General features: G+C 56.6%; 170 protein-coding genes, 1 tRNA gene and 4 pseudogenes (2 of these 175 running past the window's edge). 89 read left to right on the forward strand and 86 right to left on the reverse strand.

The genetic code is table 11. The annotated features are described in order from the left end of the window. The 3 genes from TBK1r_RS22205 to TBK1r_RS22215 form a co-directional block, all read right to left on the reverse strand. Nucleotides 1-69 carry the 5' end (the start) of an FtsK/SpoIIIE domain-containing protein gene (locus TBK1r_RS22205; protein ID WP_145215586.1) on the reverse strand. Its footprint begins 3,849 nt before the window's first position, so only the first 69 of its 3,918 coding nucleotides appear in the window; the start codon lies at nucleotides 67-69; its stop codon lies beyond the left edge, outside the window. 224 nt (nucleotides 70-293) lie between these two features. After that, entirely contained in the window at nucleotides 294-560 is a 267-nt protein-coding gene (locus TBK1r_RS22210; protein ID WP_145215589.1) for a hypothetical protein, read from the reverse strand. A gap of 4 nt (nucleotides 561-564) precedes the next feature. After that, a complete protein-coding gene (locus TBK1r_RS22215; RefSeq protein WP_145215592.1) occupies nucleotides 565-1,782 on the reverse strand; it encodes a cell surface protein in 1,218 nt (405 codons plus the stop codon). Between the two features lie 159 nt (nucleotides 1,783-1,941). On the opposite strand from TBK1r_RS22215, the gene TBK1r_RS22220 reads away from it, so the two are divergent. Together TBK1r_RS22220 and TBK1r_RS22225 are read left to right on the forward strand one after the other, a co-directional pair. Next, entirely contained in the window at nucleotides 1,942-2,325 is a 384-nt protein-coding gene (locus TBK1r_RS22220; protein WP_145215595.1) for a DUF6384 family protein, read from the forward strand. A 17-nt stretch (nucleotides 2,326-2,342) separates the two neighbouring features. Beyond that, complete coding sequence (locus tag TBK1r_RS22225; RefSeq protein WP_145215598.1) at nucleotides 2,343-3,755, forward strand: coiled-coil domain-containing protein; 1,413 nt, start codon at nucleotides 2,343-2,345, stop codon at nucleotides 3,753-3,755. 23 nt (nucleotides 3,756-3,778) lie between these two features. On the opposite strand, the gene TBK1r_RS22230 is transcribed toward TBK1r_RS22225, so the two are convergent. Next, nucleotides 3,779-4,537 carry a GDSL-type esterase/lipase family protein gene (locus TBK1r_RS22230; RefSeq protein ID WP_145215601.1) on the reverse strand — a complete coding sequence of 253 codons (759 nt, stop codon included), beginning with the start codon at nucleotides 4,535-4,537 and terminating at the stop codon, nucleotides 3,779-3,781. A gap of 178 nt (nucleotides 4,538-4,715) precedes the next feature. Here TBK1r_RS22230 and TBK1r_RS22235 point away from each other — a divergent pair, with 178 nt between their 5' ends. Next, the gene (locus tag TBK1r_RS22235) at nucleotides 4,716-7,685 is read left to right on the forward strand and encodes a DUF7133 domain-containing protein (protein ID WP_145215604.1); all 2,970 of its coding nucleotides are present in this window, start codon (nucleotides 4,716-4,718) and stop codon (nucleotides 7,683-7,685) included. 116 nt (nucleotides 7,686-7,801) lie between these two features. On the opposite strand, the gene TBK1r_RS22240 is transcribed toward TBK1r_RS22235, so the two are convergent. The 4 genes from TBK1r_RS22240 to TBK1r_RS22255 all read right to left on the reverse strand — a co-directional run bounded on the left by TBK1r_RS22240 (nucleotide 7,802) and on the right by TBK1r_RS22255 (nucleotide 11,998). Beyond that, complete coding sequence (locus TBK1r_RS22240) at nucleotides 7,802-8,707, reverse strand: metallophosphoesterase family protein (protein ID WP_145215607.1); 906 nt, start codon at nucleotides 8,705-8,707, stop codon at nucleotides 7,802-7,804. Between the two features lie 37 nt (nucleotides 8,708-8,744). Further along, complete coding sequence (locus tag TBK1r_RS22245; protein ID WP_419580267.1) at nucleotides 8,745-9,539, reverse strand: endonuclease/exonuclease/phosphatase family protein; 795 nt, start codon at nucleotides 9,537-9,539, stop codon at nucleotides 8,745-8,747. Nucleotides 9,540-9,573: 34 nt separating this feature from the next. Further along, on the reverse strand, nucleotides 9,574-10,914 hold the full coding sequence (locus TBK1r_RS22250; RefSeq protein WP_145215613.1) for a Gfo/Idh/MocA family protein: 1,341 nt from the start codon (nucleotides 10,912-10,914) through the stop codon (nucleotides 9,574-9,576). Between the two features lie 313 nt (nucleotides 10,915-11,227). Beyond that, nucleotides 11,228-11,998, reverse strand: coding sequence for a 3-keto-disaccharide hydrolase (locus TBK1r_RS22255; protein WP_419580268.1), 771 nt, complete (start codon nucleotides 11,996-11,998; stop codon nucleotides 11,228-11,230). A 170-nt stretch (nucleotides 11,999-12,168) separates the two neighbouring features. On the opposite strand from TBK1r_RS22255, the gene TBK1r_RS22260 reads away from it, so the two are divergent. The 4 genes from TBK1r_RS22260 to TBK1r_RS22275 all read left to right on the forward strand — a co-directional run bounded on the left by TBK1r_RS22260 (nucleotide 12,169) and on the right by TBK1r_RS22275 (nucleotide 19,145). Beyond that, a complete protein-coding gene (locus TBK1r_RS22260) occupies nucleotides 12,169-13,437 on the forward strand; it encodes a PQQ-binding-like beta-propeller repeat protein (RefSeq protein ID WP_145215619.1) in 1,269 nt (422 codons plus the stop codon). Between the two features lie 57 nt (nucleotides 13,438-13,494). After that, entirely contained in the window at nucleotides 13,495-14,103 is a 609-nt protein-coding gene (locus TBK1r_RS22265; protein ID WP_145215622.1) for a sigma-70 family RNA polymerase sigma factor, read from the forward strand. A gap of 289 nt (nucleotides 14,104-14,392) precedes the next feature. Then, entirely contained in the window at nucleotides 14,393-17,647 is a 3,255-nt protein-coding gene (locus tag TBK1r_RS22270; protein WP_419580269.1) for a PSD1 and planctomycete cytochrome C domain-containing protein, read from the forward strand. 40 nt (nucleotides 17,648-17,687) lie between these two features. Continuing rightward, nucleotides 17,688-19,145: a DUF1501 domain-containing protein gene (locus TBK1r_RS22275; RefSeq protein WP_145215624.1), complete on the forward strand. Its 1,458-nt coding sequence runs from the start codon at nucleotides 17,688-17,690 to the stop codon at nucleotides 19,143-19,145. 261 nt (nucleotides 19,146-19,406) lie between these two features. On the opposite strand, the gene TBK1r_RS22280 is transcribed toward TBK1r_RS22275, so the two are convergent. Together TBK1r_RS22280 and TBK1r_RS22285 are read right to left on the reverse strand one after the other, a co-directional pair. Then, complete coding sequence (locus tag TBK1r_RS22280) at nucleotides 19,407-20,474, reverse strand: 3-deoxy-7-phosphoheptulonate synthase (RefSeq protein ID WP_145215627.1); 1,068 nt, start codon at nucleotides 20,472-20,474, stop codon at nucleotides 19,407-19,409. A gap of 681 nt (nucleotides 20,475-21,155) precedes the next feature. Continuing rightward, nucleotides 21,156-21,971 carry an XdhC family protein gene (locus TBK1r_RS22285; RefSeq protein WP_145215630.1) on the reverse strand — a complete coding sequence of 272 codons (816 nt, stop codon included), beginning with the start codon at nucleotides 21,969-21,971 and terminating at the stop codon, nucleotides 21,156-21,158. On the opposite strand from TBK1r_RS22285, the gene TBK1r_RS22290 reads away from it, so the two are divergent. The 3 genes from TBK1r_RS22290 (at nucleotide 21,948) to TBK1r_RS22300 (ending at nucleotide 25,504) form a co-directional block, all read left to right on the forward strand. Beyond that, nucleotides 21,948-22,637 carry a nucleotidyltransferase family protein gene (locus tag TBK1r_RS22290; protein WP_419581586.1) on the forward strand — a complete coding sequence of 230 codons (690 nt, stop codon included), beginning with the start codon at nucleotides 21,948-21,950 and terminating at the stop codon, nucleotides 22,635-22,637. The two genes, TBK1r_RS22285 and TBK1r_RS22290, sit on opposite strands and share 24 nt — an antisense overlap. A 123-nt stretch (nucleotides 22,638-22,760) precedes the next feature. Next, nucleotides 22,761-23,222, forward strand: coding sequence for a (2Fe-2S)-binding protein (locus TBK1r_RS22295; RefSeq protein ID WP_145215636.1), 462 nt, complete (start codon nucleotides 22,761-22,763; stop codon nucleotides 23,220-23,222). Then, entirely contained in the window at nucleotides 23,219-25,504 is a 2,286-nt protein-coding gene (locus TBK1r_RS22300; protein ID WP_145215639.1) for a xanthine dehydrogenase family protein molybdopterin-binding subunit, read from the forward strand. The genes TBK1r_RS22295 and TBK1r_RS22300 overlap by 4 nt, the downstream gene beginning before the upstream one ends. Here TBK1r_RS22300 and TBK1r_RS22305 read toward each other — a convergent pair. Next, on the reverse strand, nucleotides 25,501-26,961 hold the full coding sequence (locus TBK1r_RS22305; RefSeq protein ID WP_419580270.1) for a polysaccharide lyase 6 family protein: 1,461 nt from the start codon (nucleotides 26,959-26,961) through the stop codon (nucleotides 25,501-25,503). The two genes, TBK1r_RS22300 and TBK1r_RS22305, sit on opposite strands and share 4 nt — an antisense overlap. A 115-nt stretch (nucleotides 26,962-27,076) precedes the next feature. On the opposite strand from TBK1r_RS22305, the gene TBK1r_RS22310 reads away from it, so the two are divergent. The 5 genes from TBK1r_RS22310 to TBK1r_RS22330 all read left to right on the forward strand — a co-directional run bounded on the left by TBK1r_RS22310 (nucleotide 27,077) and on the right by TBK1r_RS22330 (nucleotide 31,800). After that, nucleotides 27,077-28,330, forward strand: a complete 1,254-nt coding sequence (locus TBK1r_RS22310) for an outer membrane protein assembly factor BamB family protein (RefSeq protein WP_145215645.1) — start codon at nucleotides 27,077-27,079, stop codon at nucleotides 28,328-28,330. 262 nt (nucleotides 28,331-28,592) lie between these two features. After that, nucleotides 28,593-29,345 (forward strand): SDR family NAD(P)-dependent oxidoreductase, encoded by a 753-nt coding sequence (locus TBK1r_RS22315; protein WP_145215648.1) that lies wholly within the window; start codon nucleotides 28,593-28,595, stop codon nucleotides 29,343-29,345. A gap of 83 nt (nucleotides 29,346-29,428) precedes the next feature. Then, nucleotides 29,429-30,172 (forward strand): CDP-alcohol phosphatidyltransferase family protein, encoded by a 744-nt coding sequence (locus tag TBK1r_RS22320; protein WP_145215651.1) that lies wholly within the window; start codon nucleotides 29,429-29,431, stop codon nucleotides 30,170-30,172. Continuing rightward, entirely contained in the window at nucleotides 30,169-31,149 is a 981-nt protein-coding gene (locus tag TBK1r_RS22325; RefSeq protein WP_145215654.1) for a phosphatidate cytidylyltransferase, read from the forward strand. Before TBK1r_RS22320 ends, TBK1r_RS22325 begins: the two co-directional genes overlap by 4 nt. 3 nt (nucleotides 31,150-31,152) lie before the next feature. Then, nucleotides 31,153-31,800, forward strand: a complete 648-nt coding sequence (locus TBK1r_RS22330; protein WP_145215657.1) for a lysophospholipid acyltransferase family protein — start codon at nucleotides 31,153-31,155, stop codon at nucleotides 31,798-31,800. A 23-nt stretch (nucleotides 31,801-31,823) separates the two neighbouring features. On the opposite strand, the gene cls is transcribed toward TBK1r_RS22330, so the two are convergent. Together cls and TBK1r_RS22340 are read right to left on the reverse strand one after the other, a co-directional pair. Further along, nucleotides 31,824-33,266: a cardiolipin synthase gene (gene cls, locus TBK1r_RS22335; RefSeq protein WP_145215660.1), complete on the reverse strand. Its 1,443-nt coding sequence runs from the start codon at nucleotides 33,264-33,266 to the stop codon at nucleotides 31,824-31,826. A 191-nt stretch (nucleotides 33,267-33,457) separates the two neighbouring features. Then, nucleotides 33,458-44,749, reverse strand: coding sequence for an FG-GAP-like repeat-containing protein (locus TBK1r_RS22340; RefSeq protein ID WP_419580271.1), 11,292 nt, complete (start codon nucleotides 44,747-44,749; stop codon nucleotides 33,458-33,460). 157 nt (nucleotides 44,750-44,906) lie between these two features. On the opposite strand from TBK1r_RS22340, the gene TBK1r_RS22345 reads away from it, so the two are divergent. Genes TBK1r_RS22345 through TBK1r_RS22370 form a run of 6 tightly spaced genes read left to right on the forward strand, consistent with a single transcriptional unit; the run spans nucleotide 44,907 to nucleotide 53,397 of the window. Beyond that, nucleotides 44,907-45,887: a zinc-dependent alcohol dehydrogenase gene (locus TBK1r_RS22345; RefSeq protein WP_145215666.1), complete on the forward strand. Its 981-nt coding sequence runs from the start codon at nucleotides 44,907-44,909 to the stop codon at nucleotides 45,885-45,887. Then, complete coding sequence (gene asnB / locus TBK1r_RS22350) at nucleotides 45,863-47,812, forward strand: asparagine synthase (glutamine-hydrolyzing) (RefSeq protein ID WP_145215669.1); 1,950 nt, start codon at nucleotides 45,863-45,865, stop codon at nucleotides 47,810-47,812. Before TBK1r_RS22345 ends, asnB begins: the two co-directional genes overlap by 25 nt. A 51-nt stretch (nucleotides 47,813-47,863) precedes the next feature. After that, on the forward strand, nucleotides 47,864-48,634 hold the full coding sequence (locus TBK1r_RS22355; RefSeq protein ID WP_419580272.1) for a class I SAM-dependent methyltransferase: 771 nt from the start codon (nucleotides 47,864-47,866) through the stop codon (nucleotides 48,632-48,634). Further along, nucleotides 48,624-49,484 carry a hypothetical protein gene (locus TBK1r_RS22360; RefSeq protein WP_145215675.1) on the forward strand — a complete coding sequence of 287 codons (861 nt, stop codon included), beginning with the start codon at nucleotides 48,624-48,626 and terminating at the stop codon, nucleotides 49,482-49,484. The genes TBK1r_RS22355 and TBK1r_RS22360 overlap by 11 nt, the downstream gene beginning before the upstream one ends. Further along, the gene (locus tag TBK1r_RS22365) at nucleotides 49,481-52,426 is read left to right on the forward strand and encodes an AMP-binding protein (protein ID WP_145215677.1); all 2,946 of its coding nucleotides are present in this window, start codon (nucleotides 49,481-49,483) and stop codon (nucleotides 52,424-52,426) included. Before TBK1r_RS22360 ends, TBK1r_RS22365 begins: the two co-directional genes overlap by 4 nt. Further along, nucleotides 52,423-53,397, forward strand: coding sequence for an AAA family ATPase (locus TBK1r_RS22370; protein ID WP_145215681.1), 975 nt, complete (start codon nucleotides 52,423-52,425; stop codon nucleotides 53,395-53,397). Before TBK1r_RS22365 ends, TBK1r_RS22370 begins: the two co-directional genes overlap by 4 nt. Nucleotides 53,398-53,958: 561 nt before the next feature. Here the strand turns inward: TBK1r_RS22370 and TBK1r_RS22375 are convergent. Next, nucleotides 53,959-55,050 (reverse strand): prenyltransferase/squalene oxidase repeat-containing protein, encoded by a 1,092-nt coding sequence (locus TBK1r_RS22375; RefSeq protein WP_419580273.1) that lies wholly within the window; start codon nucleotides 55,048-55,050, stop codon nucleotides 53,959-53,961. A 203-nt stretch (nucleotides 55,051-55,253) separates the two neighbouring features. Between TBK1r_RS22375 and TBK1r_RS22380 the strand changes: the two genes are divergently transcribed. From TBK1r_RS22380 to TBK1r_RS22390, 3 genes are read left to right on the forward strand one after another with little or no spacing between them, the layout of a single operon-like run. Beyond that, nucleotides 55,254-56,477: a sensor histidine kinase gene (locus tag TBK1r_RS22380; protein WP_145215684.1), complete on the forward strand. Its 1,224-nt coding sequence runs from the start codon at nucleotides 55,254-55,256 to the stop codon at nucleotides 56,475-56,477. 18 nt (nucleotides 56,478-56,495) lie between these two features. Next, a complete protein-coding gene (locus tag TBK1r_RS22385; RefSeq protein ID WP_095739782.1) occupies nucleotides 56,496-57,044 on the forward strand; it encodes a response regulator in 549 nt (182 codons plus the stop codon). Then, nucleotides 57,041-57,556, forward strand: a complete 516-nt coding sequence (locus TBK1r_RS22390; RefSeq protein ID WP_145215687.1) for a hypothetical protein — start codon at nucleotides 57,041-57,043, stop codon at nucleotides 57,554-57,556. Before TBK1r_RS22385 ends, TBK1r_RS22390 begins: the two co-directional genes overlap by 4 nt. Nucleotides 57,557-57,566: 10 nt before the next feature. Here TBK1r_RS22390 and TBK1r_RS22395 read toward each other — a convergent pair whose 3' ends face one another. Beyond that, on the reverse strand, nucleotides 57,567-58,886 hold the full coding sequence (locus TBK1r_RS22395; protein ID WP_145215690.1) for a beta propeller repeat protein: 1,320 nt from the start codon (nucleotides 58,884-58,886) through the stop codon (nucleotides 57,567-57,569). A gap of 371 nt (nucleotides 58,887-59,257) precedes the next feature. On the opposite strand from TBK1r_RS22395, the gene efpL reads away from it, so the two are divergent. Together efpL and TBK1r_RS22405 are read left to right on the forward strand one after the other, a co-directional pair. Continuing rightward, complete coding sequence (gene efpL, locus TBK1r_RS22400; protein WP_145215693.1) at nucleotides 59,258-59,821, forward strand: elongation factor P-like protein EfpL; 564 nt, start codon at nucleotides 59,258-59,260, stop codon at nucleotides 59,819-59,821. 71 nt (nucleotides 59,822-59,892) lie between these two features. Continuing rightward, nucleotides 59,893-62,004, forward strand: a complete 2,112-nt coding sequence (locus TBK1r_RS22405) for a transglutaminase family protein (RefSeq protein ID WP_145215696.1) — start codon at nucleotides 59,893-59,895, stop codon at nucleotides 62,002-62,004. 34 nt (nucleotides 62,005-62,038) lie between these two features. On the opposite strand, the gene TBK1r_RS22410 is transcribed toward TBK1r_RS22405, so the two are convergent. The 4 genes from TBK1r_RS22410 to TBK1r_RS22425 all read right to left on the reverse strand — a co-directional run bounded on the left by TBK1r_RS22410 (nucleotide 62,039) and on the right by TBK1r_RS22425 (nucleotide 67,190). Then, on the reverse strand, nucleotides 62,039-63,394 hold the full coding sequence (locus TBK1r_RS22410; protein ID WP_419580275.1) for an MFS transporter: 1,356 nt from the start codon (nucleotides 63,392-63,394) through the stop codon (nucleotides 62,039-62,041). Continuing rightward, on the reverse strand, nucleotides 63,395-63,727 hold the full coding sequence (locus TBK1r_RS22415) for a DUF427 domain-containing protein (RefSeq protein ID WP_145215699.1): 333 nt from the start codon (nucleotides 63,725-63,727) through the stop codon (nucleotides 63,395-63,397). It lies immediately after the preceding gene. A gap of 149 nt (nucleotides 63,728-63,876) precedes the next feature. Next, nucleotides 63,877-65,163, reverse strand: a complete 1,287-nt coding sequence (locus tag TBK1r_RS22420; protein WP_419580276.1) for a lysophospholipid acyltransferase family protein — start codon at nucleotides 65,161-65,163, stop codon at nucleotides 63,877-63,879. A 143-nt stretch (nucleotides 65,164-65,306) separates the two neighbouring features. Continuing rightward, nucleotides 65,307-67,190, reverse strand: coding sequence for a Vgb family protein (locus tag TBK1r_RS22425; protein WP_145215705.1), 1,884 nt, complete (start codon nucleotides 67,188-67,190; stop codon nucleotides 65,307-65,309). A 537-nt stretch (nucleotides 67,191-67,727) separates the two neighbouring features. On the opposite strand from TBK1r_RS22425, the gene TBK1r_RS22430 reads away from it, so the two are divergent. The 4 genes from TBK1r_RS22430 to TBK1r_RS22445 all read left to right on the forward strand — a co-directional run bounded on the left by TBK1r_RS22430 (nucleotide 67,728) and on the right by TBK1r_RS22445 (nucleotide 83,311). Next, nucleotides 67,728-71,984, forward strand: coding sequence for an ATP-binding protein (locus TBK1r_RS22430; protein ID WP_145215708.1), 4,257 nt, complete (start codon nucleotides 67,728-67,730; stop codon nucleotides 71,982-71,984). Between the two features lie 472 nt (nucleotides 71,985-72,456). Then, complete coding sequence (locus TBK1r_RS22435) at nucleotides 72,457-73,068, forward strand: RNA polymerase sigma factor (protein ID WP_372897065.1); 612 nt, start codon at nucleotides 72,457-72,459, stop codon at nucleotides 73,066-73,068. After that, the gene (locus TBK1r_RS22440) at nucleotides 73,065-76,145 is read left to right on the forward strand and encodes a YfbK domain-containing protein (protein WP_145215711.1); all 3,081 of its coding nucleotides are present in this window, start codon (nucleotides 73,065-73,067) and stop codon (nucleotides 76,143-76,145) included. Before TBK1r_RS22435 ends, TBK1r_RS22440 begins: the two co-directional genes overlap by 4 nt. Nucleotides 76,146-76,279: 134 nt before the next feature. Further along, nucleotides 76,280-83,311, forward strand: coding sequence for a hypothetical protein (locus TBK1r_RS22445; RefSeq protein ID WP_419580277.1), 7,032 nt, complete (start codon nucleotides 76,280-76,282; stop codon nucleotides 83,309-83,311). Nucleotides 83,312-83,524: 213 nt separating this feature from the next. Here the strand turns inward: TBK1r_RS22445 and TBK1r_RS22450 are convergent, their stop codons facing one another. Both TBK1r_RS22450 and TBK1r_RS22455 read right to left on the reverse strand, forming a co-directional pair. Next, the gene (locus TBK1r_RS22450; RefSeq protein ID WP_145215714.1) at nucleotides 83,525-85,174 is read right to left on the reverse strand and encodes a putative transporter; all 1,650 of its coding nucleotides are present in this window, start codon (nucleotides 85,172-85,174) and stop codon (nucleotides 83,525-83,527) included. A gap of 497 nt (nucleotides 85,175-85,671) precedes the next feature. Beyond that, nucleotides 85,672-87,000, reverse strand: coding sequence for an IS4 family transposase (locus tag TBK1r_RS22455; protein ID WP_419580149.1), 1,329 nt, complete (start codon nucleotides 86,998-87,000; stop codon nucleotides 85,672-85,674). Nucleotides 87,001-87,425: 425 nt separating this feature from the next. On the opposite strand from TBK1r_RS22455, the gene TBK1r_RS22460 reads away from it, so the two are divergent. Then, nucleotides 87,426-87,499 (forward strand) — tRNA-Arg (locus TBK1r_RS22460). A gap of 264 nt (nucleotides 87,500-87,763) precedes the next feature. Here TBK1r_RS22460 and TBK1r_RS22465 read toward each other — a convergent pair. From TBK1r_RS22465 to TBK1r_RS22480, 4 genes are read right to left on the reverse strand one after another with little or no spacing between them, the layout of a single operon-like run. Beyond that, entirely contained in the window at nucleotides 87,764-88,186 is a 423-nt protein-coding gene (locus TBK1r_RS22465) for a hypothetical protein (protein WP_145215716.1), read from the reverse strand. Continuing rightward, nucleotides 88,183-89,733, reverse strand: a complete 1,551-nt coding sequence (locus tag TBK1r_RS22470; protein ID WP_145215719.1) for a recombinase family protein — start codon at nucleotides 89,731-89,733, stop codon at nucleotides 88,183-88,185. The genes TBK1r_RS22465 and TBK1r_RS22470 overlap by 4 nt, the downstream gene beginning before the upstream one ends. Then, nucleotides 89,730-90,230: a DUF2924 domain-containing protein gene (locus TBK1r_RS22475; protein WP_145215722.1), complete on the reverse strand. Its 501-nt coding sequence runs from the start codon at nucleotides 90,228-90,230 to the stop codon at nucleotides 89,730-89,732. Before TBK1r_RS22475 ends, TBK1r_RS22470 begins: the two co-directional genes overlap by 4 nt. After that, complete coding sequence (locus TBK1r_RS22480; RefSeq protein WP_145215725.1) at nucleotides 90,227-90,463, reverse strand: hypothetical protein; 237 nt, start codon at nucleotides 90,461-90,463, stop codon at nucleotides 90,227-90,229. The genes TBK1r_RS22475 and TBK1r_RS22480 overlap by 4 nt, the downstream gene beginning before the upstream one ends. 320 nt (nucleotides 90,464-90,783) lie before the next feature. On the opposite strand from TBK1r_RS22480, the gene TBK1r_RS22485 reads away from it, so the two are divergent. Together TBK1r_RS22485 and TBK1r_RS22490 are read left to right on the forward strand one after the other, a co-directional pair. Then, nucleotides 90,784-91,035, forward strand: coding sequence for a hypothetical protein (locus TBK1r_RS22485; RefSeq protein WP_145215728.1), 252 nt, complete (start codon nucleotides 90,784-90,786; stop codon nucleotides 91,033-91,035). A 98-nt stretch (nucleotides 91,036-91,133) separates the two neighbouring features. Then, nucleotides 91,134-91,298, forward strand: coding sequence for a hypothetical protein (locus tag TBK1r_RS22490; protein ID WP_419581587.1), 165 nt, complete (start codon nucleotides 91,134-91,136; stop codon nucleotides 91,296-91,298). On the opposite strand, the gene TBK1r_RS38930 is transcribed toward TBK1r_RS22490, so the two are convergent. From TBK1r_RS38930 to TBK1r_RS22520, 7 genes are all read right to left on the reverse strand, one after another. Next, the gene (locus TBK1r_RS38930; protein WP_419581624.1) at nucleotides 91,231-91,713 is read right to left on the reverse strand and encodes a hypothetical protein; all 483 of its coding nucleotides are present in this window, start codon (nucleotides 91,711-91,713) and stop codon (nucleotides 91,231-91,233) included. The two genes, TBK1r_RS22490 and TBK1r_RS38930, sit on opposite strands and share 68 nt — an antisense overlap. A 345-nt stretch (nucleotides 91,714-92,058) precedes the next feature. Next, nucleotides 92,059-92,694: an AAA family ATPase gene (locus TBK1r_RS22495; RefSeq protein WP_145215734.1), complete on the reverse strand. Its 636-nt coding sequence runs from the start codon at nucleotides 92,692-92,694 to the stop codon at nucleotides 92,059-92,061. Further along, nucleotides 92,634-93,980: an AAA family ATPase gene (locus TBK1r_RS22500; RefSeq protein ID WP_145215737.1), complete on the reverse strand. Its 1,347-nt coding sequence runs from the start codon at nucleotides 93,978-93,980 to the stop codon at nucleotides 92,634-92,636. The genes TBK1r_RS22495 and TBK1r_RS22500 overlap by 61 nt, the downstream gene beginning before the upstream one ends. Continuing rightward, complete coding sequence (locus TBK1r_RS22505; protein WP_145215740.1) at nucleotides 93,967-94,212, reverse strand: hypothetical protein; 246 nt, start codon at nucleotides 94,210-94,212, stop codon at nucleotides 93,967-93,969. The genes TBK1r_RS22500 and TBK1r_RS22505 overlap by 14 nt, the downstream gene beginning before the upstream one ends. Nucleotides 94,213-95,058: 846 nt before the next feature. Continuing rightward, nucleotides 95,059-96,420 (reverse strand): sigma-54-dependent transcriptional regulator, encoded by a 1,362-nt coding sequence (locus tag TBK1r_RS22510; protein ID WP_145215745.1) that lies wholly within the window; start codon nucleotides 96,418-96,420, stop codon nucleotides 95,059-95,061. Beyond that, nucleotides 96,417-97,781 (reverse strand): sensor histidine kinase, encoded by a 1,365-nt coding sequence (locus TBK1r_RS22515; RefSeq protein ID WP_145215747.1) that lies wholly within the window; start codon nucleotides 97,779-97,781, stop codon nucleotides 96,417-96,419. Before TBK1r_RS22515 ends, TBK1r_RS22510 begins: the two co-directional genes overlap by 4 nt. A gap of 143 nt (nucleotides 97,782-97,924) precedes the next feature. Further along, complete coding sequence (locus TBK1r_RS22520) at nucleotides 97,925-99,271, reverse strand: Do family serine endopeptidase (RefSeq protein ID WP_419581588.1); 1,347 nt, start codon at nucleotides 99,269-99,271, stop codon at nucleotides 97,925-97,927. On the opposite strand from TBK1r_RS22520, the gene TBK1r_RS38935 reads away from it, so the two are divergent. The 9 genes and pseudogenes from TBK1r_RS38935 to TBK1r_RS22555 all read left to right on the forward strand — a co-directional run bounded on the left by TBK1r_RS38935 (nucleotide 99,156) and on the right by TBK1r_RS22555 (nucleotide 105,899). Further along, nucleotides 99,156-99,512, forward strand: coding sequence for a hypothetical protein (locus TBK1r_RS38935; RefSeq protein ID WP_419581625.1), 357 nt, complete (start codon nucleotides 99,156-99,158; stop codon nucleotides 99,510-99,512). The two genes, TBK1r_RS22520 and TBK1r_RS38935, sit on opposite strands and share 116 nt — an antisense overlap. Nucleotides 99,513-99,697: 185 nt before the next feature. Then, nucleotides 99,698-100,336 carry a hypothetical protein gene (locus TBK1r_RS22525; protein WP_145215753.1) on the forward strand — a complete coding sequence of 213 codons (639 nt, stop codon included), beginning with the start codon at nucleotides 99,698-99,700 and terminating at the stop codon, nucleotides 100,334-100,336. A gap of 83 nt (nucleotides 100,337-100,419) precedes the next feature. Continuing rightward, nucleotides 100,420-101,784 carry an RNA polymerase sigma factor RpoD/SigA gene (locus TBK1r_RS22530; RefSeq protein ID WP_145215756.1) on the forward strand — a complete coding sequence of 455 codons (1,365 nt, stop codon included), beginning with the start codon at nucleotides 100,420-100,422 and terminating at the stop codon, nucleotides 101,782-101,784. A 227-nt stretch (nucleotides 101,785-102,011) separates the two neighbouring features. Then, nucleotides 102,012-102,896, forward strand: a complete 885-nt coding sequence (locus TBK1r_RS22535; RefSeq protein WP_145215759.1) for a mechanosensitive ion channel family protein — start codon at nucleotides 102,012-102,014, stop codon at nucleotides 102,894-102,896. 79 nt (nucleotides 102,897-102,975) lie between these two features. After that, nucleotides 102,976-103,080: pseudogene (locus TBK1r_RS38940) on the forward strand (DUF308 domain-containing protein); the annotation flags it as partial. Then, on the forward strand, nucleotides 103,061-103,417 hold the full coding sequence (locus tag TBK1r_RS38945) for a DUF308 domain-containing protein (RefSeq protein ID WP_419580278.1): 357 nt from the start codon (nucleotides 103,061-103,063) through the stop codon (nucleotides 103,415-103,417). The pseudogene TBK1r_RS38940 and the gene TBK1r_RS38945, both read left to right, overlap by 20 nt. A 7-nt stretch (nucleotides 103,418-103,424) precedes the next feature. Next, entirely contained in the window at nucleotides 103,425-104,093 is a 669-nt protein-coding gene (locus tag TBK1r_RS22545; protein WP_145215765.1) for a class I SAM-dependent methyltransferase, read from the forward strand. 495 nt (nucleotides 104,094-104,588) lie between these two features. Then, complete coding sequence (locus TBK1r_RS22550; RefSeq protein WP_145215769.1) at nucleotides 104,589-104,987, forward strand: hypothetical protein; 399 nt, start codon at nucleotides 104,589-104,591, stop codon at nucleotides 104,985-104,987. Nucleotides 104,988-105,191: 204 nt separating this feature from the next. After that, nucleotides 105,192-105,899 carry a VIT1/CCC1 transporter family protein gene (locus TBK1r_RS22555; RefSeq protein ID WP_145215772.1) on the forward strand — a complete coding sequence of 236 codons (708 nt, stop codon included), beginning with the start codon at nucleotides 105,192-105,194 and terminating at the stop codon, nucleotides 105,897-105,899. A 173-nt stretch (nucleotides 105,900-106,072) separates the two neighbouring features. Here TBK1r_RS22555 and TBK1r_RS22560 read toward each other — a convergent pair whose 3' ends face one another. The 14 genes from TBK1r_RS22560 to TBK1r_RS22625 all read right to left on the reverse strand — a co-directional run bounded on the left by TBK1r_RS22560 (nucleotide 106,073) and on the right by TBK1r_RS22625 (nucleotide 124,556). Further along, nucleotides 106,073-106,744, reverse strand: coding sequence for an NAD(P)-dependent oxidoreductase (locus tag TBK1r_RS22560; protein WP_419580279.1), 672 nt, complete (start codon nucleotides 106,742-106,744; stop codon nucleotides 106,073-106,075). A gap of 61 nt (nucleotides 106,745-106,805) precedes the next feature. Continuing rightward, a complete protein-coding gene (locus TBK1r_RS22565) occupies nucleotides 106,806-108,374 on the reverse strand; it encodes a pre-peptidase C-terminal domain-containing protein (RefSeq protein WP_145215777.1) in 1,569 nt (522 codons plus the stop codon). Nucleotides 108,375-108,571: 197 nt separating this feature from the next. Beyond that, on the reverse strand, nucleotides 108,572-110,128 hold the full coding sequence (locus TBK1r_RS22570; RefSeq protein ID WP_145215781.1) for a dockerin type I domain-containing protein: 1,557 nt from the start codon (nucleotides 110,126-110,128) through the stop codon (nucleotides 108,572-108,574). 75 nt (nucleotides 110,129-110,203) lie between these two features. After that, on the reverse strand, nucleotides 110,204-110,830 hold the full coding sequence (locus TBK1r_RS22575) for a hypothetical protein (protein WP_145215784.1): 627 nt from the start codon (nucleotides 110,828-110,830) through the stop codon (nucleotides 110,204-110,206). Between the two features lie 370 nt (nucleotides 110,831-111,200). After that, nucleotides 111,201-111,449: a BON domain-containing protein gene (locus tag TBK1r_RS22580; RefSeq protein WP_145215788.1), complete on the reverse strand. Its 249-nt coding sequence runs from the start codon at nucleotides 111,447-111,449 to the stop codon at nucleotides 111,201-111,203. Nucleotides 111,450-111,518: 69 nt separating this feature from the next. Continuing rightward, complete coding sequence (locus TBK1r_RS22585) at nucleotides 111,519-113,849, reverse strand: protein kinase domain-containing protein (protein WP_419580280.1); 2,331 nt, start codon at nucleotides 113,847-113,849, stop codon at nucleotides 111,519-111,521. Between the two features lie 61 nt (nucleotides 113,850-113,910). Continuing rightward, complete coding sequence (locus tag TBK1r_RS22590) at nucleotides 113,911-114,543, reverse strand: RNA polymerase sigma factor (protein ID WP_145215794.1); 633 nt, start codon at nucleotides 114,541-114,543, stop codon at nucleotides 113,911-113,913. Beyond that, nucleotides 114,540-115,634, reverse strand: coding sequence for a hypothetical protein (locus tag TBK1r_RS22595; RefSeq protein ID WP_145215797.1), 1,095 nt, complete (start codon nucleotides 115,632-115,634; stop codon nucleotides 114,540-114,542). Before TBK1r_RS22595 ends, TBK1r_RS22590 begins: the two co-directional genes overlap by 4 nt. A 264-nt stretch (nucleotides 115,635-115,898) precedes the next feature. Then, a complete protein-coding gene (locus TBK1r_RS22600; protein ID WP_145215800.1) occupies nucleotides 115,899-118,934 on the reverse strand; it encodes an efflux RND transporter permease subunit in 3,036 nt (1,011 codons plus the stop codon). Continuing rightward, on the reverse strand, nucleotides 118,931-120,142 hold the full coding sequence (locus tag TBK1r_RS22605; RefSeq protein WP_145215803.1) for an efflux RND transporter periplasmic adaptor subunit: 1,212 nt from the start codon (nucleotides 120,140-120,142) through the stop codon (nucleotides 118,931-118,933). Before TBK1r_RS22605 ends, TBK1r_RS22600 begins: the two co-directional genes overlap by 4 nt. Continuing rightward, nucleotides 120,139-121,287: a TolC family protein gene (locus TBK1r_RS22610; RefSeq protein ID WP_473772446.1), complete on the reverse strand. Its 1,149-nt coding sequence runs from the start codon at nucleotides 121,285-121,287 to the stop codon at nucleotides 120,139-120,141. Before TBK1r_RS22610 ends, TBK1r_RS22605 begins: the two co-directional genes overlap by 4 nt. Nucleotides 121,288-121,823: 536 nt before the next feature. Continuing rightward, on the reverse strand, nucleotides 121,824-122,660 hold the full coding sequence (locus TBK1r_RS38950) for a sensor histidine kinase (protein WP_419580283.1): 837 nt from the start codon (nucleotides 122,658-122,660) through the stop codon (nucleotides 121,824-121,826). Between the two features lie 641 nt (nucleotides 122,661-123,301). Further along, nucleotides 123,302-123,979 (reverse strand): response regulator transcription factor, encoded by a 678-nt coding sequence (locus tag TBK1r_RS22620; RefSeq protein WP_145215811.1) that lies wholly within the window; start codon nucleotides 123,977-123,979, stop codon nucleotides 123,302-123,304. A 25-nt stretch (nucleotides 123,980-124,004) separates the two neighbouring features. Further along, entirely contained in the window at nucleotides 124,005-124,556 is a 552-nt protein-coding gene (locus tag TBK1r_RS22625; protein WP_145215814.1) for a hypothetical protein, read from the reverse strand. Nucleotides 124,557-124,714: 158 nt separating this feature from the next. On the opposite strand from TBK1r_RS22625, the gene TBK1r_RS22630 reads away from it, so the two are divergent. From TBK1r_RS22630 to TBK1r_RS22675, 10 genes are all read left to right on the forward strand, one after another. Beyond that, nucleotides 124,715-125,659, forward strand: coding sequence for a DUF1559 domain-containing protein (locus TBK1r_RS22630; RefSeq protein ID WP_145215817.1), 945 nt, complete (start codon nucleotides 124,715-124,717; stop codon nucleotides 125,657-125,659). A gap of 36 nt (nucleotides 125,660-125,695) precedes the next feature. Then, complete coding sequence (locus tag TBK1r_RS22635) at nucleotides 125,696-126,082, forward strand: BlaI/MecI/CopY family transcriptional regulator (protein WP_145215820.1); 387 nt, start codon at nucleotides 125,696-125,698, stop codon at nucleotides 126,080-126,082. Further along, nucleotides 126,079-127,197, forward strand: coding sequence for a M56 family metallopeptidase (locus tag TBK1r_RS22640; RefSeq protein WP_145215823.1), 1,119 nt, complete (start codon nucleotides 126,079-126,081; stop codon nucleotides 127,195-127,197). The genes TBK1r_RS22635 and TBK1r_RS22640 overlap by 4 nt, the downstream gene beginning before the upstream one ends. A gap of 79 nt (nucleotides 127,198-127,276) precedes the next feature. Beyond that, nucleotides 127,277-128,284 carry a metallophosphoesterase gene (locus tag TBK1r_RS22645; protein WP_145215826.1) on the forward strand — a complete coding sequence of 336 codons (1,008 nt, stop codon included), beginning with the start codon at nucleotides 127,277-127,279 and terminating at the stop codon, nucleotides 128,282-128,284. A gap of 139 nt (nucleotides 128,285-128,423) precedes the next feature. Further along, nucleotides 128,424-130,877, forward strand: coding sequence for a glycosyltransferase (locus TBK1r_RS22650; RefSeq protein ID WP_145215829.1), 2,454 nt, complete (start codon nucleotides 128,424-128,426; stop codon nucleotides 130,875-130,877). Continuing rightward, entirely contained in the window at nucleotides 130,874-131,107 is a 234-nt protein-coding gene (locus TBK1r_RS22655; protein ID WP_145215832.1) for a hypothetical protein, read from the forward strand. The genes TBK1r_RS22650 and TBK1r_RS22655 overlap by 4 nt, the downstream gene beginning before the upstream one ends. Continuing rightward, complete coding sequence (locus TBK1r_RS22660; protein ID WP_145215835.1) at nucleotides 131,101-132,294, forward strand: LptF/LptG family permease; 1,194 nt, start codon at nucleotides 131,101-131,103, stop codon at nucleotides 132,292-132,294. Before TBK1r_RS22655 ends, TBK1r_RS22660 begins: the two co-directional genes overlap by 7 nt. A 159-nt stretch (nucleotides 132,295-132,453) precedes the next feature. Beyond that, a complete protein-coding gene (locus TBK1r_RS22665) occupies nucleotides 132,454-134,052 on the forward strand; it encodes a phospholipid carrier-dependent glycosyltransferase (RefSeq protein WP_419581589.1) in 1,599 nt (532 codons plus the stop codon). A gap of 10 nt (nucleotides 134,053-134,062) precedes the next feature. Next, the gene (locus TBK1r_RS22670) at nucleotides 134,063-135,049 is read left to right on the forward strand and encodes a DUF1207 domain-containing protein (RefSeq protein ID WP_145215841.1); all 987 of its coding nucleotides are present in this window, start codon (nucleotides 134,063-134,065) and stop codon (nucleotides 135,047-135,049) included. Further along, nucleotides 135,049-135,543 carry a GtrA family protein gene (locus tag TBK1r_RS22675; RefSeq protein WP_145215844.1) on the forward strand — a complete coding sequence of 165 codons (495 nt, stop codon included), beginning with the start codon at nucleotides 135,049-135,051 and terminating at the stop codon, nucleotides 135,541-135,543. The genes TBK1r_RS22670 and TBK1r_RS22675 overlap by 1 nt, the downstream gene beginning before the upstream one ends. Here the strand turns inward: TBK1r_RS22675 and TBK1r_RS22680 are convergent, their stop codons facing one another. After that, on the reverse strand, nucleotides 135,544-138,681 hold the full coding sequence (locus TBK1r_RS22680) for an efflux RND transporter permease subunit (RefSeq protein ID WP_145215847.1): 3,138 nt from the start codon (nucleotides 138,679-138,681) through the stop codon (nucleotides 135,544-135,546). Beyond that, nucleotides 138,678-139,661 carry an efflux RND transporter periplasmic adaptor subunit gene (locus tag TBK1r_RS22685; RefSeq protein ID WP_419580286.1) on the reverse strand — a complete coding sequence of 328 codons (984 nt, stop codon included), beginning with the start codon at nucleotides 139,659-139,661 and terminating at the stop codon, nucleotides 138,678-138,680. The genes TBK1r_RS22680 and TBK1r_RS22685 overlap by 4 nt, the downstream gene beginning before the upstream one ends. A gap of 52 nt (nucleotides 139,662-139,713) precedes the next feature. Here TBK1r_RS22685 and TBK1r_RS38955 point away from each other — a divergent pair, with 52 nt between their 5' ends. Then, a complete protein-coding gene (locus TBK1r_RS38955) occupies nucleotides 139,714-139,860 on the forward strand; it encodes a hypothetical protein (protein ID WP_419580287.1) in 147 nt (48 codons plus the stop codon). A gap of 209 nt (nucleotides 139,861-140,069) precedes the next feature. Here the strand turns inward: TBK1r_RS38955 and TBK1r_RS22690 are convergent, their stop codons facing one another. From TBK1r_RS22690 to TBK1r_RS22735, 10 genes are all read right to left on the reverse strand, one after another. Further along, nucleotides 140,070-141,503, reverse strand: a complete 1,434-nt coding sequence (locus tag TBK1r_RS22690; RefSeq protein WP_145215853.1) for a TolC family protein — start codon at nucleotides 141,501-141,503, stop codon at nucleotides 140,070-140,072. A gap of 424 nt (nucleotides 141,504-141,927) precedes the next feature. Continuing rightward, nucleotides 141,928-142,533 carry a hypothetical protein gene (locus tag TBK1r_RS22695; protein ID WP_419580288.1) on the reverse strand — a complete coding sequence of 202 codons (606 nt, stop codon included), beginning with the start codon at nucleotides 142,531-142,533 and terminating at the stop codon, nucleotides 141,928-141,930. After that, nucleotides 142,523-142,945, reverse strand: a complete 423-nt coding sequence (locus tag TBK1r_RS22700; RefSeq protein WP_419580289.1) for a hypothetical protein — start codon at nucleotides 142,943-142,945, stop codon at nucleotides 142,523-142,525. The genes TBK1r_RS22695 and TBK1r_RS22700 overlap by 11 nt, the downstream gene beginning before the upstream one ends. A gap of 318 nt (nucleotides 142,946-143,263) precedes the next feature. Then, nucleotides 143,264-143,554, reverse strand: a complete 291-nt coding sequence (locus TBK1r_RS22705; protein WP_145207901.1) for a hypothetical protein — start codon at nucleotides 143,552-143,554, stop codon at nucleotides 143,264-143,266. Beyond that, the gene (gene tnpC, locus TBK1r_RS22710; RefSeq protein ID WP_145215856.1) at nucleotides 143,554-145,182 is read right to left on the reverse strand and encodes an IS66 family transposase; all 1,629 of its coding nucleotides are present in this window, start codon (nucleotides 145,180-145,182) and stop codon (nucleotides 143,554-143,556) included. The genes TBK1r_RS22705 and tnpC overlap by 1 nt, the downstream gene beginning before the upstream one ends. A 313-nt stretch (nucleotides 145,183-145,495) precedes the next feature. Further along, nucleotides 145,496-147,676 (reverse strand): recombinase family protein, encoded by a 2,181-nt coding sequence (locus tag TBK1r_RS22715; RefSeq protein WP_145207905.1) that lies wholly within the window; start codon nucleotides 147,674-147,676, stop codon nucleotides 145,496-145,498. 108 nt (nucleotides 147,677-147,784) lie between these two features. Continuing rightward, nucleotides 147,785-148,198 (reverse strand): IS66 family insertion sequence element accessory protein TnpB, encoded by a 414-nt coding sequence (tnpB, locus tag TBK1r_RS22720; protein WP_145207907.1) that lies wholly within the window; start codon nucleotides 148,196-148,198, stop codon nucleotides 147,785-147,787. Further along, nucleotides 148,195-148,560: an IS66 family insertion sequence element accessory protein TnpA gene (tnpA, locus tag TBK1r_RS22725; RefSeq protein ID WP_145207909.1), complete on the reverse strand. Its 366-nt coding sequence runs from the start codon at nucleotides 148,558-148,560 to the stop codon at nucleotides 148,195-148,197. The genes tnpB and tnpA overlap by 4 nt, the downstream gene beginning before the upstream one ends. Nucleotides 148,561-148,737: 177 nt before the next feature. Further along, on the reverse strand, nucleotides 148,738-152,106 hold the full coding sequence (locus TBK1r_RS22730; RefSeq protein ID WP_145215858.1) for an efflux RND transporter permease subunit: 3,369 nt from the start codon (nucleotides 152,104-152,106) through the stop codon (nucleotides 148,738-148,740). A 74-nt stretch (nucleotides 152,107-152,180) separates the two neighbouring features. Further along, nucleotides 152,181-153,695, reverse strand: coding sequence for an efflux RND transporter periplasmic adaptor subunit (locus tag TBK1r_RS22735; RefSeq protein WP_145215861.1), 1,515 nt, complete (start codon nucleotides 153,693-153,695; stop codon nucleotides 152,181-152,183). Nucleotides 153,696-153,798: 103 nt separating this feature from the next. Here TBK1r_RS22735 and TBK1r_RS22740 point away from each other — a divergent pair, with 103 nt between their 5' ends. Beyond that, complete coding sequence (locus TBK1r_RS22740) at nucleotides 153,799-154,101, forward strand: hypothetical protein (protein ID WP_145215864.1); 303 nt, start codon at nucleotides 153,799-153,801, stop codon at nucleotides 154,099-154,101. A gap of 12 nt (nucleotides 154,102-154,113) precedes the next feature. Then, on the forward strand, nucleotides 154,114-154,392 hold the full coding sequence (locus TBK1r_RS22745) for a hypothetical protein (protein ID WP_145215867.1): 279 nt from the start codon (nucleotides 154,114-154,116) through the stop codon (nucleotides 154,390-154,392). 32 nt (nucleotides 154,393-154,424) lie between these two features. On the opposite strand, the gene TBK1r_RS22750 is transcribed toward TBK1r_RS22745, so the two are convergent. Then, the gene (locus TBK1r_RS22750; RefSeq protein ID WP_419580290.1) at nucleotides 154,425-155,702 is read right to left on the reverse strand and encodes a TolC family protein; all 1,278 of its coding nucleotides are present in this window, start codon (nucleotides 155,700-155,702) and stop codon (nucleotides 154,425-154,427) included. Nucleotides 155,703-155,847: 145 nt separating this feature from the next. Here TBK1r_RS22750 and TBK1r_RS22755 point away from each other — a divergent pair, with 145 nt between their 5' ends. Further along, nucleotides 155,848-157,383: an IS1380 family transposase gene (locus tag TBK1r_RS22755; RefSeq protein WP_145207156.1), complete on the forward strand. Its 1,536-nt coding sequence runs from the start codon at nucleotides 155,848-155,850 to the stop codon at nucleotides 157,381-157,383. Between the two features lie 171 nt (nucleotides 157,384-157,554). On the opposite strand, the gene TBK1r_RS22760 is transcribed toward TBK1r_RS22755, so the two are convergent. Together TBK1r_RS22760 and TBK1r_RS22765 are read right to left on the reverse strand one after the other, a co-directional pair. Continuing rightward, entirely contained in the window at nucleotides 157,555-157,770 is a 216-nt protein-coding gene (locus TBK1r_RS22760) for a hypothetical protein (protein WP_145215874.1), read from the reverse strand. Between the two features lie 893 nt (nucleotides 157,771-158,663). After that, the gene (locus TBK1r_RS22765) at nucleotides 158,664-159,365 is read right to left on the reverse strand and encodes a hypothetical protein (RefSeq protein WP_419580291.1); all 702 of its coding nucleotides are present in this window, start codon (nucleotides 159,363-159,365) and stop codon (nucleotides 158,664-158,666) included. Between the two features lie 537 nt (nucleotides 159,366-159,902). Here TBK1r_RS22765 and TBK1r_RS22770 point away from each other — a divergent pair. After that, entirely contained in the window at nucleotides 159,903-161,066 is a 1,164-nt protein-coding gene (locus TBK1r_RS22770; RefSeq protein WP_145207505.1) for an ISAs1 family transposase, read from the forward strand. A gap of 897 nt (nucleotides 161,067-161,963) precedes the next feature. Here the strand turns inward: TBK1r_RS22770 and TBK1r_RS22775 are convergent. Both TBK1r_RS22775 and TBK1r_RS22780 read right to left on the reverse strand, forming a co-directional pair. Next, the gene (locus tag TBK1r_RS22775) at nucleotides 161,964-162,857 is read right to left on the reverse strand and encodes a hypothetical protein (protein WP_145215886.1); all 894 of its coding nucleotides are present in this window, start codon (nucleotides 162,855-162,857) and stop codon (nucleotides 161,964-161,966) included. 49 nt (nucleotides 162,858-162,906) lie between these two features. Next, on the reverse strand, nucleotides 162,907-163,323 hold the full coding sequence (locus tag TBK1r_RS22780; RefSeq protein ID WP_145215890.1) for a hypothetical protein: 417 nt from the start codon (nucleotides 163,321-163,323) through the stop codon (nucleotides 162,907-162,909). Nucleotides 163,324-163,511: 188 nt separating this feature from the next. On the opposite strand from TBK1r_RS22780, the pseudogene TBK1r_RS38960 reads away from it, so the two are divergent. From TBK1r_RS38960 to TBK1r_RS22850, 14 genes and pseudogenes are all read left to right on the forward strand, one after another. Then, a pseudogene (locus TBK1r_RS38960) lies at nucleotides 163,512-163,619 on the forward strand (anti-sigma factor family protein); the annotation flags it as partial. A gap of 291 nt (nucleotides 163,620-163,910) precedes the next feature. Continuing rightward, on the forward strand, nucleotides 163,911-164,420 hold the full coding sequence (locus TBK1r_RS38965) for an anti-sigma factor (RefSeq protein ID WP_419581590.1): 510 nt from the start codon (nucleotides 163,911-163,913) through the stop codon (nucleotides 164,418-164,420). Nucleotides 164,421-164,429: 9 nt separating this feature from the next. After that, entirely contained in the window at nucleotides 164,430-166,757 is a 2,328-nt protein-coding gene (locus tag TBK1r_RS22790) for a heavy metal-binding domain-containing protein (RefSeq protein ID WP_145215895.1), read from the forward strand. Nucleotides 166,758-166,772: 15 nt separating this feature from the next. Further along, nucleotides 166,773-170,750, forward strand: coding sequence for an efflux RND transporter permease subunit (locus TBK1r_RS22795; RefSeq protein ID WP_145215898.1), 3,978 nt, complete (start codon nucleotides 166,773-166,775; stop codon nucleotides 170,748-170,750). 65 nt (nucleotides 170,751-170,815) lie between these two features. Next, the gene (locus TBK1r_RS22800; protein ID WP_145215902.1) at nucleotides 170,816-171,940 is read left to right on the forward strand and encodes a sialidase family protein; all 1,125 of its coding nucleotides are present in this window, start codon (nucleotides 170,816-170,818) and stop codon (nucleotides 171,938-171,940) included. 744 nt (nucleotides 171,941-172,684) lie between these two features. Beyond that, complete coding sequence (locus TBK1r_RS22810) at nucleotides 172,685-174,112, forward strand: efflux RND transporter periplasmic adaptor subunit (protein WP_145215908.1); 1,428 nt, start codon at nucleotides 172,685-172,687, stop codon at nucleotides 174,110-174,112. A gap of 10 nt (nucleotides 174,113-174,122) precedes the next feature. Further along, nucleotides 174,123-175,928, forward strand: coding sequence for an efflux RND transporter permease subunit (locus tag TBK1r_RS22815; RefSeq protein ID WP_419580292.1), 1,806 nt, complete (start codon nucleotides 174,123-174,125; stop codon nucleotides 175,926-175,928). Between the two features lie 29 nt (nucleotides 175,929-175,957). Further along, nucleotides 175,958-176,287 (forward strand): DUF3147 family protein, encoded by a 330-nt coding sequence (locus tag TBK1r_RS22820; RefSeq protein ID WP_145215911.1) that lies wholly within the window; start codon nucleotides 175,958-175,960, stop codon nucleotides 176,285-176,287. A gap of 60 nt (nucleotides 176,288-176,347) precedes the next feature. Continuing rightward, entirely contained in the window at nucleotides 176,348-176,899 is a 552-nt protein-coding gene (locus tag TBK1r_RS22825) for an RNA polymerase sigma factor (RefSeq protein WP_145215915.1), read from the forward strand. Nucleotides 176,900-177,465: 566 nt separating this feature from the next. Next, on the forward strand, nucleotides 177,466-177,831 hold the full coding sequence (locus TBK1r_RS22830) for a hypothetical protein (RefSeq protein ID WP_145215918.1): 366 nt from the start codon (nucleotides 177,466-177,468) through the stop codon (nucleotides 177,829-177,831). Further along, the gene (locus tag TBK1r_RS22835; RefSeq protein ID WP_419580293.1) at nucleotides 177,824-178,777 is read left to right on the forward strand and encodes a DUF1559 domain-containing protein; all 954 of its coding nucleotides are present in this window, start codon (nucleotides 177,824-177,826) and stop codon (nucleotides 178,775-178,777) included. The genes TBK1r_RS22830 and TBK1r_RS22835 overlap by 8 nt, the downstream gene beginning before the upstream one ends. Before the next feature lie 91 nt (nucleotides 178,778-178,868). Continuing rightward, complete coding sequence (locus TBK1r_RS22840; RefSeq protein ID WP_145215924.1) at nucleotides 178,869-182,864, forward strand: cobaltochelatase subunit CobN; 3,996 nt, start codon at nucleotides 178,869-178,871, stop codon at nucleotides 182,862-182,864. A gap of 2 nt (nucleotides 182,865-182,866) precedes the next feature. Continuing rightward, complete coding sequence (locus TBK1r_RS22845) at nucleotides 182,867-183,451, forward strand: MotA/TolQ/ExbB proton channel family protein (RefSeq protein ID WP_145215927.1); 585 nt, start codon at nucleotides 182,867-182,869, stop codon at nucleotides 183,449-183,451. Beyond that, nucleotides 183,441-183,737, forward strand: a complete 297-nt coding sequence (locus TBK1r_RS22850) for a DUF2149 domain-containing protein (protein WP_145215930.1) — start codon at nucleotides 183,441-183,443, stop codon at nucleotides 183,735-183,737. Before TBK1r_RS22845 ends, TBK1r_RS22850 begins: the two co-directional genes overlap by 11 nt. Before the next feature lie 11 nt (nucleotides 183,738-183,748). On the opposite strand, the gene TBK1r_RS22855 is transcribed toward TBK1r_RS22850, so the two are convergent. Then, a complete protein-coding gene (locus TBK1r_RS22855; RefSeq protein ID WP_145215933.1) occupies nucleotides 183,749-184,012 on the reverse strand; it encodes a hypothetical protein in 264 nt (87 codons plus the stop codon). Between the two features lie 444 nt (nucleotides 184,013-184,456). On the opposite strand from TBK1r_RS22855, the gene TBK1r_RS22860 reads away from it, so the two are divergent. From TBK1r_RS22860 to TBK1r_RS22870, 3 genes are read left to right on the forward strand one after another with little or no spacing between them, the layout of a single operon-like run. Then, a complete protein-coding gene (locus TBK1r_RS22860; protein ID WP_145215936.1) occupies nucleotides 184,457-185,467 on the forward strand; it encodes a DUF1559 family PulG-like putative transporter in 1,011 nt (336 codons plus the stop codon). A 53-nt stretch (nucleotides 185,468-185,520) separates the two neighbouring features. Beyond that, nucleotides 185,521-186,711 (forward strand): prenyltransferase/squalene oxidase repeat-containing protein, encoded by a 1,191-nt coding sequence (locus tag TBK1r_RS22865; protein ID WP_419580294.1) that lies wholly within the window; start codon nucleotides 185,521-185,523, stop codon nucleotides 186,709-186,711. Nucleotides 186,712-186,714: 3 nt separating this feature from the next. Next, nucleotides 186,715-187,425, forward strand: coding sequence for a hypothetical protein (locus TBK1r_RS22870; RefSeq protein WP_145215939.1), 711 nt, complete (start codon nucleotides 186,715-186,717; stop codon nucleotides 187,423-187,425). A 186-nt stretch (nucleotides 187,426-187,611) separates the two neighbouring features. Here TBK1r_RS22870 and TBK1r_RS22875 read toward each other — a convergent pair whose 3' ends face one another. Then, nucleotides 187,612-188,016 (reverse strand): heavy metal-responsive transcriptional regulator, encoded by a 405-nt coding sequence (locus tag TBK1r_RS22875; RefSeq protein WP_145215942.1) that lies wholly within the window; start codon nucleotides 188,014-188,016, stop codon nucleotides 187,612-187,614. Between the two features lie 7 nt (nucleotides 188,017-188,023). Next, a complete protein-coding gene (locus TBK1r_RS22880; protein WP_145215944.1) occupies nucleotides 188,024-188,362 on the reverse strand; it encodes a YnfA family protein in 339 nt (112 codons plus the stop codon). Nucleotides 188,363-188,592: 230 nt separating this feature from the next. On the opposite strand from TBK1r_RS22880, the pseudogene TBK1r_RS38970 reads away from it, so the two are divergent. After that, a pseudogene (locus TBK1r_RS38970) lies at nucleotides 188,593-188,826 on the forward strand (hypothetical protein); the annotation flags it as partial. Here the strand turns inward: TBK1r_RS38970 and TBK1r_RS38975 are convergent. Continuing rightward, nucleotides 188,764-188,928 carry a hypothetical protein gene (locus TBK1r_RS38975; protein WP_419581626.1) on the reverse strand — a complete coding sequence of 55 codons (165 nt, stop codon included), beginning with the start codon at nucleotides 188,926-188,928 and terminating at the stop codon, nucleotides 188,764-188,766. The pseudogene TBK1r_RS38970 and the gene TBK1r_RS38975 overlap by 63 nt on opposite strands. Nucleotides 188,929-189,054: 126 nt before the next feature. On the opposite strand from TBK1r_RS38975, the gene TBK1r_RS38980 reads away from it, so the two are divergent. Then, complete coding sequence (locus TBK1r_RS38980) at nucleotides 189,055-189,783, forward strand: mercuric transporter MerT family protein (RefSeq protein ID WP_419581591.1); 729 nt, start codon at nucleotides 189,055-189,057, stop codon at nucleotides 189,781-189,783. 222 nt (nucleotides 189,784-190,005) lie between these two features. Here TBK1r_RS38980 and TBK1r_RS22890 read toward each other — a convergent pair whose 3' ends face one another. Further along, entirely contained in the window at nucleotides 190,006-190,752 is a 747-nt protein-coding gene (locus tag TBK1r_RS22890) for a methyltransferase domain-containing protein (protein ID WP_419580295.1), read from the reverse strand. 128 nt (nucleotides 190,753-190,880) lie between these two features. On the opposite strand from TBK1r_RS22890, the gene TBK1r_RS22895 reads away from it, so the two are divergent. Next, entirely contained in the window at nucleotides 190,881-191,576 is a 696-nt protein-coding gene (locus TBK1r_RS22895) for a class I SAM-dependent methyltransferase (RefSeq protein ID WP_419580296.1), read from the forward strand. Nucleotides 191,577-191,895: 319 nt separating this feature from the next. Here the strand turns inward: TBK1r_RS22895 and TBK1r_RS22900 are convergent, their stop codons facing one another. Then, nucleotides 191,896-193,347, reverse strand: coding sequence for a PP2C family protein-serine/threonine phosphatase (locus TBK1r_RS22900; RefSeq protein WP_419580297.1), 1,452 nt, complete (start codon nucleotides 193,345-193,347; stop codon nucleotides 191,896-191,898). 385 nt (nucleotides 193,348-193,732) lie between these two features. Between TBK1r_RS22900 and TBK1r_RS38985 the strand changes: the two genes are divergently transcribed. Then, complete coding sequence (locus TBK1r_RS38985) at nucleotides 193,733-194,041, forward strand: hypothetical protein (protein ID WP_419580298.1); 309 nt, start codon at nucleotides 193,733-193,735, stop codon at nucleotides 194,039-194,041. Nucleotides 194,042-194,363: 322 nt separating this feature from the next. Here TBK1r_RS38985 and TBK1r_RS38990 read toward each other — a convergent pair whose 3' ends face one another. From TBK1r_RS38990 to TBK1r_RS22935, 5 genes and pseudogenes are all read right to left on the reverse strand, one after another. Next, nucleotides 194,364-194,582: a metal-sensitive transcriptional regulator gene (locus TBK1r_RS38990; protein WP_419580299.1), complete on the reverse strand. Its 219-nt coding sequence runs from the start codon at nucleotides 194,580-194,582 to the stop codon at nucleotides 194,364-194,366. A gap of 74 nt (nucleotides 194,583-194,656) precedes the next feature. Beyond that, nucleotides 194,657-196,174, reverse strand: a complete 1,518-nt coding sequence (locus TBK1r_RS22920) for a multicopper oxidase domain-containing protein (RefSeq protein ID WP_145215956.1) — start codon at nucleotides 196,172-196,174, stop codon at nucleotides 194,657-194,659. Nucleotides 196,175-196,228: 54 nt separating this feature from the next. Then, entirely contained in the window at nucleotides 196,229-197,683 is a 1,455-nt protein-coding gene (locus TBK1r_RS22925) for a TolC family protein (RefSeq protein WP_419580300.1), read from the reverse strand. Between the two features lie 206 nt (nucleotides 197,684-197,889). Further along, nucleotides 197,890-200,308 (reverse strand): annotated as a pseudogene (locus tag TBK1r_RS22930) (heavy metal translocating P-type ATPase). 282 nt (nucleotides 200,309-200,590) lie between these two features. Then, the gene (locus TBK1r_RS22935; RefSeq protein WP_145215963.1) at nucleotides 200,591-203,044 is read right to left on the reverse strand and encodes a heavy metal translocating P-type ATPase; all 2,454 of its coding nucleotides are present in this window, start codon (nucleotides 203,042-203,044) and stop codon (nucleotides 200,591-200,593) included. A gap of 658 nt (nucleotides 203,045-203,702) precedes the next feature. On the opposite strand from TBK1r_RS22935, the gene gad reads away from it, so the two are divergent. From gad to TBK1r_RS22950, 3 genes are all read left to right on the forward strand, one after another. Continuing rightward, nucleotides 203,703-205,094 carry a glutamate decarboxylase gene (gad, locus tag TBK1r_RS22940; RefSeq protein WP_145215966.1) on the forward strand — a complete coding sequence of 464 codons (1,392 nt, stop codon included), beginning with the start codon at nucleotides 203,703-203,705 and terminating at the stop codon, nucleotides 205,092-205,094. 27 nt (nucleotides 205,095-205,121) lie between these two features. Next, nucleotides 205,122-206,054 (forward strand): hypothetical protein, encoded by a 933-nt coding sequence (locus TBK1r_RS22945; protein WP_419580301.1) that lies wholly within the window; start codon nucleotides 205,122-205,124, stop codon nucleotides 206,052-206,054. A gap of 678 nt (nucleotides 206,055-206,732) precedes the next feature. After that, the gene (locus TBK1r_RS22950) at nucleotides 206,733-206,963 is read left to right on the forward strand and encodes a hypothetical protein (RefSeq protein WP_145215970.1); all 231 of its coding nucleotides are present in this window, start codon (nucleotides 206,733-206,735) and stop codon (nucleotides 206,961-206,963) included. A gap of 385 nt (nucleotides 206,964-207,348) precedes the next feature. Here TBK1r_RS22950 and TBK1r_RS22955 read toward each other — a convergent pair whose 3' ends face one another. After that, nucleotides 207,349-208,797 carry a sigma-54-dependent transcriptional regulator gene (locus TBK1r_RS22955; protein ID WP_145215973.1) on the reverse strand — a complete coding sequence of 483 codons (1,449 nt, stop codon included), beginning with the start codon at nucleotides 208,795-208,797 and terminating at the stop codon, nucleotides 207,349-207,351. Between the two features lie 41 nt (nucleotides 208,798-208,838). Here TBK1r_RS22955 and TBK1r_RS22960 point away from each other — a divergent pair, with 41 nt between their 5' ends. Further along, complete coding sequence (locus tag TBK1r_RS22960) at nucleotides 208,839-209,135, forward strand: hypothetical protein (RefSeq protein ID WP_145215976.1); 297 nt, start codon at nucleotides 208,839-208,841, stop codon at nucleotides 209,133-209,135. Nucleotides 209,136-209,212: 77 nt separating this feature from the next. On the opposite strand, the gene ftsH is transcribed toward TBK1r_RS22960, so the two are convergent. Next, on the reverse strand, nucleotides 209,213-211,288 hold the full coding sequence (ftsH, locus tag TBK1r_RS22965; RefSeq protein WP_419580302.1) for an ATP-dependent zinc metalloprotease FtsH: 2,076 nt from the start codon (nucleotides 211,286-211,288) through the stop codon (nucleotides 209,213-209,215). A gap of 139 nt (nucleotides 211,289-211,427) precedes the next feature. Next, the gene (locus TBK1r_RS22970; protein WP_145215982.1) at nucleotides 211,428-212,114 is read right to left on the reverse strand and encodes a hypothetical protein; all 687 of its coding nucleotides are present in this window, start codon (nucleotides 212,112-212,114) and stop codon (nucleotides 211,428-211,430) included. A gap of 337 nt (nucleotides 212,115-212,451) precedes the next feature. On the opposite strand from TBK1r_RS22970, the gene TBK1r_RS22975 reads away from it, so the two are divergent. From TBK1r_RS22975 to TBK1r_RS22990, 4 genes are all read left to right on the forward strand, one after another. Further along, nucleotides 212,452-215,028 (forward strand): plasma-membrane proton-efflux P-type ATPase, encoded by a 2,577-nt coding sequence (locus TBK1r_RS22975; protein WP_473772447.1) that lies wholly within the window; start codon nucleotides 212,452-212,454, stop codon nucleotides 215,026-215,028. Nucleotides 215,029-215,152: 124 nt separating this feature from the next. Then, nucleotides 215,153-215,551 carry a helix-turn-helix domain-containing protein gene (locus tag TBK1r_RS22980; RefSeq protein WP_145215985.1) on the forward strand — a complete coding sequence of 133 codons (399 nt, stop codon included), beginning with the start codon at nucleotides 215,153-215,155 and terminating at the stop codon, nucleotides 215,549-215,551. 39 nt (nucleotides 215,552-215,590) lie between these two features. Continuing rightward, nucleotides 215,591-218,638 carry an N-6 DNA methylase gene (locus tag TBK1r_RS22985; protein ID WP_145215988.1) on the forward strand — a complete coding sequence of 1,016 codons (3,048 nt, stop codon included), beginning with the start codon at nucleotides 215,591-215,593 and terminating at the stop codon, nucleotides 218,636-218,638. Nucleotides 218,639-218,649: 11 nt separating this feature from the next. Continuing rightward, nucleotides 218,650-219,315: a hypothetical protein gene (locus tag TBK1r_RS22990; protein ID WP_145215991.1), complete on the forward strand. Its 666-nt coding sequence runs from the start codon at nucleotides 218,650-218,652 to the stop codon at nucleotides 219,313-219,315. Nucleotides 219,316-219,662: 347 nt separating this feature from the next. On the opposite strand, the gene TBK1r_RS22995 is transcribed toward TBK1r_RS22990, so the two are convergent. The 7 genes from TBK1r_RS22995 to TBK1r_RS23030 all read right to left on the reverse strand — a co-directional run bounded on the left by TBK1r_RS22995 (nucleotide 219,663) and on the right by TBK1r_RS23030 (nucleotide 226,715). Further along, entirely contained in the window at nucleotides 219,663-220,142 is a 480-nt protein-coding gene (locus TBK1r_RS22995) for a universal stress protein (protein WP_145215994.1), read from the reverse strand. Nucleotides 220,143-220,761: 619 nt separating this feature from the next. Further along, nucleotides 220,762-220,968 (reverse strand): PLDc N-terminal domain-containing protein, encoded by a 207-nt coding sequence (locus tag TBK1r_RS23005; protein WP_145216000.1) that lies wholly within the window; start codon nucleotides 220,966-220,968, stop codon nucleotides 220,762-220,764. An 89-nt stretch (nucleotides 220,969-221,057) separates the two neighbouring features. Continuing rightward, complete coding sequence (locus TBK1r_RS23010; protein WP_145216002.1) at nucleotides 221,058-221,438, reverse strand: SpoIIAA family protein; 381 nt, start codon at nucleotides 221,436-221,438, stop codon at nucleotides 221,058-221,060. Nucleotides 221,439-222,152: 714 nt separating this feature from the next. Further along, the gene (locus tag TBK1r_RS23015) at nucleotides 222,153-223,091 is read right to left on the reverse strand and encodes a PP2C family protein-serine/threonine phosphatase (RefSeq protein ID WP_145216005.1); all 939 of its coding nucleotides are present in this window, start codon (nucleotides 223,089-223,091) and stop codon (nucleotides 222,153-222,155) included. A gap of 52 nt (nucleotides 223,092-223,143) precedes the next feature. After that, complete coding sequence (locus TBK1r_RS23020) at nucleotides 223,144-224,472, reverse strand: RNA polymerase sigma factor RpoD/SigA (protein ID WP_145216009.1); 1,329 nt, start codon at nucleotides 224,470-224,472, stop codon at nucleotides 223,144-223,146. A gap of 320 nt (nucleotides 224,473-224,792) precedes the next feature. Continuing rightward, on the reverse strand, nucleotides 224,793-225,461 hold the full coding sequence (locus TBK1r_RS23025) for a phytochelatin synthase family protein (RefSeq protein WP_145216012.1): 669 nt from the start codon (nucleotides 225,459-225,461) through the stop codon (nucleotides 224,793-224,795). Between the two features lie 9 nt (nucleotides 225,462-225,470). Further along, entirely contained in the window at nucleotides 225,471-226,715 is a 1,245-nt protein-coding gene (locus TBK1r_RS23030; protein ID WP_419580303.1) for an FAD-dependent oxidoreductase, read from the reverse strand. A gap of 260 nt (nucleotides 226,716-226,975) precedes the next feature. On the opposite strand from TBK1r_RS23030, the gene TBK1r_RS23035 reads away from it, so the two are divergent. From TBK1r_RS23035 to TBK1r_RS23045, 3 genes are read left to right on the forward strand one after another with little or no spacing between them, the layout of a single operon-like run. Continuing rightward, entirely contained in the window at nucleotides 226,976-227,425 is a 450-nt protein-coding gene (locus TBK1r_RS23035) for a protein tyrosine phosphatase family protein (protein ID WP_145216019.1), read from the forward strand. 11 nt (nucleotides 227,426-227,436) lie between these two features. Then, complete coding sequence (locus tag TBK1r_RS23040) at nucleotides 227,437-228,855, forward strand: MBL fold metallo-hydrolase (protein ID WP_145216023.1); 1,419 nt, start codon at nucleotides 227,437-227,439, stop codon at nucleotides 228,853-228,855. Between the two features lie 32 nt (nucleotides 228,856-228,887). After that, nucleotides 228,888-229,322: a TSUP family transporter gene (locus TBK1r_RS23045; RefSeq protein ID WP_419581592.1), complete on the forward strand. Its 435-nt coding sequence runs from the start codon at nucleotides 228,888-228,890 to the stop codon at nucleotides 229,320-229,322. On the opposite strand, the gene TBK1r_RS23050 is transcribed toward TBK1r_RS23045, so the two are convergent. Beyond that, on the reverse strand, nucleotides 229,241-229,909 hold the full coding sequence (locus TBK1r_RS23050; RefSeq protein WP_145216029.1) for a hypothetical protein: 669 nt from the start codon (nucleotides 229,907-229,909) through the stop codon (nucleotides 229,241-229,243). The two genes, TBK1r_RS23045 and TBK1r_RS23050, sit on opposite strands and share 82 nt — an antisense overlap. Then, nucleotides 229,906-230,686 carry the 3' portion of a hypothetical protein gene (locus tag TBK1r_RS23055; RefSeq protein WP_145216032.1) on the reverse strand. The gene runs 83 nt beyond the window's last position, so 781 of the gene's 864 nt are visible here — the last part of the coding sequence; its start codon lies beyond the right edge, outside the window; it ends in the stop codon at nucleotides 229,906-229,908. Before TBK1r_RS23055 ends, TBK1r_RS23050 begins: the two co-directional genes overlap by 4 nt.

The raw sequence follows: 230,686 nt of genomic DNA on the forward strand, positions 1-230,686 counted from the left end.
CGCATCGATCAGGCGGCGTTGTCGCTCGGGCGAGAACAGCCCGGCGGGTGCGACCGAGAAGTCTTTCATGGTGCGGATCGGAATCGAGGAGAAAAGACGAGTGCTTTGTCACAACTTAATCTTCGGGTGGCTCGTTGACTGAGCACTAGTATTCCGCCGCACCTTGGTTTTCGGGGTAGGCGGTAGTGGACGAGGCGACGAGTCCTTGCCAATCTGCCGACGACAGGGGACTCGTCGACGACAGGGGACTCGTCGCCTCGTCCACTACCCGAAAATTGAGCTGCGAGAGACTACTAGTATAGCTCGCCGGAACGTTGGTCGGTGTCGTTGATCGCGGCTTGTGATTTCCGCAATGTCTCGGTGAATTCGGCCAACGTCGACGCGAACCGCGACAGGCTCGGCCCCAGAGGGGCGAGAAACTCCCGCTCGAATTGGGCCGCGCGATCGTCTCGCCAGTCCTGTTTGGTTTCCTGCCATAACCGGGCGAAATCGTTGAATTCGCGCCGGAATCGATTTTGGGCGTCGGTCAGGGGGGCGAGGTTCAGGGGATCAAGTGGCATGGCTTCAGCGATTGATCTGGTCGCGGGCGTGTCGGGCGAGTGTTTCCTGGTACTTCTTCTTGCCCTCTTCGACGCTTTTGCGAATCGCCCGCGTGCTCTCTTCGCTCTCCTTGCGCAGTTCAGCGATCATCTCCAACGACTCGATTTGAAAATCGCTGATCGCATCGACCAGTTTCTGCACCGATTCAGGATTGATCGTGCTGCCGTATCCGGCCTTCAACGCAGCGCGTTCCAGTTCACGCCCCAAGTTGGCGACGTCTTCCAACCCCTTGTTGACGCCGTCCTTCATCGCTTCGGTGGCCTGGGTGACTTCGTGGAGCCCGTGCTGGCTTTGATAGACCGTGCCCAGGATCGTGAAGACATGTTCGTTGGTCGTGAAAAACGTGACCGCGCGACGGTAGACGCGTTCCTTGACATCGTGCGTCTGTTTCAACTTGCTGATCAACGTTTCACCGACGTCGTAACCGATCTCCAAATTCTCGGCGATGTCTTTGAGCAGCTGGTACGTCTCGTCCTCGTCTTCATACTTCTGACGCGTCTCGTCACGCGCAAGCTCCAACTGGCTCTTGCCCCCTTCGTCGCTGCCGGTGTAGTTGTCCAAGGCCTCCTGGGCGTCCGACAATGCCTTTTGAGCCGCTTCCAACCGTGGGGCGTGGGCATCGAGCAGCTCGCGTGCGAGCACCTCGGCTTCCTTGAGCGCAAATCGAAAGTCGATGTACGCGTCCATGATCCGGTCTTCGCTCTTGAGTGCCTCTTTGGTGTCCTTGGCGACGTCGGAATAGATTTCGACGATTTTTTCGAAGCGGTCGTTGGGCGTCCCCCGGCGGATCTTCATCCACCAGTTGGACAGTTTTTCGGTGCCGCTGATGCGACCGTCGTCCAACTGGGCGATCAACCGCTTGCTGTCCTCGCGGACGGAGTCGAATTCCTGTGAGATCTGCAGGTACCGGTTGCCGACCTCGATGCTCTCGACATTCTCTCGCACCAACGCGTTGAACGCCCCCATGTGCTGAATCACATCGGCGATCGCCAACACTTTGGCCTCATCGAGATGCTTGACGCCTTCGAGCAGGGAAATCAATTCTTGAGGGGCTCCGCTCTTGCTGTCGACGCCGAAATCCTTCAACACCTGGACCGCATCGTTGAGGTATTTTCGCATCTTGCTCGTATCGCGGGGCTGAGACTGGGATTGCGATGCAGACGCTTGAGCTTGCTGGGACATGTTTTTGGGTCTTTGACGGATGTATGGTTGCGAAAGAAACCGACGACGGGCGTCAACACGCCTACCAAGTTAGCGCACCGATGCCCCAGACGCAATCGAGACGGTATCTTGTATTCTTGGGCACCGCCCCCCACGCCCTGTTTTCCCACATCAAACGCGATGAGCCAAGCACAAGCCAAACAGACGCAAATCGAAGTCCCCGGGCAACACCTGACGCTGCAGGAAACGCTGCGGGTGATGGACGTCGCCCGGGAAATGCGGGACCAGCGTGAGAAAGCCGAAGAGATGTTTCGCCGGGATGACCTCCGCGTCGCCCTCCGCGAAAAACTGATGCGGACGGCGCGATTGTCCGGCGACAACGTGACCGAGGCAGAAATCGATGCGGCGATCGGCCAGTACATGGAAACCCTGCACACCTACCAGGATCCCGCGCCAGGGTTGAAACGTTTTCTCGCCCACTGCTGGGTGTGGCGTGACAAGATTCTTTGGTCGATGGCCGGCGTCGCGGGATTCGCCGGCGGCCTTTGGTACCTCTTCGGTTAGCCCAGGATACGTGCGACATGACGATTTCCGGTCCGGCAATGCACCGTCTGCTGATGGACGGATACAGAGACGTGCAACAACGCATCGACCAGATGCGGTCCGAATTCTCCTCGATCGATGCCCAACGAGACCAATTGGGTGACGATCGCAGCGACGCGCTGATCAATCTGGCGGAATACTACCTGCCGGAGTTGACCCGCGAGTCGATCGAATCGTCTTGGGGCGAAGTCCGTGATCGCGTGCAGCAGGTCTTGATGCGAAAAGAAGACCATCGGCGTCGCGTATCGGCCGGCCTGGCCGAAGCCAACGAGCGGCGCTCGCTGCAAGAGGAGCGTTTGCTGGAAATCAATGCCGACTATGACGAAGCGAAAACCAAACAAGACGAACTCGCCTCGCAAGTCGAATCCGAATTGGCCGCCGACGAAACCTTCGTTTCACTTTCCAATCAAGCCGCGATGGCCGAAGCCGCCTTGGAACGGGCCGAAGCCAACCTGAACGAGATCGAACAGGACGCCGCGCGAAAACTGCCGGCCTACGAAAACAGCACCCTGTTCACCTACCTGAGAGACCAGAAGTACGGCACCGACCAGTACGGCAAACGCGGCTTCACACGCCGGATGGATCGTTGGCTGGCGAAATACATCGATTACCACAAAGCCAGACAGAGCTACCAGTTCCTGGCCGATACTCCTGACCAGATGCGCAAACTGATCGGCGAGGACCGTGCGGCGCTCGACACCGTGATGGAGGAACTGGAAAAGCGACGCGACCTGGTCGTCAAGCGACTCGGGCTGACCGCCGCGGTCGCCAAAGCCGAACAGTTGGGCCAGCGCCGCGAGCGTCAACTCGTGGAACTCGACAAGCTCCGCGATGAAACCGAATCGCTCCAGCGCGAGCTGACGGATCTGGAAGACACCCGCGGAGAATACTACCGCGAGGCCGTGTCCGCGATTCGTGAACGGCTCGCCGAGATCGACGCCCGCGACCTGGCCTCCAACGCCCGCCGAACCCCCTCGCTGACCGATGATCAAATCGTCGCTCGGATCCAGGGGGTCGACCAGAAACTCGACGATCTGGACGGCGACACCCGCCGGCATCACGACGAGATCCGTGACATGCAGCGCTGCATCGAAGCACTCGGCCGGTTGCTCCAACGATTCCGCGCGGCAAAGTTCGACGCCGCACGTTCCCATTTCGAACCCTCGCTGGATGTCCCGGACCTCCTCGATCGGGCCAAGAACGAACGTGACATCGACGACCTCTGGGACCGACTCCGCCGCGCCCAGCGCTGGGGGCCGACGCTCAGCAAGCAGCTGGGCAACGTCGCCTCAAACCCGATGTCCCAAGTCTTGACCGGTGCGATGGCACTCGCCACCGGAGCATCCAAAAAGGACCACACCGACCGAGCCGCCCGCCGCCGCGGCCACTAAAAAGCGTCAGGAGCTTTTTTGGGTTACTCGGCCGCGATCGCGCGGAAGACGTCGTCCAGCCGACGGCGAATCAAGGTCGACCACAGGTCATAACCGGCCTCGCTGAGGTGCAGTTTGTCTTCGACGAACAACTCCGCTCGCGGCGTGCCATCCGATTTCAGGTAATGGCTTGCGGTCGGAATGAAATAGGTGTTGGGCGTCGAGAGTGCGATCTCGCGAAGCCGTGCATTGACCGCGCGAATCTTGCCCCAGGCGTCAAACCGCTTTTCACACGGCGTGATCTCGATCAAAAAAAACGGGGCGCCCGGCTGATGCTGGTGTGACACCGCGACGATGTGACGGGCGAGTGCCTCAATTTGGTCGGGCGTGTGATCGTCCGGGTTTCCGACCACGCCGTTGCCGACGAACATCACGATCGCACGATACCGGTGCGGCGACACCAATCGATCGACAAAGACGGCCATGTCGGTGAACTTGGCACCCCCATACCCGCGACGGATCGTTCGGTACGGGGCCATGTCGACGGCCATCGTCGACCAGCGGCGGATGCTGCTGCTGCCGATAAACAAGATTGCGTCATCGGGATTCGATTCCGTCCGATTGAGTTCGTCAAACGCAGCGATGTCGTCCGCCCATTTCTTCTCCGCCGCGGCGCGGTAGGGCGCCAACAAGTCCTCGGCTCTTTTCGATACCTCCGGCTGGCCGTCTTGGGCGACCAGATTCAGGGTACCGGACGAAACCGCGGCAACGAACGTCACAAACAACAAGAACAAACGCATCATCAACTCGATCCCATTCGTTGGAATGTCAACAGGTAAAGTCTCTCGGTGAACGAATGGCACATCATAGTCCAACTCGCCCCGGCCTGGCCGCCCCGCGGTACCGCTGAGACTCCATTGGTCCACGCTGCGATCGTATCGCGTATCCTATGGAGTCGTCCCACTTTACCGAGGCGTTCCATTGATTCATCCGCACCCCATCGCGTTCGTCTTCGTCACCCTGACTCTCTGCGGTGGACCATTGTTTCCCGTCGGCAGCGAACACGTCAGGGCCGACGAGATCGCCAGCGTCGACCCAAACGCCCGCCCCGCCTGGATCTGGGGCACCCAAGATCGCGTCGCCGGTCAGCGCGTCACGTTTTCAAAACCATTCCAGGTCCGGGCGGCGGTCGCTCGTGCAACGATGCATCTGGCCGCAGACTTCACCCGATGCTCGGTGACCTTGAACCGACGACCGTTGGCCCAGTTGGATGAATACGCGCCCTGGATGCAGTGGGACGTGACCGACCGGCTTGTCACGGGAACGAATCAGGTGTCGCTCGACTGCACCAGCGGCGATGGACCTGCCGCCATCGCGATGAGCCTGGAAGTGGTCTACGCGGATGGATCGATCGAGACCCTTGCCAGCGGTGAGGATTGGGCGACGAATCGTGGCGCCGCCGTTTCCTTGGGAAGCGTCGCACCGGAGTTTTGGAACGTTTCCGAACTCGCCCAGATCTCGCCCTTCGAAGACTACGAACAATGGCGTCGGGCCAGCGGAGCGGATGCGGGAACCGACCCGGCAACCTTTGTGACGCAGCCGGGTTTCGAAGTCGATCTGGTTCGCTCGGCCGGACCGGACGAAGGTTCATGGGTCAGCATGGCGCTGGATCCCCAAGGCCGAATCACCATCGCACGTGAAGACAAAGGGCTGTTGCGGATGACTCTGTCGCGTGACGGAAAACGGATCACTGCGGTCGAGACGATCAACGACGAGCTGCGAGAATGCCGAGGCTTGCTGTACGCCTACGACGCGCTGTACGCCAACGCCAACAACTCCAAAGGTATGTATCGTCTACGCGATACCGATGCCGACGATCAGTTCGACCGAGTCGAATTGTTGCGAGAATTTCCCGGCCAAGTCGGTCACGGAAGAAACGACTTGGCGCTCGGTCCAGACGGAATGATCTACTCCATTCATGGCGATTCGGTCGAACTGGCAACCGAGAACATTGAAGATCACACCTCGCCCCTGCGGGCGGCTCGCAAGGGGCAACGATCCGAGGAAGGCCATTTGATCCGAACCGACCGCGACGGATCACAATGGGAATTGGTCGCGTCGGGCTTGCGAAATCCATTCGGAATCGATTTTAACGACGACGGTGAAGTGTTCACCTACGACGCGGACAACGAATACGACATGGGATCTCCCTGGTATCGCCCGACCCGCATGGTTCAATTGGTCTCCGGCGGCGACTATGGATGGCGACGGACCACGAACGGGCAATGGCCGCCTTATTTCCCGGACCACAGCGACAACGCCCTACCGACCGTCGACGTCGGAAAAGGGTCACCGACGGCGGTCAAATCCGGGGCGCGGAGTTCATTCCCGCCGCATTACCGACGAGCCCTCTTTGCACTCGACTGGGCCTACGGACGCATTTTGGCTTGTCACCTTTCCCCGCGTGGAGCCGGATACGCGTGTCGCGTTGAAACCTTTCTCGCCGGCCGGCCGCTGAACGTCACCGACTTGGATTTCAGTCCCGACGGCGACCTGTTGGTCATCACCGGCGGACGCAAAACACAATCCGCTCTCTACCGCATCCGCTACGTCGGCCCCTCACAAGACGCCGCCCCCCAGACCGAGCAACAAACGCAACGACAAGCGTTTTCAAATCGTTCCAGGACGCTGCGACGACAACTGGCGACGCTCCATCACCCGAACACCGAAAGCCTGGCGACCGCCTGGGAACAGTTGGGCCATCCCGATCCGCTGATTCGCAACGCCGCACGCATCGCGATCGAACACCAGGACCTTGCCCGCTGGCGCCAAGCGGCACTGTCTGAACCGGATCCGGAAACTCAGGTGACCGCGCTGCTGGCACTCGCCCGCGCGGGCAACATCGATGACCACGACGCAGTGCTTCATGCCTTGGACGCGATCGCACTCAACACGCTGTCGTCGTTTGGGAAACTTTCCATGCTGCACGCCTACCGCTTGATCCTGGCCGATGTGTCAACGGTCGATTCAACGGCAAGCAACAGATCCAAGCAACGTCTGATGCGTTGGCTGGAAACGGAGCCCCATGCCACGGTCGCGCCGCTGGGAAGCGGGGGCTCGGTCCATGAAGTACTCTGCCGACTGGCTGCCGATCACCACCTCGCAGGTGTCGTCCCGCCGTTGATGGACTTGTTGCGTGCCGGGCAAAGCCAGCGCGATCGGATGAATGCATTGTTCATGCTGTGTCACCAACCCGACGGTTGGTCGATCGATGATCGCATCCTGTTTTTCGAAGCGCTCGGCGAATTGGAACGGACGGCGTTTTCCGGTGCCGGAATGCCCGGCCGGCTGAAACAGATCCGAGACCATGCGATCGCGCAACTGACCGAAGACGAACGCGTTAAGCTTGCGTCACTGATCCAACCGTCAACGCTTTCGCAAGCGACACCGAAACAGGTGTCCCGGCCGCATGTCAGAAAATGGGCATTGGACGAACTGGTCACCGCCCTCGATCAGCTTTCACAACCGGGCGATGCAGAACGTGGCGAAGCCTTGTTCCGCGACGTTCTGTGTGCGTCGTGCCATCGCGTCGCCGGCCGAGATGGGGTTCTGGGGCCAGACCTCTCTTCGTTAGCAGCCCGTTTCAGTCAACGCGATATCCTGGCGTCGATCGTTTCGCCGTCGGACGTCATCGCCGAAAAGTATCGCAGCGTGCAGGTGGTGACAACGGATGGCAAAATCGTCAGCGGCCAAGTCGTTACTGGTGGCGATTACCGATCGTCGAATCTTCAGCTCGCGACCGATCCGCTAGACCCCGGCAAAGTCGTCGAGATCCCGAAAGCAGACATCCAGCTTCACCGCCCCTCGGACGTTTCACCGATGCCGGAGAATCTGCTGGACACGCTGACTGCCCGCGACGTCGCCGATCTACTCGCTTTCTTGACCCAGTAAGATTGTACGCTGCGGCTGGTGTGCCGCTCGCGTTGACCGACCGGAGGGCTCGCGCCCTGCCGCTAACAACAACACCCACCCGGGTTTCAAAACACGTAATATTGATCGCAAGAACACTAAACGAACTCACGATCGGCCTGTTTGCGAAACCCTTTCAACTGGATCGTTCCGTCTTGTTGGATCTCCATCGTTGCATAACCGTTGTTCTCCTCTCCGGAACCTTCCACCATGGCCACCAGCGTGCAGTAGTGGATGCCGTGGATTTCTTTCAAGTCATTTTGGTGACTGTGACCTTGGAAAACGGCCAGCACATTTCCCGACGCCTCCAGAATCTTGCGCACGTCAGCGTTGTTCTTCACGCCGTGATTGTTGCTGACGTCCAAACGCTGGTGCGCGAACACGATCGTCTGGTTGTCGGTACCCGCCAGATCCGCCGCCAACCACTCCAGTTCTTCTTGCGGAACGTTCGCGTCGGTCCATTGAAAATTCTTTCGGCCATAGGGCTGACCGTCGGCGCGAAAACAAGAATCCAGGACCACGAAATGAAACCCCTGGCGATCGAACGAGTAATACGGCTTTGCTTGCCCCACGCTGCCGAGGAACTCTTCTTTCATCAGCGTGTCGACGCAGTGATTGCCTAACACATAGTGCCGATCGTCACAGATCGCCGAAAACTCTCGATTGATGGTCTGTAAATATCGTTGTTCGGTTTCAACCTCCTCCGCCGCATCGATCAGATCGCCGAGTTCGACCAGACAAGTGATGCCCTGGCGTTCAAATTCGGCAGCGGCTTCGGCAAGTTTGCCGCGTGTTTCCCGATAGTGCCGGGTGCCGGCGGCAGGCTTGTCGGCGTAGTGCAAATCGGTAACTAGTCCGACACGAAGGCGGGCGGTGTCATCCGCAGCCGACGCGGCAGCGACCGGGAGCGTTGCAGCCCCGAGCAACAGCGTTCCGTTTCGAAGCAGCGCCCGGCGGCCGAGTCGTTCTGTGGTCGGTGCGGCAGGGGAATGTGAATCAGTCATTGGTACTCCGTCTAAATAGGAGAAGTTCCGCAAGACCTCAATTTGGCGATAATTCCACCAGGGAAAAAATCGCCCGATGATCCGACGCGACGGCCTCCTCCAGAACACGGGTTTCAACGACTCGCCAACGGTTCTCGGGACGATACAAGATGAAATCGATCTGGCGGGCGGGGCGGGCAACGGGAATGGTCGGCAGGGGCTGGTCGTTGACGCTGGTCCAACGAGCCGCCAACCGCGTCAGCGTGCGGCTTCCGGCAACGTCATTCAAGTCACCCAACAACAACGCCGGCTGGTCGGCGCGATCGGAGATCAACTGCTCGATCGCTTGGGCCGACGCGAACCGTTCCTGGTCCTCGCGGCGATGATCAAAGTGGGTCGCCAACATCACGATCGGCTTCGCCGAGGATGGCACCTGAATCTCCGCCTCGATCACGCCCCGTTGTTCACCGTCATCGATGTTAGGCAACCGATGATTTTGATGGCGAACGATCGGATATCGAGACAGAACCGCGTTTCCGTAATGACCGCCCTGCAGCGGGATGTTGGCACCAAACACGACGTTCATCTTCGTCAGACGCGCCAACTCGGCCGGTTGGTCGACCGATCGGCTGCGGCTGGCGTTTTGGTCAACCTCTTGCAACGCGACCAGGTCGGGCTTGACGGACAAGATCACTTGAGCGATTCGCTCCAGATCAAGCTTCCCGTCGATCCCTTCACCGTGGTGAATGTTGTAGCTGAGCAGCCGCAACCGCAGCGGTTCGTCCGCACGGGCGACGGTGGTCACCCACAGTGCCGCGCAAACGGCGATCAGAATCAATCTGGTTTTGAGCATGTCATACATTCAGGGAAAGGTGTATTTGCGGTGATCACGACCAGGGATCACGTTGTTCACGGACCAACATTTTGTTGGCCGCGTCGTCGTCGACAAAACGTTCGTTGTCGGCATCCCATTTGGCGACGCGGTGCGGCCCCGTTTCGGGAAACAGACGGATCATCGCGTTGGCGATGTGACAGAGTACGGCCGAGGAGTGGCCGGTTTCAACGGGCGCGCGTGGTTCGTCACGCGATTTCACGCAATCGATGAAATTGGCCAGATGAGAACTGTGCGGGTCGTCGATCCCCTTCGGTTTTTGCGGACATACGGCGATCAGTTCCGGATCCGAAGCCGACGTCCCGTCATAGCCCGTTTGCAACCAACCGTCGGTGCCCTCAAACCGAGTTTGCACCTGTTCGGAACCGCTTTCGCAAACCAATTCGACACCGTTGGGATACAGGCACCGGAATCGGGTTTGAGTCGCTGTGTTGAACAGACTGCCGGTGGGCAGGAAACTCGCGTTTTGACATTCAATCTCCGTCGGCCCGCCGGTGTCCAGCCCCATGCCCCAGTGCGCCATGTCGTTGCAGTGGGCACCAAAGTTCGTGATCTGGCCGCCGGAGTAGTCGTAATGAAACCGGAACCGATACAGACAACGGTCCTGGTGATAGGGTGCGTCGGGGGCGGGGCCGAGCCAGCTGCGATAGTCAAACGTGCTCGGCACCGGCATCGGTTTCCAGCCCGGCGGTGGGCTGATTTTATTATTGAATCCGACCTTCGTGATCACCCGCTTGATTCGTCCGATCTTTCCGGCCTTGGCCGCTTCGCAGACAAACCGACTGACCGGGTTGGATCGTTCGTGGCTGCCCGTCTGCAGGATGCGATTGTTCTTGCGAACCGCATCGATCATCTGACGTCCGTCGGCAACTGAAAACGTCAGCGGTTTTTCGCAATAGACGTCTTTGCCGGCTTCCAATGCCATCACCGTGATGATGCGGTGCCAGTGATCCGGAACGACCACAACGACGGCGTCGATGTCATCGCGATCAAGCACCTCGCGAAAATCAGCATACGCGTCGCAGTTGGTCGACCGACCACCTTTCGCCTTCTTTTCCGTTGCAGCGTCGACCATCTTCTTGGCCGGCAAACGTCCGTAGAAGTGATCGGGCTCCTTGTACCCGAAACTCCCTTCGTTCACATCACACACCGCCAGCACGTTGCCAAGATCGCGAGCGAGGAATCGTTTCAGCAACCCCATTCCTTGGTTTCCGGTTCCGATGAACGCGACATTGATTCGGTTGCCGGGCGAGTCGGCTCCGAGAACGGCGGGGCTGACGACCAGCGGCGCGGCGACGGCGAGGGATTGCTGCAAGAATTGACGACGGCTGGTCATGGCATTGGTCCTGCGATCGTGAGGTTCAAAAAACACGCGTTGCCCCTGGGGAAACGGAGACGTTCAGCATACTCGCTTCCGCGGGCGCCAGTTTCATCGGGCGGTCGAATGCTCCCGCGATGACGGAGTCGCCTTGACACGGGCGAGAAACAAACTGCCGTCGGCGCCGCGTCGTTCCGCCGCCGCATTCACATCCAAGAGCGATCAGCAAACGGTTGATCACCCATCGTCATCAGCCCATCGGACCACGCCTAATGATTGGGGAACATTGATTCAATCCACAGGCCGGTCAGCGTCTGGGCAAATCTCGGATTTAGAAGTCCGTTTCGAGCTCGTCCAGCATCAGCTCTTTGATCCAGGCGTTGCGATAGCGCACATCATGGCCTTCGCATTGCAGTTTCAGGCCTTGGGGCGTGTCGGTGATCCCAAACCCGTTGTCGTTTCCGCCGTCGACGCCCGAATTCGGTCCGCCCCAGACTTTGTTGATCGTTTGGTTGACGTGAACTTTCTTGCCGTTGAAGTACATCGTCACCATCGGTTTTTCGACCAGTTTGCCGTCCCGGAAACGGGCGGCGCGAAAGACCAAGTCATAGGCGTTCCATTTGCCGACACCGTTGTAGGCGTGGTACGGCGATTCCGTTTCGTTGATCACCGCCCCCATGCCGTGCTTTGACTTGTCGCCGTCCAGGACTTGAATTTCGAAACGGTTTTGCAGATAGACGCCGCTGTTGCCGCCGGGCTTCATGATCAGAAACTCGATGTGCAACCGGAAATCCCGATACGGCTTTTTCGTCACGATGTCGGCCGTGCCATACTTGCCTCCGTCGGCCGCCCGATCGTCGGTCATCACACAGGTGCCGCCGTCGACGGGGTCCTCGACAATCTTCCATTTGATCGGCAACGACGAACTGAAACGCGGCCCTTCCCAGTACGTCCATTTTTCGTCCAACATGTCGCGGGTCCCGTCGAGGATGACTTCCGCACCCTCGATCGGCTCAGCTCCGACACCGACATGATCCGCAGCGGAGGTGGTCACAGCGACCAAGGAAACGGAGAGGAAAAGCAGGGCGTGGATTGATTTCATGACAGGGCGTTGGGTAGGGTCGGTGGGTGGGAAGCAGCGAGGGCGCGTCATTCTACTCCGTCCCGCCCGGCGGGGCATCGATTTTGCGTTCTTCTCGCCCAGCCATTAGACTTTGCCTGGATTTTCCGGCTCTCTTGCTTAGCCATGTCCCCAACCGGTAGAACCGTCCGATGAATCGCTTCTGTGTCGTGTTTGCCTGTGTCGCCTGTTTCTCAAGCCTGCTCATTCCAGCCGCCGATGTCACCGCCGGCGACTGGTCACAGTTCCGTGGACCGCAAGCGGACGGCGTGGCGTCGTCGGCTGACTATCCGACCGAATGGAGCGACACCGAAAACGTGCGTTGGTCCGTCGCCTTGCCGCAACCCGGCAACGGCAGCCCGATTGTGGTTGATGGGAACGTCTTCGTCTGCAGCGCCGAAGACTCCAAAGGCCTCGCCCGCAGTCTGATCTGTTTCGATGCCGACAACGGCCATCAACGCTGGTCCCGGACGGTGACGCTGGCAGAAGAAATGCCGACGCACAAGACGAATCCTTACGCCGGTTCCACGCCCGCCTGCGATGGATCGCGCGTGGTTGTCTGGCATGCCACCGGTGGATTGCACGCCTACGACATGAACGGCGCTCCCCTCTGGTCGCGCGACCTGGGCGAGTTCCGGCACATGTGGGGTTACGGTTCCAGCCCCGTCATCGTCGGTGATCGTGTGATCTTGAACTCCGGACCCGGCAAACAAGTCTTCGTGGCCGCATTCGATGTCAAATCGGGCGAGACGCTTTGGCGGCATGACGAACCGGTCGCGGGCGACGGCGAGCGAAACGCGGAAGGGAAGTACATGGGCACGTGGTCGACGCCGGTGCCGATCGAACGGGACGGGCGTCAACTGGCCATCGTCGCGATGCATCAACGCATCTTGGCACTGGACGTTGAATCCGGTGACGTCGTTTGGTTCTTCCGTGTGACCAGTGATCGCGGCGACCTGGCCTACAGTTCCCCGATGATCGAAGGCGACCTGTGTGTGTTCAACGCCGGTTTCAAAGGCCCAACGATGGCGTTCGAAATGAACGGGCGCGGCGACATCACCGAAAATCAACGTTGGCGGATCGAAGGCAATCCCCAATCGATCGGCACCGGAATCATGCGAGACGGCTTTGTCTACCGCGTCGGGGCAGGCCCCAATCTGATCGATTGCCTGGACGCCAAAACGGGCGAGACGGTCTGGCAGGAACGCAACAAGGCTGCGTTCTGGGGCTCCGTCGCAATGGCCGGCCAGACAGCGTATGCCACCGATCAATCCGGAACCACAATCGTGTTTCGCCTTTCGCCGGACGAGTTCACACCGATCGCCGAGTGCCCCCTGAACGATTCCAGCAACGCGACTCCAGCGCTCGCCGGTGGACGGATCTACCTCAGGACGAACCGGAAACTATGGTGCGTGGAGTGATCTTGGAGACGAATCGCAAGCGGGAAGCGTACGCCACATTGAAGGGGGCGATCGCCGATGTCCGATGACGGCAACGTCAGCCGCTGGATCGATCAAGTCAAAGTCGGCGATTCGGTCGCGGCGGCCGAGCTGTGGCGCCACTACTACGATCGTCTGATTCGAAACGTCCGTAATCATCTTCGCGGACAAAACCGGGCAGTGGCCGATGAAGAAGACGTGGTCGTCAGCGTCTTCGAAAGTTTCTATCGGGCGGCCGAGCAGGGCCGATTCCCCGAGATGTCCGATCGCGACGACTTGTGGCGATTGTTGTTAAAAATGTCGGCGCGAAAGGTCATCGACAAACGCCGCCGGGACCGCCGACAACGCCGGGGCGGCGGCCAACGAACACTCTCGCTGACCGGACGACCGGGCGACGAAGACGCTCTGATCGAAGTGATCGGCGACGAACCGACGCCGGACATGGTGCTGACGTTGACCGAAGCCGTCGAGGAGCTGCTCTCCCATTTGGGTGACGGGCAACTGCGAGAGATCGCGGTCGGAAAAATGGAAGGCCTCTCCAACGCCGAACTCGCGCAACGATTGGGATGCTCTGAACGCACGATCGAACGACGCTTGCACCTCATCCGTGAAACCTGCCAGCAGGAACTGATGGACGCCGACGAGTGACGGTCATAACAAGCAGCCTGGCCCGCTACACACGCTGAGTGTGGCAAGTCAGTGGTCAAAACATTTGAGGGTCAAAAAATGGAATGCGACCAACCCTCCCAGCAACGTGCATGCCCCCATCTTCTGCCCCCATTTTTTGACCAACCCATTTTTTGACCAACCCATCTTCTGACCAGCCCCAACACCCGCCCCCCGATCATCCCCGTCCATGTTCCGAAGCGATTATCATGTCAGATGGTTCGGCGTTCCTGTCGATGCACACAACCCGACACGTGACGGTGATAACGTGATGAGCTCACACGAGAAGCCCGGTTTACGACCGTCACCTGCGCCACGGCGCGTCGCCGACGCCTGCTTGCTCGCCTTATTGGTCTTGATCAGCGGAAACGCCGCCGCAATCGATTTTGCGACAGACATCGAACCGATCTTCCGCGAGCACTGCATCGACTGCCACGGACCCGAGGAACAGAACAGCCAGTTCCGGCTGGATCGTCTGGCGGTTTTACTTGCCGGTGGCAACTCCGGCGAACCGGCCGTTGTGCCGGGCGATCCAGACGCCAGCTATTTGTTGCGTTTGATCAAGCACGACGAGCCCGGCTGGGAGATGCCTCCCGATGGTGAGCTGTCACCGCATCAAATCGACTTGATCGAGCAATGGATCAGTGGCGGCGCGTCGACTCCGAAACGTTACGGACCGGCAAAGGAAAACGTAGAGCTGAAACATTGGTCGTTTCAGCCGATCCGGCGTCCTGAACTGGATGTCCGACACAGCGACGGAATCGACACCTTGATTCGCCGCAAGCTTGCCGAGAGCGATCTGCAACCGTCACCGATTGCCGAACGCCGCGTCTTGATACGCCGGCTTTACCTCGTGATGACCGGTCTGCCGCCGACGCCCGAGCAAATCGACGCGTTCGTTCAAGACGCTCGCCACGACGCTTGGCAGCGACTGGTCGAAACGGTGCTTGCCAGTCCGCTTTACGGACAGCGCTGGGCCAGCCATTGGTTGGACTTGGTCCGGTTCGGCGAAACCAACGGTTTTGAAACCAATCGTGAACGGCCAAACGCTTGGCACTATCGTGACTGGGTGATCGATTCTCTGAACCACGACAAACCCTATGACGACTTCATCCGCCAGCAGATCGCCGGCGACGCATTGGGGGCCGAGATCGGCACCGGATTCCTGGTCGCCGGCCCACACGACATCGTCAAGGGCCAAGACCCCAAACTCGGTCTGGTTCAACGGATGAACGAACTGGACGACATGATCAACACGACCGGGACCGCCTTTTTAGGGTTAACGACCGGCTGTGCCCGTTGCCACAACCACAAATTTGATCCGATCAGTCAACGTGATTACTACGCCATGCAAGCCGTGTTTGCCGGGGTGCAACATGGTGAACGAAGCTTGCCGCCGACCAAGGAAGCCGAACAGGAACTCGCCGAGATCGACGCGGTGATCGCGGAACTGACGGATAAACTCCAGCCCTACCTTGCCAAAGATACCTCCGCATCGATCGCGATCGATGAATCGGATGCCCGGCCCGTGTTCCAACCCGCCGGGACTGCGGCGAAACAAGGTCGCAACGAAGCCGACTTCGGTGGCAAACATTACACCTGGTGGAAAGCTCGTCCGGGCGAAGAAACGGTCGTGTACCAGCCACATGCCAGCGGTCTGCATCGCGTCTGGCTCAGCTGGGGCGCGGGCTACGCCACCCACTGCTCCGACGCGCGATACGTCTTGCGTTCAGCGACGGGCGACCGCGAAATCTGCTCCGTCAATCAACAACGGCTGGCCGACGGATCCGGCGAAGTCGATGGAGTGGCCAAGTGGAGTGGCTTTTACGATGCCGGGGTTCATGAGTTTGCCCCTGACGACCGGCTCGTGCTGATCGCCGGGGACAGCGGCAGCGCCGTGACGGCAGATGTCGTCGTGCTGCAGCCGGAACCAGAAACCGATAGCTCGCGTCCTGCGGTGCCGCCGACGCTGCGTGCGGCCGTCAATTCCAACCAGAACGAAGAACGCATCGCCCCGCGTTCGGCCCGCTTTGTGCGATTTGTGATCGAACAAACCTCCGGCTCCCAAGCCTGTCTTGATGAGTTGGAAATTTACGCCGGCGACCAGAACGTCGCACTGGCCAGCAGCGGTGCCAAGGCGACTTCCTCCGGCGATTTCCAACACCCGCTGCACAAGCTGCAGCACATCAACGACGGGCGTTACGGGAATGCCCGCAGCTGGATCGTCGATTCCGTTGCCGGCGGCTGGGTGCAAATCGAACTCGCTGAGCCGACCGTGATCGATCGCATCGTGTGGGGACGCGACCGCGAGCAAACGTACTCTGATCGCCTGGCCACGGACTATCACATCGATGTCGCAAACGATCCTGGTAACTGGGCGCGCGTGGCATCCTCTGCCGATCGCCGACCGCACGGTCAATCGCAGACCGAAGCCGCACAGTATCGATTCGATACCGTCTCGTCAGCCGAAGCCCAGCAAGCCAAGCACCGGTTGAATCGACTCAAGCTGGCCCGCAGGCGAAAGGCGGCACTTGAAATGTCGCCACAAGTCTACGCGGGAACATTTTCGCAACCCGGTCCAACCTATCGGCTGTATCGTGGTGAACCCGATGCCCGTCGCGAACCCGTCGGCCCGGATACGATCGAAGTGTTCGGATCGCTGAAGCTGGATCAGGACGCACCGGAGCAATCGCGCCGGCTTGCCCTGGCCGACTGGATCGCAAGCGCCGACAATCCGCTCACCCCGAGGGTAATTACCAACCGACTGTGGCAGTTCCATTTTGGCACGGGGATTGTCGACACGCCCAGCGACTTCGGCCACAACGGCACACGGCCCAGCCACCCCGAGTTACTGGATTATCTGGCTAGCGAGTTGCTCGATCATGATTGGTCGCTCAAGCACATCCATCGACTGATTTTGAATTCCCACACCTGGCGACAGAGCAATCGGCCGCGCGAAGACGCGCGGGCCATCGATGCCGGTTGTCGGCTACTGTGGCGTTTCCCACCGCGTCGGTGTGATGCCGAATCGATCCGCGATTCCATCTTGGCGGTCAGCGGTTCGCTTCGGCATGACGCCGCAGGCGGACCCGGCTTTAGCGGCTTCGCAGTGCAACTGGAAAATGTCCGGCACTACCATCCCAAGCAACAATACGGACCCGAAGACTGGCGACGGATGATCTACATGACCAAAGTGCGTCAAGAAAGGGACCAGGTGTTCGGCGTCTTTGATTGCCCCGATGCCAGCATGGTGGTCGCCCAACGCAGCCGTTCCACGACGCCGCTGCAAGCACTGAATTTGCTGAACAGCCGATTCGTCATGCAACAGGCCGGTCGAATGGCGGCGCGGTTGGAAAACGAAGCCGAGTCGCCGTCGGCACAAATCACCCGCGCCTGGCAACTGTGTTTCGGTCGACCGCCGACCGACGAAGAGTTGTCCGACAGCGCCGCGTTCATTGCCCAAGAAGGATTGACACAATTCGCCCGTGCGTTGCTCAACGCCAATGAGTTTGTGTTGATTCCCTGAAAAAGTGCGTTCCCTACGCAAGCGAGAAGCTTACGCCACGATGAGATCATTTCTGGACCGACGACAGTTTCTCTCCCAGACCGCCAGCGGCTTGGGAAGCATCGCGCTGGCGAGTCTGTTGCAGCAGCCCAACGTATCGGCCGACGACCATCCGATCCGCCCCAAGATCGATCCGTCGCGTCCGTTCGCCGCGCGGCCATCACACCATCAGCCGGCGGCCAAGAACGTACTCGTCATCTTTTGTTCGGGAGCGTGCAGCCAGATCGATACGTTCGACTACAAACCCGAGCTGATCAAACGCCACGGCCAGCCGATGCCCGGCGCCGAGGATTTGGTCACCTTCCAAGGCCAGCAGGGCATGCTGACGCAAAGCCCGTGGGAGTTCAAACCGCGTGGCCAATCCGGGAAAATGGTGTCGCAACTCGTGCCACAGTTGGCCGAACTGGCCGATGACATGTGCTTCATCCATTCGTTGACCGGCAAGACCAACACCCACGGCCCGGGCGAGAACTTCATGTCCACCGGTTACACGCTGGACGGATTCCCCAGCATGGGTGCCTGGACGACCTGGGCACTCGGAACCGAAAACGAAAATCTACCCGCCTACGTCGCCATCCCCGATCCACGCGGCACGCCACAATCCAGCGTCAACAACTGGGGACCGGGTTTTCTGCCGGCGGCGTTCCAGGGCACCCAATGGAGTGCGAACCAGCCGCTCAGCAATTTGGAGATCCCTGCAGGGACCAGCGATAAAACGGATCGCGCGACTCGCCGATTCTTGCAACGATTGAATGAACGACACCTGCAGCAGTTCCCTGGCGATGAAGAACTGGCCGCGAGGATTTCCAGTTATGAACTGGCGGCCAAGATGCAATTGTCCGTCCCCGAAGTGACCGATCTGTCGACTGAATCGAAGTCGACGCTACGCGAGTACGGGGCCGACGATGCGGAGAACACGCTGAAAGCACAATTCGCCAAGAACTGTATCCTGGCGCGACGGCTGATCGAGAAAGGCGTCCGCTTCGTCCAGTTGTTCAACGGCGCCTACCAGACCGGCGGCGAAGGCGTCAGCAATTGGGACGGACACAAAAAGATTGAAGAGCAATACAGCAAGCACGGCCCTGTGCTCGATCAACCCTGTGCCGCGTTACTCCGCGACTTGAAACGAAGAGGGCTATTGAAAGACACGCTGGTGGTCTGGACGACCGAGTTCGGCCGCATGCCGACGTTTCAAAAAGGCGCCAGCGGTCGCGACCACAATCCCGACGGATTCACAGCGTGGATGATGGGCGCCGGAGTCAAGGCGCCGTTCACGTACGGTGCAACCGATGAATTCGGTTACAAAGCTGTGGAGGACGTCACGACCGTGTACGATTTCCACGCCACGATCCTGCATCTGCTGGGGCTCGATCATCGTCGACTGACGTATTACCACAACGGATTCGAACGCCGCCTGACCGATGTGCATGGATCGGTGATCAAACCGATTCTGGCGTGAACCCCATTTCAAGCCTGACTCGGTGTTGCCGAGAAGGGCATGCTACGCATGCCACCTACATTGACACCAAGCGGGGTATTTGTAGTTAGTGGCATTGGGCACCAGCACTCCGGTACCGCAAGTGACGAACCACTCGTATTCCGTATCAGCTCAATTTTCGGGTAGTGGACGAGGCGACGAGTCCTCTGCAGTCGGCCTATTGGCAAGGACTCGTCGCCTCGTCCACTACCGCCCACCCGAAAGGCGAGGTGACAAGAAGCACTAGGCTTCGCGCCGCGCGACGACGGCATCGCTCAGGTCCTGCAACAGCAGCACACTTTCTTCCCAGCCGATGCACGCGTCGGTGATACTCAATCCCGGCACCAAGTCGCCGTCGGTCAGGCCCTGTTTGCCTTCCAGAAGATTGCTCTCGATCATCACGCCCATGATCCTCAGGTCGCCGTCACTGAGTTGGCTGCAGACATCGCGGCAGACATAACGTTGGCGTTTGGTGATCTTTCGGCTGTTGGCGTGACTGCAATCGACCATGATGCGAGCCGGCAGACCCGCTTGAGTCAACAGCGCCGATGCTTCATCGATACTCGCCGCGTCGTAATTGGTGTGCAAGCCGCCGCGGAGGATGATGTGGCAGTCGCTATTTCCCGCGGTTGCGAAAATGGCCGACGTTCCCTCTTTGGTCACCGACAAGAAATGGTGGGGTTGCCGAGCGCTGCAAATCGCGTCGACCGCGATCTGAACGTTACCGGAAGTGCCGTTCTTAAACCCGACCGGGCAAGACAAACCGGATGCGAGTTCGCGATGCCCTTGGCTTTCCGTCGTCCGGGCTCCGATCGCCCCCCAGCCGACCAGGTCCGCGACGTATTGGGGGCTGATCAAATCCAAAAACTCGGTTCCGGTCGGCAGCCCCATCGCGTTGATGTCGCGCAACAATCCGCGAGCGGTGCGCAGTCCTCGATTGATCTGGAAGCTGTCGTCCAATCCGGGGTCGTTGATCAAGCCTTTCCAGCCGACGGTGGTACGCGGTTTTTCAAAGTACACCCGCATCACGATCAGCAACTGCTCTTGATGCTTTTGTTGTTCGGCGGCCAAACGCCGCGCGTACTCCAGTGCCGCATCGGGATCGTGAATCGAACAGGGGCCGATCACGACGACCAGGCGATCGTCCTGTTGGGCCAAGATTCGCTGGATGCCGGTCCGGGCCGTGAAAACCGTTTCTGCGATGGTCTCGTCCGCCGGAATCTCTGCCATCAATTCTTGCGGTGGCATCAGTTTCTTGATCGAACCGATGCGTAGATCATCAATGGCGAACGATTGAGTATTTTGTGTCATCGAGCGACTGGGGCGTGTAATTTCGAGAATGTCTCGCGCGGTTCCAGGGGAGGCCGTCCACTATTGACGATAATCAAAAACGGGGAACTCGGTAGTGAGAATTCTGGTCGGTTGAATGTGGAAGCGACGGGAAGAGGTGGGCTCGGCGACGCCGCGATCCTGTTTCCTCTTCCGTGATGAATGACGTTGGGGGCAAGGCCCGGATCCGCACGATCGTCGTTTTTCTCGGCGATGGAATCGTCGGCGAACACGAACCATGGTCCGACGGGCCGAAAGATCACGGGCCGAATGATCAGAGAAACAATGCCGACGCCACGCTGATCGAGGGCCAGCGAACCAAAGAATTGCACCCCAAGCCGACCAAATCGTCAACCCCCGACGTCTGCCCCGATTCCCCCGACGCTCCCCCGTGCAGTGCTTCCACGGTCACCCGGCTGACGCCCCGAAGGCCACGCTGTGAAGCATTTTTTAGCGGTAGGGCGCGAGCCCACCGGTGTTTCGGGAACGATGAGGGACCGGAGGGCTTGCGCCCTGCCGCGAACACCTCGTCAAACGCAGGGAATAAATGCTTCACAGCGTTGCCCGGAAGGGTCGAAACACCGCAGTCGGGAACGCGGAGAGAGGGACGATATCGCGTGGGCAGCCATTCGCCCGCCCACGCCCCGCGAGCCGACCGTCGCGTCAAAACCGCTTGACCTTGTGTTGCAGCACCCCGAGTTCATCACGTTTCTGGATCAATTGCGCGAGGATGCTGATGGAGATCTCCGTGGGGGTGTTGTTGCCCAACGGCAGACCGATCGGGCAGCAAAAGGAATCGATTTTCTGCGGCGAGACGTTCAACTGTTTCAGCTCGCGCCGCAACACGCTCGCCTTTTGGGGGCTGCCGATCACACCAATGTACGGTGCGTCTCGCGTCGTCAGCAGCTCCGAAAGCACCGGCAAGTCCGTCGCGTGGCCCTTGCTGATCAAAACGAAAAACGTCCCCGACGGTTGCTCGCCGACCAGCTCTTTGGGGCGTTCGACGCATCGTTTCGTCAGCTTGGGGTGATCGGGAATCTTTGCCAACCAATCCGATCGCGGATCGATGCAGGTGACGCGGCAGTGCAATTGGCACAGCAAGGGGACCAGCACCTGGGCGACGTGCCCGGCACCGAACACCGCGATCGGCCAGTCGACTTTGCCGTGGACTTCGAAAAAAAGTTTGACCTCACCGCCGCACGTCATGCCGATGTCCGTTTGCAGGTTCCAGGTCACCAGATCGCAACTGGTTCCCGAGGCGGTGGCGAGTAATTGCCGGGCATGCTCGATCGCGGCGGCTTCGATCTTTCCACCACCGATGGTCCCCGATTCGATGCCTTCGGCCGTCACGATTGCCTTGGCACCGGTGATTTGCGGGGCGCTGCCGCGAATGTCGATCAACGTCACGGTCACAAACGGTGTTTCCGATTGCAGCAGCGCCGTCAGTCTCTGATGATGTTGCACGACATCATACGTCATCTCGCATTCGCTCCGAATCTCGACTCCGCTGTGAACCAACCGCCATCAAAATGTTATTCGATCGTTCCTGCCGCAGGAAGAAGCAAGCGGATGGGCGGCGCGAAACTGCTGTTGCCCTGGGGCGACGGATTGCTGATCGATCAGGTCCTGGCGGCTTGGACCGACAGCCGAGTCGACGAAGTCGTCGTCGTGGTGCGGAACGACGACCAGGCGCTGACCGAAGCGTGTCGGCGACATCGCGTGCATCTGGTCCACCCGAACGACGATCCACTGGAGATGAAGACGTCGGTGCAGTGTGCCTTGCGCGAAATCCAAACCCGATTCACACCCAAAATTCATGATCGCTGTTTCATCGCGCCCGCGGACGTGCCGACGCTTTCCCCCCGCATCATCGACCGGCTGATCGCGGCCGAATCGGATGCCTCGACCATCGTGGTCCCAGAATTCGGGGGCAAACCGGGGCACCCGGCGTTGTTGCCCTGGCCGCTGACGGCGGAGATTTTTGAACTCGGCCCCGACGAGGGCATTGACCGGATCGTCAAACGGAATCGGCAACTGGCCGTTCCCTTTCCCGCCGAACAACGTGTGGTGGATGTCGATACACCCGAGGAATACGAACGTTTGCGAGACGCGTTGCCTGAGGGGTGGAAAAAGAAGAGGTGCTGAGACGCCGATTTTGCGTTTCCCCTCCGGAAAGCCGAGGCGACTTTGGCGGCAACGGTCTGTTAAACTCAACAGCGGATGAATCGACTTCCACATTTCTGCCGCGGCTTTTGCGAAAGGGACAAGATGACATCGATCAACGTGAACGGCAAAGTCCACGATCTGGGAGACGTGCCCGACGACACGCCCTTGCTGTGGGTACTGCGTGACCATCTTGGTTTGACCGGGACGAAATATGGATGCGGGATCGCCGAATGCGGCATCTGCACCGTGCACATCGACGGCGACGCGATCCAGTCCTGTATCACCCAGTTGGGCGAAGTCGGTGATTCTGAAATCACGACCATCGAGGGGCTATCCGAAGACGGTTCCCACCCGGTCCAAAAAGCCTGGAAGCAACACGGCGTGCCGCAGTGCGGTTATTGCCAAGTGGGCCAGATGATGATGGCCGCCGCGATGCTGCAGTCCAACAACGATCCCAGCGACGATGACATCGACAGCGAGATGTGGAACATCTGTCGTTGCGGTACCTACCCGCGGATCCGCGCGGCGATCAAATCCGCGGCAAAGGAGATGCAGGCCAAATGAACACTTCCATCCAATCACGCAAAGGGATCTCGCGTCGCGGTTTTCTTGCCGGCGCGTCGGCCGGATCATTGGTCTTGATGGCCAAGGTCACCGGCGGCCAAGAAGTCGTCGTCGTGGGGGCGACCAAGGCCAACCTTGAATCCTTCGATCCCGACCTGTTCGTCTCCATCGCACCCGACGGGATCGTTTCCATTCTGGCCCACCGCAGTGAGATGGGAACCGGGATTCGAACCAGTCTGCCCCGAGTCGTCGCCGACGAATTAGAAGCGGACTGGGAACGCGTGGAAATCGTTCAGGCGATCGGCGACAAACGACTCGGTGATCAAAACACCGACGGGTCCAACAGCATCCGGTTCTTCTTTGATCGCATGCGGGTCGCTGGAGCCACCGCGCGGACGATGCTGGAACGCGCCGCGGCGCAAAAATGGGGCGTGCCGGTCGATCAGTGCAAGGCCGACAATCATCGTGTCGTGCATTCCAACAGCGATCGTGAGATCGGGTTCGGCGAACTGGTTTCGATCGCCAGCACCCTGGATGTGCCGGCGGCCGACGAATTGACTCTGAAACCGGCGTCGAAGTATCGCTACATCGGCAAGGACACGCCGATCACCGATATGGACGACATCCTGACGGGTAAGGCGATCTATGGGATCGACGCTCGGATGGAAAACCAGCTGTTCGCCGTCATTGCCCGGCCGCCCGTGGTCGGCGGGACGGTCAAGTCCTTCGACGCGTCCGAAGCAAAGAAGATCCCCGGTGTGGTGGACGTCATTGAAATCCCCAAATTCGTGGGTGCTCCGCTGTTTCAACCGCTCGGCGGTGTCGCCGTTTGCGCCGACAGCACCTGGGCCGCTTGGCAGGGACGCGACGCGCTTGACATTCAGTGGGACGATGGCCCCAACGCCAACTACGACACCGATGAATTCGCCAAGACCTTGGCGGCGGCGGCCAACCAGCCCGGCAAAGCGGTGCGGAACCACGGTGATGCCGACAAGGTGATCGCCGAATCCGACAACGTGCTTCGCGCCGATTACTCCGTGCCACACTTGTCACACGCTCCGATGGAGACGCCTTGCGCGGTCGCGGATGTCAAAACCGAAGGCGACAAAGTCGTCTCCTGCACGGTCACCGCTGCGACGCAAAATCCGCAAGCGGTTCAGCAAGCCGTCGGCCCCGCGATGGGCATGAAACCGGAAGACGTGATCGTCAACGTCACCCTGCTCGGTTCCGGTTTCGGTCGCAAAAGCAAACCGGACTACTGCGTCGAAGCGGCCATGTTGTCGCGAAAACTCGGCCGCCCCGTTCACGTCACGTGGACGCGTGAAGACGACATCCACAACGATTACTTCCACACGATTTCACACGTGCACCTGGAAGCCGCCGTGGATGACGACGGAAAACCGAACGCGTGGCTGGCACGCGCGGCCTACCCGACGATCGGATCGACGTTCAACCCGTTTGCAAAAGAACCGGCGGGGTTCGAAGTCGAAATGGGGCTGACCGATTGCCCCTACGACATTCCCCATTTACGCGTCGAAGTCGGCCAGGCGGCCGCGCACACGCGGATCGGCTGGCTGCGATCGGTCGCACACATCCAGCAAAATTTTGCGGTCTGTTCCTTTGCCGACGAACTGGCCCACCACGCCGGGCGCGATCCCTATGAGTACCTGTTGGAGTTATTGGGCCAGGACCGCCATCTGGACTTGAAAGCGATCGGGTTGTCCAACCGCGGCGCCTCGCCGACGGATTATCCCTACGACATCGGGCGGCTCAAAGCGGTCACGCGACGTGCCGCGGAAATGGCCGACTGGCAACGAGGAAAACAGTTGCCCAAGGGTCGCGGCGTCGGCATCGCCTGCTGCCGCGCGTTCCTGGGCTACACCGGGCACGTCGTCGAAGTCGAAGTGTCACAAGACGGCAAACTGCGGATCCCCAAGGTTTGGGTCGCGCTCGATGCAGGGCTGATCGTCAGCCCCGATCGCGTGCGAGCCCAGGTCGAAGGCGCCGCGATCATGGCGACGACCCAGGCGCGTTACGGCAAGATCACCTTCAAGAACGGCCGGGTGCAGCAATCCAATTACGATGACTATTCCATGGTCACGATGAGTGATGCCCCGCGCGAAATCATCGTCGATGTGATCGACAGCAAGGCCGCGCCGGCCGGTGTCGGTGAAACTACGGTGCCGTCCTTCGCCCCCGCTCTCTGCAACGCGATCTTTGCGGCAACCGGAAAACGCATCCGCGATCTGCCACTTCGCGATCACGACCTTTCCTGGAGCTAACGTGGTCGCCAGGTCGGCCCGGTGTTCTCCGCCGAAGGCCAGACGCGATGCGCGGTGGCGGGGTCATCGCATCCGGCCACTGCGTTTGCACCGCGGGGAAAATCATCGAGATCGTTCTTGACGATGTCGTGAACGTCGCAGCGAAGCGAACGCGCATCGCTCGGCCGCAACAATCCATCGGCCGCGCGTTGCAAGGACAGTTCGACGCGGGGGAATTGCATGAAGGTGTCACGATCATCACCGCCGGCCTGTTGCAAATTCCCTTGCCAAACGAAGTCCTTCGGTTCGGCATGGATTCGAAACAGCTGCCATTTCATCGGCATGAAAATGTTGCCAACGAACTGGCAGTCACTCGGATTGGCCGATTGTTTCTTGCCGGCACCCATGCCGATTTCCATCGACACCTTGCAATCAATGAAGGTGTTGTGGGCCACGACCGCGCCGCGAACCGGTGCGTATGAGTTGAGCGCCCCGTTTGGGATCCCGTTCATCATGCACAGGGCGGCACGTTCGGCGTCGCCGCGCAGGCCTTCGAAATAGTTGTTTGTGACGCGGTGGTCCTGGCCGATCAGACGCACGCCGCCGGTGCCGCGTTGTTGTCGGCCCAGAAAAATGTTTCCATCAACCAGACAGCGATGGCCATGTCGCAGGGTCAGCGCACCGGCGCAGGAATCGAAGACGTTGTGCCGGTAAATGTTCCCACACGACTTGTTGGATACGACCTCCGCTTCGCCGTCGCATCGGTAAAAGTAATTGTCTTCGACGACACTGGCGCACTCGAGTTCGGAGACTTCGCTGGTGCCGATGCGAATCGTCTCGCCGCCGTTGCGTCCCAGTTCGGGCCGGGGACCGAAGTGGTTGTGATCGATGCGGTGGTGCTGGGCAACCTCGCTGACCCAGACGACCAACGTGGTCCCTCGGCTCTTTTTGCCGCCGAAGTAACAATGGTCGACACGATTGTTGGTACCGTAGATGGACAGCCAACGGGATTCGATCCCGGCATCGGAATCCCCGGTCTGTTCGAACCAGCATTGCGTGACTCGGCAATGATGCGCAAGCCGTTGACTGTGCGTCCGCAGTTGCACGACATCGCTGACGCCGTCCGGATCGCGAAACACAAACCCGGTGACGTTGACATGGGTTCCCGAAACCCGAAATTCCGTCGCTCCGGAAAACACCACACCGCCGGGGTGTTGGGGGCGAACGACGATCGGTGCCTCGTTCGTTCCCGGCAACTGTTCGAACGTCAGTTTTGCATCCTTCCAGTCGCCATCGGCCAGCACGATCGCGTCACCGGCCGCGACGTCCTTGAGGGCCGTTTTTAACTCGCTGTCCTTGCCGATTTTCCACTGTTTGCCATCGGCGCGTCCAGCCAGCAGAACCGCAAGGCATCCCGCAAGGAGCCACGTAGACCCGATAAAGCCGGGCCGGGCGGCCCCGTGATTAATGTTCAACATGTTCGTTTCGCTGAAATCAACGCGGAAATCGAGTGGGCAGACGAGAGATGCACTGACCGCTCGGGAAGGATAAACTTTTATCATATCTCCTCTGAACACTCGATGAGCTGAACCCATGCGTTTCCCTGTTGTTGTTGCACTCTGTGTCGTTTCGGTCTTTTCCATCACCGCCAGCGGCGAGGACTGGTCGCGTTTTCGCGGCCCTAATGGACAGGGAATCGCGGAGGGAACGATCCCCCTGACCTGGAGTAGCGAGGAAAACCTAGCGTGGTCTGTGGAACTTCCCGGCGAAGGTTCCTCGTCGCCGATCGTCGTCGACAATCGCGTGTATGTGACGTGTTATTCCGGCAGCGGTTCCGATGCCAAACGGCACATCGTGTGTCTCGACGCGGACTCGGGAAAGCAGCTTTGGACCGATGCGATCAGCGGACCGGAACGCGAAGACGCGTATCAGGGATACATCACCGAGCACGGCTATGCCAGCGGGACACCGGTTTGCGATGGGAAACACGTCTATGCGTTCTTCGGCAAAGCCGGCGTGGTCGCCTGGACCGTCGAGGGCAAGAAGGTGTGGCAGCAAGACGTCGGCCAAATGTCCAGCAACCGGCAATGGGGCTCCGGTTCAAGCCCGGTGCTGCACGAGGGGATCTTGATCGTCAATGCATCCGAGGAGGCGCGGGCGATCATCGGATTGGATGCCGCGACGGGCAACGAACGTTGGAAGGCCGAGTACGATCTTCTGGAACTCTGTTACGCGACACCGATTCTGGTTCCGGGCGAAGGCGACGTGATGGAAGCGGTGATCTCGATGCCCGGCGAAGTGTGGGGATTGAACGCGACGACCGGCAAGATCCGCTGGTTTTGTGAGATCGGAAACGGCGGCAATGTCAGCCCCAGTGTCGTCCTCAGTGAAGATGCGTTCTACACGTTCGGCGGGTATCCGGCACAACAGACCAACGCGATTCGTCGTGGCGGTCGCAAGGACATCACCGCGACGCATCACCTCTGGGAAAGCCGCGACAGCAGCTACGTCCCGACGCCGCTGTACTTCGATGGCCATCTCTACTGGGTCAGCCATCGCGGCCAAGCCTTCGTCGTCAATGCCAAGACCGGCGAGACAGTGACGCGAGAGCGATTGGATGATCTGAAGTCGGGCGGCAGTCCCGTGTACGCCTCACCGATCAAAGTCGGGGAGCGTCTGTATGTCGTCACGCGTCGTAGCGGGACGTACGTCTTTGAAGCGACGCCCGAAATGAAGCAGATTGCCAAGAGCGAACCGTTGGACGAATCGGACTTCAACGCCACACCGGCCATCTCAAACGGCCGCGCCTACCTGCGCAGCAACCAAGCGATCTACTGCGTGAAGTAAGCGCTGATCATCGTCGGACATCAGCCGGTTCGCGCCAGCGTCCGGGCCCCCACGCCTGACTCCCCCATGGCCCGTAGGCTCGCGCCAAACGGCTGATCATCGTTAGACATCAGCCGGTTCGCGTGAGCGCCCGGGCCCCACGCCTGACTCCCCAGGCCTATCGGCTCGTGCCCTATCAGCTACTCTCTTTCACCCTGCCGGGATATGCTAACCGGCGACTTTGATCCTCTCCTCCCCTCGATCCACAGAACAATACCGACAGATGCCAACTTCACGACCCGTTGCTCTCGTGACCGGATCCGCGACCGGTGTCGGCCGCGCCTGTGTGCTGCAATTCGCCCGCCGCGGATTTGACGTCGTCATCAACTACTCCCGCAGCGAAAGCGACGCGCTTCAAACGGCATCCGACGTGAAGCAACTCGGGGCGAAGGTCTTGCTGGTCGGTTGTGACGTTTCCGACGACATGGAAGTCCGCAAGATGATCGCCAAAGTCAACGAGGTCTTCGAGCGATTGGACGTCTTGGTCAACAACGCCGCGACGACATCCTTCATCGAACATCGCGACCTAGAGGGGCTGACCGAATCGATGTGGGACCGGATGTTGGCGGTCAATTTGAAGGGTGCGTTCTTTGTCACGCGGGCGGCCGCGGACTTGTTGCGAGCCAGCGGTTCGGGAAGCGTCGTCAATGTCAGTTCCGTCGCCGGGATCACCGGCAGCGGTTCCTCGATCGCCTACTGCGCGACGAAGGCCGGTCTGAACACGATGACCAAATCACTGGCCCGAGTGCTGGCGCCCGAAGTCCGCGTCAACGCGGTTTGCCCCGGTCCGATCGACAGCCGTTGGATCAAGGAGGGCAATCCGAAATGGGATCTGGATGCGATGGTGGCCGGCTATCCGATCCCCAAGGCGTCCCAACCAGACGACATCGCCGACGCGGTGCTGTTCTTCGCCACCGGCACCGCGATGACAACCGGACAGATCCTGAGCGTCGATGGCGGTCAGACGCTGCTGTAGCTCGGCTGCGGACAATCTCGCTACAATCGACGCAGCACCTTTCTCCGGTTGATCGGCGGCAAGAATTCAATGGGCATCTGACGATGAATGATCTTGAAGGGCGACGGCCGCTGAAAACCCGCAGTTGGCGGGTGTTTCAGTACGCAGCGGAACGACTGGCGCAGACCCGCGTGACGCCCAACATGATCAGCACCTCCAGCATGGTCTTTGGCGTCATCGCCGGCTTAGCGCTCGCCGGAACGTCGATGGCGGGATCGTCAGGCGTGCTCGCAATCCTTTATCTGGCGGCAGCCGGTTGCATGCAACTGCGATTGATCGCCAATTTGCTGGACGGCATGGTGGCGGTCGAAGGAGGAAAAGCGTCACCGGTCGGCGTGTTGTACAACGAGGTCCCCGACCGTCTTTCGGACGTCGCCATTCTGATCGGCGCGGGATACTCGTTGGCATCGCGAGCGGAACTGGGGCTGGCGGCGGCGGTCGTTGCCGTCTTTGTCGCTTACATCCGCGCGATCGGATCCAGCGCGGGCGCGGGTGAAGTCTTCGTCGGACCGATGGCCAAGCCCCAGCGGATGGCGCTGATGACCTTCGCTTGCGTCCTCTGTGCGTTGCTCTCGCTGACAAGTTCGGGACTGTCCGGACGCTGGCAAGCCCCTGTGATGGGAGCGGTTCTGGGATTGATCATCGTCGGCGGTGTGATCACCTCGGTGCGTCGCCTGATGATCATTTCCGAATCCCTTTGTGCCCAGATGCGGCGCCCGTCCGAATTACCCGCGGACGAATTTCCCGCAGACGATCGCTCCCCCGCAGAATCCGCGCAGGGGGAATGAGTTTGTTTGATCACCTGTCGACGGAGATTTGCCTGACGTTTGCGGCGATCGCAGGACTGCTGTTGCTTGCCAACGTGATCCTCCTCTTGCGCAAGCGCGCCGATCCCGACCGCGATGACACCGAATTGGTGCTTCGCGTCCGAACGTGGTGGATCATCGTCGGTTGCTTTACCTTCATGATTGCCGTTTCCAGAACGACTGCAGTCGCTTTCTTAGGATTCGTCAGCTTCCTCGCGTTCAAGGAGTTTTTATCACTCATCCCGACGCGGCGGGCCGATCATCGCGTGTTGTTCTGGGCTTACCTGGCGATCCCGTTTCAGTACTGCTGGGTTGCGATCGCCTGGTACGAAATGTTCGTGATCTTTATTCCGGTCTACATGTTCCTAGGACTTCCGACTCGCATGGTGCTGATCGGCGAAACCAAGGGGTTTCTGCGCGCGATCGGGACGGTTCAATGGGGGCTCATGACAACGGTTTTCAGCCTCTCGCATGCGGCAATGTTGATGATGATCCAGCCGAGTGAATCAGCCCGCGTCACCGTGGTTTGGGCTGACGAAGCCTCCAAAGCATCCGGCGGCGCGGCCCTGTTGGTGTTGCTGGTCTTGCTGACTCAGTTCAACGACGTCGCACAATTTTGCTGGGGAAAAACGATCGGCAAGCGGAAGGTCATTCCAAAGGTCAGCCCGGGCAAGACGGTTGGCGGATTGATCGGCGGCGTCGCGTCCACCGTCGTCTTGGCGGCCTTCGTCGGCCCCTGGCTGACGTTTCTTGACCTGCCGCGATCGCTATTGGCCGGGTTGATCATCGGCGTTGCAGGCTTCGCGGGCGACCTTTCGATTTCCGCACTCAAACGCGATCTAGGCGTGAAAGATGCCGGCCACACGTTGCCCGGGCACGGGGGAGTCCTGGACCGAGTCGACAGTCTGACCTACACCGCGCCGTTGTTCTTTCACTTTATCTATTACTGTTACGGTTGAACGATGACGGACCTGCTTCGCTTTGCCTACTTTCTGTTCATCGTCCGACCGGTCATCTTGATTGTGATCGGCCTGAACGTCCGCCGTTCAAATCAATTGCCAGAAAAAGGGCCGGCCGTCATCGTCGCCAATCACAACAGCCACCTCGACACGATGGTCCTAATGACCCTCTTCGGGATGCGGCGGCTGAAGGACGTCCATCCGGTCGCCGCTGCGGATCATTTTTTGAGAAACCGGCTGATGGCATGGTTTTCGACGAAAATTATCGGAATCATTCCGTTGGAACGCGAAGTAAAAGGTGTGCGCCGAGACCCTCTGGCTGGAATCTGCGAGGCACTCGATGATGACAAGATCCTGATTCTGTTTCCCGAAGGCAGTCGGGGGGCACCTGAGATCCGAGACGACTTCAAAACGGGCATCGCGCACGTCGCCAAACGCTACCCCGAAGTTCCCTTTACGCCCGTTTTCATGCATGGCCTGGGACGTTCGCTACCCAAGGGCGAAGGCATCTTGGTGCCCTTTTTTTGCGACGTGTTCATCGGCCAGCCGGTTCAGTGGACCGGGAAAAAAGACACTTTCATGCAAACGATTTGTGATGCCATGAACGAATTGGAAGCGGAAAAAGAAATCCCGCGTTGGGAGCCGTCTTGAGCTGGTAAGCGGCCGCGAGGGGTTCAAAGAATGGGAGCGAACAGGCGTGCAATTTGCGAGATCGCGACCGACCACCAGCGCCGCACGGCAAGTACGTCGCGTGTGATTTCTCGTGAATTGGCAAAGTCGTTCGACAGCATCTGTTCGACTTCGTCGGTAAATTCATCGTCGATCGTCAACACGGTGATTTCAAAATTCAATCGAAACGAGCGGTTGTCGAAATTCGCAGTCCCGATCGCCGAAGCGTAGCCATCGACCAGAACGACTTTCTGGTGCAGAAACCCGTCACCGTACTCGTACACCTTCACTCCGGCCTGAATCACCTGATTGACGTAAGACATCGCGGCGAGCTTGATCCACGGCTTGTCCGGTATCCCGGGGATCAAGACACGCACATCGACACCGCGAAACGCCGCCAATTGCAGCGCTGTGATCACCCCTTCGTCGGGAACAAAGTAGGGCGTCGCAATCCAAATCCGGTCGTCGGCCGAATTGATCGCATGCGTAAAGAACAGCCCGCAGGTCTCGTAGTCATCCGCGGGACCGCTCGGCAGCACAAACACCATCCGGTCATGGTCGTTTGACGGTTGCGGTTCCCAACTGACCGCGGGCATCGTTTCGGTCGCCCAGTACCAGTCTTCGACGAAGGCGAGTTGCGTCGCGAGCACGGCCGGGCCGCTGATCGACAGATGGGTATCACGCCAGGGAGACAGCCGCGGGTGCTTGCCGATGTATTCATCCCCGACGTTGTGCCCGCCGACGAACGCGATCCGGCCGTCAACGACAACGATCTTGCGGTGGTTACGAAAGTTAATCTGGAATCGATTTCGCCAACCCCGCGTCGTTCTCATCCCCGTGACGTGGACGCCGGCGGCGGTCAGTTCGTTGACGAACGCTTTGGGGATGCCCCTGGATCCGATGTCGTCGTACAACAGGTAGACCGACAAACCACGTTTCGCCTGCGCGATCAGCCGGTCTTTCAGTTGTCGCCCCAGCGAGTCATTGTGGATGATGAAGAACTGAACCAAGATGTAAGTGGTGGCCGCATCGATTTCCGCAAAGATCGCATCGAAGGTGGCTTGCCCGTTGACCAACAGACGGGTGTCGTTGTTTCGAGTGAATCGCATCCGGGCGAGTTGTTCCAACGCGCGCGCATCGCCAAACCGCGAGCCCAGGTCGACGGCGTAGGGCTCCAAATTGCGGCGGACGTCGTCCAAGTTTTCGATCGCATCGCTGGTCCTGTCACGACGCAAATCGACGTAGCCTTGAAATTTATTGCGTCCAAAAATCCAGTACGCAGGAACCGCAAAAAAAGGCCACGTGATCAGAGTGATCGCCCAGGCGACGGCACCCTGTGAGGTCCGAGTCGTCATCACCGCCTGGACGGCGGACACAATGCCGAGCACCACGAAGACAAAGACGGTGGCGCCGAAAAGCGACAGGTTGGTGGGCGAGGGATCGATCATGTACCAATTGTATTGACTGGCAAGCCGGATGCTTACCCCACTAGTGCTCCGTCAACTTTTAGATTGAGGGTGCCGCGGAAAAGGGGTCAGGTACCAAAAATGCGAAGCACCCGTCGGGCCATTTGGTTTTTGGTACCTGACCCCTTTTCCGCTCGATAAACGCAACCCCAAGTTCAAATCTGGACAGAGCACTAGGACGCGCGATTCAGTAGAACCACGATGTCCTTGGCGAGCGTGTCGATGACGGCCAGATCGAGCAGGCCATCTTGATTGAAGTCTGCCAAGGCCATTTCCATCGGGTTTCCGCCGACGCTGAATCGAAGTTCATCGGCAAACGTTCCGTCACCGTTCCCCAGGTAAACGGAAAGATGCCCGTCGAAACGATTCGAAATCACCAAGTCAATGTTGCCGTCGTCATTGAGATCTTCGGCAAGCACGTCCCGCGGTGAGTCGCCGACAGGCAACGTCGCCGCGACAAAGAAATTCCCACTGCTGTTTTGTAGCATGATCGTCACATCATCGCTGTCCTGGTTCGATGAAACCACGTCGATTCGGTTGTCGCCGTTCAGATCCGCAGTCACGACGGCATTGGGAGTTACGCCCGACTGTTCACTCGGGACCAAGTCTTGAAACGCTCCAAAACTGCCATCGGCCTGTTGCAGACTGACCGCCGGAGTGCCGGCCACCAAGTCGCTGCCGATCACGATGTCCAGCAACCCGTCACCGTTGACATCAGCGACCGCCGAACCCAGTGCCCTGACCGGTGCGACGATTGAAATCGGGTCCTCAAAGGTGCCGTCGCCATTGCCCATCAGGATGGTGACGGTGCCGGAGATGACGGCGATCAAATCTAATTCGTTGTCTTGATCGAGGTCAACCACTTCAAAGGAACGCGGTGTGCCTTGGAATTGCGAGTGGACTTCGATCGGTGTGCCAAGCGCCCCGGTACCGTCGCCGAGCATCAGGACGATGCCCGAGCCGTTCGAAATGGCTACATCCAGATGGGCGTCATTGTCGAACAGGCCGACTCGTGGAGCGAACGGGTTTTGCAAACCACCGAACATCGTCGGCGCGCCGAATGTGCCGTCCGCGATGCCCAGATTCACGATCACCTGATCCAATTGAAGATTCGTGCTGATCAGATCGAGGATCCCATCGCCGTTCAGGTCTCCCGTCGTCAGGGTCTCGGTGGTTCCGAGGTTCGTGCCATCGGAAACCTCGGCGCGCACCGGCTGCAGAAACGTGCCGTCGCCCAGACCGAACACCATCTCGACTTGGTGCTTGAAAAAATCGACTTGGGTCGGAATCACCACATCCAGATTCTGGTCGAAATCAAAATCCGCCAACAGTGGTTTGATGAAGGCGGTTGTTTTGGAGGTGGAGAAGAGGTTGGTGCTGGAGAAATCACCGGCGCCGTCACCGAGCAACACCGTCAACTGGACTCCGCCGAAGTCACCGACGAGGAGGTCCAGGTTTGAATCTTCGTTGATGTCGCCGACGACGATCGCGTCGGCCTCAATGCTGATCGGTTTGACCAATTCGTCGGCAAACGTTCCATCGCCATTGCCGAGCATGACGGAGACGCTGTGGTCAACCCGATCGCCAAAAATCAGGTCCAGGTTTTGGTCGTCGTTCAGATCCGCGAGAGCGACCGCTGACGTCCGAGTCCCCGACGGATCGGGGGTCGCGATCGCCGAAAACGTTCCCGATCCGTTGTTGCTGAAAATCGTGGCCACTTCATTGCGAACGGCGACGACGTCGTGACTGCCGTCACCGGTGACATCGCCGACTGCCGAGTCGAGCGCGGTGAACCCGAACCCGGGATTCAAGACGGTCGTGAACGTTCCGGTCCCTCGATTGAGAAACGTCTTGATCGAGCCGTTGCTCGTCGTCGCAAACACGTCCAGGTCCGAGTCGCCGTCAAAATCTCCGACGGCCAAATGGTTTGGATAGGAACCGGTTTCAATCGATTTGCCACCGAACAGGATTTCATCGTCGCCGAACGTCCCGTCGCCTTGGCCGAACAAGATCGCCAAGATCTCACGATTGACACTGATGTTGATTTGGAACTGGTAACGAATCAGAACGTCGTCGATTTGATCTCCCGTAAAGTCGCCGACGAACAATTGGGCGGGGATCCCCGTGAGCGGGTCACGGATCGGATCGGCGAAGGTGCCGTTGCCGATGCCCAGGTAGATGTCCAGCGTGTGGAACGGGCCGCCGGGGCCAGGCTCGACGGCGACGGCAAGATCGGGAATCAGGTCGCCGTTGAAATCCCCCGTGGCCGTCGCTAACGCGCCGTCAATGAGCGGCAAGGCAAATCCGGGAAACAGGGGTTCGTTGGTTGCCGGAACAGCGGGCACACTAAAGTCGGTCAGGATCGGCGAACCGCCCAGCGGATTCCCCGGCACATCGCGGACATTGGGTGCATCGATCGTCAATTGGTAGTCGCCGATTTCCAACAATTGATACGTCAGCCGCGCCGACGTTCCGTCGGGAGCAACGAGCAGATTGACCGGTTCGACGAGATTCGATGAAGGACCGGTGACAAAAATGTTGGTCGCGTCGATCAATGCGATCCGTTCAGAAAAATCGATGTCGACGCTCATGAATCCGAGCGGGAATTCATCGTTGTTGGCCAGGCTGATCGAAGAGATTGTCGGCGCGACGTCGTCCTTGATCACCTCCAATTCCAACAACTGCGAGAGCGATTGGTTGCCGCCGGTGTCTGTCCCGCGAACCTGCAACATCAGGTTCTCCGATGTCGCACCATCGGTCAGATTCGGCACCAACGCCGTCACATCAAACGGAAACGAAACGTCATTGCGGACCACGATTCCGTTGACCAGCAATTCCACGCTGCGAAGTTGCACATCGTCGCTGACCGATAACTCAATCGGCAACGAACGACCTTCAAACACCTGTATCCCCGCGGACAATGCATCCACATCCGCACTCGACGCATCGATCGAGACGGTCGGGGGAACCCCCTGGTCGTCGAAGGCCAAGAAATTGACGACTTGCAAGCCATCGATACCGTTGGCAACGTAGGCCATGCCGGCGGCGATCACGACGTCCGACGGTGCCGATGGCAAGCTGACACGTGTGCGAAACGTTTCCGCAGTCGTCGCCGTGTTTTCAAGATCGGTGACATCGACAACATCCAAAACCGGCGTGCCGACCGGATTGCCGACGATCAACGCCAGCCCGGTTCCGTTGGCGGCGATCGCAGTCGACGCGCCGACGCTGGGATCCAGAACGTCTGAATCGCTGATCAATGTCGGCGCATCCGGATCCGAAATGTCGACGGTGACGATCCCACCACGGTCGTTGCTTTCCGCCGTCGCAATGGCCACTCCGTCCCAGACGAACAACCGACCGGCGCCGTTGGGAAGTACCACCGATCCACGCGGAGACATCGTCAGCCCGGTGACCTCAATCACCGACAACGTCTTGTCGCTGCCCATCGTGTAGAGCATCGGTCCCAAACGAACGACGTCGGTCAACTCGCCGAGATCCAATTGTTGCAGAATCGTGCCGGATTCCATGTCAACACTGACCAGAGACGTCGAATTCGCGACGAAGGCAATCGAGCCAAAAACGTCCAGGCGATCGGCTTCGATGTCGACCGACCGGATCAACGTTGGAAGCATCGGGTCGGAGACGTCGACCAATTGCAGTCCCCCGGTTCCCGTCGCGACGGCGGCCAAGTTGGCGGACGCGGCGACCGCAACGTCGGTGGCGTCACCAGGTAAATCGAGTTGCCCGAGCGTGATCGGATTCATGGCGTCTGATGCGTCAATGATCGCCAGCCCGTGTGAACCGGTCGCCACATACGCATTCTGAACGGACGTGTCAGCGGTTGACCCGACCAGTTCAATCTCTTTGGCCTGCCCCATCAACGGCAGGCTTGCCAGCGTTCCGATCGAAACCGGCAACCCGCTCAGTGGATCGAGTCCCTGCCTCAGTTCCGCGTAGTCGAACACTCCATCGCCGTCGGTGTCGGGATTGGTTGCCGATGTGCCCACGGCGAACTCCGCGTCGTCGGGCAGCAGGTCGCCGTCTGAATCCGGGCTCAGGCTGGCAACGAAAGACGGTTGCGTGACATTCGTCACCACACCGGTGGCGGCCGTTTGTCCGAGCGATTTCGCCACCAATCCCGTGACGGGATCGAATAGCGTGACTTCATAGGCTGCCTGGGCCGTCAAAAAGAACTCATAACTGCCGATCAGGTTCGTGGTCCCACGCAGCACCGGCGCCGCCGACAACGCCGGCATCTCGATCGCGACGAAGTCCTCGCCGATCGAAGCTTGCGGCCCCGAGGCCGGAATGCCGGTCGCAATCACGCCGCGACTGATCACCGGATTGGCCGGATCATCCGACATGAACGTCAGCGTGCCGCCTTGGATACCCAACTGTGTCGCTCGTACCGACACATCGATGTCGATCGATTCATCGACGGCCAACGCGATCGGCGTGTCAGGAAAACCGGCGGGTAGGCCGACGGGTTGGAATCCCAGCGATCCGGTGATCGACGTGATCGAGAGAGGTTGGTTGCCGGTATTCCGAAGCGTCACAAATTCGGCCCGCGTTTCCGACTGCGCCAACGTGATTCCTCCCGCGTTGTTGTTCTCCAAAATGACCGACAATTCGGGGTCGGGCGAGCGCGCGTTTCCGGTCAGCCGGATCGTGGTCGGACTGCTCGGGTCATTGCTGCTGATCACCAGTTGTGTATCAACCACTCCGCTTTGCGTCGGATCAAAGCTCAGCGAAAACGGATGGGCAGACGTCACCCCCAAAATGCCGTCGGGAACGATCGTGGTGCCATCGTCAAGCCCGTCGATCACGAACCCGCTGTCCGTGTCGGCGATGCGTGCGGAGTGGATCACCAAATTTTCGCCGCCCAGATTCAACAACTCCAGGTTTCGCGTCAGGCTGTCACCGCCCGTCCCGTCCACCAGGATTTCACCGAATTCGAGCAAGTTGAAAACGCCGACAGCGTTGTCGGCGTCCGAGACGCGCAAGGTCGCCGTCGAGAGGCTGGAACTGGGGTTCAGTTGCAGGGCGATGTCATGATCGTCCACCGCTTCGTCGATCGCCAAAGTGACAGTGCGGACCGTCGGTCCGACGACATCAAAGTCGTCCGGCGCGACGATCCCGATGTCAAACTCGCCCGCCAACAAATCATCGAATCGGAAAGCACCGTTTTCGTCGGTGACCACTTCGCGATCGCCGGCCGTCAGCGAACCGCTTCCATCAAGGTCCATGTAGACGACCACGGAACTGACGCTGACGTCGCCCTGTCCGTCGAAGTCGTTGTCATCAAGGACCGCGCCAGCGATGCTCCCTTGTGATCGATTGCCAAGTGACATTGTTTCGGTTTGATTTGCCGCGAGCGTGACGCGTCGCGGTTGGTTCGCCACATCCACGCGACGCACCGAAAACTCACCGGCGGCGAGATCGGTGAACGAGAAGACGCCCTGCTCCGAGTCCGGATCGATCGTCTGGTCGTTGTTCAGGTCGACATCAGCGCTGGTCGTAGTCAACAACACGTCTCCCGTGAGCACATCGACCAGTTCGACCGCGATGCCGCTGGCGCCGCTTTCGCCGCTGTCTTGCACACCGTCGCGATTCGTGTCGTCAAACACCTGGCCGGTGATGATTCCGGCCGGAGGAGATTGAGCAGCCAGCACGAGGTTTTCGAAACGTGCCGGACCAATCGTCGGCGTGATCTTGAACCGCAGATCCGTGAATCCTTGAGCGTCCGCCGGAACGTCCCACGTGAACGCTCCATCGCTATCGATGGTTGCGTTGGATGGCCCGACCAGCATGGATGCGATTTCGTCCTGGGCCAAAGACAGCTGGCCGGTGAAGGTCGATCCCGGATCGGCAAACACGTCGAACTGGCCGGTTTCCGGCAGCACGGTCGGTCTTGGCCCCACGATGCCGATCGCCTGTCCGCCCCGCTGGCCCGCTGATCCGAATACATCGATTGCCACCACCTCCAATCGGTACGTCTCGCCGACGATCAGTGGTGAGATCAGCAGCGTGTCGGAAAGGACCACCGAAGTTTCGCTCGCACCGACGACCAGAGTCTGTTGCAAGGGCGCGCCGGCAGCGTTGTCCGTCAAACCGATGCGATAGGCCTCGGCCCCGTCGACCGCATCCCACTGGACCTTCAATTGGTTCCCACCGACCCACGCGGCAGCCACGTTGTCGACGACAGCCAAAGCGCCGTTGTCGGTGATCTGGAAACCCGCATCCACGTAGTCGCTCGTGACAAGCGGTTTGCCGGGTTCGTCCAACACGCCGAACACAAAGTATTCGCCGGCCGGCAAATCCAGATTTGACAGGTCGATCACGATCGATCCGGTGCCGTCGACGGCAACCGGAACAGCAGCGGCCAGTAGTGCTCCGTCGAAATCGTTTTGATCGGTGTCCAAGAACAGTGACACGGTGGCGTCTTCGGTGGTCTCGGTCGTGACGAAGTCAATCGCGAGACTGCTTTCATTGCCGCTCAAGTCAACGTTGGTCAATTCCAGCGTGGCCGGTTCAACGCTCAGGAACGACGTGAATTGCGTTTCACCGAGGTCGTCGTTCTCTGGATCAACCAGCCGGACGGTCCAGTTGCCCACCATCGGCTCGACGACAACGATGTTGCGATCGGTCTCGGAGGAACTGATCACAATGATCTCCTGCCGACTGTCGAAATCGGATTCTTCGATCACCGTGCCTGTCGGATCGACCAGCTCGATTTCGGCCGTCGTCGACACCGTGTCCCATTGGGTCGCGAACAGGGTGAACGGGGTGTCGGCTTCGATCGTGAAGGTTTTTTGTCCTGTAAATTCGCCTTCGGCCTGACTGGCAACTCCGCTGGCAATTCCGCTGGCACCGGCAATCGCGGCTGCTTCTCCGAGACTCGTGATCAGATTGGGGAACTTGGCCGCCAGAAAAACCTGGACGCCTGCGACCGCCGTGACGGGCTTGCTGTTGAATGGATTGGTAAACAGAGGAATCTCGCCCCAGAACGCAACAAAGTCGTTCTCGGAAATGCCGTCGTTGGTGAACTGAACGACGCCGGATGCGGAACCGAGCACCTTTCCTTCGGCAAAGCCCAGTGGAAATGGCAGGGAGTCGGGCAATTGGGCAATCGCTTTGCCTTGGCCGGCGACATCAAAGTTGCTGTTGACCGCAAGCGATGCGAACTCACCGCCGTCTAAACCTTCCAGCCGAAGCAGGCCACCCAGGGCTTCCAACTTGGCCTGGACGACGATTGACGGATCGACGAAATTTGCCACGACCTTGCCGGTGCCGACCAACAGACCACCGTCTTCGTCTCCGCCGACGACCACTTGGCCGCCGACGCGGAAGCCTTCCAATGAAGCGCTCCCGCCGACATCGATCTGCAACAAGTTGCCGGGCTCGAAAGAGGCACCGCCGAGAAAGCCGGGCAATGAAAACCCTTTGAACAGTTTGTTGGTCGCCGGCCCCAACGTCGCCGTCAATGACGCGATGAAGTCGATCCCGCGGACCCCGTCGGTCAGATCTTTCACCCCGGAACCGATTGCCTGCAGGTACATCGGAGTGGTTCCCATTTGAAAACCGACTCCACCGTTGAGTTCGCCGATGCCGACGGCAACCAAATCCAGTTCGCCGCCCTCGAATCCGACCAAGGCGTTGATCTCTCCGGCTTTCTTGAACGGTGTCAGGACTCGCGCGAAACCCAAGTAATTGTCGTTGACGGTGTCGATCTGCAAAAACACATCTTCGACCGTGGCCAGTTTGCCAAGCTTCCAGCTTTTCAGTGCGATCCGTCCGACGGCATCCAACCCGAGCGTGCCGTCGGGTTTGAATTCCAGCCGGATGAACGAATCGTCCGGCGGATCCTCCGGTTCCGGCGCACTGTCGGCCTTGGCATCGATCGTGGCCAGTTCGGGTTCTTCCTCCAATGCGAAGGTCCACGCTTTCCCCAAACTCTCGCTTAAATCGACCAACGCTTCCTCATCTTCCGGTGATGCAAAGGAGGCCGCAATCCGCAGTTCGGGATCAAATTTTGGAAACAGCAACTCCAGCTGCCCGCGTAACAAGAATCGATTTCCACGTTCGACGCCCAGATCATCGACGCCACGCTTTTGGAATTCCAAGCTCAAGTCCGTCGCTTCGGCTTGGACTTTGAAAATCGAGAATCGTTGATCCGGGAACGCGACCGTCGCTCCGGTCAGATCCACACCGGCTGTGGTGATGATCACCGAATTGTCAGAGTTTTCGCCGGAGCCGATGTCGATTTCGACGTTACCCAATTTATCCGGCAAGGTGATCTTTCCCTTCAGCCCCAATCCGACGCCCGTTTCGGGCAAGAACATGTCGGTCACGGTAAACTTCAGGCCTGCCAAGACAAACGCGTTTTCTTTCGGCGGCTGATCGGGAACGTCTTGACTGGGGAACAATTCAAATTTTTTGGTCATGCGATTGATCCGCAAGACCTTCTTGTCTTTCTCTGTCAAAAAGACTTCCGGTCCGAACCCGGGAATATCTTCCAGCAGGTTCGTCGTAATCGACCCGGATAAGAGGAAGAACTCCTCATTCACTTCGAAGGTCCCGTTGATGGCAAACAAGGGTTCGAACGTCGGTCCGGCAAGTCCGATCTCGACTTTTCCTTCGATCGTGAAGCGTTGATTGATATCGCCGGTGACTTTGCCGGAGACACGCCGAATCGCGAACGGATCGAGCTGAATGGCGTCGGCCGCGTTGACCGGGATCGCAGGCAACGCTTCGCCTTTGTGAGACAACGTCAGTTCGCCCGACGGGCTTTGCAATCGGTCGAGCAATTCTGTGGACAAGACACTGAAGGTTGCCGATCCCTGTGAACCCACGAACGTGATGTCTTGATCGTCGCCGGCGAAACTCATGTCTTGGATCGGCCCGGCAACGCTCAGGTGCAAAACCTTTTTCTCGTCCGCGGCCGGTTGTGAGTCCTCTTCCTTCAAGACATTGGGAAAGGCCAGCTTGGCATCTTTGGCGACGATCAATGCGTACAGGAACGTTTCATCGGCAAGTGGTGCACCGCCGCTGGTCGCGGTGACCTTGACCGTGCCGGTGTAGATCTTGGCATGATTGGTGTTCGGGTCGTCATCCTGCAGTTTCTTGATCTCATCCTCAGTGACCTTGCGTGCTTTGAAATCGATCGTTTTGGATTCTTTGGGGCCAAGATCCAGCGTCATATTATCGATACCTGTCTTGGTCAGCTGGGACATCTTGTCCAGCCGAACCTTGGCCTTGACCGGCTTGTTGGACGTGTTGCTGATGACGATTTGGGCTTCCTGATTCTCAGCGGTGAAAATTCGATTCAACCCGCTGATCGTGACACTGGCTTGCCCCTGTCCAAAATTCTTGTAACCGCCCTTGGCGAGGCTTCCGGTTTGTGCCGTGTGCCACCCCGGCGCTTCGATGACTCCACCGTCGGAAACGATTCGGCGTCCGTCTTCACTGACCGTGCCCGTGCCCACAAGCTTCCATTTTCCGGCGTCATGATCGAACGAAAAGATCGATGATTTTTCGCCGGGAGCCAGGCCATCAAAATTCGGAAACGTGACTTCCGCCGGGACATCAAAACCGGTCGCGCCGGGGACCTGGATCGAGACGACCAACTGTGGATCCAAGAACGATGGCAGTGGTGCGGGAATCCGGTCTGGCTCGACCGGGATGATCGCTGCGGTGGTGGCGGGCGTGCCCAAATCATCGAGCGCCGCGCCGGGCTCAACGGTGAGCGAAAACTCATCGAACAAGGTTGGGTCGATGTCCGGAAGGATCTGTTCCAAACGGGCCCGCCCGTCGGCGCCGAATCCGACCAGGGTCGGCTCCGTGGGTGACAAGCCTTGGATATCGGTCTCTTTGAGCGGTGGTAGATAGATGTCGAACGAAATGCCCCCCATATTCAACTGCACCAAGCGTCCGGCGTTGCTATGGAAGGGCTTGCCGACGTTCGGATAAAGGTAGCCGGCGGGTAGATTCGTTGCGGTCGTGCCGTCGATGTGAACGAAGAACTCCGGCGCCGGCATGTCGATCAATTCAAAACGCCCGTTGACATCGGTGACAACGTTCTTTCCGGGTAGGGAATCGACACGAATCGTCGCGCCAACGATCGGTTCCCCCGAATTGGAATCTTTGACGAATCCGAACACCCCCGTTCCCTTCACCGGCGTCAGCGGCAGGGTGCGAAAATCGGCGTTCTGCAATCCGCCCGGCTCGTCGTCGCCGTCGGCATCGAGCGCAAGGCCATCTCGTCCGATGATCTTGGAGCCGTCGACGACCACCCTGATTTCCGTCGACGCAGGCAGCGGCGCGTCATAAAAGAAAGTCGCAAACCGTTCGGTGCTGGACACCCGAATCGAACCGTCGACCCGTTCGCCATTGGCGATCAAGTAGAACGCGTCGGTGGTCACCGTGGACGCATCAACCGGTTCGTCAAAGCGCACGATCGTTTTGCGGATAACACTGACCAACTCTTCACCGGCAGTCGGAGACGTCGACCTGATCCCAGCCGGATCGGCGACGAGAAAGCTTGCAATCTCTGTGCCCGTACCCAGTACGTTCCCCGCCAAGTCCTCGAACGCCGTGGTCGTTGTCAGTCGATACGCTTGGTCAGGCAGGGACTGGAAGAGCGACAACAGCCGCGTCGATTCGTTGACGGTATCGACCGAACGGATCGGAACCGCTTCTCCATGCTGTGACCCGCCGTCGATCGTCAACTCGAAGCTGGTCGGCACAAGGGGCGTCGCGACGGTCTCGCCCAAATCCAGTTGGGCGGAATCGAAACTGCGACGCACCGTCGGATCGACCAACAGCTGGGGCGCCGGTGCGGCGCGATCGACGGTCAAATCGAATTGAATTTGATTCCCCTGCGTTCCGATGCGAATTTCAAAACGATGATCGCCGTCCGCCAGAGGGCCGCCGGCGATCGTGTCGATCTGCTGCGTCGAAAGCGTTGCCTTCGATTGAGTGAACGCGCTCGTGATGTCGACGAAGGGATCGTCCCCCGCGCCATCGATTCGCGCAAACACACCCTTGTTGCCAAGCTCGCCCGAACTGATGCGCAAATCAACACGGTAGTCATTGGAGATCAAATCCAGGTTCGTCGCCGCGCCGGGTGCTGAGTCATTCGGTAGAGTCGCGGCAACGAGGGGGATGTTCAGCGCCAGGACATTCAGCACATGCAGCGCATCGAGTGGTGTTCCAACTCCATCGCCATTCACATCGATGAAGTTGCCGATGCTCTTAGCAGGATCGGCCGTCACACCATCGGATCGGCCAATGACATTGAGGACGCGCAACGCGTCGAGGGGAGAGACGGCACCATCGCGAGAGACGTCGAAACGCTGCAGGGGATTGGTGCCGAAGGGGCTGGCGGCTAACAGATCTCGCCGCTCCAGTCGCTCGACCAACGCTCTGCGTTGGAAAGCGTGCCGTCGCAGGGTCTTGTTCATCACAAGTGCCTCGGCTGGACCCAATGAAGCCCTTCGGGCCATTATAAGGTATTCCACCGTACAGGTGTGTAAGAATCTTCCGAACCTTTCCGTGGCGTTGCGATTCCTTTAAGTTAAAAGAGTCGATGGAAGTTTTTTCATTTCATGAGGCCCCCGATTGCATGCCCTTGTTCGAACCGACGCGGGAACCTTGTGGACCGACGTTGCTGCGGCGACATGCGGACCGGCGCACGTCACCGTTGAAGTGTCGCTGGTCGGATTGTGCCGGACCGATCTAGCCGTCGCCTCGGGCAGATTGAAGGTCCAGACGCCCCGAGTCCTGGGGCATGAGTTTGTCGGGCGAATCGTCTCGGTGGGATCAGACGTTCGCGGCCTTTCGATCGGTGACAAGATCGCCGCGGATCCGGTGCTGCGATGCCGACGGTGTGATCGATGCCTCGGCCGTTGGCAATACGCTTGCCCCCAGGCGAAATTTTTGGGCGTCGATGTCGATGGTGCGATCGCCGACTCCATCACGATCCCCTGGCAAAACGCTTGGCGGCTACCCGAGACGCTTGACGATCGCGTCGGAGCGTTGCTCGAACCGGTCGCGGCCTGTGCGGCCGTGCTCAAGGCGCCGCTGGGCACTCGGCAACACGGTGTCGTCTATGGCTATGGCCGGCTGGCCAAACTGACCGCGATGATCCTGCGATCACGCGGTTTCGAATTCATTCGCTGCGTCCATCCGAACCAGCAGCCGTTGGGAACCGATCAATACGACTTTGCGATCGACACCGAAGGCACGACGGATTCGCTTGCACAACTTGCCGATTGCCTTCGCCCGGGCGGAGTCTTGGTATTGAAAAGTCGCCCGCTGCGGCCGATCGCGTTGGACTTGAAAGCGATGCTTCCGAAGGAACACCAAATCTTTCCGGTCAACTATGCGGACTTCGGCGAGGCCCGACGCTTGTTGCTCGATCCCTCCATCGACTTCGCATCACTGCTCGGTCCCGTCTGGAGTGCGGATCAAGCGATTCCGGCATTCAAAGCCGCCCAATCTGATTCGTCTCGAAAACATTTCATCGAGTTGACGTCGGTCCAGAGCCTTCCTTTCGCAGTGAGAACGCAGCATCAATGTGTGCCATCGTCGGATGCGTGAGTTCGGGGAATCCCCAACTGCTGAACCGCCGGCGATTGATGCAGGCGACCGAATCGATGGCCCATCGCGGTCCCGATGGAATCGCCGTCTTGTTGCAAGGCGGAAACGATGCGGTGGGATCGATCGGACTGGGGCATTGCCGACTGGCAGTCAACGGAGGCGCATCGGCCTGCCAGCCGATCCGCAACGGCGCCGGCACGTTGTCGATTGTCGTCAATGGAGAACTTTATGATCCCGACGACGTCTTGCGGCGACGACTTGAAAACCAAGGGCAGCGCTTCGCAACCCACAGCGACAGCGAGCTTGCATTGCACCTTTACGCCCAATACGGATTGGATTTCGTTGACTACCTACGCGGCGAATTTGCGATTCTGATCCATGACGCGATCGCCGACCGATTGGTCGCCGTCCGTGATCGATTCGGCATCAAACCGCTGCTCTACACGCACCGCTCCGGAGAAATCTGGTTTGCCTCCCAAGCACGCGCCTTTCGTGCCGCGGGGATGCAACTGGAACGGGACGTGGAATCAGTCTGGCACGCGATGAGTTTTCAATACACGCTGCCCGATCGCACGCTGTACCGGAATGTCTATCAGGTTCCACCAGGGCATCTCGCGGTCGCCCGGGCGGGTGCCATTTCGCTGAAGCAATACTGGGATCTGGATTACCCGCGACGGAACGATCAGCCGTCGCTTCATGACCGGCAAGACCCGCGCGACTCGGCCGCTTCCTTCGTGAATCGACTCGACGAAGCGGTCAGAATTCGACTGCGGGGGGATGTTCCCGTTGTCGCTCATCTCAGCGGTGGCATCGATTCGTGCAGTGTCTTGGAGTCGGCCTCGCGACAGGGCGTAATTGCGTCCGCGTTTTCGATCGGCTTTCCCGGTAAACACGACCACGATGAAACAACGTTTGCCCTTGAAATGGCGACTCGATCAGGCGTCGCGTTCCACGGTCTCGACGGCTCGGCGGAAACGTTGATCGATGCCATCGAGCGATCCGTTGCGGTCAGCGAAGGCTGGTGCGTCAATGGGCATCTGCCTGCCAAGTTTTTGCTCAGTCGGGCGATTTCCGATGCCGGGTACAAAGTCGCATTGACCGGTGAAGGGGCCGACGAGTTGCTGGCCGGATATGCCCATCTGAAAATCGATCTCTGCCGACAGACATCGCCGGGTGCGATTCAAAAGATCCAAGCCGACAATCGAAACTCCTACGGCAGCATGATCCCCGCGGCCGGCGGCGCGCTGCCGACTCAGGCGATTCAACGAGCGCTCGGGTACCTGCCGACGTTCCTGGCCGCAAAAGCCTCCCAGGGATGGATGCTCCGCTCACACGTCAAACAAGATTTCCTGGCGCAGTTCCACGGCCGGGACGCGATGGAAGAACTCGCTGCCGGTGTGTTCCATCAAGAACAACTACGTGACCGACATGTCATCCACCAGTCACTCTATTGTTGGATCAAGACGGCATTGGCGCAGAACATCCTCCGCACCTTGGGTGACGGATGCGAAGCGGCACACGGCACCGAAGGCCGTTTGCCGATGTTGGACCATCTGCTTTTCGACTGGGTAAAACAACAACCCGTTTCCCATTTGCTCCGTCCCCAATCATGTCGACCGAAGGGCTCCCCCGCAGACGGCGACGGATTCACCGACAAATGGCTGCTCCGCGAGGGGATGCGAAATCGCTTGCCGGCGTGCGTCATCGAGCGTCCCAAACGGCCTTTTGACGCGCCACCGCTGGCCGACAGCTTGCTGCGTTGTCGCCGAATCAGAGACTACGTTCAATCAAAAATCGACGACCATCCTTTTTTTGATTCGGCCAAGGTTCGACAGACATTATCGAACATGCAGCACGCCAGCCGGGAAACCAAGACCGCCACCGACCCGCTATGGTGGATGCTGCTCTCCTCCACCGTCGCGTAAGCGTCCGGCTTGCGAGCACACATTCAAGACACGCAACCTGACATGACCCGAATGCAACAACCAACTGCCGTCGAAACCCAGTGGTGGAAGACGTTTTATGACGACGTGGCCATGGTGGTGCTGGCCGATCAAGATCCCGACGTGATCCGAGATCAGGTCGACACCATCACACGCTTGACCGGCTTGTCGCAGGGACAATCGGCAATGGATCAGTGTTGCGGTCTGGGGCAACATGCGTGCGAGTTGGCAATCCGTAGTGTCGACGTGATCGGCATCGACCAATCGCCACTCTACATCGACCATGCCAGGCGGCTCGCCCGCGAACGTCATGGCGGAGCGGAATTTGTGGTCGCCGACGCGCTGACGTATCAACACGCCCCACCCGTCGATGTTGTTTATAACTGGCACAGCAGTTTTGGTTATTCACGCGACGATGCGTGGAACCAGCAGATGCTTCACGCCGCGCGGCAATCGCTGCGTCCTGCGGGAGTGATGTTGCTGGAGTTTCCCAACATGTTGCATTTGCTGGCCAACTTTCAAACGTCGATTTCCTCGACGCACCCTGGCGGCGTCTCGTTGACACGCACGTCTCGGATCTGCGCGTCCACCGGTACGTTGCACCAGGTTTGGGAGTACCGCATGGACGACCGGTCGGTGCGCACCCATGAAAGTTCGCTCCGAATTTATTTGCCCGATCAGCTGATCCAAATGTTTCGCGACAGCGGATTTGTCGACGTGAATGCTTTCTCGCCCTGCGGCGGCACGCTGGCCGCCGATTCTCCACGCTGTGTCATTGTTGGGAGCAATCCAAGTGTCGAATGATTTCATCCAACCCTACGAGGGTCAAACCGACGAAGCATTCCGGGCGGCGCTGTATGCCGGAACCGTCTTCCTGCTGCCGTCTTCGGAAACGACGCTGCGAATGCGCGACCATTGCTGGGATCGCGTTTGCCAAGTTTTTGGAGACGATCCCCGCAACGCCTCCAAACGCCTTTCCGGCGACCAACTGTTTCAGAAAGCCGGGCTGCTGCGACGCGAATTCTACGAATCCGATGTCTGTCGGCAGGGGATCGCGGATCTGTTGCGGCAAACCGGATGCGACGCAAATCAACATCTTTGCGATCCCGTCCGATTGCGTGTCATCACCGAGGGCGGTCACCACAATCCCGCTGCGGCACCGGTTTATTATGCCCATCGTGACACGTGGTACTCCAACCCGCAGTGCCAGATCACCTGGTGGATGCCGTTGCATCCGGTATCCAAATACGAGACGTTTTCGTTCCTGCCGTTTTACTTTGATCGAGCCGTGGACAATGACTCCGGTGGTTTCGATTATCGACAGTGGACATCCAAAGGCACCGATTTGAAGATCGGTTGGCAGGATGCCGAAGCCGGTCGCCGGGAACTCTATCCGCGATTGCAAGAATCGTTGCCGCAGGCGCAGCGGGTCGCGTTCGAAGCACAGGCGGGGGAGGTGATTGTGTTTTCCGGCCAGCATCTCCATCAAACCGTGCCGATCGAATCGGGCGAAACTCGACTGAGCATCGACTTTCGAACCGTTTGCTTGCCAGATCACGACAAGGGGTTGGGGCCGAAGAACGTCGACAATCGTTCGACCGGTGATGCATTGGCCGGACACATCCCCGTCTCGCCGGCGGATCGAGGGCCATGACGGATCCGTTTTGGATTGAATTTGACCGGGTCGCGATCGAAGCTCCCGAACAAGTCGCGATCGAACAGGACGACTGTCGCCGCTGCAGCTATCGTGAACTGCAATCGATGTCGCGTGAAATCGCCGACTTGATCCATCGCGCGAACATCGCGCGGCAAAGCGTGATTGCCATTCGAATCGAAAAGTCGATCGAATATGTCGCCAGCCTGATCGGAATTTGGCGAGCCGGTTGCGCCGCGCTGCCGCTGCCTGACGTGATCCCCGAAGCAGTGCGAAACGCGAACGCTCGGCGGGCGGGGATCGCGGCAACATTGCATCCCGATTCGTTGTCGTCACTGGGAGTCAAATTAGAGGTCTCGTGTGATCGGTCCGTTCGGCAAGGCACCGAATTGGCGTACATCTTCTTCACGTCGGGATCGACGGGCGCACCGAAGGGCGTCGCGGTCACGCACCTCGGATTGGTGCCGGTCCTGAACGATCAGATCCAAGCGTTTCAGCTCGATCCAAAGACGCGTTCACTTTTTTATCTTTCGATTTGTTTTGATGCGTCGATTTCGGACATCGGAACGGTGCTGTTGGCCGGTGGCACCTTGGTGATCGAGTCTGATATTCAAGCCTTGCCGCCGCAGGCACTGATGCGACGAATCGAACATCGAGGCATCACTTACGCCGACTTGCCGCCTGCCGTGGTTTCCCAAATCGGGAAACAGAAATGCGACCTCCCTGAATCGCTGGTGACCGTTGTGGTCGGTGGCGAAGTCTGTTCCGCCGAAGGGATTGATTGGTTTTCCAGCCAGTTGAGTCTGTTCAATGTCTACGGGCCGACCGAAGCGACCGTGTGCACCAGCATCAAAATATGCCGACCGGGAGAACTGCCGACGCTTGGAACACCGATCGCCGGCATGCAGTATCACGTCGAACCGGTTGATGGCGGCGTTTCCGATCGCAGCAGCGCGACGGCAGATGGAGCACCGACAGTCAATGACGAAGGTGAATTGTGGATCGCCGGTCCAGGATTGGCCGCCGGCTATGTCAACGATCCGCCATTGACCGCCCAGAAGTTTGTCATTCGCGGATCGACCCGCTGGTACCGAACGGGCGATCGCGTTCGCCGGAATGCCTCGGGCGAATGCGTTTTCCTAGGTCGACTCGACCGGCAGTTTAAATTGCTCGGAAAGCTCGTCGAACCGGAAGAGATCCGCAAACGCATCCTGGAACATCCGTCGGTCTCTGAAACAGCCATCGTGCCGCTGCGGGATGAACGCGGATCGGTTCGCGCGATCGCGGCAATCGTCAGCCCGAGTCATTCGGTGGGACTGTGTGTGCCATCACTGCGAGAACATTTGCAGAACACGTTGCCGCGCTGGATGGTTCCGACGACGATCAAAGTCGTCGATGCGATGAAGAAGACTGCGACAGGAAAAGTGGACGTTGCTGCGGCGTCCGCCTTGGTGAACGCGTCAGAGACTGAACTGCAGGCTGCGCCAGAGTCCCCAGCAGCTGCACTCCTTCGTTCGCTGTGGGTGAAAGTGCTCGGACACGACGGATTCGGATGGGATGATCCCTTTGACTCCGCCGGCGGTAGCTCATTGGCGGCCATGGAACTGCTCGCGGCGGCCGAAGCGAACGGCCTGGCATTGAATTCCGCAAACCTACAACACCAAACGCTACGCGAGAGCTTGCGTGATTGCGAATCAACCTGCGCCGCCACGACCGCTAGTTTAAACTCAATCGTGCAGCAATTGTCGGTCGCGGCTCCCGACCTGCCCGTCATTGAACCGATCAACAACCGTGATCGAGTGATCTTGCTGACCGGGGGAACCGGATTTTTGGGCACCTGGGTGATCGACGCATTGCTGCGGGAAAATCACGGAACAAAACTCATCTGTCTGGTTCGTGCCAACGATTCGACGCAGGCGCTGCAGCGAATCAACCATTCGCGGAAAACGTTTTTGGGAAGCGATGTCAATTCGCTCGGCCCCGATGACGTTCAGCCGATTTGCGGCGATCTCGCGGCGCACCAGTTCGGTTTGTCGGATCACCAGTGGGCGCGCATCGCCGATCAGGCCACCGACCTTGTCCATTTGGCTGCCCGGGTTCATCTGCTTGATGATTTCCAGACGATGCGTTCGGTCAATCTGGACTCGCTGCCGACGCTCGCGCGGCTGGCCTGCGATCGAAGGCCCAAGGCCATTCACTACGCGTCGACATTGTCGGTTTTCGTGGCGACCGACCGCGAAGAAACATGTTACGACGAGATGGATCGATTGGAGACACCGGCACGGGTGTTTGGCGGGTACGGCCAGACCAAGTGGGCGGCCGAGAAGTTGTTGTGGTCGATCGCGGGAACGCAAACCCCGGCGATCTATCGGTTGGGACTGTTGACCGGAGACACAAAACACGGCGTCGGCGGCCTTCACGACCAGCTGGCCATGTTCACGCGGGGAATCGCGTTGCTGGGGCAATACCCCGAAGGCATCGACGACTTTTGTTTTGACGTGACACCGGTGGATCAAGCGGCGCACGCAATCATCCGCCTCTTGCTCGACAACCATTCCGGTGCGTTCCACCTGTGCGGTCCGCAACCGGTTTCCGCGTCGCGTTGGCTCGGGGCGATGCAACGAGTGGGGATTGATTTGGCACCGGTATCGCGTCAGCATTTCCAATGCACGGCAGATCGCTACCAACGGGATGAAACGAACACGGACGTCGACCGTCGGGACGTCGCGGCGGCTTGCCTGGCGTTGAACAATCGAACGACGGCTTCAGATAATCACCGAGCGATGGATTTGTTTTTGGCGACGAAGACTCGATTCGATGCGTCGCGGGCAAACCATGTGCTGCAACCCACTGGGGATCAGATCCGTCCGGTCAGTGATCGGCAACTGGAGACAATGGCGAGTGTGATGTTGGAATCGATCCGAAGGAGGGCGGAGGCATGACGACGGGAATGGTGTTGGGAAAGTTCTTGCCGCCTCACCTGGGGCATGCGTATCTCGTTGATTTCGCGCGGCACTATGTCGACGACTTGACGGTCGTCGTCGGCACGCTTGCCGCAGAGCCGATACCTGGCGCCCGACGCTACGAGTGGATGCGAGAAATGTTCGCCGGAACGGGAACGCGTGTGGTACATCTGGACCAGGAACTGCCGCAAGACCCATCGGAACACCCTGATTTTTGGCGACTCTGGGAGGACGCGCTGCGCCCTTTGCTTCCCCAGCGGTTGGACTACGTTTTTGCTTCGGAACCGTACGGGTGGAAATTGGCCGAGGTATTGGGAGCACAGTTCGTGCAAGTGGACATCGATCGCAGCGTGATGCCGGTCAGTGGAACCAAGGTCCGCGAAAAGCCCCTCGCCCATTGGCGATATCTTCCGCCTTGTGTGCGGAGTCACTTTGTTCGACGCGTCAGTGTTTTCGGTCCTGAATCAACCGGCAAGAGCACGCTGGCGAAAGACTTGGCGGAACATTTTCGCACCATCGCCGTTCCCGAGTATGCACGCACGTTGATCGAGTCCCAGCAGGGACGGATTGAAGCCGCTGACATTACACGCATTGCGCGTGGGCAAGCTGCCAGTGAAGATGCCTTGGCTCGGGCGGCCGACCGCGTGTTGTTTTGCGACACGGACTTGTTGTTGACGACGATCTGGAGTGATTGGCTGTTCGACGATTGCCCAGACGAAGTCACCCGTGAAGCAGGACGGCGAACCTACGATCTGACCCTGTTGACCGACGTGGACGTGCCTTGGGTGGAAGACCAGGTTCGCTACCTGCCCCGAGACCGCAGCAACTTTTTCCAGCGATGTGAAACGGTGCTGCAAGCACACCAGCGACGTTACGTCGTATTGCGAGGTTCCTGGAAAGAGAGATTCCAAACGGCCGTTGATGCGTTGGACGCATTGCTGACGGAGTGATCCATGATGCCGCAATTATGTCGGTCATGCTGTGCAGGACGACCGCCTGACACCAAATCATGTGAATGGGGAAACCATTTCACGGCATTTGCCCAGAGGGCATGCACAACATAGCCTGGGGTCAGGGAACGAGCGCAGCGTAGTGACCGCCACCCCAGGCTACGTTGTTGATCGCCGTTGGCGAACCGAGCGGAGTGAACCGCAGTGCCGCAAGGGACTAAAAACTCGAATCGTTCACCGCCGCATCGCATACAAGAAAGATATCCCGCGCAGTCCAGGCACAGCCTGCCCTACGATGCCAATCACAACCGCCCGACAACCCCTGCGGATCAACGCTGTGAAGCATTTTTTTCCTGCGTTTGACGAGGTGTTAGCGGCAGGGCGCAAGCGATCGGGTCCCTCATCGTTCCCGAAGCACCGGAGGGCTCGCGCCCTGCCGCTAAAAAATGAGGTATTAGCAGCAGGGCGCAAGCGCTCCGGTCGCTCATCGTTCCCGAAACACCGGAGGGCTCGCGCCCTACCGCTAAAAAATGCTTCACAGCGTTGCCCTGCGGGTTAACGTCATTGGCCCAGCGGCCAACCGGGCAGCGTTCCGCAGGATTGAAGGGCCAGCACGGCCAACGCACTTCCCGTGTTGGAAATCAGATTACCGGCGTCGTTGACGGGGGAACGCGTGAACCACTTTCCGCTTTCGCGTTGATGGGTGAGCAACCACTCGACGCCACGTTTCAATCGCGGATCGTCCGCCGGCACGCCCAGTTCACGGCTGATCACGATCACCAATCCGGTGCCGTAGGCGTCACTGGTCTGGACGTCCAAGGGTTCGCCGTCGTCGCGCTGCAGACCTTTCCAGTCGGACAAGAAACCGGACGTCGACCACCCTCCGTCGGGGCGTTGTAGGGCGAGCAGTTGCTGCAGCGTTCTCGCCCGTTGTTCGTCGTCGGCGATACCGTCGATCCGCAGCGAGCACCAAGCGATCATGGCTCGGTGATGCAGTGATTTGGGCGGGTCATGTTCCAAATAGTGACGGAGTTTGACCAGACCCGCGCGGGCTGCTTCCGTTTCGGCATAGCCGTCCGGTGCGATCCCGACGGTGAGTGCCGCGAGTGTGACGCCGTAATGGTCGTCGATCTCCATCGGCGCATAGTCACAATCCGGCCAAACCCATCCGCCGTCTTCACGCTGCACCGTCCACATCAGATCCAACACCTCGCGGGCGACCGGGCTGAGCTCGCCCGTGGTCTGCACGTCGTTGAACGTCAATGCAGCTGCGACGACGATCGTCCAAAACCCGTGTCGCTCTGAGGGTCCCTTGTTCTTCCAACGCACCTTGGGGTATTGCTCGAAGAACTCACGAACCTCCCCCGAGTCCTGTTGGATCGACGCCAGAGCCGGTCGGGCGAACAGATAGGGCATATTCGTGTGGCAGGTCACACATTTCTTTTCTTTCTGCCAGGTCAGCGCGGCACGATCCAAATAAATCGCCGCCTGCTTGGCTGAAAACTGTTCCGCCAAGGGTTCATCGGCGGTGATGGGCTCACGCTCCGCGGGGACGGATTGCAGCGTGACGATGCCTTGGGCGTGGGCGAGTGAGGCGACGAAACACGAGAGGAACCCGAAAAACACCGCGGCAGCTTGTTGCTTCGTCGTCATCGATCGCCCTGTTGAGCTTGGGGAGCGTGCCTTGACGGCACGTCGATTCATTTCTCCTGGTCCGTCAAGATTCCCGGTTTTGCCACCTAGCCTGACGAGACCTGCCAAACTATACCGTAAACTGCAGCGCCGTAGCGGATTGCGTACTGACGCTACAGCGGGCAGACGTCGCAGCTGGAACCCTCGCCAAGGAAATGCCGGTCATGAAAATACTGGTTGCCGACGACTCGGCGATGATGCGGCATGTGTTGGTCGAGTCGCTGAAACAATGGGATTATGAAATCGTCGCAACCGAGAACGGTGCCGAGGCCTGGGAGCGTTACCAACAGGAGCGTTTTCCGCTCGTGCTGAGCGATTGGATGATGCCCGAAATGGATGGGTTGGAACTGGTCACGCGGATCCGCGCCAGTCAGGCGACCGACTACACCTACATCATCCTGCTGACGGCGAAATCGGAAAAAGAGGATTTGGTGCATGCGATGGAGGCTGGGGCGGATGATTTTCTGATCAAGCCATGTGATACCGAGGAGTTGCGTGTGCGTGTCCGCGAAGGCGAGCGGATCATCCGGCTGGAACAATCGCTGGCCGAACAGAACCGCCGACTCCGCGAAACGCAAGCCGCGTTGGTGCAAAGCGAGAAACTCGCAGGTCTGGGACAACTGGCCGCCGGCATGGCGCATGAAATCAACAACCCGATCTCCATCGTCGCCAATAATTTGTCGGTGCTCCGCCGCGAAGTCGCCGTCCTGGCCGAAACCCTTTCCAGCTACCGCCGGCTGAGTGAAACGTTGGTAGCGGCCCGACCGGATCTGGCTGACGAAATTCGTCAGTTGGAAGAGGACTGCGATTGGGAATGGACCGAAGAAAACCTGCCGCGGCTGTTTGAAAGTTCGTCCAAGGGACTCAAACGGGTTCGCGACATCGTCAATAATCTTCGCGATTTCGCTCGACTGGACGAAGCCGAACTCGATGAGATGGATATCAACGCGGCGATCACGTCGACCCTGCAAGTGCTGGCCCACAAAATGAAAGCCGGCCAAGTCTCCGTGGAAAAGTGCCTGCGCGACGATTTGCCGCGCGTGACTTGCCATCCGGCCAAGATCCATCAGGTACTGTACAATCTATTGCTAAACGGCATCCAAGCAACCGCGCCCGGTGGGCGCGTGGTTGTGCGGACGTCCGCGGACGAGGAAGGAACGATCACCGTCGAAGTGGAAGATCATGGCAGTGGCATCGAAGCCGAGCACCTGCCACGCATTTTCGATCCATTTTTCACGACTAGACCGGTCGGCGGGGGAACCGGTTTAGGCCTGGCGATCAGTTACGAGATCGTCCGTGACCATGGCGGTACGATCGAAGTGGAAAGCGAAATGGGGCGGGGAAGCACCTTCCGTGTGACGCTACCGCCACGCCCCAAAACCGAGTGACATTTGCGTGGAGTGACGATGACCGGAAAGACGCCGTTGAAACATTCGATCTTAATCGTTGACGACGAACCCGAAATTCTGTTTTCGATCAAGGGTTTGTTGCGACGTGAGTTCAACCTTTACACCGCCGAAAGCGGAGCGGAAGCGTTGGAAATCCTGCGCGAGCATCCCATCCACGTCGTGATGACCGACCAACGGATGCCGGAGATGACGGGCGTCGAATTGATCGGCAAGGTGAAATCGGAATACCCCGATGCGATCCGCATGGTGTTCACCGGCTATGCCGACATCAAAGCGGTGATCGACGCGATCAACAAGGGAGGGCTGTTTCGCTACATCACCAAACCTTGGGACCCCGACGAATTGGTGGACGTGCTACGCGAAGCCGCCGCCGAGTATGACCGTTTGGTCGAACGACGACGGCTCTTGGCGGACCTGAAAGAACACCTCGGACAGGGCCAAGACTATGCCAAGCGACTCGTCGGCCAGACGACCGAAGCCAAGGAGGTGAATCGATACCTCGAAAATGCGACGCAACTTCTGACCCGACTTCAGCAGCAACGATGACCGACAAAGAACCTGTCTTGCTGGCCGTGCTGATCGAATCGGTGACGCGACGCTGGTCGGTCGCCGGCATCACGTCCGACGGCCAAGGTGTGCCGCTGATGTGCACCGAACCCGGTGACTTTGATCCCGTCGTCGGCCAGACGCTCGACGAACAAGCCAGCTACCTCCGCCATCGCCTGTCCGGTGTCTTGCAACGCGGCTGTGACCGACTTTGGGGGCGACAGATGAAACCACGTCACATCGTCTTCGTCGCCGACGAATCCCTTCGACGCTCCCACCCGGACCTGACACAACGCGTCGCCGAGCATTTCGTGGAATGGATGACCAGCCCGCCCGTGGCGTTCTTCGTCACCGACCTGCAACGGTCCGACGACACCCTGACTCTCGATCCCGTCGCCGGCGACCTGGACCCATCAGACCAAGACAGCCTCGCCACGGCAGTGCCAACGCTGATCCAAACGCTCCAGGATCGAGAGGCGTGGGAATTTGCGGCCAGCAAGCCGCCGGCCTAGCCCAATACCGCTAAATTTTCGGCTTGATGAACAACACTTCGCCCCGCTCGATCCAGCCCTTTCTCAGGTCGACGCGGAACCAACCCTCGGCGTTTCGACGGTGAAAGCGGACGGCAGACCGTTTGCCGAATTGCTTGAGGTCGTACTGTGCCCAGGTCTTTCCCATGTCGGTTGAAATGATGAATCCGGTGTCATACGGCGACGCGGGTGCGTAGTGCGCCGACAGGATCACACCGTCCTGGATGATCATGTTGGCAGATTCGTATTCGGGATTGAACAGCAGGGTGTGCTTGGACTTGTCCGCCAGGTCGGCCGGGTCGCAGCTAAAAATGCCGCGGTCATGCGGCATCACGCCGTTGCGACCGTTGGCGTCAGACGCCCAGTAGAGCCGGCCATCGACAAAATTGATGCCGCCGGATTTGTATCGCGAATTGGAATTGACCGACACCAGGACCTTCCAGTCCCAGGAGTCGTTCGCCGAATCATAGGTGCCGCGCATCCAATGACATTCATGCACGTCGCCGCGCGCCCCATCCGCCCGATCATGGTCTCCCGTGCAAGCGTAAAACGCATTCTCAGCGGGATTATAGGCGACCGAATGAATGTGACGGCACACGATCGGAATCTCGGGATCGCCCAGCAGATCCCCCGCGCCGGCGCCCTTCTTCTGGAACTGTGGACTCTGCCCAAACGAGAACGCGATCTTGACCGTCTGGCCTCCGTCGGTGGAGTAATAAATGTTGATCGGAACCGCACCGCCGAGCACGTTGCAATAGTTGCCCCAAACCAGCATCTCCGTGCCATCGACATCCCACGTGTGGACGCCATCGAGCGGATGGAAATACCAACCCGGGTTGTCAGGATCCAGCGGCGTGTGCGGCAGGTAGTCATTGCCTTTGCGATCTTTGACGATGATCTGCTTGCACGACTTCAGGTTGTCGGTGCTCAAGAACAGTTCCGTCAGCGTGGCGAACAGAAGGTTGCCATTTTTCAGGATGCAGCTGAACGTGATCTTGTCGGCATCGGGAAACGGCAACCGGTGCGGCCACGTCGCACCATTGTCCTCGGACAGATAAACCGCGCCGTCATCGAACCCGAACGCTTTGTGGTCGCGTTGCGAATCGATGTAGGGACCTGGCGGCGCGAGTCGATACCAAAAGTGATCGGTGGAACCGACATCGGTCGTCGCCGCACACAGCCCCCCCGGTGCGGAGCACCAGAAGGCCGCAGCACCGGGCAGCAGGAGACCGCCGGCTGAGGCGGATGCGGTGGCGAGAAACGTTCGCCGGGACCGGGGTGCGGAGAGAGTGGCTTTCGTTCGAAGTTTCATAGCGATTGGGACGGTTCCGGGTGGCAGACATTGGTGCGAGTGCTCTGTCCAGATCTGCATTTAGGGTTGCGCTTGTCGAGCAAAAAAGGGGGCAGTCGAGCGGAAAAGGGGTCAGGTACCAAACACCAAATGGCCCAACGGGTGCTTCGCATTTTTGGTACCTGACCCCTTTTCCGCGGCACCCTCAATCTAAACGTTGTCGGAGCACTCGAACCACTCTAACAGCCGCCATCGGCCACCGCTACGATTGACCAGCGGGATCGGCTACCGAGTGTCTGACCTGTGTCGTTGAGCCGCCGACTTTCGCCGCGTAGAATCTGCCACAGATCCATTCCCTTCACCGGTTTACCATCGCTGGCGAAAAACCAAACATGCTCGCAAAAGATATCAAGACAGGTACGGTCGTCGTTCATGAGGGTGCCCCCGTCCTGATCCGCGGCATCACCGTCCACTCGCCTTCGGCACGGGGGGCGGCAACGTTGTACAAATTCCGTGCCCGCAATGTCCTGACCCGAAACAAGGTCGACATCACGATGAAAGGCACCGACGTGATCGAAGAAGCCGACTTCTCGCGTCGCGAAGTTCAATTGTTGTACTCCGACGCGACGCATCTGTTCGTCATGGACAAGGAAGACTACCAGCAATACGAGTTGCCGCTGGAGGATGTCGAAGAGGAATTGAAGTACGTCACCGAAGGTTTGGAAGGCATGCGGGCGATGATTTACAACGACGGTTGCGTGGGGCTGGAATTGCCGGCGGCCGTGGAGTTGACGATCACGCAATGTGACCCCGGTGTCAAAGGCAATTCGGCAACCTCACGGAGCAAACCGGCGACCCTGGAAACCGGGCTGGTGGTCCAAGTGCCGGAATACATCAAAGAGGGCGAGCGGCTGAAGATCGACACCCGGACCGGGGAATACTTGGCTCGTGCATGATTGCTCGAGTGCAATCGCTCGGTCCAGACGCGGCACCTTTCATGAACCAGGCTTGACGATGTGGAATCGCAATGGATCCTGACGACGATGTGATGCAAGCCTTGGCGGCGCACGACGAGCGTGTGGCGCGTTCGGGGCAATCGATCTGGGTCGGTGCCGAACCGACCTACACCGATCGCTTCTCCGAATCTCCCCAGTGGCTGTTCGATGCCCTCGGCGACGACAAACGGGACCGCGCCCTGAAGATGCTGGCGCGGCTGGGACGCCACGAACACGGCGCCGCCGTCCTGCGTTGTGTCGGTCGCCAATATGGCGGCGAACCACATCCACGCTGGTCGGTGGGCATCTACGCGCGACGCGACGGAGCACGGCTCTGGTCCGGCCCACCCGACCCCGCACTCGCGGCATCGCCGACATCAGACACACCAACCAACCCGGCAGCGCTGGCCGCCACGCTGTCCAAAGCCCTCCGCGCGATCGGCTTGAATGCGATGACGGTTCAATCGCCGCTGCGGGAACGCGTCGTTTTCCGTACCGATGGCACCCCGCCGCCGAATTGTGCCACCCAGGAACCCTCGCTGGCCAGATCCTCGCTGCACAGCGAGCGTGTGGTGGGCGCCGAAGTCGAAGACGAATTGGCAGAGTCGGGGAACTATTTGATCGTTTGCTCGGATCAACAGGGTGTTGCAAATCTGGAGCTTCCAAAAATTCCCGACGTCGAACTGTTCGGCCGGTTGCTCGGTGCCATCTCAACGGCCACGCTGGAAATGGACCTGTCCGCCGTGATGCTCAGCGGACACGCTCCGCCGGTCGACCCGACCGTCAGCTGGACGACGATCACGCCCGACCCGGCGGTGATCGAAATCAACATGGCGCCGGTCGCCTGCACCGTCGATCTGCTGCAACATTTACGCGACTTGGAAAACGCCGCGGAGCAGGAGCGTCTTGCGCCGTTGCGGTTGCAGTACAACGGGGTGGAAAGCGATTCGGGCGGCGGCGGACACATCACGCTGGGCGGAGCGCGCCCCTCGGTCAGCCCCTTTCTGACCCTCGGACATTTGTTGCCCAGCATCGTTCGCTACTTCAATCGACACCCCTCGCTGTCCTACCTTCACGCCACCGACTCGGTCGGCCCGTCCAGCCAGGCGCCTCGGGTAGACGAAAGTCTGCATCACGATCTGTCAGATTTTTCGCTCGCGCTCGAACTCCTCAAGCGAACCGACAGCCCGACGCCGGACACGCTCTGGAATAGCCTCGCACCGTTTCTGGCGGATCCCTCCGGGAACAGCCACCGAGCCGAAATCAATATCGAGAAGCTTTGGAATCCGTTCTTGGGTGGGCGAGGCTGCAACGGGCTGGTCGAATTCCGCGCGTTTCGCATGGCACCGTCTCCCGAGACCACGGCGGCATTGGCGACCCTGCTGCGAGCCATCGTCACCATGCTCGCCGAAGCCCCGTTTGACGAACCCCTGACCGACTGGGGATCAAAATTACACTCGCGGTTTTCGCTGCCGTATTACCTGCATCGCGACCTGAAAGAAGTCCTCGCCGATCTCGACACGGTCGGTTTGGAGCTCGGCGATCCGCTGGTCCAACTGCTGCTCCGCGACCGCGACCTGGTCCTCGCCGAACGGACGCTCGGATCGGCGCATCTGGAAATCCGCAGGGCGCTGGAGTTTTGGCCGCTGGTCGGCGATGTCGCAACTCAAGAACGCGGCGGTTCGCGGTTGATCGACTCGAGCACCTCGCGGATCGAAATTCGACTGCGACCGACGGATCCGAACGAACCGCTGGATGACTGGAACGTCACCGTCGGCAACTGGTCGATCCCGCTGCAGCGCATCGAGGATGACCAAGGGGAGGTCGCACTGGTCGGCCTGCGCTATCGAAGCTTCGTCCCTCTCCGCGGACTGCACCCGACCCTCGGCGCCCAGTCACCGCTGACGCTCTGCTTCTCGCACCCCCGCGCCGGTCACTGGCATGTCTCGCTACATGACTGGCACCCCAAAAGCGAACCCTACGCCGGGCTTCCCGCCGACGTGGATGAAGCCCGTCAGCGGCGCGAACAACGCTGCGTCGTCGAGCCGATCGATGCAAAGACGATCGCCTCGACGGTCTCGCCACCCGGCGATGCCGTCTGCGATCACGTCGTGGATCTCCGCTGGCAGCAACCCAAGTCGTAGTGATTCCGACCGGTGTTTCAGGCACGGCCGATCATCAGCGGACGTCAGGCCCTTCGCCTAACCGTCCGGGCGAACCGAGCTTTTGATGCCTGCGGAACACGACCGTCGCGATCAACCCCGTGATGGCGAACGACGTGACCGCCGCAAACAGGTGTCGATGGCCCATCTCGCCCGGCGATCGATCGAGCAGCCAGCCCATCAGCGGCCCCATGAAGACGTCGGGTGTATAACCGATGACCGACACGATTCCGACCGCCGTGCCGGTCCGCCCCATCGGCACGCGACCTTCTTCCATCAGCGCAAAGTACAACCCGCGAAGCGCGAATACGGCGGCACTGGTGGTAACCAGCGTGGCAAAGAACAACACCATCGCTCCGGGCGGCAGCAAGCCGGCGGCCAGCGAACCGGTTCCCACAGCAATCGCGGCAAAACACACCAGCGTTGATTTCGAAACGCCGAATCGATCGGCAATCAATCCGGCGAGAACAGCTGCCGGCGGCCGCATCCACATCGACACCGTGCCGATTGTTGCCGCCTGCACTTCATCGAACAACAACACCTCTTTGGCGTACAGCGACACGTCATCGAGTCCCTTGTACGCCACGTACGCACAAACAACGATGATCGCCTGCAACCAAACGGCGGGCATTCGCAGCACCGCCCCGATCCCGGCATCGGCGTCGGCGCGACTCGGGGAAGTCGCCTCGAAGGTCCGCGTTTGCTTTCGCGGCAGCGCAAACCACACCAGCACGGCGGACAAGAAAGTCACCGCGGCAAACAACAGCACCACGTTACCAAATGCGTCAGACCGCTCGGACAGTGTGGCGACTTGCACATCGGCAGGAATCAACGCCGCGTACAGCCAAACCGACACGCTGGCGATCAGGGCGGCGATCAATCCGCGGCCACCGTCCAGAATCCCGAACGCCCGCCCGGGCAGAGCGTGACTTGGTGATCCGTCTGCTGACAATCCGCCAGCGCCCCACTGACGCGTCGCACGAATCAGCGGCGACCAAAACAGCAAGATCGTGGTCAGTCCCCAAAATCCATACAGCGACTTCACCACGCTGAGCGAAGGGATCCCGGCCATCAGCAAACCGCCGGCGGATGTTGCCACCAGGGCGATCGCCATCAACCTTCTTGCGTCGAACCGATCCGCAATCGGGCCGCCGGGAAAGTAGGCCAACATCGCAACGACGCCATAGATCGAAAAGGCCATGCCCAATTGCAAGTTGCTGATCCCGAACACATCCAGCAACGTCGGTCGAAAGATCCGCGGTAAGACGAACGGAAGAAAGAACACCGCCTCACCGGCGATGACCAACGCAAGCATCATCACGAACTTGCGAAGTGACGTTGCGACCACCGTCTCGTTCGTCGAATCGATCAACTACTTGGTCTCACATTCGGCCCCATCGGGCGTCTGGTCCGCGCGGCTGTCTCCGTCAACGACCACGCCTTTCCAAAATGCAAATCGGCCGCGAATGTTCTCCGCCTGAGGCTTCGGATCGGGATAGTACCAAGCCGCATTCTCGTTGACCTGGCCGTCCACCTCGATGCTGTTGTAACTGGCGACGCCTTTCCATCCGCACGTCGTCTGGTGGTCGCTGGGTCGCAACCGCGCCGCGTCGACGCTTTCGGCAGGGAAGTAGTGATTCCCTTCGACGACGATCGTGTCGTCGCTTTGGGCAATGATCGATCCGTTCCATTTCGCAGTGGCCATTATATTTTTCCCTCAATCGTTCGATGCGTGTCAGCGATTCGTCGTCGATTGTGCAAGTTGCCCGTCACCCTCGTTTGCGATCAGGTCTCGACGTCCAGACTGTAAACAAGACCGAGAAGTGTACCGACGCGTCCAGCGCCGGATCGCGCTCAGCCATCCGTCACCGAAGCGCACCCCGCCTCAAGTTCCTTCAGCATCGAGCGCACGGACGTCTCGAGCCCGAGCGTGATGTCGTGAACCGTGCCTCGTTTGTCCGCCGCATAGGCCGATGCGTGATCTTTCAGGTCGACCGGCTGCCCCACTTTCACGCAGGCCTTCCTGGGTCCCCAAACCTTTCGCTCTTTGCAGACTTCCATCTCCAACAAGCACAACACGTCAAGAAACCTCTCGAACGTCATCGATTCCCCGACGTAACCGTCGTGCAACGCGACAAATTGCAACAACTGCCAAAGTTCGTCGTAGTACTTTCGCGCCAATTGTTGACGCTGGACCGCCAACTGCTGCTCGTACTCCGACCCACTGGGTTCCTCGTGAACGATCCTGTCGACGGCGTTGAACAGAGAGCGAATCCGGTCCAACAGGGTTTGCTTTTCGGTCGCGGTGAGCCCCAACTGCTGTTCCAGTTGACAGATCGCGTACAGCTTTAGATTCTCCGCCCGATCACTCAGATCGCTGTCGGGGGCCGGTTGCACACCGTGCGTTTTTTCATTCGCCGCAACGACCGCTTCGACGATCCGCCTGAGACGCGCGTGCCGAGTCGGCTGCGACGGACCATCCCCGATGGCCAGTTTCGATTCCAACCTCGCGAGCGACGCGTCAATTTCGTCGTGCATGTCGCGAAGATAAACGTACTTGATGGCGATCGGAATGCAGTAGAGGCTGGCTTGATCGTCTTCCTTCGTTGCGTCCTCATACCCTTTGAACGCCAGTTGAAAAACGCCCTGTTGAAACGGCATGACGACGCTGTTTTGCCAGACCGTCTCGCCTTCGGGAAAGATGACCAGCCAACGCTTGCCGGCCGCCAAAAGCTTGCGCGTCATGCTGAACGAGGGTCGATCGACCGAGCCGCGGATGATCGAGTACACACCCATCCGCGGCATCAGAAAGCGGTTGATCCTCGATTGCTGAAACAACTCCATCGCCGCGACGTAGTTGTAACTGTCCCCGAGCAGTTTTGACAAATACATAATGATGTGTGGCTCGAACCCTCCCGAATGGCTGGGCGTCACCAAACATCGCTCGCCCTTGAGCTGCCGCAATCGTTCCAAATCTTCGTCGCTGATCTCAATCTCGGTGACTCGCAATTTTCGCCGAATCGAAGACCGGATCCCCATCTGCACCAGCCAGGTGACCAAGCGGTTGCTGTTGGGAGGATAGAAGGTGAACGGCTGCGGTCGTGCGCGTGAATCCGTCGTCGAAGGGGCTTGCAAATTCATGGCGGGTTTCTCGTCGACACTCAGTGTTCGGAACACGATGTCAGTAAGCTTAGTGCCTGCGACGGCCCGTTGACCACCGCCACGCCCCTCCCTCCGGCGCGTTCTTGGCATTTGTGTTCGTCACATGCGTGGCCGATTCGCCGCTACCGAGTCAGTAGCAGCGAATCTCTGATGAATTCGATCGATTCATCCCCGAGACCCAAGACCTGGGAATCACCGTCCAACGGGTCCCCAAACAAGGCGTCGATCGAATCGTCGACGAGCGTCGGGGCGATCGACGGGCCCCAGACCACCGTCGAAACGAGTGGTTTGGAATGAAAGGGCTGGATGTCGGGTTCGCCATCGGATGACACGCGATCTTCGGAATTCGAGTCCTGCGGACGCGTTTGCGCGGAAAGAAACGCGCTCTGGGCTTCGGCACCCGTCAGAGCACTCGACGCCGGTGTCACAAAAGTGAAGGCGGCATCGATTGGACTCGGTGGCGGCGCCGGGACCGGTTGGCCCAACGCCAACGTCGGAGCCGAGAACGTCTGCACGGCCGCGCTGGAGCTTGCTGCGGAAACGATGCGAATGTCGCGGGAAACCTGATTGCTGGTCGCCGCACCACCGGTCGCCTGAAACACGATCCGCCGCTGGCCGGTCGTCGGATTCGCCGACGTATTCTCGTACAGAATGCACCGCAACGCGCCCTGGTACGTTGCCAACGTCGCGGTGCCGGTCAGGGTCAACGTGCCTGTCGTCGGATTCCAACTCGACTGAACCACCGGCGGACCGCCCAACGAAAGAACGTCGGCACCGGATTGATAGTTGTTGGTGATTCGAATCGTTGCCCCGGTGAGGACGGTCGAATCCACATCCGTGACCTTGATCGATTGGGACACGACCTTTTTAGGCGCTCTGACCTGATAGTCCTGCGGCGCCGCTTCGATACCCGCCAAGACAGGTGCCTGGTCCGCTACAGTCGTCGTGTTGTAGGCCAACGTCGCAGCATGGGTGTTTCCGAACGTCAAATACCACGGCGTTTGCAGACGTCCGTTTGCGGGCGGGATCAAGACACCAAAGCTTTCGGTCGCCACATCGTAGGCGCGAACCGACCCGGAAGCCGCCCCTGCGTTGATCGGTACATACAGTCGTCCGTCGGGGCCGAACAAGATCGCTTGGGCGGCGTTGTCACCTCCCAGCGGAATAAACTCACGCTGCGACTTGGTTGCAACGTCGACCACGACGATCCCATTGTCCGTTCGGTTGGGCCGAAAACTGGTCACGTACAGAGACCTTCCGTTGGGGTCAAAAACGATTCCCTCGGGGTTGTGAAGTTCGCCGGTCTGGTGAATCCCGTCGGCCGTGTTGCGTGCGATGACTTCGAAGGCCCCACTCGTTGTGTCGTTGAATCGCAACACGTAACCCGGTGCGTCTTCGGAGAACACGTCGGAGTCGAAGGCACTGTAGACCGTGACGTACAACTTGTTGTCCGGACCGAAGACGAGCCCGCGCGGGTTGAACTCCGCGTTAAACCCGTTGGGAATCAGACTTCCAATGAATGCTCCCGTGGTCGCGTTGTATTTCGCGATCCGTGACGGTGATGCAAAGAAGTCGGCCACATAAGCAATGTTGTCCTTGACCACGATGCCCCGGGGTGCAAACGGAGCGTTGGAACTTGAAGACGGCACCAGCGGCGACAACGCGACGCCGGTGTCTTTGTTGAATCGCAACACCTCACCGTTGAACTGGGTGTCGACATTCTGGTTGACCACCAACAGGTTGTTCCCCTGGATCACCATGCCACGTGGCCCATGCAAACTGCTGGCGCCGCTTTGGACCAGCGTCCGGACGAATGCCCCGGTACCAGCGTCGAAGACTTGAATCGAGTTATCCGCCTGGTTTCCCAGATAAAGCAGATCGACCGCCAACAGACGGCGAGTTTCAAGAGCCTCGATCGAGAGCCTGTGGCGAACTTTCACAGAACGGTCACCAGCCTCGCCACCACGGATGCCGCGTCCTTTGGACAGCCAACGTTGAGTGTTCATTGATTTTCAATCGCGGGAATCGTTGGCCAGTGCTTCGAGATGGATGTCAAGGAACATCCTTGGCCGTTCCGAGTCGGATGGCAGACCAGCGACACGCTCCGGCAAGCCGCTGCACGTGTTGTTCCAGGGCCAACGTTCACTTCAGACGCAATCCTCAAACTGCACGAATCACGCCCTCTCGACCTTCATGCAAAACAACGCCAACGCCAAAACGGGAAAGTAATTATCCACTGTGGAAAACGGTTTTCCTGACAACAACGATCGGCTTTGTGCTCAAGGCGAGTAGTCGATTGCAGCTCAGTTTCCCGGTAGTGGACGAGGCGACGAGTCCTCTGCCGATATGCCAATTACAGAGGACTCGTCGCCTCGTCCACTACCGCCTATCCGAAAACCAAGGTGCGGCGGAAGACAAGGTCCGGCGGCGCCCCGGCAGGGGTAAACAAAGCTTCCTGGATTTTTCGTGTTGGTATACAATCCTCCGCCACAGTGGAGATTGGCCGCGACCACCTGCCCGCCGGGAAGGATCTTTTAAAACCGATGAAGACGCGAGCCATCACGCTGCGGCCGACAAACACCGGCTCGCCAAAGAGGTGCACGGCAATCCCCCACTTAGCGATTGGCGTGATCGCGGTCGTGGCGACGCTGAACATCGTGACAACGCTGGACGTCGCGATTGCGGAAGAACCGTACAAAATTGAGTACTCGGACCCGCTCGCCGAACCGTGGCGGATCAGCCGGTTCCCGGAAGTGGACCACCTCAGGCTTCGCTGTCTCGAAGAGGATCTCGATGGCAACGTCTGGTTTGGCGTGCAGGACGGCGTGCTCCAATATGACGGCTACAGCTGGACCCATCACGGTAGTGACCAGGGGTTGCCGCCGTTGGAGGTGAAGTCGCTGACCACACTCGCCAACGGTGATTTGGTCGCGGCCACGCTGAGCGGACTGTATCGCAAGAGCGGCCCCCACTGGAAACGCATATTCCCCCGTGCTGACCAGCCGACGTGGGGCTTCTCGGGGGAGGTCATTGAATCACACGACGGAACGATCTGGGCCAGCTGCTCTCGCGGGCTTGTCCGACTGACCTCGGAAACGTCCACATTGTTCACGGGTCGAGAGTTTGTCGAGCTCTTCCAACGAGAAAAACTCTTCAACAAGGTCATCCCCCTACCGGACGATTGTCTCCAGCGGAAAGGCTATGACCAAACGCTCGGGATCGTCTTCAGCGGAAATCAAGTCGCGGCACTGAGCGAGAACAGTCCGGCCCGCGGCGCGGGCTTGCGTCCCAAGGACAGAGTCTTGTCCGTCAACGGCACGCCGCTCAGGAGCGTGGTCTCGTTAAGCAAAGCTCCAGGAAAGCAAATACGATTGCGAATCGAGCGTCCTACATCCGGTGAGCAACAGACGATTGTCATCGCGACGGAAGGCATCTCCGGCACCTACCTCTCGCCCTCGACCGAGTTCGTGCTGGAAGACAGCGCCGATCGCATCTGGGCCGGTGGGCTGAACGGAGTGTTGACGATGAGCCCCGACGGTGGCGAGACGTGGCGCACCTGGACCAAGTCGGACTGCCCGGTTCAGGGTCGCGTTCACCAACTCTTGGAAACTTCCGACGGAAACGTATGGGCCTTCGCGTCACGCCAGGCAAATTGCGCCGTTTACTTTGACGGGCAACGATGGAACGACGACCATTCGACGGATCTGGGCGTCAACGTCTCCGACGCCGTGCAAGTGTCGGACGGTTCGATCTGGGTCAGTTCGTTGAACCGCATCTACGTGTACCGAAACGGTCGCTGGAAGTCATATGACGCACGCGACGCCAAGCTCCCCAGCCGCAGCCAGCGAATGCTGTCCGCCACCGATGGTTCGCTCTGGATCCTGGGAAACAACCAGCCGGTCGTGCGGATCGAATTGTCGCCGGACAAGTTCACCTCGTTAAACGGTCCGACGTACCAATGCACGGACTCCACGGGTGCTCAATGGTTCGTCACCGATAACAAACAGCGGATCGTTCGACGCGAGGGGGGGGAAACGATCTCGTTCGGTGCCGAGGATGGCGTCATCGGTCACCCAACCAACATTGTTTCGTTGCCCAACATCGGTGTGGTCGCGATCGGCGCCCACCGTGGAACCAGCGCCGTCGCCACCTACGATGGTCAAACGTGGACGCGTCGAACGTTCCCGGAAGTCGCCGAGGGGTTTAGCAATAAAGCGTTTACCGTCACCCGCCAGGGGCATCTCTGGGTCGGCGGCAAGAGCAAGCGTAACCGGGGGCAAGTTGGTGGCCTTGTCTCGGGTGTCGGGGACGACTGGAAACACCTGCGTCCGCCACTCGCCCCCCCCTACCTCGGATGGATCGTGGAACTGCATGATGGCCGAATGATGGCGGGCAACAGCACCGGCGTCTGGACCTCGGGCGGAACGCATTGGTGGGCCGTCACGGATCCATTGCTCCATGGAGTTTCTTGTCCCGACGGCACGGTGGATGCGGATGGCACCGTCTGGTTGGCCTCCCGGTCCAACGGGGTGCTCCGATTTCAAAACGACAAGTGGACCTCATTGGACATTGCCGATGGACTCGCATCAAATGAAATCTCGGCGATCCACGCCGATCACCAGGGAACCGTTTGGGCCAGCACCCGAGACGGGCTTTGCCGGTTCGACGGCCAACGGTTCCGACGCATCGATTTTCCGCAGGAACTTGGACGCCGATCGATTCAGTCCAACAGCGGCGACGGGATCTGGCTCGACGGCGTGATTCGATACAGCGCCGACCCAGACCCGCCCCGAGCGACGTTGGATCAATCGACGATCACGGTGGACCCGGGCGCGCAGACCATTGTTTCCTGGTCCGGTGTTGATAAATGGAATCGGACCGCCGCCAACGACCTGCGTTGGTCATGGCGGGTCGATCGCGGCGCATGGTCTCCATTCGCGAAACAAAATCAAGTCGCTTTGGACAATCTGCCCGTGGGCAACCATACGCTGGAAGTTCGCGTTTCCGATGGCGACGCCAACGTTTCACCGGCGGCACGCGCGGTCGAAATCACGGTGCTCCAACCGTATTGGATGCGCACCTGGTTCCTGTCCGTCGCCGCGATGCTGTTGGCGTTGATCACGTGGCTGGCCACCAGTTTGATCCGCCGTACCCTCGCCCTGCGGCGGACCAACCGACAACTGCAACGGGCACGCGAAGAACTGGCCAATCAGTTTGCCGAAAAGTCGGCGCAGTTTCGAGCCATTTGCGATTGTTCACCCGTCGGCATCTTCGTCACCAACAACGCGAACGAAATCACTTATTTCAACAGCTACCTGGCGGAGGTTGCCGGACTCAAGGGCGAGCCGGAGTCGCAATCCACTTGGTTGGATGCGGTGCATCCGGACGACCGTGATCACATCCAGGCCTCGTGGCACGCCGGTGCACGAGCCAACGCCGGATCGCAGTTCAGTTTTTCCGGTCGATTGATGCATCCCGACGGGACCATTCGTAATTTCAACGTGGTCGCCGACCGAATCGAGCGCGACGGGCAGCGTCTCGGATACGTCGGCGCCCTCGAAGACGTCACCGAAAAGCTGATCGCCGATCAAGAACTCAAAGAAAGCAATCTGCAATTGCGCGAGGCACTCGATCGTTTGGCCAACGCCCAAGAGATCGCCATCAAGCGTGAACGACTCAACGCGCTCGGCCGGATGGCCGCCGGCGTGGCTCACGACATCAACAATTCGCTGACACCGCTGCTGACCTACGCCGAGATGCTCGAACAAGATTCCGACCTGCAAGGGGCAAGTCGGAATTGGCTGAAACTGATTCGACTGGGCGTGACCGATACCGCCGAAACGGTTCGCCGCTTGGAACACTTTTATCGTGAATCACACAATCGGGAGTTTCTGGAAGTCCTTGACCTGGATCACATCGTCACGCAATCGGTCGAGTTGACACGCCCCCGTTGGCAAAACGACTCGCTTTCGACGGGGAAACAAATCAGCGTGCACACGGATTTCTCGGCCAATCCCTTGGTCAAGGGAAATGGGACGCAGTTGCGTGCGGTTCTGACCAATCTGATTTTCAACGCCGTCGATGCGATTGACGATCAGGGCCAGATCACCATCCGCGTCGACGCCGATGAAAGCAGCGCGATCGTCGATGTTTCCGACTCCGGCCGCGGAATGTCCGCCGAACAACTGCAACATTGCACCGAACCGTTCTACACCACCAACACCAAAGGCAGCGGCCTGGGCCTCAGTGAGTGCGATGGCATCGTCCGCCAGCACGGCGGCAAACTGCACGTCCAATCCAGACCGGGCAAAGGAACGACGGTGCAATTTCGGTTGCCACGTGAACACGAGACACAGCCGCCGATCGACGAAGATTCGGTTCCGACTGCTGCCGCATTGGATGCCGACGCGGATGGCGCGGAGACGTCCCGCCGGGCACCCGACGAATTCCGCGTGCTGTGCATCGATGATGACGAACTGGTCCGGCAATCAACCGTCGCGGTCCTGCAATCGCTGCAACTGAGCGTCGAAACCGCCGAAGACGGCCCGACCGCCCTGAAACGGTTGCAGCAGCAAGAGTTTCAGCTGGTGCTCTGTGACCAGGGCCTGCCCGGAATGGACGGGCTGACCGTTCTCAAACACATCAAGTCACGCCAACCGAATCTGCCCGTGATCATGGTCTCCGGTTGGTCGTTGCCGCAATACGACGGCGTGCAACCCGATGGATTTCTGGAAAAGCCATTCGCAATGCTCGATCTGACGCAGCTGATCGAGTCGCTTTTGGAATGTGCCGACGCGTAGACAGTCGGGGTCGCAGAAATCATCCCCTCGCTGCGCTCGACCCTCCCGCACAGAGGTCGTGCGGTTTTCAAGTTGTTGATCACAAGGGGTTTTCGTCACTCTCCGCCGGGGCATTGGTATCTGAACACGTCGCTGTTTGCCCAAGGGGCATGCATATCCATAGCCTGGGGCAAGCAAACCGAGCATTTGCGAGGGTTGCGCCGCCCCAGGAATCTCATTGCAATGAGGTTCAATTTGGCCAACGGCCATGCACAACCTTCGCGTTTGACGAGGCATTTGTGTATGGCCGTTGGCCAATTCCTCCGTTCTCGTTTGCGGAACTTGGGCGATGCCCAAGGCTATGGATGTGAACGGCCGTTGGCCGAAACCATCCATCGAAAACGCCCGAGACGGGGATTCCGGAAAAAGATGCCGGAAACTTGCTAATAAATTCCTTCGCGATGAGTCTGTTCCTGTGCGAGGATAAGGGGTCGTGATTCAATTTCGCCAGGCGAACCGAACCGAATACATGCTGAAACAGACTCCTGATGTCAAACAATCGGGCGCCGAGGGCGAGTGTCAGCTGCCCCTGCGCGCCTTGTTTGAAACCGAGGAGACGCCGCTGTTGCGTTACGCGTTTTCGCTGACCGGACGGCGTGCGGTGGCAGAAGAGATCGTTCAAGACGTTTTTTTGCAGCTGCACGCCCGCTGGGATCAGGTGGACTCGCCCAAGGCGTGGCTGTTCCGCAGCGTCCGCAATCGGGCCTTCAGCTACATCCGACACATCAAACGCGAATCGCTCTCCAGCGATGACGGCAAACCGTCATCGGACTACAGCGACACCGGCTTCAACGAAACCGGAGACGAGACGCCTGAAGACATGCTGCTGCGAATGGAAGCCGCCGGCGCGCTGCGCCAAAGCTTGCTGGAACTCGATGAAGCGGATCGGCAGCTGGTCAGGTTGAAGTATTTCGAAGACCTCACTTACCGCGACATCAGCATCCAAACCGGGCTCACCATCGGCAACGTGGGCTACCGATTGCACCACATTTTAAAAAAGCTGGCCGGCAAACTCCGACCACTCGGAATCGACGGAAGCTCATGAACGAAGCATCTCAAAACGACCGCCTTGACCCCGATCTGGAAGCTCGCATCGTTGCACTCGTGCTCGGCGAAGCGTCGGAGCTAGAACGCGATCAACTGAACCGATTGATCGAGCAGCGCCCGGAATTGGCAGCGGTCAAAAAACAATTCGAATCCATCGATGGACTCATGCGCGACGTCAGCTCGGACGAAGCCCCGCCGGAAGACGAGGACTGGAAACTGCCCGCGGAGAGACGGCACAAAGTGCTGGCCGCGATCAGTGGCCAAGCGAAACAAACCGGCGACGCGCGACCACGGTTGCCGACCAGCCACTTCTGGAATGCCACTCGCGTTGCCATCTCCTTGGGCATCGCCGGCCTGTTCCTGATGCTCGCCACCGGCGCATTCATGATGCAGGAGTCGCGTCAAGTCGGCTCGGTCGCGACCGAGATGCAACGCGACTTCGCAGCAGACTTCGATGTCGAGGAGTCCGCGTCGGTCGAGTTCGAAGCGTCGATCGACGAGGAATATCTGTTCGAAGACGAATACGCGGTCAGCGGCGCGGGACGACGATTCCGCGGTAGCCAACTGGCGAGACCAGCGAAACCACAAAGCGGCGTCACATTCGGCGACACGGCGGATTCGAAATCCTCGCTGTCGGCCATTCGAGACAGTCTCGGTGTCGATGCGATCAAAAAGGAAGCTGTGCCCCCGTCAGCCTACTACTTGCAAGACGACGTGCAGTACTTCCCGACCGTTCCCAGCCCCCCTTTGCCCGAAGTGGCTGCCGCAGCGGATAAGTCGGGCGCGATCAATGGCCAGGCCTTCTCGCCCAAAGACAAATGGAGCGAAGTAGAGGCGTCACCGGAGTTCGCCGCCGGCGGGATGAAGCGCTTTGATGACGGGATCGAGCGATCCGGTCAGGTCGCGAAGGCAGCCCCACAAGCGGCTACCAGGTTCGGCAGAGGCATCACCGACTTTGAAACGGCGCAGCGCGGTGAACCAACGCAACGTCTCGATGACCAGAACGGCGCGGCCGGTGCGGCACTCGGCTTCCAAAGCGGGGCGGGCGGCGCCATGGGCGGCGGCGGGTTTGGCAGCGGGTTTGGCGGCGGGATCGGCGGAGAACCATTCGGAAGCACTGCGTCACCACAGCAAGGACTGGCCGAGGGATCCGACCCCATGATGGCCGGGATGGAGTTGATGGAAGGGATGAGCATGATGGGCGAGGCAACCGTGCCGCCGACCAACCGTCCAGGCGGCGGTCGGTTTTACGAGTCCGACGCCCTGTCGTATTCCATCCCGGCACCCGAAAACGCACCGGAAGCCGTCGTACCCGAAGCCATGTTACGCGAATTGGAGGAGCGATCCGATCTCGCAGTGACCGCACCGGCGGAGCAAAAACTTCTCCTCGACACCCCCAAAATCGTCATTCCTCAGGAGGAGGAACCGGCGCTGTTGGGAACCCGTGCTCTCAGTCGGCGGACGCGTGCGGCGATCGCTGGAAAAACGGCCACACTCAGTGATCTGCAACCCGAGCCTTCGAAACCAGCAACGCACTGGGGCGCCGGGATGAATGAGCTAGACGGACTTGCGACTGCCGATCGATCAAAAAAGTTTCGGGACCTGCAATCGGGACTTCAACGGCAAGCCGGCCAGGTTGCCAGCAAGGGCAAAGACGACGACCTGTTTGGCGACCCGCAGGTGAATTTCGAGACCGAATCGCTCAAGCGTTCGAGCATCGAAAAGTCGCCCGCGCCGGACGGACTGGATGAAAAAGACGCCGCCAAGGAAGCGTTTTCAACCTTCTCGCTGCACGTCAGTGATGTCTCGTTCAAACTCGCCGCCGCGGCGCTCGCCCAAGGCGAATGGCCCGAGCCGGCGAAAATTCGCGTCGAAGAATTTGTCAATGCATTGGACTATGGCGATCCGATGCCCAGCCAAGACGAAAAGGTCGCCTGCCGACTCGAGCAAGCCATCCATCCGTTTCTGCAACAACGTAACCTGCTGCGTGTCTCGATGCGGACCGCCGCCGCCGGACGGGCCAGCAACACACCGCTGCGTCTGACGTTCCTGTTGGACAACTCCGGATCGATGGAACGCATCGACCGGCAACAAACCGTCCGCCGCGCATTCGCCCTGCTCGCCCAACAACTCAAACCACTCGATCAAGTCACCTTGATCAGCTTCGCACGCCAACCGCGACTGCTGGCCGACAAGGTCGACGGATCCCAGGCACAACGGCTCGTCGAGCTGATCGATCACTTACCCAGCGAAGGTGGGACGAACATCGAAGCGGCATTGCAACTGGCGTTTGAAAAAGCCCGTGAACATCAGACCGACGGCGCGCAGAACCGAATCATTTTGCTCACCGACGGCGCCGTCAACTTGGGCAACGCCGACCCCGAAAGCCTGTCGGGGCGGATCACCACGATCCGTGAAGCGGGCATCGCCTTTGACGCCGCCGGCATCGTCGCCGAAGGACTCAACGACGAAATCCTGGAAGCGCTGACCCGCAAGGGCGACGGCCGCTACTACCTGCTCGATTCACCCGAAGATGCCGACGACGGCTTCGCCAGCCAAATCGCCGGCGCCCTCCGCCCCTCGGCCAAGAACGTCAAAGTACAAATCGAATTCAATCCCAAACGCGTCGGCCACTACAAATTGCTCGGCTTCGAAAAACACCTGCTCAAGAAAGAAGACTTTCGCAACGACAAGGTCGATGCCGCCGAGATGGCAGCGGCCGAAGCAGGAGTCGCGGTCTATCAATTCCAAGCCAAACCCGATGGCGAAGGCGACGTCGGTTCGGTCTCGGTCAGGTTCCAAGACCTGTCGACCGGACAGATGATCGAAAACCGCTGGCCGATCCCGTACGAACCCAACGCACCACGACCCGACCAAGCATCCGAATCGATTCGCATCGCAACCGCCGCCGCACTGTTCGCGGCCAAGCTCCGCGGCGATCCGCTCGGCGCCAACGTCGACCTGAAAACCCTCTCCGATCTGCTGGCCGGATTACCCGATCAAGACCGCAATCGCAAGCGAGTCCAACAACTCCAAATGATGATCAGCCAAGCCCGACAACTGGTCGGGAATTAAAATGGTTTCAAGTTTCAAGTTTCAAGTTTGAGATTCTCAGCACGTCTCTCCTCCGGCCCTGAACAGCTTTCACACTCGAAACGACCACCACGAGTTAGCCAAGAACGAGACTCGCACTCCAAGGAAATGCAACCATGAACGCATCCACCTCGACCGCGCCCCGAATTGCGTTCACCGTGTTCCTCACGTTGTTTCTGCTGGGAATGACCTTCTCGCTGAGCCATCGCGGCCACGCCCAGGATGATGCACCACAAGCCAAACTGAGCAGTTCCATTGCCGGTGACGGCACGGGAACGATCGTCGTGGAAGCCCGCGGACAAATTCCCGACCCACCGGTTTTTTATACGGCCAAGGCCACGTCGACGGCGAACGTTTCGACCGAACGGATCGAGCAAGCCATCCAACTGACGGCGAAAGTCATCCAAGGGCGCGCCAAGACCTTGAGTTTTGGGCTCCGCGGCCCGGACGCGATCAGTGATGTCCAGGGCGAAAACCTGCGATCTTGGTCCGTCCGCCGCGAAGGCGACGAGCGATTCCTGGATCTGCATATCAACCAAGATGCGACCGAGTTGAAGGTGGAGATCAAAACACGCTCGGAGAAATTACAGCTTCCCACGACCATCGACCTGACACACCTGACCCCGGGCGAGTCTGTCGGTTTCGATTCGATTGTCACCATCATCGATGCTCCCGAGGTTGCCGTGACCGTCAACTCGGTCAGCGGGTTTGTCCCGCTGGATTCGGGCGATCGTGCCAAGCGTTTCCAGACGGCCGGCGGCGGCCAAATCCAGCTCTCACTGCAGCGCGACGGCGCCGCCCCCGCAGCGGTCGAACTGGTCGACACCACCTTGCGCGGCGAGCTGCATCCCGATGGAAAATCGATTCGTTTCCAGCTTCGCAGCACCGCAAACGTCACCGAGCCCGGTGCCGAAATCATCATCCTCTCGGGCAATGCCGCCGTCAGCGAAGTGCCTGTCGACGACAACTACCAATTACAGCTCTCGACGCCCAACGGACAATCGGTTTACCTGCTGACCTTTGCCGATACCGGCAGCTTTCCGGTGGCACTCGATTTTGTCGCCACCCTGGACGCCCCCGCTCCCAACGTGCATCGCATGGACATCACCATCGCCGCCAGCGCCGTGGTTCCCCTGACCCTCGTCGGACTGGAATCGGATCTGGAATTTGAACGCGATCAAGAATCGGTCGTGCCGATTCGTAAGGACGACGCCTGGCTCGGTTTCTTGCCGGCAACCGGCCGCGCGAAACTGCAGTGGAAAACCGCACGTCAAACCGGCGAAGGAAAACTGTTCTTCACCACCACCGGCAAGATCGAAGCGAAAGTCGGCACCGGACTGCTGCGTCAAGATCACCAGATCACCTACCAAGTGCTGCAAGGCGAACTGAGATCGTTTCAGATCGGGTTACGCGGACCAGGTGAAATCCTCGACGTCCAGGGCGACAACATTGTCGGCTGGAAAGTCACCGAGTCGGGGCAATCGAGACAGCTCGACGTCACCCTCAGCCAGCCGATCACCGGCCAAAGCCAGATCAACGTGCGCAGCCAAACGCCGCTGGGCGCGTTTCCGGTGCGCGTCGAAGGGCTGCGGCTGGTCCCGATCGGCGCGATCCGTCATTCGGGGTTCCTGCGGCTGACGAACCTGGGTTCGGTGCGACTGGAACCGACGCTGCTGAGCGGCATGAACCAGCTGGCACCGGATCAGTTTCCCGGCGATTCGATCGAAGCCCGTCAAGTTTTCGTGTACCGATTCCCCGCCGCCGAGCATAGCTTTACCGTCGCGGCGGATCGCATCCAGCCGGAGGTCAATGTTTCCGAACTGGTGCTTTATGAATTGGCCGAGACGGATCGCGTGGTTCGGGCGGACATTGAACTCGACATTCGCGAAGCCCCGATCCGCGAGTGGGATTTTGGAATTCCGTCAGACTATTCCGTCGTCTCGGTCACCGGGGCGAGCGTCGCCGACTACATCACCGCAACGGCCGTCACGGGTGGTCGCCGCAATTTGAAAGTCATCTTCGGCCAAGACGTGATCGGGCGCCAGCTCGTCGCACTGCACTTGGAAAAAAGCGAAGCCGCGTCGGAGGGTGACTGGATCCTGCCACGCATCGAATACCCCGACGCAAAATCAGTTCGCGGCGATCTGGGAATCATCGGTGCCCCCGGCTTTCGAATTTCAATCGCGTCGACAGACTTGCTGGCCGAAAAACCCGTGTCGTACTTTCCCAAACCGACACCGAACCTGCAGCAAGCCTTTCGCATTCGCCAACCGGGTTGGTCGGCCACGATGAGCGTCCAACAACTCGAGCGCAGTGTGCAGTCGGACGTTTTTCACCTCTATTCCCTGAGCGAAGAAACGGTCTACGGCAGCGCACTGATCAACTACTTCGTCACCGGGTCGCCGGTTTCCGAATGGAACATCACCGTCCCGGCCACACTGGGCAACGTGATGGTCGATGGCAAGGACGTCCGCACGTACCGCAGAGAAGGCGACACGCTGATCGTCTCACTGCACCAACCCGTCATGGGCGCCTACACCCTGCTGGTGACCTTCGAAGAAAAACCGGACAAGAGCAACGGTTCGTTCAAGCCCGGCCAAGTCGCTCCGATCGGCGTCCAGGGCGAACGTGGTTACATCCAAGTGGTCAGCCCGATGCAGGTGAAAATCCAAACCGAATCGATCTCCGATGACATGCTCAACCTGGATCCGCTGGAATTGCCCGCGGAGTTGCGTCTGCTCAGCACCGCACCCCCGCTGGGAACCTGGCAATACACCCAACGACCGTTCGAACTGAACCTGAACGTCAGCTGGTTCGAGCCCGGCACGACCGCGACGCAGGTCGTGGAATTCGCCGAAGCCAACAGTCGTGTATCGCAGGACGGCGAACTGGTCACCGACGTCGTGTACTTCGTCAAAACACGCGGACAGCGCACGTTGAAGATTCAGCTGCCCGGCGAACCGGTCCGACTGTGGGCCGTTTCCGTGGGCGGCCGGCCCGTCACGGCTCGTCAATCCGACGAGGCCACGTTGATTCCGATCCCCGGCGGCACGGACCCGAATGTTCCGGTCGAAGTCAGTTTGCGATTGGGCAAACCGGCCGTTCACCAGTCCCACCCCGAACTCGCCTTGCCCACCGTGTTCGCCCCCATCCTGAAAACACAATGGAATGTGACCGGCGACGAAAAATACGTGTTGGTGCCCACCGGCGGAACGGTCACGCCGCCCGTCCCGGTGCTGCGGCCGTCCGGATTGGATTGGGTGGCCAAACGCGGGCTGATCGCGTTGGTGGTGATCGCGTTGCTGACCGGTTTCGGATTCTGGGCCTGCCGCAAACCGGGATCCCTCCGCGTCGCCGGTCTGCTAAGTTTGCTGATCGCGATCGGCGTGTCGGTCGCAACCGCGATGGTGGCGCTGTCACAACGGGGCGTTCCCGAGCCGTTACAAGTCAGCGTGCCGATTTTGGCGGCCGGCGAAACCATTGCGTTGCAGGTGAAGAACACGCCGCTGTGGCGCATCAATCTTTCGTCCGCCGGCGTGACCGCGTTGCTGTGCGCCATCATCGCCCTGGCCTGGTCGTTTAGGAAACACGACGTCCACGCACGCCGGCTGTTGCGTGGCGGTGGAGTTCTGTTGTTGGCCCTAGGTGTCTTGCTGCAAGGTGACAGCGCACCGTGGTTCTACGGACTGCTCGCCGTGGCGATTTTCATCCTGCTGTTCCTGCCGCCGGCGCGTGACTGGGTCCACCACACCAATCAATCCTTACGCGACCTCGCCGAGCGAAGGAAAGCCAAAAAGGAAAACCAAGATGACGCTCCAGGCGAAGTCCCCAGCGAAGCATTTGGTCCGGTGACGCCGATGCTGATCGGGTTCGCCCTGATGCTGTCGATGGCCAGCACCAGCCTGGCGGCCGTTCCGGCGGGGTTCCAGGCAGCCGACTCGATCAAACAACAGTGGAAACTGACGCATCAAGACGCGCGTTTGTCGGCGACCGGAACCCTCACGCTGTCCGGCCGACCGGGGGATCGTTTCCTGTTGCTCAAAGCCCCCGCCGTCCTAACGCGTTTCGAAGGAACCGGGCTGCGGCTGACCAAGACCGAAGTCGCCGGCGAAGGCCTCTCCTACATCGTCAGCATTCCGGCAACCGATCCGTCGCCCCCAACGGAAGACGACCAGCAAAACGAAGACCAGCAAGATAACGACCCGCAAGAAGCTCCGTCGGCGACGTACCAGGCGACCTTTGATTTTCAGCTGGAAGCGATCCAGCCGATGGGCGGCATCCCTGTGCTGACCGGCATCGCGGCCGTCCAACAGATCGACCTCCGCTACGACGAAGCCGGATGGGACGTCACCTCTCCGGCCGCGGTCCGCATCGAAACCACCGAAGTCGACGACGCGACCCAGGCCAACGTGCTGCTGCGCCCCGGCAGCGCGAGTTTGTTCTTGAAACCCCAAGTCCGTGATGTGACGACAGAGGAAACACAGTTCTTTGTCGAAGCGTCTAACTTGTACCTGCCGGGACCCGGTGTCGTCGACGGACGCCATCGTCTGCATCTCCGAACGTCACAAGGCCAAGTCAGCGAATTGAATGTCGTGGTCCCCCAAGGCCTGACCGTCAGCGCGGTCTCGGGGCCGGTCGGTTCCTGGCAATTCGATGCCGAAAGCGGCGGATTGAAGTTGCAGATCGATCCCGCGCAATCACAAGCCTTTGACGTGATCATCGAAACACAGCGCGGACTCGACCCCCTGCCGGCCGATGTCACGCTCTCACCGCTCAAGGTCACCGGCGCCAACGGTGAAGTCGGACTCGTCGCGATCGCCTTCGGTCCCGAAGCCCAACCCGAATCGTTGCAACCGAATCAGATGTCGGCCGTCAACTTGGGTGACTTTGACGCCGGCTTGATCACCAACAAACAAGCCGTGTTGCATCGGGTCTATCGCTATGGTGCCGAGGGTGGCGACGTCGCCGTGCGTGTCGCACCGGTGGCAGCGGAAGTCCGTGTCGCCAGCAAGCAAGTGCTTTCGCTCGGCGACGAACGCGTCGTCTTGGCGATCAACTTTGCCGCCGAAATCTCCCGCGCCGGACTGTTTCAGCTCAGTTTTCCGCTACCCGATGGGCTGGAAGTCGAATCGCTGACCGGCCCCGCGTTGCACCATTGGGCCGAACTGACTGAAAACGACCAACGACAAATCATCCTGCACCTCAACGGCAAAACCCTCGGCACGCAGAGCTTTGCACTGGCTCTGACCGGTGCCGCGCCGAGTGACGTCGGGCAATGGGAAATCCCCCGTTTCGAGCTGAATGAAGCGACGCGCCAAACCGGTGACTTGGTCGTCCGCCCGACCACCGGCATTCGGCTCCGAACCGTGTCCCGGCAAAATGTTTCCGAGACCGATCCGCGGGCGATGGGCGGCGAAGCCCAAGGCGCGTTGGCGTTTCGTCTGCTGCAACGCGACTGGAACCTGGTCCTGGGCATCGAAAAACTGGATCCCTGGGTGACCGGCCAAGTGTTGCATGAAGTCACGCTGCGGGAAGGCCAGACGCGAACGGCGTTGATCGCGAATTTCAATGTGCAAAATGCCTCGTTGCGTTCGCTACAAGTGGTCCTGCCGCTCAGCGACGCCGACGAAATCAAAACGCTGCGGGCAAGCGGCAACACCGTCAGTGACCTGATTCGCACAGCGGCGGATTCCAACGTCTGGGAAATCCAGTTCAAACGTCGTGTGGTCGGCAAGATCGACTTCCGCATCGAATACGAACGGCGGGGCGACCGAGAGAACGACAGTGAAACGCTCAACCCGGCGGGCTTCCCACAAGCGCGACAACTGTCGTATTTCTACGCCGTCCGCGCCGGCGGCCGCTTGGAATTGGAACTCGACGGACTGTCCGAAGGCTGGCAACAGATCGACTGGAGCACGGTGCCCCCGATGTTGCGTGAAGCGGAGAATCGAAACGCACCGGTGTTCGCCCTCCGCGCCGTCGTTCCCACCAGCCCACTGATCGTGCGTGCCCAACGGCATTCGATCGCCGACGCGCTCAAGCTGCGGGTGGCCCAAGGCTCCTTGACCACCATCCTGTCGCCGACCGGTGATCAACTGACCGCCGTCGAAGTGACCGTCGAAGTCATCCAGCGCAGCAGTCTGAGTGTCGGTCTGCCCGATGGCGGCGAACTGTTCAGCATCTTCGTCAACGGCGAAAGCGTCAATTCGATTCGTCAGGGAGGCGACACGAACACCTGGCAGTTCTACATCCTGCCGGGCATCGACGACCGAACCGCAACCGTCCGCTTTGTCTATTCGGTGTCGGGAAATCGGTTGCGGGATTTAAAATTGATCAGCCCCCAATTGAACGTGCCGCTGGAAAACATCCAATGGAATGTTGTTGCACCGAAAGGATTTGAGCTGACCGATCACGACGGCAATTTGGAATTGATCAGCCAGACCAACCAAGAGCAATACGATCGCAGCTCGTATCTGTCCAAAGCGGTCGGCAAGCGACAAGCCCAGGCGCAACAGGCCGCCCAGTTACTCGAACAAGCCAACCAGTTGTTGCAGGCCGGTGAACAAACCAAGGCCCGCTGGGCACTCAACAGCGTCGCCAATCAATACGCCTTGGACGCAGCCTCCAACGAAGACGCCCGCGTGCAGCTTGAAAATCTGCAAACGCAACAAGCGATCGTCGGACTCAACACACGTCGTCAGCGTCTGTATCTGTACAACACGCCCAGCGACACCGTGTCGGGAGACAACCCACAACTTCGCGAGGCCGCCGCCGACAACCCGATCCTGCAACAGGACCAATTGAATTTCCGGCCTCAACAATTGAGTCAGCTGCTGCGTGGCAACACGACCGAGGACAACGCGGTGCTGCAACAGATCGCCGCCCGCCTGGTCCGACACCAACGCACCACCGAACCTGCCCCGCAAGCGATCATCATCAGCCTGCCCGAAGAAGGCTCGGTCTATACGTTCGGCCGCACCGTGCAAGTTGCCGAAAACGCACCGCTGGAACTCGATCTGGAATTCGCCTCGCAGCACAGAATCCAAGCCTGGCAAATGGCCCTGGTCGCGCTGTTGCTAGCCGGCTTCGCAGCCGCGCTCGCCTTCGCCACCACCGGCCGCCAGCGCGACGAAAGGGACGTGGGGTAATCATCCTGCTTGCCTCGTCCCAAGGCTCGGGACATCGATTGTATAACGGTAGCTTTTGGCAACCAAATTAGATTCTCTCCCTCAGGGAGAGACGGCGTTTGCGCAGACCAGTAGGTCACGCTGTGCGTGACAATCGGCATGCACAGCATGCCCTACTTTTCTTTCCACCAGAGGGCCTACCGTCGGCGCAAACCGCGGGTCCGCACCGCGGCCTCACGCGAACATCATGATGATCGCTTGGGCGGCGATGATTCGCAGGATCATCGTCAGCGGGTAAACGGCTGCATAGGCCGTCGAACTGGCTTCGGAGTCGGCCTGAGAATTCGCGAACGCCAGCGCCGGCGGATCGGTCATGCTGCCGGCGATCACGCCGCAGATCGTCAAGTAGTTCTGTTTCCAAATCATTCGCGCCGCGATTCCCGTCGTCAGCAACGGGACCATCGTGATGATGATGCCCAGCCCCATCCATTGGACGCCCTGGACACTGAGCGCGGCTTCGAAGAAGGTTTCACCCGCGCCCAAGCCTGCGCAGGCGAGAAACAAAATGATCCCCAACTCCCGGAGCGCCAGATTGGCCGAGTAGGGGATGTACCAGACAAACTTTCCGACGCTGCCGATCAGACTGAACACAATCGCGGCCACCAGCGGCCCGCCGGCAAACCCCAGCCGGATCGGGAACGGGACACCGGGCAGATGAAACGGGATCATCCCGGCGACGACACCGATCGCGATGCCGAAGAACAACGGCGAAAAGTGCGTCTCCTTCATCGACTTGCCGGAGTTCCCCAGAAATTTGGTGACCCGTTCGATCGACTCTTTGTCACCGACAATGTGTGCGATATCGCCATAGTGAAAGCGGCTTGATCCCCGTGCGGTCAACTCGACGCCCGATCGAATGATCCGCGTGACCGACGTGTTAAAGACTTTGTCCAGCGACAGCTCACGGAGTGTCTTTCGCAAGGCTTGGGGATCGGTCACCAGGACGCGGCGATAGGCCACTTCGCCCGGCTCCTTCATCAGATCGATATCGACTTTGCGACCGATGACCGGCTCGATCCGATCCAGCGTGCTTCGTGGGCCGACGAGTTGAACGAGGTCGCCGTCGTGCAAGTCCGTTTCGTCCGTTGCTGCTTGAACGATGTCTTCACCCGCGCGTCTGATCCGCGAAATACGGACGCCGGAATCTTCGACGCCAGGGATTTGGCCGAAGGGAATGGATCCTAAATGGGGGTTGTCGATCACGATCGTGCGACGCTCGATCGGTTCATGATCCTGTTTCTCAAGCTCCTTGATTTGAGCCACTTCGTCATTGACGTTGATGCCGAACAGCCGTCGAATCAAAAGCATCGAGGCAATGATCCCGATGATGCCGCCGGGGTACGCGACGGCGTAGGCCGAGGCAAGCGATCCGATTCCCGCGGGCCTTTCGTTGCCCGACAGTGACAGCGCCGCCTGCTCCGCGGCTCCCAGGGAAGGCGTATTGGTCGTCGCCCCGCTGAACAACCCCGCCGAGGTGAACACGGGCAGCTCCAGCAACAACACAAAGGCGCAGATCAAGAGGACCGCCTGCACCACGATCGAGAGCGCCATGGAATTGAGCAAGATGCCTTGCTTCTTCCACAGCTCAATCACGCCGGGACCGAGCTGCAATCCGATCGTGAAGACGAACAAGATCAGCCCGAACTCTTTGGTGAAATCCGCGATCTCCGGATCAATCGACGCGCCGAAGTGGCCGAACAAGATGCCGGCAAACAGCACCCCCGCCGGCCCCAGCCCGATCCCCCGGATGCGAATTCCGCCCAACAACAGCCCGCAAACAGCGACGAGCGTGACGATCAAGATTGCGGCTGCGACGGGTGGCATGGATCAAAAACTTCCGTAACGGTGTGTTGGCTGATTCGACGAGCAGAGCGTGAAAACTCAGGACCTGTGCGGCAGAACAGATTTGCTACTCAACAGCGTGCATCGCCGGTGCCCCCTCGTGGGGCCGTCGCTTGAGACGCGTTGCACCCGACGTTTGCCTTGCTTCGTGCACGAATCAGTTGCGTTTCAGGGGTGTCGTACTGGATCAATCGGCTGCACTCAATGGGACGGGTGGAACCCCCAAGTCGCCAATAGCCTTTGTCCACCGATTGCGGTGGGGAATGCGCTGTTAGCGATCGAAAATCAGATCCGGCGGGCCAGCTGCCAGAAAACGCGCCGGCCACAATCAAAGCACTCCATCGCCCCATTGCGGGGCGTGCAGTTTTTAACGTCACCCTCCTGGCAGGAGGGTCGAGCGGAGCGAGGGGCATAGGCATCAAGTTAGGAAGTAACCCTCCCGTGTGCGGGAGGGTCGAGCGCAGCGAGGGGCATAGGCATCAAGTTAAGGAATATTCGAGCAAGTTGGGATCGCGGAGCAATTCCGCAGTTCCCGGCTTTTTCCGCCTTTTTGTTCGCTTGCAGATCGGTAGGACTCGGTTTCGGATTTTTGCGAGATATTCGCAAAGTCTTGAATGCGATACGAGGCAACTGGCCAATTCATCCATCCAATTTGCAAGCCGCTTAGCTATCTTTGCGAAGCTTAGCGATGAATTCTCGAACCAGCCCGCCAGTATGACCAACCACTGCTGGAGAAGTGCACCACAGAGGCGGACCCAAAACCGGGCCATCGAAATGGTGTCCGTGCGCCCATCCATCAGATCGATCTGGCAGTACGTTTTCCATCGCTTGAAGAGCAATTCAATTTGCCAGCGGCTGCGGTACAAAACGATCGCCTCTTGGACGCTCAATTGCTCTACTGCAAGATTGGTGGCTAAAAAGTTCCAGTCGCAAGCCGCCAAGCGGTCCTGACTCGGTGTACGGCCCTTCTTTTTCGCCCGTTTGCGAACTTCCCTGCGACGTTTCGCGGCGATTGCCTTGGGGATTCGCCATGCGATCAATCGGCAGTCCAGCGGAGTGCCTTGGCCGACTGTGACGTCGCAGTCGATCAGTGAGTCATTTTGTCGGCTCAGCCAAGCAACTAGCCCTTCGGAGTGATCGTCCACCTTGATTTTCACGTTGTAAAGCAATCGCGTCAGGAAAAAGGCTCCCCACGCTGCATAACACGAAAGGACGGCGGATGAGAAATAGCCGAGGTCAGCGATTCGAAGTGAGCCTTTCTGGAGTGGCACGACTTGACGGTTTGTTGCCTGATCGGGCGACTTCCCTGGTTCGAGTTGAATGCACTGCAACTCCCCATTGGCCAGGTCAAGTTCGGTTTGAAGCTTCACTGCAGCGGTATTGTGCTCCCCTACACCGCCACAACCTGCAAATTCTGCTGCCAAACTCGGCGGCAAGCTGATCACCGAACTGTCGATCAGCTTGACCGACGTAAATCGTTCCAAAAGCGGGGCGAGCTTCGACTCGGAGTGCATGACCTGCATACTCATCTTGGCAAACAGCGAACGAAAGAAGGCGACCAATTGATCGCTATATCGTTGCTCAACGGCCTGGGGAGAAATCGTCAGCCCCACAGAAGCAGCCATGCTGGCAATGTCCTCCTCGTTGGCGGTCGGTTTGGCTAGCATGGCCAAAATGAACGACTTCGCGAGCGTTGAGGCATCAAACTTTCGTCGTCGTTTGATGACCTTGGATTCGGCGGCAGATTGCTCGGCAAGTTCTCCGAAACTGGTCTGTAACAAAGTGGCCAATCGATCTATGGTCTTCACGGCGGAAACTCCTTCTTCCGAGGTTGTGGTGATAACTACCTCATGAAGGTTTTTCCGCTTTTTTTCTACCTCAATTCCTTAACTTGGTGCGTATGGGGTCGAGCGCAGCGAGGGGAGGGTTTCCGCTACCCCGCGTTCACCGATGCCAACAACGACGCCGATAGAGCCCTCCCCGCTCCGAGCGCAAACTGCTCCGCGACCCTCCCAAAGGGAGGGTGACTTCACCTCAATGATGAACCGACGGCTTAACTTAATGCCTATGGGGTCGAGCGCAACGAGGGAAGGCTGCCGCCGACGATTGCCCCCCCAAATCTACGGCAGATCTCGATCCCTGGAACAATGGCAATTTGGCACGATGAACTTCCATGACCTCGCTAGACAACCGAACCCGAATCAGGCAAAATACGTCCTGAGTCGCAAGACACGCACCCGTGGCACAACTGGATAGCGCATCGGTCTTCGGAACCGAGGGTTGCAGGTTCGAATCCTGCCGGGTGTACTCTTCACGATCTGCGGAATTGGCCCTACCGGCCAGTTCGTAGGTTGAGAGCTTCCATGGTCCACTCAATAAACGCCGTGTTTGGGGCGTTTTTCAAATTCCAGTGATTTGCTCCGGACCTCTCTTTCGGACTCGGCCTTCCCGAATCCGCATGAGCCAGCGTCCGTCTCAACGGTTTTTTCTCTGCGAACTATCGCGCTCTCTGTTCACAAAGTGGCTGCTTGTTACCACGCCGTTTGCTTCCGACCCACCGAACCAGACGGTTCATCTTTGGTTCGGGTTAACAGCTTGAGAGTCTTTGATCGCCTGCCACATCTCGCGTTGCCGTTTCCAATCAAGCGTTTTAGCAATGGGGCGGATCTCGGCTTCCTTGATCGGGTCGCGACCTTTGACGGTGTTGGGCAGGAACAGGATTTCCTCTTGGATGTCAGGCGCAAGGTTGTCCATCCACATGATTTGCGTCATGCGAGTGGTTGAGATTTGGCCGTAGTGAGCCAGTTCGGATTGATTGATGATCGTGCCGTCCTGGATCAGTCGGTGACAGCGATGGGCCAAGGCAAGCAGTCGCGTGATACGTGGGACTCGGCCGGTAGGCTTGCTGGGAGCGACACCGGTTTGCAAGTGTTTACGACCGTCACGCTTTTTGGTGACGTGGAACTTACGATTGATGGTGAGGGATTCACTCATTGGGCGGTCTCCAGAGGTTGTTGAGTCAGGCTTTTCAGGCCTGTGGGATGAAAGGTGATTGCAACGTTGCCGCCGGCGCCGTCGAAGTTGACTGTGTCGACCAGTAGCGAAACGACGCGGACTTGTTCTCTTGGCGGGAGTGCGTCCCAGACTTCGTCGAAGTCGGCTAAGACATTTTGAATGTCGGATTGGTTGATTTCCTGTGTTGCGAGCGCGGCTTCTTCATCGGCGATCGCTTTCAACCGTTGATCAGCCGTTTGGATTCGTTGTTGAATCTCCGACAAGCCTGAGATATTTCCTGCGATCTGCGTATTGGCCGCGATCGCTTGCAGCTTGGAATGGTCGTTTCGGATTTGGCGATCGAGTGCTTTGCGTTCGTCTCGTAGTAGCTCCATCGCGGTTTGGCTTCGAGATTGAACCTCCGCGGCGGTGTGGGCCAGCATCACTGGATCGCTGCCGATCGTTCTGATTTGCTCGACGACGAAGCGTTCGATTTCGCCGGCAGGCACCGAGGGCGACGGGCATTCCGACCAGCCTTTTTGCATTACCGTTCCGCAGACGTAGTAGCGGTACCGCTTGTTACCCTTGCTGCTGTAGGAATGCGTCATCGGGCGGCCACAGGCTTTGCACTGCAGCAAGCCCTTGAGCATCGCGTTGTGTTTGTTGCGAACCGCGGTTCCGCCCGCTTTGCCGTTGTTGGTCAACCTGTTTTGGACGCGGTTGAACAACTCGACAGGCACAATGCCAACGTGCTCGCCTTCGTGTACTTCGTCCTTGTATTTAATCTTGCCGATGTAGGTAATGTTTGTCAGCAGCTTATACAGAGCATTTCGCGTGAACTCGCGTCCGCCCCGGTGATCGCCTTTCTTGGTGGCCCAACGCTTGGTTGTCCAGCCTCTTCGGTTGATTTCACGAATCGTCGGCAGCAGCGATTGGTATTCCAGATACAGCTCAAAAATTTGACGAACTCGCGTCGCTTCGGTTTCGTCAACGATCAGCCTTTTGTGCTCGACGGTATAGCCGAGAAGTGGCATTCCGCCTGACCATTTGCCACGCCGGCGCGATGCGGCCACTTTGTCACGAATCCGCTCGCTGATCATCTCCCGCTCGAATTGGGCGAACGAAAGCAACACATTCAACACGAGCCGGCCCATCGAAGTCGATGTGTTGAACTGCTGCGTGACGCTGACGAACGAGACTTGGTGCGAATCGAACGTCTCGATGATGCGGGTGAAATCGAGCAGCGAGCGACTGAGCCGGTCGACTTTGTAAACGATCACGCAGTCGACTTTGCCGGCTTCGATGTCGGCCAGCAGGCGTTTCAACGCTGGTCGTTCCATGTTGCTGCCAGTGAAACCGCCATCGTCGTAGGTCTCGGGGACGATCTCCCAGCCTTCGTGCTTTTGCGAAGCCGCATAGGCTTCGGCCGAGTCCCGTTGGGCATCGAGCGAATTGAACTCTTGCTCGAGACCTTCTTCGGTGCTTTTGCGAGTATAGATCGCGCAGCGGAGGACCTTTTCTGATTGGGTTGATAGTGACTTTCTCATTGGCCAGCCTCCTTGCAGTTGAGATTGAAGAACTTATTGCCGCTCCAGTGCGATCCGGTGATCTTCTTGGCGACGGCACTTAGCGATTTGTAGAACTCGCCCTCGTATTCAAATCCGTTTGCCAACACGCGGACTCGGAGTTCTTGGCCTTTGTAGACGCGGGTGATCAGTGTGCCGGGCAGTGGCCGGCCTGGTGGCGTCGTGTTGCTACAAGGAACGATCCTTGTCCGTTTGTCGGCGTCGGCCGGCAGGCTACGTTGTCGCGGCGCAGTGACCCGCAAATCGGCACCGTCGGCCAGTTCACGAGCACGAGCGATGGCACGCTCGGACAAGCCGCCTTCTTCGATGCTCTGCATCCGCCACATAATTCGCCGAACCAACCACTTCCGGTTCGCGGCTTTTGTGTTTTCGCCGGTGACTTCCGCGAAACGTTCGCGGAGTTCACCAACGGTCATCTTTCGCAGCGTGGCGACTTCCTTGGTGACATTCAATGTCATTTGCTTTCTCCCTTGTTTTGTTCGTGAGACGCAGAGATCGAACCCGAGTCCACACAGATCCCTGAGTTCGCAAACGAGTCAAGCCGATCGTTGGCAACTTCGGAAAAGATCTCGCACTTCGACGAGAATCGGCCTTGTTTCTGCAAGGCGATGATCGCGTCGGCCAAGCAGACGGCGACCTGGCGTGTGCGGTGACATTCACGCACGTCGTCTGGTTTTGTTTTGGTGAGCATCCAATGTCCTGGTATCTCGTGGTGGAAAGAGACAGGGGTCGTTGGATCGGTAGATTGTTGGATTGGTTGTTGGTTGGCGTTGGTTGTTGGTTGGCGTTGTCAGCCCCCACGTTGCCTTGTGTCGCGAGTTTCTGCCTTCGCCGGGGACTTTGCCCGGCTTGGCTTTGGCAGGCCCATGGACGACCTTTTACGCTCAAGGCAATCGGCAACCACGGAGTCGGTTTCGAGTGGCTTTTACTTGATTTGCTTTAGACGTCATGGTTCATTGGTAACGCCGTATGAGTTGCATGAAAAAACGATGCCCAGTTGGAGAAAAAGACGTGACTGAAGAAAGACGCAACGCTACCGAAACCCTTCGTCGGATCTTGCGCGACATGGACCCGGCGAAGGCCCAAGAGATTCGTCAGTGCTACTACGCGGTGATGGATCATCTGCGTCCCTTGGCGGACTTGCTTGAGATCGAAGACCTCAACACAGGCGACGAGCCTGGTGGAATCTTGATCCACGAGCACCTGCTGGCGATCTCTGCCATCGATGCGATGAGCCGAAGTCAGCTAGGTGCTGCTCTCTAGGCAACGAGTCAATCCAACGAATAATTCTGAGAACATGTACGTAGGTCGACGAATTGAACAATGAATTGATGATTGGGGATCGCATTCGTTTGATCTCGATGCCCAACGATCCAGACCCAGTTCCGGTAGGCACCGCCGGAACCGTGGCCGGCATCTATCCTCAGCGAGACTGGACGCAAATCGACGTCAATTGGGTCAACGGTCGGACTCTGATGCTTTCGGTTCCGGATGACTGTGTGGAACGACTTCCCCGGGGTGAATAGGAAGTTGAGGCAAGGTTTCAGTCCATTGCCCTAACTGAACTGCGTGCTCCGTGCCCCAGTGCGTCTTTCGCAGTCCCAGGCAAATCGCGTCGACATCAGCTTGACCGCTGAGATTCTCGATCGTTTGGCGGAGCAAAGTGATGCTGGGAATGACGTAAACGGTTCGGTCGCGACGCGGCTCCGCTAGTCGTCGCAGCAATCCCTGACGCTCCAGGTCACGGGCAGCGCGAACAAGCTGCATTTTTCGGCTTGGGCTATGTCCGGCCGACCAATACTCCGGCGTGAACGGGATCCCGCGAATCCGCATGCCATCCAGCCATGTACTACTAATCCCGACCGCGCTAACGTCGATTTCGGCAAAGACCTCGATCTCAGCAAGCAGTCGCGAAGCCAGTTGAAAGTGCTTCAGTTGCATCTACTTTTCCAAAAGTCGGACAACGTGTTCCAGGATACAAACTCTGTGTATTAGCGTGGCTGTTCCGGTGGCCCTGTCATGAAAACGATCCGCCGGGAGGACCCACTCGATGATCTGTTTGTGTGTTGTGTGTGTGCTGCGTGCGCGCACACACAGCACAGGGCGTGTGTGTGCAACACGCCCTGGGGGTACTAGGGGGTGTGCGCGCAACACACACAGACCGGTTTCTGTGTGCTGAACGCGCAGAAGACGCTGCGCGCGCGGCACACAGGTTTACTTCGATTTCCTGTCTGTGCGCGCACCCGAAAAGCGTGCGCGCAGCACACAGAAGTGGACGTTGAGCCATCACTCCGTCCCCTCCTCTGGCTGCGGAATGTTGGCCAAGCCGACCGGCTTGTTCGCACCTGACTTCCATCGGTAGATCAATCCCTGTTGTTCAGCGAGCTCCTGCAGCTCCTTGATGAGCCGCTGAGAGATTCCGGCTTTCGAAGCCTCGCTGCGGACAAGCGTCATCATTTTTGGCTTCTCGGTGACGAAACTTTTTGCAAACGACTCCGCCGTCCATTCCGGCGTTTCGGATTTGGCGCTCTCCTGGGAGCGACCTCGCCCGTTTGATCGCTCAAACTTCAAGTCGGCAGGATCGAGATAGGCATCTGGTTGCCAGACGGGGAATTCCCACCTCAAACAACGCGGCTCAATCGGTGGCCACGACCGAACCGCGGCGTCGGCAACCACGCATCCTTGCTCTTGGTGCTGCCTCAGGACCAAGTGCGTGTCCGTCGCCCGCGATTGGCTTCCTGCACCCGCGCCAACGTCCGTAACGCTCTTTCCCGACTGGTTACCTTTGCTCGCGTGATGCACCAGCACGAAGGAGCAACCCAGCTGATCGGCATACTGATCGATCAGGTTGTAGATGTCGGTCAGATTTCCGTTGCTGTTCTCGTCGGTGTCCTTCGGAAGGAAGCGATAGAAAGCGTCCATGATGACACCTTGAAAAAGCCGATCGCCAATTGATCGAAATAGGCCCTTAGCTTCTCGAAGTCCAACAAACGTCCGCGTAGGTTGTCGATGAACAGGCTTTGCCGAGTATCCGATATCCGGACATCGCGGGCTTCCGCCACGCGCGGGATACGGTCCGCCGATGTCTCCGCATGCAGTTCGTTGTCCAACAGCAGAACGTTTCCCTGGTGAGTCGGAAATGCTCCGAGCCACGGTCGCCCTGTCGCGATGGAAAGGGCAAGGTCGGTCACGAGCCAAGACTTGCCGGCTTTGGGTGGGGCGATGACGTTCATCGTTTCTCCCTCGCGAAGCAATCCGTCGATAATCGGCGTTCGCAGGCGGGGATGTTGATCTACCAAATCGGCGACAGGCAACGGACTTGGAAGCGGGTCCGCCCAGACTTGCTCGCCCGACTTCGCGAAGCCTCGGGTGCATCGCTTCTCTGCATCCCGAATTCGTTTCAGGATTTCCGTGTCGGACCAGTGAATCGGAAACGGAGCCGACTTTTCGTAGTTGCGGATCGTGCCCAACGCCCCTTGATCATCTAGATCATGCTCGACACAACGGCAACATGCAGCGAACAAGCGGTGCGAACCGTCGTTGTGGTCCGTCACGTTCATCGCCAGAAGTGCGTCCAAACAGGCTGTCTGGCTGTGATTCACATTCATTTGCGAAGGCTCCACGCTTTCGGCTCGCACCTCCTTACGTGGCCACAACCAATCGCACATCGCATTGAAATCGTCGTGACAGTCCTCAATCGTCCTGGGGAATCCTTCCATTATACGACCGGTGACGGCGAAAAAGCGGCCTTGGTCGTAAACCTCCACTTTGCCGATTCCAAGTGGCCCAAATCCGTCTCTGCGTGAACCGACTAATGCAGGCTTCACACCCCGCAAGAACAGCTTGACGCCTCGTCCCGATGGAGAAATCTCGGTGTAGGTATTCAAGCCTTTGACGATGTCTTGGCCCCAAGTGAACTGACCGCGTTCATCGAGGCAATCGTCCAGGTCAACGCCAGCCAGTGAGTCAACTTCGGTAAAGACGATTCCCAAACCATCCCAGTCGTGATGATTGCTGAACGCCTCCATTGCGAGATCGAAAGGCGACCATGTCTTCGGTTCCGACACGCTGGCAAACTCGCAAGTCTGCGTGTCGATTGGCACCTTGGTTGGGCGACCGTCTCGCATGATCGTTTTCCAAGCCACCCAGCGGTCAATTTCAATCAAACATTGTGGGATATCGTGTACCGGGTATTCATACGCTTCCATGCGTGCTTACCTCCTTTTCTGTTGACGTGGCATCACGGCGACGATCCGCGTCCATGCGGCGGAGTTCGCTAGCGATGTGGGTCAAGTTGGCCTGCGAAAACACGCGAGCATGGCCGGCCCAGCCGGAGGCTTCGATTCGCCTGGATCGAATCACGTACTCGACACGATGCACTTTGGTCTGCAACTGTCTGGCGATTTCGCCAACGGTCAGCAGCAGGGGTGGCTGCGACATGAATTTCCTCGCGTTCTACCGAGACTTCACGCCAACAGCCGTAACTGAATCTCACCGGATACGGCGCAAACGTGAAGCCACAAAAGGTGTGGGATCAAAGACTGACGCGAACAAATGCCCGAGTGGGCGCGCGACAGTCACAAAAGAGGCTCGTTGGCATCGGGCCGGTCGAGCGCTGGCTCAGCAGGTGGAGCGGTGGGTCGATAGATGGTTGAGTGTCGAAGAGAGCCCCGGAATGGTAGACCGAGAGAGCGGGATTATGCGAATCAAAACCGACTTGTCAAACTTCTTCTGGCGACCTCGCTTCGATGGAACTCAAAATCGCGGTTGAGGCGACAAAACACGAGCAAAATGTCGTTCCAAGCAACTTGGATCGAGTTGCAATTGTCGCGCACAAGATACTGCGAATTGACTCATCGGTGGAGTTCGATTTAACCGCAAACCATTGCCTACGCAGGACTTCTATCGACCGGACTGCGAGATTCGTGCGCTTTTGAAACGACGAACCTGAAAAACACGCGAAATTTGAAAAAATCGTCCCATAAAGCCAAGAGTCGATTCGTTACGCAAGGCTTGTCCTTAGCAATAGACCTACGCGATTTGTGTCGTCGTTGTCCCGGAAAATGCCCAGAATCACGAGAATCATTACTTGACCCTGATTGTGAATGCGAAACCTGAGTGATTGGGTCGAACAATAGGTAGCATTATTTGCGAAAATTGTTTTCGTAACCGACTTGAATGGGCACGTTCCCGAGGTCGCCAAACGCGATGCAGGAAGTAAGGAAGTGCGTTCGCGTAAAGAATTGGCAAAATCGACCTCGCGTGATGCGAAGTGCTCAAGACAACTTACGTTCTCACCTTCCGGTAGATCGTTTTGCGGTCCATGCCGAGGATTCTTGCGGCTTGGGTTTGGTTGCCGCTGGTGGCTTCTAGGACGTGGGTGATGTAGCGGCGCTCGATCTCTTCCATCGATACGAGTTCGGCGGGATCGAGACCGCCGATGAAGATCGTGCCGCTTTGGAAGTTGCTAATTTTTTCGGGTAGGTCTTCGATGGTGACTTTGTCGTAGCGGGTTAATGCGACGGCTCGCTCCATGACGTTGCGGAGTTCACGGATGTTGCCGGGCCAGGAATAGCTAAGCAGCTTTTCGCCGACTCCTTCAGCAAAGCCGTCGACCGATTTGTTCTCGGCGGTCGCAAACTGCTTGAGAAAGTGCTCGGCGATTCGTAGCGTGTCGGTGCCTCGGGAGCGGAGTGGTGGGAGTTCGAGGCCGATGACGTTGATGCGGTAATATAGATCTTCGCGAAAGCGGCCTTCAGCCACGGCGGTTTCTAAGTCGCGGTTGGTTGCTGTCAAGACGCGAACGTCGAACTTGGATTCTTTGTCGCTGCCAACCGGACGGACTGTCCGTTCTTCGAGCGCTCGCAGAAGTTTGACTTGCATCGACATTGGCATTTCGCCCATTTCATCAAGCAACAATGTCCCGCCGTTTGCTTCGAGAAACAACCCGCGTCGTTCGCCTCGCGCGTCGGTAAAGGCTCCTTTGACATGCCCGAACAACTCACTTTCGAGCAGCGTTTCGGTCAGTGCGGCACAGTTGACGGCGACGAACGGTTTGCTCGCTCGGCGACTATGCGTGTGGATCGATCGCGAAACGAGTTCTTTGCCGGTGCCGCTTTCGCCGGTGATGAGGACGGCCGCATCGGACTGGGCAACTCGATCGAGTTGATCGTACAGTTTCACCATTGCAGGACTCTTGCCGATCATCTCGCCGAATGAATGGGCTTCGTCGGTTGTGGCTTTTAGCAGTCGCACTTGTTCCGTCAGTTGGCGATGCTCAATGGCGCGGTTTAATGTGATCGCCAATAAGTCCATTTCGATTGGCTTGGTGATGAAGTCGTACGCGCCGCTTCGCATGGCCGCGATCGCTGTTTCGAGCGTGCCAAACGCGGTCATCACAATCACCGGCACGTCGGGTCGTGATTCAGTGAGTTGCTGACAAAGCTGGAGGCCCGTTGTTCCTGGCATCTTGACGTCGGTGAGCACGACATCGAAATCTTCTTGGTGCATCGCGTCGATGGCATCACCCGCCGACGTACACCATCGACTGGTCAAGCCGCGCAGCCGCAAATCAGTCTCGATCAACTCGCACATGTTCTGTTCGTCATCGACGATCAACACGTTCGCGCCTGGAAGTTCTTGATTCATGATTGGTTCGTTGTTGGTAGGTAGACGGTAAAAGTTGTTGATTGGCCGTTGGCGCTTTCCACTTTGACCTCGCCGCCGTGTTCTTTCACGATTCCATAGGCGATCGACAATCCGAGGCCAGTCCCCTGACCAACGTCCTTGGTGGTGTAAAAGGGCTCGAAGACTCGTTTGATGTCTGCGGGTTCGATCCCAACGCCTTCGTCGGAAACTCGCACGCAGACCTGGTTCGCGTCGCATTGTCGTTCCACTGCGACTATTATGTTTCCACCGTCAGGCGTGGCTTGGATCGCGTTGGTGATGAGATTCGTCAGGACTTGCTGAATCTGTGTTGCGTCACCGTTGATTCGGCAGGGATCATCGTCCGTATGTAAAACGATTTTGCAAGACGACTTTTCCGCCAGCGTTTCCATCAGTTCGCAAGTTTTCCTCGCGACGTTGCGAACGTCGATCGTTGAGTGTTCCGAGGGAGATTGGCGGGCAAAATCCAGTAGCTGACGAATGATCGTGGTCATTCGCTCGGCTTCGGACTTGATCGTCTTCGCACTCTGCTCGATTTCCTCCGCCGACAGTTTGCCACTGGCGATCAGGTTCGCTCGACCAGCAACCACGTTCAACGGCGTGCCCATTTCATGTGCCATTCCGGCCGCAAGCGTCCCAACCGTGCCGAGCCGATCGGTGTGACGAATCGTGTTTTGTTGTTGGTCCAGCCTCCCGCTCATTTGGCTGATCGCGAGCGCGAGCGAACCAAGTTCATCATTGCTGGTCAACGCAGGCGGTTGGGAAAGCTTGCCGTCGCCAATCTCGTGGACCTGTTCGATCAATTTGCCGAGTGGTTTGCCGACCAATTGGACTCCACCGAAGTAGATGACGACTCCCGAGAGGGTCGCGACACCTAACAGGGAAAGAAGCGAAGCGAAGAGCGAACCGCGTATAAAGTGTTCATGGTTTGCCATCGACTCGGAAACTTCAACACCACCGGCATCCGTCCCGTCGATCACAACTGGCACAAACGTGTGAGCGACTCTTGACCCATCTGCATCCGAGACCGAGATGCGAGAGACTCGTCGCGAAGTGACTTTCGTCGGGGCGTCTTCCGTTTTGACACCATCAACCCAGCGTAAATCATGACTCGGAACATACTGAGCCGAAAACTCGACAGCTTCTTGGATCGTTACGACTCCGCCGTTGCGAAAGGCCTCGTTGATGGCTGGTGTGATTGCGCCGACCACATCATCAGCATGTTCCGCTCGTCGTACCTCGTCGCGGTCATGTTGACGGCGGATTGTCTGCCAAGAGAAGAGGGCGACGATCCCCAGCACTCCCAGCATAAAAACGAGTATTAGTTTGGCGGCGAGCTTCATGATTGATTCCTTGTCATCGTTGCAATGAACAAGAATACTCCCTGCTGATGATTCTCAGAACATGGGATTCAAAAAGAGCGACCAGCACCCCGATGGGCGCTGGTCGCAGTTGGTTCTTGCTTCCTAGCATTGGAGGGCAATCATCATCCTTCGATGACGACGAATCGCGATCCTTGCTCATTGCGAACCAACAGAAGGATCGTTCCGTCTTCGTCGGCCTTCACGACCTTTTCAAAGTCGGCAGCGGATTTGACGTCCTGTCGGTTCACTTGCGAAACGACTATTCCAGGGCTCAGTCCTGCGTCATCGGCTCGACTTCCTTTCTGTACCTGTGTGATGACGACCCCAGCTTCGCCCTTCACACCAAGCTGCTTTGCCACGTCCGCTGTCAGCGTTGAGACTTCGATTCCCAGCGACGACATCTTCGTTCCCGACGGTGCTTTCAACTTGCCGTTGTTAGCGAAGTCATTCGGGGCAGCTTCAGGGTCGTAGTTCAAGGCAATCGTCTTGCCATCGCGGACCACTTCGACCGAAACCGTTTTTCCCATCGGCGAGCGTTCGACAGCGAGCTGCAACTGTTGCGGAGTAGCCACTTTGGTTTGTCCGAACTTGACAATCACGTCACCCGACTTGAAACCCATCTTCGCGGCAGGAGTATCAGGAAAAACGTTTGTCACGGCGACGCCGCCTTTAGGGGCAACACCAAGTTGGTTTGCCAGTTCGTACGAAACAGGTTGAATCGCAACACCCAAGTAGGCACGCTGCACCGTTCCGTTGGCGACCAGCTGATCGCTTACCCAACGAGCAAGATTTGATGGGACGGCAAAGCCAACGCCGTTGTTGCCGCCGCCGCGCGACGAGATCGCCGTATTGATGCCGATCACTTCCCCATACAAGTTCACCAGCGGTCCACCACTGTTGCCTGGGTTGATCGCAGCGTCGGTTTGGATGAAGTTCTCGCGATCGGTGATGCCGATGCCACGATTCTTTGCACTGACGATGCCAGCGGTGACCGTGCTTTCCAGCCCGAATGGTTGCCCGAGCGCAACCACCCAATCCCCTACTGATGTTGCATCGCTGTTTCCAAGTTTGGCAGCGGTCAGCGACGAATCGCCTTTGATTTTCACGACCGCGATGTCGGTCTTCGGATCGGTGAAGACTCCGATGGCTTCAAACTCACGTCCGTCTTGAATCTTCACGATCACTTTTCCACCGCCTTCAACGACATGGTTATTGGTCAGCACGATCCCTGCCGCGGCGTCGATGATGACCCCCGATCCGATCCCTCCTTGTGAGCGCGGAGCTTGCCGGGGATTCATGCCGGGGTTCATCGGAATCTGGCCGCCGCGGAACATGTCTTCAAAGGGAGTTCCCTTGAACGGGTTTTCTCCGTTCATCGCGCCGTCATCCGGTGAAGGCTTGGCGGAATGCCAGGAAGTATCGGGACGGTTTTCAATTGCGACGACTGACGGCAGCACTCGATTGGCCACATTGCGAAATGCTTCGGACAGCGAGTTCGCTACGTTCAGTTGTTCTGCTGAAATAGGTGGCGAGACTGATTTTGCAGGAGCTGAGTTAGTCGCCGGAGCAGCGGCCATCAGCAATCCGGCGGCCGCCAAAGTCAAAGGTGCTGCGACCAAGGCAGCCCGTAGACGTGATTTTGAAATCTTCATTTGTGTTACCCTCAAAGTGGTCACGAGTAGTTGCAGCGGCAACTCACCGCATTTCTGACAGAGGGTAACGCACGTGTTGTGCCAGAGGTTTGTAGAATGAGTGGGATAAGCTTCCAGCTTGTGATTTGCCGGCGAAATTGGATTTGCAAGCTGGCAGCTCACGCCGCGAGCTGAACCAGAAAGTCGCGTTGGGGCAGAATGCCCCAGATCAATTCCCCAAACCTCTGCCGATTTCGGCGACGAATGAATCTGCCGAAAAAAATTCCTTTCACGCTGCTGATGCTTTCGCTGTTGGTGGTAGCCGGCATCTATGGGCAAACGCACATCGGTCTACTCGACGCCGACGTTCGGGATGACGTCGGCTTCTCGACAAGGCTGCTTTTCTCTGGACATCTGCATCGAATCTTCACGTCGCTATTCTTTACCGCTGGCGGTTGGCGTTTCTATTCGTCGCTACTGATGTTTGCGGTTGGCGTTGGCTGGGTGGAATATTCGCGTGGCACCAAACAAACCGCTGCGTCGTTCTTCGCCATTCACGTTTTGACCGTACTTTTGCTTAGTTTATTCGTTACGTGGCCATTGACTGCGATCGAAACGCGACACGGTTTGACGATGTTTGACGCAAGAGATGTTGGTCCCTCGGCTGGTTACTATGGCTGCCTCGGTTTCGCGTTGGCTGGACTCAAACGGAAGCCGCGAAACGTGATCGTGGCTATGATCTTCATCGTGCTGATTGGCCGACTCACATGGTCGTCGATCCACTTACCTGAGGACGGTCGAATGCTATTGGCCGATCTGGCTCACCTTATTGCGTTTCCGCTTGGACTGAGTGCGGAAATGTACTCTCGAGTGTTCCTCTCGCGAGATGACCTAACGGACTAGGCGACGCCCTTGACGATTTTGGCACACCTGTTGCATCAAGCAAGTTCAGTATTGATTGAACTCCCTTTGATAGGCGGCAACCCGTGGTCATCGAAAACTTCGTCGAAACGTGGTGCGACCACAACGATGACCAATACGATTCCGTCAGCCTCTATCTCCAAGAAATGGGCAGGACGCCGCTGCTGACTCGAGCACAGGAACTCGACTTCGCTCGCGAGATTGATCGTCGTCGTGTGGCGGTGTTCGAGAACATGTTGCGAATTGATTTTGTTCTTCGCGAGGTTTTGGACGCATTACAAGGTGTTGCAGACGGTCGCTTGCGTGCCGATCGCGTCATTGAGTTTGAATACCGAAACAACAACGCGAAGAAACGAGCCTTAGCAGCCCTGCGTGTCAATCTGCAAACGATCACCGGACTGTTTGAAGCACAGGCTCAGGCATTCGCGTCCGTCCTTTGTTCGTCCACGCGACCAAGAACGGCAAAGCTGCTTTCTCATCAAGTATTGCGTAGGCGTGAACGCATGATTCGTCTGGTCCGTGAGCTGAATGTCAAGTTTGGCTATATCGAGCAGCAACTTCCAGCTGTTTTCACGATCGATCATCGAGCCAAGAATCTTGCAAGACGGCGCAAGGAAACGGCTCTTCGCGAGTTCATTTCCTACACGCATCACCCGCCAGCCAAGTTTTGCCAACGAGTAGCGCGAATCTGTCGCGATTACGAACATTACGTCGATGCTAAAAAGGAATTGACCGAAGGCAACCTTCGCTTGGTCGTCTCCGTCGCCAAGAAGTATCGCGGACGTGGCGTCGCGTTCTTGGACCTGATCCAAGAGGGAAACGCCGGTTTGATGCGAGCCGCCGAGAAATTTGAACAAGAACGTGGATTCAAGTTTTCAACCTATGCAACGTGGTGGATACGCCAGGCGATCACCCGCGCGACCGCGACGCAAAGCCGAACCGTAAAACTGCCGCCCCACGCGATGAGTGAGACGACATCATTCATGCGAGATGCCGGACAACTCCGCCAATCACTCCGACGCGAACCAACGAACCGTGAGCTTGCTGAGTCGCTAGGTCTTTGTGAGAAGCGACTAAGAATTCTCCAGCATTCATCCCGAGCGACCGTCAGTTTGGACTCACTCGAAGGTAGCGATGAAGAACGCAGCGCTCGTCTCAGTCAGATCACCAGCAAGAACGGACATCCAATTCACGCAGTCGAGTATTCAGAGCTAAAACGAAGGATTGCCAACATTATGGACGAACTGCAGCCGAGAGAGCGAGAAGTCCTGATGCTACGCTTCGGAATCGGCGGCGGAATACCCAAGACGCTTGCGGAAGTGGGCGATGAATTTGGTGTCTGCCGAGAGCGAGTGCGTCAAGTCCTGCAACGAGCGATGCACAAAATCGCCAGCAGCGAACACGCCGACGTACTGCAAAGTCTTGTATAGCCCATTTGCAACTCAAGGTCCCCAAGTCCACATGAAACTTCGCAGTGGCAGCTCTGTCGCGCAGTCCTGCTATGCCGGACGCGCGTTCCGTGGCTCGCTCAAGGCCTGACTCAGTCGTTTGAGCTGCAAAGAACTGTCAGGCGATTCTCGGTCCCGCTGGTGCAATGCAATTGCTTACAATGCTGCTCGCCTGAACGAAGCCGCGTCTACTTATCGGCGATGAACCAATGACCTACCTCGAAAAGCTCGACCAACTGCAACTTCATAACCCCGGATCGCCGTTGGGCGCGGTTGTCTATTTCGTTGTCTTTATGCTGGCGGCGTGGGCGGTCAATCGTGGGCTGCGGTTTACGGTGCAGCGAGCCGTCCAGCGGGATAAGTTCGGCGTCTTTGATAAGACCGCAACCCCGTTTCTGTTGCAGTTGATGCGGATTGCGATCTTTATCGTCTTCTTGGTGATCTATGCTCATCTTGTTCCATCGCTGCGCAGTCTTGGAACAGCCTTGCTAGCTGGCGTAAGTGTCGCTTCGGTCGTGATCGGACTCGCCGCGCAGAACACGCTCGGTAACCTCGTTGCTGGTATCGCGATTCTGATTTATCGACCTTTTCAAGTCGGCGATCGCGTGCAAGTCACTGCACCGACCGGAGTTGAAACTGGAATCGTCGACTCCTTAACGCTGGGCTACACGATTCTGGTGACCGGCGACAATCGTCGTGTCGTTGTTCCCAACGCTCTGATCGCTAACCAAGTCACGCTGAACCTGACATCCGGTGACCCACGATTGGTCGTCAGCATGCCAATCGACGTCAGTTATGAAGCCGACGTTGAACTGGCCCGCGCCGAGTTGCAGAGTATCGCGGAGTCGCATGCGCTGGTACAAGAAGTGATCGGTTGCCCTGTGACAACGCTCGGTCCATCCAGCATCACGTTGACGCTAGAATGTTGGTGCGCCGATGCGAGCGACACATCGCAAGTTCAAAACGACGTTTTCGAGCAGGCCGTTAAACGATTTCGCGATTTGTCGATCGAGATTCCGTTTCCGTACACCAACGTGGTTCTGCACCGAACCGATCCACAACAATCATTGATGGAGACGCGTGATGAGCGATGAAACGACTGGATCAACGATTCCAGTGAGTTCCGCTGTCAAGCTGGCGGGTGGGTTGCTAGTTTTGGCCGGCATCGCCGCGATGTTGTTACCGACGGCGACCGCATTGGCGATTGAAATCCTGATTGGCATCACCTTGTTGATCGCGGGCATTGCCGAAGGCGTCTATGCCTTCGATTCGCGAAGCCGACCGGGCGTTGGTTGGCACTGTGTTCGCGCAGCCATGTTCACGATCGCTGGCGTTTCCGCTACAAGGCATCACGACGATCGCCTTGGTGTTGGGCATCTTGTTCATCATCGAGGGCGTCATGCGATGTTTACTCTATTTTCAAACACACTCACGAGCCTTGATCCTGTTGATCGACGGCATCATCGGGATTGTGTTTGGAATCATCATTGTCGCCATTGTGCCAGATGATGCAGCATTTATCATCGCTTTGCTCGTCGGGTTCCGACTCATCATGGCCGGCGTCGTGCTGTTCATGGTCGGGCGAGTCATTGAAGACACAGCCATTACCGAGTGAGAAACAAATGCAACCGAAGAACAACGAAAGCCTCACCCGCCGATTCTATGATCGAATCAGCCACGTTTACGACACGATCGCCGACGGGGGCGAACACAAGGCCCGAGAACGTGGGTTGGAATTGCTCGCCGTCGGATCGGGCGAATCGGTGCTGGAAATCGGTTACGGCACTGGACATTCGATTGTGGCTCTGGCCGAATCGGTCGGCGATACCGGTCACGTCACTGGCATCGACATTTCCTCAGGAATGCAGCAAGTCTCACAGAAACGAGTGAACGAATCCAGCTGCGCCGATCGCGTTGAGCTACTCGTCAGCGAGGCACCACCACTACCCATGGGAGACAAAATCTTCGATGTCGTCACGCTCAGCTTCACGCTGGAACTATTTCCGATTGCCGACATCCCCGCCGTCCTTACGGAAATCCGCCGAGTCCTGAAACCAACTGGCCGACTAGGAGTCGTCAGCATGGCAACGGTGCGCGACGGAGAAGGCGAAAGCCCTTTGGAGAAAACGTACAAATGGATGCATACCCATTTTCCTCACATCGTCGACTGCCAACCCATCGACGCCGAACGATTGGTCACCGAATCAGGATTCACGCTAACCAAGAACGAGCGATTCGACCTGTTCACGATGCCGGTCGCAATCTTAGTGGCGAATCGGACGCAGATTTGAATAGAAGTCGAACCGCTTAGGATTTCGGATCATGCCTGTCTGCAAATTCATGACTGCCCACCAGGATGCTTGCCTTGCCTTATCGTCTGTGGGAGTTCCAACAACAGTGATGTGTTCTCTACGTAGTGCTTTTCGCCGGTGCCACGTCGCACCGCCAACCAAACTCAATGAATACCATTCGCCGCTACCGCATTGGCGAATGCCGTAATTGTCTGCACACAAAGAATTGGGGCAACCCGCTGAAGAGCGCACGGCGGAGCGGAGTTGTTAATGACGCAGTCGAGCGATCGCGTCCGTGATGGCTGCTACGCATGCGAATGCGTGAAACTCGCCCGACGCATCACAACGACGACAGTAGCGCACTCATATTGAACGGTCGTGCTGATGATTGCGATCCTTTTCGCGTGATTTGGGCTTTGGCACGGGCTGTGCAACTGATGAGGAATGTCAGCGGACATCTTCCGCTGAAACCTCTCCTCCCAAATGGAACGAATTATGAAACGGATTCACTCTTTGATGGTCACTGCGGTAGCAATTGGCTGCTTCGCGTTTGCGTCCGATGCTTCCGCAGATCATTTCAACGGTCGCTATGGCGCCGGCTATGGCGGATACGGACAAGCGGGACAGCAATTCGGCGGAAGCGGGTGCTCGGCTTACGGTCAAGGTGGCTATGGCAGCGCGTATCGTGGTGGCTACAGTAGCGGATACTCCCGTGGACCAATCCAATCGCACGCGCCCAATTACGGTTACGGCGGCGGTTCGTATGGAGTCGCTCCCGGATACCGAAGCGGTTACGCACCGAGCAACTACACACCACGCAACCATGGAGCGCGTGGCGGAATTCACTTGGACATCGGTCGATTCCACGTGCTCGGCGTCGGCGGTCGCCACTAACAATCACGTGTTCCAAACTTTTGAAGACGTTCGCCAATCGGTTTGTCGCCGGTTGGTGATTTTCGTTTTGTCGCTCGCATTGATTGCTGGAGAGTGAAAGTCCCGTGCTTTCTTGAACCTCCCGTATACTTGTACCGGCAGTCAGCTATAATATTCGCCGCAAACTTTGTGGGCAGCCTATTGGCCAGCGTACAGTGAATCCAAATGATCGAATCGAAGTATGAACACACCGAACATCATCGCTCTGATCGTGTGGGGTGGTTGCGAGCAGCCGTGCTCGGAGCGAACGATGGGATCGTTTCGACAGCTAGCCTGATTGTTGGCGTTGCCGCCGCGGACGCGTCGCGATCGAGTATTGTGCTGGCTGGCGTGGCGGGAATGGTCGCAGGTGCGATGTCGATGGCGGCGGGCGAGTATGTTTCGGTCAGCTCGCAAGCTGATACCGAATCAGCTGACTTGGATAAGGAACGAGGAGAACTGGAAAAGAATCCCGAGCGTGAACTCGACGAGTTAACGCAAATCTATGTCCAACGAGGGCTCGATGCAAATCTCGCGCGGCAGGTTGCCGTGCAACTGAGCGAGCATGATGCGTTGGGCACCCATGCTCGCGACGAGATCGGAATCTCGGAAACCATCACGGCTCGCCCGATTCAGGCTGCCCTAGCGTCGGCAGCGAGCTTTGCGGTTGGTGCGATCGTACCCATTATCGTTGTGCTCGTGAGTCCCTCGGGTGGTCTTGTATGGGTGGTGTTTGGAGTGACTGTCCTGCTGTTGGCCGCACTGGGCGCGACCGCGTCGTGGATAGGAGGATCAAGAATGCACGTCGGCGCCATTCGCGTCACGTTTTGGGGAATTCTCGCGATGGCAGCGACCGCGCTTGTTGGGCGTTTGTTCGGAGTCGCTGGTCTTTAGAACAATCGTGAAATCGAATCGATTGATCTTGGGCTGTTTTTCAGTGCATGACGATGCAGAGATCGATGACTTCGTCGAACTCGCGGCGAGTCATTGGAATCATTTCGGTGTTGGATTCGGCCGTTTGCTTCACAGCGAGTGCCTGGTTATCAAGCTGTTGGTAAGTTACGGAATCATATCTTGGTTGCGTGCGAACGTTGACGCAGATAGCTTGGCGTTGAAAGGCTCGAGACGAAGATTCCGGATTGCAAATAGGTGTTCGAGTCGATTTGGTGGATCAGGAACCTTGCTAGTCGATCGATGCTGACACTTAGCCCGTTCGGTGCGTGACGATTGACCTTGACCGTTCCTGAGTTGGCAAGTTGCTTGATGGCGGGACATCGAACGAGCGTCCACTGTAAGTGGCTGTCATGGATCATTGATGCTTCGGCTAGCCGGTCTTTTCGCTGACTCCGATATCGGAGGCGATAGAGGCAACTCGTCAGCAGACCGTTGAAGTGGAACTTTTGTTCGTTCGGCAGAGCGACCGATGGCTGCGAAACAACGATGTACCGTGGAATATGGTGTCGTCGCATTGCGGCAATGACCAAACGGGTCACGGTCGTGCAGGCCATCGGTGCGGGCGGCTTTTCGGTCCGCAGTGCACTGCCGAAGCAGTTGATAACAGCCGTACAACCGGCGACTAAGCTGTCAATACTTTTTGCTTCGAGGAGACTGCCCTTCAATTCGGTCACCTGCGGCGACTTAGGCCATTTGACTCCTTCGGACGTGAGTACCTTCACCGCGTAACGACATTCGATCGCGACATCAACGACTTTACGTGCCGTCGCGCCCGAGCCGAGCACGGCGATTGTGTGTACCCATTGCATAGGACTGCCTTTCATCGATCATTGAGGAGATTGGTTGTTATCCGTTTCGATAGGCGTCGGCCGCGCTCATGTTGACTTGGTATCCAAGATCGGCGAGCGAGGCAACGGTGATGGAACTGAGCGGCAACGCTGCACCAGGCCCGATGTATCCGGTCATCAGTTCTGTCGTGAACACAGATTCACGCCAATGCCCGCCTCTCGTGCCTGGGCCGCCTGTGTTGGCGACCGGCACTCCGGCGGCTGCGAGTCCGGTGATCGCGTTGTACTGGGCGGTAGCTTGAACGCCGACAAAGATTGGATTGTTGGTATCAAGATTGGTAACCAAACCCCGTTGTTGCCAGATCGTGCCGACTCCCAACACATGACCGATTTCGTGTAGGGCCACGTCGGCGAGCGTTCCATTGGATTCCAGCACAGCGAGATCGGCTGTGTCGAACTGAATCGTTCCATGATACGGCAGAAGGCTACCAGGACGCAGTCGATCGGCCGACGCACCACCCAGCGTTCCGCCCGGACCGTCAATCGAAGTTGCCGCGACATCGATCAAAACGTCATCCACCGATCGGCCCTGGTAAATGGTGTTGGGCAAGTCGCCGACGATGACCTGCTGCCATCGAGCGGCGGCGTTACGGAAGATCGCTTGCTGACTGGACGTCAGGTTTCGCAGATTCATGTCGATCTGAAACGCGGACGCGACTGGCACCGAAGGTGACGGTGTAGGAACGACGTCACCGGGGTTTATGGTCAACGTGTAACTCGGGTTCGTTGCACCGCGATACCCGTAGACGCCGATGGTGTAGGTTCCGGCGGAGCTTCCGGCCAACGAGACTTGCTCGCTGTTGCCGACTCCGTTGGAGATTCCGACACGCCGTCCACTGGCGTCGTAGACCACGATGTCGAGGTCGCCTCGAGCATTTTGAAAGTCAATGCCGACGTAACTGTTCGTCGTTCCGGCTCGACTGAGGCTAAAGCGATACCAGTCAACGGCGTCCGCCATGACGAGATTGGATTCAGTATGCGCCGCACGGATGCTGCCGAGGTTGGCGGCTTGTACGTAGGAATTGTTGGGCTCGAAACGATCGTCCGTCACGCCCTGTCCGGGCGAAACGGTAAGTGTATAGTTCGGATTCTTCGCACCAGAATATCCGTAGACGTAAACGTAGTAGTTTCCTGCACCCGCGTCGGCCAAAGAAACTTGTTCAGAGTCGGAGGTCGAATTGGAGTAGCCAATCAACCTGAGTGCTTCATCGTAGACCGCGAAGTCTAAATCACCTTGACTGTGTTGAAATTGAAGGCTCACGTTGGCATCGGACGTGGCGGGGCGGTTGATGCGAAACTGGTACCAGTCGGCTTGGTCGGCCATCACAAGATCGGTGATCGCGATTGATTGACTGAGTGTTCCGATAGATCGAGCCTGGTTCCAACGATCGTTGTTCTCGTAGCGGTCGTCGGCCAGCAGATTGGTAGAGGACTCGATGGAAGCGGTGTCGGCGAAAACTGCATCAACGGCTATCCCCAGATCGGCGCTCATCAACTGGCGCGATTCAAGCGACTCAAACGCGATACGTTTTGTTTTGCGTTTCCTTCGTATGTTTGTGTTGTTCATCGGTGTTTCCCGAGACTCTAGCTTTCTTCACTCTTTAGCCATCTCAGAAAGGGATCGGAGGAGCGGCCGGTGAGCGTTATGCACGCACTCTCCGGCCCTGAAAGACTGGCTCTCCAGAAGAGCGAGTGAATTCAATCAGTCCAGCACGGCTTTGCTCAACACTCCCGAAAGCGGGAGTGTAACATTTGAATGCCGCGTTATGCGGTGCGTGCAACGAAGGCGCCGGTCAGCGTGCCGACTTGCACGGTGACGCCTGCTTCGATCAACGGCAGGTTCGCTGGAAGCGGCAGGTCGCCAGGTTCGTCCGCGGCGCTCGTGAATTCCAGCTCACCACGGCCGTTGGCATCGGTCGTGATCTGGCCGATGACGACACCACCAATGGTGACGTCCACGGTGACGTTTGCTGCAAAGTTGCGCACAGACACTTCCAGTTCGTTTTGCGTCACGCCTCGTTCGGTTTCAGTCTCGAATTCGACCTTCGCCGTGTCATTTCCCACGCCAGTCAGGTTGGCAACGATCTCGGTCTCGGTTTCACCTGCTTCCGATTCGTCGAGGTCGTCATGATCATCGTCGGATTCGACTTCAGAATCCACGTCGGCGTCGTCATTGTCGACAGGATCGCTGACCGGAGTCGTTGGATCGGCGGTGTCTGTCGGCGTGACAGCGGGGTCAACTGGATCGGTTGGTGTGACCGGGTCGACGGGATTCACAACGATTGGCTCAACCGGATCAGTCGGAGTCACGGGATTGATATTCAGCGGTGGCGCATCCTTGATGACTGCTGGAGTGCCTGGGTCGACCGGTGTCGCAGGGTCCACGGGCGTTGTTGGATCGACTGGGGCGGTTGGCGTCACAGGATCAACCGGCGTCTCCGGTCCCTCGAGCGCGAATGTGCCCGAGAGCGTACCAACTTGGACGGTCGTGCCCGCAGTGACAACAGGGAAGTTCGCCGGCAATGGAATGTCGTTCACGTCATCCGCATTGCTGGAAAGTTCTAGCGAACCGTTGCCACTGGCATCGGTAGTGAGTTGCCCGACCGTGACGCCAGCGACGATCACGTCGACCGATGTGCTCGGTGCCATACCTCGGACCGAGACATCAAGTTCACTCGTTGTTCCACTGGTCTTTGCTTCTGATTCAAACTTGATGATCGCGCTCTCAGTGCCCGCGCCAGCTAAGGTCGCGACGAATTCTGTTTCATTCGATTCCGTCTCGCCCGCTTCCGAAGCGTCATCGGTTTCGTTCTGGTCACCGTGTTGACCTTCGTGTTCGCCTTCCTGTTCAACTTCGGAACCAGGCGTTACGGGGTCGGCGGGATCGGTGGGTGTTGCAGGATCGATTGGCGCATTCGGATCAACGGGGTCAGCAGTTGGAGTAACATCAACTGGTGACGCGTCTTTGGCGTCGGGCGTCGCCGTTGCTGATCGACTCAATGCATTGATGACACCCAACGCATCACTCGCCGAAACAAGGTTGTCACCATTGACATCCATGTAGCTGGACGGTGCAACAGGGGCAACCGAACCTTCGGTAAGATTGGCCACACTCTCGCCGGCGGCATTGCCGCTACCTGAGCGACTCAAGTGATTGATGATTGCCAATGCGTCGATCGCCGACACACGGTTGTCATTGTTAACATCCGCAGGCATGTCGACGTTCTGAAAACAGACATCGCCCGCCAACAGGCGACGTCCTTCCATGGCTTCAAATTGCAGGCTGCGTTTGCGACGACGGCGAGTTGGTTTCTTTGACATAGTAATTGTCTTCGATTGAAAGGGGGGGAAGAGTCGTTGGAGGTTGGTTTACAGATCGCTTGAATGTGTTCAGGGCTAGTCTTCTTTGCCACCGGAAAGCTCGGGGCCATCGGGACCGTCCTGGTCACCAAATTGCCCCTCGAACTCGCCTTCCTGTTCAAAATCAGCGGCACTGGAGTTTGTACCGGTCGGAATCGTCCCCATCGCGGTAGCCAGACGTCGACGCTGAGCCATCACCAGTTGTGCTTGCAGGCGCTTCTGTTCAAGGATTTGCTGCCCCAATCGCCTCGCAGCGAGTTGGCCGGCGGGATCAAGCATTGCGACAGGCATGCGAATGAGCTGGCCGTTGCCAATTTGACGAAGCACGGCAATGTCGACCTGCATCCGTGCAGGCCGACCACGCTGCTTCAAGAGCTGATCGACAATCGTGTCTCGGTTCGCACCGGTAACCGCTTCGACGATCTCCAGATTGGCTTTGCTAACCTTGCTTTCGGGAATACTGTTGACAAACAACGTTCCTCTTCGTTGGGTGAGCGTCAAAGGCATCGAACCAAAATCGACCATCTCCATTTGGCCTGGCAGAGGTTGGCCGTCCTTGTCATTCCACTGCGTTTTCACACTGGACGAATCGTAGTCGCCTGCACTGGCGAGCTGAGGAAGCCAGACGGTCGCGGCGATCGCGAGGAAGAGGTAGCGGGACATGTTCGTAGCCTGCTTGAGGTTGAAAAGTGATCCGTGTTGCGTCTTGCTTGTCTAGCGGAGGTGGTTCCCTAAACCCCCAGGCACGCTAGCGTCGAATTTCTGTTTGACGCAGCGTCCATACAAGAGAAAACGCAGGGGGCGGTACGAAGCGCGCGCGAATTACAGAAATGCGACTCGATCCGCCGAGAAACCGGTGCTTCGCTCACTGCGAAAACCGAGAGAGTCGGTTCGCCTGATCGGCCTCTCGGGACCGGAGAAGGAATGCGATTTGGCGATGCAATCGCATCGCCGGGAGGGAAAATCTTCCCCGGCGGCTATCGAGTCCGACGGCCTCATGAAAATGATATCGTGAGGTAAGCTGGAGCTTTGCTCAGCGGGTGGTGATTACGACGCTGAGGGTCCCGACTCCGGCAGTTGTCCTGGCGATCGCAGTGGCCAGCGAGCGTTCATCGGGGTCACTTACTTCACCCGACAACTGAACGTGGTTTCCATTCGAGACCGTCGCGATGATGTTTGGAAAACCATTTCGTCTCAATGAAGACTGGATTCGCGTGGCAAGTAGACTCGAATCAATTGACATATCAATCAAGCAGAGAGGATGTGGCGACAGAACGGACATGTAAAGATTGAAACGTAGATTGTGTTAAAAAGCGCGCGCAAAATTTCTCCAAGGTCTTCGGAACGATGTTTACGGGCGCAACAAAGTCGGGTCAAGTTTTTTTGCATCATTGAAATCCACCTCAGCAAGTGCCTCCTGTCCGAGTGCGGACCTCGCCATCGCTCGATCAAAATAGACCTCGGCTCGGCGTGGTGACAACGCAATGCAAATGCCGAATGATTCGATGGCCTCTCGGAAATGTTCTTGTCGATACGCCGCCACGCCTCGGTAAAAGTTCGCCCAAAAGTCTCCTGGCGAAATTTCAACGGCAATCCGAAATTGCTCTTCCGCTACCTTCAACTGATTCGACTTCAGCAGCACGCGTCCGAGTGAATAATGCTCCCGAGCTGACGTAGGCTGCAACGCATCTAGCTTCTTTGCATATTGCTCCGCTACGTTCGTCATTCCAAGTTTGACGGCGACGTAATGGAGTTCGCCGCACAGCCCCGCGCTCAATCCCGTCATTCGCTCAGCCTCCTGTAGCGTTGTCAACGCTTCGCGGAGTGTCGATTCCTCATCGCCTGGTGGAGCCAATCGTTCGCGCTGGTTCGTCCACAGAATCGCTAGTTCGTTCAGGTCCGAGCGAACTTGTTTGGACGTCTGATTGTTCGATCGGACCGCCATTCCGCTGACAAAACGCTCACGCTGACCCCACAGTTCCGCGCACAGCGTGTCAATCTGACGGAGTTGATGTCCCGGCAAAGGGCGTGGCCCGTCGAGGAGGCGAAGTTGTTCGATTACTTGGTGTAACCGGTCCGCAGAGATGCTGAAGTTGACCGAACGCAAATCGACGTCCAGCGAACGCTTTAGTTTGTCCTGAAACGGCACCCAATCGATCTCTTGGAGGCCAAGTTGCAACGTCGCAACTGCATCTGAAAACGCATTGTGCCGTGTCAGTTGACGTGCGTGATTGAGAGAGTCTGTGGCGCGGTTGACGGATGCTCGTGCCGTCATCCAGACCGTGATCGCGCCCAAGACGAACACTCCCGCCAATCCAAGTGCCCAGCGTCCAACGTGCAGTTGGCGTTTCTTTGACCGCGGAAGGCCGGCGGATTTACCGGTCTTGGCAAGACATTCACGCAATTCATTGGCTAGAGTCTGGGCATCGGCGTAACGTCTTTCGGGTTCGGATTGCAAACAACGCTCGACGATCCGACGCAAGCGACGGTCAACGGCAATTCGCCCGGATGTCCAAGCTTCGTCATTTGAGCGAATGGACGCAGTTGTAGTCGCGTCCGTTGCATCAGAAGCGACGACTCCACCCAATAGCTCGTACAACAGCACTCCAAGCGAAAACAGGTCGGATCGCTGGTCGACGGTTCGGATTGCCATGTCGTCCGTCGATACTCGCCCGGCGCAAATGTTATCCAGACACACCTGCTGTTCCGGCGACATGTAGCCATCGGTGCCGCCGATCGAATCCAAAGGTCCGGAAATCGACTCACTCGACTTTTTCGCCAAGTGAAAATCGAGCAACATTGGTTGCCCATCACTGGTCAACAAAACATTCGATGGCTTGACGTCCAAGTGCCACAGACCACGCTGATGCGCGTAATGCAACGCGTCAGCCAAACAAGCGCCAATCCAACAAACGGCTTGTTGATACGTCGCCCGCGACAAAAACTGCAACGCTGGTCCTTGAAATCGAGCCGCGTCCAAGTCGATCGGTTCGTCCTGCTCGTACTGGCGCAGCACTTCAACGATATCTTCTCCGGTGCGTCGCGCGATCGGAATTGAGCGTATTTGCGCGAGCAAATGACGAAGTGTTACGCCGCCAAGGTACGGCATACACAACACACGCAGTCGCTGCTGCGGAAACTCTTGCACGCCGTAGACCGGCACAATCCCAGTGTGCTGCAACCTTGCCAACGACAAGTGCTCAACGCCTTCGTCAGCGGTGATTTTCAGCACGACGGGCCGGTCCGATAGCACTGGCTGTGTTGCCAAGAACACCCGTCCCACTGCACCTCGGCCCAACTCGGCGACCAAATCGAACTCGCCGATCCGCTGGCCGACTTCAGGATACTTGACCGAATCCTCGGGGAAGGCCAGCAATCGATGACAATCGAACAACAACTCCAATTCGGTGACCAAGCCGGGAAACCGGTGCTTCAACTCGGCTTGATCCACCGCCTGGCCGGCTTGCTCTCGCAAACAGACCTCTTCATAAACCAACGGAATCACGATGCGAGCGTTGTCGCCGTCCAGAGCGTGTTGACGAAGCAGAGTCTCAGCGCGAAAGAGATGATCGTCTTGCCACGCAGCGTTCAGCTCTTGGACCAGCGTTGCCGCCAGCGGATCAATCGCACGCGACTGCCGCGAAACGTATTTCGGCTCTTTCGCGATGCTGGAGGAAGACAATCGGTTACTCCGAAAAGCGTTGTTTGAAATTGATCCGCCGCGTCGCGTCCGGTCGGAGCGTCTACTGCTGTGATTCGCGACTTGACGCGTAGTCTCTCGCGAGGTCGTACAAAATTCGACGAACACTGCTTTCGTGGAAGCCTGTTGCAGCAGCAATCTCGGCCAATGATTTTCCATGCCGTTTCATTTCAAGAATCTGTCGATGCTGCGGCGAACACGCGTGCAGCAAGTTGCTCCAAAGCTCATTCAAATGGGCTTGCGTGCTCGGTCGCGAAGGATCTGCAGGCGTCAATTGCTCTTCGTCCACACGAGTCAAAGTCCGTTCGTGATGCAACGCTCCCTGTTGGCGACGGACACGGTCCAAGAAGCGATTTTGAGTCGCCTTGGCCAGGAACGCTCGCAAGTGCTTCCCATCATCAAAACGCCAACGTCCATTGCGGAACCCAATCAACAGGTCGGCCCAAATGGACTGAACAATATCCGACGAATCAAACTTCGCATTCAATCGGCCCGAAATTTGACGCCGCACGATCATTCGCAAGTATGGCTCAAAACGCACAAAGACTTCTTCGGTGGCAATTGCGTCACCGCCATTAAGACGGCCGAGTAACTCCATCATCAAGGTGTCGTCGTCCAATACAGCGTCATCGTCGTCTGCGGGAGAATCACTCGTTTTCGTTGGTGACATGCTCATGACCCTGCTCCGGGCAGTCCAGAAATTTCAGGAAACATCCAAACGAGTGCATCATCATCCGCACCGTCTCGCCGCATCAGCTTCCCACGTCGTCGCACCAATTCGACTGCGATCACGCCAATCGTCGCTGACATGGCCACCGTTGCCAGGTTCGCTTTAAAAACTTCAACTCCGTCTCCTCCTCCATCCGCGACGATTTCATCGAGCAATTGGTTCATCACTCGGTCGATTGCTTCAAAATCGGTTGGCAAACTCGCCATCGCGAGTGATCCCCCGCGAAAGACACGAGCCACCAGGTCAGTAGCGAAACCCTTCGGCGTAGTCTCCGCGACTTGGCTTTCGTCGGCGACCGCGTTCTGCACCGATGCAGCGATCGGATCAATCGATTCGACCGACTTTGACGGAGAGGACTCCGTCGCGGCACCCAATTCGTTCACCTCCGGAAAAGCCTGCGACTCGTGATCGCCGCTGGTGCTTTCAGAATCTCCGGGATCTCCGGGATCGGAATTTGCATCTGGAACTGCTTGGTCATGGGAATCGCGGGAGTCCGCTGGCGGCTTGTCTGCCACAACCGTCGCAGCCGCGTCAGCGGGAATTGGGGCGTTCCCGTTTCCTGCAGTGTCTTCTCCTTCGTCCAGCACCGTCGGAGCAAGATTTTGTTCGGTCGATGATGCCGAGTCTTCCGAATCGGGCGACGCCGACTCGCCCTCAGCCGATGTTGTTTCGTTTCCTCGGTCGAACCCATTGTCGAAGAACGAATCCGCCGGATTCAGACTCGTCGTTGGTTGGACCGTGGTTGTCTGCGGTTGTACCAGCGGCGAAAACGAAACGACGGGATTGTGGTCGTCATCAAAATCGTCGTCGTCAGTTTCATGATCGCCGGAGCTATGGTCGTGATCGGCCCGGTCGTCGTCGCGATATTCCCGATCGCCGTCCTCATTCAGTGCAACATAGCCATCTACTGACGATTCGTGCACCTCCGAATCAAAATCGAACTCGATATCCGCAAACGCGTCGGCGGTCAGCAGGTCGCGACGTTCGAGTCGCTCGAAGGCGATCCGGCGAATCCCGTTACGGGTCATGAGTTTCATTGCAATTCCGTCCATTCATAGGCTCAGCACTATTGCCAGCCATTCATCATTCTACCGATGGACGATGAGAATCCGATGAGAACGCGCATTAACTAGCAGTCCAACACTGCAATGCACCTATCGGGCCGTAATCGACTTCTCCCGGTTTCCGTTGGTTTCGCAAACCGGGTTGGGGCATTATTCCCCGCCCGAGAATATTTGGCCCAGAATCGCCATCAACTTCGCGTCAAACTGTTGCAACCAAGTTTATCGACGAAATTGCATTCAATCGAGTTTCAACGTTGCCAGCATCGACGGCATCAGGACCAAGACGAGCGGGAGTTGGACAACTAAGCCTGAAACGATGGCGATCGCCAGTGGCTGTTGCATTGCGGAACCTTCTCCAATTGCCATCGCCAGTGGGAGCAGTGCGAGGATGGCAGCCAATGTCGTCATTAAAATTGCGCGGAAGCGATTTGCACCTGCCGTGATCAAACGTTCGCGTCGCGGTAGCTCTGTGGACAGTTCACGGTATTCGGACATGAAGAAAATACTGACTTCGGTGACAATCCCCACGACCATGGTCATGCCCATGATGGCGCTGATGTTCAGTTCGGTCCCGGTCAACCACAGGCCACCAAAAACCGCTGTGACCGCCAGCAGCGTTGTACTCAACATCACTGCCGCCATCCGTAGGCTTTCATAGAGGAACAAAAGCAATAAGAATACGAGCGAAACCGAAGAAATGATGACAATCAGCAGCCCACGAAATGCAATTTGTTGTTGCTGGTACAATCCGCCGAGTTGATAACTGACACCACTTGGCAATACCCCCGACGAGTCGAGTTTCGCTTTCACATCATTTACCGTGGAGCCCATATCACGTCCGCTGATTCGCCCCGTGACAGCGATCATGCGTTTCAAGTTGTCACGAGTGATTTCCGGCTGACCGATCACCGTTTGGATTGTGGCGACTCGGTGCATCGGGAATAGATGTCCGTCCGGTGCTCGGAGTGTCAGGTTTTGCAGGTCGGCCGTTGTCTTCCTCGCCGACGGAGGCAACCACACGCGAACACCAATCAATTTTGGATTGCGTTGGATTTGTGTGGTAATCACGCCCGTCATGCTATCGCTGATCTGACGAGTGATCATGTCCGGGTCCATCCCTTCCAACTGTGCTTTGGCGCGATCGACCTCGACCTGCAACGCGTCACCGGCCAACACAATCCCATCCTTCACTTCGACGACGCCACTGATCTTCTCGATCTCCGCAGCCACTTTGACCGCTGTCTGCTGCAACAGCTGTTCGTCATCGGCATACAGTTGAACTTCGATCGGTTGAGGAACGGCCGTCAGATCGCCAATCAGGTCTTCCATCAATTGCGCAGTTTCGACCGTCAATCCCGGTACAGATTGGTCAATTTTGTCACGCACCTCGGTCGTGACCTCTTCGATGGGGCGTCGGGGCTGTGGTTTTAACCGAACGAAGAAATCGCCATTGCTGGCCTCGCTCAAGCCGCCCCCAAGCTGCAGACCGGTTCTCCGCGAATAAGTATCGACTTCCGGTGTCTCAAGCAGAATTTTTTCGACTTGCCGCAGACGTCGGTCTGTTTCCGCCAGACTGGTCCCCGGCGGTGCGACGTAGTCCAGAATGAAACCGCCTTCGTCCATCGTGGGCATGAATCCGGAACCCACGTTCCGTTGTGCAAAGTATCCGCCCACGAGAATCGGGATCGCCAACAGGACAACGATCCACGGAGCGGCCAGTACGAGTCGCATCAGTCCGCGATAGGCGTTGTCAGTGAACTGAGCGAAAGTGCCGGGTGTTTCTTCTTCGTTGACCCCTCGAAACGCGCGACCAGCAAGAACGGGCAGGATCAGGTATGCGATCAGGAAGGAGACGACCAAACTGGAGGCCATCGTGACAGACAACGCCTTGAAGAACGCGCCAGTCACTCCCGACAGAAATGCGAGCGGCAGGAAAATGATGATGGTCGACAGAGACGACCCCAACAATGGTCGAGTGAACTCCGTCGCCGCCCGACTGATCCGATTCTTGATATCACTTTCACCGTCGTCACGCACATGCAAACGCCGCGCGAGGTGTTCGATCATGACGATGGCATCGTCGATGATCAGTCCCACCGCAGCCGCCATGCCGCCCAACGTCATGATGTTAAAACTCATTCCCAACAGCGACAACAGCATTACCGTGACAGCCAGCACACTGGGTACGACGATGATGGCGATGAGCGTGATGGTCCAATTACGGAGAAAGATCAACAGCACCACAGCAGCCAATCCGACTCCAATCAAAACGGCGTCGCGAACGCTTGTCGCGGAATGCACGATCAGTTCGCTTTGGTCGTACCAGTTGGCCAGTTTCACACCGGTCGGCACAACGCCCTTCATCCCTAGTAATTTCCGGACATCTCCCGCGACTTGAACAGTGTTGCCACCAGGTTGTTGGAAAACCAGCACCAAGACAGCGTCGGTCCCATCGGCGGTAACGCGAGTGTATTGCGGTTCGGCAGCATCGACGACGGTTGCAACGTCCCCCAGCGTTACGACGCCCGTCGGACTGGAACGCAGCAACGATTCGCTAATTTGATCCGCAGTTTGAAAGCGAGTGTCGCTTACCAACAGGTACAGCTTGTCGTGATCCTCCAGTCGACCAACAGCTTGCAACACGTTGCTTGCCGAGAGTGCAGTCGCGACATCGTTGATAGTGATTCCAAACGTACGAAGTTTGTCCGGATCGACGATGACTTGATATTCCTGTACCTGTCCGCCCTGAACGACAATCTGAGCCACGCCAGTGATTGCCGACAGTTTGGGGCGAAGCTGATACTGTGCCAGATCGTACAGTTCGGACTGAGTCAACGAGTTGCTGGTCAAACTGTAGGCGATGACCGGAAAGACAGTCGGGTCCATGCGGCGCACATCGAAAACCGTTCCCGGAGGCAAGCTGGGCAACAGTCGATTGATCTGCGATTCGACCTGCAACTTGGCCGAGGTCATGTCCTCGCCCCAATCGAAATTGACGGAGACCTCGGCACTGCCTCGACTCGTCGTCGATCGAACACCACGAACGCCGGGGATCGAACGCAGCGCCTCCTCGACCGGATACGTCACCTCAGTTACCATCCGTTCGGCGGGACGATCACCGGCATCGAGGCTGGTTTGGATGCGGGGGAAATTGACATGCGGAAGCAGCGCCACCGGCAATCCCAATCCGCTGACCACACCACCGACGACAAAGGCCAGCAGCAGGAAAAGTAATGACCGGTAGTGATGCTGAGCCCATGCGACGACGTTCAATGGGCTGCTCCCGGCTGATTGCCTTGCTGTTTGGGCGGACCGGATGGTGTGTTTGCATCCTTCACACTGGATTGGTCGGTCGGGGTAGTGGGCGGCGACTCAGGTGCAATTGACACCTGCATGCCATCACTGACCTGTGAACTGCCCACCGTGATGACCGGCATACCCTCCTTGAGGTCCTTTGATTCGATCTGGATTTCTTTACCGTTATCGATCCCGACCTGAACCTCGTGTGCGACGGCCTTGCCATTGACGATCGTGAATACCGTAGACGTAACACCATTCGGCAAAACCGCCTGACGTGGAACAATCAATCCTTGCTTGACATCGACCTCGGCGCTGGCTCGGACGTATTGTCCCAACAGCAGTGGTGCGTCGTCGGGCAACGTCGCATAGACGCTGGCCAGTCGAGTTTGCGGGTCGATACTTTCCGAAACCAATCGGATGGTCGCTTTGACATCGGTGACGGTGTTATCCAAGACGGCGGAAATATCAATCGCTTGGCCTTCTTTCAGCAGTCGCACGTCTTCTGCTTCGACGCCCAATTGAACCTCGATTCCCTTTTGCGTGACGACTTCGACAATGGCGGAACCAGCCGGAACAATCTGGCCCGGTTGTGCGTCGATCTTGTTGACGACGCCCTCGAAACCGGCCGAGTTCTTCGACAACGCTTCTTTGGATTGCTGCTCCATTTGCTGGAATTTTGCCTGTGCAATCGAAGCGGTCTGCTGCGCCTGCGAAAGTTCCTGATTAGTCGCCAACCGTTCGCTCTTTCGCTGCTGCACCTGCGTCAACTCTGCCGACGCCGTATCCGCGTTGATCTTGGCCTCCGACAATGCGATCTTTTGAGCTGGGCTGAGTTCAAGGCTGAATAGTTTTTGATCCGCTGAAACCCGTTGCCCGGAGCGAACCAGAATCTGATTGACTCTCACCTCAAGCGGTGCCGCGACGAACTTTGTTTCGCCAAGTTGCGGTGTCACTACGCCAAAGGCATCCAACTGCTGAACGATCGATCCCTGACGAATGATAACCGTTCGGACGGCCGCCGTCGGCGTGGCAGCACTCGCGGAATTGGCTGAGTCCCCAGGTGGTTGTGCCGACGCAAGCGCATTCTTCTGCCCTTGGTGTTGGCCGACAAAGTAGGCACCCCCGACAAGAACCGCGATAAGCAGCAGATTAGGAATGATCGTCTTGAAGAGTGTTTTCATCGCGGGACTTCTAAGCTGGATCGCTCTAACGACAACAGTGAGGCACTGACGCCATTCGACGCGTCGGAATTATCCATTGGGGCTTTGTTCGTTTCTGGCGTTTGATCGTCCGCGGATGATGGCACGCTCGGCATTTCAAGTTGCAGAGCCTCTTCCAAAGGTGTAATCGCCTCGGCTGGTTCGGTACGTGTCATGGGAATGTGATCGCCAACCGCGTTTTCCAAGGTAATCCATGCATCGATGAAATCGCGTTGCAGTTGGATGAGCTGGACTCGGCTCTGTGCGAGATCATTGAACGCTTGGTAGTATAGCAGAACATTGCCGGAACCCTCCTCGACGAGTTTTTCGTAGGACTCCACAAGCTGATTCTGGCTTTGGACGGAGAGTTGGGTTGCGTCGATCTGCTGCTCAAGTACCCGCAATCGTGTCACCGCAATCGACACATCCGATCGGGCTTCAAAGACCGATTGAACGTACTGGTCGTAAATCTTATCGCGTGTCGCCCGCTGCAGTGCGACATTGCCCTGATTGCGATCAAACAACGGGATGTCGACTGCCACGCCCGCTCCCCATGTGCCGACATTTCCAGTGTCACGGGCTCGCGCCACCGAGACCACCGTGGCGGGCACTTGTGCCTCGACGGCCGCGCGATACGCCTGGTCTTGCGCATCAAAGGCTCGGCGTTGGGCCTGCAAGTCAAATCGGTAGTCAAGTAGGGAGAACAACTCGTAGTCTTCGGGCGGTTCACCATCGATCGGTAACGTGATTCCCGGATGCAGGTCCAGCGGAACATCCGCCGGCAGCCCCAGCACGCGTTTCAATTGCAGTTGCTGGTCTCGCTCAAGCTGAACAGTCGCCAAGACCGTTGTTCGCAGCAGTGCGCTGGCGCTTGTCGCTGCCGATAGCTCAACGAGGGTCAGATTACCCTCCTGCTCCGCCTTTTCGACGAGTTTCAAATTCTGGTCGAGGACATTTTCTGCCTGTTGCAACTTGTCGATCTGCTGTCGCAGGGCCACCAAGTCGTACACGGCTTGCCGAGCCTGTTGAGCGATCAACCATTCCTGTCGAGCAATATCCAGATTGACAGCGTCTGCTGACAGCGATGCCGAACGAATCCGCGAGGCACGAGGATTCAGTTTGGACACGTCCCAGCTCAACGACTCCGAGTCTGCCGTCCTTGCTCCGGCGGTATTGCCAAATGAGGGTGAATCAGACGAGTATGCGAACTGCGGATTTGGGAGGATACCGGCTTCGATGATCTGGGACCTCGCAATGCCTCGGTCATCACGCAGTGTTCTCAGGCTTGGATTGGACATAACAGCAATAAATGCCGCCTCATCCGGGGTCACCCCATCAGCCAGCGAAAAACCGCCGACTTCGGCAAACACTGAGGCGTGATGTGCGCACGGTTGAATCGACTCGACCCGCTCGGGAACAGAGCTCAACTGATGTTCGACTGCCGACGGTGAAATTACAACTGGGCAGTACCTTTCGTAGCTAGCGCAGCCAGGCGTGATTGCGAGACAAAGAAGAAGCCGAAACGCCCATTGGCTAGGCGAATTCACATTCGATGAACGAATTCTTTGGTGGATCACAACAACTCCCTCCAATCTGGCAATCTGGCATTACGACATTTCCGGTGTCATCGGCATAATCTGCCTGGGAATCGCCTGCTTTCGGATCAACCATCGGTATCCCAACGATCCGCCGTGCCACTACAATCGGACCGTTTTAACATCTGCATATTCGCTGAACTTTGTTTGTCGTTCGTGAGTTGGGCGTTGGGCAGCCGTAAGTTTACGGTGAACACATCGTGCTGGCAGGTTGCTTCGATGGTGCCATTCATTGATTCGACCAATCGCTTGCAGAGCGACAGGCCAAGTCCACTGTGATTTCCCGTTTCGCTGCGACTGGTGTCTCGGCGCCAAAAGCGATCAAAAACTTGCGAAATGTCTTCTGCCGGAAAACCGGTTGCCGCATTCGCGATACGAATAGTTGTCACAACAGGCGACTGCTCGGCAATCACGTCGATTTCTGATTCGCAGTCGGCGTAGGCGACCGCGTTTTCCATCAAATTGCGAAGAATGATCTCGACCGTTCGTGGGTCGCACTTCAGTTCGAAGAACTGCGGTATTCTGAATTTGAAATTAAGTTGCCGCTTAGTCGTTTCTGCAACCATGTCCTCTGCAAGTTTGAGGAGCACCGACTCTGGATTGACGCCTGACACCATGGTCTCACCCGACGACGTGGCCGTCGCCAGCAGGCTTTCCACGATAGCGCTGGTCTGCAGGATCATGCGGTGACATTGTGTCAGTGTTTGCTGGTGTTCGTCGGCCGTTCTTGGTTTTGCGATTGCAAGCTCCGTTTTGGCCCGTAAACCTGCCAGTGGAGTTCGTAGTTCGTGCGCAACGTCGGCGGAAAATGATCGTTCGTGTTCAAACGCCTGCTCCAACCGATCCAGCAGTGCATTGAGTGTTTCCAGTAACGGATGCAATTCTCGAGGCAGGGAATCATCCATTGCAATCCGTTGATCGAGGCTGTCCGGTCGCAGTCGCGATACCTGTTTGGTGACGTCAGCGAGCGGCCGTAGTCCGTGGCCGACGACAAACCAAGCGATCGCGATCGACGAAATCGCTCCCAGTAAACCGACCGCAACAATCGTCCATCGCAATCGAACGATCGTCATATCAATCACGCTGGTCGATTGCCCAACGGCAAGCGTGATAACGTCCGCATCCGAAGGTAGTGCGCCGTCTTCCTCGTCAAGTCGTGGGGCAAACGAGAAGCGAGCTGTTCGCAACTGTGGTCGGTCGTCAAACCGGATGTCTTTTCCAGCTTCGGCAGTGTCGATCCTGTCTAGTGTCGTCGCGTCAGGGGGAAAGACGCTCAAAACTTGTGTATCTTTCCAGGCCGTGATCGTCTCCCCTTCGACGAACATCGTTGGTAGTGCGGGTGACGCTTCGTCCCACTCAAATGAAACTCCCTCGGCGTCTTGCTCGACTAACTGGGTGAGAGAAAACAATCGATTTCGCAGCGCGGCATCAAATTCACTCCACAACGCGTTCTCTAACAGCAGGGCAAGAACGACACCTGAAATGGCGAACAGCATCAGCATCATGAAGCCAATGGTGGTCGCCAACCGCGAGTGGAGCGAAGGATTCATTCGGAGCTACCTTCGATGATGTAGCCCTGTCCACGGCGTGTCTTGATGAACGAATCCACAGCACCCCGGTCAAGCTTCTTGCGAAGGTAGCCAATGTACACGTCCACGACGTTGCTGGTCGATTCGCTGCTGAAGTCGTACAGGCTATTCCAAATTTCGGTTCGGCTGACGACTTTGCCACGTTTTCGTGCAAGCAATTCAAGTAACGCGAATTCTCGGGCTGTTAATTCGATTGCCTTGCCATCGCGTTGAACATTGCGAGCGGCAGTATCAATTGCGATTTCGCCAATGACGATTTTAGAGTCCGCATCGCCGTAGCTACGACGGATGAGCGCATGGACACGAGCGACTAATTCTGCAACGGCAAACGGCTTGACGAGGTAGTCGTCCGCACCGCCATTGAGTCCGCGAATTCGGTCGTCAATACCGTCACGCGCGGTGAGCAACAATATTGGAACGTTGATGTCGTCTGATCGAAGTGAACTCAAGAGTTCAAAGCCGTCGATTTCCGGGAGCATGATGTCGAGCACGATTGCGTCATGCTCACTGCTTCGTGCCATCCATAAACCGTTCTTGCCGTCGATCGCCGTATCAACCGCGAAGCCGTCTTCGCGCAGTGCCTGCGCAACGGCTTCGCGGATGGGTTCGTAATCTTCAACAACAAGAACTCGCAACGTTCAATCTCCTCGTGAAATAGGTCTATTTGTCGTCGTCGTCATCATCGTCGTCATCATCATCGCCTTCATGTTCCTGGTCATGGTCGTCGTCGGCTTCCAATTCCATCACACGACCCGATGGATCAACTAAGAACTCGACTTCCTTGCCATCGACGACGGCTTCGACTTCGTAGAGAACGATCATTTTCTTCTCGTATTCAGCCTTCGCCCCCTTGGGCAAATGCTTTGCTGCGGTGGCACGAACTGCTGCGGGCACTGCGTCGCCGGCGACGACCATCTCGGTTTCCATCACGTGGCCTGCAGCGTTGACGACCACTTCGTGGTCCACATCGCCGACTTTCCAGGCTGCCTCATACAGCGTCAAACCATCGTCAGATTCTTGCTCAATCTCGCTGATGCTAGCAGAACCAGCAGCCTTTTCGATCGCCTCTTGAACCGCCGCAGGTGCCTCGGTCAGCTTAATCATCGTCGCGGCAGGCTCGCCCAAACTGCCCTTTTCGTCAGGCCTCATGGCCAAAACAGCGGTGGCGGCGAAGCAAACAGTCAATAGCGTTAGCATGGAAAGTCGTTTCATGGTCTTGTTCCCGTGGGAGGATGGTTCATTGAATGGTTGAAATGATACGGGGGGAACGTGAGACGACGATGAGAAAAGCGAACTTGCCAAAAAACTAACCGATCCGTAGAATTCGCACCTCCTACTAGCCACTCGCACATTCAATCAGGGAGGGTTGCATGTCTGATCCTCAGCCAGCTTTCTCGACGAACGACAAGAACCGGCACGGACTGACTGTCCTGGAATTGCTGGTCACGATCTCGATCATCGGCATTCTCGCGGCACTTTTGCTTCCAGCTCTTGGGGCCGCTCGCGAGTCGGTTCGGCGTGTGCAGTGCGTCGACCATCTTCGTGAAGTGGGGTTGGCGATGCACAATCACCATAACGTATCAAAAACGTTGCCTGCTGGTTGGAGTATCGAACCAACACGAACCACGGCGGTCGGTTGGGCCGTCACGCTTTTGCCGTATCTTGGGCAGCCCGGACTGGCAGAACGAGTCGATGCGAAAAAGCGTCTTGATGATCCTTGGCACGACTTCGCACAAAGCATTCAACTGGAAGTGATGCTATGCCCCTCGGACATCGTGGAGCCAACATTCATGTTGTTTGAGGACTACGATGACGGCATCGCGGACGATGAAGACTTGGTGACATTCAAGGTCGAAGCAAAACTCGCAAGTGGTACCACGACACCAGCGGAACTTTTGGAATTGCCGACAGCAAACTATGTCGGAATCTTCGGAACCATCGAGCCCTATGACGACGAAACGCCCGATGCAGTTGGCGATGGTCCGTTTGTTGAAAACGGTCGAGTTCGATTCCGCGATTTCCAACGTGGACTAAGCCATACATTCTTGGTCGGCGAACGAACGATGGCGCAAACACCCTCTACTTGGCTGGGCACGCATCTGCTTGGTGAAGATGCGGCGGAACGAATCGTTGGCTCTGCACTGGAAGGTATCAACAAACCCTATGCGGACGAATGCGACTTCTCCAGTCGACACCCAGGCGGAGCAAATTTCTTGTGGGGCGATGGTCATGTCACATTCGTGACTGAGCACGTCGATCTCAGAGAATATCACCGCTGGGCGCGTTTACGCCCAACCGAAGATTCCAGCGAATAACCTTGTCTCGCTCCGTATTTGACAGGAAGAACATTGATGGCGAAAGCGAGTCGGCGAATCGAACTGACGAAATGCGAATCCGAAGTCATGGATATCGTTTGGGAGAAGGAATGCGTCACTGTTAACGATGTCGTGGATGCAATCGATCGTGACTTGGCTTACACGACCGTGCTCACCACGATGCGGATTTTGGAGGACAAGAAGATCGTCCATCGCGGCAAGAAAATTGGTCGCGCTTACACGTACACGCCACTAATTTCACGTCAGCAGGCGCGTGAGGGTAGCTTGAAGGCGCTCGCCGATCAGTTTTTCGGCGGATCGACGCGATCGCTCGTGCTGAGCATGGTCAATTCGAAAGGCGTGACTCCCGAAGACATTCAGGCGATGAAGGATGAAATTGCCAAAATCGAGGAATCGTCATGAGCTCGGCCTTTGTCTTTGAAGTCGGTCTGGCACTCTGCCTACAGATTTCGATTGTCGTGTTGGGGACAATCGCACTTCAGCGTCTGACCAATAGCACGCGAATGCAATGTCGTCTCTGGACGATGTGTTTTGTTGCGATACTCGGCTTGACCGCGGTCGCGTTGCTGCTTCCTCATCGCCGGATCTTAGCGTTTCCGTCGATCTCCGGTGCGGCAACCGTTCGCATCATGACGTGGCAGGCATGGATCGTGACCGGCTTGGTGATCTCTTGGTTGTCGGGGACGGTTGTTTCGCTTGCGCGACGGGGTATCCGCTACTGGGTACTTCTCAAATTTTTCGATCTCAACTGTCAAACGCTAAGCAGCGGCCAATTGGATTCACTTCCGCTCGATGTCGAGGGTGCTGACAAGCGATTCATCATGGGAAATCGACAGCTGAGACACCTGCAAATCATGGCGTGCGATCGAATCGCTGGGCCATTTTGTTGGCAACTGCACCGACCGGTGATCGTGTTACCTCAGCAGTTACTGAAAGAAGACACGGCATCGCTCCGACATGTCTTGTTGCATGAGTTAGAGCATCTGCGGACGCAGCATCCGATGCAACTCTTCTTGCAAGGAACCTGTTCGACGATCTTTTGGTTTCATCCATTGGTATGGTGGGCGGCACAACGAGCTGAATTGACACGAGAGTTTCTTTGTGACGAAGTTGCCGCACTCGAAGGCGGGTCGGTCTCGGGCTACCTCAGGACTGTCGTGAAGATTGCTGAAGGGTGCCGGAGCTCTTCATGTAGCGCACCAGAAGTGGGAACGCTTGGATTCGGAAATCGAGAGAGCGCTCTGGTTCGCCGCAGCAATCGATTGGTGAAATTGGCGAGTGAAGCGACCTATGTAAACCCATTTCGCTCGATGATGGCGTTCTCAACCATGATCGCGATCATCATTGCGGTCAATTTTCTGTGGCTGCCTGTCAACGCAGCCGCGTCGACTCGTAGCGAGTGGTCCCCCTGGCCAAGTTGGTCAGCAAAAGTGCTGCACGACGTTGGTTTCTCCGCGCGTGATTTCGAGTTGTTCGACGAACGTTCGCAATTGGGCCAAGAGTTGCACGACGACTGATCCCCGATCTACTTTCCAGCCATCGTCACTGATAAACCCATTCAATCATCCCAACCCGAACTACTAATGGATTAGTGGAATGAATCTCTTGCCCAAGCCTTCACGACGCTGGACGCGTCGGGCGTTTCTAACCTCGATGATTGCACCGCTCGGTTACGTCGGTTACCGAGTCGCCGCACACAACCAATGGATTATAGCGACGCGCAATTCACGCGCGTACGATATCGGAGTTGAACCGACAGCTGAGCAAGCGAAGCAATCGCTGAGCATTCTAATCGTAGGCGATACCGGCAAAGACACCATTCAACGCAAGCGTGTCGTGGATGCGATGCAAAAACATGCCGCTTGGTCGTCACCGGGTGCAGCATTTTTGTTGGGCGACAACTTCTACGAAAACGGTGTTGATTCCGTCGAAGACGACAGATTCGATAGTGATTTTGAATCACTGTTTACTAAACGTCGTTTTGACTTCCCCTTTTACGCTTGCCTCGGAAATCATGATGTTCACGGCAATGCGGAAGCGCAAGTCGCTTACAGCCAGCGCAGTGAGCGTTGGACTATGCCTGCTCGCTATTTCAAGACGACCCAAACCGCGGGGGATACAACCGTTGAATGCGTTTTCCTGGACACGAACCAATTGGTGCAAGGCAGTCGCGAAGGGGAAGAACAGATCGCTTGGGTGCGCCATGCGTTGTCGACCAGCGACGCAGATTACCGAATCGTCATAGGCCATCATCCGGCGTTGACCGGCGGACAGCACGAGTTGCCCGACCAAATCAGCAGTGTCTTGCCGCCATTGTTCGCTGAGCATCATGTCGACCTGTACATTTCCGGCCACGACCACGACTTGCAGATGCTTGATTCGGGTGATGGTTGGAAACAAATCGTCAGCGGAGCTGGAAGCAAACTCCGCAGTACATCATGGATCGACGAAACGATGTTCGCGATGGCTACCGCTGGATTCTGCTGGTTGCTTGCCGATACAGATCAGCTTTCCGTGTCGTTTTACTCAGTCAGCGAAAGGCTATTCTCTACCGTTTTGCCGCGAACTACTAATCGCATAATAAGTGATGTTGCGTCGGATTGAAACAAGAACGTAGTGTCCACCTCATCGACTAAGGTCTTAGTAGCTGCAAGCCGCGAGCAGTCGGTGCGGCCCGAACGAGGGGCCAACTCGCAACAACCAACCACACATTTATCGATTTTCGTAACCCAGGAGTGCATGGATGCACCCAGAATCAGGAACACGCTTAGGCCAGATTGCCGTTTCGTTGGTCTTGCCTGCTTGGAATGAGCAAGAGGTAATTGTACGAGCGATCGAAGAAGCCGACGCGGCACTTCGTGAAATTGCCAACGACTACGAAATCATTGTTGTCGATGACGGAAGCACGGACGATACCGCGATGCTGGTCGAGCAAGCTGCTCAGCAGAATGCGTCGGTACGTCTCATTCGGCACAATCCGAATCAAGGCTACGGGGCGTCTTTGCGGAGTGGCTTCGCGGCGGCGGAGAAGGACTTGGTGGTCTTTACCGATGCGGATTGTCAGTTCGACTTGACCGAACTCGATCGGTTTGTACTGCTCGCAGAGCGATACGACATTGTATGTGGCTATCGAATCGATCGAAAAGACACTGCCCTGCGGTGCCTGTATTCCAAAGTCTACAATCAATTGGTCCGCATTCTGCTTCGCACCGGCGTTCGCGACGTCGATTGTGCGCTCAAAATGTTCCACCGCGACTCTCTTCGAAATCTGGCGATCTCGGGAAACGGATTTCTCGTCAACTCCGAAATCCTAACTCAGGCCAAGCAGCATGAGCTAAGTGTTGTTGAAGTTGGGGTGTCACATCGGCCACGAACCGACGGCACCAGCACCGTTTCGGTTCAACACATCCCCAGTGTCTTAACCGGACTGGCACGATACTGGTGGAACGCGGTTCAGTTTCCGAATTCGTCTAATTCGTTCACGGCCGGTCAGGGGGGGCCAACAAACAAAGATGCATCGTCTTGGTTGCCCGATCGCACTGCGGGATGGCTCCGATTGGCACTGCTACTTGTTGCAGCGATATTCCTATTGACGAATCTCGGCTACCCGCTGATTGATCGTGACGAAACTCGCTACGCCGAGATTCCTCGCGAGATGTTGGCGACTGGCAATTGGGTGCTTCCACAACTGAACTTCCAGACCTACTACGACAAGACGCCGCTGTTGTATTGGCTGTGTGCAATCAGTTTCCAATTGTTCGGCGTAAACGAAACGTCGGCACGAATTGTTCCCGCACTCGCTGCACTGGCAACGATTGCCAGCACAATGTGGTTTGGGTCTCGCATTTTTAGCAAGAGAATCGGCTTGCTTAGTGGCGTTGTCTTGATGCTTTCGGTTGGTTTCGCGTTCTCCAGCCGGTACTTGCTGCTCGATGGTGTGCTGTCGCTGTTCGTAACGCTATCGCTTTTCACTGCCTACGAATCAATTCGCAGTGGAAGAATAAGAATGGGTTGGTGGATGGCGTCGGCTATCTTTTGTGGACTGGGGTTCTTAACCAAAGGCCCGATCGCGATGGTCCTCTGGTTCCCGCCGGTATTCGCCTTTGCGTGGCTCTCGCAGTCATACGCAAAACCCAGATTTTATCACTACATGATTTCCGGACTCGCTGTCGCGGCGATCGCAGCACCTTGGTTGATCGCCGTTTCACTGCAGGATGGCAACTTTCTGACAGAGTTTTTCTACACACACAATGTCCGTCGCTTTGCAGGCGAATTTCACGCCAAACCGATTTGGTTTTTCGTGCCGGTGTTGTTGGTGGCAGGCCACCCCTGGTCGTTCTTGACGATTCCCTACGCTCGCTTCCTGTTCGGCCATAGCACCGAGTCACGATCGAATCGACCGCCGGCGGTTGGTTTTTTGTTGCTGTGGAGCGCGTGGTGCTTCGTATTTTTTTCACTATCGAAGTGCAAACTGCCGACTTATTTGCTGCCGGCCGCTCCCGCGATGGCGTTGATGATTGGGCACTACCTAGATCAAATTCTGCGATCCTCACCAAACCACGCCGAACATTGGTTCGCGCGTTTCTGGTCAGCCCGCAGCGCGACGGTTGCCACCTGCACGGCCGGAATCGGGTTCGTCCTTTTCATCGCGGTATCAGGGGCGCCGCTTTCACCGATGACCTACGCGTGGGCGATCTTGTGGACCGGATTACTTGCGGCAACGCTGCTGATGTTCAACGATCGACGCCAAGCCAAATTGGCCTGGGCATCGTCCGCCAGTGTCGCGTTCTTGCTCGCCGTGATGGTGATGCACCAGACGGTTCCCACCTATAGTCGTTCGCAAACGATCTTCGGTCCCGATTCGCCTGTGAATTTGCAAATCGCAACCGACTCCGAGCCACCCATCGCCACCATTGCCCATGAATTCTCGGGAGTACCATTTTATCTCAATCGATCTGACGTCACCAACTTTCGTAGTGTCAGTGATACTGGACTACGAGACTTTGTCGTTCGTCATCAACGAAGCGTTTTAATCGTCGATCAGCGTGTTACTGCAAATCAACTCCGAGAGAAACTACCGCTTGGAGTGACAGTGAAACTGATCGCTGATCGTGGCCGAGCATCCATTGTCGAAGTCATTCGGGCTCAGCCCTCCACGCAGATCGCAAAACGCGATCATGAAGGAGGCTTGAAATGAGCACGCCGGCAACACATTGGACTGATGCGTATCGATCGCTTGATTCCGGTCCACGATTCCGGCTCGGCTGGTTTGCCAGATCGGTTGCTCGCATTGTCGAGCCGATCGCCTGTTTCCGTAGTGATTGTACGGCAGAGGACCTGCAGTGCATTCGTGACATGATTGTCGAAATCGAACGCAACGAAGCAGTTTCCAGACAAACGCATCGTGATCTGAACGCCGAATGCTGACGACGATTCAACGGCAAATCGCACGAGACATTCTTGGGATGTTTCTTATTTCGCTTACCGTCATCACCTTCTTGGTGATGGTGATCGGGGTTGCTCGCGAGGCTCTCAATCAAGGACTCGATGTGCTTGCCGTTCTGCGGTTGATCCCGTACGCGCTTCCCAACGCACTCTCGTTTGCCGTACCTGGGACAGCTTTGTTCAGCGTCTGCTGTGTTTACGGACGCATGTCGGCAGAAAATGAATTGAACGCGATGCAATCGGTCGGCGTCTCGCCGCTGCCTGCGATGCTTCCCGCGATCGTCATCACCACGCTTTTGAGCGTAGCAACCGTTGGTCTTATCAACACAGCATTCACGTGGGGATTTCATGGTGTTCAGCACGTTGTGTTGTCGTCGGTGGAGCACATCGCATACGGAAAGTTGGAGCGGGATCGTACATTTCAACGCGGGCGGTTTTCTTTGATGGTCCGCGACATCGAAGGCCGTCGTTTAATTGATCCGCGCATTGCCATTCGGCGCGTCAGCGGCGAGCCAATCTCGATCGTCGCAATGGAAGCCGTTATGACCTACGATTCGACTGATGAAGCAATCGAAATGTCACTGACTAACGGTTGCGTCACCGTGCCGGGGCGAGCGTCGTTTGTTTTTCCCGACACGCATGTGCAAACGATCCCGTTGGAGATTCGACCGTCGTACGATTTATTGACTGCGAATCCCTCACACATGCCGATGACCGATTTGTCACCGGCGTCGATAGAGCAGAACCTCGATATCCACCGGCGTGAAGGCGAAATCGCGGTCCATGCTGGCTTCAATATCCTCACCGCTCGACCAGAAAACCTTTTGAATGCAGAGGCACTTGGCCGTGAATCGAGCTTGATCAACAGCCGCAAACGATTGAAGCGACTCGGCACCGAAATTCACCGCCGTTGGGCGAGCGGCTTTACTTGCCTTGCGATGTCAATGGTTGGCATTCCACTTGCCATCCGCCTCAAGACTTCCGACACGATGACTGCATTTGGAATCGTATTCCTACCAACGATTATTGTCTACTACCCGATCTTTGCGTTAACGCTGGACATGGCAAAGGACGGTCGAATTGCTCCGTACGGAGTCTGGCTGGCAAACGGAGTTTTTGCCACTGCCAGCCTGTTGATGATGCGCAAGATAATCTACTCACCAACGTAAATCGAAATGTTCAGACGACCAAAAGCAAAACTGCGCGTCTGGTGGAACACCGTGCAGTTCCCAGCCGAATCGCACCAGGCTATCGGAGAGACTCCGCCCTGGACGCGTCGGCAGGAAGTGAAAGCGACTGCTGTGTTGGTGATCGCATGCTTCGCGATCATGTTTCCCTGCCTTGCGTATCCGCTAATCGAACCTGATGAAACGCGATACACGCAAATCGCGCTTGAGATGTTGGATTCGCGAGACTGGATCACGCCCACTATCGACGGTGAACCTTATCTCGATAAACCGCCATTGATGTATTGGTTGACGGCGATCAGCTTTAGTGTCTTCGGTATCAGTGAGTTTGCCGCTCGGGCACCATCGGTCTTGTCCGCGATCACGACTATTTTCGTCGTCTTTGGAATTGGTCGCCGATTCATCGGTCCTCGCGGCGCGTGGATTGGTGCGACAGCACTTTTGTTGTCTGGCGGATTCGTTCTAGCGGGCAGGTTTTTAATACTCGATTCGATGCTCGCGTTCTTTACGACGCTGTGCCTGCTATCGGGATACGTCGCCGTACGAGAGCGACGTCATCGTTGGGCTTGGTGGATACTGGCAGGCGTCGCGTGTGCACTGGGCACGCTAACGAAAGGTCCTGTCGCACTGGTCCTCTGCGCACCTCCATTGATCGTCAGCGGTTGGCTACGCTGCGATCAAACTCGGACAAAAATCTCCCACTGGGTCGCATTCGTCATACCAATGCTGGTGATGGGTGTACCTTGGTATTGCGCGGTTTGGAAATTCAATCCAGAATTCGGAGACTATTTCTTCTTGGAGCACAACTTCAACCGGTTTCTGAATGGTTCCAACCACGATCAACCTTTTTGGTTCTACCTTCCAATCCTCTTCGCGGTCATGTTTCCCGCGTCCCTGCTCCTGCCGACGCTGGGAGTATTCCTGCTTAGTACGAACCAGCGAAAACGCCAACTGCGAACAAAAGACCTTGGATTCCTATTCAGCGGAACGGTATGGATTCTGCTGTTCTTTTCGCTGTCCAGTTGCAAATTGCCGACGTACATCCTGCCCGCGATCCCGTTGATCTGCTTGATGATTGGCGGCATGCTCGATCGCACCGTTTTTGAGCCACAGAAAGCAAGCCGAATCACGTCATTCCTCAAGCCGTTCCCGCAACGGGCGATATTAATCCTGGTGTCAGCATGCGTTTTGATCGCGGGCGTCGATGGCTGGATGAACGAATCGGTTGATGCCGTTTTGATTTTAGCGATCGTGGCCTGTATCGCGGTCACGCTGGCGACACTCTATGCCCGGAACCGCGATCTTGCGTTCTCGTGGAAAGGATGGGCTGCTACGGCATTGGCTGGTCTCCTGGTGCTCAGTTTCACCGTCGCACGCTTCATCCCTACAATTGCCACAACGCGGTCGCTTTACGCAAAGGCGTCGAGGATTGCTGAGCAGCATCCAGAAGACTACGTTGTCTTCTATGGCGAAAAACCGCACGGCGCCCGTTTACAACTCCCATTTGATCGCGTGATTTACTTTCCAAAGCGATCGCGGGATGAGTTCGTTACATTCGTTGCCAATCACCGCCACGTCATCGTACTGACAAGTGACGAAGACATTTTTGCAACTCGTTACGCACTCGCTGACACGCACGAATTAGTTTCCGTCAGTGATCACGAACACCTGTACGCGGCACAACGTCTCGCGAGGACTGCACAGCGACCAAAAGCTTTCACCATTCACGCAGTGCGTTGAGGTGATTGTCATGGGAAAACAATTTGGCGTGCTGAGTCTGGTGTGCGTTTGCGGGTTGCTGGTGCCTGCGATATCACGTGGAGATGATGTTGACTCGCCCCTCCTCACAAAACACAAGACGCAACAAGGTGAACTTCCCTCGATCATGGGAGCAGCCGATCGACTGTTCCAGCAAACATCGAGCCAGTGCGATGCAATCTGCGACGATTCCGCTCGTCCGCAACCGAACCCAAGAAGTCGTGACTGGCATTTGCTTCCAGACGGATTGATGTGGCATTCCTATTTGGCTGCACCTCACGAGCCACGCATTTCGACGGTGATCTTCGGAGACACCAGCGATGGCATTTTTTGGGACGCAACTTTGGGCGGTCGAGTCGGATTGATTCGGTATGGCACGCAAGACACAATCCGTCCGCGTGGCTGGCAGTGGGACCTCGAAGCCGCCGCCATCACTCGCTTGGATTTGCTTCACGCCGAGGACGTCGAGTCGATGGACTACCGATTCGGTACGGAAATCACTGCCGCCGAAGGGGCGTGGGCGATGAAGTTTGGTTACTTCCACGTCAGTTCGCACGTCGGCGACGAATACCTGATTCGCAATCCGACATTCAAGCGAGTCAATTACGTCACTGAGTCTTGGATCGTCGGCACCAGCTACCAGGCAAACGATTCACTTCGGCTCTATGGCGAGATGGCCAATGCTTTCCGCGCCTCGGGCGGGGCAAAACGTTACCAATTCCAAACCGGGATTGAGTACGCGCCGCGTGCGAAAGTGCCAGCAGGCGGCGCGCCTTTTGCGGCAATCAATTGGAACTTCCGTGAAGCAGTCGACTACGACGTTTCTACGACCGCTCAACTTGGCTGGCTCTTTCGTGGGCCAGATTCCAACCGCACGATTCGATTTGGTCTGCAATACGGAGCCGGCCCTACCAGTCAATTCTCCTTTTTCACTCGCCGCGAGGAGTACCTCGGCGTCGGCGTCTGGTTCGACTACTAATGAGCATATCAAGAACACAAGACGATCTGCGGATCAGAATTGGCGCTGCCCGCGAATTCGCATCGCTTGCAGACAAGGCATTCCTGATTCAGGTCGCGAAGTACGGCTTGGCAGGCGTCATCTCTGCTTCCGTTGACTTGGGAATATTCTACGTCCTCGCCAACGTCGTTCTGCCGTGTATCGACACCGGCTTTGGTGATGATTTGCGAGCGCATCGCTTTGTTGTCGACAAGACAGCCGCGTTCGTCATCGCGAACGCCTTCAGCTATTGGCTCAATGCCGGCTGGGTGTTCACGCCCGGACGACACAGTCGCAAAACAGAGATCGCGTTATTCTTTGCCATCTCAACAACCGCCTATGTCATTGGCCTGATGCTCGGTCGATCATTGATCGGCGACTTCGGGATGTCGACCCATCTCGCAGCAATCACGTGCATCATCGTCGCAACGGTGATTAACTTCGTCTTCCGAAAACTGGTCATCTTCAAGAACTAACTATCTGTCCGCGACGAGTGTTTGCTGCAATGCATTGCCGGCGGCGGAGAAACTGCAGATGATGGGAAGGATGATGAGATTGACAGCGGTTGCAGTTGCCAGGCCACAGAGGATGACCAATCCCATTGGGTATTCGATTTCTTGACCAGGAATTTCTCCGCTGACGACCAACGGCACCAATGCCAGTCCGGTGGTCAGCGCGGTCATCATGATTGGGGCTAAACGTTCTTCGGCTCCTCGCAGGATCAGCTCGCGTCGGTCGGTGACGCCTTCTTCGGTGGCGAGGTGGCGGTAGTGGCTGATGAGCATGATCGCGTTGCGGGCGGCGATGCCCAGAACGGTAACGAACCCGACCAACGAACCAAGTGAAATGATCCCGCCAGCAAGATGGACGCCCAAAACTCCACCCATCAATGCCAGTGGCAATGTGAGCAAGATCAGCAGCACGAGCTTCCATGATTGGAAGTCGATGTACAGAATCACGGCGATGGCGATGATTGACGCGAGAGAAAGGAGCAGCAAACGATTGCGTGATGCTTTGGCTTCGGCGTATTCGCCAAGAAATTCGGGGTGATAGCCGGTCTTGAAGTCGACGTTTTTCAAGACGGCGGCTTCAATGTCTCTAGCGACAGACGCTAGGTCGCGGCCATCGACGTTGCACGTAATGTCAATCCGGCGAGAGGCGGCTTCGCGTTTGATCTCGTTCGGTGCCGGAACGATTGCCAAATCCGCGATCGTACTGAGGGGCACTTGAGCACCCGAAGGCGTGTCGATCATCAGTTCGCTAAGTGTTCGCAAATCGCTATGCAAGCCAGTCTCGCCGCGAACGATGACACCGAAGATGTTTTGATCCTTGTAGATTTCGCCGACTTGCATCCCATTCACCAATGTCGATACGTTTCGCATCAAGACACCGGGCGCGATACTGAACTGGGCCGCCGCGTCGGGACGCAAGTTGACGGAGATTTGCGGAACGAGGACTTGTGGTTCGACTTTAAGGGTCGTCACGCCTTCGATCGGTTTGATTTGGGCTTGTACTGCCGCTGCACGATCTCGCAATTCGTCCATGTCGGGACCAAAAACGCGAACAACGATTGACGCGCTGGTTCCCGTCAGAACTTCTTTGATGCGCTCGGTCAAATAAGTCAGCAGATCGCGGTACAGGCCGGGATAGCCGTCGACGATCGTTTGCACATCGTTGACGGTTTTGTCGTAGTCAGCGTTCTCGTCGATGCTGATCCAGAGTTCAGTAAAGTTCGGACCGACGACTTCATCCGCCACAGTGGCGCGTCCGATGTGTGATCCAAAGTTAAGGACGCCATCAACCGCCATCATCTCTTCGCTTGCTCGCAGTGTGATTCGATCCATCGCGTCGATCCCGATCCCCGGTTTTTCGACCCAGTGCATCAAGAAATCGGTCTCGCGAAACTTTGGCATCAACTGTTCACCGAGCATCATGACGGTGCTGCCGATCGACATCAGAATCAGACCGGCAATTAGCAGCGTTGCCCAACGCAACCGGATGGCTCCGCTGAGGACTTTGCGATAGACCGACTTGAAGAAACAAACCAGCGGCCCATCGGTATGTCGTTTGCGTGCTGACGCCGGCAACAAGATCAATGACATCGCAGGCGTCACAGTCAACGCAACGACCAACGACGCGAGGATTGCCAAGATGTAAGACGCGGCGAGCGGTTTGAAGAAGGCGCCGGCGAGTCCGGTCAAAAAGAAGACTGGCAAGAACGCGAGCACGACGATGATCGTGGCGTACACGACTGCACTGCGGACTTCCATTGACGCTTTGAAGACGACTCGAAAAGCCGAACGAGGCGAATCGGAGGTCGCGTTGAGTCGCAAGCGACGGATGATATTCTCAACGTCGATGATCGCGTCATCGACGACTTCGCCAAGTGCAATCACCAATCCCGCCAGGACCATGGTGTTGATCGTTCCGCCACGATAGTACAGCACGAGCATCGCGGCGATCAACGACAGCGGGATCGCCGTGGCACTGATGACGGCACACCGCCAGTCGAACAAGAACAGTAAAAGTATGACGATAACTAGAACGCAGCCCAGCAGCATCGAATGGCTGAGGTTGCCGAGTGATCGCTCGATGAAGGTTGCAGGGCGAAAGATGGTGGTGTCGTAGTGAACGACGCCCATTGCGGGTTGGAGTTCCGCCATTGCCCTTTCGACATCACGGGTCACATTGAGCGTGTTCGCCCAAGGCTGCTTTTCGACGATCAGAAGCAAACCGGGACGACTGTTGATGATGGCGTCGCCGATGGGTGGCGCATGATCAAAGTTGATTTCGGCGACATCACGCAGTCGTAGGGGTGTGCCGCTGGTAGAGCGAGCAACGGTCGGCGTAACGTTGCGTGCAGCCAAAGTGCTTTGGATCGATATTTCGCCCAGTTGTTCAGGCGTGTAGACGGCGGGGACATGACGCAAGGCGAGTCGTTGATTGGGCGTGTCGACGAATCCGCCCGAACCGACCGCGGTCGCATCGCGGACGGTTTGCAAGACAGCGTCAAGCGTGATGCCGTGAGCGTTCAACAGAATGGGGTCAACGACGACTTGCAACTGCGGGTCCTTCTCGCCCCAGACTGCCACGTTGGCGACTCCAGAGATTCCCATCAGTCGCGGCCGGATCGTCCACTTGGTCAGCGACGTCATCTGCATCTGGTCTTGAGTATCCGACCACAAGCCGATCTTCAAACAACGACTGAGTGACGATAGCGGCGGCAGAATGACGGGCGGTTTCGCGATCATCGGCAACTGAGGTGCGGCCAACGCGAGCCGTTCTTGGACGAACAACCGAGCGTCTTTAAGGTCCGTGCCGGGGTCAAAGATCATGCGAACGCTCGAAAGTCCAAGGACGGACTTCGAGCGAACGGTTTGAACGAATGGGATACCGTTAACCGCGTTTTCGATCGGGACAGTGATCAGCGCTTCGACGTCTTCGGTCGAGATGCCTGGGGCTTCGGTTTGAATCTCGACCAGCGGCGGCGCGAATTCAGGAAAGACATCCAAAGGGACTTCGCCAGCCGTGCGAATACCAAGGATGACAAGAATCACGGCGGCGATGACAACGAGCAGTCGCAGTCGAAGCGACGTTTTAATGAGCCAGGTCACTTACCAGCTCCAAATTCGGTGCCGAAAAGTTCTGCGGCTCCATCCACGACGACTTTTGTTCCTTCGGCTGGTCCGTCCGAGAGAATTGCATCGTCTCCGTCGACCCATTCCAACAACACTCGGTGCCTCATGTATTTTGATTCGTCGGCTTCAACGTACACCCACGTCCCGCCGTAGATGTCGTACAACACCGCAGCAGTCGGCACGACAAGTGCTTCGGTAATGCTGGTCATCGGGACGTCAACGCCAATCCGCTGACCGGGTCGCAGTCCGATTTCCCGATTGTCGACTTCGTAATACAAGTCGGCTGACGAACTAGCGGCGTCGGCAGTGGGTGGTGCCGCGATTGGTTTTGCAACCGTAGGGCTAGAATTTGATTGATTGGCACTTGAACTGAGCGATTTTCCGCCGAGTGAAACGAGGTTTGCATCTTGGTCGCTTTTCAACGTCGTTAGCAAATCGACATAAACCGGAACGCGTATCCAAATCGTGTCCAAGTTCACGACTTCAAACAGCGGTGCTCCGGTTGCTACCGTTTGTCCTTCCGAGACGTTGATACTGCGAACGATGCCACCGATCGGTGCGGTCAATGTCAATGGCGATGCAGGTTCGCTGACTCCTGTTTCGTTTGACGTGTCAAGCGACTTGAGCAGTGCGTTCAGTTCTTTCTCGCGTTGCTTGGCTGCGGCGAGAACTGAGTTGGCGATGTTGAGCTGCGCGTCTGCGTCGTCAAAGGCTCTGCGGCTTCCCGCGCGGTCGGCCAGTAACTTCTCTGCACGGTCGCGGGCAATGGTGAGTCCCTCGATTTCCGAGATGCTTCGTTGTACTTCGCCTTGCGCGGTCACCAGTGCTGTCATCAGGTTCGCCTTCGCACCGGTCATCTGCACCTGTTCCGCGGGCGTCGGAACGTCTCGTTCGGGCGAGAGCATCGGTTTGAGAATCAACAGCGATTCGGCCGCAGCTACTTTGCTGCCGGGCATAGGAAACTTATCGCCAGCTGCTGCGATGACTCCAGAAACAGGAGTCGAAACAATGATCGAGCGATTTGATGGCACGATCGCCTCACCGGCCAGCGTGCGATGGCGAGCGACTTGTCTGCGTTGTGTGGCCGCAGTGGTGATACCAAGCCGGCTAGTTGCCGCGGATGTCAGAGTCAGCGTCGCCAATTCCGTCTCGTGAGGCACCATTTCGACTTTCGCCGGTGCGACTTTCTCGGATTTTGATTTCGACGCTGGCCCACAGCCGACGACGGCGGCGCAGAGAAATAGCACAGTCAAACATGCGATGGAATATCGAGTCGGCACAGTGAGTTGATCTTTGGTGGGAAGGGCTGCCCTGACTGTTGTTACAGCGGGTGAATCCCAGTGCAAACAGAACGTCTAACCATTCTAGTTCGTTTCTGAGAGTTCGAGGTGTTCTCTCATCAGATTCTCATTTAGCCCAGAGAACTCGATCACGTTCGAGGTGATGGCCGGCCCGCTGATCGGAGCGATCACTGGGCGACCGACGCTTCGCTCCAACTCCGCCAACGCTCGGCAACAGGCGGCTTGCTGGTCCAGAAGTTGGCCGCGAGCGGTCAGGTATTGGGTGGTCGTCTGCAGCACCAGCAGGTAGTCCGCCCCCCCATCCTCGTATCCCTTTTGAGCAATTCCTAAAGCTTCAACCAGTGCCGGTTCGACATCATCCCGAAGGATGGTGAGGTTTTTGTAGGCTTGCTGCAGTTGCCGATATGCCGTGCGAACGTCTTGTGTGATTTGGTCAGAGATTGCGTCATGATTGTGCTGGGCCGCGTTGCGTTCCCAGTCGGCTCGCATGATCCCGCCTTGGTTACGATTGAAAATTGGGATATCAAATCGTAAACCCGTGCCCGTACGTGTGTAATTGTTACCGGAGCGGACATCTAAAACTCCGTCCAGCCGCAACCATAGCCAACGCGAAAGCGAAGATCGCTGGCGTGCTGCCGCAACCGACCACTTTGCGGCTTGAAGATCAGGACGACTCGCGATCGCCTGCTGCACAAGCTCTTCCTCGCTTTGCGCCGGCAACATCGGCACCGGCAGTGGTCCGGGCAATAGCGGCTGCCCCAATTCCGGCAGCCCGATCAAAGTTGCCACACGTGCTTCCGCGATATTGACCGCGTTCCGCTGGACGCCCAGCGAAGCTTTCGCATTCAGCGAGTCAACTTTCGCAGCGATCGTTTCCAGCTCGCTGATGTCGCCTTTGTCCAAACGTTTCGTTGTCAACTGCAAAATCGAATCGCGAATCGACTTTGCTTCCGCTGCTAGGTCGGCTTGCCGCTGGGCGAGCGCCCAATCGACGTAAGCAACACGAACATCCCGTGACAAGTTCAAGCCGTTCTGTACCAACTGCTCGCCGACGCGACGATACTCGCGGTTCGCAACATCGACCCGAATGGGCCGCAGCAGGTAAGATTCAATCGGAGCGAAGAGCGTGTACTGACCTTCTTTCGCACCCGCTGGCAAGTACGTCAAGAACTGCGGGTTCGCCAACAACGTCGCTTGCTTCGCATCGCCACCAGCCATGCCAAGTTGTGCCAGCGTCGCTTGAAAAGCCGAATTATTGGAGAGCGCTGTTAGGACAGCCTCGTCTTCGTCCAAACCGTCATCCAGAATCACGTTGTCAGGAATTTTCGTGCACTTCGGCGCGACCTTCTCCATCGCCGCACCAGTCCGCATCGCCAACTCGCGTGAAACCAAATTCGGGTCACAGCATGCGTTCGGTGTCTGGCAACCACCGACGATCATTAGTATTGATAGCAAAGCCGCAGTAATCAGCGGATCGTAGCAAGACGTGGTAGACATATCAGTTCACACGGTAAAACATTGCGCATTCGCAAAGTGCGAATAACCTGTTTCTAAAGATCGACGGAAACGCTGACTACAACCAGAAACCTCGATATGGCCCGAAATGCTTCGCCACCCGGAATGACCAGCAAGGCGAATGCCGTCGGAAAAATCCGCGCAAATTACTAAGCTGTTCGTAATTTGTCATCCAATGGTCTCTCCCGGCAACTCAGTATTCCGAACCTCTAACACCAGCAAGCTCACCTTGGAATTCGAGACGAACCAAGTGGATTTCATTTCCGGTGATCGCCTGATAACGCCAATCTGCAACGCGTTGTCGACCAATTCGAGTCGTGGAAAAGCGGCCCCCGGTCCGCGGGCTGGTTGGCTGCGAACCGGAGACCTGGCCTTCGGTTGCAATAACCGACGACGTTCGATTATGTCAGTGGTTGTGGCCGGCGTGGTCGTGATCGTGGGCAATCTTGCCGGTGTAGGACTTGCCTTCGATCTGAATCACCACTGCTCCCTCGGCACCGGCGTCTAGCCACTCGTCGAGTTTGGCGTCGGTGGATGTGAATCTCGCGGTGCGTCCGGCAGCGTCATTTGCCTCGGGATTAGCGGCCAAGTCGAACGTCGCCACTTGGCCATCGTGTTTTAAGCTGACGACCAGCTTTTCGGAGGGGATTGGTACCATCTTCGTCGCCGATCCATCCAGCACGTACATAGAAATGCCTCCGTCCCCGTGCACGAGTTCTGCGTGAAAGTCTTCCTTGCCAAGTTCGACGAGTTCGCCACCGTGTGGTCCGTGCTCTGGATGGCCGTGCGCGCCGTCCAACATTGGCGGCATTTCATCCATGATGATTGGCGCGTCCGATACAGCGGCCGAGTCCGTGTTTACGTCTGTGGATTCATCGGTGGAGCTTTTGCACCCAACGAAAACGATTGTCAAAGCAAAAATCGACAGGCAGGTCAGTGCGGTTTTCATAGTGATCTCATCAGGAAAAGGAGGGACGCAGAACAGGTCTATTGGTAAAACTCTAGTGAACATGCTTGGTCTGGAAGCCGTACTTCTTCAACCATGATTCCCACTGGTGCGCGGTTTTGTGATCCTTGAGTGCGAGTGATTGCCAGTTTTCCCAGCGATACTTCACATCAGTGTGGCCGCCATGTAAGCCGACTTTGACTTCGCAGCGCAATGTCTTGAGCGTCTTTACGAGCCTGTCCGCCTGCGCGCCTTCGGCATGAGTGGTTTTCCATACCGCGAGTCGGTACTCGACGACTTCCGATGCAGCACCCGATGGGTCGGCCGCGGTTGCCGACGTTCCGGTAATCGAGGCGGCGGCGAGTAAGCGTTCTATCTGCCCAGGGTGGCCTTGGTGGCGGGGGAAGCTGCCGACGGCCAATCGTCGCCCCGTCAATTCGGTAGCCGCCGCTTCCCATGTCTCCAGCACGCAGTTCATCGGCGCTGCCACTGATGCTGCGTTTTGATCTCACTGGGGTGTCTCTGAGCTCTACTTCCGCTCGACTCCCAAGGGGCGGCGCGAAGTGCGGTCGAGCGATTCGGTCTTTTACTAATAGAAAAACCCACTGGATCACGCATCGCACGCCACGAGGGAGTCAGGCGTCTATCGATCCACCACGGGCCACGAGAGATCAAAACGCTTTCGCGGTCTCATCGCTGGTAACCCACGGCCAGAAGATCCCTGAAGCTGGCGATAGCCTTGCTCGCCATCACGTCTGATTTCGGGTGCGCCCTAACGGAAGCGAGCTGATGCATTTCACCACATCATGTCCAGGTCCCCGTCGCCGGTTTGCTGGGCGTACTCAAGGTGGTCGCACAGGTCAGCGACCGCTTCAACATCGGTACCCGCTTTGCCTTTGACGCACGAGTGGCTCAGGTCGCCGATGAGCCACTGCAGCTCTACCCGAGTCATTCCCACTCGGCGAATCGCTTGACCCTTCGGCCAACGACGCAGCGACGCTTCCAAGCGGCCTGAGACGTAGCCGTACTTCAGGATCAAGTCGCGATGTTCGCGCGTCAGTTGGATTCGCTCGGTCAGGTTCGCCATCACGCCACCCTCGCCTCGCGGCGACGCACTCGACGTTGCTGTGTGGTCAAGCGTCGCGCCTTCTGCTCGGCGTCGCGGTACGGACGGATCGACTCAGGGTGTTCCTTGCGCCACACGTCTGGAAGTAGGCGTTCGTAATCTGTGCTGCCACTTGCCAACTGCCGGAGGCAATCGTCTACGTAGGCCCAAACAGCCAGGTGATGCCGGGCCGCCGAAGACACCATGCTATACATCGTCGCCGCCACTCGGCCTCCTCGGTTGGACCCAACGAACAACCAGTTCTTTCGACCGATCGTCAAGCGGCGAAGTTCGTTTTCAGTCGCGTTGTTGTCAATCGGAATCGCGCCGTCGCCAAGGAACACCGACAACTCATCCCACTGGTTCAACGCATAACGCACTGCCTTGCCGATCGAGCTCTTCGGAAGGACTCGCCGATCACCGTTCATCTGCAGCAACCAGTCATGCAGATCGTTCATGATCGGCACTGACTCGTTCTGACGCAGTTCCAGACGCTCGGCCGGCGAAGCTTCTCGGGCGCGATCCTCAACCTTGTACAGGCCACGGTAAAACGCCAGTGCCCGCGCAGCGGCGACCGGGTCGTTCGGCTTGGCTTCGACGAACTTTCGACGTGCGTGCGCATTGCAGCACGCGGCAAAGATTTGATCCTGTGCTCCCAGATAGACTCCGTCGTTGACTCCATAAGCATCGACCACCGCGTGGCCGTGAAAATCACGAAGGAATTTTGCCGGGCCGTCGCGCCCTCGGCTTTCCGTGAAGTCGAACACGTTATACGGATGATCCTCACGGCCTCGATACAGCCAGAATCGTGCAGTCCGCATCTTGCCCGGCAAGCTGGGGTCCTGCAGCCGAACCGACGTATCATCCACACCCAGCCCGTCGCCCGAAACGATTCGCGACTTCATCAGTTCCACCAACACACCGGCCATTGCCGCGATGTTCGCCAGCATTCCAAACTGCGTGTTACGAGGGATCAGCATCCCGGCGCGGGCGAAGATGTCTTCTCCGCGATAGAGCGGTAGATGATCGGCGAACTTGTTGACGATCAGTTGCGTGTAAACACCGAAGCCATAATCGCTGCCGGGGATCGGAGTTGTCATTCCGCAGGGCTCCTCACCGGCGGGCACCTGAGCGATCGATTCTTTGCACTTGCAGCACGCGCGTTTGTGGCGATGGATCTCCCAAATGAAAAACTCTGCCGGAATGAAATCCAGTCGATTGCTGATGTCGGTGCCCACAATCGGCATCTCGTCACCACAGCAAGGACAGATTCGCTGTTCGGCCGGAACGTCTGCCTCAATGACCTTGCGTTTGAGATGGTCCGGTAGCTTCTCGGACTTCTTCTTGCGACGACGCCGGCGTGGCTGGCTTTCTTCATCGCCTTCAGCATCGTCAACCTCGACTTGCTGCTCACCTAAGTCGAACAGATGCAACTGCGAGTCATCTTCGACGTGCCGCTCGGAGGATCTGCCGAACAACTTGCGGCGATAGAGGTTCAATTCTTCGCGGAGTTGTTCGTTGGCTTTCTGCAGTCGCTCAACCGTTTCGATCAGCTCCGCGTTGAGCCTCAACACGCTCTGCAAGTCGTCTTTGTTTTCCGAAGCAGCCATGCAGTTGTTATCGCCATCGAAACAAAAAACGCAAGGCTCTATTGGGCCTTGCGTTGATCCTTTTCAAAAAGACTTGCTCGACTAACTCACGCCGCTTCGGGAAGGTCGATCGAGTAGCGTTTGCGTCGTTGCGAACCTTCGATCTGCACACCGCGGAGCATCATAACCAGGCCGGCCGAGTCGATCTCGAAGCTGCCATGCTCTGCGGAAACAATCTTTTCGAAGCTTCCACTTTCGAGTCGCTTGATTCAGACATCAGGATATCCCTGTTTTGGTTCCATAAAAGAAGTTGGCGAGAATGAATTCGAAGTGCTTATGAATCAGGATCGGACGGTCGGTCTTTCGGCGTGACCAAGACTGGATGATTTTTGGCGATGTACGACCCATGCAGCTTCTTGAGTTTCCGAAGTCTGCGCAGTTCTTCTCGATCGGCCCAGACAATCCAGTGCTTCCCTGTGGGCGTCCGCCGCGAGTGAACCCAGCCTTGCCTGGCCCAGTAGTGGACCTTCTGCTGAATGACGCCAAGCTTGTCAGCCAGATCTGGAATCCACCATTCATCTTTGCCGAGCATGCCATCGCGAAACAATTCTCCACGTAGGTTCAAACGCCGTATCAAGTCTCCCACATTTTGCGTCGTGAACTTCCCGCGCCTGCGAGCTGTGCGAAATCCTTCTTCATTAAGTTGAGCTGCAATCTCTCGATGGTGAAGCCCTTGCCGGTGAAGTTCCTCAATTCGTTTGCAGAGCTGTTCGTAGTCACTTAGTTGTGAGTATGATCCAACCGCTTTGCAGATCGCATGTTGACTCCGAAAACCACCTTGCCAGAGAATGGTTACATCAACATTTTCAGTGCCATCCTCGATCGTCAAGATGACTTGATCGACGAGACAGCGAATGATGATTTTGCGATGTTCGTTCGTTGTGCTTTCCGCCCTCCAGACTTCAGGGACAGATGATGACAGAGACTTGATCCGCAGTTTCTCTTGATCGCTGAGTTGAATTGGAGAAGTCGACTTGAACCGCTCGTAGTCATCCTCAATGTTTTGAAGGTCGATCAGTAGGGCCTCCCAGTCTGACTCCAAAGTCCGTGCGACAAGTCGATTCTCGGGTTCGACAGCTTCATATCGACGTCTTGCCCGATCGCATTCTTGCTGAGCGCGTTCGATCTTCAAGTTCCACTGTCGATGTAGATGTTGTCTCTCGATTTCGATTTCTTTCGTCGCTGCTTCGCTCAGTTCGATCGCTGCGGGCGCAACAGCTCGAAGCACTTGTGATGAAACAAGCTCGTCGATCCACTTCGCAGCGAGGCGACCACAGTATCCTTCAAGAGTCTGGTTTCGCACGAACTCATCGCAGCAATACGACGGCAATTTATCGGTCTTATAAGACGTGATCATTTGCCTGTGACAACGTCCGCATCTCACCAACCCAGCAAGCAACGCGTCCCCACGCCTCGGAATTCCCTTGCTTTTCCGCGTCGAACGATTTTCTTGAAGCTTCGCTTGGTTAGCGAGATATTGGTCCCACGTGATATACGCGGGCATTCTGTCTCTGAGGCAGACGCCCATGTCTTCCGGCGATAAGAACCAACCCTTCTCATTGAGATTGTCGACGTTCCGATGCATCTTGCAATTGCGTCGCATTGCGTAGCCATAGGCACCGGCATAGATGGGGTGCTTCAAAATGTTGAGCACGCGAGCTGATGTTGGCAAACGAAACTCAAGTTCGCCTCGACGGGGCCCCTTGTGGAGGCGAAATCCCATTTTTAATTGATTATCGGCAAGATATCGAAATACGCCGTAAGCCGAACCCGTTTCTTCAAACTTCTCGAAAACAAGTTCAACCATCGATCGAGCTTGTTCATCAGGGTCTTTCACAACTTCGCCACCAGACAATTTGACGTATCCGATTGGCACTGAAAGAATCAGTTCGCCGCGCGCAGCTTTATTCTGCACACCACGTGTCAGCCGGTTCTTGATAGTCACCAATTCGAACTCGCTCATCGCACCCTTCATTCCCAGGAGGAGCCGATCGTTTGAATCGAGAGGATCGTAAATACTGTCTTCATCTCCAAGCAGCGCACCAAACACCCCGCAGACTTCGATGAGATGATGCCAGTCTTTACAAGACCGCGATAGGCGACTGAGTTCCAGCCCCAACACGATTCCAACATGCTTGAGGGAAACTTCCGTCATCAGTCGTTGAAACCCAGGTCGATTATCCGCCGAGCTGCCACTGATCCCTTGGTCGTCGTCAATGACGAGGATTCTCTCTTGAGCCCACCCGAGTTGTTCGGCGCGATTAACTAGGCCGTATTGACGCTCACGCGATTCCCGGTTTTCGACAACTTGGCGCTGCGTGGACTGTCGAACGTAGACAACTGCAAGTTTGCAGAGATGTCGATCTTGCACCTTTGAAGAAAACTTTCCAAGCAGCGACACACTCTGCTTGTCATCGTTGTAATCGCAAATTGCTGTGGTCTTAATCGCGTTCATGATCGGCCTCCTTTTCCGGTAGAGCCGCTAACGCGTTGTCCACGATTTGCACGAGTGCCCGTGCTGCCTTTCTCTTCTGTTCGTCTGGAAGAGCTTCCCAAAGCTCCGTCAGACGCAATGTTGTTTGCGGCCGCCGGGCTGCTGTGGTGGGCGCGCTGTCCCCCTTTTTTGTTTTGCTGGCATTTCGTTCCTCCGTGTTCTTCTGGAAAGGTCTTTTCGATCCATGTCGCAAGCTGAAGTAGCGAAAACGCTGAAACTATTGGTTCTTGCGACTTTTGTAAAGACTTTGAAACGGGGGTGTTCTGGCTCGTGGGCCTTAGACCAGAGAGCCAAGCCATCGCAGTCCCACATCAGAATCTTGACATAGTCGCGCCGGCGGTTGAAAAAGACGAACAGATGACCGGAGAACAAGTCGACCTGGAAATGCTCTTTGACGAGCCCGGACAAGCCATTGAAACTCTTCCTCATATCGGTCGCCTCGGTGTAGACAAAGATCCGCGTGGTGGGTGCAAGTGCGATCACGATGCCACCTCGCTGAGAGCTTCGACGATGTTCTTAATCAGCCTGCGTTGCTGCTCGTCGGTGGCGTTCCCGTCGAGGCAAGCAACAGCCCCGCCAGGCAATTCAATCTTCAGGTCGTTCAGCTGCGACGCTTCCATCGCGTTGGGCTGAAGCTCAACCGCGACGAAGGAGGCCGGTCGATCGCCGGGGCCCGTTGGGCGATCGGGAACGGAGGATCGCAACTTCCGTCGCCACTGATAGAAGGAGGCGACCGAATAGCCTTCGCGATCACAAAAATCTGCGACGGTCAGACCGGATTGGGCGAACCGTTCAATGCGGTCACGCCACTGCTGTGCGAGCTGCGGATTGGGGAACTGCGGCATGGGTTTCTCCTGAAAGTGGAAAGAAACCCCTCACGCTAACCAAACGGTCAACATGGGCAGATAGAACGCTTACCGATAGTTTTCATTTTCAACATCTTGATTTCCTTCCTGGAATATTCTGGCTCAACCTCAGTGTCGAACCGTTGATGGAAACGTAGAATCGTGAACTTCACGCGGCTACGTTGGTATCGAATCGGGCACGGTGCCCACTTCTGAATCGGTCCCCAGAGATTGCGAAGACTTATCTGCCAAGATTTGTTTACCGGCACCTCGGCCGATGGTCCAAAACAATGCGGGCCGAACGAAAAACTCGGCCAGCGTGCTCGTTAAAAGGCCACCGACGATGACGGTGGCGATGGGATACAAAATTTCTTTTCCTGGTTCGCCTGCTGCTAACGCCAACGGAAGCAAACCGATGCCGCTGGTCAGTGCCGTCATCAAGACGGGAGCCATGCGTTCCTGGCCCGCTCGCTTCACCATCTCCCGCGTCCACGATTCACCTTCGTGTTCGACGAGGTGGATGTAGTGATTCAGCAGCAGGATGCCGTTGCGACTAGCGATTCCACAAAGTGAAATGAATCCGACCATTGCTGCGACGGTCAGGTTCTGGTCAGTGATGATTAGCGCGGCAACCGCTCCGATGAACGCTGTCGGCAGGGCAACCAACACCTGCAGTGAGAAGTTGACGTTCTGGAACAGTGTGTACAAGACGAGGAACATCCCTATGAGCGCGACGCCCGAAAGAACAGTCAATCTTCGGGAGGCTGATTGCTGGCTCTGGAATTGGCCGCCGTACTCCAAGAAGTACCCAGGTTCTAGCTCCATGTCCGCTAGTTCAGCCTTGATGTCGCCAACAACATCGACGACGCCGCGGCCAGATACGTTCGCCTGCAGCACAATTCGTCGACGGACCTGCTCGCGTTTGATCATGTTGGGGCCGCCGCTTTCATATACGTTCGCAACAGAATCGAGCGGCACGAAACCTCCGTCTGGCAGTGGAACAGCCAAGCGTTCGAGTTTCGATACGTCCTCGCGAAAGGGTTCGTCAAGCCGCACCATCAAGTCGAAGGTGCGTTGACCGAGGAGCACTTGGCTGACGACTTGCCCATTCATTGCCGTCTCGACCAACTCCATCACCTGGGCCGGGCGAAGTCCATTTTGCGTCAATGCTTTGCGATTCAACTCGATTCGCAGTTGGGGAATATTGGTCCGCTGTTCGATCATCACATCAGCAAGACCCTCGATGCCGGCGATCCGCTGCTTCATCTCTTCCGCTTTGTTTCGGAGGACGTCCAAGTCATCGCCATACAATTTGATTCCGATTTGAGCCTTCACTCCTGAGATCATATGGCTGATCAAGTGAGCAAGAGGTTGTTCGGTGCTAGAAACGACGCCCGGAATCTCTTCCATCGCATGACGGACTTCGTCGATCGTCTTCTCGCGATCAGCGTCATCAGCGATTTCGAGAAACAGTTCCGTAACGTTGACACCTTCCGCATGTTCGTCCAGCTCCGCGCGACCAGTTCGGCGAGCGATCGACTTAACGTCTTCGATTTCCATCAAGCGTCGTTGAACGGCCTGTCCGATCTCGTTGCTTGTGGCCAGTGATGTGCCAGGTGCAAGCAACGCATTGACTTGAACGGCACCTTCATTGAACGGTGGCAAGAAGTCGCGTTCCAACCGAGAAACTGCGATTACGGCAAACACGACAAGGACGCCGGCGACACCAAGTACTGGCCCTGGTAAACGCGTGCTAAAGCTGATCGCGAGCCCGGCGATGCCTTTCAGACCTTCTAGCAGTCGACCTTCCTCCGCATCTTCGCCGCCCAGTAACAGCTCGAGTGCCTGAATTCCCATCCAGATCACGGGTGTTCCAACGATCGCCCACCACAACGGATTGCCCGGAAGTCCGAACGGCAAGTGAAGGATATCGACGGCGCGAGGCACGACCCAAAACATCGTTAGAGCCGAAATGCCGAACGCCAACAGCGGCACCACTACTTGCCAGAATTTGCGGCCAACCAACAGCAAGGATGCTAGCACGGGCGTCACGGTCAACGAAACGGCCAGGGATGCGATGAGCGAGACGACATAGCCCATTGCCAAGGGCACAAACAGCTTGCCTTCCATTCCTTCGAGAGCGAACAGTGGAATGAAAACGAGTACCACGATCGCGGTACCGAACACGACGCTGCTTCGCACTTCGATACTGGCGTCGTAAACCACTCTGAGTGTCGGTCTTGGATTGTCAGAGTGCCGATTCTCTTTGAGCCGCCGGAAAATGTTTTCAACATCGACAATCGCGTCATCGACCAGCTCGCCGATCGCAACGGCCAAGCCTCCTAGCGTCATGGTGTTGATGGAAAGCCCGAATGCGGCAAACACACACGCCGTCGCGATGATCGACAACGGAATCGCGGTGAGTGTGATGAAGGTCGTGCGGAAGTTCAGCAAAAACAGAAACAGAATGACCAGTACGAGCACGCCACCATCGGCGAGTGCTTCGACCACGTTTTCGATCGCTCGGTCGATGAATGAACGCTGTGAGTAGACGTTGGCGATACGTATATCGTCTGGCAGCGCAACCTTCAACTCTTCCAGTGCTTGGGCGATCGCCATATCAACGGCCCGCGTGTCACTACCAGGCTGTTTGTTGATCGTCAGCACAACCGCTGGACCGCCTTCGATTTTGCCATCCTCGCCGCGAATGAAGGCGGACGAATCACCTCGCATGACTTGAGGACCTTCGACGACACGGGCGACATCAGCCAACGTGATGGGTCGATCTTCCCGCATGGTGATCGCGATCTCGCGCAAATCTTCCAGACTGGTGATTCGACCGAGACCGCGAACCAGTAGCTCGTTGGCGCCTCGTTCGTCCAGATATCCGCCGGTCGCGTTAAGGTTCGATTCGGTGACTGCCGTGTGGACATCGTCCATTGTCAGACCAAACGAACGCAACGCATCGGGATCGACGAGCACTTGGTATTGCATTCGCCCTCCGCCCATCGTAAAGACCTGGGACACTCCTGGAATTGTCAGCAATCGTTGCCTAACAACCCAGTCGGCAAGCGTACGGACTTCCATCGGCTGCGTTTTCCCACCTTCGCTCCACATGCCGTACATGAGGATTTGTCCCATGATGGACGAGATAGGCGCGAGCGTCGGCTTGACGCCATTGGGAAGTTGTTCAGCGGCTAGTTGAAGACGTTCATTGACGACCTGCCGGTCATTGTAAATGTCGGTGTTCCACTCAAATTCGACATAGATCACCGAAAGTCCAATACCGCTGCTGCTTCGGACGGCTTCGACGCCGCTTGCGCCGTTGAATGCAGTTTCAAGTGGAAACGTGATTAACGCCTCGACTTCCTCGGGCGCCATCCCGGGAGCTTCGGTGATGACGACGACACGGGGCCGATTCAAGTTCGGAAACACGTCAATTGGCAACTTCGTCGTTTGCCACGTTCCAACGCCCAACATGATCGCCGCCATCGCGAGGATGATCAGCCGATTGTTGAGCGAAAACGAAATAATTCTGTCAAGCATGGTCGTAGAACGGAATTCATTCCGTTACCTAAAGAGAGCTATGTATGGATTGCGACGTACGGTTCGTCCTACAATCAATGGTTGTGTCCAGCGTGCGGATCGATTGCTCCGCCCGACTTGTTCTTGAGTGCCATTTGCAATTGATGGGCGCCGCTGACAGCGATTGATTGGCCTGGCCAAACCTGCCCGTCGTTAGCAATCGCCACGGTGATCGAATCCCGCGCGACGACAGCGACCGGAATGCGATCAAAATGGTCTCCGTTTTCTACGAACAGGTATCGCTCAGAGCCTTCTTCGGCGACAGCGTCCTTGGGTACGACGATCGCATTGTCGACTCGCGAGATGGGAAGTCTTACCGTGAGTCGTTGCCCTGGTTTGAATTGCCAGCTGACGTAGCGCCGGTCACCACGCTGCTCGGCACGTTCGGCTTTGTTGGCGATCGCGACGTAGAAAGGCAGCGCCCTCGACGTGCGTCCCACTTCGGTGCCGATGTAGACGACCTTAAGTCCGCCGACCACATCAGGGCCGTCACCGGACGAATCGATCACCGCTTGCACGTCGGCGCCCGTGTCGGCCGCCAACCTGAGTGCTTTGCCGTCGCGCTGAAACGCGTGGCCCTCGATCAAGATTTGACTGAAGTCCGAGAGTTGAGCCAGCTCTTCGCCCGCGCTGACTGACTCACCGCGGCGAGCATTCAGCTCGGTGACAAGAAACTCGGAGTCGATGTGCCGGGGATGCGCGGCGGGTACCGGCGGTTGCAGCATGGACGCGTATCGTTCACTTGAAGAATCCGAAAGTCGAGCGTTGGCTTGGCCAAGGGACTCGTGGTGCAACGAGTGATCTGCGTGAAGCGTCGGTGCGTAGACGGTGATTTCGCGCACCAGCACCCGTGAACGCTCGATACTGATGATTTGCTGTTCCGTTAGACCGTGTAGCAACATTGCTTGACGAGACGCCCGAACGCCTGCCATCAGCTTGTCGCGCTCGTATTTCCGAGTGAGGAGTGTTTTGCCCGCTATTGCACCGGAACTCGCGACCGAGGAGAGTCGGTTGATCTCGGCCTCTTCGACGTCCAGCTCACCCAACTTTGTCAGAAATGTTTCTTGTGTGTTGACGAGGTCTTGGTGAGTCAGTCGCAACGTGAACAGTGGCGTTCCGCTCTTCACCAATTCGCCGCGTGAGATCAAGATCGAATTCAGCACGCCGGTTAGCGGCGATGTGACGGCAACATGCGTTCGTCCCGGCCAATCCGTTATTACACCGGGGACTTCGATGTATTTCGTGTACACCCCGACTGCGACCGCCGCAGTGCGGAGTCTCATGTTGGTTCGCGCCTGATTGCTAAGCTCAACCGACTCGGCTTCGGAGTGTCCCGCGTGATCGTGCCCCGCATGGGGATCGTTGCCCTGCGCACTGTGATCGTGACCCGCGTGATCGTCCTCCGCTTCCGCTGGCGGCGCGTCGACGAGTCCAAAACGGACCGGCAGGTCAGTGAGTGCGAAGACACCGACAGTGACAGTCAGCAAGATGGCAATGACAGTGATAGAAGCCGCGCGTAAACGCGCAAGCCATTCTTTTAGCGCAGGCATAAGTACAAATTCCGGTAAGGCTACACGCAGGCGATATTGACAAACGCTGACGCATATCAACGATTGCATGCGTTTCCGCAATCACGAGCGATGGCAGTGAAGAATGATTTCAAGCGGCGAGGTTATCGCCGTCTCAAATCTGCCAAGAACAGTGCAGCGCGCACCGGGAGAGTGGGTCGTCAACACCAGAATGAAACGTGCCGATATCGACAAGCTTCCTGGCTCGAAGCGACTCCTTAAAAGACGAATCAATGTCAACGAGTACAAACAGAACTGGTCCGACATCAAGCGAGAACTCAACGTCACTGACAGGAATGAAGCTGCACTGAACTACGGAGCAACAAGGCGAATCACCATGTTCGCAGGGCGTTTTCTCGCAACAGTCGCAGCCGATTCTTACCAATGATTCTGCGGCGTCTTGGCCATCGTCGGCATCCTGATGGTCGTCATGACAGCCGTCGTCGTGATGATGGCTGGCGTGATCGTGATCGCACGCGTTGACATCTTCGACCTCTGCGACATGTTGATGTGCGCCGTGCCCATGCGACTCACACGCGCAGGCATGATGAAGACTACACCCGAATATCGAGTGCAGCAACATTGCTGCGACGGTAAGAAGTTTGCACGCGGTGGTCACGCAGGTGTTTTCCTAGGATTGAAGTCGTATTTATTATCGGCTGTTTACGGGAAATGGTAAAGCGGAAACCGCTCCAGTTTGTCCCATCCTCTCTAGTTCGCGATCGTCACCAGCAAGCCCTCGATTTCAGCAATCGCTCGTTTTGCCTGGGCAGCACTGTCTAATGCGTTTAGCTGCGTGTTGAACAGTGTTCGCTGAGCCGTAAGTAATTGCAGATAGCCGGTTTGCTCGGCGTTGAAGGCTTTCTGCGATAGTTCGTATGTTTCTTGGGCGTTCGCCAGCACGTTATTGTTGATTCGTTCGTACCGTTGACGTGCGGTCTCGTAGCGGCCCAAAGCTTCGGCGAGCCTCGATTGGAGGCTCAGACGTGTTCGGTCGATCGCGGCTGATGCAGCTGCGATGTCTGCGCGTGCCGTGCGGATACCCCCTTGATTGCGATTGCGAATCGGCAGCGGCATGCTAACCCCGATTCTTGCGAAGGTGTCATCGGTCGCTGTATCAACGCCAACGCCGATTTGACCGGTGATATTGGGTGTCACTTGCGCGCAAGCCAATTGCAAGGCCCATCTTGCTCGTTCCAGCTCCGAGCCGGCTTCCGCCATTTCGGGACTCGCTGTTGTGACGTCGCTAAGGAGTTGCTCCCAGGGTGACTGAGTCAGTCCATCGCTGATGTTACCGACCAGCGGTCCGGTGGGAAGCGTGCCCGCACCGGTTGCTGCCGCCAGCTCGCGACGATTTGCTTCCAGTTGGGTCTCGGCATTTTCGGCAGTGATACGTACTTGTTCGGCCTCAACGCGAGCCTGCAACAGGGCGACTTTGGACACCTCCTGGGCCTCGACCAGGGACTCGACCGACGCAATTGACTTCTCCGCCAGCTCCACGATTTTCCGAGTCAGCTTGACGCGTTGTTGGGCAATTAAGGCTTGAGCGAAAGCAGCGCGAACTCGCGTCAACACTCTTAGTTCGGTCGCTTGCATCTGTGCCTTTTGTTTTTGCATCGCCTGGGCTTGTACTTGCTGTGCGATACCAAGTTTGTTCGCAGTGACGAACTGTTGCGAAACGCTCAGCGAATGCAAACCGCTTGCGTTGTCGTTGCCGATTTCGTCCGACTGATATTGCACGACCGGATTGTACGGCAAGCCGGCTTGAACATACTGGCCACGGATCGACTCGACCTTCGACCTCGCCTCGGCGAGTGCCGGATGCGATGCCACCGCGAGAGACTCCGCATCGGATAGGCTGAGTCCGCCAGTGTTTAGCAATGAAACATTGTCGCTGATTTCAACAGTCGTACCGAAGGCCTGCTCTGTCTGAGTCACAGTCAGCTGTTCCGCCTCAGTGACGAATTCGTCGAAACCGACTTGCGTCACGTTGGGCGACTCGCTTGCTGAACTAGCCCTCAATCAAGCGAACGCTTGATGGTGAAAAATTGAAAAAACTCGAAACCCTCGGCGTTTTGCGGGTGTATTGGAGATAACGACAACTTCAACGCACTCACTCAACGGAGGATTTCGAGTGAACGACAACTTACGCCGTCGGTTGCTGCGCCGCAAGCGAGTTCTTCTACAACGTATCGACAAGAAGAAGGGTAAGACACATACGCCCATGATTCGCCCCTTGCGGGCAAAGTACGAACTGGCCGAGAAAGTTGAGGCGGTTTCCTGTGGCGGTATCGGCATGGTCATGCAGCTTGTCGAGCAACTCGGATTGCGAAAGCACATCAACCAGTCCGCACCGGTGTTCAAGCTTCACGCGCCGTACGACGAAGCCGATCACGTGCTCAACATTGCCCTGAATCTATTGGCCGGTGGGACCTGCCTCGAACATTTGGAGCATCGCCGCACCGACGAGGCGTATCTGGACGCACTGGGCGCTGAACGGATTCCCGATCCGACAACTGCTGGTGACTTTTGCCGTCGTTTTGATGGCTTCAAGCTACTGCTATTGATGCAGGGAATCAACGTGGCACGCAAGAAGGTTTGGAAACAACAATCCGATGCGTTCTTCGAGCAGGCCACCATTGAAGCCGATGGCACGATGGTCGAGACTTGCGGTGAAAAGAAAGAGGGCATCGGAATCAACTACAAAGGACAATGGGGCTACCATCCACTGGTCGTTACGCTCGCGGAAACCAACGAGTTACTGTACCTGGCCAACCGCAGCGGCAATCGCCCGAGCGGTGAAGGCTCATCGTTCTACTTTGACAGGGCGATCGAACTATGTCGCAATGCTGGGTTTCGAAAGATCCTGTTGCGTGGCGACACGGACTTTTCGTCAACCCAACATCTCGATCGATGGGACGCGCAGGATGTCCGTTTCGTGTTTGGCTATGACGCCAACAAAACACTGACCGCAATTGCCGACTCCCTCGACGAATCAGCATGGAAACCGCTTCGGCGGCAGAAAAAGACTTCTGAGAATCCGCGTGCAAAACGACCCAACTACAAAGAGGAAATCGTCGTAGAAAACGGCTACGAGAACAAGAAGCTGCGTGCTGAAAGCTATGCCGAGTTCCCGTATCAGCCTGGCAATTGCAAGCGTCCCTACCGGATGGTTGCCGTTCGCAAAGACATCGACGTCACGAGTGGGCAGCAATTCTTGTTCAGCACCGAAAAGTACTTCTTCTACATCAGCAACGAACCAAAGGAAGAAAAACAGTCGCGTGAACTGATCGGAGACGGCAACAATCGCTGTGATCAGGAAAACACGATTAGCCAGCTCAAGGCGAGTCACGCATTGACCGCGCCGCTGGATTCGCTGGAAAGCAACTGGGCGTACATGTTGATTGCTTCTCTTGCCTGGACGCTGAAGCTTTGGAGTGGAATGATGGTCCGCGTCAAAGGGAATCCCGGGCAGAGAAAGACGCGAAAACGCCTTCGTGATCGTGTGATCAAAATGGAGTTCTCGACGTTCTTGACTTCGTTGATCCAGATTCCGGCCCAAGTCATCCGCTCATCGCGTCAACTGAAGCTGCGGATTTTGACATACCGTCTCGGCGTCGAAAACTTGTTCACACTCAGTGACCATATTGCGATGCCGCTTCGAACGTGACACGTCGAAACCAACGAAGCCGAAGTCCGGATGCTTCGGTACCGCCGCTAACGCCTAACCCGAGAGAAGCGAATTTATGAGCACGATACCATGCGAATTTCCAATAAGGAGCAGTGCTCCCAAGCGTGCTGCTGCGCCTCAAAAATCCGAAAGCGTCACGCAAAATCCACGCTAGCGTTCGCTTGATTGAGGACTAGCGATGTTTGTGACATCGCTGGATTCGCCCGAGAGTCCTGCATAGCGGTCTCCAACCGATTGACAACCAGTGATCGCACCAAGCAGAACCAGCAACAAAAATTGCTGGCATTTAGTCAGAAAGCTGGTTTTGTACGCGCGCATCGCGACTTCTCCAAAAAAGGTAACCAGCCTGGCTTGATTGATCGGCATTGCAATCGCCTGCAAATTAGGAAATATCGGAGGGCTTTTGTTTTGCATTAGATATTGAGGGCGGCCGGTCCTGGGTTTCGATCGACTGACCTTCGTGGTGACGACAGTGGCACCGTGTTAGGTGGCGGCCCATCGCCCAGGGGTGTATCGAACTGCGGTGTCCGCGAGGGCCTGGACAAAGAAGAAGGTGGCAATGTCGGCGGAGCAACAGGCTGCCGGTCGCTCGGCGGCACTGTTTGCATGCTTGGTGCAACTTGGTCGCGAAACGGAACCTGGTTGCGTGGAAATGGTTGCAGTCGCCCAAAATCACTCCGCGGCGCAAGTGATGAACCCTGTCCATCATGAGAATGATTGTGCCCCTGATCGTGAGCGTGACCATCGTGATTTTGCGATGAGCCGAACTGTCCGTCGCGATCGTGCTGGTTGCCAAACTGTTCGTACTGCTGTAACGAGTCGGCGTAGCCGTACCCACTCTGGAGCGGGCACACGGATGCGCCAGGGCAAGAGTCTCCGTGCCCACGCCCATAACCTTCGTACCCAAATGCTTGGTGACTTGGCACCGCGTCGTATTGAAACGCACCGTATTGATTGTCCAACGGCGCGTGCAAAGAGCGATATCCGTGGGAGTATGCATGCGCATGCGCGTGTCCACGATGCCCATCGTAGTGATGGCTGCCGTAGTGGGGGGCAACATGGCTATCGTAAACCGGCGCGCCGTGATCGTAGTAATGAACTTGCGCCGAGACGGGGCAAGCAACAGCAAGCATTCCGCATGCGAACAGGAGTCGAATAGGCATCGGTAATTTCCAGAATGAAGAATGAAGAATGGAGAATCAAGACCGCAGGCTGGAGACTGGAGAAATCTCCAGTCTCCGATCGGATCTGCAATGCTCTTAATGTTCGTGGCGCACTTCAAAACCGTTTTGCTTCAGCCAGACCATCAACTGATCGGCTTTGCCGTGGTCAGCAACATGCACGTCGCGCCACGTCGGTGCACGAAACGCGATATCGGAATGTCCGGCATGCTTGTCCATGCGTACTTCGCATCCAAGTTGTTGCAAGGTTGCAACGAACTGCTTCTCGTTCGCAGAACCGTCGCCGTGCATCTGCTTCCACACCACCAGACGAAACTCCACCGCCTCTGGTCCGTTTGTGTAGGCAGGATCAGGATGGCTGTGCGAAACGTCGAAGCCCGATTTTGAGAGCCAGTTCTCCCACTGCTCTGCCATGTTGTGATTCTTGACTTGCATTTCTCGCCACTGCACGCATCGGTAAGTCACGTCAATGTGTCCTGCGTGGTTGTCTTGCTTCACTTCGCAGCCCAGCTTCTTAACCGTGGCCGCGTGCTGAGCCGCCTTGTTTGCATCGTCGAAGTGCATCGACTTCCAATCGGTCAGCTGAAACGCCAGTGACTCGCCCGAATGATCGTGATCGCCATGGTTGTGGCCAGCGTGATCGTGTCCTGCGTGTGATTGTTCCTGAGCGAATGCTGAGGGCAACGCAAAGAATGTAAGCGTGCAAACGGTCAACACAGCTAGTGACTTGTAGATTGAGGTATTCATCAGTACTTCTTTGTAGTTTGGTTTTTGAATCAAGCGATAAAGGTGCGCGCAGCCCTACACAAGGACCGAACTGAAACGCAAAATGGCATTGTCAACGACGCGACATCAATGCTCGCGTGCGTTGAAGAAAGCTCGCTAAAGCTGCCAGGATTGCTGCAGCGCGCAGCGATGACCGACTAGCGGACAGCAAGCCAAGAGGCTGTCGGATCGGACGAGATCGAGGGCTCGTCGCGCATCAGCCGATGTCGAAGAGTGGCTCGGCATCAGCACAAACGTGTCGGTAGAAGCCGGAGGAATAACTCGTGTATCCGATGATACGAATATGCAGTCGCCTTCCTCACAATCGTGTTAATGATCGCACGGCGTTGCCGGATGGTCTATGTCTACCGAACCAGTCAACTCAGAGTCTGATCCGTCCGACTCATGATCGTGTTCGTCGTGCTGATCACCAACATCGTGCATATGGCACGACGATCGCACCAAAATCTGGTTTCAGTATTCGTCGAAGCCTTGCCTCAGTGAACCCCTCTGCCAATAAATTCAGCCAGACTGGTTTTTCACTGCCCTGTTATGGAGATGGCAATGGCTTCCCAAATCGATGTGTTTCACGAGTGTTTTGATCAGGTCGGCGACCCGCGAGTCGCAGGCCGGACAATCCATCCACTTAACTCGATTCTGTTTTTGGTTGTCTCGGCGGTCATCGCAGGCGCGGACGGACCTGATGAGATCGAAAGCTTCGGTGGTGAGAAACTGGATTGGCTATCCAAATTCGCCGACTTTGATGCCGGCATTCCGTCTCACGATACCATCACGCGAGTGTTGTCCCTGATCAAACCAGCCGAGTTTCAGAAGGCGCTGCTTCAATGGCACGCTCATCTCTGCGAGATTAATTGGGATCACGCCAGCAAGGACGACAATCGTCCCGTTCACGTTGCGATCGATGGCAAGACGGTGCGCGGATCCTATACCGATGCGGAGAAATCTGATGCGATTCATATCGTCAGTGCCTGGGCGACCGCAAATGGTGTCACGCTTGGGCAAACCGAGGTCGACTCAAAGTCCAACGAAATCACGGCAATTCCCGAATTGCTCGATCTAATCGACTTACGCAATTCGATCGTGACGCTCGATGCCATGGGATGCCAAAAGTCGATTGCTGAAAAGATCGTCGAGGGAGGTGGCGACTATCTGTTCGCTGTCAAAGACAACCATCCCAAGCTCTGTGCTGCCATCGCCGATCACTTTGAGATGGCCCATAACGATGGGCTCACAGCCCACGGTGTTCGGGCAATGACGACCACAGGAAAGCAGGCCGCGCGTGAAGAGGAACGCTTCTATGCGACCTGCCCAATTCCAAAAGCACTTCGCGAACTGACCGACCAGTGGAAAGGAGCAAAAAGTATCTGCCAAGCGAATACTTGCACGACTCGTGGTGACCGGCAATCAAGCGATGTTCGCTACTACATTTCGAGCCGACCGGCGCGGGTGCATGAATTCTCAAATTGTGCTCGTAGCCATTGGAGTATAGAGAGCATGCACTGGGTCCTCGATGTCGTGTTTCATGAGGACTCCAGTCGGCTCCGAACCAAGAACGCGACATCGAACATGAGCTTTGCTCGTCGGTTTGTGACGACGCTTCTCAAGCGAGACACTCGGAAGAAGAGCCTCAGGCGGAAGCGAAAAATCGCTGGCTGGAACAGCGAATTCCTCGAGAAACTCCTGTTTGCAGCCTAATTTTGGTGCGATCGTCGTGGTGCATATGGCAATGATGTTGCGAGCAAAATGTAAATGCGGCGTCGTGGTGATGATGCGCGCAGCATCCAAGCAGAACGTGCGCACCGAAGGCGACAAGCGTTACGCAATGGATGAGGCTAGCAAGCATCTATAGGGTTACTCTGTATTCTCTCGGATAGCGGCACGATTGTTCGCTGTTGGCTCGTGGGAGTCAATCGCGATCAACGCCTTTTTCGCCATGTGAACCTTGCTGCAAGTGTTGTGCCGCTGGCACACGCGAGAGAGTGTCCTGCTCCGATTCGCAGCGGTGGAACGAGCGAAACGCCACGATTCGTATGGAATCGAGTCAAACATTGAGCAATAAATCCCCTGTTTCACGAGAGGTCGTGATTAACCGACATAAAGATTGGAGGCCCAAGAATCTCTCGCTGAGATCAATCCGATCGTCATTGTCATCGAATCGACACAGACGCGTGGCAATCAACATTTGGCTATCATCACGTCGAACCTAGCGGTGTAAATGCTTCGACCATACTGTATTCTTGCAACCAATCGAAACCGACCGCATCTACTTCACAGCCCACTGTTCGTTCGATACATGCGACTGTGCTGACGAGATCTACTCCTGTCCTTGCGACTTGTACTTAACGGGTCAGCAATTCGCGGTAGATGTCCTCTAAGTCAGTAAAGTCGGCTTTCTCGCCTCGGTAATCGTCAGTTCCGATTTCAAAAGTCTGTACGCGGAATAAGACGCTCTCGGAACAGCTCTAGTTTTTCGATACTTGCGTAAGCGGCGGCAACTTGGCGACGTAGCTTGCCCGCAATATCGATTGACCCTTCGTGGACGACACCGAGTCCCATTCCGGTGAAAGATCCAAAACAGCGTGGCCCGTTCTTTTAGAATGCGGGTGGTGTAATGCTTTTGGCTTTGAGGGCGGCGAGGTACTTGTCTGGCTCGGCGGCTAGCTTCTTGGCGCAGCCAGGGCAGCAGATGTAGACGGCTTTGCCATTAACATTCACCTTGCCGGGAACGCCCATGCCGCCGAGTGGTTCGTCCATCACAGGGCAGGTTTTCTGTGCTGCGATCGCAGCGGCATCTGCAAGCGTTGATTTGAATACGCCTTCGCGGACTTGTTCTCCCTTGGCGGTGTAATACTTAGTGAGGTACTGGTCGGGCGAGGCTTCGACTTTCTTGGTGCAGCCGGCACAGCAAACGAACAGCGACTTATCACCGATCGTGATCTTGGGTGGTTTGCCCATCGAGCCGAGAGGTTGGCCGCTGACGGGGCAAGTCGATTGAAGGCTGATGAGCAGTTCGTCTGAGAGCTTGCCGCTGGCGAGTTTTCCCATCGTGTGGAAGACCAGCGGCTCAGTCCCAACGTTGTTGATCTGGACTTTCATGTGCAGTTGTCGGTCGACCACTTTAGATAGGTCCACGCCGACACCGATGGCAAGGTTCTTGAGCGTCTTGAGTCCGTAGGTGTATTCCTTTTCGCTTTCGCCGACTCGCAGTTTCAGTGTTCCTGTGGCATCCGGCGGTGCGATGGGTTGATCGTTCTGGCCCAGGATCATGAACATGATGCCTTTCTCGGCGATCACCGTTTCGATTCGGCGGTCGCCAACGGTTTGCACGGTGCCCCCATGTGGGCCAGTTGCCTCGGCGGCGTGGCTGTGGCCAGCGTGGTCGTGTGCCGCATGGTCATGCCCGGCATGGGCGTCCTGTGCGGTCGAGAGTTGGGGCGACATTAGCAGCGTGGCTACGACGATTGCGGTAAAGATACGAAGTTTCATCGAGATCGGCCTTGGAGAGTAGTGATGGCGTTGGGCGGCGAACGCAGGGTTATTTGTTGAGTTTCGCTAGGTACTTGTCTGGGTCGGCGAGTAGTTTGTCTTTGCAGCCGTCGCAGCAAATCCAGACCGAAGTTCCGTTCAGGTCGACCTTTTCAGGTGCTCCCATCGTCCCCAGCATCTCGCCGCTGACTGGGCACATGTGCTGGGCCATCGCGGACTTGTAGTCCTCTGGCGAAAGCTCTTTTAGGCCCGGCATCATCTTCGCCATCGGAGAATCGGCATCGGCATGGTTGCCGTGCTCGTGATCGGCGTGGTCGCCATGGTCGTGGTCGGCATGGTCGTCAGCGGTGTCGCTAGCGGGAGTCGCGGGTGGTATCACAGGGTCGGATTCGGGCGAGTTACACCCGTAAATGCCGAGAATGAGCATCCCGCCGAGCAGGAAAGGGATGAATTTCGTTAGTCGCATGGAGTTTTCCCTTCGCGGATGAGGAGGGCGGATTTTTCGATTGACGTGCATTTGGATGCTTAGGCGGTCGCTTTCTTCACGTGGCGCGTAAGAATTCTTCTATTTCCCCCAAATGCGTGAAGAAACGGCAACTTGGGGCATCAAAAAACACATATCAGTAGAAACGTCTCGCAGAGAACGAGTGGCTTATGTCAACCAACGATTGCAAAACCGTGCAGCCATATCTGTCGGCTTATCACGACGGCGAGCTTTCGGCTGGACAAGCGGCAACTGTGGCACAACACGTTGAGGCATGCGAATCGTGTGCATCGGAGCTTCGTGCGTTCGAGTCACTCGGGTCGGCTTTTCTGCAGGCTCCTCTCCCCGCCAAGCCAGCGGATCTTTGGCAGCGGATTGAGCGTGAGCTTCCGACGTCCGCTGGATCGCTGACACTATCGCGACGGTTCAGCGTTTGGGTTCGCGAGTCGCCCTATGGTGCGGGACTGGTGTCGATGGCCGCGTCCGTGTTGGTGCTGCTGGGTGCGGGACTCTGGTACGGAGGAGGAAGAGGGGGAGATAGGACGACGGGGAGTGGGGGAGCGATGGCGATGCATTCGCACGAAGGGGAAGAAGGCATGTCGGCCGAGCACATGGCCGAGTTCGCTGGTGTGATGGATGATTATTTGCAGAAGCTGCCAAGCGATCCGGATGGAGCGGAACAGATGCTGCTGACGAAGTACGACGGTGAGAAAGTCGACGCAGAGGGAGCAGTGAAGTTGGTCGGCTATCGACCGATCGTCTCCGGCGGATTGCCAGAGGGTTACTCGTTGGCATCAACCAGCGTATTGAAAATGCCTTGTTGCACATGCGTGAAAGCGGTTTGCAAACGGAGTGACGGTTCGACGCTGATTCTTTTTGAACACGACGACGAAGAGACGGCTTGGTTTGGCGATCGTCGCCAGAGCATGGCAACATGCGGCGACAAGGACTGCTGTCTCGTTGATCTCGATTCCAGCATCGCGGCGACTTGGAAGCAGGGCTCGCGGAGCGTCACCGCCGTCGGCGTTCGAGACCAAGACGAAGTGACGAAGCTCGTGACCTGGTTGAACAAATCCTAGAGCGAACTCATGAACGAATTCTTCAAACAACACCGCGGAAAGCTCTGGATTGCACAAGCGGTGGCGTTTGTGCTGCTAGGTGTCTTCGCCGCGTCTTGGTTTAACGGAGGCTCGGGCGGGTCGAAAGTCTCCGAGACTTCCGCAACGGCGACTTCGGAGGCAATGCAAAGCAAGCCTTCAATTTGGACTTGTTCGATGCACCCGCAAATACGTCGCGACGGTCCGGGCAGTTGTCCAATCTGTGGCATGGACTTGGTGCCAGTCAAGGAATCGGCCGGGGGCGTTCGCACGGTTTCGATCAGCCCGGAAATCAAGAGTCTGATGAACGTGCAAGTCAGCCCCGTGCGTCGACAGTACGTCACTGCCGACGTTCGCATGGTTGGCAAGGTGGAATACGACGAAACTCGTCTTGCCCACATCACCGCTTGGGTGCCCGGTCGATTGGAACGCATGTTCGTCGATTTCACTGGCGTCGAAGTCAACAAGGGCGATCACATGGTCCAGATATACAGCGAGGCACTCTACACCGCGCAGGAAGAACTGTTGGCGGTGACCAAACGCGATCGGCCGCAGAGTTCCTCTCGTTTCATCGAACCGCTCGATCTTGCCGAGTCAGCCCGTGAGAAGTTGCGTTTACTCGGTTTGACGACGGAGCAGATTCAAACGATCGAAGAACGCGGCAAGTCATCCGCAACGGTCACGATCTATTCGCCCGTCGGCGGTGTGGTGGTTGCGAAGAACAAACAAGAAGGCGACCGCGTCCAAACCGGCGACCGCATCTACACGGTCGCCGATTTGAATCACCTGTGGGTTCAAATGGATGCGTATGAATCGGATCTGACTTGGTTACGATACGGGCAAGACGTCGAGTTCACGACCGAAGCGTATCCCGGCGAAGTGTTCCGCGGCCGAATCGCGTTCATTGACCCAGTGCTAAACGAAAGCACACGGACGGTAAAAGTTCGTGTCAATGTGTCGAATGGTGATGGCCGATTGAAGCCGGAGATGTTTGTGCGAGGACGCGTCAAGTCGAACGTCGCTTCGGGTGGCCGAGTGCTCGACGCATCGTTGGCGGGGAAGTGGATCAGTCCGATGCACCCGGAAATCATTAAAGACCAGCCGGGCGACTGTGACATTTGCGGCATGCCGTTGGTGCGGGCGGAATCCCTTGGCTACGTCACGGCGGAGCCAACGAGTGCCGCGAAACCATTGGTCGTACCGGCGTCGGCCGTGTTGCTGACCGGAACGCGAGCGATTGTGTACGTGCAGATTCCCGACGCCGACAAGCCGACTTACGAGGGTCGCGAGATTGTGATCGGTCCGCGCGCCGGCGACTTCTACCTAGTAAAGTCGGGGCTCGAAGAAGGCGATTTGGTCGTGACCAACGGCAACTTCAAACTCGATAGTGCCCTGCAGATTTCTGCGAAGCCCTCGATGATGACACCGCAAGGTGGCGGTGGCGGCGGACACAATCACGGAGGCATGGAAATGCCAAAGGCAGACGAAGGCGTCAAGATGGGTGCGGGTCCGATGGACCTGGTGCCAGCGGTACGTGATGCGATGCAGGGCATTGTTGAGCAATCCAAAACGATTCAAGCAAAGATCGAAGCGGCGGACCTCGCGGAGATTCGCGCAAGCTACGACCAATTGAGCAAAGCTGTCGAAGCGGTGCCGGCGGACTTGATCGGTCCTCAAATGCGACCGCAGTGGTTCGAGGTCGCGATGCTATTGCGGAACGATGTCACCGAAGGCCGGGAGATAAATTCCATGCGTGAAGCCGATCGGGTGTTCGCGTTGACTCGCCAGCACGTCGATCAAATGAAGGCTCAGTTTCCATTGCCGATGTCGCACGACGAAATGCAGATGCCATCCATGACGAACATGGCCGCTCCGGCAGAAGTCGTCGAGCAACTCGGTGGTATTGTCGCTCCCTATTTGCAACTTAGTGATTCACTCGCGGCAGACGATTTGGATGCCGCGAAGCGAGCGATCGAGCCGTTGCATCAGCGATTGGCTTCAATGCTGCCAATCTTCTCCGAAGCAAAATCGGTCGAGGTATGGAGCAAAGAGAAACGCGACTTGTCCGAGATCATTGCAAGGTTGCAGAAGGCGAACGACCTCGCCGCCTTGCGTAGCGGGTTCGCGTTGCTGTCCGAACAGATGTTGAGCCTCGAGCGGATGTTCGGCCTGCCGACTGACGAAACGCTTTATGAGCTTCATTGCCCGATGGCCTTTGAGGGTCGCGGTGCCTCTTGGATTCAATCCGATGATGCCGTTCGCAATCCGTACTATGGCGCTTCGATGCTGAAGTGTGCCGACAAAGTCGAAAAGCTGTAGGCCGAAACTTCCAACATGACTGACAACGATGCAACAATCGAAAACGCGAAACGCTCGGTCCTCGGCCGGCTGATTTGGTTCTGCTTGACCAACAAGCTAGTTGTGTTGTTGCTGGTCATCGCGACGCTTGGTTGGGGCGTCATGGTCGCTCCATTCGACTGGGACACTGGAGCATTGCCTCGCGATCCGGTGCCCGTCGATGCGATTCCTGACATTGGCGAGAACCAGCAGATCGTGTTCACGCAGTGGATGGGGCGCAGCCCGCAGGACGTGGAGGACCAAATCGGTTATCCGCTGACGGTCGCGCTGTTAGGCATTCCCGAAGTCAAGACGATCCGCAGCTATTCGATGTTCGGCTTTTCGTCGACCTACATCATCTTTGGCGAAGACGCGGACTTCTACTGGTCCCGAACGCGGGTGCTGGAAAAACTGAATAGTTTGCCGGCCGGCACGCTGCCTGATGGTGTGCAGCCGACACTGGGGCCGGACGCGACGGCACTGGGGCAAATCTATCTCTACACGCTCGAAGGCCGCAATCCTGATGGAAACCCGACGGGCGGTTGGGATTTACGAGAACTGCGTACGATCCAGGATTACTACGTTCGTTATTCGTTGACGTCGGCCGAAGGTATTAGTGAAGTTGCGTCGATTGGTGGCTTCGTTCAGGAGTACCAAATCGACGTTGATCCCGATGCGATGCGGGCCGCTGGCGTGACGTTGGCCAAAGTGTTCGAGTCCATTCGGATGACGAATGTTGACGTGGGTGCTCGGACGATTGAACTGAATAAGGCCGAATACGTCATCCGTGGTCTGGGCTTCATCGAAAACATTGACGACATCGAAAAGACAGTCGTGAAGGTGACGGACAACGTTCCGATCACGGTCGCCGACGTTGCCCACGTGTCGCTTGGGCCAGCGCTGCGACGTGGTGCGCTGGACAAGGCCGGTGCCGAAGCCGTCGGCGGCGTCGCGGTCGTGCGCTACGGGTACAACCCACTAGCGGCGATCAAAAACATCAAGCAACGCATCAAAGAAGTCTCACCGGGTCTGCCCACAAAGGTGCTTGTCGATTACACGAAGACGTCGGCCGACGAAGTTGACTTGTACGCCGATCGCCATGGGCTGGAAACGATCACCGGAGCGACGACCAGCAGCGATGCTTGGGTGAAACATCTTCGTGGCATGCCTCGAGAACAGTGGCCAGCATGGATCACGACCAGTCAAGTCGCGGTCGTTCCGTTCTACGATCGCACCGGTTTGATCTACGAGACGTTGGGTACGTTGAACACGGCGCTCTTTGAGGAAATCCTCGTCACGATCATCGTGATCCTGGTGATGGTCATCCATTTGCGCAGCTCGTTCCTCATTAGCGCGTTGCTACCGCTGGCCGTTCTAATGTGCTTCATCGCTATGAAGACCTTCGGTGTGGATGCCAATATCGTCGCCCTGTCAGGCATCGCGATTGCAATCGGGACCATGGTCGACATGGGGATCATTCTCACCGAGAACATTCTCAAATATCTCGACGAAGCGGAACCGGAAGACGACAAGTTGACGGTGATTTTCAAGGCGTCTCACGAAGTCGCAGGTGCGGTGCTGACCGCCGTGACAACGACCGTGGTCAGTTTTCTTCCCGTGTTCACGATGATCGGTGCGGAAGGAAAGTTGTTTCGACCGCTCGCTTTTACCAAGACCTTTGCACTCGCGGCTTCCGTCATCGTGGCCTTGACGATCATTCCGCCTGCGGCCCACATCCTGATGGGTGGGCGTATTGAATCGAAGAGCTTGCGTCGCGGAGCCTGGTTCGCGTTGCTGATCCTGGGCATTGCCGCGTCGATGCTACTGACATGGTGGGTCGGTGCTATTTTGATCGCGCTGTCGGCGTACAAACTGAATGAAGAGAGAATCCCCGAGCGTTACCACCGTTTCGGACCGTACGCGGCCAGTGCACTTGCGACGTTGGTCGTCGGCGTGTTGCTGACTCAGGAGTGGTTGCCACTGGGGCCACAGAAAGGTTTGCTGTTGAACTTGCTGTTCGTCGGCGGATTGATTGGTGGCATCCTCGGGTTCTTCACCGTCTTTCAACGATTCTTGTACGAACCGATCCTGCGTTGGTGCTTGAACCACAAGCTAGCGTTTCTCTGCTTGCCAACTGCGATCCTGCTTTTCGGCGGATCGACTTGGTTGGGCTTCGACAAGGTATTCGGTTTCGTCCCCAAGTCACTCTCGATGATTGGAGTGTCTGAAACGACCGTTCGTCAGTCCGGTCCCTGGAAAGCTGCAACCAACGTGTTACCGGGACTCGGCAAAGAGTTCATGCCACCGCTTGATGAAGGCTCGTTCCTATACATGCCGACGACGATGCCGCATGCTTCGATCGGCGAAGCAATGGACGTTTTGCAACTGCAGAATCAACTGTTGGTGTCGATTCCCGAAGTCGAATCAGTGGTCGGTAAGATCGGTCGCGCCGACACGCCACTCGATCCCGCCCCCGTGTCGATGATCGAGACCTACATCACCTACAAGTCCGAATACAAATCGGACGAAGACGGTCATCGGCTAAACTTCCGCTACGACGAGGAAGCCGACGAGTTCGTCCGTGATGAATCGGGAAAGCTGATTCCCGACTCCAATGGTCGTCCGTTCCGACAATGGCGTGACGAAATCCAATCGCCCGACGACATTTGGCAAGAAATCACGGCGGCGGCCGATATCCCTGGCACTACTTCCGCCCCGAAACTGCAACCGATCGCCGCTCGGATCGTGATGCTGCAAAGCGGGATGCGGGCTCCGATGGGGATGAAGGTCAAAGGCCCGGACCTGGAAACGATCGAGCGAGTTGCCTTGGAATTGGAATCGCTACTGAAACAAGTTCCGACCGTTCAATCCTCCGCCGTCATTGCTGACCGAATCGTCGGCAAGCCATACCTGGAGATCGACATCGACCGTGATGCGATCAAGCGATACGGGTTGCACATCCGCAGCGTACAGGATGTGATCGAGGTCGCGATCGGTGGCCGGCAAATCACAACGACGGTCGAAGGTCGCGAGCGGTTCCCTGTCCGCGTGCGTTACGCCCGAGAGTTGCGTGACGACCTCGAATCGCTCGAACGGATTCTCGTTCCAACGCCAGCGGGCGCACAAATCCCGCTCGGCCAACTAGCCGAGATTCGCTACACCCGCGGCCCGCAGGTCATCAAGAGCGAAGACACATTCTTGCTCGGCTATGTGCTGTTCGACAAGAAGCCCGGTGAAGCGGAAGTCGACGTGGTCGAGGATGCTCAAGCATTCTTGCAATCAAAGATCGACTCGGGCGAGTTCACGCTGCCGGCCGGTGTGACGTACACGTTTGCGGGCAATTACGAGAACCAAATTCGATCGCAGAAAACGCTGGCGATCGTACTGCCGTTGGCACTCGGGATTATCTTCCTAATTCTGTATCTGCAATTCAAATCCGCCATCACGACATCGCTCGTTTTCAGTGGCATTCTGATCGCTTGGGCAGGCGGCTTTATCATGCTGTGGCTGTACGGCACCGATTGGTTTCTCGACTTCAGTTTGCTCGGCACGAATATGCGTGAGCTGTTCCAAGTCAAAACGATCAACCTGAGCGTCGCCGTCTGGGTCGGCTTTCTCGCCCTGTTCGGCATCGCCAGTGACGACGGCGTGGTGATTGCGTCTTACCTCGACGAAAGCTTCCGCAAGGACCGGATCGAAAATGCCAAGCACGCTCGCGAAGCCACTGTGACCGCCGGCATGCGCCGTGTACGCCCGTGTTTGATGACCACGGCAACCACACTGCTAGCACTCATCCCAGTCCTCACCTCCACCGGCCGAGGCAGTGACATCATGGTGCCAATGGCGATCCCCAGCTTCGGCGGCATGACGATCGAGATCATGACCATGCTGGTCGTGCCAGTGCTGTATTGCAGTGCGATGGAATGGAAGCTGAAGCTAGGAATCAAGGACGAACGATTCGCCGAGAATGCATAGAACGCACGACATCAATCCTCGTAGAATAGCCAGCTCACTTTCTTTGCTAACCTCATGGGAAAAACATGCCTTACCTCGATCTGACACAAACGCTGCGGGTTTGCGCATTTTTGTGCTTGTTCGCTGGTGGTGACATCATTAACGCGGCCGATCCGGTTGTCGTCGTGTCGGAAAGTGCGGTCCCAGGACTACGGCAACCGCAAGCCGCTGTCAGCAACTCCGGGAATATTTTCCTCACGTTTGGAGCAGGCGACGTCGTCTACTTCTGCAAATCTGCGGATCAAGGCCAGTCGTTCACTTCGCCGACTCAGGTTGGCCAGGTTAAAAAATTGGCGTTGGGAATGAGACGCGGACCTCGAATCGTCGCGATTGACGATTTCGTTGTCATCACTGCCATTAGCCACGAAACCGGAAACGTACTTGCTTGGCGTTCACTCGACGGCGGCGCATCGTGGAGCGATTCTGTTGACGTGAACGATGAAGTACGATCGGCTCGCGAGGGACTTCACGACTTGACGGGTGGCGCAGACGGACTGCTTTTCTGCACATGGCTCGATTTGCGGAACGGTCGAACGCAAGTCTACGGCGCGAGATCGAAAGACCGCGGCAAAACTTGGGAGAAGAACGTTCATGTTTACACTTCGCCGTCGGGCACGGTATGCGAGTGTTGCCATCCTTCGGTGGTGACTGATCAGCGCGGCAATGTTCATGCCATGTGGCGTAACCTGATAGATGGCAACCGTGATATGTATATCGCGACATCTGAAGATGGCTGCCAGAGTTTCGGTCGTGCCGAAAAGCTCGGCGTTGCCAGTTGGCAATTAAACGCTTGCCCGATGGATGGCGGCGACATCGCTGTTGATTCAGGCGGCGAGTTGCGAACAGTTTGGCGTCACGATCGAAGCATCTATTCGGCTGAGCTTGGTTTGAAGCAGGAAAAGTTTCTCGGACGCGGCGAACAGCCGTCTATTGCCGCTACGTCTAATGGATACTTCATCTCATGGGTCGATCGTCGTGGGGGTGAGCTACTATTGTTGCGGCCGACCTCCAAGACTCCAGTAACCATCGCAACGAATGCATCCGATCCCGTGCTCGCAGCTTCGCTTTCAGGCAATGGCCCAGTCGTCCTCGTATGGGAATCGAAAGAAGGCGATGTTTCGTCGATCCGATCTGAGATTGTCAATGAATGAAGCCGGCTGGCGCCATCTCATCGGCCGCGAAACTTGCAACATGACGCTCAATCAAGTTCCAAGATGTGAAGCTGGTTAGGCCGCACCGATACCCGTTGGCCGGTGCTTTTAAGACCGCTATAGCTAATTCCTGGATTGACAGTTAAATTGTTAGCATGAACCGTCTCCTTTCACTTCTGCTGATTCCCTTTTTCGTGTTTGGGCAAGCTTTGCCTCATTCGCACGCGGGAACCGGCGTGGCTGAACCAAACGGGCATGCTTTGCGTCCCCACGTGCATTTGCATAGTCACGAGCACTCGCATGGCGACCACCATGAGCATGCGGACGAAAGCGACGCGACATCGCCTAGCGACTTGCTCTCGCCTGCGGCTGAACACGATTCGGATGCCGTCTATTTAGCAGCATCCGGTCAGTTATTGACGCGAGTTTCTGGGTCGTTCGGGATTGATGTTCACACGACCGATTGGGTAGCAGTTTCGCTCCCGATCGTCGTCGACACTCGGTCGCGATTGCGCACCAGTGATCCGCCGGATCGCTATGCGACTCTGCCAATTTTTCTTCTCACGGCCTCTCTTCGGCTGTAGCGGACGCCTGCGCGCACTCTTTGACTGCGCTGCACCTGCCTCTCCGTAGCGGAACTCACCACGAGTTTCGATCCACCACTTCGGTCTAGCCGGAAGTCTTGACGGCTTTCCTTGCCGTTTTGTGATGCCCGCTGAAAATCCGTCGAGAACGAACCACACAATGAAACACTTAATATCCGTTTTGAAAGCCCTGATCGGGCCAGCGATCATCATCGGCGTTGTCGCCGCACTCTGGTTCTTCCGAGCAGAAATGTTCGGTAGCAGAGAGGTGAGCGAAACACAGACCTCTAGCTCATCGGGTGAATCTGCCGAGAAGCAAACGGTATTGGAGATCAGCTCGCAAGCGAGAAAGAACCTTGGCTTGGTCTCAGCCCCCGCAAAACCGCAAGCGTACTGGCGCTCGGTCACGATACCCGGTGTCGTTGCGGATCGACCGGGCTTATCCGATCGCGGAGTCACCTCACCGGCGGTTGGCATCGTGACCGCGATCCATGCTTTTCCAGGGGACACGATGGGTCCTGGCGATGCATTGTTCACGCTTCGGCTGTTCAGCGAGTACCTGCAGAACACTCAAACGCAATTGTTCAAAGCGAATCAAGAAACGGGCATCATTCAGGAACAGATCGACCGATTATCGGGGGCCGTTAGTACGGGGGCAGTGTCCAAAGCAAAAATGATTGAAATGCAGGCAGACTTGACTCGCCAGCGAGCCATCATTCAATCGTCTCGGCAAGATTTGTTGACCCGTGGCCTGCGTCCAGAACAAATTGATCTCGTTCAACAACAAGGGCAGTTTGTCTCGACGATCGAAGTTACCGCTCCACCGCCGTTGGTTGGCCAAGACGCCGTAACCGGTGAATCCGGTGGCCAAATTCGACAGGCAAGTTTGATCACTGACGCAACATCGCCCAGCGACGTGGCCTATGAAGTTCAAGAGTTAAGTGTGGAGATGGGCCAGCAGGTCCAAGCCGGCCAGTTGCTCGCGAAGTTATCAAACCATCAATCACTGTATGTGGTGGGACACGCCTTCAAACGCGAAGCGTTATTCTTGGAGAAAGCGGCAGAGACGAACCGTCCAGTAGAGATCGAGTTCGCCGAAGACGAAGGCGCGGACTGGCCCGCGATCGAGCAAACGTTCCATATTCGGCATTTATCAAACTCGATCGACCCCGATAGCCGCACCTTTGACTTCTTCGTCCCATTGTCGAATCAGTCCCACGCCTACACGAAATCGGGCAAACAGTTCTTGGTTTGGCGATTTCGTCCTGGCCAACGAGCAAGAATTCGCGTGCCGGTCGAGCAGTTTGAAGACGTCATCGTTGTGCCTGCGGAAGCCGTTGTGCGAGACGGGCCGGAGGCGTATGTGTTTCGCCAAAACGGCGACTTATTCAAGCAGCTACCGGTTCATGTGCTTCACGAAGACCGTCAGTCGATTGTGATCGCCAATGACGGCAGCATTCCACGCGGGAGCTACTTGGCCCAGAGTTCCGCCGCGTCTTTGAATCGAGTCTTGAAATCACAAACAGCTAGCGGCGAACAGCCCGGCCTCCACGTCCATCCGGACGGAACCGTTCACGCCGCACACTGAAAGACTCATCATGCTCGATTCTATCATCAAATTCTCCTTGCGTTACCGGATGCTGGTCGTCGTGATCAGTTTGGTCGTGCTGGTCTATGGTTCATACCTTGCCACCCAAATGTCGATCGACGTCTTTCCTGACCTCGATCGGCCTCGCGTGGTTATTATCACCGAAGCGCCGGGGCTGGCGACCGAGGAAGTTGAGACGCTTGTCACTCAGCCGATCGAGATTGCATTGATGGGAGCAAACGGAGTTCAAGCCGTTCGCAGTCAGTCGACTTCCGGATTGAACATCATCTTCATCGAATTCGATTGGTCGACCGAGATTCGCGCGGCTCGCCAAACCGTGCAGGAACGACTGACGACACTCGAAGGGATTCTGCCCGCAGGGATTCGGCCTCAGATGACACCTCCGTCCTCGATCATGGGCCAGATCATCATCGCGGGAATCTATCGTCAAGATGGCCCCGATCGAGGCAAGCTCGCTCAAGTCGGCACGACCAATCTAATGGCGGAAATGATCGTGGCAGACGGCGTGACGCCTCGCGTTGATGTTTGGCGGCCGGGCAATCGACACGATTTCACGACTTGGGAGAAACTTGAGCCGCAATCGGTCGGATGGTCGCCAGGCGAAGAACTAAACACCGGGACGGCAACGATTGAGATCGACGGACGAACCTATGAAGCAAACTTCTATTCCGACGCCAAGCAACAACTCGAACTTCGTACGATCGCCGATTGGATCATCCGGCCTCGGCTCTTGAAGACGACAGGCGTCGCGGAAGTCTTTATGCAGGGCGGCGATCGGAAACAGTATCAAATCCTGATCGACCCCACCGCGCTGTTGGAATACGACATTACGGTTCAGGACGTCGAGAAAGCGTTGCGGGAAAGCAACATCAACACGAGTGGCGGGTTCGCCGTCACCGGTGAAACCGAACGACCGATTCGCATCCTCGGGCGACTTGGACCGCAATCGCGAGTGGTCATTGAAGACTTGAAAAAAGTTTCTGTCGGAAGCAATCCGAAACGCTCTGTATTGCTTGAACAGGTCGCGCGTGTGACGGAAGGTCCGCAGTTCAAGCGTGGCGACGGAAGTGTCAATGGTCGGCCAGGGATCGTGTTCACGACTGTCAAGCAACCGCACGTCGATACGCGACTACTGACCGACGACGTCGCGGCGGCATTTGCGGAGGTCGAAGCGTCATTACCGGCAGATATCATCGTCAACAGCGAATTGTTCCGATTGAAGAACTTCATTGACCGTGGCATCTTCAACGTTGCCGAAGCACTGGTGATTGGCGCGGTGCTGGTCATCATCGTGTTGTTCTTGTTCCTGCTGAATTTCCGCACGACGTTCATCACGCTAACCGCCATTCCGTTGTCGCTCGTTTTGACAACGCTCGTTTTCCGACTGGTCGGAATCCTTAGCGGCAGTGAACTGTCGATCAACGTCATGACGCTTGGCGGTATCGCCGTAGCCATGGGCGAACTGGTAGACGATGCGATTGTAGACGTTGAAAACATCTTTCGGCGTTTGAAGCAGAACAACACTCTGCCAATCGACGAACAGAAGCCGCCGATTGTCATCGTCTTTGAAGCAAGCAAAGAGATTCGCAGTTCGATCGTTTTCGGTACTGCCGTTGTTATCCTTTCGTTCCTGCCACTGTTCGCGCTCTCGGGCGTGGAAGGCCGCTTGTTCACGCCGCTCGGGTTCGCTTACATCGTTTCGATTCTGGCATCATTCGTCGTGTCGATGACCGTCACGCCAGTTCTTTCGTTCTACTTACTTCCCAAGTCAGGTGCGACTCACGACCAGGAGTAGGCTGCAATTTTCCAATAAGGACAATGCAAATGTGGTTGATCGTAAAAGCGTTGATTTCGGCTGCAGTGATTGTCGCCGTGGCTGAGTTGTCGTCTCGGACGCCTCGGCTGGGCGCGTTAGTGCTGACACTGCCGATCATCAGCATTCTTGCGTTCACCATGAGTTGGAGCAAAGACCACGACATGCTCGCGATCAGTAGACTCGCTCGCGAGACACTGATCCTTGTTCCGTTTGGCCTGCCGTTTTTCGTTCCGCTGGCGATTTCGACCAAGACAGGACTGTCGTTCTGGCCAAGTTTTGGGCTGGGCGTCGTGATGGCAGCCTTGACGATCGGAGCATGGTTCCGTTTTGGACCTTAGAAATCAACCGTCACAGCGAGGACCGCTAGTACCCCTATGGGCATCGGTACAATTTGGCAAATGGAGCTTCCGAATGATTGCAGTGCGAATGAGTCAGTAGACGACGCAACGGTCCGTGCCGCTGCCGCCGGTGATCGGTCTGCGCTTCAGGCTATCTACGAAGTGACATCGGATCGCGTGTTCCGATTAATGGTACGGATGGTCGGTCTGCAGGATGCCGACGATCTGACTCAGCAGACCTTTGTTCGTGCATTCACAAAGCTTGACCAGTTCAGCAGCGACTCCAAGTTCGAGACTTGGCTGTACCGCTTGGCCACAAACGAGGCCTTGCAGCATCTGCGACGCGAAAAGCATCGACGGACGAAAGAACTTATGGTCGAACCAGCGATCGAGGCTACCGACCAGGTCGAGCAAGATGAGCGAGTGGCGATGGTTCGCCAGGCTCTCGATCAGCTCGATCCGGAGCTATGGGCAATCTTCACGCTCAAAGAAGAGAGCGGCTTGTCGTACCAAGAGATCGCCCAGACCCTAAACATTCCCGAAGGTACGGTTGGATCGAGGTTGAACCGAGCACGTCGTGAGTTGCGCACCTTGTTGGCGAAACTGACCTAGCGTCAATACGACTCCTCAAGATCTTAGTGCAAGTGCAAACGACAAAGATGGTCTCTTATTTGGCTTGCTGCCGGTGTCCGTCTGTAGCACGCATACATCGCTATTGACACGAGCGTTGCGTTGATTGCGGAGACTCACGATCTGTGCCGTACTCCAAGTCCGATTATCACACTGAAACTCAACCAGCGGAAGAGGCTTCGATGCGAACGCAACAGAACGAATCCACTCTCGCTGAACAGTTGGTTGTGATCGCAGCCGTCTTGGCGAAGCAAGCGGGAAGGGTCCGCAATTGAGCCTTCAGCGAGATTGCTGCAGAGGTTGATAGCACGAATCAGTCAGCATCTCAAGCAGAGTGACGCTTCACCCATCCAGAAATATCGCTTTGTCAGCTCACCCCCCTTCTGTGTTGAACTCGCATATGCTTTCCGCGATTGTTTCATTCTCGTAGTCGACATCAACCTTTCAACTGCGGAACGATTATTCGCACAGCACCCGATGGTTTTTCCGTCGCGCGTGGACAAGTATTGACCGACTCTCGCCGCGGCTTCTATTCAAAAGATAGCACAATGAACGATTTTTTCGATTTATCTGGCATGGCACAACATGTGCTTACCGGATGCCGCATGAGTTTTCCGTTTGTGCTTTGGAGATTTAGTTTTATGCGTTTGCTGGCAGTGCTTTCTCTCAGTGTGGCTGTTACACCATGCATCGGTTGCGGCTCAGGTGAATCGCCGTATCCGGATCGCGTTCCTGTCGCGGCGATCGGTCGCACCGAAATATGCGAGTCATGCGGTAAATCGATTGGTTCCGTTTCTAAGGCAAATCTAATAAACGTTAAAGGCAATCAATATGTTGTCTGTGACGAACCGTGTGCCCATTCGTTGGCGGAGAACATCACCCGCAGTCGTCATGGAGGACACTCACATGAATAAGGAACGCAGAGTCAAAGGCTTCACTTTGGTCGAATTGTTGGTGGTGATCGCCATTATTGGCATCTTGGTTGGCTTGTTGCTTCCGGCGGTGCAGGCTGCGCGTGAAGCGGCACGCCGGATGACTTGCTCTAATAACATGAAGCAACTTGGGCTGGGCCTGCACAATTATCATTCGGCATTCAAGACCTTTCCTCCGGGGCACATGGAGTCCGGGACCACTGGACGTACGTATCGACATCAATTCAGTTGGATGACATACATTTTGCCGCACATTGAACAGCCCGCCGTTTACGAAATGCTCGATTTCCGCAAGATTTCGCTGACGCTGAACGCCAGTGACAATCCTGCCTTTCAGCCGGCTGGGAATACATTGGTCCCGACTTTCATCTGCCCCAGTGACGCTGTAGGCAAAATCAATCCCGATTGGGCCCCAACGAACTATCTCGGCAATCAAGGCACAACATGTAGACTGCGTGGGAAAAGCGGTAATGGCGTGTTCGGGCACGATAGCTGGATGAAGTTTCGAGATATTCTTGATGGTACCTCATCGACGATCGCACTCGGCGAAATTCTAAAGGGCGACTTCACACCTGAGACCACGCGAGACAACTACATCCGAGCTCCGCGAGGATCTGGAGCGAACGCTGAAGACATTGACGGTTGTCAATCGTTTCCCGCCAACTCGTCAGACTTGGGCAACGTTTGGCTTGGCGGACAACCGCAACACAACATGTTCAGCACAAATCGAGGCCCAAATGATCGACGTTTCGATTGCATTGCGCCAAATAATGGATGCACTAACTTCGCTGCTCGAAGTCAACACACAGGCGGTGCCCATTTCACGTTCGTGGACGGGTCAGTGCATTTCATCACCGAGAGCATCGACTTGGAGACTTTCCACGCCCTGGGGACCCGCAATGGTCATGAGGTCGTCGTTGAGTTTTAAATATTTACAATCGCGGATCACTATTCTCCAGGACGTGCTTCTCCACGTCGCTCGGCGGAGACCGCTTAGCCACATTTTCCTCGTCGCAGCAATGCTATGTAGTGGTGCAGCGTCAGCCGAGGATCCGACGATCGCGTTCATCGGTTTACACGGTGGCGTTTTTGGAGTGATCGAACCGCTCGCCGTCGATGCAGGATTGAATGTTGAATACATCGACGACAACCAGATCGCCACCGAGTCAGTCGACTTCTCACGCTTTGCAATCGTCTTCACTCAGCACTTGAGAGACGAATCGCGTGAGCAGCTACGTTGCCTGATCGAAACCGGTAAGCGCGATAACCCGCGACTGCGAATTGTATCCATCTCCGGTGCCGCCGAAAAGATGCTTCCTGAACTTGCCAAATCGGGCATGATCGAGCACGATGACAACGTGACCGCGTACTATGGCAACTCCGTCGAAAACCTGCGCCGATTGCTGATCTACACCAACGTCACGTTTCTGGATCGCCCCGGCAACATCTTACCCGCCGAAAGCGATACCGCCTTGACGGGCTTGTACCACCCTGATCATCATGAAATGTTTGCCAACGTCGACGAGTTCTTAGGGTGGGCGACGTCGCAGCAAAAAACAATTGACAACGTGCCGCGCGTCTGCATTGCCGTCCACTCCACGCACTTGATCTTTCAACAGCGAAAGGTTGTCGAAGCACTCATCGTCGAGTTTGAAAAGCAAGGCGCGCTCGCCGTAGCGATGGTCGACTACATGCCGACTTATGAAGCCGACTTGAAAGAATTCAAACCGAGTGTCGTCGTTCATCCGTGTCACAGCAACGAACGAGTGACGTATCGCGATGAACTTGGCGTGCCTCACGTCAGTGCGCTCTTCTTTCGTGACCAGTCTATCAACAAGTGGCAAACGAGCCTGAAGGGGCTCACGTCCAGCGAAATGGTTTTCCAAATCGTGGGTCAAGAATTGCTCGGCACGATCGAACCGCAAGTCGCATCGGGGACTACCAAAGGCGGCGGCAGCGAAGAAGCATTCTTGCCAATTCCCGACCGCATCGAACATCTGGTCAAACGTTCGCTCGCATGGGCCAAATTGTCGATGACCAAACCTGCCGACAAGAAGATCGCATTCGTTTACTACGATCGCGAGATGGGCAAAGCGGAATTGATGCGAGGCAGTGCGACGGGCATGTTCATGAACGCGCCACGCAGCTTGGTAAAAATCTTGTCGCGTATGAAAAATGACGGCTATGGGATCAGCGAGCTACCGCAAACCGAAGATCAATTGCTCGCCTGGATGCAGGATCGCGGTCGTCAGATCGGCTTGTGGGCACCGGCGGAACTGGACCGATTGGCCCGCAGCGGCAAAGCGATCTTGGTACCGACATCACAGTATGAAGCATGGTTCAATGAACATGTCCCCCAGGCTCAACGAGAAACCATCAATCGCTACTGGGGTCCGCCGCCGGGCCGCTTTTTGACATGGAAGAATAGTGGCGAGGAGTTTATCGTCATTCCACGAATTGATCTGGGCAAGATCGTCTTATTGCCACAGCCACTTCGCGGCGAAGCGCACGACGCTTCACTTGTTCACGACCTCCGCGTCCCGCCGCCACACAACTACCTCGCGACCTACTTTTGGTTGCAAAAAGGTTTCAAAACCGACGCCGTCGTTCACTTTGGAACTCACGGCTCTGAATTCATGCTGCCGGGAAAACCGACCGGACTTTCACAACACGATTGGCCGGATATCTTGCTCGGTACGATTCCCAATATCAATTTATGGGTCGTGAACAACCTCGGCGAATCATCGCCCGTCCGCCGCCGTGCGGCCGCCGTGCTGATCGACCATCTTGTTCCGCCATCGGTTAACGCAGAACTTTCCGACGAACTGCTTAACTTGCACGATGACATTGACAAGTGGGTCACGTTGGGCGAAGGAGCACTCAAAGACAAGTTCCGTGCCTCGATCACGCAGCAAGTCCGTGAAGCACACTTAGAGACGGATCTGCACTGGACGCTCGGCGATGATGAGCTGATCTCGGGATCGCAGGTTCGGGATGTCTTAGCGTACTTGCACGACATTCATACGGAAACGACGCCCATCAGTTTGCACGTCTTTGGCGAGCCACCGCGCGACGATTTGTTGATTCCGTATCTCGCCACCTGCTTGCGAAAGGAGTTTCTCAACTCATTGAGTGAAGTCATCGAAGTCCCACCGGAAGAGGCCCTCTCGACTGGTGATCGCGACAAATATCTGCGAAACCGTGGCGAGCGAATTTTGAAATTGATTGTTGAGCAATCTTTCACGCCCGTTGAAGCGATCGTCTCTGTCGGTGGTGAAGTTCCTGAGTTAGGCTTGACCGATTCACTTCAAGATTCGTTTGAATTGGTGTCGCGATTGATCGACGGATTCCGCCAAACTCCGCACGAGATCGAAGGATTGTTGGACGCGCTCGATGGCCGCTTTATATCACCCGGACCCGGCAATAGCGCCGATCGCAACCCCGCAGTGCTCCCCACCGGGCGCAACATGTACGTCATGAATCCGGAAGAAGTGCCGACACGACCGTCGTGGGAACTGGGCAAGCAGCTTGTCGATCAACTATTGACTGGTGAGCGGAAGGCGAACGGTAAGCATCCGGAGAAAATTGGCTTCACACTCAACTCATTCGCCACGTTCCAAGATTATGGTGTGATGGAGTCCCAAATTTTTTACTTGCTGGGCGTGCGTCCGCGTTGGGACGCTCGCAATTTGGTTGCGGACGTCGAACTGATTCCGCTTGATGAACTTGGGCGGCCTCGGATTGACGTGTTCATCGACGGGCAGAGTTATTATCGCGACATGTTGCCCACGCGAATGCGATTGATCGACAAAGCGATTCGATTGGTCGCCTCGACCGACGAACCGGCGCAACAGAACTGGGTCCGCCGCAATAGTTTGCTTGTTCAATCCGAACTAGAAAAACAAGGCATTGAACCAGAGAAGGCGAAGGCACTTTCGAGGGCAAGAATTTTCGGAAATCCGGAAGGCCAATACGGCAGCGCTGGCTATTACTACTTGATCGAAAAATCTGGCCGATGGGACAGTCGCGAAGAATTGATGGAAGTCTACCTGAGCCATCACCGCAACGTGTACACCGACGGGATGTGGGGCGAAGCGGCGGTGGAGACTTATAATCAACAGATCCAAGGCACCGAGATCGTGCTGCGAAGTTGGTCCGATCGAACACGCAGCCCGCTGTCCAACAAATACACTTGGTATCATGGCGGAAGTTTGTGTTTGGCCGTCAAACATTTGGCTGGCAAGGAGCCGTCGTTCTACTTGTCGGATGTTCGCGACAGCGACGACGCGGGAATGGTTCAAGCCGAAGACGCATTGCGGAAGGACTTTCGCGTTCGGCTACTGAATCGCAAGTGGATCGAAGGCATGATGAAGGAAGGCTATGCCGGAGCGGATCAAGTCGCGGTGCATGTTTCCAACGCGATGGGTTGGCAGGTAATGCGTCCGGGCAGCGTTAGTGACGATTTGTGGCAAGCGGTCGTCGAAACGTACATTCGTGACAAAAAGAATCTTTCGATCCGCGAGTGGTTCGAGTCAGAAAATCCGTTCGCGTATCAGGATATGACAGAAGTATTACTGGAGACGATCCGCAAAGGGTATTGGCAGCCAGATTCGGAAACGATTCGCGAGATCGCGCGGGAGTACGCGCAGTCGGTCGTGCGCCATGGCGAGGGTGGCGGCTTGCGTGGCGGTGGGAACATCAAACTGGAAGCATTCGTGCAAGAGGTTTTGCAAGCTCCAGGCAACGAGTCGCTAAAGACGCTGGCATCCAGTTACGCGGCGAAGGCAAACGAGGCGTCTATCGAAACTCCATCGAAAGTAGGCACACAGTCCGAGTCGGCAAAGCCGGTAGCAAACGTCGAAACGATCGAGGGTACGAAGCTCGTTGAGAGGCAACGCGATGATGTCGAGATGCCGACCACGGCACTGAGTCGGTTTAACCTTATCATTCTTGGGTTGACTGCGGTTTGCCTTGGTTTGGTGTTGGTCGGCTACCAATTTCGTTGGGGCGCGTGACCATGAAAGCGCTCGTCACGATATTGTACACGCTGTCATCGGCGTTGTTGATCCCCGTCATCGTCCTGTTGCTGGCGATGTTCTTGATGTGCTTGCTTCAGTTGGGCGGGTTTGTGCGTGAAGCGATCGACCGGCGACGATCTGGCAGACGTTGGCGTGAGGTTTTCGATGCGGCGACGACTTCCGAATCGTTCGATGCTGACGCTTTTTTTTCTGATTGCAATTATCCAGGAATATTGGGTGACTTTGCTAATCGATTGAAGTCCGCTTCACGATCGGAGCGGACGCTAACCAAGCTGGTTGCCGATCAAGAACTCGCCGCATCGCGACGACTTGCGCGGATGAGTTTCGGAATTCGTGTCGGACCGATCTTGGGACTGATGGGCACATTGATCCCGCTCGGCCCGGCTTTGGTCGGATTATCCGACGGCAATCTTACGGCAATGAGTGAAGATCTCGTTGTCGCGTTTACCACCACAGTTTTGGGCATGTCGATCGGTGGGATCAGTTACGCGATGTGGCTGGTCCGACGACAATGGTACGCCAGCGACTTGGTCAACATTGAGTACCTTGCCGATGCGTTGTAAGTCCAACACCTCAGCCAAAGCCTACCGTCGTCTGTTAGGCAGCGAAGACGACGATCCGCTATCGGGCATTGCGAATCTGTTTGACATCTCGCTAGTGTTTGTCGTCGCGCTGCTGATTGCCTTGATGGCCCCCAATTCGGCCAGCGTCATCCAACCGGACGGTGAACCGTTGACCAAATACAGCGTAAGTGAAGAATCCCTCGGTGGCGAAGGCGAACGACTCGGCATGGCGTATCGACTGAAGACTGGCGAGGTGATTTACGTGCCAGAACATCCGAACAACTAAAAGGCAAGTCGCTAGCCAAGGAAACCGAATGAGCCATGCCATAGCGCATTATCATTCATAGGCAAACGCTGAAACTCGTACGCCAGAAATCGATGTTCGTCGGCGGCAAGTGGGGTTTCGTGGAAGTTAGCCTCCTCTTTCCTAAGGGCCGACACTTGACCGGAAAGCAGGTCGATCTGATCGCCCGGCATCGAAAGCGTGGTCGTCACGAGTTTTTTGTCCTTGCCGAACGCCAATAACTCGGTTGACGTCAATCCACCGATCGAGTCGAGCACCGACGGCGTTAAGGGAAAATGACTTCCGCGAACCGTCGCTTCGATTCCGCGAAATCGTCCTATCGCATCGGCCATCGCCCAACGCCTGCCAAGCTCAAGCGATCCCGTGGCCACCAAGACGGTAGCCAACGGCGCGGCGGCCAGAAAAGGTACCAGCATTCGGAAGCGTAGGGATTGAAAGAACGTGGTCTCTTGCAAAGTCTCGTGCTTGGCCGTGGGTCATTGGGGTCATGGGACAGACTTCTCGGCGGACACTTTTCCGCCGCCGGCGATGGAAAATGCGTCGCAGCAGGCCTTCGCTGAATTCGAGGGACTAGCGTTTTCTTGGGAAATCCATCCAAAACGAAGTTGGCACGTGCGTTGCAATGGCTGTGGCGACGCACAAACTGTGCCGTGATTCAAACCTGATTATCACCATGAAACTCAACCAGCGAAGGAACCTCAATGCGAAGTCACCGGAATGGATTCACACTCGTCGAACTGCTGGTTGTGATTTCGATCATTGGCATACTCGTTGGTCTACTCCTCCCGGCGGTGCAGGCTGCCCGAGAAGCCGCTCGCCGAATGCAATGCTCCAATAACCTGAAACAGATTGCACTCGCGTGTCACAACTATGAAAGTGCGTTCAAGAGATTCCCGCCGTCAGCCATTCTGGATTTGAACGTCACCAGCACTACCAACAACGGATCTTGGGGTGTTCATGGTCGAGTCCTCCCACAACTGGAACAATCCAATCTGTACGAACGAGTGGACTTGTCGCTCGCGTGGGATGGGCAAGATTCGATTCACGAAGTCAAGGTTCCGACGTTCGCTTGCCCGAGCGATCCGGGAACCGATCAAGTTCGTGTTTTTAGCGACAATCGTCCGTCGCTGTATCCGACCACCTACGGATTCAACTTTGGCAGTTGGTATGTTTACGATCCGGCGACTCGCAAGGGTGGTGACGGAATGTTCTTCCCCAATTCATTTCTTGGATTCCGCGATTGCCTGGATGGAACATCGAACACGCTGCTGATCGCTGAAGTGAAGGCTTGGACGCCTTACACACGCAACGGTGGGCCAGTCACGACGGCGATCCCAAGTACTCAGGCGGAAGCAGAAGCGATCGTCGCCAGCGGAGCGCAGTTCAAGAACACCGGGCATACCGAATGGCCAGACGGCCGCGTTCATCACACCGGTTTCACCACGACACTAGCGCCCAACACCAAGGTTCACTACACCACTGGCGGTCAGACGTATGAAGAGATGGACTTTAACTCGTGGCAGGAGGGAAAGAACGGCTCCGCCGGCGAACCAACCTATGCGATGATTACCTCGCGTAGTTATCATACCGGCCTCGTTCAAGTCGCCCTGCTAGATGGATCCGTTCGCAGCGTTTCCGACTCGGTCGACCTGACCATCTGGCGAAACGTCGGAACGCGGGGTGGTCACGAAGTCGTCAATCAAGATTGGTAATTGCTGGCCTTGATTCCTGTTCCCCTACACATCATTCCTCCGTAAGAACAATCATGCATGCTGCAAAATTCATCCGGTGTGTTCAATCCGGTTTGGTCTTCTCGTTCTTCGCCTTGCTTGTTTACGGGCAAGTTGTTGCCCAAGAAGCCGTTGAGTCGACGAAGGTGGATACTTCGCAGACCGAGGCTCTGCGGCAAACCATCGTCGAACGAGGATTTCGTTATTTAGCGAAGGAAGCTCAATCCGACGAGGGCTTGGTTTCGCCGCGTGTCGGGCCAGGTGTGACCGCGTTGGTCGTGACGGGGGCGATCCGAAACGGATTCTCGCCGTCGGACCCGACTGTCGCCAAAGCATTGAAGGCACTCGAAGGATTCGTGAAACCCGATGGGGGGATCTACGGTAACGGAAGGTTGCGAAATTATGAAACGTGTGTCGCGATGTTGGCGTTTTCACAGGCGAACGCTACCGGGAAATACGACGAAATTTTGAAACGAGCGAAGGACTTTGTTACCGGCGTTCAATATGGCAAGGCCGAGAAAGATCCTTCCGATCCCTGGTATGGCGGCGCAAGCTACGACGGAAAGGGACGCCCCGATCTTTCCAACACGGGTTACCTGATCGAAGCCCTCCGCAGTCTTGACACCAATCCGAACGATCCGGCGATCCAAGCCGCGTTGGCGTTCGTTTCCCGAACGCAGAACTTGGATGCGAAGTTCAACGACACGCAGTTCGCCGACAAGATCAACGATGGTGGATTCTATTACGAAATACCGACCGAAAAGATTGATCCAAGCACTTCGGAAGAACGCTACTTGTCCAACGGTGGTCTGCGAAGCTACGGTTCGATGACCTACACGGGGCTAAAGAGCATGATCTACGCAGGCTTGAACAGCAATGATCCCAGAGTCAAGGCAGCGATGAAGTGGATCGGTGACCACTATGACTTGGACAACAATCCTGGTATGGGAACGGCGGGACTGTACTATTACTACCACACGTTTGCTGCTGCCCTTTCCGCTGCCAGTGTCGCAAACGTCCAAGACAGCGACGGCAACGTTCACGATTGGCGAGCCGACCTAATCAACGAACTCGCAGAGCGACAGAATGAAGATGGCAGTTGGAGCAACGATAATCGTCGGTGGTTTGAGAATGACAAAGGACTCGCGACGGCATTTGCATTAATGGCGCTCGGTCATGCCAAGCCAGCTCAGACGACTGGCAAGGCTGTGTCAATACCGGAGTAACGCGTGAAGAAAACAAAACGCCAGATTTTCCATCGCACCGAACTTGTCGCCATCATCGCTCATGTGGTCATTCTTCTGAGCACGATGTTTTGGATATTTTGGGATCCAAAGGTGGCTAACTTGGTCGATCAAATCGGCCACGAACCGACATTTCGGACGATGGCGGTTCGTCCGATCTCGCTCTGCTTGGTCGGTGTGATTGCCATGGTTGTAAGTGCTTGGCCGATTGTCCGAAGCCGCCGATTTACGTTGCGCTTCGGACTATGGAATTGTCTGGTGGCAGCGATTGCTTGTGGTCTGTTTGTCAATCGAGACAATATTCAGTGGCTTGGTTATCGCTGGAGAGCCGCATCGCACGTTCGACAACTTGATGCACTCGCTGAACGGCTCTATCTCGACTGGCCGAGCGAAGATGGAGAAATCGACGGTTTGGGACCGTTTACGTCCTATCCCTTTGGTCAGCCCCGCGTGTTGTTGCTGCTGAATCCCTATCCCGTCGCTTCAACCGATACGGTTGTTGCGGCCGTCGAACGATCCGATAACCGGAGCCTGTTGTTTCAACTGGGCGGCACTGACGCGGGTGTTTGGCTGCACTGGAGCCGCGAGGGATCCGTTCCACAAGAGTACGTTTCCGGGCTTGAAGAGAACCGTTTGCCAAGCAAATACGCCACTCTTTCAACACAATGGCACGTAGTCGCCTACGGCGAATCGTAGCACTGTGCCGCTGCTGAACTAACCGAACTTGACTCAATTCAGTGCTTCGCCAACGCAATAGCACAAACCGTCGGGAGCGACGACGAAGAATAATCAGTAATCCGTTTCTCCGTGTTCGCAGACATCGCAGTTTCTCTGAGTGGTTGGTTAAACGAAAACTTTGCACGTCCGACTCCGCGTCTCAGGCTACTTTGCGCGAAGCTCTGTCACGACATGGCAACGGTCCGACTTCTTCTGTTCGTGACATTGTGCCAAAGCAGACTTCAACACCCTGCGAACGTGCCGCAAATCCTTGAGCTTTTCTTCGATGTCCGCTAATCGGGTCTCGATCAATTTCTGCACACTGCCGCAGGTTGGCGTCTTGCCACTCTCGGTAGACAACAGCGACTTGATGTCTTCCAGTGTAAAGCCGATTGCCTGAGCGGCGCGAATGAACATCAGTTTCTTGAGAGCTTCATCGCCATAGAGCCGGTAATTTCCTGAGCTTCTCGTCTCCGGCACGACCAACCGGATTCGCTCGTAATAGCGAACGGTTGTCGCCGGAATGCCAGCGGCCTTGGCCAGTTGGCTGATTGTGTATTGTGCTGGCATGAAAACCTCAAGAGCGTGGCCAATACATCATCACGCAAACCCCGACGAGAGCGATAGCTGCTCCGATCACGTCGAAACGGTCTGGACGGTCGCCGTCGAAATACCAGCCCCAGAGTAGCGACAGCACAATGAAGAACCCGCCGTAAACGGCATAGATTCGACCGAAGTGCGCCGTTTGGAGCGTGGGGATGACGCCGTAGAGCATCAAGATGACCCCGCCGCTCACACCCCACCATGCAGGCTTGTGTTCACGCAGTGATTGCCAGACAAGCCAACCGCCACCGATCTCGCAAAGTCCGGCGAGTACGAAAAGAATCAGCGAACGAAGTATGGCCAATGTTGTCATCAGGGTTTCCTGTCTTTGGTTTCTTGCTCGTTCGGCTCAGTTATAGGGTGATCCATGAGGCGGAGATTTTGGCCATTTCAGCCGAAGGTCACCCACAACACTTCTTCGCCCGGCAGACAAAGAGAAAAAATCTCGATCCGACTTGACCTTGCACCAGGGTGCAAGGTCGATAATAGGTAAAGAACAGCCAAAGGGCAAGAAGCAATCGACTGCCACAGCGAGGATCAAAAATGACGAATCCTGTATCAACGACGAAAAAACAACTGCTCTGCCCAGTCTGTCACGAGAAAGCCAAGCGAGTGAGTACGGTCACGCTTGGAGCGTTGCTCAACGATGAGTTTGCCCAGCAATTCAAGACGGATGACCAATCCTACTGTGCTTCAAAAGGTGAAGGCTGCGTTTCAATTCAGGGCGACACTGGCTGGCGGTTTTGCGATTCCGTAGATTGCGACGTGGTGTACTTTGCAGAACAAGGCGATACGGTCTTCACGAAATCCCAGCTCAAAGTTTCGGTTGGCGTCAAAGAGACGAAAGGCGAGCGACCGCTCTGCTACTGCTTCAAACATTCGGTATCGAGCATCAAAGACGAGCTTCGGCGATCGGGTAGCACGGAAGCCCTGCCGGAGATACGGGCCAAGATGAAAGACCCCGGATGCCGATGCGAGACGGAGAATCCTTCCGGCTCGTGCTGCTTGGGAAACGTCGGCAAAGGCATCAAGATTGCTCAGGCTGAATTGGACATGAGCGGCTTGGAAACCGAACCTTCCGAACTGACCGCAAGGCGATCGCGTCACAAAGGCGAAACCATTGCCAAGGTCGGAACACTCGTTTCGGCAATCTTGGCGTCAGCCTGCTGTTGGTTGCCGCTCATGCTGTTAGCTGTTGGTGTGTCAGGGGTAGGGATTGCATCAACATTGGAAGAGTATCGTCCGTACTTCATGGTTATCACGATTGGGTTTCTCGGGGCCGCGTTTTACTTTACGTATCGTCCAAAATCATCGGACTCGGATTGCTGCGTCACAGAGGCCAGCGGTGGTGACGCTTGTTGCGATACCGCCGCGAGATCAACCCTGAGCATGTTGACGGTCAACAAAGTAATGCTGTGGATCGTGACTGCGGCCGCAATCGCATTCCTATTTTTCCCGAGTTGCGTCGGAGTATTCGTCAATGGAAGCGACACGACCACGGTCACAGAACAGATGACACAAACCGTTATCAAAATCGAGGGAATGACGTGCGAAGGATGCTCGGCGCTCGTTGCTGATGCGATCAAGTCAGCGCCCGGTGTATTGGCGGTGAAAGTGGACTATCAAAAAGGCGAGGCAATCGTTGGAAGCGAAAGTTGCTGTCCATTCCCTCAAGCAGATGTCCTGGAGTCGCTCCAAAAAGCAGGCTACAGCGGTTCTTTGCCACCCGAGTGAATTTTGGGAAGAAGTCCCTGAGGTATGAACTGGACTAGCGGCTCCAGCCATTTCGCTGTTCGTACATCCAGATCGAATACCTGCTGCCACCGCGGCGCGGCCTGCCCCGGATCGCCGGCCAGCCTGAGTTCTGCGCCTTTCCGGGCACGGGAACCGACAACGTTGGGGCAGCACCGAGATACAGAAAAGGCATCAGTAACTCAAGGGAAATTGCGATCGCGATCAACCGGGTTTTTCGGCATAGAACAACGCCCCTACGGTGCATCGCGAAGTGCGGTATTTCGTTGTCTCGACCATGCGTACGTTTACGAAACCGGCTTCCTTAATCATTTCCACCAAACGCTCTGGGGTCAACGTACCGGCGACGCAATCGGCCCAAGAGTCATCCGTGCTCGCATCGCATGACTGGTTTTCTCCGCTGCGAATCATATCGGCGATGTGCAGTCGCCCTGCTGGCTTGAGTGCCCGAAATGCTTCCTTCAACACGCATGACTTTGCCGACGAGAGATTGAGCGAACCATTCGATATCACGACGTCGACGGAGGAATCTTCGAGGTGGATTTCTGAAATGTCGGCTTGGTGAATGTGGACATTGGTGAAGCCCGCCTTTTGGACGTTGGCTCTCGCTTTTTCAACCATTGCGGATGTGATGTCGATCCCCACGACTTGTCCTTGCTCACCAACCAGGATGGCTGCCACGCAAACATCCGCCCCCGCCCCACAGCCGAGATCAAGCACTGTCTCACCCCACTGGATTGGCCCGAGACTGAAAGGATTGCCGACCGCTGCAGCCGACTCCCAAACGTCGTCGGACAAACGGTCGAGCCATTGATCCCGGTAACCCAGGCTACGTGCGTTCTCCCTCCCCTTGCCCCAGCCGAAGTCTCGTTCTGGGTGCAAAGCAAGTGCGGTGTAGAGTTCCTGGACTTGTTCGCGTTGCTCGGCCTTTCCGCACAAATCATCATTCACTTTCCACAACCTATTGAATGAGGATCGATATTTCGTCAGTTCGGTCGTTGTTCCACGGGTCTGGTAAACTTTCGTGGTGTGACTAGATTCCACTTTGCCTGAATCGCACACGCGACAATACGAATGCGATGCTGGGTCGACATTCCCAAACGATCGCAACAATCGTCTCCCATCATTGTAGCGGTAATCAGAGAATCAGTATGCCCTCACCAAGTGAACACTGGAACAAAATTTTCTCCACCAAAACCGACCCCGAGCTCGGTTGGTACGAAGGCGATGTGACGCAGACGCTGAAGTTTCTCGCTCAAATCCCGCTCGGCGAGTCCAGGCAGGTTTTCTTGCCCGGTGCAGGCACTTCAAAACTTGTCGACGAACTGCTAAGCCGGGGACACAAGCTAGTGTTGAACGATGTCAGCGAGGAAGCCCTGAGCAGGCTGCGTCGCAGAGTCGGCACTGGCGAAAAACTGACGTTTCTTCGTCACGACATTTCAAAAACCTTGCCCGAGGGAATTTCGCAAGTAGACCTTTGGATTGATCGGGCTGTTCTCCATTTCTTGCTCGATGAAGAGGATATCCAAACGTATTTTTCCAATCTGAAGTCAACCATCCGATTGGGAGGGTACGCATTGCTGGCAGAATTTTCGCTTGCGGGTGCCCCCAAATGTGCCGGACTTGAACTCCATCGCTACTGCGTCGATGAAATGTCGCGACGCATGGGACCAGAGTTCGTGCTTGTTGAACATGAGGACTATACCTATATCAATCCAGCGGGCGACTCGCGTCCCTATCTCTACGCTCTCTTCAAGAGACAGGTCAATGAGTAGGACTTTGCACTCAATAGTGTGAGGAAGGCCCCGTTTTCTGAGACCGTGCCAATCATCAAAACTGGACCGATTCAGTTATCGTCGAGTCATTGACAGGATTCGAGATTTCGTGAAAGGAAAACTCGCCGGGTTTTCGCCGTTGGAATTGACATTTATAAACAGCCGACGCGACAGGCGAATTATCCGCTACGCCCATCTCCCAATCTGGCTTTAGAAGGGACAGCCAACCGTGCGATCCAACTGAGCGATGGTGCCGGCCAGTGTGGCGTCGCCCAAAGCGATCGCACTGCCTGCAGCCTGTGATATATGGCGACGGATGCTACCTTAGCTGAGCAACCAATAGTGTCGTGTCATCGAACGCTTTTCTTCCTTTGCGAAAGGCATCGAGCGATTTCTCGAACTCTTGGACTAATTCACGAGCGGTCGAGGTCGGGACTTTTCTCATCAGGTGCTCGATTCGATCGGTGCCGTATTGTTCCTCACTAGGATCAAATGCCTCAGTCACTCCGTCGCTAACGATGACTAAGCGAGCCGAATCGCCTATTGAAATTATTTCTTCGTCGTAGTGGGTATCGTCCTCGACACCCAAGATCAAATTGCCCACGGTCAATCGCACTGGCGTCTCGCTTCCAATCTGGAGGAATGGAAACTCGTGGCCAGCGTTGGCGTAAGTCAGGTTTCTTCTGTTCGGGTCAACGACCAGTAGCGTCATCGTCGCAAAGTGTCCCATCATCACGTACTCGCAGTAACGTTGATTGACATCTGTCAGAATTTCAGCGGGGCTGGACGACTTCTTTGCTGCTTCCGAAACGAACGCTTTCAACAACGTCGCCGCCATCGCAGCCGGAACGCCATGTCCCGAAACATCGGCGACACAAAGTAGATAGCGTCCATCGGATAATGAAATCACGTCGTAGTAGTCGCCACCAACATCGTCGGCAGGCGCGAACAGCTCGGCGACGTCGATTCCGACCAGTCCATTCACTTTCGGACGTAAGTTCTGTTGAATCTGGCGTGCCTTTTCCATGTGAACACGGTGGTCACGCTGAGCGTGATCCAACGCCTCTGTCATTGCATTGATCTGATCAGCAAGGTAACTCAGTTCTCGACAGCTTCGCGTGCGTGCAATCACGCTCAAGTCGCCGGACGCGACACTTTTTAACGCCGAAACGAACCCTTGGATCGGTTTGGCGATCAATTGCCGCAGCACGGCACTAACCACGAAAGCTGCAATCGCTCCCAGCAACAAGACGGCAAACATCTGGATCAACAACGACCGACGCGTTGCTCCCACAACGGCTGAACGTTTCTCAGATATGTAGACAGTACCCGCTGGTCCAGTGAACACCCCGACAACGAGCGAGCCGTTGGCTTTGGTTTCGGTGTCTATTGATTCAGATGCCGAGCGCATTGCAGAGAGCATTTCGTCGGAAGCATGCCCATGCGAGATCGCTTGGTACGGCAGCCCTCGCCAATCCGCAGCAATATGGTGACCGGGCGAATCGTCTGTGTTCATCCGAGCACATACGTTGTCGACTAAATTTTGAATCGCCTCGCCGCCATGCGCTTCAGCGACCAGCAACGACTCGTATATCGTTTTCGCTTCTTCGGTCAACGCGATCTGCTTCTCGTTCAAATGCCGATCCATCCGCAGGCGGTAGTCAACGAGAAGAAACGAAACGACAAACCCGAAGAGAATCGCATTGACGAGCACCAGCAGTTGCCGGCTAATCGGCAACTGATGCCATCGGTGTTTGAATGTGTCCATCATGGCACCTCAATTAGAGAAGCCGGGCGAATTTTCAGGCTCGCCCGGCTGACGGGGATCGAACGGAATCAGAAACGATTAGCTGAGTTCAGCAGAGTCGACTTCCGTGGAACTTGTCGATCCTTTGCCGCAGCACGCAGCGCCAACGCTGCAGCAGTACGCTCGCTTTGCACAACAGGTCGGTTGGCCTGTGGTACTGACGACATCGCCGGTCGCGGCTTTCGTTTCAGCGTGCTTTCCGCAGCATCGTGCGTTCACCGAGCAGCAATACGCACGCTTGGCACAGCAGGTGGGTTGAGAAGTTGTACTCGACACTTCGTCCGTGGCCGCTTTGCCTTCAGCATGTTTGCCACAGCATGCCGCGTGAACCGTGCAGCAGTACGCATGCTTGGCACAACACGTCGGTTCGGCCGAGGCGGTGGCTTCAACGTTGCTGGGGACGAACGAAACGGCAAATAAAACAGCAGAGAATACAGTAGCTAACATTTTGGAAACTCCAGGATTGATGGCGCAGCCGACATCGACATGCACCGATTGGGAAACAGATACATCTTCATTTTTGGATTGGGTCTGGCTTCGCAAAATCGAAGCAGAATCAACCGCTAAATCTGAAGACGAACGTTCCAATCCACCAGAGAGTTGGGGCGGACAATCGAATCCGGTCGGCCGAGAGAGGCCGAGTCAGTCTTCCAAGTGATCCGCGAAAAGTCGCTGCGATTCAAACCGCGAGGCGTCAGATCGTCGCCAGACGTTCGCGGCGGCAGCCAGACCTCCGTGTCGCAAGATGCCATAGCAGGGCATTCGTGCGACGGCTCGCCGTCACAGCAACTGTGCCCAACCGGCTGCGACTGGCAGCACACGTGAGGGCAAGGTTTCGCCGCGTGTGATCCTGCCCGAGCGACCGGCGAAGACGCCAACAGCACCGCGATCACTACAAGAGCAGCAAATAATCGAGCGGCAGAGTTGGTGTGGCGGCGGTTCATGACAGGCATGTTCCAAGAACATTCAAAAGATTCGCACTAGGAATCTCTTCTTTGATGCTCTTTGGATGCACGGCCCCGACGTTTCTTCACGACTTTCTTAAAAAGATTGGGAGCTGGGAGTGGAGGAGGTGGGAGCTTGATCAGGATATCGACACAATACTCCTCGTCCTCGATCATTCGACCAACCGCTTCAACTTGTCCGATGACACGCCGAAGTCGGTTGTTAAGCTTCTTTTTCTCGTCGTCTGAGAGCATGCTTGAGAACTTTGGATAGGCAGATTTTGCAGGATCGCCGATTTTACCCTCTAAGCGTCGTTGCGGTTAGTCCGCTACATCTTCATTCCGGGCATCATCTTCTTGCCGGATTTGTACTTGGAGATATCTCCGAATCGCCTCACGATCTCAGTAAAGACCTCGCCCGGTTCGACAGGTTCGTCGGTGTCCATCACCTTATGGTACAAATCCTCGGGCATCACGCGCAGCGTTGTCATCAGGCCCATCACCGCCATTTCGGCCATCGGCCGCATGCCCATCATCTCACGACGCGAGCCGATCTTCTTCATCATCGCATCGGACATGTTCATGCCCTTCATTTCTTGCGGGTAGCCGGGTGTCCCGAAGCCAGGGTCTTGGCGAGTCGAATCAACGGCGGGTCTGGAATCAAGATTAGCGAGATACTGGTCAACCGACGTGTTCTTTCGCATCCGCGGCCCGACTTGTTCAGTCATGTGGTTCATCATGTGATGAACCATGTGGCAATGAAACATCCAGTCGCCCGGATTGTTTGCGATGAACTCGAAGTCGGCAGCTTGTGCGATGCCGATCAGTTCCGTGTTGCGCGGAATCCAAGCGGAGTGCGGTGTGCGCGCACCCTCGCGACCCGTCAGCCAAAACGTATGACCGTGAAGGTGGATTGGATGGTGCTGCATCGGTGCGAAATTCATGATCCGCACCCGTACACGTTCGCCGTGTTTAACAACCAGCGGTGTTGTGTATGGACCGCTGCGACCGTTAATCGTGTGCCAGTTCCAATCCATCTTCCAACTGTCAGCGATATTTTGCGAACTGTCGATGAAGAAGTTTTGAAAGATCAACCCAAAGTCACGGTCCACAGGCGGATCAAAGACTTTCTTGGGATGGACGATGAACCATCCCACCATTCCAAACGCTTCCTGCATCGGCACGTGCGAGTGGTAGAAAAACGTGCCTTCCTCATGAACATCGAACTCGTAAACGAAAGTCTCACCCGGCTTGATCGGTTCTTGGCAAAGCTCCGACGCACCATCCCACTGAACCGGAAGTTCTAAGCCGTGCCAATGCACATACGTGTCTTCGGGTAGTTCGTTGGTAACAACAAACCGAACTCGATCTCCTTGGGTGACTTCGATTGTCGGCCCCGGCATGCTGCCGTTGTAGCCGTACACATTCATCTCATAGCCGGGTAGAAACTCTCGCTTAACCGCCATCGGGACAAGCTGGAACTCCTTCACTCCGCCAACCATCTTGAAGGGAAGCTTATCCAAGTCGGGAGCTTCAAAAGGAGCGGGCCCGTCTGCAGCCGGTCGAAATCCCGGCATCAGCTTGCCGAGGTAATAGTCACTGTTTGGGTCGTTGCCACGGGACGGCTTGAATCGCGAATACCCATCGTATTCAGCCTGAACATCCGAGCCTGCCGGAATCTGGGGCGCTGCGTGCTCGGAATGCTGGTGCGTGGACATCCCTTTCATGTCCATTGGTATCGGTTCTTGAGCATGCATATTCCTTCCAAGCAAATTCCCGACCACTCCCGTCGCGGCGGCCAGCGATCCGGCGGTTAAGAAGCGTCGGCGGTCTTCGGTGTTTGACATTGGTTAACTCATATGGGATTTGTGGTGGCGTCGGCGATTGGCGAGACAGTACTGCTATCGCGGTTTCGCGACCGCATCAATGTGTCCCGGTGGAACTGGGCCTTCAGCAGCCATCAACCCGCCGTCAAGTAGGAAACCGTTAATCATCGTTTCCTGTTGTCGGACGTGTTTGAACTGATCAACCTGTTGCATTCTGGCTTGAAAGTAGTCGCGTTGACCTTCCAGCACTTCTGGCCAAGCGATCCGGTTGTCTTTGTAGCTGACAAGCAACTGTCGATAAGCCGCCCGCAGTTCGGGAATCACTACTCGATCGTACTCCGTGGCGTGTTGCAGAGCGGTGGCATAAGCTCGATAGGCTGATGCCAAACGCTCTTTCAGGTGCAATTCCATTCTTTGAATCTCGAATTGCTGTCGTCGCAAGTCTTGGCAAGCCTGACGAATCGTTCCTTGGTTTCGATCGTAGATCGGCAGCTCAATTTGGACGCCCGCGTTGTAGACGTCGTCGCCGTTGCTGAAGTTGTAACCCGGCCCACCCTGGATCGTGATGTCCGGTATCCATTCGACCTGCTCTCGTCGGACGGTGGTTTGGTCCACGCGTAGTTTTGCTCGCGCGGCCAACACTTCGGGACTTTCCGCAATCAACCGTGAGAGAACAATGTCAAATGACTCCAGTGCATTGCTCGGACGCAACTCACCCTCAGTCGGGCCTATGGAAAGCGGTACGCCAACAATGGCGGACAGTCGCCGCAACGCATCGCGATACTCATTTTCAGTCGCCATGCGTTCCAAACGCTGTTTTTGCAGCATGACGTTGGCTCGTCGAACCGCGGTCAGATTGGCTTGGCCTTGGTTGTACTGTTCCCGAGTCGTCACGGCACCGTCTTCGGCCGTCTTTTCGATCTCTCGCTGAAGTTCGAGTCGCATCGAAGCCGCCAATGCCTCAATGAACTGTACTTCAACTGCATTCGTGACGCGGTACGTCTGTGCAATGGCGAGGTGTTCGGAGACGTGCGCGCGTTGGCGGTATTTCAATCGACTCAGTTGCAGTTTGCCAGCCGTCACGAAACGCTGAGAAACCTCGAATCCCTGAAACTCCCCGGCACTGCCGTCGCTACCAATCTTTTCGCCGACGTACATCAAGACGGGATTGGGATACAGTCCTGCCTGCAACGCTTTGGAAGTTTCTGCCGAAACGTGCAATCTTGCTTGCTGGATGGTTGGGTTATTTCCTGCCGCGAGGGCCAAGACAGTTTCGAGCGTATGAGTTTCGACTGTTGCGTTGTCCGGGTAGTCATACGTGGTATCGAAATCAGCAAACCCACTCGGCATGTCCGGCAATGGCGGCAAGTCGCTCTCGGGTAGAACTTGGTCATCGGCACCACTGAGTGACTGTGCCATCGTTCGATCCATGCTCATCATTTGCCCCATCGAGGGCTCTTGAGCAACCGCCGTTTGATAAGTCGTTGTCGCTGTCACTGCGATCAACAAGTGAAGTAGTCTTCGTTTCATTGATTCCGAATCCTTGGAATGATGCCGAGCCGTACTCGAACCTTCGGCAACATACCCATGCAGGGTATAGCACCGAATGGTCGGAATCGTCGCGCGATTGGATTGCACTCCGCTTGTAACGATTAGGCAAGATTTGCTTGTGCCAGAAGACGCCCAGACTTTACGATTGCGTTCGCCGAGAATCTTGACGATTTCCGCTGCAAGAATCAGGTGAGTTTCGCGACCCGCAGTCTCAACGCATTCGCAATCACTGACACACTGCTAAAACTCATCGCAGCCGCTGCAATCATCGGGCTGAGCAAGACGCCAAAGAACGGATACAGCAATCCGGCTGCGACCGGGATTCCCAGCGCGTTGTAGATGAAGGCGAAGAACAAGTTCTGGCGAATGTTACTCATCGTTTTTCGGCTCAAGTTCGCCGCCGCCGCAACACCGCGGAGATCGCTGCCGACGAGCGTGACGCCCGCAGATTCAATCGCAACGCCTGTTCCTGTGCCCATGGCGATGCCGACATTCGCTTCAGCAAGAGCTGGAGCGTCATTGATCCCATCCCCACACATCGCCACCGTCTTGCCCTCCTTCTTCAACTCGCGAACAAAGTCATGCTTTTCCTCAGGCGAAACCCCAGCATGAAACTCGTCGATACCCAGCCTTGATGCGACTGCTTTCGCGGTCGGTTCAGCGTCGCCCGTTAACATCACCACCTTCAATCCCAGTTCGTGCAACGTCTTTAGCGCTGCGGGCGTGCTTTGCTTGATCGGGTCAGTGATTGCGAGAATAGCGGCCAGCGTGTTGTCGATCGCTACGAACACAACCGTCGCACCTTCGGCCTGATGCGAACCCGCTTTTTCCCTTCCCGCATTGACTCCCTCGATGCCCTGCTCGTCCAACAAGTCAGCCTTGCCAATCAACACATCATGATCATCGACGCGAGCCTGAACTCCACCCCCGGTGATACTGCTGAATTCACTTGCCTCCACAGGCTGCAACTCGTCCGCATTTGCACGACGAACGACTGCCTGAGCCAACGGATGTTCGCTCTGCGATTCGACCGCCGCAGCCAACGTCAACACATCGTTCTCATTCCAATGACCAAACGTCTCGACGCCCGTCACTTCCGGTCGTCCCTGGGTTAGTGTGCCGGTCTTGTCGACGACGATCGTGTCGACCTTCTCCATGACCTCAAGAACTTCTGCGTTCTTGATCAGCACGCCTTCCTTTGCACCGCGACCCACGCCCACCATCACCGACATCGGCGTCGCCAGCCCCAGCGCGCACGGACAAGCAATAATCAACACTGCAACGGCCGCTACGAACGCATGCGCCAGTTGCGGCTGCGGACCAAACACCGACCATCCTATGAATGCGAGAATCGAGCAAACGATCACCGCTGGCACAAAGTACCGAGCGACCACATCGACCAGTTTCTGAATCGGCGCGCGACTTCGCTGAGCGTCCGCAACCATTTGCACGATGCGGTTGAGAACCGTGTCCCCGCCGACGCCGACGGCCTCCATCACGAGCGCACCGGTCTGATTCAACGTTCCGCCGGTGATTTCGTCGCCCTCGACCTTCTTCACAGGCATCGGCTCGCCCGTCAACATCGACGCTGCTCGACCCGCTAAGCACTTTCCCATCGACTGGAACCTTCTCACCGGGACGAACTCGCAACCGATCGCCCTTGTGAACTGAATCGAGCGAGACGTCTTCCTCGCCATCGTCTGTGATTCGGTGTGCCGTATCGGGGGCAAGCTTCATGAGTTCGCGAATCGCTCCGCCAGTCTGCTGACGTGCTCGTAGTTCCAACACTTGCCCGAGCAACACCAAAGTGATGATCACCGCCGCCGCTTCAAAATACAGCGGTGGAACACCGTTCTCGAAGAAGGCTTCTGGGATCACCCCTGGAAGCAGAACCCCGACCAAGCTGAACAAGTACGCTGCCAGAGTTCCCACCGCAATCAGCGAGAACATGTTCAAGTTCATCGTGCGAAACGACTTGGCTCCACGAACCAACAATGGCCATCCGCACCAGAAAACTACTGGCGTCGCGAGGGCCAGTTGCAACCAACCAAACATCGCCTGGCTCATCCAATCCGCGATCCGCAAGCCCACCATCGGCCCCATCGCGATCAGGAGCAGTAGCACCGACAGCGCGACGCCAACCCAAAAGCGACGTTTCATGTCGGCATACTGTTTGTCTTCACCTTCGTCAGCGATCGAAACTACCTTGGGTTCCAAATCCATCCCGCAAATCGGGCAATCGCCAGGCCCGACCTGCTCGATTTCCGGATGCATGGGACAGGTGTAGAGCGTCTCGGAGTCAGGGAGAGGAGGAGAGTGGGAGCGGTTGACAGTTATCTTGGTCGATGATCCATCACAGCACGAATGCTCCCCGTCTCCCACTCTCCTTGTCTCCCCCTCTTTCTTCGATCGTTTTGCCAGCACCCCAGCCGGATCATCCAGGAATTTGCTCAAGCATCCATCACTACAGAACACGTAGTGTTCGCCCTGGAAATCCGCCGAACGGGGACTGTCTGTAGGCACCTTCATGCCGCAAACCGGATCAATTTGCATTGACGGATCAGCAACCGGCAACGACGTCTCGTGTTTTTTGGCGTGGTCCATCGATTTCTCCAGGGGCTGTCAAAAAGTCACCCTCCAATATACCCCATAGTGGTATGCAAGTTACATACCACTTATGTAGCAGCAACCGAGCCGCATCGAAAATCTCAAAGGGAGAAACGAATGAGTACTGCAACCGCACCCATGAAGAGTGCGTCGAATGCTGCCGCAAATGTCAAGAGAGGTGCTCGTCCATGGCTGCATCGCACCGAACGGTAGGACCTGAAACGCAAAAACGCCGACGCCCCAAGATGGGACGCCGGCGTTCTACGACAAGATTTGTTTTCAACTTTTCGATTTGTAGGCGAGTAATCGAAGCGCGTTGAACACGACGACCAAGGTACTTCCTTCATGCAGAGCGACTGCGGGTCCGATGTTCAGACCGAAGAGGGTAGCTGGAACGAGGAACGCGACCATGCCGAGACTCATCCAGAGGTTCTGACGGATGATTTTTCTGGTAGATCGACTGAGGCCTATGGCCAGCGGAAGATGATCGAGGTTGTCCGCCATCAGAGCGACATCGGCGGTTTCTAGCGCCACGTCGCTTCCAGCCGCTCCCATCGCGATTCCTACCGACGCGGAAGCCATTGCGGGAGCGTCGTTGACGCCATCGCCCACCATTGCCACGCCGCCTTCGCTCTGCAGCTTCTTTATTTCAGCAACCTTATCATCGGGCATCAAGTCGCCACGAGCTTCATCCAGACCGACTTCCTTGGCGACCGCATCAGCAACTTGCTGGTTATCACCAGAAATCATGATCATTCGCTGGATACCAAGTTCGCGCAGCCGCGCAATCGTCCGCTTCGATGCTTCGCGCGGTGTGTCCATCAATCCGATCACGCCAAGATATCGATCTCCCCGGCGAACGATCACGGTCGTGCGGCCGCCGGTTTCGAGTGATTCGACAGTCTGCCGAACGTAATCAGGCAGCGGACTGCCATCGACCTCGTCGAACAACTCATCCTTGCCGACGTGCGTCAATTGTCCTTCGACTTCCGCTTGGATTCCGCGTCCAGTGATGCTCTTTAAGTTGCGCGCCTCTGGAACACTCACGCCACCATCTCCCAACTTCACCCGTCCATCGCGAGCGACGGCCTTGGCGAGGGGGTGTTTGCTGAGGTCTTCCACTGCAATCGCGATTCGCAGCAGTTCAGACTCCTCGACGCCGTTGGCGGGGCGAACGTCGGTAACCCGTGGTTCGCCTTCGGTAAGCGTTCCGGTTTTGTCGAACGCGATCGCGTCAATTTGGCCGAGACTCTCAAGCGGCCCGCCTCCTTTGACAAGAACACCACCGCGAGCGGCACGGGCCACACCGCTCAGTACAGCGCTGGGCGTGGCGATTGCGAGCGCACATGGACTGGCCGCGACCAGAACCGCCATCGCTCGATAAAACGAATCGCTGAAGGTTTCGTCAACCACGAATGGTGCAAACAAAAGCAGCACGACACCGGCGATTACCGACGGCACAAAGTATCGCTCGAACCGCTTGGTGAACTTTTGCGTCGGTGAGAATCGCGTTTCCGCTTCGTTCACCATCGTGACCACACGGGCGAGCGTGTTTTCGGCTGCGGTCTTGGTGACTTGAATCTCAATCGCGCCCGCCTGGTTAATCGTTCCGGCAAAGACGCGATGATTGAAACCGACCGACTCGGGACTATTCGCTGCTGCGTCGCGATCGGTCACCGATTGCTTGTCAACCGGAACGCTTTCACCTGTGATGGGAGCTTGGTCCACACTTGATTCACCTTCGATGACAAAACCGTCTGCAGCAATCCGCTCGTCGGGCTTGACGATGACGACGTCGCCGACGATTAGTTCTTCCACTGGCACTTCGACTTCTGCAGTTTTGCGTCGGACACGAGCGGTACGTGGGGCGAGCTCTGACAATGCTTCAATCGCTCGTTTGGCGCGTCCCATCGCGTAACCTTCGAGCGCGTGACCGATGCTAAACAGGAACAGCAACAGCGCGCCTTCAGCCCAAGCTCCGAGTGCGGCAGCACCAGCAGCGGCAGCGATCATCAGAAAGTCAATTTCAAACTTGCCAGCTCGAATCTTCTCTACGGCTTCCTTGAGCGTGAAGTATCCGCCAAAGAAGTAAGCGGTAATAAATAGCGTGGTGGGAATCCACGGAGCCAATTCCGCAAAGGTTTCCAGCAACCATCCAATCAACAGAAAGGCACCGCATAAGACTGCAAAGATCAGTTCCGTCTTGGGGCCAAGAATTCCACCATGCGCGTGTTCGTGACCTGCTTCGCGCCCATGCTTTTTGTGTGAGTGACCAGCATGATCATCCCCACGGTCAGGCACAGCTCCCGCCCATTCATCGAACGCGTCTGATATCGCCGACTCATTTGTCACTTGTCGATCATATTCAACGCGAACGGTACCGTCAGGCGACATTACCGACTCGAGGACTCCGTCGATCCGGGTCAATCGCGACTCGATCGCCGAAGCACGACGGGCGTGGATCGCGGGGGACTTCTTCAGCCAATGGCCGTATCTCTGATCCAGTTCGACGCCAGCCCGCATCGCCAATTCGCGGATGTCGCCAGTCGACACGATACGGGGGTCATAGTGAATGCAGATTTGGCCGGGCTTATCGTCGTCCGACCTGATTGCATGAGCCGAGTCGATTCCGGCCTTCGCCTGCAGTAAATCAGCCAATCGGCGGATGCAGGAATCACTCTCATCAGTCACCGTTGGCAAGAGAAAGCTAATTTCGATCTTTTCTTTTTTCATCACGTTTGCCGTTGGGCGTATGACCAGATGCAGAACCGTGTTGGCCGAAAAGCGACAATAACGGCTCGTCTGCGATCAAATAGTTGTAAGTTTGTGGCGGTCTCGAAGATTCCGTATTGTCAGACTGCCGATCCGAGCGACCACCCGGCCGTCGTCAAAGCCATTAAACCGCCGCCTACAGGAAGCAAGCACATTGCGGGCCGATCGTTGGAGCCAATTGCTTACTTCGCTGGCGATGCGGGTAGTTCGCCCCCTCCTTTGCCATACTGAGCGCAGCGAACCAATCGAATTTGTCTCCTTGTCCAATGTCATTCGCATGACGATCGCCCCAGACGCAGCGCAACCTAAGCAACGAATGCGCCACGTAGCTTTGTATCCAGAGCGGGAAGTGAACTCTTCTACCGGATGGGTGTGACGTCAGCTATAGTTACGCCGAGCGGGCGTCAGCGCTGATACCAATTCAATGGAGAAGGGCGATGCCTGCCATCTCCCGACGCGCCGCAAATCTTTCCCTACAAGATGTTCACACAGGATAACTTCTTTACGGACGCTGTTTTGCAGATTCGTCGTCCGCCAAACGCCAACGGCCACGTAAATTCTACTTTAACGATTCGGCCCTCACACCTACCCATCGCAAGACCACACCGGCGGAGCAAACATGGTCCACAAAATCGTCGACCTGCAAGAGATCGATCCCGAAGACGCTTTTCTTACGCCGGCCTACGGCGGCCGCGTTACGAGTCAGCCGGTACCCAAATATGAGATTCCCACTGACGGCATGCCGCCGCAAGTCGCATACAACCTCATTCGCGACGAGTTGATCCTCGACGGCAACTCTCGGCTCAACCTTGCAACGTTCGTGACGACGTGGATGGAAGACGACGCCAAACGTCTGATGGCCGAGACTTTCGACAAGAACATGATCGACAAGGACGAGTATCCGCAAACCGCAGAAATCGAACTGCGCTGCGTAAATATTCTGTCGCGACTCTGGAACGCGCCCGAAACCGGACAAGCGACTGGTTGCTCGACGGTCGGTTCTAGTGAAGCGGCAATGCTGGGCGGGATGGCTTTAAAGTGGAAGTGGCGCGAAAGGAGAAAAGCTCAGGGTAAGCCGACCGACAAGCCAAACATGGTGATGGGCATCAACGTCCAAGTGTGCTGGGAGAAATTCTGCCGCTATTGGGAGATCGAACCGCGCTTTGTGCCTATGGAGGGCGACCGTTATTGCCTGACGGCGACGGAAGCGACCAAGCTGGTCGACGAAAATACGATCGGGGTGGTGGCGATCATGGGCAGCACGTTCGATGGCCGTTACGAAAACGTCAAAGAACTTAACGACGCTCTTGAAACTCTTAACGCTGAACATGGCTGGGAAGTGCCAATACATGTGGACGGGGCCAGCGGCGGTTTTGTCGCACCGTTTCTGCAACCCGAATTGGAATGGGACTTCCGCCTGCCGCTGGTCAAATCGATCAATGCCTCGGGACACAAATTCGGGCTCGTGTTTCCGGGTGTCGGCTGGATTGTTTGGCGGGACGCGACCGAACTGCCCGAAGAGTTGATCTTCCACTGCAACTACCTGGGTGGCGACCTCCCGAACTTTGCGCTGAACTTTTCCCGCCCTGGTAATCAGGTGCTAGCGCAGTATTACAACTTTTTGCGTTTGGGCCGCGACGGATATCGGCGCATCCACCAAAACAGTCAGGACGTTGCCCTGTATCTTTCCGGCCAGATCGCCGAATTAGGCCCGTTCAGTTTGATATCTGATGGCAGCGATATCCCGGTATTCGCGTTCACCACCAACGAGCGGGCTAGTTTCAGCGTGTTCGACATGTCGGACAAACTTCGCGAACACGGGTGGTTGGTGCCGGCATACACTTTCCCCAAGAACCGCGAAGACTTGGGCGTGCTGCGTTGCGTGTGTAAAGAGGGATTCACGCGAGACATGGCCGATATGCTATTCGGTCACCTCGCCGCGGCCGTAAAGCATTTCGACTCCCACCCCGAACAGGTGGCGAACTCGGAACGACCGTCGTTCCATCATTAGACCCGCCAGTTCTGAGGTAGAAGCAACGTGTTGGAAGCGGGTCAGCAGCAGGTCACCGAACCTGGCTACCAATGTGTCGACGCGGACGGTCCCTGGCCTTTCGTTACTCGGCGGGTGTTCCAAGCAGCGGATCATGCTTCTCGCATCTGGAGTTCCCGTCATCACCGCAAAGGCTTGCGTCACCGTGAGCGTGAAGGCGGGCGCGACGCGATGGCGAGGCCAATTTGGCGATGTCTTTGGATGCCGAGCCATTTAAACTGGTGGATCGGAGCCGTGTTCGCGATCGGCTCGCTGCTTTTCGTGGTTGGCAGCGCGCTAAGTCTTGCACCTGCGTTATTTTCTTCACGGGCATTGGATTCAACACGTATCAATGTGATCTTCTTCGCAGGATCGATCCCATTTACGATCGCGGCATACCTACAACTGTTTCAGGCTGCCAACGTTGGCGATTTCCTGCCTAACGATGGACCGGCCGACCGGCTGGTCTTACTTGGTTGGCGACCCCATGACGCCGGCTGGCTGAGCAGTGCGTTGCAATTCATCGGCACCCTGTTGTTCAATTTCAACACGTACGATGCCATGCGTCCTTCGCTGAACTGGTTGCACCAGGACCTCGAAATCTGGGTGCCGGACTTTGCCGGTTCTGTGCTTTTCTTGTTATCAGGATATCTGGCCTATATCGAAATCTGTCACGCACACTGGGCTTGGAAGCCGTCGGACATTTCCTGGTGGGTCGCCTTCATCAATTTACTGGGGTGCCTCGGGTTCATGATTTCGGCGTTGTTTGCTTTTGTGCCGCCGCTAGGATCAAGCGTCGTGTCGGCATCTCTGGCCACCGCATTCACGCTACAAGGTGCCCTCTGTTTTCTCATCGGCGCCTTCCTTTTGCTTCCCGAAGCAGCGTTGAAAAATGCGCCTTCGAACGTAGGGCAATGGAAACCACCCGAACGTAAAAGATGAACCAAGTCGAGCATCCACACTCGACCTGGTCCAACAGTCTCCTATCGCACATGCAGAAGGCTGTCTATGGTTGCTGCATTTCAGCACCCAACCGTCGAAGTCCATCGCCGACAGTTTTCAGATGCCCTGCCGATCGCGCGGCCTCTTGCAAATACAAAGCGATCACAAAGTACGCGCGGCCAATGCCGCGTCCGAAAGTTGGCAGGGCGATAATAACTATCTACGGAAATCCTTCCGCTCGGGCGACGAGTTCCTTGCCGGTCCCACTTTCGCCGGTGGTAACCCAGAGGGTTTTGCTTTGACTTAAGCAGCTCTTTGACTCAATTGGATGAAATAGAAACTCTGCGATTTTTTCGATGTCTAGGTTCAATTGCATCCGCCGTGCCAACGTGCCTCTCTGTGGAGCGTTCTACACCACCTCGTCTAGCATTTGCCGAAAATGTGAGGTAATGCCTCGGCCTTGTCGGGGCAACTTTCCCCGACGCGACGAGTTGCCTCAATAGAGCATTGAATCGGTCAGTGATTGGTCGCAGTGGCCATGGATTGGCCAGGTGAAATGAAACATGGCTTAGTTTACGCTCGACTCTGTGCGTTTGCGGGATTTGGCACGAAGTGTGCTTATTTGCGTCGCATCGAATCTTCTTTGCAAACCCTATTGAAGCTCCGGAGTACGAACCGATGCTAGTCATTAAATCTCCATTCGTGTTGCCTACCGACCGCCCTCGCCTGGATTTGGAAGACACTGATCCAAACCGCCAGGATCAGTGTCAAGACAGCCGAATCGACATCCTGCGGCTGGAGATTTCATCGCAGTGGGACGAATGCGAAAAGCAAGCAAGGCACGTCGAAGCAAAGCGGCGATTGGCTCAACTGGGGACGCTGCTGTTTGATCGTAGCGAAGCGTGCTGAGATGGAAATGACCACTAGACCCGAGCGACCGACGCCAAGGTTAGGTTCAGACGCTCGATCGGAACGGTTGCCGTCGGCAAAACAAACGAAGGAGAAGCAAAAATGTGCTACACCGCAGATTGTGATGGACGCGAATGAACTCGTTCTTAATCATTCTCACTTGCGCGGCTTCGCCAGCGGATTGGTCATTTGCCTTGTCGACGACTCACTCGTGATCACGGGGACTTTGCCATCGTTCTACCTGAAGCAATCAGTGCAAGAGGCCCTTCGTGAACTCGGAAAAAAGATCATCAATCGCGTGAATGTCCTACCGCGGTAAAGAATGACAATGGAATTCCCAGCGTGGACACAATCGCCTGGGCACGGATTCAACCTGAAATCGGAGCTACGTTACCGATGCTGATTTTTCGAGCGACATGCCAAGCGATTCCAGCCGCGCACGCAAGGTCGTCCGTGTGATTCCGAGTCGCTTCGCCGCTTGCGTGAGATTCCCATCGGTTTGCTTCAGCACTTCTGCAAATATCTCTTTTTCCGCAAGATTGATTAGCTCGCGATGAATGTTCTCACTGCCCTCGGCGAGCAATTCGCGAGTCAGCGAGGCAAAGTCAATCCCGCCGGGCGCAGGCGTCGCTGGAGCCGCCACGACTTTGGACGGGGCACCTTCGCGAACCGTTTCTGGCAGAAACGTTGGCACGATGATGGGGCCAGATGCTTCGAGCAACGCGTGCTTCACCGCGCTCTGCAATTCGCGAACGTTGCCTGGCCAGCGATAGGTGTTCAGAAGCGTGATTGCTTCGGCGGCGAACCCGGTGATTTCTTTGTTAAGTTCCCTGGCGAATCGCTTGAGGAAATAGTTCGCCAGTAGTTCGATATCGTCACCACGTTCGCGCAACGGCGGTAGTTTGATCATGTATACGTTCAGACGATAATACAGGTCGCTGCGAAAATCCTTGTCCGCAATTGCTTGTTCGAGTTTACGGTTGGTCGCCGCGATTAAGCGTGCATTAGTACTGATTGTTTCGGTTCCCCCGACGCGCTCGAATGTTTGGTCTTGCAACACACGCAGTACTTTGGTTTGCATCAGCGGTGTCATGTCGCCAATCTCGTCCAAAAACAACGTGCCGTCGTTACACAGTTCAAACTTGCCAACTTTCTTTCTTTCGGCGCCGGTGAACGAACCTTTTTCGTGGCCGAATAACTCACTTTCAAGCAGGTTCTCTGGAATCGCAGCGCAGTTGATCGCTAGAAAGCGTTCAGCTGAACGCTGGCTGTACTGAAAAATCGCACGGGCAATGACTTCTTTACCAGTGCCACTTTCGCCCAGGATCAATGCGGTCACGTTCTGTCGAGCAACGCGACCGATCGCCCGATAGACTTCCTGCATGGCCGGGCAGTTGCCAATCAACAAATCAGATTCGCCCTCGGTGGGAACTTCATCAAGACTTTTGTCGGGAACGACGGCCCGGACTCGCGTCATGCGGCTGGTTTCCGCAGCGTCCTCGATCAGCGGAATCAGTGTATCGGGATCGAGCGGCTTGAGGATGTACTCAAACGCACCTCGCTGCATCGCTTCGATGGCGGTGCCTGCCGTGCCACGTCCCGTCATCAGGATGATGGGAACTTTGGCGTCGATGCGATGCAGTTTCTCAAACGCCTCCATGCCCGACATATCGGGCAACCGGATGTCGCACAACACAACGTCGGGAGTGCAGTCTAAGAAAACGTCAATACCTTGCTGCGCACTCGCACATGTGACCACTTCATCATTAGGAAACGTCATTTCGATCGTTTCGAGTATGAGCGGCTCATCGTCGATAACAAGTAATCGTGTCATATGCTGTTTTGAGTCGGTTCTGCGAAGAGAGGAGACGAGCGTTGGACCGTTCGCAACTAACCGATTGTACGGTTTGCCAGCAGTCGTTGAAAGTCGGACGGCATTGCGTCTGTGGCCTTTCGCTGAATCTGCGGGTGAGAACTGTAAGAAATTGCGCCGACTTTAGGGCTAGGGTGGCGAGGCGAAAGGGCTTTCACGACAAAGCCAAGCTGGCGATGAAAAAGGCCTACGGTTTCAAACCCTTCAAAACGATCGCAATCGCCCTCGATTACCAGCTCAGATATTACCAGCTCAGAAACCTGCCGGATCCCGATTTCACCCACAGATTCCGCGAATGAGGTTTAGTTTGATTGCAACGCCTGCAATTTCCGCGACGTGAGCAGCGAGCTTGGGTTGGTCTTGGATTAGGATGTGGTTAAGCATGGACGGGTTCGAGCCATTGCTTAAACGCGGCGGAGTCGAGCGACTCTTTGACCAACAATTCGCGAGCGATGGCTTCAAGGTGGGCGCGGTGCTCGGTGATAATATGCTTGGCTTCTTCATAGGCATCAGCAAGTAACTGCTTGACTTCCTGGTCGATTGTTTGCTCGGTCTGGTCGCTGCAATCGGTATGCAAGCCTCCTGCACCAGACTGCAGGTACATCGGTTGACGGCTGGCACAGTGCAATAATCCGATTTGGTCACTCATGCCGTACATGCACACCATTTGCCGAGCCATCGCGGTCGCTCGTTCCAAATCGTTTTCGGCACCAGTACTGATCTCGCCGTACACAATCTCTTCCGCCGCTCGGCCACCGAGCAACCCTCTCAGGCGTTCGATCAATTCCGTTCGCGTCATCAGGAACTTTTCTTCGGTCGGTAATTGCAGCGTGTAGCCCAGTGCCGCCCGACCGCGAGGCACGATACTGATTTTGTGAACGGGGTCGGCGTGCTCACTGAACGTACCGACCAAGGCATGACCTACTTCGTGGTATGCGACACGCTCTCGTTCGTGCTCGTTCAGACGACGACTCTTGCGTTCAGGACCAGCGACCACTTTCTCTACGGCTTCTTCAAGGTCGTGTTGCGTGATCGTTTTCGACTTCCGACGCGCGGCCATCAGCGCCGCTTCGTTCAATGCGTTGGCAAGATCCGCACCGGAGAATCCCGGTGTGGCTTGAGCGATTCGGGTCAAGTCGACCTCTTCTTCAAGTGGTTTATTGCGGGCGTGGACTTTTAGAATCGCGACTCGTCCGTCGATGTCCGGCGAATCGACGATCACTTGGCGATCGAAACGACCGGGACGCAGCAGAGCTTTGTCGAGCACTTCGGGCCGGTTGGTTGCCGCCAATAAAATCACACCGACGTTAGCTTCAAAACCATCCATTTCAACCAACAATTGGTTAAGCGTTTGTTCCCGTTCATCGTTGACTGCTCCGACATGCACGCCTCGTTCACGACCGATCGCATCAAGTTCGTCGATAAACACGATGCACGGCGCAGTGGCTTCGGCTTGTTTGAACAGGTCACGCACGCGCGAAGCACCCACACCGACAAACATTTCGACAAAGTCGCTGCCTGAGAGCGAAAAGAACGGCACCTTGGCTTCACCGGCAACTGCGCGAGCCATCAACGTCTTGCCGGTTCCGGGAGGTCCAACCAGTAGAACACCTTTCGGGATTTTGGCCCCCAGTGACGCGTATTGCTCGGGATGTTTTAGGAAATCGACAACTTCTTCGAGTTCATATTTGGCTTCGTCACATCCGGCGACGTCATCAAACGAGACTCCTGTGGATTCTTCGCCAGCCAGTTTCGCTCGGCTTTTACCGATGCTCATCATGGCCGAACCGGCGGAGGCCAAACGGCGGGACAGAAATGTCCAGATCAAGAATACGATTGCAAACGGGATGAACCAGGACGTCAGCAAGCTGTAGAGAAAACTCGGCCGGATTCCTTCAAATTTAACGTTTGCCGCTTCGAGGTCTGCGATCAATTGTGGGTCGTCGACACGGACGGTACGAAAAATGAACTCGCTTGGCTTCGGTGCCGCTGCAGCCTTGACGGTGGCGGGTTCGGCGGAGATTGCAAGCTTGGGCGTTTGTTTCGCGTCGGGGGTCGATTCGGGTTTGGTTTCCGGAGCGGTTTCGGATTTGGTCGCCGGAACAGTCCCCACTGGCTGCTCGGCTAGTTTTTTGTCATTGGCAACGCTGGCTTGGTTGTCAGTTGCTTTGTCGACGGTGGGTTGAGTTTCCTTCTTGCCGGACAACCGTATCAAACCCACGATCGCATCGTCCTGGACATCGCACTCAACGACCTGCTTGTTTTTGACGTAATCCTTGAAGTCGCTGTAAGGGATCGTCCGAACTGTCCCGCGAGCACCAAAGTCTTGCCACAGCCACAGCATCAATAACATCATCCCGGCGTACCAAATAAGGGCTTGCCAATTGATTTGCGGTGTTGGCCCGAGCGGTGAGTCATTGCCCGGTGGCGTCGGTTCGGTCGGCTGAGGCATAGTGTCGTGTGAAATAAGTGAAGCGTACGGAGGCGATTCCTGAAAGGCCTTAGCAGCCGGGAGCAAAATTTCCGACATTGCAGGATGTATCCGAGGCGGATGCCAGACGGATTTTGTCGTACCGCTAAGCGCGGGGTGGCTATCTTTTTGATGCCAAGTAGTTTCCGAGCTTCTTGGTTTCTTCACCGACGAACGTCAATGCCTTGCTGACGTCCTCGACAGCGTACCCGGCGCCTGCTTTCAGCTTTGGCTCTAAATCTTTGGCGGCTTGCAACGTGACTTTTGCTCCGGCTTCCCACTCGCGGCCAGCCCACTTTGCTGCGCTTTCGACATCGCAGACGGCGCGGTTTAAGTACGATCCAGCGCCTGGCGCGTCGCCAGCCTTGATTGCCGTGCCAGCTTTTGCGTGATACTCGACGGCCATTGCCTGATTGGCTCGGGCAAAAGAATCGGCCATTTCACGGCGGCCGATCGTTGCTCCGTTCCTGACCCTGACTGCCAATGCGGTCAGCTCGGCGGCGGATTTTTTCAGCGCCGCTTCGGCGGCGGGCGTTGCATTGACCGCAGCAGTCTTTACATACGCCGCAGCCTTTTCAATGTCCGCAGCGGCTTCATCGGCCTTCTTGCCAAGGAATGTTTCGTGAGCCGCCGTCATCAATCGCTGTGGTTCGGACATCAACTTTGTCCAGTCATCTTCGTGGACTGTGATCGATTTGGCCGGCACCGCCGCATTTGACACAGCTGTTTTTTCGACTGGCGGTTGATCGGCAAAAGCGCTGGGACTCAAGAGCATGAGACTCAGAACTGCTGTCGGAAGCGATTTCATGGTTTGATTCCTTTGATGGGAGTTGGGAAGCGAGTCGCCGTCATGCGAAGCACTCGGCGTGCCAATCCTGCGAAGCTGTGCTTGCCGCGAGATTTTGCGCTGATGGACACGCCGGACGACCAGCGTCTGGTCGCAGCGATCAAATTCTGTTCGTTCTCTAAATCACTCGGCGAGCGATTTCCTGGTTGGCCGAAGTCATTGCTCGAAGTCGACGGTGCGGGTGAGTTCCACCGACAAAAAATGGACAATTGCAAATTCGGTCCGCCATTTGCTGTGCAATTGGTTCAGAACCGGGAGACTAGAAAATGGAAATTCAAACACAAACCCACTCGCCGAGTTGCGTCAGAGCATCGACGCCTATTATCCGACCGCCAACTCCATCATGTTGAAACACGAACTTTTGCTGCCCGAGGGAATTAGAGAGCTGCAAACGCTCAGCGTCTCGGAACTACAAACGAAACTGGCGACAACAGACGCAGGGCTTTCGACGGCCGATGCCAAGGCACGATTAGCGCAATACGGACCGAACGAATTGCCCGAAGAGTCGGTCAATCCGCTATTGAAATTCCTCAGCTACTTCTGGGGACCGATCCCATGGATGATCGAAGCCGCCGTCGCCCTGTCTGCAGTCGCGCAGCACTGGCCCGATTTTGCCATCATCCTGGTGTTGCTGCTCGCCAATGCTATTGTCGGTTTCTGGGAAGAGCACCAAGCGGGCAATGCAATCGCGGCACTCAAAGCCAAGCTGGCGATCAAGGCCCGTGTGATGCGTGACGGAAAATGGGTCACGATACCGGTGCGAGAAGTCGTCCCAGGCGATGTGATTCGGCTTCGACTGGGGGATATCGTTCCAGCCGACGCAAAGCTATTGGGCGAAAACGCTGGCGAACACACCGCCTATCCAGACGATCCACGGGGCCCAAGTCGGGCGACGTTGGCTAAGAATGCCATTCAAGTCGACCAGTCGGCGTTGACCGGCGAATCGTTGCCAGCGGACCGGAAGCCCGGCGATGCAGTCTATTCGGGTTCCATCGTGCGGCAAGGTGAAATCGACGCGTTCGTCTACGCCACCGGCACGGATTCCTACTTTGGGCAAACCGCTCGATTAGTGCAGCAAGCTCACACCACCAGCCACTTTCAACGCGCCGTTCTCAACATCGGCAACTACTTGATCATGTTGGCCGTCGGCTTGGTCTCGCTGATTATCATGGTTGCGTTGTTTCGTGGCGACCCGATGTTGCAAACACTTCAGTTTGCGCTCGTGTTGACCGTCGCTGCGATCCCGGTTGCAATGCCGACCGTGCTGTCGGTGACGATGGCTGTGGGTGCAAGGTTACTGGCAAAGAAGGAAGCGATTGTCACGCGTCTCGCTGCGATCGAAGAGTTGGCCGGTGTCGATATCCTGTGCAGCGACAAGACAGGGACCCTGACCCAGAACAAGCTAACACTGGGTGACCCCTTCTTGATGGATGGCGTATCCAAGGACGAAATCTTATTGGCTGCTGCCTTGGCGTCGCGTGCCGAGAATCTGGATGCGATCGACGAAGCGGTCTTGGCGTGGTGCGATTCCAGCAAGACCCGCAGCTACCGAGTCAGCCATTTCCAGCCATTCGATCCGGTTCAAAAGCGCACCGAAGCCACGGTTCACGCCGATGACGGCGGTGAGTTTAAAACAACCAAGGGGGCACCCCAGATCATTATTGAACTGGTTGACAATCCAGGGGCGATACGAGATCGCGTCAATGTGGCGGTGAATGAGTTCGCATCGCGAGGGTTTCGCTCGTTAGGGGTGGCGCAGTACGACGATCACAATCAATGGCGGTTCTTGGGTGTGTTGCCGTTATTTGACCCACCGCGTGAACAGGCAAAGTCAACGATCGAGAACGCTCGGGAAATGGGCGTTTCCGTCAAGATGGTCACGGGCGACGCCCTGGCCATCGCTCGCGAAACGTCTGCGAAATTGGGATTGGGAAACAACCTCATCGACGCGACCAGTTTCGGAGACACCAAGCATCACGAGGGGGCTGCGCTTGGCGAATTGATCGAGCGGGCGGATGGATTCGCACAAGTCTTTCCTGAGCACAAGTTCCATATTGTCGACGTTCTGCAGCAACGTGGGCACATCGTCGGCATGACGGGTGATGGAGTCAACGACGCGCCGGCATTGAAAAAAGCCGACTGTGGAATCGCAGTTTCAGGGGCAACGGATGCAGCACGAGCCGCCGCGTCGATCGTGCTAATGACGCCGGGCCTGTCAGTGATCGTCGATGCCATCAAGGAGAGCCGCAAGATCTTTCAACGGATGAATAGCTATGCGATTTACCGCATCGCTGAAACACTGCGGGTGCTGCTATTCATGACGCTGGCCATTCTGGTTTTCAATTTCTATCCGTTGACTGCCGTGATGATCGTAATGCTGGCACTGCTCAACGACGGAGCGATTTTGTCGATCGCATATGACAATGTTCGCTACAAAAAACAACCCGAGTCGTGGAACATGCGGATGGTGCTGGGGGTCGCAACGGTCTTGGGCGTGATCGGACCGATCGCTGCCTTTGGGTTGTTTTACATTGCCGACCGAGTCTACCAGTTGGACCGGCCGCACATCCAAACGCTGATGTACTTGATGTTGTCGGTCGCGGGACACATGACGATATTCCTCGCACGCACGCGCGGTCCATTCTGGTCGTCCGCACCCGCACCGATCTTGTTGGCCGCGGTGGTAGGGACGCAGGTGATTGCCACGTTGATCGCCGTCTACGGACTTTTTATGACTCCGTTGGGCTGGGGTTGGGCATCCTTTGTATGGGGTTATGCGATAGCTTGGTTCTTGGTCAGTGATCGCATCAAGTTGCTGGCATATCAAGCTTTCGATCCCGTGAAAGTTTTTAGTCGCCGTCGACAATCGATGTAGCCGAACTCGCCAGAATTTCGACTTCATTGGGTTCCCGATCCAATCTCCGGCGAAATCAACCCTTGTTGACTGGCGTTCAACAAGCCGGTATGCTTCCGTCGATCAATGCATCGGAGCACTTGGCATGAACAAAACGAATCATCAATTTGGCCTGCGCCTACGCCAAGATCGTGAAAGAGCCGGGATGACGGTACGTCAATTGGCCGAAGCGGCTTCCATCAACTACTCCTACATCACCAAGATCGAAAAGAGCACCGGCAAATCGGGCGTTTCTGATGTTGTGGTGCGAGCGTTGGCGGCAGCTTTGGATGCCGACGAATACGAGTACCTGTACCTAAGCCAATTGGTTCCCGAGTCGATCGAGCCAATCTTCGCGACCGACGAATCTCGAGAGTTCTTACACGAAGTCACCTCGCGGAAGTTGAACGCGGACGATTGGCAAGCCCTACAGCGTTGCTTGGAGTCACGGGCGAGTTACGACAACACTCGCCGGACCAAGACGAAGCCCAGCAGCGTCGCTTAAAACGGCAGTCACACGAAAACAAACATTGTGCGGGCAACCGTGTCCACTGAATCCAGCACTCCCGAATACCGAAACCTCATCGAAGCGTTGGGCCTTGCGCCCAGCAACGACGGTGGCGGCGTGCTCAGCGGAGACTCGCTTCGTGACGCCAGGACAAGTTTCAGGTCGAGCCACTTGCTCGACAAGCATTTTCGCTACGCATCCGTTCTCGATACAGACAACCTGGGCGTGACGGACGTTTTTGAAGTCAACGGAACGCCCTGCATCTACTTCAAGAGTTTGTCTGCGGAGCCGACGGCGGAGCAGATTCATCACTGGCATCGGACGGCCTGGAATCATGGTTTGGGGCGAATGCTCTGGATCGTCACGCCGAAATCGCTCCGCGTACTCAATGCGTTTCATCCACCGCCGGAGGAAACAACGAGTCTTCCCAAGCGACATCCGGCGGAACTGTTGCAAGAGGCCACCGACGACCTAGAACAAATCCGCAAGTACGAACTGGACCGCATTGGCTTGGAAAGCGGCCAGTTTTGGACGACGAAAGCGGGCCGGAAGATCAACAAGGCGACCCGGATCGACGAAAAGTTGGCTGCTGATCTTGGCAAGGCTGCCCAGCTTTTGACGGTTGCCGGTTGTGATCCGCTAGCGGCACACCGTTTGATGCTGCGCACGATGTTCACGGCCTATCTGGAGGCTCGCGGTGTTCTGCCAAATGAGCTGTTCGCTGACTTGAAGAGTGAGTCGTTCAAGGAAGTACTGACCAGCGTCAAAGAAACACAAGCGTTCTTTGAGGGAATGCGAACGACTTTCAACGGCGATCTCTTCCCGCCGCCACCGACCAAGGGTTCGCCCAACGAGTCCTATCGTTATGCAAAGCCGCAATTGGAGATCGCCCGTTCGATCGTCATCCGACGCGACCTGACAAGCGGCCAGTTGTCGCTCGACTTCTGGCGTTACGATTTCGAGATCATTCCGATTGAATTGATAAGTTCGATCTATGAGCGTTTCATCTACGCGGGCGATCCGAAACTGGCGAAGGAGCGCGGCACCCACTACACGCCTGTCAATCTAGTGGACCTCGTGTTTTCGCAGGTGTTCGATGATGGATTGTTTTCCGAGCCGCTGAGCGACAAGCCAAAAGTACTGGATTTGGCGTGTGGGTCAGGTGTCTTTCTTGTCGATGCGTTCCGTCGTTTGGTTGCTCGCCGCGTGGCGGAGGGAAAGGAGAAGCTAAGCCGAACATTGGTTCGCGATGTCTTGGCCAAACAGCTCTTTGGCGTTGACCTGGAGGAAACGGCGATTGAGATTGCCGCGTTCAGCCTTTGTTTGACCGCGTTTGAACTGGACCCGTCGCCCGACTCGATCAAACAATTGAAATTCAAAGATAGCCTGAAGGAGCGAAACCTATTCGTCGGTGATGCTTTTCAATCGGACGGGTTCGCGGAACGGCCCGAGTTCAAGAACAAGCAGTTTTCGATCGTCGTTGGCAACCCACCTTGGAAGAAGACACGCGGTTCCAAAACCAGTGCGGAAACAAGTGCCAAGTCGCACATTGCGTTTTGTGATTCCCTTGATCCTCCTGTCCAACTGGGATTCCGATCACCAATCGACCAAGCGTTCATTTGGCGAAGCCAGCACTTTTGCGATCCCGGTGGGCGAATCGGATTGATCGTCGATGCAAAGAACTTCTTCAGCCCGCAACCACAGTCGCAACTCGCCAAACAAGATTTGTTCGGACGAATGCGACCGAGGGTGCTGTTGAATTTGTCGTCGCATCACAACAAAGAATTGTTCCCTTCGGCCGAACAGCCAGCCATGATTTTCGTTGCGGAAAACACCAAGCCAACGGTGCATGACGAGGTAACGATCGCGTCCACCGAACGAAGTGAACGGTTTCGCAAGCACGGGATTGTTGAGCTGTTCTTTGACCGCGTGAATTCACTTTCGTTCGCGAACGTTCGCCAGCACGAATACTTGCTGAAACTCGCGATCAACGGCGGGCCAAGAGACTTCGCGATCTTGAAAGGGCTGTACCGAGAGTTCTCTACGGTTGGTGATGTACTCGACCAATGGGGAACCGCACTGATGCCGGGCTACAAGGGGAGGGATGCCGGAGCAGACGTCCCGAAAAACATGGTTGGCATGCGTATGCTGGAAGATCACCAGCTAGAACTGCTCTATCAGCCGACCGATTCGCTACCGAAATTTGAGTATGAACGGATGCATCGGCCTCGCGATCTTCGATCGTATTTGGCACCACTAGCGATTGTTCCGCAGGGGCTTTCAGGCAACCGTCTCGCGGCCACCACAGTTGAACAAGACGTGATCTATGCAAGGTCATACTCGGGCATGCCAGTTGGCCATCCTTTCCAGTCGCAGGTTCTCGCATGCTTCTTCAATTCATCACTCGCCGCTTATTGCTTTCTGCACACTGCCTCGCGATTCGGAATTGACCGCCAAATCGCCGAGCAGAATGACTTTGCACGACTGCCGTTCCGCGACTTTGATACAAAAGACGATGCGGTGATGGAGATGGTCCGCCTAGTTGCACAAGCAAGACGTGACGGTTCGTTTGATGATTTTGCAGCACTCGACACTGCAGTTTTTGATTTCTTTTCTTTGGAAAATTGGCAACGGGACTATGTGACCGATGTTGTCAACGTTGACATGGACTTTGTCCGCAACGGAACCAATTCAGATGGTTGCAATACCGCCGAAGCGAGTGAACTGGCTTCTTATGCCGATACCGTCTGCTCTACGATCCGCGGCAACATCGGCGATACAAAGTTAAAAGTAACCGCCGACATCATCGAAGCGTTGGAAGATATCTGCGCGGTCGTCATCCGTTTCGACGAATCCCGTAATCGAAAGGTCCAAACGATCGCGCGAGCGGACTTTAATTACTCGGGACGACTCGCCGAACTACTGCACTCGCCGTTGACCGCGACGTTCCAACTTCGACGCTCGCTCGTGTACTTTGACGGAGACCGCTGCATCATCGTCAAGCTTTCGCAAAAACGATTCTGGTCGCGGGCTCGCGGATACGATGATGCGGATTCCATCCTCGCAGAATTGGTTCGGCCGTAGGGGCTTGATCGTTGGCAAATGGAACCTTCGGCCGCTTGAACGCCGATGTGCGTCACGACGCGCAGTGGGGGATTCTATGCACTTCATTAGACATATTGCACGAAGCGTGGCCGGATGTCATCACGGACGCTGGTTTTGAAGCTGCGATGGACGAAGATTCGATCACAAATATCTTGCGACAGAAAATGCGTGCAGTGAAGGCCCAAAGATCGCCCCCGCCGGAAATGCGATTCGAGAGAGAGGCCCAGTCGGACGCAGTGGATGACGACACTCCGCTGGGACTGATCGACATCATGGTCTGCTACACCTGGAATGAGGTGACGCATTTAGTGATCGAATGCAAACGTATTTGGAGCACCGACAATTCACTCGCACTGAAGTACGTACGGGAAGGTGTTTGTCGATTTGCGTCCGGCAAATACAGTGCGGGTCACGCGCTCGGAGCAATGGTGGGTTATGTGCTGTGCGGTAACGCTATCGGCTGCATTGACCGCATCAAGCGAACACTTCTCAAAGAGCCTGTTTCAGTAACGGGATACGACAAAATTCACGGATGGAAGAACACTCAAGCCGTGGTTGCATCCAAGACACTGGGACGGACGAAACATACACAGAAGTCTCATCGCTACAAAATATCGCTGTTGCACACATTTGTTGAAGTGACCTCGTCATTCTAGCGGCCGGGCGCAAGCTCAATGCATCTACTTTGTAGCGGTACGATGCGAGTGGGTTGTTGATATAGCCGGCGAAGCAGAGTTGATTGTGAGCCGCTGGCCGTAAGGCGCCTCGGGTCCGTTGCAGCGTTTATTGGTTGGCGCCAACGTGATTTGGTTGCGTAACAGACCCGGCCGCTTACGCGATCACGGCTCACCAGGTCAGCAAGTCTGCTCGCGCCTTACCGCCAACAATACAACCCGATTGGTGCCAAAGTAGATGGCATTGGGCGCAAGCTCTCCGGCACGCTACGGCAATCCAGTACCGAGACCGGACGGTTCGCGCCGTTCGGGTAAAACGTCCAGTGAGTTCACAAACGTAGCACCATCACGGGACAATGAGCCAGTCGGACGACTCTTTCGGCGGTTGAACCGATCAGCAGACGTTTAAATCCGGTGCGGCCGTGCGAAGGAAGCACAATCAAATCGAATTCGTTGGATTCCGCATAAGCAGCGATGCCGTGGGCAGGTTCGTCCACGATGGTGTCGTAATTCAGACCGTGGTGTCGTGCGTCGCCAAGCTCGCCGTGCAGCATCTTGAGAGCTTGGGCTTGATGGTCCGCGTCGATTTCGGCGGCCAGGTCGACGTTGGGTAAATCCAACACCCTGCCAGCGCCTAGTTCCATTCCCATGTCGCCGGAGTACCCGTAGAGCGGCGAGGGGTCAACCACGTGCAATACCGTGACATTCTCGTTCTTGCCAGCAATCTTCATCGCAGTGTCGATCGCCGATTGCGAGAACTTGGAGAAGTCATAGGGGGCCAGGAGTTTTTGGTTTTCAAAGTAGTTCATGGATTCGTCTTATCGTTTGGATCGGCTCAGGAAGGTTGTTAATGGTCGCTTGGAATCAAGAACTCCTTGATTTTCGAAAGGCGGTAGCCCCAGGCTTGTGCGAATTCGACTCGCGGCGGCATCGTGATTTCTTTTCCGTTGCAAACCACGTCGACGACGAATGGCTTCGGAGTGCAAATTGCATTGACGAGCGGATTCATGGCGCCACTGACGATGCCGCTGCCCAGTCATTACTCCAATCTGCTGGCGGATCAGTTAGCAACACGCCGGGTTCAAGGTATTCGTACAATTCGGCAATTGATGCAGTTCCGGTCGAATTCCTTCCGCCAACCAGCGGAAGTGGGCGAGGATAGGATAGTTACGCAGCAAGCTGTGGCGTGATTGGGTGATGTCCCAGCACCCCAGCAACAACAGAGGAATCAGGGCAACCAACGGAATCAGCCAAACAGACGATACCAATACCCCGATGCAAAGGAAAAGAAATGCAAGCCCAAGGACGATGGCAAAGGTGGAGTAGCGGAGCATGGTGATTGCTTGTTAGCGGAACGGCGCGAGCGGCCTCGCCCCTGGGAAATCGTGAACTACCGGCAGGCTTGCGCTGGGCCGCCAGATTGCAGTGTCAGGCGTCGGCAGCGCTGCGTCCGATCAGATAGTACAGTACCATGCCAACAAAAGGTAAAAACAGAACTAGCAGAATCCACAATAGCTTGTGCCCAATGCCTCCTCGGCCCATCAGCAGGCTGAAGATCGCGATGATATCGAGTACTAGCACAATCGTGCCGAGAATGCCGTGGCTGGTTTGGAAGGTGTATGCGAGCAGGTCCATGCATTGATATCCTTAGCGTAACGGGACGATTCGTCAGACTGGGGGCGTGATGGCTTGAAGTGAGGTAGCTGAAGGCTTGCGTCAGGCTGCTAGGGAGTGGTCGCAGTCATATCTGTTTGTATCCATTCGCGTGCCTTGGCTACATCAGCGATGTCAAAGTATTGGATCATTGCGGACGTAAAAGGCTTGCAGAATACTGCCATGCCCTTCTCCCATTTGTTTTCACCGACAATCGCCAGTCGTTCAATGTGTCCGTGGTGCTTGAGATCGAATTTGATGTCTTCCCATAACGCCCCGGCGTCCCACCCGTGAAAGTCGTGCAGGACGACTAGCATACGAATCTTGCCGAACTCGGCGATTCTCTCTTCGGTCATCGGCAAGAAGGCATCGTAAGCCTCTTTGGACAACCTGCCTGAAACCTGCACTTCAATGATTTTGCCTTCGGCGTGTTCGACGATGATGAACGACATAGCTTGGTTCCCTGCGTTAGAAGCGTATTTTCAATCCCTACCTCGCCAGAGATTGGATTGTTGTCGGAAACCCAACACATTGGCGACCTATGCGTTGACTGATGGCGGCATGCTGCGTGCCAATTCGCTAAAGTAATGCAATTTGCGAGTCTAGGCCACTGAAACGACCAGATATTGGCCAATGCGGACAAATGCTGCTCGGTTCGGCATGTCATTGAACTGCGACTTGTGCAAACTTCGAATCACGGTTAGCGTTCCATCTGTCCAGGGTGGCCTTGCTGTCGGGGGCAGCTGCCGGCGGCCAGGCGTCACCCACGTAAATTCTGTAGCGGCCGCTCCCCACGTCTCTAGCACGCAGTTCATCGGCGTTGACGCTGAGGCGGCGCCTTGACGTCACTGGGGTATCTCTGAGCCCTACTTCCGCTCGACTCCCAACGGGCGGTGCGGCGTGCGGTCAAGGGGTTCAGTCTTTCGCTAAGAGAAAGGCCCACTGAATCACGCATCGCATGTCACGAGGGAGTCTGGCGTCTGTTGATCCACCACGGGCCACGAGAGATCAAAACGCATTCGCGGTAGCATCCCTGGTAACCTACGGCCAGAAGACCCCTAAAGCTGGCGATAACCTTGAGCTGGCGATAGCCCTGCTCGCCATCCTGTCAACATACATAGATAGAACGCATGCCTACTGGGGGCAATTAGTTCGTGCAATCCTGCTCATACCGAATCGGGGATAACCGTTTTAATCTCACCGATTACGCTGAGCGGAAACGTGATAGTCTGGTCCGTACGAACGCCCTCGGGGATCTCAACAAAACGGCACGCGACCACGGTGATGTTGTCGCTGCCACCGCCTTCATTCGCTTCTTCGACAAGCAAACGACACGCTTCGTCCATTCGTTCTGCGCTGGAAATGACGTTGCCGATGCGTTTTCGACTGAGATATTTGGTCAGCCCATCGGAGCAGAGTATCAGCGAGTCACCGATCCGAAGATCGATTGACGTCAAGTCTGAATAGACGTCTCCGGAGCCACCCACGACGTTCCATAACATTTGGTGCATCTTGCCTTTCGGATCAGGCTGCATTTCGTTGGAATGCATGCGATGTGAAGCGGACACTGCACCAAGAGTATGGTCATTGGTTAGCTGATGAGTCTTTCCGTCGCGATTCAAGTAGCAACGACTATCGCCTGCGTGAACCAAATACAATTTCGGCCACAAGACAAATGCCAATGTAAGCGTCGATCCCATTCCTCGTTGCGAGGGAGCGCCCGCAACTTCACGATCGATCATCCGTTGGCAATGTGGAAGCATGTCAATGAAACACTCAAGGATCGGATCATGGCTTCCGTCGTCTGTTTGTATTGCATCGGTCGGCATCGCACGACAACCGGGTGCGTTCAGCAAGAAGTCGACGATTCCTTCGACCGCCAACTGACTGGCCCGCTCTCCTGCCGCGTGGCCACCCATCCCGTCTGCCACGACTAGAATCTTTCCTCGTCCCTCACCGAACATTCGAGTGTGATGATTGATTGGCAAACTAGATTGAAAAACCTTCATGGTTCGACCAACATCCGCGATCATGAATTGGTCTTCATTTGTTTCGCGTTTTCGGCCGATATCGGTCATTCCGAAGACTTCGATTCGGTGAGACATGAGTGCTCCATTCGTGTTCGTGAAGTGGCAAGAGTCAAACGGAGATCGGTTATCAGCTCAAGTAGCGTCGCAACACGTCGGATTCCTCATTTTGCAATAGCGCGTAGATCGCTCGCTGCTCGATTTGACGAATTCGTTCGCGGGAGATGCCGAAGACCCTTGCAACGTCCGCAAGTGATCGCGATTCACCGTCGTCTAGCCCGAACCGAAGTTTCAAGACTTTGCGCTCTCGCGGTTCTAGGTGCCCAAGCAATGAGTTGATTCGGTAGCGTAGTTCAACCAATTCCACCGACTCGACTGGATTCTCAGTTCGCGTACAGGGTAAGCGACTGCCCTGTGGCCTGACTTCTTGATCGGCAAATCCGGACGCGTCCAAGCTAATGATCGCACCAATGGAATGCTCCACCCTTTGAAACTGGGTTTCCGTCAATCCAATTAACGCACAGAGTTCACGACGGCTTGGTTTGTGTCCAATCTCCTGCCTGAGTTGTCCAATTGCCTTCATGACCCTTGTTGCCTCAGCCATCGCGTGGGGAGGCAGTTTGACCGTCCGGCTTTGGGTGGCAGCAGCACGAATGACCGCCTGTCGAATCCACCAAGTCGCATAGGTCGAAAACTTGAATCCACGACGATGATCGAATTTCTCGGCGGCCCTCATCAGACCGGCGTTACCTTCTTGGATCAGGTCCAGCAATGCGACGCCGCGACCGCGGTACTTCTTTGCGACCGAGATCACCAAACGAAGGTTGCCTTCGCATAAATCCTTTTTCGCCTGAACGTATCGCGAGTATTCATATTGGATTTTGGCGAATCGGTATCGAAATCGCGACGGCGTGTGCGCTGTCGCGAAGCTGAACGCTCGAATTTCGGCTTCGGACGTTTTTTGCTGACGTACGTATCGTGTTGCCTGTCGATCCAGCTCAAGTAACGTCGCGTAGTGGCGTTCAACGTAATCGAACTTCACTCCGACTTCTTCAACCAAACGGATCGCCCGTTCACGTCGCCGCAGGAAGCGAGCATAGGTGCCCCGCCTTCTTCGCCGAGTAGTGGATCGTTTGGTTGACGTCGCGAAATCATCGGATTGGGAATCAAGAATGGCGATCAGTGTCCGCAAGTTGGACTGGAGAGTAGCGACGGCGCGTGCTTTGGCACGTTGATCTCGAATTTCAAAGTCGAGCACTCGATCGGCGCGACCACCTCCATCGGCAAGGACAATCAGTTCCTCAGTGACTGCTTGCATCACCGAACCGATCCGCAACATTTCGCGACGGACCACTGTGCGGGCATTGTCGATTTCAGTAGCAAGTTCCAACTCGCGAGATCGAGAGAGGAGTGGTGTATGACCCATTTGTTGCAAGTAGATTGCAGTCGAGTCAGCCATCTCGTCGTAAGAGTCAGTCGAGGTCGTCGTCTGACCTGTCCACGTGTCCGCTGATGTGATTGAGACCACGGTATTACCTAGTTCGATGAGGTTGGCCTTTGCAGCGCATTGACAATGCGACGCACGACCTACTTGCTAAGCAACAATCATGCCGAACATGAATCGGCCTATCGGCGGGCGTTCTGCGACAGCGGATCCTGGCAATCGAGGCATCATGCCTCACTGGGGCATAATTGTGCTGTCACATAGTTGCTCGCTGGAGGCAAGGGCGATCCACCCCGATCCGGATGAGTCGCAGGATAATTGAGCAACTCGCCGAATCATTCTTTGGAGGTCAGGACCAGAAAACCTCGGCTCGTCTCCGACGATGAATCAACGGTCACCATCGACGAGTGCAGCAATGGATGGCGAACCCAACAAGGAGGCAGCTTGTATCGGGCGACATCCATCAGCAAGAACATATCTTCTTGCGAGTGGAAAGCAGCTAGTGGCGAGAAGTGCCCATGTCCTTTCTGGCCCAGACATCGACGATCAAAGTCTACGATGACCCGTTTGCTTGGATCGCCCACCGCACCCACCAAGAGCATTCGACATTCGTCGACCGATAGCTCATCCGCCTTTATGACATCGACGGTGACGGCGAAGAGAGATAGCATTGTTGCTAGCTGCGCCAGAGTATTTCCGTGTTTCTCGACCTCAATCGGACGACGAAAGTGAAGTACGTCGTCGGTGAAGAAGTTGTCCTGAGTAAATACCTTATATGGGTAGATTTGCGGTGAGTCTGGAGCTGGAACGCAAAGCGAATTTAAAGCCGTGACGGCACTGGCAATTCCACAATAGGTCATGAACTCTTCGCTAACGAATGAGCGGCACAAGCTCCAGAAATGCGGCTTGATGTCGGCATGATCGAAGAGGTCAGCGCCTTGCTGACAATTGGTATAAACAATGTCGGCGATAGGCACGTTCTGTGGTGACGTGTTTGGCTGCATTCTCGGTTCCTAATCAGGCTGATCGCTAGTGGAAGCTCGTTTAGACTCGACATGCTCCGGCTGAAACCCCATGCCAATGTACTTTCCGGCCAAACGTCTCAGGATCGGAGCGAACAGCCACGCTCCGATTTTGGCATACCACGGAACAAGGATCGCCTGATCGGGCGACGTGTTTCCGCCGAACAGCATCGCGTGCATGCGAACCTGCCAGTGTTGCGTTTTGCGAGCCGCCGGTTCGCGGCGAGTTTGGACCGCTTGCAGATGCTTGGTTGCGAGCGAACCAGAACGCAGCGGCTCGGTCAGGAGGTTTGCCGCAGCCACCGCATCCTGAATCGCGACATTGATTCCCACTCCGCCCATCGGTGACATCGCATGTGCGGCATCACCAATAAAAAGCAATCCATCTTCGTACCATTTCGGTAGGTGATTGACCTGCACGGTCAGCAGCTTGACGTCTTTCCAATCGCCCAGTCCTTCCGCGACCTGCTTTAGCGAGGGACACACCACGCCAATCGTTTCACGAAAATGATTGAGTCCACGCTGCTTAATTGCGTCAAATCCGCCTTTGCGAATAATCATCGCGACTTGATAGTGAGTGCGACGCGGGATGGTGACCAGCATGTGGCCGTCTCTGAACCACGCCAACGTGTGACCATCGTCTTCTGCCGGACGATCCAGTCGGAACCAAAGTGCGTCAATCGGCACGCCGTCCTCGATGACCTGCTGATTCGTGGCCGCGCGAAGGGTCGAACTGCGTCCGTCGGCTGCAACGACCAGATCAGCTCGAATCGTGTACTCGCCATCAGGCGATTCACATCGTACGCCGACCACCTTGCCGTGCTCGCGGATCACGTCGCTGGCATGAGTATTCATCCGCAGATCGAACGTGTCGAACTTTCGCCCTTGCTCGCTGAGAAGAGTCAGGAAATCCCACTGCGGGACGAAGCCAATGAATTTGCACTTTGTTGGCAGATGGGCGAACGTCGGACCGGCGATCGATCGACCTTCAAAATTCACATACAGCTGTTCCGCTCGAAAATCGGTGATTTCAAGGACTTGGTCGAGCAGTCCCAGTTCGTTCATCAGTTCCAGAGTGGAAGGATGAATCGTGTCGCCCCGAAAGTCGCGCAGAAAATCCGCGTGCTTCTCCAACACGACGACCGGCACCCCGGCGCGGGCCAGTAAAAAGCCAAGAAAGATTCCCGCAGGTCCGCCGCCCACGATGCAACAGGTAGTGGTTTCAACTTTGTCCATTTTCATTAGTTCTCGATTTTGTCAACTTTCGGATTGAATTATCCTCGATTGACCAGTCATTGCCATCGGTGCCCAACGATGTGGCTGCGAATTCGCGGCAAATTCTGCTTGCCAAGCTGCAGCCAGTCGATGACGTCGGTGTCATCAGTACTCGGACGAGAAGAATTCGATAGAATACACTTCCGGTTGATTCACGGCGAATTAGGAACCATGAGCATAACGAATCGACGATCGCATACTCAGCATTCAAGGAGAGACTCATGCAGGATCAAATCAAAATCAACGACGCAATTACCGTTGGAGCACAGCCCACGGCTGAACAACTCAGCGGTCTCAAAGATTCGGGATTTCGGTCGGTCCTGAATCTGCGAGCCGACGGCGAAGACGATCAACCTCTGTCGCCTCATGACGAAGGCGAACAAGCCAAACAGCTCGGCCTCGAATATGAGAACATTCCTGTCACGATGAAGACCATGTCGCCGGAACTCGTCGATCGCGTTCGAGGTCAGTTCGGCAAACTGCCAACGCCAATCTACGTTCACTGCCAGAAAGGAAAACGTGCGGGCGCGATGGCAATGATGCACACCGCCTGCGAAGCGGGCAAGAGCGGTGACGAGACGTTGGCGATGGCCGAGCAAATGGGGTTTGAGTGTAACCAGCCACAGCTTGCCGAGTTCGTGAAGAGTTACGTGGACAACAATCGCAAATAGGAAACGCAACGATGCTGCTATATCAACGCTTCGTACCGGGGTTGGCGATCGCCTCTTACGTGGTCGGCGACGAACGGAGCGGTCAGGCCGTCGTCGTCGATCCGACGAGAGATGTCGACGACTACATTCGCTACGCCAAGGACAACGATTTGCACATTCGTCATGTGCTGGAAACCCACGTGCATGCCGACTACGTCTGTGGGTCGAGTGAACTGAAGGCTCGTCTGGGAAAGGACGTTGAAATCCATTGCTCAGGCGCTGGCGACGATGAGTGGACTCCGCCTTATGCCGACCATGTTGTCAGCGATGGAGATGAAGTCGCCGTCGGCAGCGTACGGCTTAAAGCCATGCACACTCCCGGTCACACACCAGAGCACACGTCTTGGGCGCTTTACGATGACTCCCGCAGTCGAGATACGCCGTGGCTCATTTTCACGGGTGACTTTCTGTTTGTGGGCGATGTCGGACGCCCGGACTTGCTCGGCAAGGAAGCTCAGCAGCAACTTGCCCATCAGCTCTACCAAAGCGTCTTCGAGCGTCTGTCCGGTTGGCCCGACATCACCGAGATTTTTCCGGGACACGGAGCGGGATCACTCTGCGGCAAAGCAATCAGCTCGCGCCGCAGCTCGACTGTTGGATACGAACGTCGTTTCAATGCGTCACTCAAGGAGAAGCCAGAGGCCGGATGGGTTGCGGACTTGTTGGGCGACATGCCGTTGACTCCGCCGTATTTTCGGCGCATGAAGCAAGTCAACAGCAAGGGACCAAAGGCTATCGGAAATCTGCAATCGGGCGAGCAGCGATGGAATGCGAAGAGCGTGCATGAGCGCGTTTGCGATAACTGTCTGATTGTAGACGTTCGGTCCAAGGAAGCGTTCTCAGCCGCCCACATTCCCGGCTCGATCAATATTCCCTTCGGTCCGACGTTGCCGACTTGGGCCGGCTGGGTATTGCCGTACGACCGACCGACGCTGCTTGTTCTGGATGAACCCGGACGACTGCAGGAAGTCAATACACATCTGTTGCGTGTCGGATTCGACGACGTTCGGGGGTACTTGGAAGGCGGCATCGATGCGTGGGAGACCAGCGGTTTTGAATTGACCACGCTCAAGACGCAGTCCGTCCACGAGCTACAAAAATCGATCTCGCACTCGCAGGACGCGATCACGGTCTTGGATGTACGGACGGAGAAAGAATGGAACAGCGGCCATATTGACCGAGCGCTCCACATTCACGGCGGGACGTTGCAAGATCGGTACTCGGAAATCTCGCGAGACAAGCCGGTCGCAGTGATCTGCGGCAGCGGCTATCGCGGCAGCATCGCGGCCTCGTTCCTGCAGCGTGAAGGCTATGAGAGGGTCTCCAACGTGATGGGTGGAATGAGTGCGTGGAAGGCTGCCGAATTGCCTACGGAGAAGAACAACTCGTGACGGTGTCAATACTGCTTGCCCTCGTTTTGGCAATGCTGGTTGGCCTGTCGTTGGGAATGCTCGGTAGCGGCGGGGCGATCGTGATGTTGCCCGTGCTCGTTTACGTTGCCGGAGTCTCGGCACAGAACGCGGTGAGCATGTCGCTGGCGATCGTTGGCGGCACGAGCGTTCTTGGGGCGTTTGCCCAGTTTCGCAAAGGACACTTTCATCTCAAGGCGACGATCATCTTTTCCGCCACGGGCGTTGCGGGAGCCTTTCTGCTCGCAGCTTGCGTGGGCATGCTCGTCGGTAACTGGGCTTCTTCGCGCGTGACAGAATCGTCGCTCAAACGTGGCTTCGCGTGGTTTGTCATCCTCACGGCGGTCGTGATTGGCACCGTCAATATTTACGGACTGTTCAAGCCATCAGTACATCCGCGTGCGGCCAGCGCTGCCCAAATGATACCAGCCGGAAATGCGATCGCATGAGCTAAGTCGGCGGCCAACAGGTGGCCGTCTTCCGGAAGATGAAATGCGGACCACGCCAGTCGGGATAGCAGTACAACGCCAACGGCTGACAGGACGGGCGTTCGCCACTTCTTCCAACTCGCAATGCCAAACCCAAGACACCCGTAATACCCTGCCGATGGGCCGACATCGCGAATCGAGTACAGCAGATCGCCACGCAATGTCTGCATGGCCGACAAGGGAAGACTAATACCAAGCGAAACGATCAGCAGCGTCAGTAGGTGAATCCCGAAGAATGTCACCATCGCCCGCCGGGTTCCCTGCGACCACTCGACCCAGCCCACGGCACCCGCAAACATGGTGAGCGAAGCATAGAATTTCCAGCCACCGGCGGTGAACAGGATCGACGTCAACAGCCGATGCAGATGTCCTTCGAGCAACAGCTTCGTCGAATAACCTGCATCATGATGAAGCTCGGTATCAAGCGGACCTACATGCGTGTGACCGTAGATGCCGAATCCGATCAGCAGTGCCAGAGCGACCAACGTGAATGGAAGACGCTGAATGGGACGCTGGCGAATGTCTGTTTCATTGATGCGCGAAATCACAACGTTCCGACCGCGCCAGCGATGATCAACGATTGTTGAAAGCCTGACGAGACCGAGTCCGCTTTGTCCTGTGGAGTGAACAACGACGGGTTATCAGTATGCAACTCCGTTAGCAGTTCGGCGAGGCGCTCAGCAATACGGACGTTCGTGCGATCGGCTGTCTCGACAAGAAAACGCTCTACGTATCGAAGGTCGTGGTTGCTGGGGTTGATCGATTCACCCGGAGCCACCTGCTGTTTGACCATCAACGTCAATCGTCGGGCGTCAGAATCGGTCAGCAGCCCCGTGTTGTGGGTAATGTTGTGACGTAGTTGCCATAGTATTCCAAGCGTCTTCGCACGCTCACGCTCAGCAGCAGGTTGCTGCCTTGCGTTGGGAAAGAGATTCTCCCAAGGCTGGTCGTCAAAATGGCATTTCAGCAACTGCCGAAAGCGCTCGTTGACGCCTTGATTGCTCAGCCATGTGTCCGACTCACAGAGCGCTCGCCCGACGGTGCCAGCGTCGAATTGAATACTTAGCAACCCCGCACTCGCCGAAAACTGGTCGAAACGGTTGTCGATGGTGTAGCTGGCGATCGAATCCACGCACAAAATCGCCAACTCCTTAATGAACCGTTCAAACGCCTCGATCAGGCTTACCAGTACCATCCGATGCAGTGACGATAGGTGTCGGTCAAGCACATTCTGATAAACGGCCTGACCATCAATGTGGTCATTCACATACTTAAGCATCGCGACACTACCACCGATTCGTCGCTCAAAATTTCGTATCGGCGCG

The sequence above is a fragment of the Stieleria magnilauensis genome (assembly GCA_007753675.1).
Taxonomy (GTDB): domain Bacteria; phylum Planctomycetota; class Planctomycetia; order Pirellulales; family Pirellulaceae; genus Stieleria; species Stieleria magnilauensis.

Bases quoted from the DNA above. Each gene is read 5' to 3' on its own strand.
- TBK1r_RS22210 (WP_145215589.1), bottom strand. From the start codon at position 560: ATGCCACTTGATCCCCTGAACCTCGCCCCCCTGACCGACGCCCAAAAT.
- TBK1r_RS22215 (WP_145215592.1), bottom strand. From the start codon at position 1,782: ATGTCCCAGCAAGCTCAAGCGTCTGCATCGCAATCCCAGTCTCAGCCC.
- TBK1r_RS22220 (WP_145215595.1), top strand. From the start codon at position 1,942: ATGAGCCAAGCACAAGCCAAACAGACGCAAATCGAAGTCCCCGGGCAA.
- TBK1r_RS22225 (WP_145215598.1), top strand. From the start codon at position 2,343: ATGACGATTTCCGGTCCGGCAATGCACCGTCTGCTGATGGACGGATAC.
- TBK1r_RS22230 (WP_145215601.1), bottom strand. From the start codon at position 4,537: ATGATGCGTTTGTTCTTGTTGTTTGTGACGTTCGTTGCCGCGGTTTCG.
- TBK1r_RS22240 (WP_145215607.1), bottom strand. From the start codon at position 8,707: ATGACTGATTCACATTCCCCTGCCGCACCGACCACAGAACGACTCGGC.
- TBK1r_RS22245 (WP_419580267.1), bottom strand. From the start codon at position 9,539: ATGCTCAAAACCAGATTGATTCTGATCGCCGTTTGCGCGGCACTGTGG.
- TBK1r_RS22250 (WP_145215613.1), bottom strand. From the start codon at position 10,914: ATGACCAGCCGTCGTCAATTCTTGCAGCAATCCCTCGCCGTCGCCGCG.
- TBK1r_RS22255 (WP_419580268.1), bottom strand. From the start codon at position 11,998: ATGAAATCAATCCACGCCCTGCTTTTCCTCTCCGTTTCCTTGGTCGCT.
- TBK1r_RS22260 (WP_145215619.1), top strand. From the start codon at position 12,169: ATGAATCGCTTCTGTGTCGTGTTTGCCTGTGTCGCCTGTTTCTCAAGC.
- TBK1r_RS22265 (WP_145215622.1), top strand. From the start codon at position 13,495: ATGTCCGATGACGGCAACGTCAGCCGCTGGATCGATCAAGTCAAAGTC.
- TBK1r_RS22270 (WP_419580269.1), top strand. From the start codon at position 14,393: ATGAGCTCACACGAGAAGCCCGGTTTACGACCGTCACCTGCGCCACGG.
- TBK1r_RS22275 (WP_145215624.1), top strand. From the start codon at position 17,688: ATGAGATCATTTCTGGACCGACGACAGTTTCTCTCCCAGACCGCCAGC.
- TBK1r_RS22280 (WP_145215627.1), bottom strand. From the start codon at position 20,474: ATGACACAAAATACTCAATCGTTCGCCATTGATGATCTACGCATCGGT.
- TBK1r_RS22290 (WP_419581586.1), top strand. From the start codon at position 21,948: ATGTTGCACGACATCATACGTCATCTCGCATTCGCTCCGAATCTCGAC.
- TBK1r_RS22285 (WP_145215630.1), bottom strand. From the start codon at position 21,971: ATGACGTATGATGTCGTGCAACATCATCAGAGACTGACGGCGCTGCTG.
- TBK1r_RS22295 (WP_145215636.1), top strand. From the start codon at position 22,761: ATGACATCGATCAACGTGAACGGCAAAGTCCACGATCTGGGAGACGTG.
- TBK1r_RS22300 (WP_145215639.1), top strand. From the start codon at position 23,219: ATGAACACTTCCATCCAATCACGCAAAGGGATCTCGCGTCGCGGTTTT.
- TBK1r_RS22305 (WP_419580270.1), bottom strand. From the start codon at position 26,961: ATGTTGAACATTAATCACGGGGCCGCCCGGCCCGGCTTTATCGGGTCT.
- TBK1r_RS22310 (WP_145215645.1), top strand. From the start codon at position 27,077: ATGCGTTTCCCTGTTGTTGTTGCACTCTGTGTCGTTTCGGTCTTTTCC.
- TBK1r_RS22315 (WP_145215648.1), top strand. From the start codon at position 28,593: ATGCCAACTTCACGACCCGTTGCTCTCGTGACCGGATCCGCGACCGGT.
- TBK1r_RS22320 (WP_145215651.1), top strand. From the start codon at position 29,429: ATGAATGATCTTGAAGGGCGACGGCCGCTGAAAACCCGCAGTTGGCGG.
- TBK1r_RS22325 (WP_145215654.1), top strand. From the start codon at position 30,169: ATGAGTTTGTTTGATCACCTGTCGACGGAGATTTGCCTGACGTTTGCG.
- TBK1r_RS22330 (WP_145215657.1), top strand. From the start codon at position 31,153: ATGACGGACCTGCTTCGCTTTGCCTACTTTCTGTTCATCGTCCGACCG.
- cls (WP_145215660.1), bottom strand. From the start codon at position 33,266: ATGATCGATCCCTCGCCCACCAACCTGTCGCTTTTCGGCGCCACCGTC.
- TBK1r_RS22340 (WP_419580271.1), bottom strand. From the start codon at position 44,749: ATGAACAAGACCCTGCGACGGCACGCTTTCCAACGCAGAGCGTTGGTC.
- asnB (WP_145215669.1), top strand. From the start codon at position 45,863: ATGTGTGCCATCGTCGGATGCGTGAGTTCGGGGAATCCCCAACTGCTG.
- TBK1r_RS22355 (WP_419580272.1), top strand. From the start codon at position 47,864: ATGCAACAACCAACTGCCGTCGAAACCCAGTGGTGGAAGACGTTTTAT.
- TBK1r_RS22365 (WP_145215677.1), top strand. From the start codon at position 49,481: ATGACGGATCCGTTTTGGATTGAATTTGACCGGGTCGCGATCGAAGCT.
- TBK1r_RS22370 (WP_145215681.1), top strand. From the start codon at position 52,423: ATGACGACGGGAATGGTGTTGGGAAAGTTCTTGCCGCCTCACCTGGGG.
- TBK1r_RS22375 (WP_419580273.1), bottom strand. From the start codon at position 55,050: ATGACGACGAAGCAACAAGCTGCCGCGGTGTTTTTCGGGTTCCTCTCG.
- TBK1r_RS22380 (WP_145215684.1), top strand. From the start codon at position 55,254: ATGAAAATACTGGTTGCCGACGACTCGGCGATGATGCGGCATGTGTTG.
- TBK1r_RS22385 (WP_095739782.1), top strand. From the start codon at position 56,496: ATGACCGGAAAGACGCCGTTGAAACATTCGATCTTAATCGTTGACGAC.
- TBK1r_RS22390 (WP_145215687.1), top strand. From the start codon at position 57,041: ATGACCGACAAAGAACCTGTCTTGCTGGCCGTGCTGATCGAATCGGTG.
- TBK1r_RS22395 (WP_145215690.1), bottom strand. From the start codon at position 58,886: ATGAAACTTCGAACGAAAGCCACTCTCTCCGCACCCCGGTCCCGGCGA.
- efpL (WP_145215693.1), top strand. From the start codon at position 59,258: ATGCTCGCAAAAGATATCAAGACAGGTACGGTCGTCGTTCATGAGGGT.
- TBK1r_RS22405 (WP_145215696.1), top strand. From the start codon at position 59,893: ATGGATCCTGACGACGATGTGATGCAAGCCTTGGCGGCGCACGACGAG.
- TBK1r_RS22415 (WP_145215699.1), bottom strand. From the start codon at position 63,727: ATGGCCACTGCGAAATGGAACGGATCGATCATTGCCCAAAGCGACGAC.
- TBK1r_RS22420 (WP_419580276.1), bottom strand. From the start codon at position 65,163: ATGAATTTGCAAGCCCCTTCGACGACGGATTCACGCGCACGACCGCAG.
- TBK1r_RS22425 (WP_145215705.1), bottom strand. From the start codon at position 67,190: ATGAACACTCAACGTTGGCTGTCCAAAGGACGCGGCATCCGTGGTGGC.
- TBK1r_RS22430 (WP_145215708.1), top strand. From the start codon at position 67,728: ATGAAGACGCGAGCCATCACGCTGCGGCCGACAAACACCGGCTCGCCA.
- TBK1r_RS22440 (WP_145215711.1), top strand. From the start codon at position 73,065: ATGAACGAAGCATCTCAAAACGACCGCCTTGACCCCGATCTGGAAGCT.
- TBK1r_RS22445 (WP_419580277.1), top strand. From the start codon at position 76,280: ATGAACGCATCCACCTCGACCGCGCCCCGAATTGCGTTCACCGTGTTC.
- TBK1r_RS22450 (WP_145215714.1), bottom strand. From the start codon at position 85,174: ATGCCACCCGTCGCAGCCGCAATCTTGATCGTCACGCTCGTCGCTGTT.
- TBK1r_RS22465 (WP_145215716.1), bottom strand. From the start codon at position 88,186: ATGAGTGAATCCCTCACCATCAATCGTAAGTTCCACGTCACCAAAAAG.
- TBK1r_RS22470 (WP_145215719.1), bottom strand. From the start codon at position 89,733: ATGAGAAAGTCACTATCAACCCAATCAGAAAAGGTCCTCCGCTGCGCG.
- TBK1r_RS22475 (WP_145215722.1), bottom strand. From the start codon at position 90,230: ATGACATTGAATGTCACCAAGGAAGTCGCCACGCTGCGAAAGATGACC.
- TBK1r_RS22480 (WP_145215725.1), bottom strand. From the start codon at position 90,463: ATGCTCACCAAAACAAAACCAGACGACGTGCGTGAATGTCACCGCACA.
- TBK1r_RS22490 (WP_419581587.1), top strand. From the start codon at position 91,134: ATGCCCAACGATCCAGACCCAGTTCCGGTAGGCACCGCCGGAACCGTG.
- TBK1r_RS38930 (WP_419581624.1), bottom strand. From the start codon at position 91,713: ATGCAACTGAAGCACTTTCAACTGGCTTCGCGACTGCTTGCTGAGATC.
- TBK1r_RS22495 (WP_145215734.1), bottom strand. From the start codon at position 92,694: ATGGACGCTTTCTATCGCTTCCTTCCGAAGGACACCGACGAGAACAGC.
- TBK1r_RS22500 (WP_145215737.1), bottom strand. From the start codon at position 93,980: ATGGAAGCGTATGAATACCCGGTACACGATATCCCACAATGTTTGATT.
- TBK1r_RS22505 (WP_145215740.1), bottom strand. From the start codon at position 94,212: ATGTCGCAGCCACCCCTGCTGCTGACCGTTGGCGAAATCGCCAGACAG.
- TBK1r_RS22510 (WP_145215745.1), bottom strand. From the start codon at position 96,420: ATGAATCAAGAACTTCCAGGCGCGAACGTGTTGATCGTCGATGACGAA.
- TBK1r_RS22515 (WP_145215747.1), bottom strand. From the start codon at position 97,781: ATGAAGCTCGCCGCCAAACTAATACTCGTTTTTATGCTGGGAGTGCTG.
- TBK1r_RS22525 (WP_145215753.1), top strand. From the start codon at position 99,698: ATGAATCTGCCGAAAAAAATTCCTTTCACGCTGCTGATGCTTTCGCTG.
- TBK1r_RS22535 (WP_145215759.1), top strand. From the start codon at position 102,012: ATGACCTACCTCGAAAAGCTCGACCAACTGCAACTTCATAACCCCGGA.
- TBK1r_RS38945 (WP_419580278.1), top strand. From the start codon at position 103,061: ATGCCTTCGATTCGCGAAGCCGACCGGGCGTTGGTTGGCACTGTGTTC.
- TBK1r_RS22545 (WP_145215765.1), top strand. From the start codon at position 103,425: ATGCAACCGAAGAACAACGAAAGCCTCACCCGCCGATTCTATGATCGA.
- TBK1r_RS22550 (WP_145215769.1), top strand. From the start codon at position 104,589: ATGAAACGGATTCACTCTTTGATGGTCACTGCGGTAGCAATTGGCTGC.
- TBK1r_RS22555 (WP_145215772.1), top strand. From the start codon at position 105,192: ATGATCGAATCGAAGTATGAACACACCGAACATCATCGCTCTGATCGT.
- TBK1r_RS22565 (WP_145215777.1), bottom strand. From the start codon at position 108,374: ATGAACAACACAAACATACGAAGGAAACGCAAAACAAAACGTATCGCG.
- TBK1r_RS22570 (WP_145215781.1), bottom strand. From the start codon at position 110,128: ATGTCAAAGAAACCAACTCGCCGTCGTCGCAAACGCAGCCTGCAATTT.
- TBK1r_RS22575 (WP_145215784.1), bottom strand. From the start codon at position 110,830: ATGTCCCGCTACCTCTTCCTCGCGATCGCCGCGACCGTCTGGCTTCCT.
- TBK1r_RS22580 (WP_145215788.1), bottom strand. From the start codon at position 111,449: ATGTCCGTTCTGTCGCCACATCCTCTCTGCTTGATTGATATGTCAATT.
- TBK1r_RS22590 (WP_145215794.1), bottom strand. From the start codon at position 114,543: ATGAGCATGTCACCAACGAAAACGAGTGATTCTCCCGCAGACGACGAT.
- TBK1r_RS22595 (WP_145215797.1), bottom strand. From the start codon at position 115,634: ATGAAACTCATGACCCGTAACGGGATTCGCCGGATCGCCTTCGAGCGA.
- TBK1r_RS22605 (WP_145215803.1), bottom strand. From the start codon at position 120,142: ATGAAAACACTCTTCAAGACGATCATTCCTAATCTGCTGCTTATCGCG.
- TBK1r_RS38950 (WP_419580283.1), bottom strand. From the start codon at position 122,660: ATGGATGATTCCCTGCCTCGAGAATTGCATCCGTTACTGGAAACACTC.
- TBK1r_RS22625 (WP_145215814.1), bottom strand. From the start codon at position 124,556: ATGAAACGACTTTCCATGCTAACGCTATTGACTGTTTGCTTCGCCGCC.
- TBK1r_RS22630 (WP_145215817.1), top strand. From the start codon at position 124,715: ATGTCTGATCCTCAGCCAGCTTTCTCGACGAACGACAAGAACCGGCAC.
- TBK1r_RS22635 (WP_145215820.1), top strand. From the start codon at position 125,696: ATGGCGAAAGCGAGTCGGCGAATCGAACTGACGAAATGCGAATCCGAA.
- TBK1r_RS22640 (WP_145215823.1), top strand. From the start codon at position 126,079: ATGAGCTCGGCCTTTGTCTTTGAAGTCGGTCTGGCACTCTGCCTACAG.
- TBK1r_RS22645 (WP_145215826.1), top strand. From the start codon at position 127,277: ATGAATCTCTTGCCCAAGCCTTCACGACGCTGGACGCGTCGGGCGTTT.
- TBK1r_RS22650 (WP_145215829.1), top strand. From the start codon at position 128,424: ATGCACCCAGAATCAGGAACACGCTTAGGCCAGATTGCCGTTTCGTTG.
- TBK1r_RS22655 (WP_145215832.1), top strand. From the start codon at position 130,874: ATGAGCACGCCGGCAACACATTGGACTGATGCGTATCGATCGCTTGAT.
- TBK1r_RS22660 (WP_145215835.1), top strand. From the start codon at position 131,101: ATGCTGACGACGATTCAACGGCAAATCGCACGAGACATTCTTGGGATG.
- TBK1r_RS22665 (WP_419581589.1), top strand. From the start codon at position 132,454: ATGTTTCCCTGCCTTGCGTATCCGCTAATCGAACCTGATGAAACGCGA.
- TBK1r_RS22670 (WP_145215841.1), top strand. From the start codon at position 134,063: ATGGGAAAACAATTTGGCGTGCTGAGTCTGGTGTGCGTTTGCGGGTTG.
- TBK1r_RS22675 (WP_145215844.1), top strand. From the start codon at position 135,049: ATGAGCATATCAAGAACACAAGACGATCTGCGGATCAGAATTGGCGCT.
- TBK1r_RS22685 (WP_419580286.1), bottom strand. From the start codon at position 139,661: ATGCCCGGCAGCAAAGTAGCTGCGGCCGAATCGCTGTTGATTCTCAAA.
- TBK1r_RS38955 (WP_419580287.1), top strand. From the start codon at position 139,714: ATGATCGAGCGATTTGATGGCACGATCGCCTCACCGGCCAGCGTGCGA.
- TBK1r_RS22690 (WP_145215853.1), bottom strand. From the start codon at position 141,503: ATGTCTACCACGTCTTGCTACGATCCGCTGATTACTGCGGCTTTGCTA.
- TBK1r_RS22695 (WP_419580288.1), bottom strand. From the start codon at position 142,533: ATGTTCACTAGAGTTTTACCAATAGACCTGTTCTGCGTCCCTCCTTTT.
- TBK1r_RS22700 (WP_419580289.1), bottom strand. From the start codon at position 142,945: ATGAACTGCGTGCTGGAGACATGGGAAGCGGCGGCTACCGAATTGACG.
- TBK1r_RS22705 (WP_145207901.1), bottom strand. From the start codon at position 143,554: ATGGCGAACCTGACCGAGCGAATCCAACTGACGCGCGAACATCGCGAC.
- tnpC (WP_145215856.1), bottom strand. From the start codon at position 145,182: ATGGCTGCTTCGGAAAACAAAGACGACTTGCAGAGCGTGTTGAGGCTC.
- TBK1r_RS22715 (WP_145207905.1), bottom strand. From the start codon at position 147,676: ATGAACGCGATTAAGACCACAGCAATTTGCGATTACAACGATGACAAG.
- tnpA (WP_145207909.1), bottom strand. From the start codon at position 148,560: ATGCCGCAGTTCCCCAATCCGCAGCTCGCACAGCAGTGGCGTGACCGC.
- TBK1r_RS22730 (WP_145215858.1), bottom strand. From the start codon at position 152,106: ATGCTTGACAGAATTATTTCGTTTTCGCTCAACAATCGGCTGATCATC.
- TBK1r_RS22735 (WP_145215861.1), bottom strand. From the start codon at position 153,695: ATGCCTGCGCTAAAAGAATGGCTTGCGCGTTTACGCGCGGCTTCTATC.
- TBK1r_RS22740 (WP_145215864.1), top strand. From the start codon at position 153,799: ATGATTTCAAGCGGCGAGGTTATCGCCGTCTCAAATCTGCCAAGAACA.
- TBK1r_RS22760 (WP_145215874.1), bottom strand. From the start codon at position 157,770: ATGCCGATCAATCAAGCCAGGCTGGTTACCTTTTTTGGAGAAGTCGCG.
- TBK1r_RS22770 (WP_145207505.1), top strand. From the start codon at position 159,903: ATGGAGATGGCAATGGCTTCCCAAATCGATGTGTTTCACGAGTGTTTT.
- TBK1r_RS22775 (WP_145215886.1), bottom strand. From the start codon at position 162,857: ATGAAACTTCGTATCTTTACCGCAATCGTCGTAGCCACGCTGCTAATG.
- TBK1r_RS22780 (WP_145215890.1), bottom strand. From the start codon at position 163,323: ATGCGACTAACGAAATTCATCCCTTTCCTGCTCGGCGGGATGCTCATT.
- TBK1r_RS38965 (WP_419581590.1), top strand. From the start codon at position 163,911: ATGCATTCGCACGAAGGGGAAGAAGGCATGTCGGCCGAGCACATGGCC.
- TBK1r_RS22790 (WP_145215895.1), top strand. From the start codon at position 164,430: ATGAACGAATTCTTCAAACAACACCGCGGAAAGCTCTGGATTGCACAA.
- TBK1r_RS22795 (WP_145215898.1), top strand. From the start codon at position 166,773: ATGACTGACAACGATGCAACAATCGAAAACGCGAAACGCTCGGTCCTC.
- TBK1r_RS22800 (WP_145215902.1), top strand. From the start codon at position 170,816: ATGCCTTACCTCGATCTGACACAAACGCTGCGGGTTTGCGCATTTTTG.
- TBK1r_RS22810 (WP_145215908.1), top strand. From the start codon at position 172,685: ATGAAACACTTAATATCCGTTTTGAAAGCCCTGATCGGGCCAGCGATC.
- TBK1r_RS22815 (WP_419580292.1), top strand. From the start codon at position 174,123: ATGCTCGATTCTATCATCAAATTCTCCTTGCGTTACCGGATGCTGGTC.
- TBK1r_RS22820 (WP_145215911.1), top strand. From the start codon at position 175,958: ATGTGGTTGATCGTAAAAGCGTTGATTTCGGCTGCAGTGATTGTCGCC.
- TBK1r_RS22825 (WP_145215915.1), top strand. From the start codon at position 176,348: ATGGAGCTTCCGAATGATTGCAGTGCGAATGAGTCAGTAGACGACGCA.
- TBK1r_RS22830 (WP_145215918.1), top strand. From the start codon at position 177,466: ATGAACGATTTTTTCGATTTATCTGGCATGGCACAACATGTGCTTACC.
- TBK1r_RS22835 (WP_419580293.1), top strand. From the start codon at position 177,824: ATGAATAAGGAACGCAGAGTCAAAGGCTTCACTTTGGTCGAATTGTTG.
- TBK1r_RS22840 (WP_145215924.1), top strand. From the start codon at position 178,869: ATGCTATGTAGTGGTGCAGCGTCAGCCGAGGATCCGACGATCGCGTTC.
- TBK1r_RS22845 (WP_145215927.1), top strand. From the start codon at position 182,867: ATGAAAGCGCTCGTCACGATATTGTACACGCTGTCATCGGCGTTGTTG.
- TBK1r_RS22850 (WP_145215930.1), top strand. From the start codon at position 183,441: ATGCGTTGTAAGTCCAACACCTCAGCCAAAGCCTACCGTCGTCTGTTA.
- TBK1r_RS22860 (WP_145215936.1), top strand. From the start codon at position 184,457: ATGCGAAGTCACCGGAATGGATTCACACTCGTCGAACTGCTGGTTGTG.
- TBK1r_RS22865 (WP_419580294.1), top strand. From the start codon at position 185,521: ATGCATGCTGCAAAATTCATCCGGTGTGTTCAATCCGGTTTGGTCTTC.
- TBK1r_RS22875 (WP_145215942.1), bottom strand. From the start codon at position 188,016: ATGCCAGCACAATACACAATCAGCCAACTGGCCAAGGCCGCTGGCATT.
- TBK1r_RS22880 (WP_145215944.1), bottom strand. From the start codon at position 188,362: ATGACAACATTGGCCATACTTCGTTCGCTGATTCTTTTCGTACTCGCC.
- TBK1r_RS38975 (WP_419581626.1), bottom strand. From the start codon at position 188,928: ATGTTTGAAGCAGTAGCAGAGCGGTCGCTCGCCTTTCGTCTCTTTGAC.
- TBK1r_RS22895 (WP_419580296.1), top strand. From the start codon at position 190,881: ATGCTGGGTCGACATTCCCAAACGATCGCAACAATCGTCTCCCATCAT.
- TBK1r_RS22900 (WP_419580297.1), bottom strand. From the start codon at position 193,347: ATGATGGACACATTCAAACACCGATGGCATCAGTTGCCGATTAGCCGG.
- TBK1r_RS38990 (WP_419580299.1), bottom strand. From the start codon at position 194,582: ATGCTCTCAGACGACGAGAAAAAGAAGCTTAACAACCGACTTCGGCGT.
- TBK1r_RS22920 (WP_145215956.1), bottom strand. From the start codon at position 196,174: ATGTCAAACACCGAAGACCGCCGACGCTTCTTAACCGCCGGATCGCTG.
- TBK1r_RS22925 (WP_419580300.1), bottom strand. From the start codon at position 197,683: ATGAAACGAAGACTACTTCACTTGTTGATCGCAGTGACAGCGACAACG.
- TBK1r_RS22935 (WP_145215963.1), bottom strand. From the start codon at position 203,044: ATGAAAAAAGAAAAGATCGAAATTAGCTTTCTCTTGCCAACGGTGACT.
- gad (WP_145215966.1), top strand. From the start codon at position 203,703: ATGGTCCACAAAATCGTCGACCTGCAAGAGATCGATCCCGAAGACGCT.
- TBK1r_RS22950 (WP_145215970.1), top strand. From the start codon at position 206,733: ATGCTAGTCATTAAATCTCCATTCGTGTTGCCTACCGACCGCCCTCGC.
- TBK1r_RS22955 (WP_145215973.1), bottom strand. From the start codon at position 208,797: ATGACACGATTACTTGTTATCGACGATGAGCCGCTCATACTCGAAACG.
- ftsH (WP_419580302.1), bottom strand. From the start codon at position 211,288: ATGCCTCAGCCGACCGAACCGACGCCACCGGGCAATGACTCACCGCTC.
- TBK1r_RS22970 (WP_145215982.1), bottom strand. From the start codon at position 212,114: ATGAAATCGCTTCCGACAGCAGTTCTGAGTCTCATGCTCTTGAGTCCC.
- TBK1r_RS22980 (WP_145215985.1), top strand. From the start codon at position 215,153: ATGAACAAAACGAATCATCAATTTGGCCTGCGCCTACGCCAAGATCGT.
- TBK1r_RS22995 (WP_145215994.1), bottom strand. From the start codon at position 220,142: ATGAACTACTTTGAAAACCAAAAACTCCTGGCCCCCTATGACTTCTCC.
- TBK1r_RS23005 (WP_145216000.1), bottom strand. From the start codon at position 220,968: ATGGACCTGCTCGCATACACCTTCCAAACCAGCCACGGCATTCTCGGC.
- TBK1r_RS23010 (WP_145216002.1), bottom strand. From the start codon at position 221,438: ATGTCGTTCATCATCGTCGAACACGCCGAAGGCAAAATCATTGAAGTG.
- TBK1r_RS23015 (WP_145216005.1), bottom strand. From the start codon at position 223,091: ATGTCTCACCGAATCGAAGTCTTCGGAATGACCGATATCGGCCGAAAA.
- TBK1r_RS23020 (WP_145216009.1), bottom strand. From the start codon at position 224,472: ATGGCTGACTCGACTGCAATCTACTTGCAACAAATGGGTCATACACCA.
- TBK1r_RS23025 (WP_145216012.1), bottom strand. From the start codon at position 225,461: ATGCAGCCAAACACGTCACCACAGAACGTGCCTATCGCCGACATTGTT.
- TBK1r_RS23030 (WP_419580303.1), bottom strand. From the start codon at position 226,715: ATGGACAAAGTTGAAACCACTACCTGTTGCATCGTGGGCGGCGGACCT.
- TBK1r_RS23035 (WP_145216019.1), top strand. From the start codon at position 226,976: ATGCAGGATCAAATCAAAATCAACGACGCAATTACCGTTGGAGCACAG.
- TBK1r_RS23040 (WP_145216023.1), top strand. From the start codon at position 227,437: ATGCTGCTATATCAACGCTTCGTACCGGGGTTGGCGATCGCCTCTTAC.
- TBK1r_RS23045 (WP_419581592.1), top strand. From the start codon at position 228,888: ATGCTGGTTGGCCTGTCGTTGGGAATGCTCGGTAGCGGCGGGGCGATC.